Source organism: Hydrogenophaga laconesensis (assembly GCF_031457235.1).
Lineage (GTDB): Bacteria > Pseudomonadota > Gammaproteobacteria > Burkholderiales > Burkholderiaceae_C > Hydrogenophaga > Hydrogenophaga laconesensis.
The window spans coordinates 166,765-388,794 of the sequence record NZ_JAVDWE010000002.1; the positions used below are offsets into that span (position 1 = coordinate 166,765).

214 protein-coding genes, 1 pseudogene and 1 riboswitch (2 of these 216 cut by a window edge) are annotated in these 222,030 nt (G+C 67.7%); of the genes and pseudogenes, 113 read left to right on the forward strand and 102 right to left on the reverse strand.

What is annotated here, in order from left to right:
* Positions 1-962, reverse strand: partial view of a tyrosine--tRNA ligase gene (gene tyrS, locus J2X09_RS05170; RefSeq protein ID WP_204732819.1) — the 5' portion only. 289 nt of this gene lie to the left of the window's left edge; 962 of the gene's 1,251 nt are visible here — the first part of the coding sequence; the start codon lies at positions 960-962; the stop codon falls past the left edge of the window.
* A 203-nt stretch (positions 963-1,165) separates the two neighbouring features.
* Between tyrS and J2X09_RS05175 the strand changes: the two genes are divergently transcribed.
* Complete coding sequence (locus tag J2X09_RS05175) at positions 1,166-2,527, forward strand: M23 family metallopeptidase (protein WP_310307641.1); 1,362 nt, start codon at positions 1,166-1,168, stop codon at positions 2,525-2,527.
* A 75-nt stretch (positions 2,528-2,602) separates the two neighbouring features.
* Here J2X09_RS05175 and erpA read toward each other — a convergent pair whose 3' ends face one another.
* The 5 genes from erpA to rplM form a co-directional block, all read right to left on the reverse strand.
* Entirely contained in the window at positions 2,603-2,968 is a 366-nt protein-coding gene (gene erpA / locus J2X09_RS05180; RefSeq protein WP_204732818.1) for an iron-sulfur cluster insertion protein ErpA, read from the reverse strand.
* A 79-nt stretch (positions 2,969-3,047) separates the two neighbouring features.
* Positions 3,048-3,446, reverse strand: coding sequence for a bactofilin family protein (locus J2X09_RS05185; RefSeq protein WP_204732817.1), 399 nt, complete (start codon positions 3,444-3,446; stop codon positions 3,048-3,050).
* 29 nt (positions 3,447-3,475) lie between these two features.
* Entirely contained in the window at positions 3,476-4,183 is a 708-nt protein-coding gene (locus tag J2X09_RS05190; protein ID WP_204732816.1) for a DUF6776 family protein, read from the reverse strand.
* A gap of 102 nt (positions 4,184-4,285) precedes the next feature.
* Positions 4,286-4,678, reverse strand: coding sequence for a 30S ribosomal protein S9 (gene rpsI, locus J2X09_RS05195; protein ID WP_204732815.1), 393 nt, complete (start codon positions 4,676-4,678; stop codon positions 4,286-4,288).
* A 12-nt stretch (positions 4,679-4,690) separates the two neighbouring features.
* On the reverse strand, positions 4,691-5,122 hold the full coding sequence (rplM, locus tag J2X09_RS05200) for a 50S ribosomal protein L13 (protein ID WP_137917360.1): 432 nt from the start codon (positions 5,120-5,122) through the stop codon (positions 4,691-4,693).
* A 206-nt stretch (positions 5,123-5,328) separates the two neighbouring features.
* On the opposite strand from rplM, the gene J2X09_RS05205 reads away from it, so the two are divergent.
* Entirely contained in the window at positions 5,329-6,246 is a 918-nt protein-coding gene (locus J2X09_RS05205; protein WP_204732814.1) for a 23S rRNA (adenine(2030)-N(6))-methyltransferase RlmJ, read from the forward strand.
* 9 nt (positions 6,247-6,255) lie between these two features.
* On the opposite strand, the gene J2X09_RS05210 is transcribed toward J2X09_RS05205, so the two are convergent.
* Positions 6,256-6,921 (reverse strand): CAP domain-containing protein, encoded by a 666-nt coding sequence (locus J2X09_RS05210; RefSeq protein WP_310307645.1) that lies wholly within the window; start codon positions 6,919-6,921, stop codon positions 6,256-6,258.
* Between the two features lie 182 nt (positions 6,922-7,103).
* Between J2X09_RS05210 and paaA the strand changes: the two genes are divergently transcribed.
* From paaA to J2X09_RS05235, 5 genes are read left to right on the forward strand one after another with little or no spacing between them, the layout of a single operon-like run.
* Positions 7,104-8,117 carry a 1,2-phenylacetyl-CoA epoxidase subunit PaaA gene (paaA, locus tag J2X09_RS05215; RefSeq protein ID WP_204732813.1) on the forward strand — a complete coding sequence of 338 codons (1,014 nt, stop codon included), beginning with the start codon at positions 7,104-7,106 and terminating at the stop codon, positions 8,115-8,117.
* Positions 8,114-8,410: a 1,2-phenylacetyl-CoA epoxidase subunit PaaB gene (gene paaB, locus J2X09_RS05220; RefSeq protein ID WP_204732812.1), complete on the forward strand. Its 297-nt coding sequence runs from the start codon at positions 8,114-8,116 to the stop codon at positions 8,408-8,410. Before paaA ends, paaB begins: the two co-directional genes overlap by 4 nt.
* A complete protein-coding gene (paaC, locus tag J2X09_RS05225) occupies positions 8,410-9,258 on the forward strand; it encodes a 1,2-phenylacetyl-CoA epoxidase subunit PaaC (RefSeq protein WP_204732811.1) in 849 nt (282 codons plus the stop codon). The genes paaB and paaC overlap by 1 nt, the downstream gene beginning before the upstream one ends.
* Positions 9,259-9,261: 3 nt before the next feature.
* Positions 9,262-9,795 carry a 1,2-phenylacetyl-CoA epoxidase subunit PaaD gene (gene paaD / locus J2X09_RS05230; RefSeq protein ID WP_204732810.1) on the forward strand — a complete coding sequence of 178 codons (534 nt, stop codon included), beginning with the start codon at positions 9,262-9,264 and terminating at the stop codon, positions 9,793-9,795.
* A 4-nt stretch (positions 9,796-9,799) separates the two neighbouring features.
* A complete protein-coding gene (locus J2X09_RS05235; RefSeq protein ID WP_204732809.1) occupies positions 9,800-10,909 on the forward strand; it encodes a 2Fe-2S iron-sulfur cluster-binding protein in 1,110 nt (369 codons plus the stop codon).
* A gap of 10 nt (positions 10,910-10,919) precedes the next feature.
* Here J2X09_RS05235 and J2X09_RS05240 read toward each other — a convergent pair whose 3' ends face one another.
* The 7 genes from J2X09_RS05240 to ahcY all read right to left on the reverse strand — a co-directional run bounded on the left by J2X09_RS05240 (position 10,920) and on the right by ahcY (position 19,079).
* Positions 10,920-11,525: an OmpW/AlkL family protein gene (locus J2X09_RS05240; protein ID WP_204732808.1), complete on the reverse strand. Its 606-nt coding sequence runs from the start codon at positions 11,523-11,525 to the stop codon at positions 10,920-10,922.
* Positions 11,526-11,681: 156 nt separating this feature from the next.
* Positions 11,682-12,101: a septal ring lytic transglycosylase RlpA family protein gene (locus J2X09_RS05245; RefSeq protein WP_204732807.1), complete on the reverse strand. Its 420-nt coding sequence runs from the start codon at positions 12,099-12,101 to the stop codon at positions 11,682-11,684.
* A gap of 120 nt (positions 12,102-12,221) precedes the next feature.
* Entirely contained in the window at positions 12,222-12,962 is a 741-nt protein-coding gene (locus J2X09_RS05250; protein WP_204732806.1) for an alpha/beta hydrolase, read from the reverse strand.
* A 128-nt stretch (positions 12,963-13,090) separates the two neighbouring features.
* The gene (locus tag J2X09_RS05255) at positions 13,091-15,595 is read right to left on the reverse strand and encodes an autotransporter domain-containing protein (protein ID WP_204732805.1); all 2,505 of its coding nucleotides are present in this window, start codon (positions 15,593-15,595) and stop codon (positions 13,091-13,093) included.
* Positions 15,596-15,923: 328 nt separating this feature from the next.
* On the reverse strand, positions 15,924-16,754 hold the full coding sequence (gene metF / locus J2X09_RS05260; RefSeq protein ID WP_204732804.1) for a methylenetetrahydrofolate reductase [NAD(P)H]: 831 nt from the start codon (positions 16,752-16,754) through the stop codon (positions 15,924-15,926).
* 14 nt (positions 16,755-16,768) lie between these two features.
* A complete protein-coding gene (locus tag J2X09_RS05265; protein WP_204732803.1) occupies positions 16,769-17,521 on the reverse strand; it encodes a TlyA family RNA methyltransferase in 753 nt (250 codons plus the stop codon).
* 106 nt (positions 17,522-17,627) lie between these two features.
* Positions 17,628-19,079, reverse strand: coding sequence for an adenosylhomocysteinase (gene ahcY, locus J2X09_RS05270; RefSeq protein ID WP_204732802.1), 1,452 nt, complete (start codon positions 19,077-19,079; stop codon positions 17,628-17,630).
* Between the two features lie 70 nt (positions 19,080-19,149).
* Positions 19,150-19,238, reverse strand: a riboswitch (S-adenosyl-L-homocysteine riboswitch).
* A gap of 96 nt (positions 19,239-19,334) precedes the next feature.
* Here ahcY and J2X09_RS05275 point away from each other — a divergent pair.
* Genes J2X09_RS05275 through J2X09_RS05285 form a run of 3 tightly spaced genes read left to right on the forward strand, consistent with a single transcriptional unit; the run spans position 19,335 to position 21,830 of the window.
* The gene (locus J2X09_RS05275; protein ID WP_204732801.1) at positions 19,335-20,141 is read left to right on the forward strand and encodes an HAD-IIB family hydrolase; all 807 of its coding nucleotides are present in this window, start codon (positions 19,335-19,337) and stop codon (positions 20,139-20,141) included.
* The gene (locus J2X09_RS05280; RefSeq protein ID WP_204732800.1) at positions 20,138-21,397 is read left to right on the forward strand and encodes an MFS transporter; all 1,260 of its coding nucleotides are present in this window, start codon (positions 20,138-20,140) and stop codon (positions 21,395-21,397) included. Before J2X09_RS05275 ends, J2X09_RS05280 begins: the two co-directional genes overlap by 4 nt.
* A gap of 52 nt (positions 21,398-21,449) precedes the next feature.
* Positions 21,450-21,830 (forward strand): hypothetical protein, encoded by a 381-nt coding sequence (locus tag J2X09_RS05285; protein WP_204732799.1) that lies wholly within the window; start codon positions 21,450-21,452, stop codon positions 21,828-21,830.
* Here the strand turns inward: J2X09_RS05285 and J2X09_RS05290 are convergent, their stop codons facing one another.
* On the reverse strand, positions 21,831-22,160 hold the full coding sequence (locus J2X09_RS05290) for a hypothetical protein (RefSeq protein ID WP_204732984.1): 330 nt from the start codon (positions 22,158-22,160) through the stop codon (positions 21,831-21,833).
* Entirely contained in the window at positions 22,160-28,114 is a 5,955-nt protein-coding gene (gene uvrA, locus J2X09_RS05295; RefSeq protein WP_204732798.1) for an excinuclease ABC subunit UvrA, read from the reverse strand. Before uvrA (J2X09_RS05295) ends, J2X09_RS05290 begins: the two co-directional genes overlap by 1 nt.
* A gap of 130 nt (positions 28,115-28,244) precedes the next feature.
* Between uvrA (J2X09_RS05295) and J2X09_RS05300 the strand changes: the two genes are divergently transcribed.
* Positions 28,245-29,378 carry an ABC transporter substrate-binding protein gene (locus J2X09_RS05300; protein ID WP_310307652.1) on the forward strand — a complete coding sequence of 378 codons (1,134 nt, stop codon included), beginning with the start codon at positions 28,245-28,247 and terminating at the stop codon, positions 29,376-29,378.
* Positions 29,379-29,397: 19 nt separating this feature from the next.
* Here J2X09_RS05300 and J2X09_RS05305 read toward each other — a convergent pair whose 3' ends face one another.
* The 3 genes from J2X09_RS05305 to J2X09_RS05315 all read right to left on the reverse strand — a co-directional run bounded on the left by J2X09_RS05305 (position 29,398) and on the right by J2X09_RS05315 (position 34,544).
* Complete coding sequence (locus J2X09_RS05305) at positions 29,398-29,838, reverse strand: universal stress protein (protein WP_204732797.1); 441 nt, start codon at positions 29,836-29,838, stop codon at positions 29,398-29,400.
* Between the two features lie 111 nt (positions 29,839-29,949).
* Positions 29,950-32,778: a molybdopterin-dependent oxidoreductase gene (locus tag J2X09_RS05310; RefSeq protein ID WP_204732796.1), complete on the reverse strand. Its 2,829-nt coding sequence runs from the start codon at positions 32,776-32,778 to the stop codon at positions 29,950-29,952.
* Positions 32,775-34,544: an NADH-ubiquinone oxidoreductase-F iron-sulfur binding region domain-containing protein gene (locus J2X09_RS05315; protein WP_310307655.1), complete on the reverse strand. Its 1,770-nt coding sequence runs from the start codon at positions 34,542-34,544 to the stop codon at positions 32,775-32,777. Before J2X09_RS05315 ends, J2X09_RS05310 begins: the two co-directional genes overlap by 4 nt.
* A 68-nt stretch (positions 34,545-34,612) precedes the next feature.
* Here J2X09_RS05315 and J2X09_RS05320 point away from each other — a divergent pair, with 68 nt between their 5' ends.
* Entirely contained in the window at positions 34,613-35,686 is a 1,074-nt protein-coding gene (locus J2X09_RS05320) for a substrate-binding domain-containing protein (protein WP_204732795.1), read from the forward strand.
* Here the strand turns inward: J2X09_RS05320 and J2X09_RS05325 are convergent.
* The 5 genes from J2X09_RS05325 to J2X09_RS05345 form a co-directional block, all read right to left on the reverse strand.
* Entirely contained in the window at positions 35,683-36,351 is a 669-nt protein-coding gene (locus tag J2X09_RS05325) for a 2-hydroxychromene-2-carboxylate isomerase (protein WP_204732794.1), read from the reverse strand. The two genes, J2X09_RS05320 and J2X09_RS05325, sit on opposite strands and share 4 nt — an antisense overlap.
* A gap of 22 nt (positions 36,352-36,373) precedes the next feature.
* Positions 36,374-36,595: a DUF1289 domain-containing protein gene (locus J2X09_RS05330; RefSeq protein WP_204732793.1), complete on the reverse strand. Its 222-nt coding sequence runs from the start codon at positions 36,593-36,595 to the stop codon at positions 36,374-36,376.
* Between the two features lie 4 nt (positions 36,596-36,599).
* Positions 36,600-37,109 carry a YbaK/EbsC family protein gene (locus tag J2X09_RS05335; protein WP_204732792.1) on the reverse strand — a complete coding sequence of 170 codons (510 nt, stop codon included), beginning with the start codon at positions 37,107-37,109 and terminating at the stop codon, positions 36,600-36,602.
* Positions 37,110-37,112: 3 nt separating this feature from the next.
* Positions 37,113-37,760, reverse strand: a complete 648-nt coding sequence (locus J2X09_RS05340; RefSeq protein ID WP_204732791.1) for a LysE family transporter — start codon at positions 37,758-37,760, stop codon at positions 37,113-37,115.
* Positions 37,761-37,857: 97 nt separating this feature from the next.
* Entirely contained in the window at positions 37,858-38,865 is a 1,008-nt protein-coding gene (locus J2X09_RS05345; RefSeq protein WP_204732790.1) for an Ldh family oxidoreductase, read from the reverse strand.
* 161 nt (positions 38,866-39,026) lie between these two features.
* Here J2X09_RS05345 and J2X09_RS05350 point away from each other — a divergent pair, with 161 nt between their 5' ends.
* Positions 39,027-40,043 carry a Bug family tripartite tricarboxylate transporter substrate binding protein gene (locus tag J2X09_RS05350; RefSeq protein WP_204732789.1) on the forward strand — a complete coding sequence of 339 codons (1,017 nt, stop codon included), beginning with the start codon at positions 39,027-39,029 and terminating at the stop codon, positions 40,041-40,043.
* A 25-nt stretch (positions 40,044-40,068) separates the two neighbouring features.
* Complete coding sequence (locus J2X09_RS05355) at positions 40,069-40,626, forward strand: RBBP9/YdeN family alpha/beta hydrolase (RefSeq protein WP_310307663.1); 558 nt, start codon at positions 40,069-40,071, stop codon at positions 40,624-40,626.
* A 173-nt stretch (positions 40,627-40,799) separates the two neighbouring features.
* On the opposite strand, the gene J2X09_RS05360 is transcribed toward J2X09_RS05355, so the two are convergent.
* From J2X09_RS05360 to J2X09_RS05400, 7 genes are all read right to left on the reverse strand, one after another.
* The gene (locus J2X09_RS05360) at positions 40,800-41,708 is read right to left on the reverse strand and encodes a hydroxymethylglutaryl-CoA lyase (RefSeq protein ID WP_204732787.1); all 909 of its coding nucleotides are present in this window, start codon (positions 41,706-41,708) and stop codon (positions 40,800-40,802) included.
* A gap of 18 nt (positions 41,709-41,726) precedes the next feature.
* Positions 41,727-42,647 carry a 2-hydroxyacid dehydrogenase gene (locus J2X09_RS05365; protein WP_204732786.1) on the reverse strand — a complete coding sequence of 307 codons (921 nt, stop codon included), beginning with the start codon at positions 42,645-42,647 and terminating at the stop codon, positions 41,727-41,729.
* 34 nt (positions 42,648-42,681) lie between these two features.
* On the reverse strand, positions 42,682-44,700 hold the full coding sequence (locus tag J2X09_RS27050; protein ID WP_204732785.1) for an acetyl/propionyl/methylcrotonyl-CoA carboxylase subunit alpha: 2,019 nt from the start codon (positions 44,698-44,700) through the stop codon (positions 42,682-42,684).
* A gap of 1 nt (position 44,701) precedes the next feature.
* On the reverse strand, positions 44,702-45,322 hold the full coding sequence (locus J2X09_RS05385) for a DUF4126 domain-containing protein (protein ID WP_204732784.1): 621 nt from the start codon (positions 45,320-45,322) through the stop codon (positions 44,702-44,704).
* Positions 45,323-45,336: 14 nt separating this feature from the next.
* On the reverse strand, positions 45,337-46,122 hold the full coding sequence (locus J2X09_RS05390) for an enoyl-CoA hydratase/isomerase family protein (RefSeq protein WP_204732783.1): 786 nt from the start codon (positions 46,120-46,122) through the stop codon (positions 45,337-45,339).
* Positions 46,123-46,136: 14 nt separating this feature from the next.
* The gene (locus J2X09_RS05395; protein ID WP_204732782.1) at positions 46,137-47,273 is read right to left on the reverse strand and encodes an acyl-CoA dehydrogenase family protein; all 1,137 of its coding nucleotides are present in this window, start codon (positions 47,271-47,273) and stop codon (positions 46,137-46,139) included.
* A gap of 126 nt (positions 47,274-47,399) precedes the next feature.
* A complete protein-coding gene (locus tag J2X09_RS05400; protein WP_204732781.1) occupies positions 47,400-49,022 on the reverse strand; it encodes a carboxyl transferase domain-containing protein in 1,623 nt (540 codons plus the stop codon).
* 177 nt (positions 49,023-49,199) lie between these two features.
* Here J2X09_RS05400 and J2X09_RS05405 point away from each other — a divergent pair, with 177 nt between their 5' ends.
* Positions 49,200-50,183: an AraC family transcriptional regulator gene (locus J2X09_RS05405; RefSeq protein ID WP_204732780.1), complete on the forward strand. Its 984-nt coding sequence runs from the start codon at positions 49,200-49,202 to the stop codon at positions 50,181-50,183.
* Here the strand turns inward: J2X09_RS05405 and J2X09_RS05410 are convergent.
* Both J2X09_RS05410 and J2X09_RS05415 read right to left on the reverse strand, forming a co-directional pair.
* Positions 50,148-50,810: an HAD family hydrolase gene (locus J2X09_RS05410; protein WP_204732779.1), complete on the reverse strand. Its 663-nt coding sequence runs from the start codon at positions 50,808-50,810 to the stop codon at positions 50,148-50,150. The two genes, J2X09_RS05405 and J2X09_RS05410, sit on opposite strands and share 36 nt — an antisense overlap.
* A 111-nt stretch (positions 50,811-50,921) precedes the next feature.
* The gene (locus J2X09_RS05415) at positions 50,922-51,305 is read right to left on the reverse strand and encodes a YchJ family protein (RefSeq protein ID WP_204732778.1); all 384 of its coding nucleotides are present in this window, start codon (positions 51,303-51,305) and stop codon (positions 50,922-50,924) included.
* Positions 51,306-51,396: 91 nt separating this feature from the next.
* Between J2X09_RS05415 and J2X09_RS05420 the strand changes: the two genes are divergently transcribed.
* Complete coding sequence (locus J2X09_RS05420) at positions 51,397-52,101, forward strand: glutathione binding-like protein (protein WP_204732777.1); 705 nt, start codon at positions 51,397-51,399, stop codon at positions 52,099-52,101.
* A 21-nt stretch (positions 52,102-52,122) separates the two neighbouring features.
* Here the strand turns inward: J2X09_RS05420 and J2X09_RS05425 are convergent, their stop codons facing one another.
* The 6 genes from J2X09_RS05425 to recG form a co-directional block, all read right to left on the reverse strand.
* A complete protein-coding gene (locus tag J2X09_RS05425; RefSeq protein ID WP_204732776.1) occupies positions 52,123-53,586 on the reverse strand; it encodes a TrkH family potassium uptake protein in 1,464 nt (487 codons plus the stop codon).
* Positions 53,587-53,606: 20 nt separating this feature from the next.
* Positions 53,607-55,004 (reverse strand): Trk system potassium transporter TrkA, encoded by a 1,398-nt coding sequence (trkA, locus tag J2X09_RS05430; protein ID WP_204732775.1) that lies wholly within the window; start codon positions 55,002-55,004, stop codon positions 53,607-53,609.
* An 82-nt stretch (positions 55,005-55,086) separates the two neighbouring features.
* Positions 55,087-55,959: a 4-hydroxybenzoate octaprenyltransferase gene (gene ubiA, locus J2X09_RS05435; protein ID WP_204732774.1), complete on the reverse strand. Its 873-nt coding sequence runs from the start codon at positions 55,957-55,959 to the stop codon at positions 55,087-55,089.
* Between the two features lie 9 nt (positions 55,960-55,968).
* The gene (locus J2X09_RS05440) at positions 55,969-56,472 is read right to left on the reverse strand and encodes a Dps family protein (protein ID WP_204732773.1); all 504 of its coding nucleotides are present in this window, start codon (positions 56,470-56,472) and stop codon (positions 55,969-55,971) included.
* Positions 56,473-56,528: 56 nt separating this feature from the next.
* The gene (locus J2X09_RS05445; protein WP_204732772.1) at positions 56,529-57,488 is read right to left on the reverse strand and encodes a hydrogen peroxide-inducible genes activator; all 960 of its coding nucleotides are present in this window, start codon (positions 57,486-57,488) and stop codon (positions 56,529-56,531) included.
* A gap of 54 nt (positions 57,489-57,542) precedes the next feature.
* Positions 57,543-59,633 carry an ATP-dependent DNA helicase RecG gene (gene recG / locus J2X09_RS05450; RefSeq protein WP_204732771.1) on the reverse strand — a complete coding sequence of 697 codons (2,091 nt, stop codon included), beginning with the start codon at positions 59,631-59,633 and terminating at the stop codon, positions 57,543-57,545.
* A gap of 67 nt (positions 59,634-59,700) precedes the next feature.
* Between recG and J2X09_RS05455 the strand changes: the two genes are divergently transcribed.
* The 4 genes from J2X09_RS05455 to tgt are packed head-to-tail and all read left to right on the forward strand — an operon-like array spanning position 59,701 to position 65,798.
* On the forward strand, positions 59,701-62,229 hold the full coding sequence (locus J2X09_RS05455) for a chemotaxis protein CheW (RefSeq protein ID WP_204732770.1): 2,529 nt from the start codon (positions 59,701-59,703) through the stop codon (positions 62,227-62,229).
* A gap of 41 nt (positions 62,230-62,270) precedes the next feature.
* On the forward strand, positions 62,271-63,377 hold the full coding sequence (gene queA, locus J2X09_RS05460; protein ID WP_204732769.1) for a tRNA preQ1(34) S-adenosylmethionine ribosyltransferase-isomerase QueA: 1,107 nt from the start codon (positions 62,271-62,273) through the stop codon (positions 63,375-63,377).
* Positions 63,378-63,387: 10 nt separating this feature from the next.
* Positions 63,388-64,599 (forward strand): PQQ-dependent sugar dehydrogenase, encoded by a 1,212-nt coding sequence (locus J2X09_RS05465; RefSeq protein WP_204732768.1) that lies wholly within the window; start codon positions 63,388-63,390, stop codon positions 64,597-64,599.
* A 26-nt stretch (positions 64,600-64,625) separates the two neighbouring features.
* Positions 64,626-65,798, forward strand: coding sequence for a tRNA guanosine(34) transglycosylase Tgt (gene tgt, locus J2X09_RS05470; protein WP_204732767.1), 1,173 nt, complete (start codon positions 64,626-64,628; stop codon positions 65,796-65,798).
* Here the strand turns inward: tgt and ygiD are convergent.
* The 6 genes from ygiD to J2X09_RS05500 all read right to left on the reverse strand — a co-directional run bounded on the left by ygiD (position 65,795) and on the right by J2X09_RS05500 (position 71,770).
* Positions 65,795-66,682, reverse strand: a complete 888-nt coding sequence (gene ygiD, locus J2X09_RS05475; protein WP_204732766.1) for a 4,5-DOPA-extradiol-dioxygenase — start codon at positions 66,680-66,682, stop codon at positions 65,795-65,797. The genes tgt and ygiD overlap by 4 nt on opposite strands.
* Before the next feature lie 104 nt (positions 66,683-66,786).
* Positions 66,787-67,851: a serine endopeptidase gene (locus tag J2X09_RS05480; protein WP_204732765.1), complete on the reverse strand. Its 1,065-nt coding sequence runs from the start codon at positions 67,849-67,851 to the stop codon at positions 66,787-66,789.
* Positions 67,852-67,876: 25 nt separating this feature from the next.
* Positions 67,877-68,677, reverse strand: a complete 801-nt coding sequence (locus tag J2X09_RS05485; protein WP_204732764.1) for a DUF2145 domain-containing protein — start codon at positions 68,675-68,677, stop codon at positions 67,877-67,879.
* On the reverse strand, positions 68,674-69,129 hold the full coding sequence (locus J2X09_RS05490) for a hypothetical protein (protein WP_204732763.1): 456 nt from the start codon (positions 69,127-69,129) through the stop codon (positions 68,674-68,676). The genes J2X09_RS05485 and J2X09_RS05490 overlap by 4 nt, the downstream gene beginning before the upstream one ends.
* A 42-nt stretch (positions 69,130-69,171) precedes the next feature.
* Positions 69,172-69,678 (reverse strand): YiaA/YiaB family inner membrane protein, encoded by a 507-nt coding sequence (locus J2X09_RS05495; RefSeq protein ID WP_204732762.1) that lies wholly within the window; start codon positions 69,676-69,678, stop codon positions 69,172-69,174.
* A 136-nt stretch (positions 69,679-69,814) separates the two neighbouring features.
* Positions 69,815-71,770: an MFS transporter gene (locus tag J2X09_RS05500; protein ID WP_204732761.1), complete on the reverse strand. Its 1,956-nt coding sequence runs from the start codon at positions 71,768-71,770 to the stop codon at positions 69,815-69,817.
* Between the two features lie 301 nt (positions 71,771-72,071).
* On the opposite strand from J2X09_RS05500, the gene J2X09_RS05505 reads away from it, so the two are divergent.
* Both J2X09_RS05505 and J2X09_RS05510 read left to right on the forward strand, forming a co-directional pair.
* Positions 72,072-72,803, forward strand: a complete 732-nt coding sequence (locus tag J2X09_RS05505) for a helix-turn-helix domain-containing protein (RefSeq protein WP_204732760.1) — start codon at positions 72,072-72,074, stop codon at positions 72,801-72,803.
* Between the two features lie 7 nt (positions 72,804-72,810).
* Positions 72,811-73,989 (forward strand): MFS transporter, encoded by a 1,179-nt coding sequence (locus J2X09_RS05510; RefSeq protein ID WP_204732759.1) that lies wholly within the window; start codon positions 72,811-72,813, stop codon positions 73,987-73,989.
* 61 nt (positions 73,990-74,050) lie between these two features.
* On the opposite strand, the gene J2X09_RS05515 is transcribed toward J2X09_RS05510, so the two are convergent.
* Both J2X09_RS05515 and J2X09_RS05520 read right to left on the reverse strand, forming a co-directional pair.
* The gene (locus J2X09_RS05515; RefSeq protein WP_204732758.1) at positions 74,051-74,215 is read right to left on the reverse strand and encodes a DUF1328 domain-containing protein; all 165 of its coding nucleotides are present in this window, start codon (positions 74,213-74,215) and stop codon (positions 74,051-74,053) included.
* Positions 74,216-74,355: 140 nt separating this feature from the next.
* Complete coding sequence (locus J2X09_RS05520; RefSeq protein ID WP_204732757.1) at positions 74,356-74,988, reverse strand: response regulator; 633 nt, start codon at positions 74,986-74,988, stop codon at positions 74,356-74,358.
* Between the two features lie 251 nt (positions 74,989-75,239).
* On the opposite strand from J2X09_RS05520, the gene J2X09_RS05525 reads away from it, so the two are divergent.
* The 6 genes from J2X09_RS05525 (at position 75,240) to J2X09_RS05550 (ending at position 79,772) form a co-directional block, all read left to right on the forward strand.
* The gene (locus J2X09_RS05525; RefSeq protein ID WP_204732756.1) at positions 75,240-75,479 is read left to right on the forward strand and encodes a CsbD family protein; all 240 of its coding nucleotides are present in this window, start codon (positions 75,240-75,242) and stop codon (positions 75,477-75,479) included.
* Between the two features lie 63 nt (positions 75,480-75,542).
* Complete coding sequence (locus J2X09_RS05530; RefSeq protein WP_204732755.1) at positions 75,543-76,016, forward strand: BON domain-containing protein; 474 nt, start codon at positions 75,543-75,545, stop codon at positions 76,014-76,016.
* A gap of 104 nt (positions 76,017-76,120) precedes the next feature.
* Positions 76,121-76,432, forward strand: a complete 312-nt coding sequence (locus J2X09_RS05535) for a BON domain-containing protein (RefSeq protein ID WP_204732754.1) — start codon at positions 76,121-76,123, stop codon at positions 76,430-76,432.
* A gap of 174 nt (positions 76,433-76,606) precedes the next feature.
* Positions 76,607-77,008, forward strand: coding sequence for a response regulator (locus tag J2X09_RS05540; RefSeq protein ID WP_204732981.1), 402 nt, complete (start codon positions 76,607-76,609; stop codon positions 77,006-77,008).
* 17 nt (positions 77,009-77,025) lie between these two features.
* Entirely contained in the window at positions 77,026-78,423 is a 1,398-nt protein-coding gene (locus J2X09_RS05545; RefSeq protein WP_204732753.1) for a CHASE3 domain-containing protein, read from the forward strand.
* Positions 78,420-79,772 (forward strand): sensor histidine kinase, encoded by a 1,353-nt coding sequence (locus J2X09_RS05550; RefSeq protein WP_204732752.1) that lies wholly within the window; start codon positions 78,420-78,422, stop codon positions 79,770-79,772. Before J2X09_RS05545 ends, J2X09_RS05550 begins: the two co-directional genes overlap by 4 nt.
* A gap of 7 nt (positions 79,773-79,779) precedes the next feature.
* On the opposite strand, the gene J2X09_RS05555 is transcribed toward J2X09_RS05550, so the two are convergent.
* Positions 79,780-79,944, reverse strand: coding sequence for a hypothetical protein (locus J2X09_RS05555; RefSeq protein ID WP_204732751.1), 165 nt, complete (start codon positions 79,942-79,944; stop codon positions 79,780-79,782).
* Positions 79,945-80,165: 221 nt separating this feature from the next.
* Here J2X09_RS05555 and pyk point away from each other — a divergent pair, with 221 nt between their 5' ends.
* Positions 80,166-81,602 carry a pyruvate kinase gene (gene pyk, locus J2X09_RS05560; protein ID WP_204732750.1) on the forward strand — a complete coding sequence of 479 codons (1,437 nt, stop codon included), beginning with the start codon at positions 80,166-80,168 and terminating at the stop codon, positions 81,600-81,602.
* A gap of 75 nt (positions 81,603-81,677) precedes the next feature.
* On the opposite strand, the gene J2X09_RS05565 is transcribed toward pyk, so the two are convergent.
* Together J2X09_RS05565 and J2X09_RS05570 are read right to left on the reverse strand one after the other, a co-directional pair.
* A complete protein-coding gene (locus J2X09_RS05565) occupies positions 81,678-82,445 on the reverse strand; it encodes a DUF481 domain-containing protein (RefSeq protein WP_204732749.1) in 768 nt (255 codons plus the stop codon).
* Between the two features lie 113 nt (positions 82,446-82,558).
* On the reverse strand, positions 82,559-83,134 hold the full coding sequence (locus tag J2X09_RS05570; protein ID WP_204732748.1) for a phosphatase PAP2 family protein: 576 nt from the start codon (positions 83,132-83,134) through the stop codon (positions 82,559-82,561).
* Between the two features lie 142 nt (positions 83,135-83,276).
* Here J2X09_RS05570 and fba point away from each other — a divergent pair, with 142 nt between their 5' ends.
* Complete coding sequence (fba, locus tag J2X09_RS05575) at positions 83,277-84,341, forward strand: class II fructose-bisphosphate aldolase (protein ID WP_204732747.1); 1,065 nt, start codon at positions 83,277-83,279, stop codon at positions 84,339-84,341.
* Between the two features lie 60 nt (positions 84,342-84,401).
* Here the strand turns inward: fba and J2X09_RS05580 are convergent, their stop codons facing one another.
* A complete protein-coding gene (locus tag J2X09_RS05580; protein ID WP_204732746.1) occupies positions 84,402-85,229 on the reverse strand; it encodes an IclR family transcriptional regulator in 828 nt (275 codons plus the stop codon).
* Between the two features lie 179 nt (positions 85,230-85,408).
* Here J2X09_RS05580 and J2X09_RS05585 point away from each other — a divergent pair, with 179 nt between their 5' ends.
* From J2X09_RS05585 to J2X09_RS05595, 3 genes are all read left to right on the forward strand, one after another.
* Positions 85,409-87,097 (forward strand): long-chain fatty acid--CoA ligase, encoded by a 1,689-nt coding sequence (locus J2X09_RS05585; protein ID WP_374726483.1) that lies wholly within the window; start codon positions 85,409-85,411, stop codon positions 87,095-87,097.
* A 40-nt stretch (positions 87,098-87,137) separates the two neighbouring features.
* The gene (locus tag J2X09_RS05590) at positions 87,138-88,133 is read left to right on the forward strand and encodes a tripartite tricarboxylate transporter substrate binding protein (protein WP_204732744.1); all 996 of its coding nucleotides are present in this window, start codon (positions 87,138-87,140) and stop codon (positions 88,131-88,133) included.
* A gap of 127 nt (positions 88,134-88,260) precedes the next feature.
* A complete protein-coding gene (locus J2X09_RS05595; protein ID WP_204732743.1) occupies positions 88,261-89,169 on the forward strand; it encodes a phosphoribosylaminoimidazolesuccinocarboxamide synthase in 909 nt (302 codons plus the stop codon).
* Positions 89,170-89,258: 89 nt separating this feature from the next.
* Here J2X09_RS05595 and trxA read toward each other — a convergent pair whose 3' ends face one another.
* Positions 89,259-90,170, reverse strand: coding sequence for a thioredoxin (trxA, locus tag J2X09_RS05600; RefSeq protein WP_204732742.1), 912 nt, complete (start codon positions 90,168-90,170; stop codon positions 89,259-89,261).
* A 147-nt stretch (positions 90,171-90,317) separates the two neighbouring features.
* Between trxA and purE the strand changes: the two genes are divergently transcribed.
* The 3 genes from purE to J2X09_RS05615 are packed head-to-tail and all read left to right on the forward strand — an operon-like array spanning position 90,318 to position 93,067.
* A complete protein-coding gene (gene purE / locus J2X09_RS05605) occupies positions 90,318-90,806 on the forward strand; it encodes a 5-(carboxyamino)imidazole ribonucleotide mutase (protein ID WP_204732741.1) in 489 nt (162 codons plus the stop codon).
* Positions 90,803-92,044 carry a 5-(carboxyamino)imidazole ribonucleotide synthase gene (locus J2X09_RS05610; RefSeq protein WP_204732740.1) on the forward strand — a complete coding sequence of 414 codons (1,242 nt, stop codon included), beginning with the start codon at positions 90,803-90,805 and terminating at the stop codon, positions 92,042-92,044. Before purE ends, J2X09_RS05610 begins: the two co-directional genes overlap by 4 nt.
* 6 nt (positions 92,045-92,050) lie before the next feature.
* Positions 92,051-93,067: an L-threonylcarbamoyladenylate synthase gene (locus J2X09_RS05615; protein ID WP_204732739.1), complete on the forward strand. Its 1,017-nt coding sequence runs from the start codon at positions 92,051-92,053 to the stop codon at positions 93,065-93,067.
* Between the two features lie 5 nt (positions 93,068-93,072).
* On the opposite strand, the gene dacB is transcribed toward J2X09_RS05615, so the two are convergent.
* Complete coding sequence (gene dacB, locus J2X09_RS05620) at positions 93,073-94,617, reverse strand: D-alanyl-D-alanine carboxypeptidase/D-alanyl-D-alanine endopeptidase (RefSeq protein WP_204732738.1); 1,545 nt, start codon at positions 94,615-94,617, stop codon at positions 93,073-93,075.
* Positions 94,618-94,744: 127 nt separating this feature from the next.
* Here dacB and tsaB point away from each other — a divergent pair, with 127 nt between their 5' ends.
* The 3 genes from tsaB to J2X09_RS05635 all read left to right on the forward strand — a co-directional run bounded on the left by tsaB (position 94,745) and on the right by J2X09_RS05635 (position 96,950).
* Positions 94,745-95,509: a tRNA (adenosine(37)-N6)-threonylcarbamoyltransferase complex dimerization subunit type 1 TsaB gene (tsaB, locus tag J2X09_RS05625; protein ID WP_204732737.1), complete on the forward strand. Its 765-nt coding sequence runs from the start codon at positions 94,745-94,747 to the stop codon at positions 95,507-95,509.
* 116 nt (positions 95,510-95,625) lie between these two features.
* Positions 95,626-96,120, forward strand: a complete 495-nt coding sequence (gene rimI / locus J2X09_RS05630) for a ribosomal protein S18-alanine N-acetyltransferase (RefSeq protein ID WP_310307811.1) — start codon at positions 95,626-95,628, stop codon at positions 96,118-96,120.
* Positions 96,117-96,950 (forward strand): uracil-DNA glycosylase, encoded by an 834-nt coding sequence (locus J2X09_RS05635; RefSeq protein ID WP_204732735.1) that lies wholly within the window; start codon positions 96,117-96,119, stop codon positions 96,948-96,950. The genes rimI and J2X09_RS05635 overlap by 4 nt, the downstream gene beginning before the upstream one ends.
* Positions 96,951-96,998: 48 nt before the next feature.
* Here J2X09_RS05635 and J2X09_RS05640 read toward each other — a convergent pair whose 3' ends face one another.
* The gene (locus J2X09_RS05640; protein WP_204732734.1) at positions 96,999-97,901 is read right to left on the reverse strand and encodes a DMT family transporter; all 903 of its coding nucleotides are present in this window, start codon (positions 97,899-97,901) and stop codon (positions 96,999-97,001) included.
* Positions 97,902-97,987: 86 nt separating this feature from the next.
* Between J2X09_RS05640 and pyrF the strand changes: the two genes are divergently transcribed.
* From pyrF to J2X09_RS05665, 5 genes are all read left to right on the forward strand, one after another.
* A complete protein-coding gene (gene pyrF, locus J2X09_RS05645) occupies positions 97,988-98,827 on the forward strand; it encodes an orotidine-5'-phosphate decarboxylase (protein WP_204732733.1) in 840 nt (279 codons plus the stop codon).
* A gap of 156 nt (positions 98,828-98,983) precedes the next feature.
* Positions 98,984-100,837 (forward strand): DUF1800 domain-containing protein, encoded by a 1,854-nt coding sequence (locus J2X09_RS05650; protein WP_204732732.1) that lies wholly within the window; start codon positions 98,984-98,986, stop codon positions 100,835-100,837.
* Between the two features lie 10 nt (positions 100,838-100,847).
* The gene (locus tag J2X09_RS05655; protein ID WP_204732731.1) at positions 100,848-102,305 is read left to right on the forward strand and encodes a DUF1501 domain-containing protein; all 1,458 of its coding nucleotides are present in this window, start codon (positions 100,848-100,850) and stop codon (positions 102,303-102,305) included.
* Between the two features lie 147 nt (positions 102,306-102,452).
* Positions 102,453-103,172, forward strand: a complete 720-nt coding sequence (locus J2X09_RS05660; RefSeq protein WP_204732730.1) for a glutathione S-transferase family protein — start codon at positions 102,453-102,455, stop codon at positions 103,170-103,172.
* Positions 103,169-103,786: a glutathione S-transferase family protein gene (locus J2X09_RS05665; protein WP_204732729.1), complete on the forward strand. Its 618-nt coding sequence runs from the start codon at positions 103,169-103,171 to the stop codon at positions 103,784-103,786. Before J2X09_RS05660 ends, J2X09_RS05665 begins: the two co-directional genes overlap by 4 nt.
* Before the next feature lie 6 nt (positions 103,787-103,792).
* Here the strand turns inward: J2X09_RS05665 and J2X09_RS05670 are convergent, their stop codons facing one another.
* The gene (locus J2X09_RS05670) at positions 103,793-105,349 is read right to left on the reverse strand and encodes a CYTH and CHAD domain-containing protein (protein ID WP_204732728.1); all 1,557 of its coding nucleotides are present in this window, start codon (positions 105,347-105,349) and stop codon (positions 103,793-103,795) included.
* A gap of 186 nt (positions 105,350-105,535) precedes the next feature.
* Between J2X09_RS05670 and J2X09_RS05675 the strand changes: the two genes are divergently transcribed.
* Positions 105,536-106,093 (forward strand): hypothetical protein, encoded by a 558-nt coding sequence (locus J2X09_RS05675; RefSeq protein WP_204732727.1) that lies wholly within the window; start codon positions 105,536-105,538, stop codon positions 106,091-106,093.
* 58 nt (positions 106,094-106,151) lie between these two features.
* Here J2X09_RS05675 and uvrA (J2X09_RS05680) read toward each other — a convergent pair whose 3' ends face one another.
* Entirely contained in the window at positions 106,152-109,196 is a 3,045-nt protein-coding gene (gene uvrA, locus J2X09_RS05680) for an excinuclease ABC subunit UvrA (RefSeq protein ID WP_204732980.1), read from the reverse strand.
* Positions 109,197-109,458: 262 nt separating this feature from the next.
* Between uvrA (J2X09_RS05680) and J2X09_RS05685 the strand changes: the two genes are divergently transcribed.
* Complete coding sequence (locus tag J2X09_RS05685) at positions 109,459-110,649, forward strand: MFS transporter (RefSeq protein ID WP_204732979.1); 1,191 nt, start codon at positions 109,459-109,461, stop codon at positions 110,647-110,649.
* Here J2X09_RS05685 and J2X09_RS05690 read toward each other — a convergent pair.
* Positions 110,632-112,011 (reverse strand): chloride channel protein, encoded by a 1,380-nt coding sequence (locus J2X09_RS05690; protein WP_204732726.1) that lies wholly within the window; start codon positions 112,009-112,011, stop codon positions 110,632-110,634. The two genes, J2X09_RS05685 and J2X09_RS05690, sit on opposite strands and share 18 nt — an antisense overlap.
* Before the next feature lie 112 nt (positions 112,012-112,123).
* Between J2X09_RS05690 and ssb the strand changes: the two genes are divergently transcribed.
* A complete protein-coding gene (ssb, locus tag J2X09_RS05695; RefSeq protein ID WP_204732725.1) occupies positions 112,124-112,621 on the forward strand; it encodes a single-stranded DNA-binding protein in 498 nt (165 codons plus the stop codon).
* Positions 112,622-112,707: 86 nt separating this feature from the next.
* Here ssb and J2X09_RS05700 read toward each other — a convergent pair whose 3' ends face one another.
* The gene (locus tag J2X09_RS05700; RefSeq protein WP_204732724.1) at positions 112,708-113,559 is read right to left on the reverse strand and encodes a hypothetical protein; all 852 of its coding nucleotides are present in this window, start codon (positions 113,557-113,559) and stop codon (positions 112,708-112,710) included.
* 421 nt (positions 113,560-113,980) lie between these two features.
* Between J2X09_RS05700 and J2X09_RS05705 the strand changes: the two genes are divergently transcribed.
* The gene (locus J2X09_RS05705) at positions 113,981-114,568 is read left to right on the forward strand and encodes a ProQ/FINO family protein (protein WP_374726484.1); all 588 of its coding nucleotides are present in this window, start codon (positions 113,981-113,983) and stop codon (positions 114,566-114,568) included.
* Between the two features lie 42 nt (positions 114,569-114,610).
* Here J2X09_RS05705 and J2X09_RS05710 read toward each other — a convergent pair whose 3' ends face one another.
* From J2X09_RS05710 to J2X09_RS05720, 3 genes are read right to left on the reverse strand one after another with little or no spacing between them, the layout of a single operon-like run.
* Entirely contained in the window at positions 114,611-115,906 is a 1,296-nt protein-coding gene (locus J2X09_RS05710) for an FIST signal transduction protein (protein WP_204732722.1), read from the reverse strand.
* A 40-nt stretch (positions 115,907-115,946) separates the two neighbouring features.
* Positions 115,947-116,912 carry a PhaM family polyhydroxyalkanoate granule multifunctional regulatory protein gene (locus J2X09_RS05715; protein WP_310307704.1) on the reverse strand — a complete coding sequence of 322 codons (966 nt, stop codon included), beginning with the start codon at positions 116,910-116,912 and terminating at the stop codon, positions 115,947-115,949.
* A gap of 34 nt (positions 116,913-116,946) precedes the next feature.
* Positions 116,947-117,786: an enoyl-CoA hydratase/isomerase family protein gene (locus J2X09_RS05720; RefSeq protein WP_204732721.1), complete on the reverse strand. Its 840-nt coding sequence runs from the start codon at positions 117,784-117,786 to the stop codon at positions 116,947-116,949.
* 68 nt (positions 117,787-117,854) lie between these two features.
* Between J2X09_RS05720 and J2X09_RS05725 the strand changes: the two genes are divergently transcribed.
* Positions 117,855-118,295 (forward strand): VOC family protein, encoded by a 441-nt coding sequence (locus J2X09_RS05725; protein ID WP_204732720.1) that lies wholly within the window; start codon positions 117,855-117,857, stop codon positions 118,293-118,295.
* 21 nt (positions 118,296-118,316) lie between these two features.
* On the opposite strand, the gene J2X09_RS05730 is transcribed toward J2X09_RS05725, so the two are convergent.
* Positions 118,317-119,327 carry a fumarylacetoacetate hydrolase family protein gene (locus J2X09_RS05730; RefSeq protein WP_204732719.1) on the reverse strand — a complete coding sequence of 337 codons (1,011 nt, stop codon included), beginning with the start codon at positions 119,325-119,327 and terminating at the stop codon, positions 118,317-118,319.
* A gap of 221 nt (positions 119,328-119,548) precedes the next feature.
* Here J2X09_RS05730 and J2X09_RS05735 point away from each other — a divergent pair, with 221 nt between their 5' ends.
* From J2X09_RS05735 to J2X09_RS05750, 4 genes are all read left to right on the forward strand, one after another.
* Complete coding sequence (locus J2X09_RS05735) at positions 119,549-120,424, forward strand: IclR family transcriptional regulator (RefSeq protein ID WP_204732978.1); 876 nt, start codon at positions 119,549-119,551, stop codon at positions 120,422-120,424.
* Positions 120,421-121,602, forward strand: a complete 1,182-nt coding sequence (locus tag J2X09_RS05740) for a DUF3108 domain-containing protein (protein ID WP_204732718.1) — start codon at positions 120,421-120,423, stop codon at positions 121,600-121,602. Before J2X09_RS05735 ends, J2X09_RS05740 begins: the two co-directional genes overlap by 4 nt.
* Before the next feature lie 149 nt (positions 121,603-121,751).
* On the forward strand, positions 121,752-122,036 hold the full coding sequence (locus tag J2X09_RS05745) for a BTH_I0359 family protein (RefSeq protein WP_204732717.1): 285 nt from the start codon (positions 121,752-121,754) through the stop codon (positions 122,034-122,036).
* A gap of 148 nt (positions 122,037-122,184) precedes the next feature.
* Positions 122,185-122,991 carry a ChaN family lipoprotein gene (locus tag J2X09_RS05750; protein WP_204732716.1) on the forward strand — a complete coding sequence of 269 codons (807 nt, stop codon included), beginning with the start codon at positions 122,185-122,187 and terminating at the stop codon, positions 122,989-122,991.
* A gap of 15 nt (positions 122,992-123,006) precedes the next feature.
* Here J2X09_RS05750 and aptA read toward each other — a convergent pair whose 3' ends face one another.
* Positions 123,007-124,347 (reverse strand): omega-aminotransferase AptA, encoded by a 1,341-nt coding sequence (gene aptA / locus J2X09_RS05755; protein WP_204732715.1) that lies wholly within the window; start codon positions 124,345-124,347, stop codon positions 123,007-123,009.
* Positions 124,348-124,471: 124 nt separating this feature from the next.
* Here aptA and purU point away from each other — a divergent pair, with 124 nt between their 5' ends.
* Positions 124,472-125,320 carry a formyltetrahydrofolate deformylase gene (gene purU, locus J2X09_RS05760; RefSeq protein WP_204732714.1) on the forward strand — a complete coding sequence of 283 codons (849 nt, stop codon included), beginning with the start codon at positions 124,472-124,474 and terminating at the stop codon, positions 125,318-125,320.
* Positions 125,317-126,186, forward strand: coding sequence for a LysR substrate-binding domain-containing protein (locus tag J2X09_RS05765; protein WP_204732713.1), 870 nt, complete (start codon positions 125,317-125,319; stop codon positions 126,184-126,186). The genes purU and J2X09_RS05765 overlap by 4 nt, the downstream gene beginning before the upstream one ends.
* 6 nt (positions 126,187-126,192) lie before the next feature.
* Here the strand turns inward: J2X09_RS05765 and J2X09_RS05770 are convergent, their stop codons facing one another.
* Positions 126,193-126,615 carry an Hsp20/alpha crystallin family protein gene (locus tag J2X09_RS05770; protein WP_204732712.1) on the reverse strand — a complete coding sequence of 141 codons (423 nt, stop codon included), beginning with the start codon at positions 126,613-126,615 and terminating at the stop codon, positions 126,193-126,195.
* A 208-nt stretch (positions 126,616-126,823) separates the two neighbouring features.
* Between J2X09_RS05770 and J2X09_RS05775 the strand changes: the two genes are divergently transcribed.
* Genes J2X09_RS05775 through J2X09_RS05785 form a run of 3 tightly spaced genes read left to right on the forward strand, consistent with a single transcriptional unit; the run spans position 126,824 to position 132,726 of the window.
* Positions 126,824-128,326 (forward strand): FAD-linked oxidase C-terminal domain-containing protein, encoded by a 1,503-nt coding sequence (locus J2X09_RS05775; protein WP_204732711.1) that lies wholly within the window; start codon positions 126,824-126,826, stop codon positions 128,324-128,326.
* Between the two features lie 51 nt (positions 128,327-128,377).
* A complete protein-coding gene (locus J2X09_RS05780) occupies positions 128,378-132,244 on the forward strand; it encodes a PAS domain-containing sensor histidine kinase (RefSeq protein WP_204732710.1) in 3,867 nt (1,288 codons plus the stop codon).
* A complete protein-coding gene (locus J2X09_RS05785) occupies positions 132,241-132,726 on the forward strand; it encodes a response regulator (RefSeq protein WP_204732709.1) in 486 nt (161 codons plus the stop codon). The genes J2X09_RS05780 and J2X09_RS05785 overlap by 4 nt, the downstream gene beginning before the upstream one ends.
* 22 nt (positions 132,727-132,748) lie before the next feature.
* On the opposite strand, the gene J2X09_RS05790 is transcribed toward J2X09_RS05785, so the two are convergent.
* Together J2X09_RS05790 and J2X09_RS05795 are read right to left on the reverse strand one after the other, a co-directional pair.
* A complete protein-coding gene (locus tag J2X09_RS05790; protein WP_310307816.1) occupies positions 132,749-134,566 on the reverse strand; it encodes a carboxyl transferase domain-containing protein in 1,818 nt (605 codons plus the stop codon).
* A gap of 108 nt (positions 134,567-134,674) precedes the next feature.
* A complete protein-coding gene (locus J2X09_RS05795) occupies positions 134,675-134,977 on the reverse strand; it encodes an RNA-binding protein (protein ID WP_204732707.1) in 303 nt (100 codons plus the stop codon).
* 281 nt (positions 134,978-135,258) lie between these two features.
* Here J2X09_RS05795 and J2X09_RS05800 point away from each other — a divergent pair, with 281 nt between their 5' ends.
* Positions 135,259-138,159: a sensor domain-containing protein gene (locus J2X09_RS05800; RefSeq protein ID WP_310307712.1), complete on the forward strand. Its 2,901-nt coding sequence runs from the start codon at positions 135,259-135,261 to the stop codon at positions 138,157-138,159.
* Positions 138,160-138,174: 15 nt separating this feature from the next.
* Here the strand turns inward: J2X09_RS05800 and putA are convergent, their stop codons facing one another.
* Positions 138,175-141,150 (reverse strand): bifunctional proline dehydrogenase/L-glutamate gamma-semialdehyde dehydrogenase PutA, encoded by a 2,976-nt coding sequence (gene putA, locus J2X09_RS05805; RefSeq protein WP_204732706.1) that lies wholly within the window; start codon positions 141,148-141,150, stop codon positions 138,175-138,177.
* Between the two features lie 95 nt (positions 141,151-141,245).
* Between putA and J2X09_RS05810 the strand changes: the two genes are divergently transcribed.
* Together J2X09_RS05810 and J2X09_RS05815 are read left to right on the forward strand one after the other, a co-directional pair.
* Positions 141,246-141,716 carry an Lrp/AsnC ligand binding domain-containing protein gene (locus J2X09_RS05810; protein WP_204732705.1) on the forward strand — a complete coding sequence of 157 codons (471 nt, stop codon included), beginning with the start codon at positions 141,246-141,248 and terminating at the stop codon, positions 141,714-141,716.
* Between the two features lie 69 nt (positions 141,717-141,785).
* Positions 141,786-142,331 (forward strand): DUF3617 domain-containing protein, encoded by a 546-nt coding sequence (locus J2X09_RS05815; protein WP_204732704.1) that lies wholly within the window; start codon positions 141,786-141,788, stop codon positions 142,329-142,331.
* On the opposite strand, the gene J2X09_RS05820 is transcribed toward J2X09_RS05815, so the two are convergent.
* Positions 142,315-143,034 (reverse strand): YggS family pyridoxal phosphate-dependent enzyme, encoded by a 720-nt coding sequence (locus J2X09_RS05820; protein ID WP_204732703.1) that lies wholly within the window; start codon positions 143,032-143,034, stop codon positions 142,315-142,317. The genes J2X09_RS05815 and J2X09_RS05820 overlap by 17 nt on opposite strands.
* 39 nt (positions 143,035-143,073) lie before the next feature.
* On the opposite strand from J2X09_RS05820, the gene J2X09_RS05825 reads away from it, so the two are divergent.
* The 3 genes from J2X09_RS05825 (at position 143,074) to J2X09_RS05835 (ending at position 146,296) form a co-directional block, all read left to right on the forward strand.
* On the forward strand, positions 143,074-144,117 hold the full coding sequence (locus J2X09_RS05825) for a type IV pilus twitching motility protein PilT (RefSeq protein ID WP_204732702.1): 1,044 nt from the start codon (positions 143,074-143,076) through the stop codon (positions 144,115-144,117).
* Between the two features lie 25 nt (positions 144,118-144,142).
* Entirely contained in the window at positions 144,143-145,279 is a 1,137-nt protein-coding gene (locus tag J2X09_RS05830) for a PilT/PilU family type 4a pilus ATPase (RefSeq protein ID WP_204732701.1), read from the forward strand.
* 114 nt (positions 145,280-145,393) lie between these two features.
* Positions 145,394-146,296, forward strand: coding sequence for an NAD(P)-dependent oxidoreductase (locus J2X09_RS05835; protein WP_204732700.1), 903 nt, complete (start codon positions 145,394-145,396; stop codon positions 146,294-146,296).
* Between the two features lie 112 nt (positions 146,297-146,408).
* On the opposite strand, the gene J2X09_RS05840 is transcribed toward J2X09_RS05835, so the two are convergent.
* From J2X09_RS05840 to J2X09_RS05850, 3 genes are read right to left on the reverse strand one after another with little or no spacing between them, the layout of a single operon-like run.
* Positions 146,409-147,071, reverse strand: a complete 663-nt coding sequence (locus J2X09_RS05840; RefSeq protein WP_204732699.1) for a BON domain-containing protein — start codon at positions 147,069-147,071, stop codon at positions 146,409-146,411.
* Positions 147,068-147,688, reverse strand: coding sequence for an SIS domain-containing protein (locus tag J2X09_RS05845; protein ID WP_204732698.1), 621 nt, complete (start codon positions 147,686-147,688; stop codon positions 147,068-147,070). Before J2X09_RS05845 ends, J2X09_RS05840 begins: the two co-directional genes overlap by 4 nt.
* Before the next feature lie 36 nt (positions 147,689-147,724).
* Positions 147,725-148,165 carry a YraN family protein gene (locus tag J2X09_RS05850; RefSeq protein WP_204732697.1) on the reverse strand — a complete coding sequence of 147 codons (441 nt, stop codon included), beginning with the start codon at positions 148,163-148,165 and terminating at the stop codon, positions 147,725-147,727.
* Here J2X09_RS05850 and rsmI point away from each other — a divergent pair.
* Positions 148,153-149,088: a 16S rRNA (cytidine(1402)-2'-O)-methyltransferase gene (gene rsmI, locus J2X09_RS05855; RefSeq protein ID WP_204732696.1), complete on the forward strand. Its 936-nt coding sequence runs from the start codon at positions 148,153-148,155 to the stop codon at positions 149,086-149,088. The genes J2X09_RS05850 and rsmI overlap by 13 nt on opposite strands.
* Before the next feature lie 3 nt (positions 149,089-149,091).
* Here the strand turns inward: rsmI and J2X09_RS05860 are convergent, their stop codons facing one another.
* Positions 149,092-149,454: a hypothetical protein gene (locus J2X09_RS05860; protein WP_204732695.1), complete on the reverse strand. Its 363-nt coding sequence runs from the start codon at positions 149,452-149,454 to the stop codon at positions 149,092-149,094.
* 192 nt (positions 149,455-149,646) lie between these two features.
* Between J2X09_RS05860 and J2X09_RS05865 the strand changes: the two genes are divergently transcribed.
* The 4 genes from J2X09_RS05865 (at position 149,647) to aqpZ (ending at position 152,883) form a co-directional block, all read left to right on the forward strand.
* The gene (locus tag J2X09_RS05865) at positions 149,647-150,228 is read left to right on the forward strand and encodes a DUF502 domain-containing protein (protein WP_204732694.1); all 582 of its coding nucleotides are present in this window, start codon (positions 149,647-149,649) and stop codon (positions 150,226-150,228) included.
* A gap of 135 nt (positions 150,229-150,363) precedes the next feature.
* Complete coding sequence (locus J2X09_RS05870; RefSeq protein WP_204732693.1) at positions 150,364-150,987, forward strand: dioxygenase family protein; 624 nt, start codon at positions 150,364-150,366, stop codon at positions 150,985-150,987.
* A gap of 51 nt (positions 150,988-151,038) precedes the next feature.
* Positions 151,039-152,058, forward strand: coding sequence for a metal-dependent hydrolase (locus tag J2X09_RS05875; protein WP_204732692.1), 1,020 nt, complete (start codon positions 151,039-151,041; stop codon positions 152,056-152,058).
* 117 nt (positions 152,059-152,175) lie between these two features.
* Complete coding sequence (gene aqpZ / locus J2X09_RS05880; protein ID WP_204732691.1) at positions 152,176-152,883, forward strand: aquaporin Z; 708 nt, start codon at positions 152,176-152,178, stop codon at positions 152,881-152,883.
* Positions 152,884-153,028: 145 nt separating this feature from the next.
* On the opposite strand, the gene J2X09_RS05885 is transcribed toward aqpZ, so the two are convergent.
* Genes J2X09_RS05885 through dinG form a run of 3 tightly spaced genes read right to left on the reverse strand, consistent with a single transcriptional unit; the run spans position 153,029 to position 157,397 of the window.
* Positions 153,029-154,570 (reverse strand): phospholipase D family protein, encoded by a 1,542-nt coding sequence (locus J2X09_RS05885; RefSeq protein ID WP_310307720.1) that lies wholly within the window; start codon positions 154,568-154,570, stop codon positions 153,029-153,031.
* 17 nt (positions 154,571-154,587) lie between these two features.
* Complete coding sequence (locus J2X09_RS05890) at positions 154,588-155,058, reverse strand: CopD family protein (protein WP_204732690.1); 471 nt, start codon at positions 155,056-155,058, stop codon at positions 154,588-154,590.
* Positions 155,059-155,096: 38 nt separating this feature from the next.
* The gene (gene dinG, locus J2X09_RS05895) at positions 155,097-157,397 is read right to left on the reverse strand and encodes an ATP-dependent DNA helicase DinG (protein ID WP_204732689.1); all 2,301 of its coding nucleotides are present in this window, start codon (positions 157,395-157,397) and stop codon (positions 155,097-155,099) included.
* A 143-nt stretch (positions 157,398-157,540) separates the two neighbouring features.
* On the opposite strand from dinG, the gene J2X09_RS05900 reads away from it, so the two are divergent.
* The 4 genes and pseudogenes from J2X09_RS05900 (at position 157,541) to J2X09_RS05915 (ending at position 161,412) form a co-directional block, all read left to right on the forward strand.
* The gene (locus tag J2X09_RS05900) at positions 157,541-158,887 is read left to right on the forward strand and encodes a PQQ-dependent sugar dehydrogenase (protein ID WP_204732688.1); all 1,347 of its coding nucleotides are present in this window, start codon (positions 157,541-157,543) and stop codon (positions 158,885-158,887) included.
* A 51-nt stretch (positions 158,888-158,938) separates the two neighbouring features.
* Entirely contained in the window at positions 158,939-159,529 is a 591-nt protein-coding gene (locus J2X09_RS05905) for a hypothetical protein (RefSeq protein ID WP_204732687.1), read from the forward strand.
* An 18-nt stretch (positions 159,530-159,547) separates the two neighbouring features.
* A pseudogene (locus tag J2X09_RS05910) lies at positions 159,548-159,916 on the forward strand (hypothetical protein); the annotation flags it as partial.
* Positions 159,814-161,412, forward strand: coding sequence for an outer membrane protein assembly factor BamB family protein (locus J2X09_RS05915; protein WP_445352002.1), 1,599 nt, complete (start codon positions 159,814-159,816; stop codon positions 161,410-161,412). The pseudogene J2X09_RS05910 and the gene J2X09_RS05915, both read left to right, overlap by 103 nt.
* Positions 161,413-161,448: 36 nt before the next feature.
* Here J2X09_RS05915 and J2X09_RS05920 read toward each other — a convergent pair whose 3' ends face one another.
* Genes J2X09_RS05920 through coxB form a run of 3 tightly spaced genes read right to left on the reverse strand, consistent with a single transcriptional unit; the run spans position 161,449 to position 165,061 of the window.
* Positions 161,449-161,823 carry a hypothetical protein gene (locus J2X09_RS05920; protein WP_204732684.1) on the reverse strand — a complete coding sequence of 125 codons (375 nt, stop codon included), beginning with the start codon at positions 161,821-161,823 and terminating at the stop codon, positions 161,449-161,451.
* A complete protein-coding gene (ctaD, locus tag J2X09_RS05925; RefSeq protein WP_204732683.1) occupies positions 161,820-164,363 on the reverse strand; it encodes a cytochrome c oxidase subunit I in 2,544 nt (847 codons plus the stop codon). The genes J2X09_RS05920 and ctaD overlap by 4 nt, the downstream gene beginning before the upstream one ends.
* On the reverse strand, positions 164,360-165,061 hold the full coding sequence (gene coxB, locus J2X09_RS05930; RefSeq protein WP_310307818.1) for a cytochrome c oxidase subunit II: 702 nt from the start codon (positions 165,059-165,061) through the stop codon (positions 164,360-164,362). Before coxB ends, ctaD begins: the two co-directional genes overlap by 4 nt.
* Before the next feature lie 51 nt (positions 165,062-165,112).
* Between coxB and J2X09_RS05935 the strand changes: the two genes are divergently transcribed.
* The gene (locus tag J2X09_RS05935) at positions 165,113-165,583 is read left to right on the forward strand and encodes a DUF2231 domain-containing protein (RefSeq protein WP_204732681.1); all 471 of its coding nucleotides are present in this window, start codon (positions 165,113-165,115) and stop codon (positions 165,581-165,583) included.
* A gap of 29 nt (positions 165,584-165,612) precedes the next feature.
* Here the strand turns inward: J2X09_RS05935 and J2X09_RS05940 are convergent, their stop codons facing one another.
* Positions 165,613-166,026, reverse strand: coding sequence for a CopD family protein (locus J2X09_RS05940; RefSeq protein WP_204732680.1), 414 nt, complete (start codon positions 166,024-166,026; stop codon positions 165,613-165,615).
* 123 nt (positions 166,027-166,149) lie between these two features.
* Between J2X09_RS05940 and J2X09_RS05945 the strand changes: the two genes are divergently transcribed.
* From J2X09_RS05945 to J2X09_RS05960, 4 genes are all read left to right on the forward strand, one after another.
* A complete protein-coding gene (locus J2X09_RS05945) occupies positions 166,150-167,247 on the forward strand; it encodes a patatin-like phospholipase family protein (protein ID WP_204732679.1) in 1,098 nt (365 codons plus the stop codon).
* Positions 167,248-167,335: 88 nt separating this feature from the next.
* Positions 167,336-167,623, forward strand: coding sequence for a GNAT family N-acetyltransferase (locus tag J2X09_RS05950; RefSeq protein WP_204732678.1), 288 nt, complete (start codon positions 167,336-167,338; stop codon positions 167,621-167,623).
* A 31-nt stretch (positions 167,624-167,654) separates the two neighbouring features.
* The gene (locus tag J2X09_RS05955) at positions 167,655-167,945 is read left to right on the forward strand and encodes a GNAT family N-acetyltransferase (protein ID WP_204732677.1); all 291 of its coding nucleotides are present in this window, start codon (positions 167,655-167,657) and stop codon (positions 167,943-167,945) included.
* Positions 167,945-168,589: a glutathione S-transferase gene (locus tag J2X09_RS05960; protein ID WP_204732676.1), complete on the forward strand. Its 645-nt coding sequence runs from the start codon at positions 167,945-167,947 to the stop codon at positions 168,587-168,589. The genes J2X09_RS05955 and J2X09_RS05960 overlap by 1 nt, the downstream gene beginning before the upstream one ends.
* Here J2X09_RS05960 and J2X09_RS05965 read toward each other — a convergent pair whose 3' ends face one another.
* Positions 168,590-169,285, reverse strand: a complete 696-nt coding sequence (locus J2X09_RS05965) for a MarC family protein (RefSeq protein ID WP_204732675.1) — start codon at positions 169,283-169,285, stop codon at positions 168,590-168,592.
* A 51-nt stretch (positions 169,286-169,336) separates the two neighbouring features.
* Entirely contained in the window at positions 169,337-169,840 is a 504-nt protein-coding gene (locus J2X09_RS05970) for a MarR family winged helix-turn-helix transcriptional regulator (protein ID WP_204732674.1), read from the reverse strand.
* A 103-nt stretch (positions 169,841-169,943) separates the two neighbouring features.
* On the opposite strand from J2X09_RS05970, the gene J2X09_RS05975 reads away from it, so the two are divergent.
* From J2X09_RS05975 to J2X09_RS05985, 3 genes are all read left to right on the forward strand, one after another.
* Positions 169,944-170,909, forward strand: coding sequence for a Bug family tripartite tricarboxylate transporter substrate binding protein (locus tag J2X09_RS05975; RefSeq protein ID WP_204732673.1), 966 nt, complete (start codon positions 169,944-169,946; stop codon positions 170,907-170,909).
* Between the two features lie 193 nt (positions 170,910-171,102).
* On the forward strand, positions 171,103-172,068 hold the full coding sequence (locus J2X09_RS05980; RefSeq protein WP_204732672.1) for a Bug family tripartite tricarboxylate transporter substrate binding protein: 966 nt from the start codon (positions 171,103-171,105) through the stop codon (positions 172,066-172,068).
* A gap of 7 nt (positions 172,069-172,075) precedes the next feature.
* Complete coding sequence (locus tag J2X09_RS05985; protein ID WP_204732671.1) at positions 172,076-173,410, forward strand: sulfatase family protein; 1,335 nt, start codon at positions 172,076-172,078, stop codon at positions 173,408-173,410.
* Here the strand turns inward: J2X09_RS05985 and J2X09_RS05990 are convergent.
* Entirely contained in the window at positions 173,388-174,080 is a 693-nt protein-coding gene (locus J2X09_RS05990) for a hypothetical protein (RefSeq protein WP_204732670.1), read from the reverse strand. The two genes, J2X09_RS05985 and J2X09_RS05990, sit on opposite strands and share 23 nt — an antisense overlap.
* Before the next feature lie 208 nt (positions 174,081-174,288).
* On the opposite strand from J2X09_RS05990, the gene J2X09_RS05995 reads away from it, so the two are divergent.
* On the forward strand, positions 174,289-175,968 hold the full coding sequence (locus J2X09_RS05995; RefSeq protein ID WP_204732669.1) for a SulP family inorganic anion transporter: 1,680 nt from the start codon (positions 174,289-174,291) through the stop codon (positions 175,966-175,968).
* Between the two features lie 30 nt (positions 175,969-175,998).
* Here J2X09_RS05995 and J2X09_RS06000 read toward each other — a convergent pair whose 3' ends face one another.
* The gene (locus J2X09_RS06000) at positions 175,999-176,487 is read right to left on the reverse strand and encodes a DsrE family protein (protein WP_310307734.1); all 489 of its coding nucleotides are present in this window, start codon (positions 176,485-176,487) and stop codon (positions 175,999-176,001) included.
* Positions 176,488-176,674: 187 nt separating this feature from the next.
* Here J2X09_RS06000 and J2X09_RS06005 point away from each other — a divergent pair, with 187 nt between their 5' ends.
* A complete protein-coding gene (locus J2X09_RS06005; RefSeq protein WP_204732668.1) occupies positions 176,675-177,148 on the forward strand; it encodes an acyl-CoA thioesterase in 474 nt (157 codons plus the stop codon).
* A 4-nt stretch (positions 177,149-177,152) separates the two neighbouring features.
* On the opposite strand, the gene J2X09_RS06010 is transcribed toward J2X09_RS06005, so the two are convergent.
* The 3 genes from J2X09_RS06010 to J2X09_RS06020 form a co-directional block, all read right to left on the reverse strand.
* A complete protein-coding gene (locus J2X09_RS06010; RefSeq protein ID WP_204732667.1) occupies positions 177,153-178,307 on the reverse strand; it encodes an ABC transporter substrate-binding protein in 1,155 nt (384 codons plus the stop codon).
* Between the two features lie 175 nt (positions 178,308-178,482).
* The gene (locus J2X09_RS06015) at positions 178,483-179,910 is read right to left on the reverse strand and encodes an alpha/beta hydrolase family protein (RefSeq protein ID WP_204732975.1); all 1,428 of its coding nucleotides are present in this window, start codon (positions 179,908-179,910) and stop codon (positions 178,483-178,485) included.
* A 240-nt stretch (positions 179,911-180,150) separates the two neighbouring features.
* On the reverse strand, positions 180,151-181,845 hold the full coding sequence (locus tag J2X09_RS06020) for an FAD-dependent monooxygenase (protein WP_310307737.1): 1,695 nt from the start codon (positions 181,843-181,845) through the stop codon (positions 180,151-180,153).
* A 53-nt stretch (positions 181,846-181,898) separates the two neighbouring features.
* Between J2X09_RS06020 and J2X09_RS06025 the strand changes: the two genes are divergently transcribed.
* Positions 181,899-182,399 (forward strand): MarR family winged helix-turn-helix transcriptional regulator, encoded by a 501-nt coding sequence (locus tag J2X09_RS06025; protein WP_204732665.1) that lies wholly within the window; start codon positions 181,899-181,901, stop codon positions 182,397-182,399.
* Between the two features lie 4 nt (positions 182,400-182,403).
* Here the strand turns inward: J2X09_RS06025 and J2X09_RS06030 are convergent, their stop codons facing one another.
* Together J2X09_RS06030 and J2X09_RS06035 are read right to left on the reverse strand one after the other, a co-directional pair.
* Complete coding sequence (locus J2X09_RS06030) at positions 182,404-183,390, reverse strand: Bug family tripartite tricarboxylate transporter substrate binding protein (protein WP_204732664.1); 987 nt, start codon at positions 183,388-183,390, stop codon at positions 182,404-182,406.
* An 85-nt stretch (positions 183,391-183,475) separates the two neighbouring features.
* Positions 183,476-184,564 (reverse strand): tartrate dehydrogenase, encoded by a 1,089-nt coding sequence (locus tag J2X09_RS06035; protein WP_204732663.1) that lies wholly within the window; start codon positions 184,562-184,564, stop codon positions 183,476-183,478.
* Positions 184,565-184,676: 112 nt separating this feature from the next.
* Between J2X09_RS06035 and J2X09_RS06040 the strand changes: the two genes are divergently transcribed.
* From J2X09_RS06040 to J2X09_RS06055, 4 genes are all read left to right on the forward strand, one after another.
* A complete protein-coding gene (locus J2X09_RS06040) occupies positions 184,677-185,603 on the forward strand; it encodes a LysR family transcriptional regulator (protein ID WP_204732662.1) in 927 nt (308 codons plus the stop codon).
* A 126-nt stretch (positions 185,604-185,729) separates the two neighbouring features.
* Complete coding sequence (locus J2X09_RS06045; RefSeq protein ID WP_310307741.1) at positions 185,730-185,861, forward strand: hypothetical protein; 132 nt, start codon at positions 185,730-185,732, stop codon at positions 185,859-185,861.
* Between the two features lie 98 nt (positions 185,862-185,959).
* Positions 185,960-186,232, forward strand: a complete 273-nt coding sequence (locus J2X09_RS06050; protein WP_204732661.1) for a hypothetical protein — start codon at positions 185,960-185,962, stop codon at positions 186,230-186,232.
* On the forward strand, positions 186,229-186,600 hold the full coding sequence (locus tag J2X09_RS06055) for a hypothetical protein (RefSeq protein ID WP_204732660.1): 372 nt from the start codon (positions 186,229-186,231) through the stop codon (positions 186,598-186,600). Before J2X09_RS06050 ends, J2X09_RS06055 begins: the two co-directional genes overlap by 4 nt.
* A gap of 13 nt (positions 186,601-186,613) precedes the next feature.
* Here J2X09_RS06055 and J2X09_RS06060 read toward each other — a convergent pair whose 3' ends face one another.
* The gene (locus J2X09_RS06060) at positions 186,614-187,018 is read right to left on the reverse strand and encodes a Rid family hydrolase (RefSeq protein WP_204732659.1); all 405 of its coding nucleotides are present in this window, start codon (positions 187,016-187,018) and stop codon (positions 186,614-186,616) included.
* A 141-nt stretch (positions 187,019-187,159) separates the two neighbouring features.
* On the opposite strand from J2X09_RS06060, the gene J2X09_RS06065 reads away from it, so the two are divergent.
* A complete protein-coding gene (locus tag J2X09_RS06065; RefSeq protein WP_204732658.1) occupies positions 187,160-188,086 on the forward strand; it encodes a LysR family transcriptional regulator in 927 nt (308 codons plus the stop codon).
* Between the two features lie 91 nt (positions 188,087-188,177).
* Positions 188,178-188,525 (forward strand): DUF1428 domain-containing protein, encoded by a 348-nt coding sequence (locus tag J2X09_RS06070; protein ID WP_204732657.1) that lies wholly within the window; start codon positions 188,178-188,180, stop codon positions 188,523-188,525.
* Positions 188,526-188,532: 7 nt separating this feature from the next.
* Here J2X09_RS06070 and J2X09_RS06075 read toward each other — a convergent pair whose 3' ends face one another.
* Complete coding sequence (locus J2X09_RS06075; RefSeq protein WP_204732656.1) at positions 188,533-188,892, reverse strand: hypothetical protein; 360 nt, start codon at positions 188,890-188,892, stop codon at positions 188,533-188,535.
* 195 nt (positions 188,893-189,087) lie between these two features.
* Between J2X09_RS06075 and J2X09_RS06080 the strand changes: the two genes are divergently transcribed.
* The 5 genes from J2X09_RS06080 to J2X09_RS06100 are packed head-to-tail and all read left to right on the forward strand — an operon-like array spanning position 189,088 to position 193,072.
* Positions 189,088-190,401: a DUF1800 domain-containing protein gene (locus J2X09_RS06080; protein WP_204732655.1), complete on the forward strand. Its 1,314-nt coding sequence runs from the start codon at positions 189,088-189,090 to the stop codon at positions 190,399-190,401.
* Positions 190,402-190,417: 16 nt separating this feature from the next.
* A complete protein-coding gene (locus tag J2X09_RS06085) occupies positions 190,418-191,629 on the forward strand; it encodes a DUF1501 domain-containing protein (RefSeq protein ID WP_204732654.1) in 1,212 nt (403 codons plus the stop codon).
* Complete coding sequence (locus J2X09_RS06090; RefSeq protein WP_204732653.1) at positions 191,626-192,066, forward strand: DUF3106 domain-containing protein; 441 nt, start codon at positions 191,626-191,628, stop codon at positions 192,064-192,066. Before J2X09_RS06085 ends, J2X09_RS06090 begins: the two co-directional genes overlap by 4 nt.
* Positions 192,067-192,077: 11 nt before the next feature.
* Positions 192,078-192,740 carry an RNA polymerase sigma factor gene (locus tag J2X09_RS06095; protein ID WP_204732652.1) on the forward strand — a complete coding sequence of 221 codons (663 nt, stop codon included), beginning with the start codon at positions 192,078-192,080 and terminating at the stop codon, positions 192,738-192,740.
* Complete coding sequence (locus J2X09_RS06100; RefSeq protein ID WP_204732651.1) at positions 192,737-193,072, forward strand: hypothetical protein; 336 nt, start codon at positions 192,737-192,739, stop codon at positions 193,070-193,072. The genes J2X09_RS06095 and J2X09_RS06100 overlap by 4 nt, the downstream gene beginning before the upstream one ends.
* A gap of 18 nt (positions 193,073-193,090) precedes the next feature.
* On the opposite strand, the gene J2X09_RS06105 is transcribed toward J2X09_RS06100, so the two are convergent.
* The 5 genes from J2X09_RS06105 to J2X09_RS06125 form a co-directional block, all read right to left on the reverse strand.
* Entirely contained in the window at positions 193,091-193,522 is a 432-nt protein-coding gene (locus J2X09_RS06105) for a hypothetical protein (RefSeq protein WP_204732650.1), read from the reverse strand.
* Positions 193,522-194,847, reverse strand: a complete 1,326-nt coding sequence (locus J2X09_RS06110; RefSeq protein ID WP_204732649.1) for a hemolysin family protein — start codon at positions 194,845-194,847, stop codon at positions 193,522-193,524. The genes J2X09_RS06105 and J2X09_RS06110 overlap by 1 nt, the downstream gene beginning before the upstream one ends.
* Positions 194,848-194,953: 106 nt before the next feature.
* Positions 194,954-195,649: a Bax inhibitor-1 family protein gene (locus J2X09_RS06115; protein ID WP_204732648.1), complete on the reverse strand. Its 696-nt coding sequence runs from the start codon at positions 195,647-195,649 to the stop codon at positions 194,954-194,956.
* A gap of 162 nt (positions 195,650-195,811) precedes the next feature.
* Positions 195,812-196,165: a hypothetical protein gene (locus J2X09_RS06120; protein WP_204732647.1), complete on the reverse strand. Its 354-nt coding sequence runs from the start codon at positions 196,163-196,165 to the stop codon at positions 195,812-195,814.
* A gap of 41 nt (positions 196,166-196,206) precedes the next feature.
* Complete coding sequence (locus J2X09_RS06125; protein ID WP_204732646.1) at positions 196,207-197,409, reverse strand: Bcr/CflA family efflux MFS transporter; 1,203 nt, start codon at positions 197,407-197,409, stop codon at positions 196,207-196,209.
* Positions 197,410-197,528: 119 nt separating this feature from the next.
* On the opposite strand from J2X09_RS06125, the gene J2X09_RS06130 reads away from it, so the two are divergent.
* Genes J2X09_RS06130 through J2X09_RS06155 form a run of 6 tightly spaced genes read left to right on the forward strand, consistent with a single transcriptional unit; the run spans position 197,529 to position 203,706 of the window.
* On the forward strand, positions 197,529-200,483 hold the full coding sequence (locus J2X09_RS06130) for a monovalent cation/H+ antiporter subunit A (protein WP_204732645.1): 2,955 nt from the start codon (positions 197,529-197,531) through the stop codon (positions 200,481-200,483).
* Positions 200,483-200,827: a Na+/H+ antiporter subunit C gene (locus tag J2X09_RS06135; protein ID WP_204732644.1), complete on the forward strand. Its 345-nt coding sequence runs from the start codon at positions 200,483-200,485 to the stop codon at positions 200,825-200,827. Before J2X09_RS06130 ends, J2X09_RS06135 begins: the two co-directional genes overlap by 1 nt.
* A 35-nt stretch (positions 200,828-200,862) precedes the next feature.
* The gene (locus J2X09_RS06140) at positions 200,863-202,545 is read left to right on the forward strand and encodes a monovalent cation/H+ antiporter subunit D (protein WP_204732974.1); all 1,683 of its coding nucleotides are present in this window, start codon (positions 200,863-200,865) and stop codon (positions 202,543-202,545) included.
* The gene (locus tag J2X09_RS06145) at positions 202,542-203,033 is read left to right on the forward strand and encodes a Na+/H+ antiporter subunit E (protein WP_204732643.1); all 492 of its coding nucleotides are present in this window, start codon (positions 202,542-202,544) and stop codon (positions 203,031-203,033) included. Before J2X09_RS06140 ends, J2X09_RS06145 begins: the two co-directional genes overlap by 4 nt.
* On the forward strand, positions 203,030-203,308 hold the full coding sequence (locus tag J2X09_RS06150) for a K+/H+ antiporter subunit F (RefSeq protein ID WP_204732642.1): 279 nt from the start codon (positions 203,030-203,032) through the stop codon (positions 203,306-203,308). Before J2X09_RS06145 ends, J2X09_RS06150 begins: the two co-directional genes overlap by 4 nt.
* Positions 203,305-203,706 carry a Na+/H+ antiporter subunit G gene (locus tag J2X09_RS06155; protein WP_310307755.1) on the forward strand — a complete coding sequence of 134 codons (402 nt, stop codon included), beginning with the start codon at positions 203,305-203,307 and terminating at the stop codon, positions 203,704-203,706. The genes J2X09_RS06150 and J2X09_RS06155 overlap by 4 nt, the downstream gene beginning before the upstream one ends.
* Positions 203,707-203,710: 4 nt before the next feature.
* On the opposite strand, the gene J2X09_RS06160 is transcribed toward J2X09_RS06155, so the two are convergent.
* Together J2X09_RS06160 and J2X09_RS06165 are read right to left on the reverse strand one after the other, a co-directional pair.
* Positions 203,711-204,496 carry an alpha/beta fold hydrolase gene (locus J2X09_RS06160; RefSeq protein WP_204732641.1) on the reverse strand — a complete coding sequence of 262 codons (786 nt, stop codon included), beginning with the start codon at positions 204,494-204,496 and terminating at the stop codon, positions 203,711-203,713.
* A 10-nt stretch (positions 204,497-204,506) separates the two neighbouring features.
* Positions 204,507-205,436 carry a LysR family transcriptional regulator gene (locus J2X09_RS06165; protein ID WP_204732640.1) on the reverse strand — a complete coding sequence of 310 codons (930 nt, stop codon included), beginning with the start codon at positions 205,434-205,436 and terminating at the stop codon, positions 204,507-204,509.
* Positions 205,437-205,540: 104 nt separating this feature from the next.
* Between J2X09_RS06165 and J2X09_RS06170 the strand changes: the two genes are divergently transcribed.
* The 5 genes from J2X09_RS06170 (at position 205,541) to J2X09_RS06190 (ending at position 210,854) form a co-directional block, all read left to right on the forward strand.
* Positions 205,541-206,767 carry an FAD-dependent monooxygenase gene (locus J2X09_RS06170; RefSeq protein WP_204732639.1) on the forward strand — a complete coding sequence of 409 codons (1,227 nt, stop codon included), beginning with the start codon at positions 205,541-205,543 and terminating at the stop codon, positions 206,765-206,767.
* Positions 206,768-206,949: 182 nt separating this feature from the next.
* Entirely contained in the window at positions 206,950-207,999 is a 1,050-nt protein-coding gene (locus tag J2X09_RS06175) for a TRAP transporter substrate-binding protein (protein ID WP_204732638.1), read from the forward strand.
* Positions 208,000-208,035: 36 nt separating this feature from the next.
* Complete coding sequence (locus tag J2X09_RS06180; protein ID WP_204732637.1) at positions 208,036-209,127, forward strand: Rieske 2Fe-2S domain-containing protein; 1,092 nt, start codon at positions 208,036-208,038, stop codon at positions 209,125-209,127.
* Positions 209,128-209,158: 31 nt separating this feature from the next.
* On the forward strand, positions 209,159-210,109 hold the full coding sequence (locus tag J2X09_RS06185) for a PDR/VanB family oxidoreductase (RefSeq protein WP_204732636.1): 951 nt from the start codon (positions 209,159-209,161) through the stop codon (positions 210,107-210,109).
* 10 nt (positions 210,110-210,119) lie between these two features.
* On the forward strand, positions 210,120-210,854 hold the full coding sequence (locus J2X09_RS06190; protein WP_204732635.1) for a dienelactone hydrolase family protein: 735 nt from the start codon (positions 210,120-210,122) through the stop codon (positions 210,852-210,854).
* A gap of 22 nt (positions 210,855-210,876) precedes the next feature.
* On the opposite strand, the gene J2X09_RS06195 is transcribed toward J2X09_RS06190, so the two are convergent.
* A complete protein-coding gene (locus J2X09_RS06195; RefSeq protein ID WP_204732634.1) occupies positions 210,877-211,410 on the reverse strand; it encodes a MarR family winged helix-turn-helix transcriptional regulator in 534 nt (177 codons plus the stop codon).
* Positions 211,411-211,488: 78 nt separating this feature from the next.
* Positions 211,489-212,616 carry an epoxide hydrolase family protein gene (locus J2X09_RS06200; protein ID WP_204732633.1) on the reverse strand — a complete coding sequence of 376 codons (1,128 nt, stop codon included), beginning with the start codon at positions 212,614-212,616 and terminating at the stop codon, positions 211,489-211,491.
* A 169-nt stretch (positions 212,617-212,785) separates the two neighbouring features.
* Here J2X09_RS06200 and gloA point away from each other — a divergent pair, with 169 nt between their 5' ends.
* The 4 genes from gloA to J2X09_RS06220 all read left to right on the forward strand — a co-directional run bounded on the left by gloA (position 212,786) and on the right by J2X09_RS06220 (position 215,549).
* On the forward strand, positions 212,786-213,208 hold the full coding sequence (gene gloA, locus J2X09_RS06205) for a lactoylglutathione lyase (RefSeq protein ID WP_204732632.1): 423 nt from the start codon (positions 212,786-212,788) through the stop codon (positions 213,206-213,208).
* Positions 213,209-213,219: 11 nt separating this feature from the next.
* Entirely contained in the window at positions 213,220-213,837 is a 618-nt protein-coding gene (locus J2X09_RS06210; protein ID WP_204732631.1) for a glutathione S-transferase N-terminal domain-containing protein, read from the forward strand.
* Between the two features lie 75 nt (positions 213,838-213,912).
* Positions 213,913-214,854 carry an aldo/keto reductase gene (locus tag J2X09_RS06215; RefSeq protein WP_204732630.1) on the forward strand — a complete coding sequence of 314 codons (942 nt, stop codon included), beginning with the start codon at positions 213,913-213,915 and terminating at the stop codon, positions 214,852-214,854.
* An 8-nt stretch (positions 214,855-214,862) separates the two neighbouring features.
* A complete protein-coding gene (locus tag J2X09_RS06220; RefSeq protein WP_204732629.1) occupies positions 214,863-215,549 on the forward strand; it encodes a DUF6064 family protein in 687 nt (228 codons plus the stop codon).
* Between the two features lie 197 nt (positions 215,550-215,746).
* Here J2X09_RS06220 and J2X09_RS06225 read toward each other — a convergent pair whose 3' ends face one another.
* The 3 genes from J2X09_RS06225 to J2X09_RS06235 form a co-directional block, all read right to left on the reverse strand.
* On the reverse strand, positions 215,747-218,263 hold the full coding sequence (locus tag J2X09_RS06225; protein WP_204732628.1) for a branched-chain amino acid ABC transporter ATP-binding protein/permease: 2,517 nt from the start codon (positions 218,261-218,263) through the stop codon (positions 215,747-215,749).
* Positions 218,260-219,135, reverse strand: coding sequence for a branched-chain amino acid ABC transporter permease (locus J2X09_RS06230; RefSeq protein WP_204732627.1), 876 nt, complete (start codon positions 219,133-219,135; stop codon positions 218,260-218,262). Before J2X09_RS06230 ends, J2X09_RS06225 begins: the two co-directional genes overlap by 4 nt.
* A gap of 123 nt (positions 219,136-219,258) precedes the next feature.
* Positions 219,259-220,446, reverse strand: coding sequence for an ABC transporter substrate-binding protein (locus tag J2X09_RS06235; RefSeq protein WP_204732626.1), 1,188 nt, complete (start codon positions 220,444-220,446; stop codon positions 219,259-219,261).
* 198 nt (positions 220,447-220,644) lie between these two features.
* Between J2X09_RS06235 and J2X09_RS06240 the strand changes: the two genes are divergently transcribed.
* The 3 genes in view from J2X09_RS06240 to J2X09_RS06250 are tightly spaced (each overlapping or abutting the next) and all read left to right on the forward strand, a layout consistent with a single transcriptional unit that may run on beyond the window.
* The gene (locus tag J2X09_RS06240; protein ID WP_204732625.1) at positions 220,645-221,076 is read left to right on the forward strand and encodes a nuclear transport factor 2 family protein; all 432 of its coding nucleotides are present in this window, start codon (positions 220,645-220,647) and stop codon (positions 221,074-221,076) included.
* Positions 221,076-221,993: a polysaccharide deacetylase family protein gene (locus tag J2X09_RS06245; RefSeq protein ID WP_204732624.1), complete on the forward strand. Its 918-nt coding sequence runs from the start codon at positions 221,076-221,078 to the stop codon at positions 221,991-221,993. The genes J2X09_RS06240 and J2X09_RS06245 overlap by 1 nt, the downstream gene beginning before the upstream one ends.
* Positions 221,990-222,030, forward strand: partial view of an amidase gene (locus tag J2X09_RS06250; RefSeq protein ID WP_204732623.1) — the start only. Its footprint extends 1,168 nt past the window's final position; only the first 41 of its 1,209 coding nucleotides appear in the window; it begins with the start codon at positions 221,990-221,992; its stop codon lies off the right edge, out of view. The genes J2X09_RS06245 and J2X09_RS06250 overlap by 4 nt, the downstream gene beginning before the upstream one ends.

The window sequence follows — 222,030 nt, forward strand, 5'->3', positions numbered from 1 at the left end:
TGGAAACGCGCCGTGATCTCCTTGGCCAGCGCCACCTTCGCATCCTTCGGATTCGCGCCTTCCGCAATCGCCTGCTTCAGCGATTCGATGTGCGCTATCGACTTGAACGACAGCAGCGTGTACCAGCGCCACATCAGCGTGTCCGAAATGCTCAGCACCTTCGCGAACATCGAATTGGCTTCTTCCGTGATACCGATGTAGTTGTTCTTGCTCTTGGACATCTTGTCCACGCCATCCAGCCCTTCCAGCAAGGGCATGGTCAGGATGCACTGCGGCTCCTGGCCGTACTCCGCCTGCAGATGCCGGCCCATCAGGAGGTTGAACTTCTGGTCGGTGCCGCCCAGCTCCAGGTCGCTCTTGAGCGCCACCGAGTCGTACCCCTGCATCAGCGGGTACAGGAACTCGTGCACGCTGATCGGCGTACCGGCCGTGAAACGCTGGTGGAAATCATTGCGCTCCATCATGCGCGCCACCGTGTACTTGGCCGCGAGCTGGATCATGCCCATTGAACCCAGCGGCAGGCTCCATTCGCTGTTGTAGCGGATCTCGGTCTTCGCCGGGTCGAGCACGAGGCTCGCCTGCTTGTAGTAGGTCTCGGCGTTGGCCTTGATCTGTTCCGGCGTGAGCGGGGGACGGGTGTTGTTGCGGCCGGAAGGGTCGCCGATCAGGCTGGTGAAGTCGCCGATCAGGAAGATCACCTGGTGCCCCAGATCCTGCAGCTGGCGCATCTTGTTCAGCACCACCGTGTGGCCGATGTGGATGTCAGGGGCCGTCGGGTCCAGCCCCAGCTTGATGCGCAGTGGCTGGCCGCTGGTTTCCGACTGTGACAATTTTTTGACCCAGTCGGCCTGAGGTATCAATTCTTCACACCCCCGCAGCGTCACGCTCAGTGCCTCCTTGACACCGTCCGTCAGGGGGGCGGATTTCTGAGAACTTTCGGCGTCGTTTGAGAGAGCGGTCATAGGGGTTTTTTCAGATGCGGGAGGGGGTGCGCTGGCTATACTGCCGGGTGCTGTTGACGGATTTTAGTTGGCGCGCTTTTTGCACGATATCAAGTCAGTTCGTCACCGCCCGGGCGATTGAGTGAACTTGTTCCGCCTCAACCGCTCTTTTTTTGTGCGCGCGGCCCCACACATGCGGGCCGGCCTTACCGGAAACAACGATTTTGATCCGTTCGCTACTCCACACGCTGGCACCCATTGCCGAAGCCACCACCCAGAGCCTCGCCCGGCACCCCCGTCGCATCATGGGGGTTCTGGGCGTTCTGCTGCTGGGCACCGGCGTCACCGCCTTCGGCATCGCTCCGCTGGCCCCCGATGCTTCCGACCTGCCGGTCCGCCAGGTCGTCGAGGCGCTCGAAACGCCCAACCAGCAGGCCATTGGAGGTCTTGCTGACGCGCAAACCGCCGCCCCGCTGGTGTTGTTCCGCAGCGAGACCACCCGCCGCGACGACACCGCCCAGAGCCTGTTGCAGCGCCTGGGCGTGCTCGACACCCAGGCGCAGGCCTTCCTGCGCAACGACCCCGCCGCCCGTCAGCTGCTCGGCCGCACCGGTCGTCTGGTCAACGTCGAAGCCACCGATCGCCAGGCCCTGCTCCGCCTCACGGCGCGCTGGCTCTCGGCCGACGAAGGCAGCTTCACCCGCCTGGTGGTCGAGAAGGACGCGCAGGGTGCGCTGACCTCCCGCCTCGAACAGGGCACGCTCACGGCCTCGGCCCGCCTGGCCAGCGGCGTGATCCGCAGCTCCCTGTTCGCCGCCACCGACGCGGCCGGCATCCCCGACCCGGTGGCCATCCAGCTGGCCGAAATGTTCTCCAGCAACATCGACTTCCGCCGCGACCTGCGGCAGGGCGATCGCTTCAGCGTGGTGTACGAGAGCCTGGAAGCCGATGGCGAGAGCCTGCGCACCGGCCGGGTGCTGAGCGCGGAGTTCGTCAACGAAGGCAAGGCGCACAGCGCGGTCTGGTTCGAGGAAGCCGGCCACAAGGGCGGCTACTACGGCTTCGACGGCCAGAGCTCGCGCCGCTATTACCTCGCCTCGCCGCTCGAGTTCTCGCGCGTGAGCAGTGGCTACGGCATGCGCTTCCACCCCATCACCGGTGGCCGCAAGGCCCACATGGGTGTGGACTACGCGGCCCCCACCGGCACCCCGGTGCGCACGATCGGCGATGGCACGGTCGAGTTCGCAGGCGAGCAGCGCGGCTACGGCAACGTCATCTACATCAAGCACCGCAACAACCAGATGACCGTGTACGCCCACCTCAGCCGCATCGGCGTGCGCAAGGGCCAACGTGTGAGCCAGGGTGATTTCATCGGCGCGGTCGGCTCCACGGGCGCGTCCACTGGCCCGCACCTGCACCTGGAATTCCGCGACAACGGCGTGCACGTGGACCCGCTGTCCATTGCCCGCCAGAGCGAGTCCGTGCCCGTACCCGCGGGACTGCGCCAGCGCTTCGATGCCGTGGCCCAGCTGCAGCGCATGCAACTCAGCGCTGCGGCCAGCATCCAGCAGGCCAGCGCCCAGTAGACCGGCGCGTCATCCCCCAACAAAAAAGGAGCCTCTGGCTCCTTTTTTGTTGGGGGATGGGGGAAAGAAGTCAGATCAGACGCTGAAGCTCGATCCGCAGCCGCACGTGGTGGTGGCGTTGGGGTTCTTGATGACGAACTGGGCGCCTTCGAGGTCTTCCTTGTAGTCGATCTCGGCACCCACCAGATACTGGTAGCTCATGGCGTCGATCAGCAGGGAAACGCCGTTCTTCGTCATGGTGGTGTCGTCCTCGTTGACGATCTCGTCGAACGTGAAACCGTACTGGAAACCCGAGCAACCACCGCCTTGCACGAACACGCGCAGCTTCAGATCGGGATTGCCTTCCTCGGCCACCAGTTCGGCCACTTTCGCCGCTGCGCTGTCGGTGAAGACCAGCGGAGCCGGCATGTCGGTCTGGATGTTTTCGGCCACAGCGCTCATGGGGATACCTCTTGAATGGGAATCGGGTGCCTAGCACCCAAGAACGGCCAATACTAAGACAAAACGCTCGGGTATGTGCTCAGCCGTTGTTTGCCGCCAGCTTCAGTGTGGGTTTGTCCTCGATTCCGCCGGCCATGGGCTTGAGCTGGCCGGAAATGGTGGCGCCCTGGTGCATTTCCAGCGCCTTGTAGGACACATCCCCCTCGATGCGGGCTTTCGGCTGAAGTTCCAGCAGCTCGAAGGCCAGCACAGGGCCTTTCACATGGCCGTTGATGATCACATGGTCGGCGTGGATCTGCCCGGTCACGACCGCGACCTCGCTGATCACGAGAATGCTGGGCTTCTCGTCGCTTGCGCGCAGATCGCCCACCACCTCTCCGTCGATGCGCAGGCCATCGTGGAAGAACACGTTGCCTTCGATGCGGGTGCCCTGGGCAATGAGGCTTTTGATGGGGGGCTGCTTTTTCTTGGCAAACATGAGGTTCTCCCGACGGCGGACCGTGGTGGTTACAGGTTGAAGGATTGCATGGACCTGACCGAGCTGCCCTGCAGGATTTTGGCGGTCACGTTTTCTACCACGGCCTGCTCGGGCACGTCCACAATGCCTTCCATGCGCAGATAGCCCTTGATCACCACCGGCTGCGGCGCGGGCGCCGACTGGGCAGACCAGGGCTTGCCCTCAAGTGTGCCAACGAAGGTCACCTCCAGCGCGCCCTTGAAGTCGGGCGCGTTCTTGCCAGGTTGCATCATGAGCACCTGCCACTTCAGCTGCGAGGGCGACAGGCGCTCGGCCTGCAGGCCCCGGATGCTCAGCGAATCGCCACCCGAACCGGGAATCAGGCGTTCGAAGAAGCCAAGGTCGCTGCGCAACATTTCATTGTCGGCCTGCAACTGCCGCAGCTGCATCGTCAGTTGCTCCTGCGCGCTGCGCTCCGCGATCAGCAGGCTGTCCGATGTGTTCGCCACCGACTGGGCTTCGCTCAGGTCGGTGCGCAGCATCTGCACCTCGCGGCGCAACTGCTGTAACTCCTCCTGGGCGTTGCGGTCAAGTCCCGCGATGTCCTTGCCAAACTCAAAGGCCCAGACCGCAACCGCGGCGGAGAAGCCCAGAAGCAACGCACCCAGCACCCACAGGAACGGCCAAGGCAGGGCGCTGCGCACCGACACGCGCGGTGCACTCACCGTCAGCCGTCTGCGCAACAGGCGAAAGCGCATTCAGATCTTTCAAAGTGCAAGCAAACGCAAGCAGACTCCAGAAAGCAAAAACCGCCCGAAGTGTGAACTTGCAGGCGGTTTCTGGGGCATGTGCAGCTTGCTTTAGCGCTTGCTGAACTGCTTGCGGCGGCGCGCGGAGCGCAGACCGACCTTCTTGCGCTCGACCTCGCGGGCATCGCGCGTCACGAAGCCGGCTTGCGACAGGCCGGACTTGAGTGCCGCGTCGTAGTCGATCAGGGCGCGGGTGATGCCGTGGCGCACGGCGCCGGCCTGGCCGGATTCACCACCACCATGCACGTTGACCTGGATGTCGAAGGTTTCGGCATGGTTGGTCAGCAGCAGGGGCTGCTTGGCGATCATGATGGAGGTCTCGCGGCCAAAGTAGGCCTGGATGTCCTTGCCATTGACCGTGATCTTGCCGGTGCCTTTTTTCAGAAACACGCGGGCGACGCTGGACTTGCGACGGCCGGTGCCATTGTTCCATTCACCAATCATCTCAAGGCTCCTTTAGATTTCCAGCACTTGCGGCTGTTGGGCGGTGTGGGGGTGCTCTGCACCACCGTACACCTTGAGCTTCTTGATCATGGCGTAGCCGAGCGGGCCCTTGGGCAGCATGCCCTTGACGGCCTTCTCGAGCGCGCGACCAGGGTGCTTGGCCTGCATGTCACGGAAGTTGGTGCCATAGATACCGCCGGGGAAGCCCGAGTGGCGGTAGTACACCTTGTCCAGGGCCTTGTTGCCCGTGACACGGAGTTTGGCTGCGTTGATGATGACGATGAAGTCACCGGTATCGACGTGAGGCGTGTAGATGGCCTTGTGTTTGCCGCGCAGACGGAGAGCAACTTCACTGGCTACTCGTCCGAGGACCTTGTCGGTCGCGTCAATCACAAACCACTCGTGCGTCACGTCAGCGGGTTTGGCGCTGAACGTCTTGGTCATGAGTTTTCTCTTGAAGAGTTGGTTTGGCGGCTCTTTTCCACGGTCGGTCGTTCTCTGGCGGAACGCTCTTAGGTGGGGTTTGAATGCCTCGCCGCGGAGCCAGCAATTCGCTGCGAAGCCCTCCATTGTACGAAATTCCCCATGCGGATGGCAAACCGCCTGTCTCCAAGGCCCGGGTGACGGGGGCGAACGGCTACCATCGGCGCATGTTCAGCTACCGACACGCCTTCCACGCCGGCAACCACGCCGACGTGCTCAAGCACATCACGCTCATCGCCACGCTGCGCCACCTGATGCAGAAGGAAGCGGGGCTGACGCTGATCGACACCCACGCCGGGGCCGGCCTCTACCGGCTGGATGGCGACTACACGGAAACCGGAGGCGAGGCACGGGATGGCGTTGTCAAGCTGATGGGCGCCCTGCGGGCTGTCGACCGCCCTGCGGCCCAGGCGGTCTCGCCAGCGATCGACGACTACCTGGATCTGATCGCCAGCTTCAATCCCTCCGGATCGTTGCGGGTCTACCCGGGGTCGCCTTTTGTCATGCACCACCTGCTGCGGGCCGAGTCGCGCGACCGCCTCAAGCTGTTCGAAGTGCATCCGACCGACAGCCGGACCCTGTCCGCCAACATCGGGCAGCTCGAAGCCGGACGCCAGATCGCAGTCGCACGCCAGGACGGCTTCGAAGGCGTCAAGCCTCTGCTGCCCCCGCCTCCGTCGGCCACCGGCTCCAAGCGCGCCTTGGTCCTGATCGATCCCAGCTATGAGATCAAGAGCGATTACGGGAAAGTGAGCGCCTGCATACAAGAATTGATCAAGCGGTTCCCGACCGGCACCTACCTGGTCTGGTACCCGGTGATCCCCCGGCCGGAGGCGCACGACCTGCCACGCCGGCTGCGCACGCTGTCGAACCAGGCTCAGAAACCCTGGCTGAATGCCACGCTGGCGATTGGTCAGGATCCGACACACGGCCCGGACGACCGCCCCGGGCTTACCGCGAGCGGCATGTTCGTGATCAACCCGCCGCACACCCTCAAGGCCACCCTGCAGGCCGCGCTGCCCCAGTTGCTGGAGCACCTGGGCCGCGGGCGCGGCAAGTCACAGGCGGTGGAGTCCGGCGGCTGAAGCGGCCGGTCACCTCGGCCGTGCCAGGAGCATGGTCCAGTAACGGCCGTAGGTGGTGCCGCTGCGCTGCACGCAGGCCACGGCCACATCGCGGGGCTGGGCGTTCATGATGTTGGAGCAATGGCCGGGGCTGGCCAGCCAGCCGTTCATCACCACCGCGACCGACGACTGTCCCGCTGCGATGTTCTCGCCCACCCACGACCACGCGTAGCCTTCCGCAGAGACGCGCTGCGACATGCTGCGGCCATCCAGCCCTGTGTGGGAGAAGTAATTGTTCGCGGCCATGTCGGTGGAATGCCGTGCGGCCGCCGAGAACAGCTGGTCGTTCCACGTCAGCGGCGCGACCGCAGGCATGGCCGTGCCGCCACAGCTGCGGGCCACGGCGCGTGCGTCATTGATCGCCTGCAGCAGGTTGTTGCGGAAATCGGGCAGGCCGCAACTGGTGGCGGCGTCCAGCGCCACGAGGGTCGCCCCCCCTCCCACCGTTCCAGAACCACCCGATGAGCTGGGTGGCGAAGGCGTTCCGACGGACCCCCCCGTTCCTGCGCTTTCACCGCCACCGCCTCCACCGCAGGCGGCCAAGGCCAGCAGCGCAGCACTGGCCCCCGCCAGACAGGCGGCGCGGCGCGGAGAAGAAGAGGAGACGCGTTTCAGCGGGGAAGCGAGGTAGGGCATGCGCTCACTCTACGGTCGGGCAGCCAGCGTCGGGTAAGCGGATGTAGCCCTTCACCACTCTTCGGCTGGGCACCGCCGCCGTTCCGCAAACCGCCTGGCGGGTGTTGCATAATTAGCCGACCGATCGGTCGGCTAATTGGCTATACTGCCCCTCAGCCACCCCACTGGCCCAGGAGACACGCATGTACACGCAGTCATTCAACGTTCCGGATGCGGAGGCGAAGTCCACCGCGCCACTCAAGGCGGTGCCGCATGACACGGCCCTGCAGTCGCATTTCGATGCCGTGATCGACGCCGACGGCAAGATCGAACCGCGCGACTGGATGCCCGACGCTTACCGCAAGACGCTGGTGCGCCAGATCAGCCAGCACGCGCACAGCGAGATCGTGGGCATGCTGCCCGAGGGCAACTGGATTTCGCGTGCGCCCAGCCTCAAGCGCAAGGCGATCCTCGTGGCCAAGGTGCAGGACGAGGGTGGGCACGGCCTCTACCTCTACAGCGCGGCCGAGACGCTGGGCACCAGCCGGGACCAGATGTTCGACGCACTGCACAGCGGCAAGGCCAAGTACAGCTCGATCTTCAACTACCCCACGCTCACCTGGGCCGACGTGGGCGTGATCGGCTGGCTGGTGGACGGGGCAGCGATCATGAACCAGATCCCCTTGTGCCGCTGCAGCTATGGCCCGTATGCGCGCGCCATGATCCGCGTCTGCAAGGAAGAAAGCTTCCACCAGCGCCAGGGCTTCGAATCCCTGATGAGCATGATGCAGGGCACGGCCGAACAGAAAGCGATGGTGCAGGACGCTGTGAACCGCTGGTGGTGGAAGTGCCTGGCGATGTTCGGGCCGCCGGACGCCGACAGCCCCAACAGCGTGCAAGGCATGCGCTGGGGCATCAAGCGCATCAGCAACGACGACCTGCGCCAGAAGTTCGTCGACGCCACGGTGCCGCAGGCCGAGGTGCTGGGTGTCACCCTGCCCGACCCGGACCTCAAGTGGAACGAGGCGCGCGGCCACCACGACTATGGACACATCGACTGGGACGAGTTCTGGTCCGTGGTCAATGGCGACGGCCCCTGCAACAAGGAACGCCTGGCCACCCGGGTGAAGGCATGGGACGACGGAGCCTGGGTGCGCGAGGCCGCCCTGGCCCACGCGCGCAAGCAACAGGAACGCCGCATGAAGGAGGCCGCATGAACGCACCCACACTCAAGGAATGGCCGCTCTGGGAAGTGTTCGTGCGCAGCAAGCAGGGCCTGGAGCACAAGCACTGCGGCAGCCTGCACGCGAGCGACGCGCAGCATGCCCTGCATCTGGCGCGCGACGTGTACACCCGCCGTCAGGAAGGCGTGAGCATCTGGGTCGTGCAGTCCAGCAGCATCACCGCGAGCGAACCCGACAGCAAGGACAGCTTCTTCGATCCCGCCGCCGACAAGGTATACCGGCATCCCACGTTCTACGACATCCCGGACAAAGTGGGGCACATGTGATGGCCTCGACGACGCATGCCCCGATCGGCTACCTCCTGCATCTGGCCGACAACGCACTGGTGCTGGGACAGCGCAATGCCGAGTGGTGCGGCCATGGGCCGATCCTCGAAGAAGACCTGGCCCTGGCCAACAACAGCCTGGACCTGCTCGGGCAAGCCCGCCTGCTCTACCAGCACGCGGCCACGCTCATCAACGCCGATGCCGATGCGCGCCAACGCTTTGAACACCTGCGAGGCGCACGCACCGACGGTGCGGTCACGGAAGACACGCTGGCCTATTTCCGCGACGCACACGAGTTCCACAACCTCACCCTGCTGGAGCTGCCCCACAGCGGCCCGCTGGCGGGCACCGCTTCCGGCGACCGCGACTACGCGACCACCATCGTGCGCAATTTCCTGTACAGCGCATTCATGGTGCATTTGTGGGATCGGCTGCAGGCCTCTGCGGACACGCAACTCGCTGCGATTGCGGCCAAGTCGCTGAAGGAGGTGCGCTACCACTTGCGCCACGCCAGCGACTGGCTGGTGCGCTTTGGCGATGGCACGGACGAATCGCACGCCCGCGCACAGGCCGCGCTCGACCATCTGCTGCCCTACTGCCAGGAGTTCTGGACCGGCAGCGAAGCCGAAGGGGCCGCGCTGGCCAACGGCACAGGCATCGAAGTGGCCGGCCTGCAGGCCGACTGGAACGCGCTGGTGGACGAAACCGTGCAGGAAGCGACACTGCGGCGCCCATCCGGGCAAGGCTATGTGACACAAGGCAAGCGCGGCGTGCACTCCGAGCACATGGGTTTCCTGCTCGCGGACATGCAAAGCCTGGCGCGTGCGCACCCTCAGGCCGTGTGGTGAGAGATGGACGCAGTGCTCGCCCTCTCCAACTCCGCCCAGGCTGCGATCCGTGACGCGCTGGCGAACCTGACGGACCCCGAGATCCCGGTGGTCAGCCTCAGCGAGCTCGGCATCCTGCGCGGTGTGCGCGTGGGCGATGACGGCACACCGGAGGTGGTGATCACACCGACCTACAGCGGCTGTCCGGCGATGGGGCAAATCGAGGACGATGTGCGCGCCGCACTGGCGAACGCTGGCCTTGAAGCGCGCGTGGTCACGCAGCTCGCGCCAGCCTGGACCACCGACTGGATGACCGAGGGTGCACGCGAAAAGCTCCGGGCCTACGGCATCGCGCCGCCACGGTGTGGCAGCGCAACCGCGAGCCGGCCAGCCGCGCTGAAGTTCTCCCGCCAGGCCCTGCGCCACGACGACGTGCCCTGTCCGCAGTGCGGCTCCGTGCACACCACCGAGACCTCGCCTTTTGGCTCCACCGCCTGCAAGGCGATGTACCGCTGCCTCGACTGCCTGGAGCCCTTCGACTACTTCAAACCGTATTGACGCCATGAGCACAGCCCCACGAGGTTTCCACGAGTTGCCCATCGCCCGCATCAGCCCCGAGGCGGCCGGCGCCGTGGCGATCACCTTTGCCGTGCCCCCAGGGCAACGCGAGACCTTCGCGTTCGAGCCCGGCCAGTTCCTCACCGTGCGCGCCCACATCGCCGGACAGGAGGTGCGGCGCAGCTACTCGATCAGCAGCCCGCGCAGCCTGCTCGCGCAGCGCGGCGAACTCACGCTGGGCATCCGCCCGGTGGAGGGCGGGGTGTTCTCCAACTGGGCCGCCACGGCACTGAAGGCGGGCGACACCTTGCAGGCCATGCCACCGGACGGCCGCTTCACCGTGCACAAGCCACGGGCCGTGCACCGTGTGGGCTTCGCGGCCGGCTCGGGCATCACGCCCATCCTGTCGCTGATGGCGAGCACGCTCGAAGAGTCGCCCCCCTCGAAATTCACCCTGGTGTACGGCAACCGGCGCATGGGCAGCGTCATGTTCAATGAGGCGCTGCAGGACCTGAAGGACCGCTACGCGGACCGGCTCACGCTGATCCACATCCTCTCGCGCCAGGCACAGGAAGTGCCGTTGCTCGAAGGCCGCATCGATGCCGACAAGGTGCGCGCGCTCATCGGTACGCTGCTGCCCGTGGCCAGCATGGACGAGGTGTTCATCTGCGGCCCCGAAGCCATGATCGAGGTGACCGAGAAGGCCCTTCTCGACGCCGGCGTGCGCCCGGATCGCCTGCACACCGAACGCTTCACCTCACCCACGCTCGACGCACTGCCCGCCTCGCAACGCCGGGCGGCCGTGCCCGGCCAACCCGCCGTGCATGCCAAAGGTGATGTGGCCCTGACGGTGGTGCTCGATGGCAAGCCGCACGAACTGCGCATGGGTCGCGACGAGCGTGTGCTCGACGTGGCGCTGAACGCCGGACTCGACCTGCCCTGGTCCTGCCGCGGCGGCGTGTGCTGCACCTGCCGCGCCAAGGTGATGGAAGGCGCGGTCCAGATGGAGCGGAACTTCACGCTCGAGCCCTGGGAAACCGACAAAGGTTTCGTGCTGAGCTGCCAGGCCCGACCCACCACCGACAAGGTCGTGGTGAGTTACGACGAGCGCTGATCGCGCTCGCTCAGAAACGCCAGCCCAGGCCCACGCCGACCAGCACCGGGTCCACCTTGAACTGGCCGATCTTCGTGCCGCCCGCACTCACGTCGGTCTTGATGAAAACCTTCTTCACATCGATGTTGAGGTAGAGGTTGCCCGAGAGCGGAATGTCCGCGCCCACCTGCAACGCGGGACCGAAGCTGTTGCGCTTCACATCGGCGGCGCCACCCAGCACGTTGACCGAACTGAAGCGCGTGTAGTTCACACCCGCCCCCACGTAGGGCTTGAAGCCGGGGGCGTCGAAGTGGTACTGCACGGTGAGCGTGGGCGGCAAATGGCGCAGCGAACCGATGTCGGTACCGTTCGACGAGAGCCTGTGCTTCTGAGGCACCGTCAGGATGAGTTCGGCGGCAATGTTCTTGCTGAAGAAATAGCTGACGTCGACTTCCGGCAGCGTCTTGTTGTTGATGGCCAGGCCCAGGCCGGTGCTGTCCTTGTTGGCGCTGTCCAGGTGCACGGCGCGTGCGCGCACGAGCACGGAGCCTGCCTGGAAGTCCTGTGCGGGGGCGGCGCCGGAAGCAAGCAGGCAGGCAGAGGCCATGGCGGACATGGCGATGTGGTGTGCTTTCATGATGGTCTTCTGTGAAACGTTGACACGGGAGAATCCCCGGGCTCATTACAGAAGACCGTACCGGGTGCCGCGTTGCGCCACATCAAACCCGAAACCGGCCCGGCGCCCCGCCACACGCGATGCTTGATGCAGGTCAAGCCGCCAGGGAATGGCGGTTCATTCGGGGAACAGCGCCACCCGGCCGACACCGCTCTGCACGATGCCCAGCGTCGAGGCCGCGGCGCGGCTGAGATCGATGATGCGTCCCGGCACATGCGGGCCCCGGTCGTTGATGCGCACCGTCACCTCCTTGCCGGTGCCGATGTGGCGCACCCGCACCAGGGTGCCGAACGGCAAGGTCTTGTGGGCGGCGGTGAGCTGGTTCATGTCGAACACTTCGCCGCTGGCGGTGCGGCGTCCGTGAAAGCGTTCGCCATACCACGACGCCAGTCCGCGTGCGATCTCGCCATCGCGCACGCCCGGCTCGGTGACCACCGGGCCATCGCCGGGATCGGGCAACGACGGCGCACGCGTCGCGCAGCCCCCCAGCCACAGCACGGTGGCCAGCGCAATGGCAAGTGCAGGCTTGAGGCTCATGTGGGTTTCGGCTTCCGATCCATATCCATCGTGTTCAGGTGCGGCAGAGGGTGGGAGTGCGGACCATCGCACAGGTTCCCCACCACGTCCAGCCACAAGGGCTGAATGGACGCACGGCCGTCAGCGACCGGTTTCCGGCGTCTGGAACCGCCGACTCAGTGCGGGCCACGCCTTCGCCCAGCAGCAATGGTGGTCGAAGTCCGGCTCCACATGAACCACGGGGGCGGGAGCGGCCTCCGGGTTCTGGTCGGTGCTCGCGCCGAGAAAGCTTTTCAGCACGGTGTCGGGCACCACGCGGTCCCGCTGCCCGGTGAAGTGCCATTGCGGCAGGCGCGCGAGACGCGAAGCCATGTCTTTCGGATTGAGGGAACCGTGCAAGGGCGACAGGTGCTGCTGCTGCGTCCACAGCTCGCTGTCCAGCGTGCCGGCCACAGTCACCAGGGCCACCACGTCGCGGCGCCGCTCGGCGAGCAAGGCCGCCACGGCGGCACCTCCTGAGTAACCCACCAGCACCAGCGACGATGCACCGTACTCTCGTTTCAGCTGGTCCAGGGCCAGGCCCATCGCACCGGTCACCTCGGGCGCAAAGCGGTGGCTGCCCCAATAGCGTGGGTGGCATCCCTTGAAGGCCGGGCCCTCGGTGTACTGGCAGGGTCGGGCCAGGTAGACCGCCCGGGCACCGGCATCCGCAACGGCCAGGCGCAACGCCAGTGGGTCGATGGGTGTCGGCGCGAACGATGGCGTGTGCCGGTCCACCCAGGCCAGGCCGTCGCCTTCGATGTACACCGTGAGCTGCGATGCGCGCTGCAGGCGAGCGGGCACGAAGGCCTGGAGGTCGAACACCGGGCCAGACAGCAGCAAGGGCCGCCAATCCTGCGCGGCGGCCCATGCCCGGGCGTTGGCCGTGCGCGCTTCAGGCGACGGCGCGGCACAACCGCTCAGGAGGACGAGGGCGGTGGCCAGCCACCACCCCCATCGGCGTGCGCGAATCAGAACGCCCAGCCCAGGCGCACGGAGGCGACCTGGTCACGCAGACCCTTGCGCAGGTGCACGTCGTAGCGCGCGGTGAGTTCCATGCTCTCCGTGGCGCGGTAACGGACACCCACACCCAGGTCGGCCAACGTGCGCGATTTCGGCAGACCGTCCGTGGTGAACGCCACGCCGCCGCCACTGAACCGGGCGGTGACGGCGCTGCGCTGATCGTTGAGGTCGTAACCGACGGCGGCACGGGCGAGCCACTGCGTGCGCGCATTGATATCGCCCTGCACATGCGCGCCCACCTTCAGGATGAGCTCGCGTGCCTTCTGTTCGTTGACCAGGAGGTTCAGCGCGCCTGCGCCGTCTTCGCTGTACGCGTCGCTCTTGAACTGCCGCCAGTCCAGCGCCACCAGGGGTTTGACCTTCAGCTGCTTGACGTCATACGCCTTGCTCAGGGTCACGCCCATGTGCCAGGTATCGCCGTCGTACCTGGCCTGTGCCGTGCGGCCGATGAAGCCCATCACCCGACGCGAGTCGAAACGGCTGCGCGTGTAGTCGCCCTGCCAGTCCAGCTGCCAGCCTGCGTCGTTGAGCACCTGCCGGCCATAGGCGATCAGCTGCACGCTCTCGATGTTGTTGCGGTGGCTGACGGCGAAATCACGTCCATCGACCGTGCTGTCCAGGTAGCCCAGACCGAAGCCGAGGGTGGAGCGCGCGCTCAGGTCGCTTTGCACACCACCCACGAGGCCGTAGGTGCCCATCTTGTACCCGCTGACGCCATCCACCGCGTCCTGATCGACACGGTTGCCCAGCGGCTTGACCCAGAAGCGCTTGCCGCTGGCGTCGGAACCACCCGACTGGCCCGCCTCGGCCAGTTGCTGCTCGATGGCCGTGCCGGTCGCGGCGCCATGGACCAGAGCCGCGAAACCCGCGTTGCCGTGCAGGGACGGCATGACCTGGCCGACCGCGGCCGCCACGCGCTGGTTGGTCGGCAGCGCGCCGAGCGCGGTGACCACCGCATCCCAGTCCGTTCCGGTGGTGCCGCCCTGGATGTACCCGTCGAGCACATGCGCCGCAGGCAAGCCAGCGTTCAAGCCGCTGCCGGTGACCGCAGAAATGATGGCGCCAGGGGACGACGGCGGTGTCGTCGGAGGCGTGGTGGGCGGCGTTGTCGGGGGCGTGGTCGGAGGGGTCGTCGGAGGCGTGACCACCGCGACCACCTGGATGTCGACCGCATTGCCGTTGGTGGCCGAAAGGAAGTCGAACAGCGCGCTGTTGTCGGTCACATTGCCGGTGGTGGCATTGTTCGTCAGGGTGCCGGTGGCGGACACCACGCCGGCCAGCGATTGGCCGTTGGCCAGCGAGTTGGTCGTGTTCACGTCCACGAAAAAGGTGGCGCTGGACGACAGTTCCGCATCGCCCTGCACGGCCACACGGCCATAGCTGCTGGAGCTGCTGGCACCGAGGCGCACGGCGCCGCTTTGCGCGTAGTTGCCAACGATGTTGGCCACCACGCCTTCACCCACCCGCAGGGTGCCTGCGTTGTTGAACGCGTTGGTTGCCGCATCGTTCGCGGTCAGGGTATGGGTGGAGCTGCCCACGCGCAGCGTGGCGCCGCTGTTCACGGCGTAGGTGGCCGCGCTGAAGGTGTTCTCGGTGGTGAAGTCCGCACCACTGAGCAGATTGACCGAACCACCCGTATTGGTCACCGCGCCCGAGATCCGCGCCACTGTGCCCGTCAGGTTGATCGTCGTGTTGCTGGTGCTCACGCTGCCCAGCAGTTGCCCGCTGTTGTTGATCGTGCTGATGATGCCGGTGTTGACGATGGCACCGCCTGGTCCGCTGATGACACCCTGGTTGTTGATCGTCTGGAAAAAGCTGTAGTTCTCGATGCCATGGCCTGAAGAGACGCCTCCGACAAAACCGTCGTTGTTCATCTCGATCACGGTCTGGTAATTCAGGATGCCGCCCTCGACATCGCCCGAGATCTCCCCGGTGCTCGAGTTGTTCAGCAGGGTGATGATCCCCGAGTTCACGATGCCGAAGTTGATGCCGCGCATGCCGCCCCGGTTGTCGACCAGGCCGATCTCACCGTAGTTGCGCAGGCCGTTGAAGGTGGTGCCGTACAGCTCGCCATGGTTCACCACCTGGATGTTCACGGGTGGCGTGGCACCCGCCGTGGGGACGCCGACCTGGATGGCGTTGGTGAAACCCGTGATGCTGCCTGTGCTGGTCACGGTGATGTGGTCGTTGTCGATCAGTTCGCACATCGTGGTGCGCGTGTCCGAGACCGAGAAGGTGCCGGTCTCGGGGCACGATCCGCCCGCACCCAGCGCGGGCCCGGTGCCGGCCAGCGCCGGGCCGGCTGAGCCGATCACGGCCAGGGCCACCACCGCGGCACGAGCCCCTCGGACGCTGGAGCGGGAAGACCCACCGCGCCGTTGACGTGCGGTCTCGGGAACGACCTGGGTCTGGTGGGTGGAGGCAATGCGGACGATCGAATAGATGTGGTTCATGTCTGTACTGGCTACAAAGGGCACCTGCGTCGCACGGGGCGGGTCTGCCCTCGTGCGGTGAAAAACGGATGCGCCAGGAACCAGCGACCAGCGATCGCCCGCCCTCCCTCATCTGGAAAAACGAAGTCTTGTGCACCCACGCCGCCGACACAGGCTCTGCATCCCAAACCAAGGACCTCATCGGCACCTTCGTCCGGTCACCCTTCGGCGTACGTCGGCGCGAAGGATACGTCACAACTTCTTACATTCATCAAAAACAAGAGCAACTAACTCCTGTTTCTGTGCACTTTGACACCCCTGCCCGGCTTGCCGGCACGTTCGGCCGATGTCAGCCCAGTGCGAGACGGCGCACCAGCTCGGTGGTGGCGGCGCTCTGGTTCATGGTGTAAAAGTGCAGGCCCGGCACCCCGCCAGCGCGCAGCCGATCGCACAGGTCGGCCACCACGTCCAGGCCGAAGGACTTGATGGAGGCGGTGTCGTCTCCGAAGGCCTGCAGCCGCATGCGGATCCAGCGCGGAATCTCGGCGCCGCAGGCGTCCGAGAAGCGCATCAGCTGCGTGGAGCTCGTGATGGGCATGATGCCCGGCACCACCGGCACGTCCACCCCCTTGCGCCCCAGATCGTCCACATAGCGGAAATAGGCGTCGCTGTTGAAGAAGTACTGCGTGATCCCGGCGTCTGCACCGGCCTTCACCTTCGCCACGAACGCATCGAGATCGGCCTCGGGCGACTTCGCCTGCGGATGGGTCTCGGGGTAGGCCGCCACCTCGAGGTGGAAGCGGTCGCCGGTCTCCTCGCGGATGAAGCTCACCAGGTCGCTGGCGTAACGGAACTCGCCACCCAGGCCATAGCCACTGGGCAGATCGCCACGCAGCGCGACGATGCGGCGGATGCCCGCTGCGGCATAGGCCGCCAGCCGCTGGCGGATGCTCTCGCGCGACTGGCCGATGCAGCTCAGGTGCGGAGCGGCCGCACAGCCCTCGCCCATGATCTCGGTGACGGCCTGCAGCGTGCCGTCCTGCGTCGAACCGCCCGCACCGAAGGTCACCGAGCAGAACTCGGGCTTGAGCGCATACAGCTGCTGCCGGACGGCGCGCAGTTTGACCGCGCCCTCGGGCGTCTTGGTCGGGAAAAATTCCAGGCTGATCGGAAGACCCATGGTCTTGTCCTTCCTCATTGGCTCGCACACACAAAAAACTCGCGGTTGCCGTCACCTCCGGTGATCGGGCTCTCCAGGTAGTCGCGCAGCCGAAGGCCGTTGTCGCGGCACGCCTGCTCCATCCGCTCGCGCACCACGGCGTAGCTGGCCGTGTCCTTCACCAGCCCGCCTTTGCCGATGTCGGCCGGCTGCAGCTCGAACTGCGGCTTCACCAGCATCAGCAGGTGCGCGTCCGGCGCCAGCAGCGGCACCACGGCTGGCCACACCAGCGTCTGCGAGATGAACGACAGATCGCCGACGATCAGGCCGAACGGCGGTGCACCGCCGGCGGCCCGCAACACCTCGGCCGACAACTCGCGCGCGTTGCACTTCTCGATGCACACCACACGCGCATCGGCCTTGAGCCGGGGATGCAGTTGCCCCTGCCCCACGTCCACGCCCACCACCTGCGCCGCACCCTGCTGCAACAGGCAGTCGGTGAAACCGCCGCTGCTCTGCCCCACATCGAGACAGCGCAGACCGTTGACGTTCAAACCCGTGTGCCGCAGGGCACCTTCGAGCTTGAGGCCACCGCGCGAGACGTAACGCGTCTCCGCCGTGTCCAGCAAACGAAGCTCGACCGCATCTCGCAGCTCCTCACCGTTCTTGGTGACAGCCTTCCAGTCGCCACCCGCCTCACGCCATTGCACGCCCGCGGCAATCAGCCGCTGGGCCTGCGAACGGGAAGCCGCGAGGCCGCGTTCGACGAGAAGTTGATCAGCACGCATGTTGGAGCGCCCACACGCCTAGCCCGGAGATGCCGCGGAACCGGCTTTGCCGGGCCGCCAGCATCACCCCCTTGAGGGGGTCGCGCGAAGCGCGGCGGGGGTGATTTCAATACCGGTAGGTATCGGGTTTGTAGGGGCCCTGCACCGGCACGCCGATGTAGGCAGCCTGCTCCTTCGTGAGCTTGGTCAGCTGAGCGCCCAGCTTGGACAGCTGCAGGCGAGCGACCTTCTCGTCCAGGTGCTTGGGCAACACGTAGACCTGGCCCACCTTGTAAGCGCTGGGCTTGGTGAACAGTTCGATCTGCGCAATGGTCTGGTTCGCGAACGAGGACGACATCACGTAGCTCGGATGACCCGTGCCGCAGCCCAGGTTCACCAGCCGGCCCTTGGCCAGCAGGATGATGCGCTTGGCCGGCTTCTTGCCCTGCCTGGGGAAGATCACGTGATCGACCTGCGGCTTGATCTCTTCCCACTGGCAGTTCTTCTCCAGCGAGGCGACGTCGATCTCGTTGTCGAAATGGCCGATGTTGCAGACGATGGCCTGGTCCTTCATGGCCTCCATGTGCTCGTAACGGATCACGTCCTTGTTGCCGGTGGTCGTCACGAAGATGTCGGCCTTGTCGGCGGCGTACTCCATGGTCACCACGCGGTAGCCTTCCATCGCGGCCTGCAGCGCATTGATGGGGTCGATCTCGGTCACCCACACCTGCGCGCTCAGGGCCCGCAGCGCCTGGGCCGAGCCCTTGCCCACATCACCGTAGCCAGCGACCACGGCCACCTTGCCGGCGATCATGACGTCGGTGGCGCGCTTGATGCCATCCACCAGCGATTCACGGCAACCGTACAGGTTGTCGAACTTGCTCTTGGTCACCGAGTCGTTGACGTTGATGGCGCGCATCTGCAGCGTGCCCTTGGCCGACATCTCGTTGAGGCGGTGCACCCCGGTGGTGGTCTCTTCGGTCACGCCGATGATGTTCTTCAGGCGGCGGCTGTACCAGGTCGGATCCTGCTTGAGCTTGGCCTTGATGGCCGCGTGGATGATCTTCTCTTCTTCGCTCTTGGCCTTGCCCAGCGCCTTGATGTCCTTCTCGGCCGCGGCACCCAGGTGCATCAGCAGCGTGGCATCACCACCGTCGTCCAGGATCATGTTCGGGCCTTCGGTCTTGCTGCCCTTGGGGCCGAACTCGAAGATGCGGTGGGTGTAGTCCCAGTAGTCCTCCAGCGACTCGCCCTTGATCGCGAACACCGGCGTGCCATTGGCCGCGATGGCGGCGGCGGCGTGGTCCTGCGTGGAGAAGATGTTGCACGAGGCCCAGCGCACATCGGCACCCAGCGCCTGCAGGGTCTCGATCAGCACGGCGGTCTGGATCGTCATGTGCAGCGAGCCGGTGATGCGTGCGCCCTTGAGAGGTTGCGATTTTGCGAACTCGTCGCGGATGGCCATCAGGCCGGGCATCTCGGTCTCGGCGACGCGGATTTCCTTGCGGCCCCAGTCGGCCAGGGAGATGTCGGCGATCGCGCTGTCGGCGGCGACCGGGTTGTTCAGACGTGCATTCATGGTGGTTCGCTCCGGAAAGGATGGACAAACCACATCTCGCACAGATTGAGAAAGGACTCATCGCACGGGATGTGGATGAGCGTCGTTGCAGGGATGGTCCGAGCCTCACGCCCCGCTGCTGGCCTCGCCAGTGGGGGCGCTGCAACGCTCCTCGGATCGCGGGATTCTACCGCAGCAGCCCCGATTTGCCCCCTGCCGAACGTCGCCGGTGGCACCCTGCGGCGCGGAAGGCCTGTGCGACACTGCCCGCCTTCCATGACGAACAAGACCCCCCTCGCCCTCTGGCCCGCCCCGGCCCGCGCCCGCATCCACGGCGTGCTGACGGACATCGACGACACCCTCACCACCGAGGGCGCGATCACGCCCGATGCACTGGACGCGCTGCACCGCCTGCGCGCCGCCGGTCTGCCAGTGTTCGCCATCACCGGCCGGCCGGCCGGCTGGAGCGAGGCCTTCGCGCTGGCCTGGCCGGTGGACGCGATCGTGGCGGAGAACGGCGCCGTGGCGCTCTGGCGCGGTGACGCCGGCGAGTTGCGCCGCGACTACCTGCAGGACGCTGCCACGCGCCACGCCAACTTCGAGAAGCTGCATGCCACTGCACAACGTGTGCTGGCCGAGATGCCGCAGGCCCGTCTGGCCACCGACAGCCCCGGGCGGGAGACCGACATCGCGATCGACCACAGCGAGTTCGCGCACCTGGGCGAGGCCGACATCGCGCGCGTCGTGCAGATCATGAAAGGCCAGGGGCTGAATGCCACGGTGAGTTCGATCCACATCAATGGCTGGATCGGCGACCACGACAAGCTCGCCGGTGCGCGCTGGATCGTGCGCTCGCGGCTGGGCCGTGTGCTCGACGACGAGCTCGACCGCTGGGTCTATGTCGGCGATTCGACCAACGACGCGCGCATGTTCGCCCACTTCCCGCACAGCGTGGGCGTGGCCAACATCGAACGCTTCTGGCGGGCGCTCGCACACCATCCCCGCTACGTCGCCACGGGCGAGCGCGGCGCCGGGTTCACCGAAGTGGTCGATGCGGTGCTGGACGCGCGGATCACCCCATGAGCGAGCACCCGCTACGACCTGACCACACCGGCGCCCTCGCCGCCAACCCACCCGGGAAAGCGCGGCTGGGCCTGATCGCGATCTTCGGCTCCACCTTCTTCGAACTGGTGGGCTACTTCATGCTCACGCCCCTGTTGCTGCTGCGGCTCAAAGGCGGCGGTGAGTCCACCGCGCTGGCAGGCCTGTTCGCGGCCAGCGGCTGGCTGGGCGTGTTCCTCATGACGCCGTTCGCCTCTGCCATCACACAGCGGCTGGGCCGTCGGCCCACGCTGTGGCTGGCCGCGCTGATCCCGGTGATCGCCACCGCCGGCTTCGCGTTCACGCCCGTGCTCTGGCTGTGGTTCGTGTTCAAGATCGCCGCCGGCATGGCCTCGGGCTTGCGCTGGGTGCTGGCCGAGGCTGTGGTGGCCGAGTTCTCGCCGCCGGGCCAGCGTGGGCGCTACGTCGGCATCTTCGAAACCATGGTCGGCATCACCTTCGTGGTGGGACCGCTCATGCTGGCCTGGGTGGGCGCGGACAGCGACCGTGCCTTGTGGATCGCGCTGGGCTTCATGGCCATCGGCCTGGCCTGGAGCCTGCTCATTCCACGCCTGCCCGACGCGGCGGATGCGCACAGTGCAAAGGTCGGCCTGTCGGGCGTGTGGCACGCGCTGCTGGCCCACCCGCTGATCATGACGGTCGGTTTCGTGGGCGGCTTCTTCGAGAGCGGCCTCACCTCCATCCTGCCGCTGTACGGTCTGGCGCTCGGCCTGGGCGCCACGGTCGCGGCCCTGCTGGTGTCGGCCAGTGGGCTGGGCAGCGCACTCATGATGCTGCCCGCCGGTGTGCTGGCCGACCACATGGCGCACCACCCCGGCCAGCGCTGGGGCGACGGCCGCACCGTGCGGCTGCGCATTCTGCGGGCCTGCGCCCTCATCACGCTGCTGGCCACGCTGGTCATCCCCTTCGTCGCGGGCACACCGTGGCTGGCCGCGCCGGTGGCGTTCCTGTGGGGTGGTGCGGGCGGCTGTCTGTACACGCTGGCGATGATCGACATCGGCTCGCGCGAGGAAGGCATCACGCTGGTCAACAGCACGGCGGTGCTGGTGCTGTCTTACACGCTGGGCGGTGTGCTCGCCCCCGCGCTGGGTGGTGCCGCGCTGCAATGGGCGCCCACGCTGGGTTTTCCCGCGTTGCTGATCGCGGTGGCCGGCCTGGGCTGGTGGCTGTTGAGACGGGCAGATTCGCCCCAAACTGAAGGAACCCTGCGGGTCTGAACGGCTCCCACCCGGGCCACGGTTTAGTCTCACAAGCGAAAGGATCATTCCCATGGCCATTCCCTGGATGGTTGCCCTGAAAGTGATCCCCTGGGGCGACGTGATCGAACACGCGCCCAAGGTGCTCAATGCCGCGCGCAAGCTGATGGACCGCCAGAAGGCGCCGACCGGCGGCACGGTCACGCCAGCGCCGCTCGACATGGGCGAAGCCCCGCCCACGCTGGGCGAACTGAAAAACCGCCTGATCGAAGCCCGCCAGCTGATCGATCAGCAGGCCGCCACACAGGAGCAGATGGCCCAGACCCTGGCCGAGCTTGCCGAGCAGAACGCACGGCTGGTGGGCGCGGTCGACCTGCTGCGCAAGCGCACGCGTGTCCTCATGGTGGCGATTGCCGCCCTGGTGGTCAGCGTGGTCTGGCTGTTCGCACGCTGATCAATCCCCGCCGCGCTCGGCCTGCAGCGTCGCGTCGCAACCCACGCCCGCCGCGATCCAGCGGTGCGCCAGCCGCCGCAGCACCGGGGCCGCCCAGCGCCAGCGCGGGCCCAGCACGCCCCTCGCATCGGTGATCGCCCCGCAGCGGTAGACCGACAGCCCATCGTCCCAGCGCAGCGCCTCGCAGGCACCCATCCGCTTGCGCGAGATCACCCGGCCCAGGGGGCAGGGCTCGGCCAGGCAGCACACCCCGCATCCGTTGCACGGCGCCCCGAACGCGGGCTTGGCCGGTGCCTCGGCGTGGATGTGGATGACCTGGCCGCCGTCCATCACACCCGGTTCAGCACCGGCGCCAGCACGCGGCCGGTGTGCGTGCCCAGCCGCACCACTTCGTCGGGCGGCGCGGCGGCCACGATGCGACCACCGCCGTTGCCGCCCTCGGGGCCGAGGTCGATGATCCAGTCGGCCTCGGCCATCACATCCAGATCGTGCTCGATCACCACCACGCTGTGGCCACCGTCCACCAGGCGGTGCAGCACGCGGATGAGCTTTTCCACGTCGGCCATGTGCAGGCCCACCGTGGGTTCGTCGAGCACGTAGAGCGTGTGCGGCGCCTTCTGCCCGCGGCGGGTGACGTCGTCGCGCACCTTGCTGAGTTCGGTCACCAGCTTGATGCGCTGCGCCTCGCCACCGGAGAGCGTCGGGCTGGGCTGGCCCAGCGTGAGATAGCCCAGCCCCACGTCCTTCAGCAGTTGCAGCGGGTGGCTGATGCTGGGCATGCTGGCGAAGAAGTTCACCGCTTCGTCCACTTCCATCTGCAGCACGTCGCCGATGCTCTTGCCTTTCCAGGTCACGGCCAGCGTCTCGGGGTTGAAGCGCGCACCGTGGCAGACCTCGCAAGGCACCTTCACATCGGGCAGGAAGCTCATCTCGATGGTGCGCATGCCCTGACCTTCGCACCCCGGGCAGCGGCCTTCACCGGTGTTGAAGCTGAAGCGGCCCGGGCCGTAGCCGCGCGCCTTGGCTTCCAGCGTGTCCGCGAACAGCTTGCGCACCGTGTCCCAGAAACCGATGTAGGTGGCCGGGCAGCTGCGCGGGGTCTTGCCGATGGGCGTCTGGTCGACTTCGAGCACGCGGTCCACCACCTCGGTGCCCAGCAGCTTCTCGCAGCCGGCCCAGGACGGGCGCTGGCCCTTGTCCCAGGCGGTGCGGCCGGCCTGCGTGCTGCGCATGGTGACAGCGGCAGCCGCATTGGTCAGCAGCACGTCGCGAGCGAGTGTGGACTTGCCCGAGCCGGACACGCCTGTGATCACCACCAGCCGTTGCAGCGGCACGGCCGCATCGAGGTTGTCCAGGTTGTGCAGGTTCGCGCCACGCACCTGCAGCCAGGGCGATGCGTCCATCGGAGGAATGCTGCGCCGCGCCTGCAGCGGGTGCCTCATGGCGTGCAGCAGGTAGCGGCCCGTGACGGAATCGGCGTTCGCCGAAAGGTCGCTCACCGAACCCTGGGCCACCACGCGGCCACCGCGCTTGCCGGCGCTCGGCCCGATGTCGATGATGTGGTCGGCGCGGCGGATGGTGTCCTCGTCGTGCTCCACGACCACCAGCGTGTTGCCCTGCTCACCCAGCTTGTGCAGGGCGTTGAGCAGGATGGCGTTGTCGCGCGCATGCAGGCCGATGGTGGGCTCGTCGAGCACGTAGCACACGCCCTGCAGGTTGCTGCCGAGCTGCGCGGCCAGGCGGATGCGCTGCGCCTCGCCCCCACTCAGCGTGGGCGCGCCACGGTCGAGCGTGAGGTAGTTCAGGCCCACCTCCTCCAGGAAGGCGAGCCGGCTCTCGATCTCGGGCAGCAGGTCGCGTGCGATGTCGGCCTCGCGCGCGCTGAGAACGGGTACCTCGCCAGCGAAGCGTTCCGCCGCCGGGCCGCCCCAAGGCGGAACAGCCCCCCCGGGGGGCAGCGACCCGCGCAGCGGTGGAGTGTGGGGGCCGATCAGGCCTTGCACCCAGGCACGAACCTCCCGGACGGACAGGCACGCCACGTCGGTGATGCCCACGCCCGCGAAGCGCACCGCGCGCGCCTGCGGGTTCAGACGCGTTCCCGCGCAGGTGGGGCAGGCTTCGTCCGCCAGGTCGTCCACCTCGGGCTCGGCGAAGCTCTGCTCGCGGCCCTTCTCCTTGTCGTCGCGCACCGAATCGTCGAGCGCCTTGCGCTGGTCCTTCGACAGCTTCACGCCGGTCCCCACGCAATCGGGGCACCAGCCGTGCTTGCTGTTGTATGAGAACAGGCGCGGGTCCAGCTCGGGGTAGCTGGTGGCGCACACCGGGCAGGCGCGCGTGGTGGAGAACACCTCCAGCGTGCCCAGGTCGCGCGTGGACGCGCCCTCGGCCAGCGCCTGCGCCAGGCCGTCGAGCGGCGTGAGCACGTGCACCACGCCCTTGCCGATCTCCAGCGCCTTGTTCAGCTCGCGGCGCAGCGCGGCCTCGTCGTTGGCGTTCACCACGAAATCGGCCACCGGGAGTTCGATGGTGTGTTCCTTGAAGCGGTCGATGCGCGGGAAACCGGTGGTGGGCAGGAACTCGCCGTCCACCCGCAGGTGGGTGTGGCCGCGCGGGCGCGCCCAGTCGGCCAGTTCGGTGTAAACGCCCTTGCGGTTGACCACCAGCGGCGCGAGCAGGCCGATGTGCCGGCCCTTGTAGCGCGCCAGGATGGCCGCGGCAATGCTGTCGGCGCTCTGCGGCATCACGGCCGCGCCGTCGTGCACGCAGTGCTGCGTGCCCAGCTTCACATACAGCAGGCGCAGGAAGTGCCACACCTCGGTGGTGGTGCCCACCGTGGACTTGCGGCCGCCGCGCGAGAGGCGCTGTTCGATCGCCACGGTCGGCGGAATGCCATAGACCGCATCCACCTCGGGCCGGCCCGCTGGTTGCACGATGCTGCGCGCGTAGGCGTTGAGGCTTTCCAGGTAGCGCCGCTGGCCTTCGTTGAACAGGATGTCGAACGCCAGCGTGGACTTGCCCGAGCCGCTCACCCCCGAGATCACGTTGAACTTGCCGCGCGGGATGTCCACGCTGAGCTGTTTGAGGTTGTGCTCCTTGGCGTTGACGATGCGGATGGCGTTGCCGCCCTGGGCACGGGCACGTGGCGCGCGCAGACGCCCCGGGATCGCCTCTTTCACCTCGTGCACCTCGCCCATGGCCAGCGCGTAGTCGCGCAGCGCCTTCGCGGTGTGGCTGCTGGCGTGCTCGCGCACCGTCTCGGGCGGGCCTTCGGCCACGATCAGGCCCCCGGCGTCGCCGCCCTCGGGACCGAGGTCGATCAGCCAGTCGGCCGCACGGATCACGTCCAGGTTGTGCTCGATCACCACCAGCGAATGGCCGGCATCGAGCAGCTTGCGCAGGCTGCGCATGAGCTTGGCGATGTCGTCGAAATGCAGGCCGGTGGTCGGCTCGTCGAACAGGAACAGCGTGCCCTTGCGTGCCACGGCCTGGCGGCTGGCGCTGCTGTTCTTCGAGGCCTCGGCCAGGAAGCCCGCGAGCTTGAGGCGCTGCGCCTCGCCGCCCGAGAGCGTGGGCACGGGCTGGCCGAGCTTCACGTACTCCAGCCCCACGTCGACGATGGGCTGCAGCACGCGGATCACCTCGCGGTCGCCCGCGAAGAGGGTGGCGGCTTCGCTCACGGTGAGTTCCAGCACATCGGCCACGTTGAGCGAACGCTCGCCGCGCCGGATCGTCACCTCCAGGATCTCGGGCCGGTAGCGCTTGCCATCGCAATCCGGGCAGCGCAGGTACACGTCGCTCAGGAACTGCATCTCCACATGCTCGAAGCCCGAACCGCCGCAGGTGGGGCAACGGCCGTCGCCGCTGTTGAAGCTGAACTTGGCGGGCGTGTAGCTGCGCTGGCGCGACAGCGGTGCCTCGGCGAACAGCGCGCGGATGGCATCCCACGCGCCGACGTAGCTCACCGGGTTGGAGCGGGCGGTCTTGCCGATCGGCGACTGGTCGACGAACACCACCTCGGACAGGTAGTCGGCACCGAGCAGGCGGTCGTGCTCGCCCGGGCTTTCGGTGGACTTGCCGAAGTGGCGCAACAGCGCGGGCGCCAGCACATCCTGGATCAGGCTGGACTTGCCGGAACCCGACACGCCGGTGACCACCACCAGGCGCTGGAGCGGGAACTCGACGGACACGTCCTTCAGGTTGTGCTCGCGCGCGCCTTCGAGGATGAGGCGCGGCGTGCTGTCGGTCACCATGCGCTTGAAGCCCATGCCGATGGTCTTGCGCGAACCGAGGTAGGCGCCGGTGAGGGTGTCGGCCGAGCGAATGGCTTCGGGCGTGCCGTCGAACACGATCTGCCCGCCGCGCTCGCCCGGGCCGGGGCCCATGTCGATCAGGCGGTCGGCCGCGAGCATCACGGCCGGGTCGTGTTCCACCACCACCAGCGTGTTGCCGGCGTCGCGCAGGCGCAGCATGGCATCGTTGATGCGCGCCATGTCGCGCGGGTGCAGGCCGATGCTGGGTTCGTCGAGCACGAACAGCGTGTTCACCAGCGAGGTCCCCAGCGCCGTCGTGAGGTTGATGCGCTGCACCTCGCCTCCGCTGAGGGTGCGGCTCTGGCGGTCCAGCGTGAGGTAGCCGATGCCGACCTCGCACAGGTAGCGGATGCGCGTGTTGATCTCTTCGAACAACAGCCGCAGCGCCTGCGCCTGGCCGGCCGCGGCCGCGTCGGTCCCCGCAGGGGCCAGCGTCTCGTCGAGCGAGGCGAAGAAGCCGCGCAGCCGGTCCAGCGGCAACAGCATCAAATCGTGCAGGCACAGGCCTGGCAGCGCCTCGAGTTGTGCGCGGCTCCATTTCACACCCTGCGGCATGTAGCGCTTTTCGGGCGCCAGCGCGGCGTCGGCCTGCGCCTTGGTGCCGATGCGCCAGAGCAGGCTGTCGGTCTTGAGGCGGGCGCCGTGGCAGCTCGGGCACTCGGTGTAGCTGCGGTACTTGGACAGCAGCACCCGGATGTGCATCTTGTAGGCCTTGCTCTCCAGGTACTCGAAGAAGCGGTCCACGCCGTACCACTGCTGGTTCCACTTGCCGTTCCACTGCGGCGAACCGGACTTCACCCAGTGCTGCTGCTCGGGCGTGAGCTTGGCCCAGGGCGTGTCGCGCGGAATGCCGGCCGCCTCGGCGTGGCGCATCAGGTCGTCCTGGCACTCCTTCCAGGCCGGCGTCTGGAACACCTTGATCGCACCGGCGCGCAGCGTGAGCTTGTCGTTCGGAATGACGAGGCCGTAGTCGACCCCAATCACACGCCCGAAGCCCCGGCAGGCCTCGCAGGCGCCCACGGCGGAGTTGAATGAGAACATCGAGGGTGTGGGCTCGCTGTAGCGGATGTCGCTCTCGGGGCAGTGCAGCCCCGTCGAGAAGCGCCAGATCTCGGACTCGCCTTCTTCCGCCAGCACGTAGACCATCAGCTTGCCGCTGCCGCGCTTGAGGCCGGCCTCGATCGCCTCCATCACACGCGCCGGCTCGGCCGTGCCGATGCGGAAGCGGTCGGCCACCACGTCGAGCACCTTCACCGATTCGATCTGGGCCCTGGCTTTCTTGCCACCCCTGGCCGGCACCGCTTCGGCTTTCGCCTCGCGCTGCACCACGCGCTCGGCCTGCACGCGCGTGTAGCCGCTGGCAGAGAGCCATTGTTCGATCTCTTCGGCCGTGGTGCTGGCGGGCAACTCGACCGGGAAGGTGATCACGAGGCGCGGATCGCCCTGCCGTTCGGCGCGTGCCTTGAGCTCCGCAAAGATCGATTCGGGAGAATCGTGCCGCACGGGCAGCGCGGTGTCGCGGTCGAACAGGTCGGCACCGCGCGCGTACAGCAGCTTCAGGTGGTCGTTGAGCTCCGTCATGGTGCCCACGGTGGAACGCGACGAGCGCACCGGGTTGGTCTGGTCGATCGCGATGGCCGGCGGCACGCCTTCGACCCGGTCGACCGCGGGCTTGTCCATCCGGTCAAGAAACTGGCGGGCGTAGGCGCTGAAGGTCTCCACGTAGCGGCGCTGGCCCTCGGCGAACAGCGTGTCGAACACCAGGCTGGACTTGCCGGAACCACTGGGCCCCGTCACCACGGTGAGTTCGCCGGTGCGGATGTCCAGATCGAGGTTCTTGAGGTTGTGCTGGCGCGCTCCGCGGATGTGGATCAGCCCGGAGCCGCCTTCCGTCGGCTGGTGGTACCCATCGGGGCCGGACGCGGTTGAAATCGCGCCCGCGGGCAATTCGGCGGGCAGAAAGGCATCTGACATGCAAGGGCTCCAGAAGGGGACGCAAAGATTCTACGGAGGGGGGCGAAATGCGTCTGTTCGGTAGGTCATACCCACAATTTCCCGCATGCGTGCCACGCCTAGACTCGGTTGACCTCAGGAGACGCCCTACATGAAAAGGATTCGCATGTTCTCGCACCCCCTCTGGACCGCCTTCGGCCTGGCCGGCCTGCTCGCCTTTTCAACGCCTGCCTGGGCCCAGTTGCGCGTGGGCATGCCCTCGGGCTTCAGCGGCTCGGTGGCGGCCGGCGTGAAGGAGAACCACGAAGGCGCCAGGCTGTACTTCGACAACATCAACGCCCGTGGCGGCGTGAATGGCCAGAAGATCGAGCTCATCGCGGTGGATGACAAGTTCGACCCCAAGATCACGGTGGAGGTGGCGCGCGAACTGATCACGAAGCAGCGCGTGCTGGCGCTGTTCCTGAACCGGGGCACACCGCATTCGCAGGCGCTGCTGCCCATCCTGGCAGAACTGAAGGTGCCGCTGGTGGCACCGAGCACCGGCGCCATGGTGCTGCACGAGCCGGTCAACCCCTGGGTCTTCAACGTGCGCGCCACCTACCAGCGCGAGGCCGCCAAGGCCATCGAGCACCTGGCCAGCATCGGCATCACCCGCATCGCGCTGTTCGAGAACGACGACTCGTTCGGTGCCGACTCGGCGGCCGGCGCACTCAAGGGCTTCGCCAAGGCCAACCTGAAGCCGGTGATGCACGAGAAGTTTCCGCGCGAGAAGCCGGACTTCACCGCGCTGGCCAAGCAGCTCAATGAAAGCAATGCCCAGGCGGTGATGGTGATCGGATCGGCCGGCAACACCGCCAACGCCATCAAGACCATCCGCGAGGCGGGCTCGCGCGCGCAGGCGGTGACGCTGTCGAACAACGCCTCCGATGGCTTCATCAAGCTGCTGGGCGAACACGCGCGGGGCGTGATCGTGACGCAGGTGTTTCCCAACGAGCGTTCGGTGGCCTACGGCCTGATCAAGGAAGCGCAGGACTTCGCCAAGGCCAGGGGCCTCGACGGTGTCTCGCCCGCGATGATGGAAGGCTACGCCGCCGCCAAGGTGCTGACGGAAGGCCTGCGCCGTGCCGGCCCCAACCCCACCCCGGTGGCGCTGCGCGATGCGCTGGAGAACCTCAAGGGCTTCGACCTGGGCGGACTGACGGTGCACTACAGCCCGACCAACCACACCGGCCTCGATTTCGCCGACCTCTCGATCATCGACGCGAGTGGGAAGTTTCGCCGGTAGGCGAAACACCCCCGCGTGCCTACGACTTCACTATCAGCACCGGCGCCTTGGCATGCGTCAGCACCTTCTGTGCAACGCTGCCGAGGATGAGCGCCTTCACGCCCTGGCGGCCATGCGAGCCCATCACGATGAGGTCGCAACCTTCGGCTTCGGCGGTCTCGATGATGCCTTCGTAGACCACGTTGCGTTCGATGGTGTCGCCCGCCGCGAACACCACGCCATCGGCCTCGCAGGCCTTGCGCACTCCGTCGAGTGCCTGGCCAGCGGCGCTCTTGGCCTCGGTCAGGTAGGCCTGCAGGCCGACGGCCGAGGCGTCACCGATGCCGATATAGGGAAACGGGTCGATCACGTACACGGCAACGATCTGCGCATTCAGGCTCTTGGCCATGCGCACCGCGACCGTGGTGGCCTGTGCGGCCAGCGTGGAACCGTCGGTGGGCACGAGAATTTTCTTGAACATGGTGGCTCTCCTTGAATGAGATGTGAACGGCCCCGCCCTGAAGGACGGTGCGGTTCATCGTAGGAGTTCCGGCCGCCGGCCGCGTTGCGGCAGGTCAAGACCGGGTCGGGTTCACGCACTGCCCGTCACAGGGCGCACGTCCACCGCACAGTACTTCAATTCCGCGATCTTGCCCACCGGGTCCAGGGCCGGATTGGTGAGCAGGTTGGCCGCGGCCTCCGCGTACGCGAAGGGAATGAACGCGGTCTCGCGTGGCATGCCTTCGTCGATGCGGACCGGCAGTGCCACCTCGCCCCGGCGGGACCGCACCTGCGCCTGCGCCCCCGCCCACAGCCCGAGTCGCCTGGCGGTCTCGGGGTGCAGGCTGACCACCGGGCTGGGCTCAAGCGCATCGAGCACGCTGCTGCGCCGTGTCATGCTGCCGGTGTGCCAGTGTTCAAGCTGGCGTCCGGTGATGAGCACCATCGGGAATTCCACGTCGGGCTCTTCGGCCGGTGGCTTGAGCACCGCACCGACCAGCGAGGCGCGGCCGGTGGGTGTGGGAAAACCATCGGTGAACACCACGGGCTGGCCTGGGTCCTCCGCGTCCACCACCGGGTAGGTCACCGCCCCCTGGCGCCGCAACCTTGCCCAGGAAAGGCCGGCGATGCTGGGCATGAGCGCGCGCATTTCCTCGAACACCGCGCCGATGCCCTGTGTCGCGTCGTCCGTCGCGCTGCCGTCGGGGGCCACGCCGTAGGCCCAGTCCAGGCCGAGGCGGCGCGCGAGCTGTTCGGTGATCCAGGCGTCTGCGCGCGCATCGCCGGGGGCGGGCACGGCCTTGCGTCCGAGCTGCACGCAGCGGTCGGTGTTGGTCACGCTGCCGGTCTTCTCGGGCCAGGCGGTGGCCGGCAGCACCACATCGGCCAGGCTGGCGGTCTCGGTCAGGAAGATGTCCTGCACCACCAGATGGTCGAGCCCGGCCAGCGCCTCGCGCGCGTGCGCCGCGTCGGGGTCGCTCATGGCCGGGTTCTCGCCCTGGATCAGCATCGCCCGGATCTCCTTGCGGTGGGCCGCATCGACGATCTCCACCACCGTGAGGCCGGGCTCGCTGCCGAGCGTGCCAGGAGCAAGTTTCCACAGGCGCTCGGCCTTCTCTCGCGCCGGGCCATCGGCCACGCGCTGGTAGTCGGGCAGCACCATGGGGATGAGCCCCGCATCGCTCGCGCCCTGCACGTTGTTCTGTCCGCGCAGCGGGTGCAGCCCGGTACCGGGTCGGCCGATCTGGCCGGTCACGAGCGCGAGCGCGATCAGGCAGCGCGCGTTGTCGGTGCCGTGGGTGTGCTGGCTGATGCCCATGCCCCACAGGATCATGGCGTTCTTCGCCGTGGCGTAGGCGCGTGCGACCTCGCGCAGCGTGGCCACATCGATGCCGCAGACCGGTGCCATCGCCTCGGGCGAGAAGTCGGCCAGGTGCGCCTTGAGCTGCGCGAAGTCCAGCGTGTGCGCCTCGATGTAGGCCGGGTCGGTCAGGCCTTCGAACACGATGGTGTGCAGCATGGCGTTGAGGAGGGCCACGTCGGTGCCGGGCTGGAAGCCCAGGTGCTTCCAGCTGTGGCGCGCGAGCTCGGTGCGGCGCGGGTCGGCCAGCACGAGCCGGGCGCCTTTTTTCACCGCGTTCTTGATCCAGGTCGCGCCCACCGGATGGTTCTGCGCCGGGTTGGCGCCGATCACCAGCAGGAAGTCGGCGTGCTGCACATCGCGCAGCGGGTTGGTGACCACGGCCGAACCCAGGCCCTCCATGAGCGCGGCCACGCTGGACGCATGGCACAGGCGCGTGCAGTGGTCGACGTTGTGCGTCTCGAACGCGGTGCGCACCAGCTTCTGGAACAGGTAGGCCTCTTCGTTCGTGCCCTTGGCCGAGCCGAAGCCCGCCACCGGGCTCCGGCGTCCGCGGGCGACTGTGCTGGCAAGGGCACGGCGGAAGCCTTCGGCGGCTGCATCCAGCGCTTCATCCCAGGTGGCTTCGCGAAAGCGCTCGCGCACCTGTTCGGGCGTGAGCCGGCGCAGTTCGCCATGCGGGTCCTTGGGCGCACCGGCGCGGCGGATCAGCGGGCGCGTGAGGCGCTCCGGGCTGTGCGCATAGTCGAATCCGAATCTGCCTTTGACACAGAGACGGCCTTCGTTGGCCGGCCCCGCGATGCCTTCGACGTGTTCGATCTTCCCGTCATTGACGTGGTAAGTGAGCTGGCAACCCACACCGCAGAACGGGCAGACCGAGTCGACCTGCTGCTGCGAGGGCTTGGCGAAGGCGCCATTGGCCGGCGCGATGGCGCCGGTCGGGCAAGCTTGCACGCATTCGCCACACGCCACGCAGGTGCTGGCGCCCATGGGGTCGTTCTGGTCGAACACAATCTGCGCGTGACCACCCCGGAATGCCAGGCCCAGCACATCGTTGCCTTGCGTCTCGCGGCAGGCGCGAATGCAGCGGGTGCACTGGATGCAGGCGTCCAGGTTGACCGCCATGGCCGGGTGGCTGACGTCCTGCACGGCAGCGGCGCGGGCGGGGAAACGCCCCGGCTGCGCGCCGGCCGCCTGCGCCCAGTGCGCGAGCTCGCTGTCGAACCTGAGCTCGGTGGTGTCCGGCGCGTCGGACAGCAGCAACTCCAGCACCGTCTTCTGCGCCGCACTGGCACGCGGGTTGTCGCTGTGCACCACCATGCCGGCCGTGGGCGCGCGGCAGCAGGATGGCGCGAGCACGCGCTCGCCCTCGATGTCGACCACGCAGGCGCGGCAGTTGCCGGGGCTGCGCAGGCCGTCCTTGTGGCACAGGTGCGGAATGTCCACCCCTGCACGCTGCGCGGCTTTCAGGATGCTCTCGCCAGGCGCGGCCTCGACGGCGCGGCCATTGAGCGTGAAGGCGATCGGGGTGGCGGCCTTCGGCAGATCGTCGGTTTTCATGCGGCGCCTCCCTGGCCGTTCACTTCGTGCGGGAAGAAACGCAGCACGCTGTCCACCGGGTTGGGGGCGGCCTGGCCGAGCCCGCAGATGGAAGCGTCGCGCATCACCTGCGAAAGCTCGCCGAGCAGCGGTGCGTCCCACACGGGCGCCTGCATGAGCTGCACGGCCTTCGTGGTGCCGGCCCGGCAGGGCGTGCATTGGCCGCAGGACTCGTGCTCGAAGAACTGCATGAGGTTGAGCGCGGCACCGCGCGCCGTGTCGTGCTGGCTCATCACCACCACCGCCATCGATCCGATGAAACTGCCGTGGTCGACCAGGGTGTCGAAATCCAGCGGCACGTCGGCCAGCGACGCTGGCAGGATGCCGCCCGACGCACCGCCGGGCAGGTAGGCGTAAAGCGTGTGGCCTTCCTGCATGCCACCGGCGTATTCGTCGACCAGCTCGCGCAGCGTGATGCCCGCCGGCGCCAGGTGCACGCCGGGTTTGTTCACGCGGCCCGAGACGGAGAAGCGCCGCAGGCCGGTGCGCCCTCGCACGCCTTCACCCGCCAGCCAGGCGCCGCCCTTCTCCAGAATCCTGGGCAGCCACCACAGCGTTTCGGGGTTGTGCGCCAGCGTGGGCCGGCCGAACACTCCATGCATCGCAACGATGGGTGGCTTCAGGCGCGGCAGGCCGCGCTTGCCTTCCACCGATTCGATCAGCGCCGACTCCTCGCCGCAGATGTAGGCGCCCGCGCCGCGCCGCAGCTCGATGCGCGGCGGTGTGTAGCCGGGGTGCTGCTCGCGCAGCGCGGCCAGCGTGTCCTGCAACCCGGCGAGTTCGTGCGTGAGCAGCTCGCGCAGGTCGTGGTACTCGTCGCGCAAGTAGATCCATGCGTGTTCGATGCCCACCACCTGCGTGGCGATCAACAGGCCTTCCAGCATCTGCGACGCGCCGCCCTCGGCGCGGGTGAGCACCTGCCAGTCCTTGAAGGTGCCGACCTCGCCTTCATCGATATTGACCACCATGTGGCGTGGGCCCGCTTGCGCGCGCACCGTCTCCCATTTGCGCCAGGACGGAAAGCCCGCCCCGCCCAGGCCGCGCAGGTTGGAGGCCTTGAGCTCGGTGAGCACCTGCTCGGCGGCCAGTTCGCCGGACAGCAGGCGGCGCAGCTGGCGGAATGAGGAAGGCGCCGGCACCGGCAGCGCGCGCGGCCCGGTGTCACCCTTGTCCAGCACCGCCTGCACCGCCGCCACACTGGCCTGGGGCAACTGGCGCTGGCCCACGCAGGCGGCGGGCGCCACGTGGCATTGGCCGATGCAGGGCGCGGCCAGGGCGTGCACCGAGGTGTCGCCCGCCAGCGAAGCCTGCAGCTCGGCCAGCAGGGTCTCACCACCGGCCATGGCACAGGACAGGCTGGTGCACACACGCACCACGGTCCTGGGCACGGCCGCAGTGTCGTCGACGATTTCGAAGTGGTGGTAAAAGCTCGCGACCTCGAACACCTCGACCTGGCTCAGCCGCAGGCGCTCGGCCAGCGCAGCCAGGTGGCCGTGGCGCAGTGCGCCCTCGGCGTCCTGCAGGCGGTGAAGGTGTTCGATCAGCAGGTCCGCGCGCGGCGCCAGGCCTTCGCACAGCGCGGCCACGCGCTGGCGCGCCTCGGGCGAAGTCTGCCGCCCCTTGGGGGTGTGGCGCGCACGGCCACGGCCCATCGCCTCCAGCGGGCGGATGGGGATCACGGCTTTTGCAGGGCGCTCGCCTGTCTCGTGGGCTGTCGTTCTGGTCATTTTTTCAGCGTAGCACCGTATGGGTTGTCTTAATATGTTTGAAATTTCATAAAGTTGGTCATCGGTCCATGCTGCGCATCACCCTCCAGCCCCAATGGCGCATCGGCCAGGAAGACGGCCTCGCGCTCGATGCCAACACCTTGCTCGGCCTGCTCGCCGCCGTGCAGGGCGCTGGCAGCATCGCGCAGGCCGGGCGCGAGCTCGGCCTGTCGTACCGCCACGCCTGGGGCCTGCTGCAGCAGGCGGAGCAACTGTTCGGCCAGCCCTTGCTGGTGCGAGGCCAGGGGCGCGGCTCGGCCCTCACCGAGCTCGGCGAGAAACTGATCTGGGCGGACGCGCGCATCGGCGCGCGCCTGCAACCCCTGCTGGAGTCGCTGGCCTCGGAGCTTGAGGGCGAACTCGGGCGCGTGCAGCGCCGCCAGCGCGCCGTGCCGCGCCTGCATGCCAGTCATGGGTTTGCCGTGGCCGCGCTGCGGGAACAACTCGCGGCGCGCCAGGTGCCGGTGGAGCTGCGCTACCGCAGCAGCCTGGAGGCCGTGGCCGCGCTCGCACAAGGGGACTGCGAACTCGCAGGCTTCCACCTGCCCCTCGGGGAATTCGAATCGGCCGCCGCCCGGCGCTACCTGCCCTGGCTCAAGCGCGATCAGCACCTGCTGGTGCAGCTGGCGGTGCGCACGCAGGGCCTGTTCGTGGCGAAGGGCAATCCGCTGGGCCTGCGCAGCCTGCGCGATCTCACGCGGCGCGGGCTGCGCTTCGTGAACCGGCCCGAAGGCTCGGGCACGCGGGTGCTGACCGACCTGCTGCTGCAGCGCGAGGACATCGCGCCGCGCGCGGTGACGGGGTACGACAACACCGAACTCACGCATGCCGCCGTGGCCGCCTACGTGGCCAGTGGCATGGCCGACGTGGGCATCGGCGTGCAGACCGCGGCGCACCGGTTCGGCCTGGATTTCATCCCCTTGCTGAAAGAGCGCTACTTCTTCGCCCTGCCCGCTGACGCGCTCGACCGCGCGGAGCTGCGCCCGGTGCTCACCGTGCTGCGCTCACCGGCATTCCGCGCGCGCGTGGCCGCGCTCAAGGGCTATGAGGCGGCCGACACCGGCAGGGTGATGGCCGTCGGAGACGCGCTGCCTTCCCCTTAGCGCCGGCGCACGCCTTCGGGCCGCTGCGCCGAGGCGTCCCACTGCGTGTCGAACCAGGCGTCGCCCTCGAGGTACGCGCGCAGCATGGGCAGGGCGTCCTGGCCCCAGAACACGCGGCCGTCCAGCACCATCGCCGGCACGCCGAACAGGCCCAGCGCCAGCGCCTCATCGGTGTTGGCGCGCAGGCGTTGCTTCACGATATCGCTGTCGGGTGCGTGCCAGGATTTGCCGCGCTGGGCCATGTGGTCCTGCAGTTGCGCCTGCAGAGCGCCCAGGCGCGCGGGGTCCGCGGCGTCCAGACCACCGCGCCACACGTGACGAAACAGGAGTTCGGTGACGTAGCGGTTGGTGTCCCCTGGTGCATCGTCCGTCGCCGTGGCCAAACCCAGACGCAGCAGCGGCAGCGGGTTGAACGGGTGCGCCTCGGGCAGGTCGAGCACCACGCCATGGTGGTGGGCCAGCCAGCTGACCTGGCGGTAGGTCCAGTCGCGCTTGGCGGGAATCTCGGCCGGACCGAGCTGGCCATGGGCCTTGAGCAGCGCCGCGAACAGCACGGGCCGGTAGCGCAGCTGCACGCTGTGGCCCATGAGCGCTTCGGGCAGGCGCTCGAACGCGAGGTGCGCGTAGGGCGAGATCGGGTCGTAGAAAAAGGCGATGTCTCTCATGGCGATCTCGCGTGCGATGACGTCAGGGCGTGAGTTGCCTGGCTTCGATCTGCTGCCAGATCAGCAGCTTGTCGGCATCGCTGGCGCGGCTCCAGGCACCGATCTCTTCCAGGGTGCGGAAACACCCTTTGCAGCGGCCGCGCGCCTCGTCCATCTCGCAGACCGAGATACACGGCGAAGGCACACCGGGCCGGAGCCCGGTGCGGCGGCGGGCAGCCTGCAGGGTGACGGGAGGCAGGGACATGGGTTCAGGCCGCCACGGTGACGTCGTGCACCGGTGCGCCGGTGAGGGACTGCAGTTGCGCCGGGGTGAGGCGGAACACCGCGTGCGGGTGACCGGCGGCGGCCCAGATCTCGTCGAAGCGCGAGAGCTGTGCGTCGATCAGCGTGACCGGTGCGACCGCGTGCGCCAGCGGCGACACACCGCCGATGGAGAAACCGGTGCGCGCCTTGACGAAATCGGCGTCCGCCCGGCCGAGCTTGCCGCCGTCGGCACAGACGAGGGCCTGCACTTTCTTCTCGTCCACGCGCAGGTCACCCGAAGTGATGACGAGCACCGCCGCGTCATCGCTCTTGCGGCGAAAGATGATGCTCTTGGCGATCTGGCCGAGCGCGACACCGAGCGCGTCCGCGGCCTGCTGCGCGGTGCGCGCCGCGTCGTCGAGCATCACCGGGGCATGGGCATGGCCCGCGTCCTGCAGCACGCGCGCCACGCGTTGCACGGTTTCAGGTAAGGCCTGGAGTTCGGCACCGCACATGGCTCAGGCCGCGCGCTTGACGAGCAACAGGCTCGCGCCCATGGCCATGAGCACGCCACCGAACACGCGGTTCTGCGCGCGACGGGCCCGGGCCGTGGCCAGCCAGCGCTGCGCGCGCGAGGCCAGGAAGGCATAGCCGTGCATCACGACCAGGTCCACCGCCACGGTGGTGACGAGCAGGATCAGCAACTGCAGCCAGAGGCCGCGCGCGGGGTCGATGAACTGGGGCAGCACAGCCACCATGAACACGATGCCCTTGGGATTGGTCACGTTGGTGAAGAAGCCGGTGACGAAGCGCTCGCGCGCAGAGGGCATGACTGCGTCCTGCACCAGGGCCGGGGCATCGCCCGCCGCAGGCGCCACGCCCACGTGCGCTCGCCACTGCTTGAGGCCCAGCCAGATCAGGTAGCCCGCGCCCGCGAACTTCACCACCGTGAACGCGGTGGCGGAGGCCAGCAGCAGCGCGCCGACGCCGACACCGGCGACCAGCAGGATCACCGCCAGCCCCAGCTGCAGGCCGGCGATGGTGGCGCTGGTCTTCTTCACGCCGTAGGCGAGGCCGTGCGTCATGGAAAGCACCGCACCCGAACCGGGCGACAGCGCGATGGCCCAGGAGGCGGCGAAATAGGCAAACCAGATGTGGAGGTCCATGGAGAACGTCGGGAGCAGAAAGACAGCCCGCCATGATGCCACCACACCCTGGGCACCGCCGGTCGCGCGTGCGATGCCCCTGCCGCGTGGCGGCCGCTCAGACCTGTGCCGCGAGGCTCCGCAGGCGTTCCAGCAGGGCGTCCGGAATGTCCAGCCCGTCGCGCTCGGCTTCGCGCTGGCGCGTCAGGCGCTGGGCGCCGGGCAGGCGCACGCCGTCCTCCTCCAGCATCACCTCGACCAGGCTTTCGATGCGGGTGAAGTAGGTGTCGCGCCCGGCCAGCGCCGCCGGGTCGATGAACAGGAACAGCTGCCCCACGCGCGGCGGGCGGCCTTCGTCGTCGAGCAGGGAATCGGCTTCGAAGCCGAAGTGGGAACCGGTCAGCGTGGCCACCAGCAGGTCGATCACCAGCGCCAGCATCGTGCCCTTCACACCACCGGCCGGCACCATGGTGCCAGCGAGACCCGCCCTGGGGTCCGTGGTCGGCTGCCCGTCGGCGTCCAGCGCCCAGCCCAGCGGGATCGAACGGCCCTCGCGGGCGGCCACCACGAGCTTGCCCCGGGCCACGGTGGACAGGGACAGATCGATCAGCAGCGGGTCGTGCCCCGCACGCGGAAAGGCCGCGGCAATCGGATTGGTGCCAAACAAGGGCCGCTTGCCGCCCCAGGCCGGCATGGCCGCTGGCGAGTTGCCCAGCGCCAGCCCCACCAGCCCGGCCTCGGCCACGGGCCGCAGGTGGTAGGCCGCTGCGCCGAAGTGGTGGCTGTTGGCCACCGCCACGAAGGCCACACCGTGCTGCCGGGCCAGCGCAATGCCCTCGTCCACCGCCAGCCGGCACGCCGGGTAGGCCAGACCCGCGTGGGCGTCGACCAGCACCACCGAGCCCTGGCGGCGCAAGACGGAAGGCTCTGCGGTGCCGTCGGCGCGGCCGTTGCGCAAATGGGCCGCATAGGCGGGAACGCGGGTGACACCGTGGGATGCCAGGCCTTGCAGGTCGGCCTCGACCAGCGCGGTCGCGGTCAGGCGAGCCATGGTGTCGTTGGCACCGGCGGCGGCCAGCGCGCGGTGGGCGATGTCGAACAGTTCGGAGTGGGAAAGGTGGGCCAAGGGGGTTCTCGAATCGGGGCAGGTGACGGCGCGCATTGGGCCATCGCTGGCGGCGCTTGATCCAACGATTTTCTACTAACCATATGCGTTTTCATTCGTTTTGTTTCTAAGGCCGCTTTCCTACAGTCGCTCGTCTTCAGAACCTCCTGACGCGAAACGACATGAGCACCACCCCGGCGATCGACCGCCTTTCCCCCTCCCAGGCGGGCCGCCGCCGCCTGCTGTCCGCCCTGGCGCTCGGCCCGGTGGCGCTGGCCGCGCCTTCGCTGCACGCCAGAACTTTCCCCGATGGCAAGCCGGTGCGGCTGATCGTGCCGTTCCCGGCCGGCGGTGGGGTGGACCTGTTGGCCCGCCCGCTGGCCCCCGCGCTGTCCGAAGCGCTGGGCGTGCCGGTGCTGATCGAGAACATCGGCGGCGCCTCAGGCCGCATCGGCACCCAGCGCGTGGCGCAGGCCGCCGCCGACGGCCACACCCTGCTGTTGACCAACGACACGCTGGTGGCGGCCGACGCGGTGGCCGAGGGCGCGCCGCTGCTGCCCCACCTGAAACCGGTGACGCTGACCATCTCGTCCTGCAACCTGTTCATCACACACCCGAAATCCGGCATCACCGACCCGGCCAGCTACCGCCGCCAGCTCCAGGAGAGCAAGGGCCAGCTCACCATCGGCGTGCCGGGGTGGGGCACGGCGCACCACCTGACCAGCGCCGCGCTCAACCACCAGCTCGGCGTGTCGGCCAAGTACGTGCCTTACCGGGGTGGCGCACCGCTGATCCAGGACCTGCTGAACGGCACGCTCACTGCCGGCGTGGTGACCATGGCGGCGGCGCTTGCCCACATCCAGGCCGGCACGCTGGTCGGTATCGCGGTGACGAGCAAGACCCGGGCAGCGGCCCTGCCCAGCGTGCCCACGCTGGACGAAAGCATCGCACCCGGCTTCACCCACAAGACCTGGCAGGGCATCCTCGCGCCTGCCGGTACGCCCGATGCGCTGGTGGCCCGCCTGCATGCCGCCATCGGCCAGGCCTTGAAGAACCCGCGCGTGCTCGAGGTGCTGCCCTCACAGGGCTTCGACGCCGAAGGCCTGCCGGGAACCGATTTCGGCGCCCTGCTCTCGGGCAGTCTGCGCAACTTCGAAACGGTGGTGAAGGCCACTAACATCCAGGCCACGCAAGGCTGAGCCCATGGCCAGAAACGGACACGCCTTGAGCACGGAACCCGAAGTCCTCGTCCTGCCCGGACGGGGCAACTCGCCCGCTGAACACTGGCAGACGCACTGGGAAGCGGAAGACCCCCGGCTCGCCCGCGTGCTCCAGCACGAATGGACCACGCCCACGCGGGAGACGTGGGTGTTGACGCTGGCGCAGGTGCTGGCCGCGCGCCAGGCCCCTGCCGTGCTGGTGGCGCATTCGCTCGCGGTCGCCCTCGTCAACCATCTCGCGGCGGCGTGGCCCACGCTGTACCCGGGCAGACCCCTGCCCGTGCGCGGCGCCCTGCTGGTGGGACCGAGCGATGTGGAAGCGGCGGACTATCCGCCCGGCCCGATCGGTTTCGCGCCATTGCCCTTGAATCCCCTGCCATTCCCCACGGTGGTCGTGGCCAGCACGAACGACCCCCGCGTCACGCTCGAGCGGGCGCGCTTCTTCGCCCATGCCTGGGGGGCGCGGCTGGAGATCGCAGGCGCGCTGGGCCACATGGGATCGGACGCGAAGCTGGGCAGCTGGCCGCAGGCACGGCGCTGGCTCGACGAGTTGTTGGGCTAACCTAACACCCCCTGCGCCGCTTCGCGGCTTCCCCCTCTCTCTGGCGCCTTCGGCTGGGAGGGGGACGGCACCTGGGGCCGGCGGAGCCGGACCTTCGGTGCCCCTTGCCCGCGCCGCCGCATGCGTTGCGAACCGCGCTCCGGCGCGGTGAAAACCGATGCAGGAAACGCGCTTCAGCCCGCCCGCTTCGCCAGCAGCGCGCGCGCCACGCGCGAGCCCGTGGGCCGACCCAGCTGTTCGCTGATGTAGACGCCGGCGTCCACCAGCGCGTCGAGGTCGATACCGGTCTCGATGCCCATGCCCTGCAGCAGGTAGACCACGTCCTCCGTCGCCACGTTGCCCGTGGCGCCCTTGGCGTAGGGACAACCGCCGAGGCCGGAGACCGACGACTGGTAGTTCCAGACCCCGAGTTCCAGCGCGGCCAGCGTGTTCGACAAGGCCTGTCCATACGTGTCGTGGAAATGGCCCGACACCTCGTCGATGCCGTAGTGCCCCAGCGTGGCCTCGATCGCGGCCTGCACCTTGCGCGGTGTGCCCACGCCGATGGTGTCGGCCACGTCGACGCGCTGCACCCCGATGCCCTTCATCAGGCCGGCGAGATAGCCGACACGCTCGGGCGCAATCTCGCCTTCGTACGGACAACCCACCGTGCAGCTCATGGCACCGCGCACGCGGATGCCGGCAGCGAGCGCGGCCTCGACCACGGGGGCGAAGCGATCGATGCTCTCGGCGATCGAGCAGTTGATGTTCTTCTGGCTGAAGGCCTCGCTGGCCGCACCAAAGACGACGATCTCGTCGGGTCGGTCCAGCACCGCCGCCTCGTACCCCTTGAGGTTGGGCGTGAGCACCGAGTAGCGGATGCCCGCCTGCCGCGCGATGCCGCTCATGACGGCGTGGTTGTCCGCCATCTGTGGCACCCACTTCGGGCTGACGTAGCTCGTGACCTCGATCTCCTTCAAGCCGGCGGCCTGCAACCGGTGCACCAGTTCGACCTTGACGGCCGAAGGCACGGGCTGCTTCTCGTTCTGCAGGCCGTCGCGCGGGCCGACGTCGATGAGCTGGACGCGGGAAGGGAGTTTCATGGAGAGCTTTCGGGAGATTCAGTAGCCCCGCGTGGCATCGACCACGCCAGCAATCGGATCACCGCGTTCGAGCGCGAGGATCTTGCCGGTGATCTGGGCGATGCTTTCCTCGCGCAGCGTGCGCGCCGAGGTGTGGGGCGTGACGGTGATTTTCGGGTGGTTCCAGAAACCATGCGACGCGGGCAGGGGCTCGGTGCGGAACACGTCGAGCGTCGCGCCGGCCAGGTGGCCGCTGTCGAGCAGTGCAAGCAGGTCCTCGTCGACCAGGTGGGCGCCCCGCGCCACGTTGATCAGGTAGCCGCCGGGCCGCAGGCGCGAGAGCGTGTTGCGGTTGAGGATGTCGCGCGTTTCGGGCGTGAGGGGCAACAGGTTCACCAGCACGCGGCACGACGCCAGGAAGCTGTCGAACGCCGCTGGGCCCGCATGGCAGGTGACACCGTGCACCGTCTTCGGCGTGCGGCTCCAGCCATGTACCGGGAAGTCGAATTGCACCAGGGACCGCGCCACGCGCTCGCCCAGCACGCCCAGGCCCATGACGCCGATCGGGAAGTCGGCCCGCGCTCGCGGCTTGCGGTACGACCAGCGGCCTTGCGCCATGTCGGCCTCGTAGCCATCGAACTCGCGGAAATGGCGGATCATCGCGTGGCACACGTATTCGGCCATCTGCACCGACATGCCCGCGTCGTCCACCCGCACCACCTTCGTATGCGGTGGCAGGCGCAGCTTGAGCAATGCATCGACGCCCGCGCCGATATTGAACAGCCCCTTGAGGCCGGGCTGTTCGTCCAGGAACTGTTGCGGCGGCGACCACACCACGGCATGGTCGGCCTGCGGGGCGCCGGGTTGCCATTCGGCCACGTGGGCATGCGGCAGGGCCATGCGGAGGCCGGCGAGCCAGGGCTCGGCCTTGATGTCTGTGCAGCAGAAGGTGATGTTCATGCGGTGAGCTTAAGCGGCTCTCGCGCGGAATGCCTCAGGCCACCGAAAGCTTGAGCAGCTCGGCGCCTTCATTGACCTGGTCGCCCGGCGCGTAGAGCAGCTCGGCCACGGTGCCGTCGGCCGGCGCGGCGATGGTGTGTTCCATCTTCATGGCCTCCATCACGGCCAGGGCCTGACCCTTCTTCACCGCGTCGCCCGCCTTCACCGCGAACGAGACCACCTTGCCCGGCATCGGAGCGGTGAGGCGGCCACCCTCGGCCGCCGTTTCGCCGGCGTGGGCCAGCGCGTCGATCTCCACGATCTGCGTGGCGCCCAGACCGCAGAAGACATGCACGTTCTCGTCCACCTGCCAGGTCTGCACCGTCTGGCGCTGACCGTTGAAGCGCAGGTCCATGCGGGTGCCGGTGTCGGACGGCAGTGCATCGAACGCCAGCACACCACTCACGCCATCGAAGGCGAGCTGGAGTGCGCCGTCGTGCAGGTAGCTCAGCTGGGCGAGCAGGGACTCGCCCTGGTACGCGAAGTCGAAGCGGCGCACGGTGATGCCGTGCGGGCGCCAGCCATCGCGGCGCGAGAACGGGTCGGCCCCTTCGCTCGCGCGCTCTGCCAGCAGTGTCTGCGCCACGGCGGCGGCCACGGCCAGGGGACGGCCCACCTTGTCCTGGTGGAACAGCGCGGGGGCTTCGCGCGGGATCAGTGCCGTGTCCAGTTCGGCCTGCGCGAACGCGCGGCTGGTGACGACGTGGCGCAGGAACTGCACGTTGGTCGAAAGGCCGACGATGCGCGTCTCGGCGAGTGCGGTGTCCAGCCGTGCCAGGGCTTCTTCGCGCGTGGCGCCGTGCACGATCAGCTTGGCGACCATGGAGTCGTAGAACGGGCTGATGGTGTCGCCCTCGCGCACGCCGTCGTCCACCCGCACGGTGCCGCGCGCGAAGCTGGTGCAATCGGGTTTGCGGTAGACCGTGAGCGTGCCGGTGGCGGGCAGGAAGTTGTTGTCCGGCGTCTCGGCGCAGATGCGCGCCTCGATCGCATGGCCATGGATGCGCAGGTCTTCCTGCTTCAGCGGCAGCGGTTCGCCCGCGGCCACGCGCAGTTGCCACTCCACGAGGTCCAGCCCGGTGATGGCCTCGGTGACCGGGTGTTCCACCTGCAGGCGCGTGTTCATCTCCATGAAATAGAAGCGCATCGCTTCCGGGTGTGCATACCCTTCAGGTTGCTCGACGATGAACTCCACCGTGCCCGCACCGACGTAGTTCACCGCCTGGGCCGCCGCCACCGCGGCAGCGCCCATCTGCGCGCGCAGTTCGGGCGTCATGCCGGGTGCCGGGGCTTCTTCCAGCACCTTCTGGTGGCGGCGCTGCACCGAACAGTCGCGTTCGAACAGGTACACACAGTTGCCCTGCGTGTCGCCGAACACCTGGATCTCGATGTGGCGCGGGCGTTGCACGTATTTCTCGATCAGCACCGCGTCACTGCCGAAGCTGTTGCGCGCCTCGCGCTGGCAGCTCGCCAGCGCGGCGGCGAAGTCTTCGCTCTTCTCGACCACGCGCATGCCTTTGCCACCACCGCCCGCACTGGCCTTGATCAGCGCGGGGTAGCCGATGCGATCGGCCTCGCGCTGCAGCAGCGCCGGGTCCTGGTCGGCACCGTGGTAACCCGGCACCAGCGGCACACCGGCCTTTTCCATCAGGCGCTTGGACTCCGCCTTCAGACCCATGGCCTCGATGGCCGACGAGGGAGGACCCATGAACACCAGCCCGGCCTTGGCGCAGGCGTCGGCGAAGGCCTCGTTCTCGCTCAGGAATCCGTAGCCGGGGTGGATGGCCTGCGCGCCCGTGGCCTGCGCGGCCGCGATGATGCGCTCCCATTGCAGGTAACTCTCTTTCGGCGCGGATCCGCCGATGTGCACCGATTCGTCGCACGCCGCGACGTGCTTGGCGTGCGCGTCGGCGTCCGAATAGACAGCGACGGTCTTCACGCCCAGGCGGTGCGCGGTGGCGGCGACGCGGCAGGCGATTTCACCCCGGTTGGCGATCAGGATCTTCTTGAACATCTCAGGCTTCCTTCGAGGCAAAGGCAAACACGCGGCGCCAGGCGGCGCGCAGGAACTTGAACAGCATCCAGGTGACCGCCCACATGAGCAGGACCATGACGACCAGCAATACCGCAAACACCAGCGGGTGCTGCGTGGCGAGCCAGATTGCGCCCACGGCCAGTCCGTCTTCCAGCAGGCTGGCGCCCACGTTGCTGAACGGTTCGGGCGAGGCATTGACCGCCGCGCGGGTGCTGGTCTTGGCGGCCTGGCTGGTGGCGGCCAGCGTGCCGCCCATCAGCGCGGCCACCAGCGCCATGGTGGCGCTGTCGGTGCCGAGCGCGCCGGCAGCGAGCGCGGCGCCCGCCGGGATGCGGATCACGCTGTTGACGAGGTCCCACAGGGAATCGACATAAGGAATCTTGTCGGCGAAGAACTCGACAAAGAGCATGAAGCCACTGGCACCCAGCAGCGCGGGGTGCTCCAGCACCTGCAGGCCGGGCGGCAGTTCGAGCCAGTTCATCCAGCCCAGCAGACCGGTGACAAAAACCACGAGGTACAGGCGCAGCCCGCTGGCCCAGCCGAGCGCAGCGGCCAGTGCCAGCAGCTCCGGCGTGCCCAGGGATTGCAGTGCGTCGCCCATGGGGTTCCGTGGCCTCAGGGCAGCCAGTTCGGCTGGCGTTTGCCGAGGAAGGACGCCAGCCCCTCGCGGCCTTCGTCGCTCGCGCGGATGTCGGCGATGCGGCGCGCGGTCTCGCTGCGCAGCGCTTCGGTGATCGGCACACCTCCCACGTCGCGCACCAGGCGCTTGCATTCGCGCGAAGCCTTCGGGCCGTTGGCCACCAGCGTGGCCACCAGGTCGTCCACCTTCGCGTCCAGCGTGTCGGGCGTGGCGAGTTCGTGGACCATGCCCAGTTCGTGCGCGCGCACCGCGCTGAACCGCTCCGCCGTCACCATGTAGCGGCGTGACGCCTGCACGCCCATGGCGCGCGCCACGTAGGGGCTGATGGTGGCGGGCAGCAGGCCCAGCCGTGCCTCGGACAGGCAGAAGGTCGCGCCCTCGACCGCCACCAGCACGTCGCAGATCGCGGCCAGGCCCATGCCCCCGGCGTAGCAGTCGCCCTGGATGCGGCCAATCACGGGCACCGGGCACTGGTCCAGCGTCCACAGCATGTCGGCCAGCCGCTGCGCGTCGGCGCGGTTCTCGTCCCAGCTGTAGCCGGACATGGTCTTCATCCAGTTCAGGTCGGCGCCGGCGCAGAAGGCCTTGCCATGCGCGCCGAGCACGACCACGCGCAACGCGTCGTCCTGCGCCAGGTCGGTGAAGGCGGCGGTGAGCGCGGCGATCACGTCGTCGTTGAAGGCGTTGCGCACATCGGGCCGGTTGAGCCACACCTTCGCCACGTGCGGCGAGGGGCGGGATACGTCGATCACGTTGCTCATGTTCAGTCCCTGCATCAATAACGTTTGGCGACTTCTTCCAGCATCACCTCGGTGGCACCGCCGCCAATGGCCAGAACGCGCGCGTCGCGCCAGAGGCGTTCGATCGCCGTCTCGCGGATGAAGCCCATGCCGCCGTGGAACTGCTGGCAGGTCTGCACCACCTCGTTCACGAGTTCACCCGTGAGCGCCTTGAGCATGGAGACTTCCTGCACGATGTCCTTGCCCTGCGTGACGCTCCAGGCGCAGTGGTACATGAACTGGCGCGCGGCGCGGGTCTTCGCGTCGAGCATCGACAGGCGCTGGCGGATGGTCTGCTTGTCCCACAGGGTGGCGCCGAAGGCCTGTCGCTGGCGCACGTGATCCAGCGTGAGCTTCAGGGCCTGGGTGCAGTGGCCCACGGCCATGGCGGCCAGCGCGATGCGCTCGGTCTGGAAGTTCTTCATCACCGAGTAGAACCCCTTGCCCTGTTCGCCGAGCAGGCTCTCCTCGGGGATGCGCACGTTGTCGAACACCAGCTCGGCCGTGTCGCTGGAGAGCCAGCCGGTCTTGTGCAGCGCGCGGCCCACGCTGAAGCCCGGCGTGCCCTTCTCGACGATGAACATCGTCATGTCGTGCCGCGCACTGCCGGTCTTGGCGGCGACGAAATACAGGTCGGCGTGCACGCCGTTGGTGATGAACATCTTGGTGCCATTGAGCACCCATTCATTGCCGTCCTTGCGCGCCGTGGTGCGGATGCCCGCCACGTCGGAGCCGGCGCCGGGTTCGGTGATGCCGACCGCGGTGATCATCTCGCCCGCCGTGACCTTCTTCAGGTACTTCGCCTTCTGCGCCGCGTTGCCCGCGTGGTGCAGGTGCGGGCCGGCCATGTCGGTGTGCACGAGCACGGTGATGATGAAGCCGGCGAACGTGGATTGGGAGAGCGCTTCAGCGAACACCAGGTTGGTGAGCGCGTCGGCGTCGCCGCCGCCGTGTTCGCCCTCGAACATCAGCCCGAGCAGGCCGGCCTGGCCCATGCGGCGCAGCACATCGCGCGGCACCATGCCGGCCTCTTCCCACGCGGCGGCGTGCGGCTCCACCTCGCGCTCCAGGAAACGCGCGACCTGGTCGCGCAGCAGTTCGTGGTCGGGGTTGTCGTAGATCGTGGTGTTCATCTTGTCTCCAGTGCCTTTCCCGGCGCGCAGTGTCTGTTCCAGAAACGCCGCGGAACCGGCTTTGCCGGGCCGCTGGCGTTGCCCCTCGAGGGGGTGGCGCCGAAGGCGACGCGAGGGTGTCGATTGCTACATCCGGAAGACGCCGAACTTCGGCTCTCCGATCGGCGTGTTGAGCGTGGCGGAGAGCGCCAGACCCAGCACGCGGCGTGTGTCCGCCGGGTCGATCACGCCGTCGTCCCACAGGCGAGCGCTCGCGTAGTACGGGTGCGACTGGTGTGCGAACTGGTCGAGCAGCGGCTGCTTGAACTTCGCCTCTTCCTCGGCGCTCCAGCTGCCGCCCTTGGCCTCGATGCCGTCGCGCCGCACGGTGGCCAGCACGCTGGCGGCCTGCTCGCCTCCCATCACGCTGATGCGCGCATTGGGCCACATCCAGAGGAAGCGCGGGCTGTAGGCGCGGCCGCACATGCCGTAATTGCCGGCGCCGTAGCTGCCGCCGATGATGATGGTGAACTTGGGCACCTGCGCGGTGGCCACGGCCGTGACCATCTTGGCGCCGTGGCGCGCGATGCCTTCGCTCTCGTACTTGCGGCCGACCATGAAGCCTGTGATGTTCTGCAGGAACAGCAGCGGCACCTTGCGCTGGCAGCACAGCTCGATGAAGTGCGCACCCTTCTGCGCGCTCTCGGAGAACAGCACGCCGTTGTTGGCGACGATGCCGATCGGCATGCCCTCGATGTGGGCGAAACCGCAGACGAGCGTGGCACCGTAGCGCGCCTTGAACTCGTGGAACTCGCTGCCGTCGACGATGCGGGCGATGATTTCCCGAACGTCGTAAGGTTTGCGCGTGTCGACCGGGATCACGCCATAGATCTCCTTCGCGTCGTACAGCGGCGCGCGCGGTTCGCGCAGCGCCTGCGTGGCGACCTTGCGACGGTTGAGCGTGGCCACCGCCTGACGTGCCAGGGCAAGCGCGTGCGCGTCGTTCTGCGCGAGGTGGTCCGCCACGCCGGAGAGGCGCGTGTGCACGTCGCCACCACCCAGGTCTTCCGCGCTCACGATCTCGCCGATGGCCGCCTTCACCAGCGGCGGACCGCCCAGGAAGATGGTGCCCTGGTTCTTGACGATGATGGTTTCATCGCTCATCGCGGGCACGTAGGCGCCGCCGGCGGTGCAGGAGCCCATGACAACCGCGATCTGCGCGATGCCGTTCGCGCTCATGTTGGCCTGGTTGTAGAAGATGCGGCCGAAGTGCTCGCGGTCGGGGAACACGTCGTCCTGGTTCGGCAGGTTCGCGCCACCCGAGTCCACGAGGTAGATGCAGGTGAGGTTGTTCTGCATCGCCACCTCCTGCGCCCGCAGGTGTTTCTTCACCGTCATGGGGTAGTAGGTGCCGCCCTTCACCGTGGCGTCGTTGCAGACGATCAGGCAGTCGACGCCGCTCACGCGACCGATGCCCGCGATCACACCGGCGCAAGGCGCGCTGTCGGTGCCGTCGCGATCGGGGTACATGTTCAACGCCGCCAGCGGGCTGAGCTCGAGGAAGGGCGTGCCCGGGTCCAGCAGCATCTGCACGCGGTCGCGCGGCAGCAGCTTGCCGCGCGCGGTGTGCTTGGCACGGGCCGCTTCGCCACCACCGAGCGCCACCTTCGCGATCTGCGCCTTGAGGTCGTCGACCACCACCTGCATGGCCTGGGCGTTGGCCTGGAAGTCGGCGGAACGGGCGTTGAGTTGTGTCTCCAGGATCGGCATGTCGGCATCCGTTGTGGTGTTTCGGGGCATTGTGGAGGATAGACAGGGCCGCGCGCGAGCCACCGTCATGCAGGTTGCAAATAGCGCCAATCACAATCACACTGTCGCATGCGAGAAACCACCTTGATGCCAGCGCTCGACCCGTCCCAGCTTCGGGCAGGTCCAGCCGTCACTCCCATGGCATTCGTTCGCGCCATGGTGGCGGCGTACCGCACCCGGGGGCTGAGCCCGGAGCGGGCGCTGGAAGTGGCACAAATCCAGCCACACGAAGTTGATCAACCCTCTTCCCGCATCACCGCCGCGCAGATGGAAGCGGTGTCGGATGCCGCCATGCGGGAACTCGATGACGAGGGTCTGGGCTGCTTCACGCGGCCACTGCCCTGGGGCAGCTACGGCATGCTGGCGCGCGCCTCGCTTCCTGCGCCCACGCTGGGCGTGGCGCTCAAACGCTGGTGCCGCCACCACGGGCTGATCACCAACGACGTCGCGCTGTCGCTGGAGACCGTGGCCGACCGCGCGCGCCTGGTGATGCGACCACACCGCCAGCCCGGCCCACTCACCGAGTTCTGCGTGGTCTCGGTGCTGCGCAACATCCATGGGCTGGCGAGCTGGTACGTCGATTCGCGCATCCCGCTGCAGGGCGCGCAATTCCCTTACGCCCCGCCTCCGCATGTGGACGCCTACCGCGTGCTGTTCGACGGTCCGGCCACGTTCGGCGCGGACGAGGCGGCCATCGCTTTCGATGCGCGCTACCTCGCCCTGCCGATGCGGCGCGACGAGACGGCCATGAACCAGCTGTTGCAGCGCGCCCTTCCCCTCACGGTGCGCTCCTACCGGCGCGACCGTCTGCTGGTGCAGCGCGTGCGCCAGGTGCTGGCCACGCAGCCGCTGGATGCGCACAACGCCAACGACCTGGCCGCGCTGCTGAACGTGTCGGCACGCACCCTGCACCGGCAACTCAAAGACGAAGGCGCCTCGCTGCAGGCGCTCAAGGACGAGGTGCGCCGCCAGCGTGCCACGGAGTTGCTGCTGCGCACACGCCGACCGATCAAGCAGGTGGCACAGGCCTGCGGGTTCCAGAACGAGAAGAGCTTCATCCGCGCGTTCCGCGGATGGACCGGACAGTCACCCGGCGAGTGGCGCAGCGAACAGGCTCCGTAATTCGTCCATGTGGTGGAACACGCGCGCCACCGGCATGCCGTCGAAGGCGCGCCCATGGCCTTCGGGGCAGTAGCCCCACACGGTGGCGCCGGCAGCCAGACCCGCCTGGGCACCGGTGGCGGTGTCCTCCACCACCAGGCAGCGCGCCGGGTCCACCCCCAGATGGGCGGCGGCAGCGAGGTAGACGTCGGGCGCGGGTTTGGAGCGCGGCAGGTCATGCCCGCTGAACACGCGCTCGCCGAAATAAGGCAGCAGGCCCACCATGTCCAGTTGCATCACCACCTTGGCCCGGTCGGCGCCCGAGGCACAGGCGATGCGGCCAGCCACCTGCCGATGCACCACGGACACGGCGTCGACTGCGCCTTGCATCGCCTTGAGTTCGGCCAGCAGGCGCGCATTGCGGCGTTCGTAGAAGGCCTTCAGCCAGGCCTCGGTGAAGGGCTTGCCGGTCTCCGCCTCGATGCGGGCGCGCTCGTCGCGCACCGCCTTGCCGATGAAGATCTGCATGCACTCGGCCTGCGTGAGGGCCCAGCCGCTCTCGTTGAGCACCTCGCGCAACACACCGTTGGTGATGGGCTCGCTGTCCACGAGCACGCCGTCGCAATCAAACAGAACCGCGTCAAACATGGAGCACCCCCTGCGTCGCCTTCGGCGCTTCCCCCCTCGAGAGGGGCGACACCTCGGGCCGGCGAAGCCCGACCCTGGGTGCTTCCGGTGGTTGCTGCTTCGTTCGGGGGATCACTTGATTTCTCCATCGACATAGAACCAGTGGCCATTTTCCCGCACGAAGCGGCTGCGCTCGTGCAGGCGCTGACCACGGCCCTGCACGCGCGAGCGCGCCACGAACTCCACCTCGGCGTGGTCGGCGTCGATGGGGCGGTGACACTTGACGTCCAACCCCAGCCACTTCACGCCCGCGTCGAGCTCCAGCGACTCGGGCCGGTGACTCGCATGCCAGGTGGCCAGCAGGTGCGCCACGTCGCCGCGCACGAAGGCGGTGTAGCGCGACCGCATGAGCGACTCGGCATCGGGCGCAGGCAGACCGGTGCCGAGATAGCGGCCGCAGCAGGCCGAGAAATCCGGCGCACGGCCGCAGGGGCAGGGGTCTTTGGGCATCGGCATGACGGAGCGATTATCGATTCCCTTGCAAGGGTGGGGACATGGCGCGCCAGTGTTCCAATGCCTGCTTCCGCCCCGAATTCAAGGACCGTCCATGAGCCTCCTCGACACCTTCCCTATCACCCAGAAGTGGCCCGCCACCCACCCCGACCGCCTGCAGCTCTATTCGCTGCCCACGCCCAATGGGGTGAAGGTCTCGATCATGCTGGAGGAAACCGGCCTGCCTTACGAGCCCCACCTGGTGAGCTTCGACACCAACGATCAGATGTCGTCGGCCTTCCTGTCGCTCAACCCGAACAACAAGATTCCCGCCATCCTCGACCCGAACGGACCGGACGGCCAGCCGCTGGCGCTGTGGGAGTCGGGCGCCATCCTGGTCTACCTGGCCGGCAAGACAGGCCGCTTCCTGCCCGAAGGTGTGGCCGGGAAATACGAAACCCTGCAGTGGCTGATGTTCCAGATGGGCGGCGTCGGACCGATGTTCGGCCAGCTCGGCTTCTTCCACAAATTCGCCGGCAAGGATTTCGAGGACAAGCGCCCGCGCGACCGCTACGTGAATGAAAGCAAGCGCCTGCTGAACGTGCTGAACCAGCGCCTGGAAGGCCGCGCCTGGCTCATGGGCGACGCCTACACCATCGCCGACATCGCCACCTGGCCCTGGGTGCGCAACCTGGTCGGTTTCTACGGCGCGGGCGAGATCGTCGGCTTCGAGGATTTCCCGAATCTCAAGCGCGTGCTGAATGCCTTCGAGCAGCGCCCCGCCGTGCAACGGGGCCTGAAAATTCCGGCACGCGGTTGAGCGCACTGGCAACGAATGGGCCTACTTTCGCCAGAAAGGCCCCGTGAAAAGAACCAGCACCGTCAGCAGTTCAAGGCGGCCCAGCAACATGGCAAAACTCAGCACCCAGATCTGGCCATCATTGAGCACGCCGAAGTTGCTATCCGGGCCGACGAGGCCCAGGCCGGGGCCAATGTTGTTGACAGTGGCAATGACGGCCGAAAACGCCGTAACGATATCCAGCCCGGTCAGCAGCAGGAGCATGGTGAGTCCCACGGTGGCCGCGCCGTAAATCAGCATGTAACCCAGCACGGCATTCATCACCTGCGGCGGCACAACACCGCCAGCGAGCGTGACGGGATTGACCACGCGGGGATGAATGATGCGCACCAACTCACGGCGGGCCTGCTTGACCAGCAGGACCATGCGGACCATCTTGATCCCCCCTCCCGTCGACCCCGCACAAGAGGCAAAGCAGCCCAGGAACATCATCAGTACAGGCGCAAAAACGGGCCACTGCGCGTAGTCTGCAGACGCGTAGCCCGTGGTGGTGGCCAGCGACACCACATGAAACGCCGCCATGCGCAATGCCGTCGGAAAGTCCGCATAGACGCGGTTCGCCAGCAACAGCAACGTGACCAGCACGATGGACGCGGCCAGGACCGCCAGATAGGTCCGGATCTCGCGATCTCCCGTGATGGGGCGCAGGGAGCGCCGCCGCAGCATCACGAAGTAGCGCAGGAAGCTGATGCCCGCCATGGTCATGAATACAGTCGAAACCCACTCGATACGCTCGGAATCGAACTGCCCCAGGCTGGCGTCATAGGGCGAGAACCCCCCCAACCCCATGGTGGTGCACATGTGCATGAAGGCGTCGGCCCAGCCCATGCCGGCCCATCGATAGGACAACATGCAGGCGACCGAGAACACTGCATAAACCCCCCAGAGGCCCCTGGCGGTTTCTGCAATGCGCGGGGTGAATTTGGTGTCCTTCATGGGGCCGGGCGTCTCCGCCCGGTAGAGTTGCATGCCACCCAGGCCAAGCAAGGGCAATATGGCCACCACCAGCAGCATGATGCCGAGGCCACCGACGAGCTGCAGAAAACAACGCCAGACGTTGATCGAGACAGGGAGCTGATCCAGCCCCAAAATGGCAGTCGCTCCAGTGGCCGTGAGCGCGCTCATCGCTTCAAAATAGGCTTTGCTCAGGCTCAGGTCGGGCACCGTGTAGTACAGCGGTGCGGCGGCATAGGCAGGTAACACCACCCAGACCAGATTCACCAGCAGGAACCCGTCACGCGGCAACAGTTCGCGACGGTGGTGTCGAGTCATCAGCCATAGCCCCCAACCGCTGAGCACCGCTGCGGCGAAACCAAGTGCCCACGTGACGACATGGTGGTTTGTGTCGTGAAACCATGCCCAGGCCAGAGGAACAAGAAAAGCCGGAGAGAACGCGAGCAGGACGCGCGAAAAAACGGAGAGGACGGGAAGCCAGATGGACTGCATTTGAACCAGCGTGTGGTGCGTCACCCAAAGAAAGTCGCACTGACCTGAAACAGTTTTTCGACCTCTCGAACCAGTCGCTTGTTCGGTATGAAAATGATGACGTGGTCCCCATCCTCGATGAGCACATCATGATGCGGCATGAGGACCTCCGAATTCCGGCCCTCCCCTCGAACGATCGCCCCTATGCGAGCACCGGAGGGCAATCTCACCTCCTCGACGCGACGGCCCACCAGCTTGCTGGTTTTTACGTCTCCACGGGCAATACCTTCAATGGCCTCGGCCGCCCCCCGCCGCAAACTGTGTACCACCGCCACGTCGCCACGTCGCAGGTGGGTGAGCAGTTCGCCGATGACGGTTTGTGACGGAGAAATCGCGATGTCGATCGTACCGCCTTGCATCATGTCGGCGTAGGCGCGTCGGTTGATGAGGGACAGCACGCGCCTTGCCCCCAGCCGCTTGGCCAGCATGGCTGACATGATGTTGTCTTCATCGTCACTGGTGAGCGCGAGAAACATGTCCATTTCGCCCACGTTTTCCTCTTCCAGCAAGTCTTCGTCAGCCCCATCACCTTGCAGAACGAGGATGCGGGAAGGCAGCTGGCTGGCGAGATACTCACAGCGCTTCTTGTCGCGCTCGAGAATCTTGACCTCGCACTGCCCCACCAGGCTGCGCGCCAATCGCAAACCGACCTTCCCTCCCCCCGCAATCATCACACGCTGAACAGGTTTGTCGATGTTGTGTACCGCTCCCAGCACATAGCGGATTTTTCGTGTGTCAGCCAGCACAAAAACTTCATCGCCGGCCAGGATGCGCGTGCGGGCGCTGGCTTCCATCTCGGTATCAAGCCGGTACAGCGCGACCACGCGCATCTCGGCGTGGGGAAAGCGCTCACGTATCTCGCCAATGGTGTGGCCCACCAGCGCGCCGCCGTGGGTGGCGCGCACCGCGATCAGGCTGGCGCGGCCATCGGCGAACTCGAGCACCTGCAGGGCTTCGGGATAGCTGATGAGCTGGTGGATGTAGCGCATCACGGACTCTTCGGGACAGAGCACGTGGCTGACCGAGAAGCTGGTGCGCGCGAGCTGGGTTTCCTCTTCGCCCTCGGTGAACTCGGGGGATCGCAGGCGGGCGATGGTGGTGGGAACGTTGAAGACGTCGTGGGCGACATTGCAGACCACGAGGTTGGTTTCATCGGTGGCGGCGCAGGCGATGACCATGTCCGCGTCCTTGGCGCCGGCTTCCCCCAGCACCGACGGCTGGATGCCGTTGCCCACCACCCCGCGCAGGTCCAGCCGCTCTTCCAGCACGCGCAGGCGGGCCGGGTCCATGTCGATCACGGTGATGTCGTTCTGCTCGGAGACCAGGCTCTCCGCAACGCTTTCGCCCACGCGGCCGGCACCCAAAATGATGATGTTCATGGTGGTGGAATGGTACCCGTGGCGCGTTGCGGTCGGGCGGGCTCACGGGCGCATGGCGTCCAGCGAACGAAATGCCGCGCGCTCAGACCAGCCCGATCACGACCCCGGCAAACACCGTGAACCCCAACCAGTGGTTGAGGCGAAACGCCTTGAAGCAACCTTCACGCGTGCGGTCCTTGATCAAGGTGTAGTGCCAGCCGACCTGGACCAGCGCCACCAGCAGCATCACCGCCCAGAGCCTGTGGTCCACCATGGGCCAGAGCGCCCGGCTCCAGATGGCAAGGTACAGGACATAGAACGCCGTGACGGCGGGTACGTCCGCACGGCCCAGTGTGATGGCCGAGGTCTTCATGCCGATCTTCAGGTCGTCGTCGCGGTCGACCATCGCGTACTCGGTGTCATAGGCCAGCACCCAGAACAGGTTGCCGATCAACAACACCCAGGCCAGCACGGGCACCTGCCCCTGCACGGCGGCAAACGCCATCGGAACGCCAAAACTAAAGGCCACCCCCAGCACCGCCTGCGGCATGGACACGTGGCGCTTCGCATAGGGATAGGCCAGCGTGATCGCCAGCGCCGCGAACGACATCAGCACCGTGAGCAGGTTGGTCGTGAGCACCAGCAGGAACGCCGCCAGCGCGAGCACCGCACCCACCATCAGGGCTTCGCGCGTCGACACCCTGCCCGAGGTGACCGGCCGTTGCGCCGTGCGCTTGACATGGCGGTCGAAGTCGCGGTCCGCCACATCGTTCACGCAACAGCCGGCGCTGCGCATGAGGATGGTGCCCAGTACGAACACCGCCAGCAGGTGCCATCCGGGAAAGCCGCCCGCCGCCACCCACAGCGCAGCCAGCGACGGCCAGAGCAGCAGCAGCCAGCCGGCAGGCCGGTTCCAGCGGATCAGGTCAAGGTACAGCGCGAGGCGGGACGGCGCGGGCGACGTGGCGGCAACCATGGCGGGTGGTCAGTCCTCGAGAATGGAACGCAGCATCCACGCGGTCTGCTCATGCACCGTCAGGCGCTGGGTCAGCAGGTCGGCCGTGGGTTCGTCGCCGGCCTTGTCCACCACGGGGAACAGCTGGCGCGCCGTGCGTGCCACGGCCTCGTGGCCTTGCACCAGGATGCGCACCATCTCCATGGCCTTGGGCGGGGTCGCGGGTGCGTCGGGCACCGAGCTGAGCTTGCCGAACTGCGCGTAGCTGCCGGGAGCGGCGTGGCCCAGCGAACGGATGCGCTCGGCCACCGGGTCGACGGCGTTCCACAGCTCGGTGTACTGGGCCATGAACATCGCGTGCAGCGAGTTGAACATCGGGCCCGTCACGTTCCAGTGGAAGTTGTGCGTCGTCAGGTACAGCGTATAGGTATCGGCCAGCAGCTGGGACAGCCCTTTGGCGATGGCGGCTCGGTCTTTCTCGGCAATGCCGATGTTGATGACGGGCGCGGCGGTTTTGGCGGTGGACTTGGCCATGAAGTGCTCCTTGGTCTGATGAAAGAAAGGGGGGACGGATGAGTGTAGGTCCGGCGTCAGGACAGGCGTCTGACGCCGGGCAACTCGCAGGCATAAATGGCGTTGCGCAACTCGGCAATGGCTTCGTAGCGGGTGAAGCTGCGCCGCCAGGCCAGCACCACGCGACGCGTGGGTGCCTCACCCTTGAAGGGCAGGTAGCGCACGTAGGACGAGTCGCCGAAATCCTGCCCCGGCGTGGCCGACCCCTCCAGCGCGGAAGACGGCACCGACAGGCGCGGCACCAGCGTCACGCCCATGCCGGCGGCCACCATGTGCTTGATCGTCTCCAGCGACGAGCCCTCGAAGCTCTTGCGGATGCCCTCGGTGTCGTTCGAGAAGCGGGCGAATTCGGGGCAGACTTCGAGCACATGGTCGCGGAAGCAATGGCCCGTCCCCAGCAGCAGCATGGTCTCGCGCTTGAGCTCCTCGCTGGTGATGTGGTCCTGTTTCGCCAGCGGGTGCGTGTGCGGCACCGCGGCCAGGAAAGGCTCGTCGTACAGCGGCGCAATCGCCAGGTTGGTGTCAGGGAAAGGCTCGGCCAGGATGGCGCAGTCGATCTCGCCCAGTCGCAGTTGCTCCAGCAGCTTGACGGTGAAGTTCTCCAGCAGCATCAGCGGCATCTGCGGCGTGCGGTCGATGACGTGGCGCACCAGGTCGGGCAGCAGGTAGGGGCCGATGGTGTAGATCACGCCCAGCCGCAGCGGGCCGGCCAGCGGGTCCTTGCCGCGCTTGGCGATCTCCTTGATGGCGGCCGCCTGTTCGAGCACGGTCTGCGCCTGCCGCACGATCTCTTCCCCCAGCGGCGTCACGGCGATCTCGGTCGCGTTGCGCTCGAAGATCTTGAGTTCCAGCTCCTCTTCGAGCTTCTTGATGGCCACCGACAGCGTGGGCTGGGACACGAAGCAGGCCTCGGCAGCCTTGCCAAAATGCCGCTCGCGCGCCACCGCGACGATGTACTTGAGTTCGGTCAGCGTCATGGGGGCTATTTTGCGCTCGCGGCCGCAAGCCTGCCTTGCGCCTCAGCCAGACGCTCAGGCTTTCAGGTATTCCGCCTTGCCACCCAGCCAGCGCGCGATGTGCCTTTCCGCCTGTGCGGGGTATTGCGCCAGCATCACGGGCGCCGCCTCGCGGGCCCAGTCGAGCAGGTGCGTGTCGGTGGTCAGGTCTGCGAAACGCAGCAGCGGCGCACCGGACTGCCGCGCCCCCAGGAATTCGCCCGGACCGCGGATCTCCAGGTCGCGGCGCGCGATCTCGAACCCGTCGCTGGTGTCGGCCATGGCCCTCAGGCGCTCACGCGCGGTCTCGCCGAGCCGGCCGCCGTCCGGGGGGGTGTACATCAGCACGCAGGCCGAGGCCGCCGCGCCGCGCCCCACGCGGCCGCGCAACTGGTGCAACTGCGAGAGGCCGAATCGCTCGGCGTGCTCGATCACCATCAGCGAAGCGTTGGGCACGTCCACGCCCACCTCGATCACCGTGGTGGACACCAGCACGCCCATCTGCCCCCCGGTGAAGAGCGACATCACCGCCTTTTTCTCCGCCACCGGCATGCGCGAATGCAGCAGCCCGACGAGCACGCCCGGCAAGGCCTGCGACAGCTCCGCATGCGTGGCGGTCGCGTTCGAGAGGTCGATCGCCTCGCTCTCCTCGATCAGAGGGCAGACCCAGTACACCTGACGGCCCTCCGCCAGCTGGCCACGGATGCGCTCGATCACTTCGGCACGGCGGCTGTCGGCCACCACCTTGGTGACGATGGGCGTGCGCCCGGGCGGCAGCTGGTCGATGGTGGAGACGTCGAGGTCGGCGTAGTAGCTCATGGCCAGCGTGCGCGGGATGGGCGTGGCGGTCATCATCAGAAGGTGGGGCTCGCCGTCGGGCATGTCGGGGCCCATCTTGCTGCGCAAGGCCAGCCGTTGCGCCACGCCGAAGCGGTGTTGCTCGTCGATGATCGCCAGCGCCAGGTTCCTGAACTGCACCTGGTCCTGGATCACGGCGTGCGTGCCCACCACCAGCGCGGCCTCGCCGCTGGCGATGAGCGCGAGCATCTCGGTGCGCTGCTTCTTCTTCTGACTGCCGGTCAGCCAGGCCACTCGCTTGCCCAGCGGGGCCAGCAGTGGCTCCAGCCAGCCGATGAGCTTGGCGAAATGCTGTTCGGCCAGGATCTCGGTGGGCGCCATCAGGGCACACTGCCAGCCCGCGTCGATGGCGATGGCCGCGGCCAGTGCAGCCACCACCGTCTTGCCCGACCCCACATCGCCTTGCAGCAGGCGGTGCATGGGCAGCTGGCGCATGAGGTCACGCGCAATCTCCTCGCCCACGCGGCGCTGCGCGGCGGTGAGTGCGAACGGCAAGGCGGCGAGCAACTGCTCGTGCAGGCCACCGGGCAACAGCCGCAGGGCGGGGGCGCTCAGCGCGGCGCGCTCCTGCCGGGCAGTGAACTGGGAGAGTTGCTGTGCCAGCAGTTCCTCGGCCTTGAGGCGCTGCCAGGCCGGGTGGCTGCGGTCCTCCAGGGCGTCGAGCGACACGTCCGGCCCCGGGTGGTGCAGGTACTGCAGGGCGTCGCGCAAGGTCCAGGTACCGCGCACCACCGTCTGAAGCCCTCCCAGCAGGGCCGGCGGCAGGGTTTCACTCAGGTCCGCGCGCTTGAGGCCACTGGCCACGGCCTTGCGGATGTAGGCCTGGGGGAGCTGCGCGCTGGTGGGGTAGACCGGTGTGAGCGCGTCCGGGAGTTCGCCACCGGCCGCGTGGAAGGCGGGATGCACCATGGTCCAGCCCAGGAAACCGCCGCGCAGCTCGCCCCGCACACGCACCCGGGCACCCACCGCCAGCGCCTTCTGGTGCGCTGGATAGAAGGTGAAGAAGCGCAGGGTGCAGGTGTCGGTGCCGTCGTCCAGCGTCACCAGCAGCTGGCGGCGCGGGCGAAAGCTGATCTCGCTGTGCGTGACCGTGCCCTCGATCTGCGCCAGCTGGCCGTCGCGCGCGCCGCGCAGCGTCACGATGCGGGTCTCGTCCTCGTAGCGCAGCGGCAGGTGAAGGGCCAGGTCGATGTCGCGCACCAGCCCGAGCTTCTGCAGGGCTTTCTGCGGGGCAGAAAGCGGCTTGCGATCGGGCTGGGCTTCGGGCATGCGGCGATTGTGAACCACGGCACGGAACCGTCCTGCGGGTGGCACACGGCTTGCTATGAATTTTGGTATGCCCCACCACCTGCACGCCGACAGCTTCCTTCCCTACATGCGCGACGTGGCCCGTTGCGAGCAGTCCCTGCGCGAACTCGGCCTGATGTGGCGCATGGTCGAGTCCTCGGCCAAGCTCAACTGCCCGCTGGAAGCCCAGAGCATCCTGCCGATCATGAGCGCCACCCAGGCCGGCTTCAACCGGCTGGAGCGCGAGCTGGTGCGCAGCCTGATCGAGGAAAAGGCGGGAAACGTGCTGACGGCGATCGGCACCAAGGCGCGCTTCGTGATCGACATCGTGGTGCGCAACCTTTACGAGCGCACCGCGGACGTGGGCTTCCTGGCGACCGACCGCGAACTCTGCGCCTTCGTCGCTGGCCTGGAGGGTGAGCCGGACATGATCCGTCAGCGGCTGCACGACTACCGCAACAAGTACACGGTCTACAACGAGATCATGCTGCTGGACACCCAGGGCAACGTGCTGGTGCAGCTCGACCCGGACGCGCCGGTCGAGGGCAGCACCGATCCGCTGATCCAGGCCACGCTGGACACCGGCCAGTACGTGGAGACCTTCCGCGCCACGGACCTGCGACCGGGCTACTCGCAGGCGCTGATCTATTCGCGCCGCATGCACCATCCCGACACCGGCGCGGTGGTGGGCCTGCTCTGCCTGTGCTTCGACTTCGAGCGCGAGATGGCGAGCATCTTCCGCTCGCACCGCGATCGGGAGGGCCGCATCAACATGCTGCTGCTGGACGAAGACCGGCGCGTGATCGCCAGCGCCGACGAACGCTGGATCGCCGTGGGCACGACGGTACCGGCCAACCCGCAGGGCCTGCCGCAGGTGTTCATCCACGAGGGCCGCGAGTACCTGGTGCAGACCTGCCAGGCCGAGGGCTACCAGGGCTACCCGGGCCCGCGCGGCTGGCAGGGCCAGGTGATGGTGCCGCTGTCCATGGCGTTCTCCGCGCCACCGCGCCAGACACTGGCCTCGCTGAACCCGACCACCGCCGCCGGCCTGCTGACCCACGCACGCCGCTTCAGCCCGCCGCTGTACGAAGTCATGACCGCCACCGAGACGATCCAGCGCGTGGTGTGGAACGGCCAGGTCATCACCTCCGAGCGGCGCGAGGGCCAGCAGCAGCTCAAGGCCATCCTGGACCAGATCAGCGAAACCGGCACCCGCAGCAACGAAGTCTTCTCGCAGTCCATCAGCGACCTGTATGAAACCGTGCTGCAGTCGCGGCTGGACGACGCCGAATCCACCGCCCAGCTGCTGGTGGACCTGCTCGATCGCAACCTCTACGAGCGCGCCAACGACTGCCGGTGGTGGGCGCTGACACCCGAGATCCGCGCGGCGCTGGCCAGCCCGGTGCCCGATGTGGACGCGATCACCCGCATCCTCGACGTCATCAACGGCCTCTACACCGTCTACAGCACGATCTGCGTGTACGACGCGCAGGGCCAGGTCATCGCCGCCTCGCGCCATGCGCTGCCGCGCTTCGTCGCCGCGAACACGCAGGTCGATGGCGCCACGCTGCGGCGCGTGAAGGCGCTCGACAACGACCAGGCCTACACCGTCAGCGAATTCGCGCCCTCTGCCCTGGGCGGCGACGCGCCCACCTACGTCTACCACGCGGCGATCCGCCATCCGGACGACGGCACGCAGGTTGTCGGTGGCATCGGCATCGTGTTCGAGACCGAGCGCGAACTGCTGGCCATGCTCCAGGGTTGCCTGGCACCCGATGCGCCCACCACCGCCCATTTCGTCGATCGCCAGGGCCGCGTCCTCTCCGCCACCGACGCGGCACTGCCGACCGGTACCGCCCTGAATCTGCCCGGGGAGGCCCTGGCGCTGGGCAGCGGCGAGAGCCTGGCGCGCGTGCTGGAGCACGAAGGGCAGTACGTGGTGATGGCGATTGCCGCCAACGCGGGCTACCGCGAGTTCAAGACCAGCGACGGCTACGTGGAAGACGTGCTCGCCGTCGTGTGCATTCCGCTGGGCGAGGTGCAGAGCCAGGCCATGGCCACGCGCAGCACCTACCAGCCGTCCCCCTCCTCCCACCCGGGCGACGAGCCGCTGCGCATGGTGGCCACCGTCTGGTGCGGGCCGCACATCCTTGGCCTGCCCGCCGCCAACGTGGCCGAAGCGGTGCCGGCACAGAAGCTCTCGAGCCGCAGCACTGGCGACGCGCAGGGCCGCGTCGGCCTGCTGGTCCCCCAGGCCGGGCTGACCATCGAACGCTCGGTGTGGGTCTACGACCTGGGCCGGCTGCTGGGCGCCGAACTGCGCACCGCCGACGACACCGATGGCGAGATCGTCGTGATTCAGCGCGGCCAGCGCCAGGTGGGCCTGCTGGTGGACGCGCTGCACGCCGTGCCCGAGTTCGCCGACACCCAGATCGTGCCCTCGCCCGTGCTGATGGCAGACCGCCCCGCACTGGTGACACACCTGATCAAGCCGGAGGGCGACCACCCGCTGATCCAGCTCATCGACAACGAGCGCCTGTTCGACTGCCTGGACCGATTGCCCGCTCTGCCAGAATAGCGGACCGTGTTTTGGAACGGGCCTGTCCGGCCCTCAAGCGCATGTCCGCCCTGCCTGCCCCCCCGACGCCCCGCGCGTTCACCGTCGCCGATTTCGATTTCCACCTGCCCACGGAGCTGATCGCCCAGCACCCGGCCCCCGAGCGCAGTGCCTCGCGCCTGCTCGATGGCACCGGCGATGTTCCGGTGGACCGTGTCTTCCGCGACCTCCCTGCCCTGCTGGACCCGGGCGACCTGCTGGTCTTCAACGACACACAGGTCGTCAAGGCCCGCCTGTTTGGCCGCAAGGCCAGCGGCGGCCAGCTGGAAATGCTCATCGAACGCGTGCTGCTGCCACACGAGGCGAGCGACGGCACGGCGCACGAGGTCGTCGCCCACCTGCGCGTGAGCAAGAAGCCCCAACCCGGCGGCCGCCTGCACATGGCCGGCGGCCTGTCGGGCGGTGGCTTCGACGCGGTCTTTCTCGGGCGCTGGCCCGACGAACAAGGCCAGCTGTTCCGCTTCCGCCTGTCCGGCCCGGCCGACGAAACCCCCTACGAGCTGATGGCCCGCCACGGCCACGTGCCGCTGCCGCCCTACATCGACCACGGCGACGATGCCGATGACGAGCGCCGCTACCAGACCGTCTTCGCCCGCGTGCCCGGCGCGGTGGCCGCCCCCACCGCCGCGCTCCATTTCGACGAGGCCGTGCTGACCGCGCTCGACGCACGTGGCGTGCGGCGCGCCAGCGTCACGCTGCATGTGGGCGCCGGCACCTTCGCGCCCATGAAGGCCGGCCGCATCGAAGACCATGTGATGCACCACGAGCGCTACGCCATCCCGCCCGCCACGCTGCAGGCGATCACCGATTGCCGCGCACGCGGCGGGCGCGTGGTGGCCGTCGGCACCACCACCGTGCGCACGCTGGAGAGCTGGGCGCGTTCGGGCGAGACGCAGGGCGACACCAACATCTTCATCACCCCCGGTTTCGGATTCCGCGTGGTGGACGCGATGGTGACCAACTTCCACCTGCCGCAGTCCACCCTGATGATGCTGGTCAGCGCCTTTGCCGGCTACGAGCCCATCCGCGCGCTGTACGCCCACGCCATCGCACAGCGCTACCGCTTCTTCAGCTACGGCGATTCGATGCTGCTGCGGCGGCGTTCCTGAGGCCCAAGCCATGCGTTCCCTTCTCTTCGCCCTGAGCGCCCTGCTGACAACGCCCCCATCGCCAGCCGCCGAGCCGCCGTACGCCACCCACGGCCAGTGCGATGGCCACCCCGGCGTGGCGCTGAGCGTGCCCAGGGGCTGGTGCGCAGGTCTGGTGGCGGACGCACGCGATGGCCTGCGCATGCCGCGCCGGCTGCTCGAAGTGGCACCGCAGCGGTTCTGGATCGTCGACATGGGCAACTGGGAGCCCCGCCGGGGCCGGCTGCTTGAACTGCGCACCGACGTCGCGCACGGCCAGCCGGGCCGCGTGCGTGTGCTCGCCAGTGGCCTGGACCGCCCCCACGGCCTGGCGCGTGGCCCGGACGGGCGCATCTACGTCGGCGAAGCCGGCACCGTGTGGCGCACACCGGTGGGCGATGCCGTGCAGCGGCAGGACGTGATCACGGGCCTGCCCGCCGACGGCGCGCACCCGCTCAAGGAGCTGGTGTTCACGCCGGACGGCCGCCTGCTGGTCAACGTGGGGGCGGCCACCGACGCATGCCGGGGCGACGACCAGCGGCAGCCCATGCCCTGCCCGGAACTCGGCGGTGAGCGACCACGGGCCGCGGTCTATGTGGCCCGCTTCGGTGGCACCGGCTTTGCCCTGGAGAGCTTCAAGCCGCTGGCCACCGGCCTGCGCAATTCGCTCGGCCTGGCCACCACCACCGCGCAGGACGGCCGCACGCGCCTGTGGCAGGCCGAGAACTCGGTCGACTACACCGACGCCAAACTGCCCGCCGAGGAACTCAACGAACTGAAGGACGGTGCGTCCTATGGCTGGCCGTACTGCGTGAGCGACGAGCGCGGCAAGGCCGTGCCCACGCGCGGCTACGAGGGCCGCGCGCGCTGCGGCGACCATGTGGCCGCCCACGCGGCCTGGCCTGCGCATGTCGCACCGCTGCAGTTGCTCGCCACGCCAGCGGGCGCCGGCCCCTTCGCGGGCCGCCTGCTCGCGGTCTGGCACGGCTACCGCACCGGCGGCCACCGCGTGGTGGCCTGGCGGCTCGACGCGCACGGCCAGCCCACCGGCACGCGCGAAGACCTGGTGAGCGGCTGGCAGGCCCAACCGGGTGTGCGCCCCCTGGGCACACCGGCCGGCATCACGCTCGACACCCACGGCCGCCTCTGGATCGTTGAAGACCGCAACCGCAGCGTGATCGTCATCGCGCGGCCACAACCCTGAACACCGACACCCCGAAGAGTCACACCATGCTCCAGTTCGACCTGCTCATCAACGACCCGGACAGCCACGCGCGCCGGGGCCGTCTCACGCTCAACCACGGCGAGGTGCAAACCCCCATCTTCATGCCCGTGGGCACCTACGGCACCGTCAAGGGCGTGATGCCGCAGAGCCTGCACGACATGGGCGCGCAGATCATCCTCGGCAACACCTTCCATCTCTGGATGCGCCCGGGCCGCGAGGTGATGCAGAGCTTCGGCGGCCTGCACGCCTTCGAGCAGTGGCACAAGCCCATCCTCACCGACTCGGGCGGCTTCCAGGTGTGGAGCCTGGGTGCGATGCGCAAGATCACCGAGGAAGGCGTGCACTTCGCATCGCCCGTCAACGGCGACAAGCTGTTCATGTCGCCCGAGGTGAGCATGCAGATCCAGACCGGCCTCAACAGCGACATCGTGATGCAGCTCGACGAGTGCACGCCGTACGAGACCAACGGTCACATCACCACCGAGGCCGAGGCGCGCAAGAGCATGGAGATGAGCCTGCGCTGGGCGAAGCGTTCGCAGGACGAGTTCGCACGGCTGCAGAACCCGAACGCGCTGTTCGGCATCGTGCAGGGCGGCATGTTCGAGCACCTGCGCCAGGAGTCGCTGGACGCGCTGGTGGCGATGGACTTTCCCGGCTATGCCATTGGCGGCGTGAGCGTGGGCGAACCCAAGGAGCAGATGCTCCAGATCATGGCCCACACGCCGCACCGCCTGCCCGCCCACAAGCCGCGCTACCTCATGGGCGTGGGCACGCCGGAAGACCTGGTGCAGGGCGTGGCCGACGGGGTGGACATGTTCGACTGCGTCATGCCCACGCGCAACGCGCGCAACGGCACGCTGTTCACCCGCTTCGGCGACCTCAAGATCCGCAACGCGCGCCACAAGACCGACCACCAGCCACTGGACACGACCTGCACCTGCCACGCCTGCGCCGGCAGCAGCGGCGTGAGCTGGGACCAGGGCGGGCGCGAAGGCTTCAGCCGCGCCTACCTGCACCACCTGGACCGCTGCGGCGAAATGCTCGGCCCGATGCTGACCACGATCCACAACCTGCACTACTACCTCAACCTCATGAGCGAGGTACGCGCCGCGCTGGACGCCGGCACCTTCAGCGCCTTCCGCGCGAAGTTCAAGGCCGATCGGGCACGCGGCGTCTAGCCGAACTGCAGGCAGCGCATGCTCAGCGTGCCGCTGTGGAAAGCTTCGAAGACGTGCTTCGGCACCTGGCCTGCATCGGCGGCGCCCAGCGCGTAAAGGAATGGCCAGTAATGGTCAGGCGTGGGTACCGCCATGCGCGCGGACATGTCCAGCCCGACGTAGTCCTGCAGCGATTTGTCTTCGCGCTGGTCCAGCGCGCGCTTGACGCGGTCGTCGAACGCCTGCGCCCAGGGGCGGCTGGCCGCCGCCTGCTCCGGCGTTGCGCGGTCGGTGGCGCGCAGGTTGTGCACGATGTTGCCGCTGCCGATGATCAGCACGCCCTGCTCGCGCAAGGCCTGCAGCTCGCGGCCCAGCGCGTAATGGAAGGCGGCGGGCTTGTCGTAATCGATCGACACCTGGAACACCGGCACGTCGGCCTTCGGGAACATGTGGTGCAGCACCGTCCAGGTGCCGTGATCCAGTCCCCATTCCGTGGTGGGCACGCTGGGGTTGGTGCGGATCAGCTTCGCAGCAGCGCGCGCCAGCTGGGGATGGCCCTTGGCGGGGTACTGCATCTCATGCAGTTGCCGGGGAAAGCCACCGAAGTCGTGGATCGTCGGCGGCACCTCATTGACTGTGACACCCGTCGCTCCGCTCGTGAGCCAGTGCGCCGAGACCACCAGGATCGCGCGCGGCGTGGCCAGCCGCTTGCCCCACGCGCCCAGTTCGCGGGTGAAGCGGTTGTCCGAGATGGCGTTCATCGGGCTGCCATGGCCGATGAACAGCACCGGCTGGCGTTGCGGCTTGCCGTTGGCCTGGGCGGGCACGGTGGTGCTGAGCGAGAGCAGCGCGGCAGACACCGCGCTCAGGGAGGTGGATTCGAGGAACAGGCGGCGGGAGAACATGGGGCGACGGCGGATGGGGAAATCGTGTGCCTTCCTGGCGAAAGGCAGATCGTAGAGAACGGAGCCCGCGACTTGGTTCCTGCGCCGCACAGAAATATGGCGGCTCAGACCGCTGGTGCATCGGGCGCGACCGTTCGCGCTGCCGGATCGCCGCACGAATGGCAGTACCGCGCGAAAGCGCTCTTGCGCGTCTGGCAGGCGCCGCAGCGGTTGTGCAGGCCCATGCCGCAGTGCGGACAGAAGTCGTTCTTCGGGTCCTTCAGATCCAGCACACGTTCACACCCCGGGCACACGCCCTTGGCCAGGCGCGTCTGCGCCAGGTCGTAGTCCAGCTCCTGGCGGCGCTGCCGGTCGGGCAAGGCCTCGGTCTGTTGCTGGCGCTCCAGGTAGCGCTGCAGCGCCTGGATCGCGTAGCGCCCGCCGATCACCGTGAGCACGATGCCGACGAGGTAGCGCACGTAGCCACCGTAGCTGGGCAGGTAGGGCACGAGCTCGACGAAGAACGCGAACAGCGCGAAGAAGATGAAGCCCCACACGAACGGCCAGTACGTGCTCTTGCGCTGCTTCGCGAACAGCCAGCCGGCCGCCACCAGCAGCGGCAGCGTGAGCGCCAGCCGGTAGAGGAACACGCGCAGTTCCTGCGCGCGCACCGCCGATTCGAAGGACTGGCGCGCGTCCTCCTGCATCTGATGGAGCTCGTCTTGCGCGCGCTGCTGCGCCTGCCGCGCGTTCAGTTCGGCCTGTTGCTGCACCTCGACCGCCGCCAGTGCATCGCGCTCGGTCTGGCGGTAGCTGTCGAGCTGGCGCGTGCGCTCGATCAGCTCCGGGTCCTGTTCGGGCCGTTGCGTGGCCTGCCGCGTGTTCAGCCAGTTGCCGAAAGTGTCGCGCGCCGCACGGTGGTTGGCCTGCGCGGCCTGGTGGCGCAGCTGCGCCTGGTCCAGCGCGTCCTGCGCCTCGCGGGCGGCGCGCTGCGCGGCCTCGATGGACTGCCGGACCTGCGGCGCCCGCTGCGGGTCGAGGAAGTCGTCGAGTGTGCGCTGCTGCTCCACCTGGGGCAGGTCGCCCACGACGGTGCTGCCCAGCCCCACCAGGAACCAGGCGAACACGAATGCCACCAGCCAGAGGCCCCGGTGAAACCACTTTTCGGACCAACGCAATGCCTTGCCCATGTTCTCTCCTTGAAAGTGGCGCGGCTCACAGCGCCAGCGTCTGCGGCGCAGAGGCCAGCCCGCCGCGCGAAAGCCATTCAAACACCGAGTCCACCGTCACGGTCTCGATGCGGTCCGAGAAACGTTTCTCGTTCGGATGGTCGTCGAACGCGACATTGGCCGTGCCGGCACGCGCGCCCAGCCGGGTGAAAGCGCCCAGCTTGAGCGTGCTGGGCTGGTAGCCCTTGAAGCGCAACCAGGCCTGCGCCTGCTCCCGCGTGGCCACGCCCGGCTCGGTGGCCATCGCCAACGTCTCGATGGCCCACTGGTTCGACTGCTGGTAGCGCAGGCCCCAGACGTAGCTCACGAGGTTGTACGAACGTTCGTGCAAGGCCACCGAGCGGCGGGAATCGTTCAGCAGATCGAACATCGGGCCTTGCAACGCGGGCGCCGGCACCATCCAGGCCGCTTCCTGGCGCCACAGGTCGTCCAGGAAGAACTCGCCCAGCCCCTGGCGGTAGAGGTCACCGGTGGCGGTGCCGCACTGGTTGAGTTTGTGCAGCACGCGCCAGGGGCCCTGGGCGGTCTTGTAGGCCCAGCCCAGGTGCGAGTAGCGCAACTGGTACTTGCTCAGGTCCTGCCCGGCGCGTGCCAGCAGCACCACGCGGGCGCCGCTGCGGGCGTGCTCGGCGTCCAGCGCCTGCGCGGTGCGCTGCGCCAGGGCCATGCCCTGTTCGATCGCACGCGGGGTGAGCGGCTTCTGCTCGCAGGAACGGCCTGCATGCGCCGTGGTGACAAGCCACAGCGCGGCGGCCAGCCCGCACACGAGACGTGTCACGCGGCTCATTGCGTCACCCGCTCGTTGTGCAGCAGGGCTCGGCCCAGCTCGTTCGGCACGAAGGCCAGCACCTCGCCCGCCGCCGACAGCAGCACACCCGTGCCGATCACACTCACCGTGACCACGGTGCCCACACCGATCACCACACCCGAGGCCGCGCGGCCGGCCACTTCCACGCTGGCGCGGGCACCGTCGGACGCACGCTCCAGCACATAGACCGTGCCCCGCGCAGTGCTCTCCACCGCCTTGACGATGAGCACCGCACCCGCGGTGGACAGCGCCACCGGCACCACGCTGAGCGCCGCGGCGCCCGCCGAGGCGGTGCCCACCACGGAAGCCACTGGCAACAGGGACAGCGCGGCCGAAGCCTCGCTCTGCGCACGGGCCGGGGTACTGCCGACCGCCAGGGCGAGACACAGACTGGCCACGATCGACATCGATTTCCATTTGTACGTGTTCATAAAAGACTCCAGAAGAAGAGGAAGGACAGGACAGCGGGGGGGTCATTCGGCGTGGGCAGCGGCAGCGCGTTCCTGCAGCGCCTGCTGGCGGCCCGCCATCTCGCCGCGCACATGGGCTTCGCTGAGGTCGGCCTCGTGGCGGTCGCGCAGCGTCTTGGCCAGCGTGAACGCGGAGGTGACGAGGTACAGCCAGCTCACGCCCAGGTAGGCGCGGTAGGTGTCGTTGATGTCCATGCGCAGCAGACCCCAGCCCGTCAGGCCCATGGCCACGGCGAAACCACCCCAGACCACCAGGCGCCACATGGGCGTCTCGGCTTCACCGCTCAGCGCGGCCTTCTGACCATCGCGCACCGCCTTGGACAGCACGAACACGGTGGAGAGACAGAACACGTAACCCATCACCATGAACGCGCGGTCCAGCGACTGCCCCGGCAGCCAAGCCAGGCCGGTCGCGCAGAGAAAGACGGCGACACCGAACGAGACCCACACCTGGATCTGCCAGGCACGGGTGTCGCGCATCACGATGAGGGGGGATCGGTTCGAGGCCATGTAAAACCCTTGGGGTTGTTGAGGAGCCGCGATGGTGCTGGCCGGCCGCCGGAATGGCGCCGGAATCTTCAACCTGTATCGTGAATTGGCTGCCAAGGTATCGCATTCCGATACCTATGGCCGATCACATCGCGCGTCAGCGCAGCAGCTGGGCCACCCGGTCGTGCAGACCTTCCGGTGTCACGGCACCGGCCGGCAGGGGTTCGCCCACGTTGAGCCCGACGCGGTTGAACAGCCCGCGCCGGAATGGCCGGACCATGGCGGTCTTCTCGCCGTTGCGCACTTCCACGCGGCTGAAGAACGAGCCCCAGAGGTTGGTCAGCGCCATCGGGATCACCGGCACGCGCAGGCCATCGGCCTCGGCGCGTTCGAGGATCTTCATCACCCCACCCTTGAAGGGCTGCAGCGTGCCGTCGGCGGTGATGCCGCCTTCGGGAAAGATCGCCAGCAGCTCGCCTTCGCGCAGCACGTCGGCGGCGGCATCGAAAGCGGCCTCGTAGGCGGCAGGGTCGTCCTTCTGCGGTGCGATAGGAATCGCCTTGGCGAGCCGGAACAGGCCACCGAGCACCGGCATGCGGAAGATGCGGTGGTCCATGAGAAAGCGGATCGGCCGCGGGCTGGCCGCCATCAGCAGCACGGCGTCGACGAAGCTCACGTGGTTGCAGACGATCACCGCCGCGCCGTCGGTGGGGATGTGCGCGTCCCCCGTCACCCTGAAGCGATAGACGCAGCGCGAGGCGACCCAGGCCACGAAGCGCAGCAGGTACTCGGGCACCAGCATGAAGATGTAGAAAGCCACCACGGCATTGGCCAGGCCCACCAGCAGGAACATCTGCGGAATGGTGAAGCCTGCCTTGAGCAGGGCCCCGGCGATGACCGCGCTGGCGATCATGAACAGGGCGTTGAGGATGTTGTTGGCCGCGATGATGCGCGCGCGGTGCGTGGGCTGGCTGCGCATCTGGATCAGCGCATACATGGGCACGCTGTAGAGCCCCGCGAACAGACTGAGCAGGGTCAGATCGGCCAGCACGCGCCAGTGGCCCGGCACCGCCATGAACTGCGCCACGCCCTGGCTGGCCACCGGCGGCAGGCCGCGCGAGGCGAAGTACAGGTCGATGGAAAACACGCTCATGCCGAAAGCCCCCAGCGGCACGAGGCCGATCTCCACATGCCGGCGCGAGAGCACCTCGCACAGCAGCGAGCCGGTGCCGATGCCGACGGAGAACACGATCAGCAGCAGCGAGGCCACCTGCTCGTTGCCGTGCAGCACTTCCTTGGCGAAGCTCGGGAACTGGCTCAGGAACACCGCGCCGAAAAACCACATCCAGCTGATGCCGAGCACCGAGCGGAACACCACCGTGTTGCCATGCGCGAGCTTGAGGTTGCGCCAGGTTTCGGTGAACGGGTTCCAGTTGATCTTCAGGCCGGGGTCGGTGGCGGGCGTGGCGGGCACGTAGTGCGCCGTCACGCGGCCCAGCACCGCCAGCGCCACGCAGCTGAAGCCGACGTGGTGGGCACCGATCTCGGGCACGGCGATGATGAGGCCGCCGGCCAGGTTGCCCAGCAGGATGGCCACGAAAGTGCCCATCTCCACCATGCCGTTGCCGCCAGTGAGTTCTCGCTCACCGAGGTGGTGTGGCAGGTAGGCAAACTTCACCGGGCCGAACAGCGTGGAATGCAGGCCCATCAGAAAGGTGCTGAGCAGCAGCAGCGGAATGTTCGCGCTGAAAAAGGCCCACGCCGCCAGCGCCATGATGAGCATCTCCAGCCGCTTCACGAACACGATGAGGGTCTTCTTGTCGTACTTGTCCGCCAGCTGGCCGCTGGTGGCGGAAAAGAGCAGAAAGGGCAGGATGAAGAGCGCCCCGATCACCAGGCCCGCCAGCGTGGGCGGCAACCAGGCCACCTGCAGCTGGTAGGTGACCAGCACCGTGAAGGCGAACTTGAAAAGGTTGTCGTTCGCCGCGCCCAGGAACTGGGTCCAGAAAAAGGGCGCGAAACGGCGCTGGCCCAGCAGCGCGAACTGGCCACCTTCATGGCCCGGCGCAGCGGGCACGTGGCCCACGGCGGTGGGGTTTGTGGAATGGCTCATGCGGTTCTCTCCTCCTGTTGCGTTGTATTCACTGGCCTGAGCGCACAAGGGCACCGCCCATGGCCCGCGGATTCTGCCGCAAGGCGCGCCACGGAGGTCGGGTCGCCAGTGCGAACAGGGCCGGCGGGACACAGGTTCGGTGCGGGATCGAAATGCATGAGGCGGCAAGGGTCGCCATGTCGGAGGCTCCGGGAGTGGGGGTGCACCGCAATGTCGCTGCCCGCGCGCCGCCCAGCATCGCATTCCGATACAGTCGCAAAAATCCAACCCTGAGGTATTGCATTGCGATACCTGTTTGACCATGAGCACCACCGCCGACCTTGTCCTGGCCCTCAAGAAAGAACTCAAGGCCGCACAGATGACCTATGCCGACCTCGCGCAGGCCATCGGCATGGCGGAGTCCAGCGTGAAGCGCATGCTGGCCAGTGGCGACATGTCGCTCTCGCGCGTGGACGAGATCTGCCGCGCGCTGCGGCTCGATTTCGCGGAGCTCTCGCGCCGCGTGGCGGACACGCAGCCACTGCTGCGCGAGATGACGCAGGACCAGGAACGCGCTGTGGTGGCGGACAAGAAGCTGCTGCTGGTCGCCATCTGCGTGCTCAGCCAGTGGACGGTGGAACAGATGACGGCGCAATACCGCCTGAGCGAGGCCGATTGCGTGAAGTACCTGGCGCAACTCGACCGCATCGGCATCATCGAACTGCGCCCGCTCAACCGCTACCGCCTCAAGCTCGCCAAAACCTTCCGCTGGCGCCCGCATGGCCCGGTGATGAACTACTTCCGCGAGCACGCGCTGCTGGACTACTTCGCCGGTGGGTTCGACGGCGCAGGCGAAGGCGTGATGCTGGTGCACGGCTCGGTGAGCCGCACGCTCGCGCCGGCCTTCCTGGAGCGGCTGCAGCGGGTGGCACAGGACTTTGCCCAGCAGCACCAGACGGACCAGAAGCTCGGCGAGAAGGACCGGGAGGGCTACACCTTGGTGCTGGCCATGCGCAGCTGGGAGTTCGAGGCCTTCACGCAACTTCGGCGCTGAGAAACGCATGAAGCAGAGCACCGTTCCGCGCCACGTCCTGCCCGTGCTGGTGCTCGCCCAGTTCATGGGCACCTCGTTGTGGTTTGCGGTGAACGCGGTCATGCCCGACCTCCAGCGCGAACTGGGCTGGCCGGCCAGCGCGGTGGGCACACTGACGTCGGCCCTCCAGTTCGGCTTCATCACGGGCACCCTGGTGTTCGCGCTGCTGGCCATTGCCGACCGGTTCGCGCCGCGCGCCGTGTTCCTGGTGTGCTCGCTGGCCGGTGCGGCCTGCACCGTGGGGGCGTGGTGGACGGTGCGCGACCACACAGCACTGCTGGTCTGGCGTTTTGCCACCGGCTTCTTCCTCGCCGGCATCTATCCGGTGGGCATGAAGATCGCGGCGCAGTGGTACTCGCGCGGTCTGGGCGGCGCGCTGGGCCTGCTGATCGGCGCGCTGGTGCTCGGCTCGGCCAGTGCACACGCGCTGCGTGCGCTGGGTGGCGCACTGCCCTGGCCCACGCTCATGCTCGGTGTGGCCACACTGGCGGCGGCCGGCGGCGTTCTGCTCTTCTGCTGCACGACAGACCCGCCGGGCATTCGCCCGACGGCGGCGACACTGCAGTGGCGTGCACTGGCCACGCTGTGGACCGATGCGCGCGTGCGCAGCTCGGTGCTGGGCTACTTCGGCCACATGTGGGAGCTCTACACGATGTGGGTGCTGGTCCCACTGGTGCTGGCCACGCGGCTGCAAGGCAGCGACCTGTCCTGGGCGGCGTTTCTCGTGCTCGGCGCGGGCGCGATCGGCTGTGCCGGAGGCGGCTGGGTGGCGCAACACCTGGGCAGTGCGCGGGTGGCCGGCACGCAGCTGGCCGTCAGCGGCGCCTGTTGCCTGGCCGCGCCTTGGGCCATGGACGCGCCCGCCACCCTCTTCTTTGCCTGGCTGGTGCTGTGGGGCATCACGGTATCGGGCGACTCGCCGCAGTTCTCCACGCTCACCGCGCGCAACGCGCCACCGCAGGCGGTGGGCAGCGTGCTCACGCTCACGAACAGCATCGGCTTTGCCATCTCCATCACCAGCATTCTTCTGTTCGTTTCGCTGGCCGAGCACGTGACGCTGGCGGCCCTCATTCCCTGGTTGGCGATCGGGCCGGTGCTGGGCCTGTGGGCCTTGCGGCCACTGTGGCGGGAAGAGTCGCGCACCTGAAAGCACCGAGGCCCCGACGGGTGTACCCGTCGGGGCCTCGGTGCTTCGCTGGGTCCTGTCGTCAGCGTCGACGGACGAGGCCGACCACGATGGAGACGAGCGCCATCACCAGGAAGATCACGAAGAGCAACTTGGCGATGCCGGCGGCGCTGGCGGCAATACCGCCAAAGCCCAGCACGGCGGCGATGAGAGCGATGACGAAGAAAACCACGGCGTAATGCAGCATGTCGAGCTCCTGTTTCCGGCCGGTGGTCCGGCCTTGGGTGGATTCACAACGCCTGCCGTTGTGATGACTCCACTGTAGGAGCGCCGCCAGTGAAAGGCTGCAAGCACGAACGCCGTCCTCGCGTAGGACGGCGCCGACACTCACTGGATGAGGCCGTTCTTGAGCGCGTAATAGGTGAGATCGCTGTTGCTCGTGAGCTTGAGCTTCTCGAGCACGCGCGTGCGGTAGGTGCTCACCGTCTTGATGCTCAGGAACATGGATTCCGCCATGTTGCCGATGGTCTCGCCCTTGGCCAGACGGAGGAAGACCTGCAGTTCGCGCTCCGACAGGAGTTCGTGCGGCGGCCGGTCGTTCTCGCCTGCGGCATTGTCCGCCAGCAGCTCGGCCACTGCCGGGCTGATGTAGCGTCGGCCGCGCGCGACGGTGCGGATGGCGTTCACGATGTCGTCGGGAGCGCAGTCCTTGTTCAGGTAGCCGCTCGCGCCGTAGCGCAGCAGCGTGGTGGCGTACTGGGCTTCGGGGAAACCACTGAGGATGAGCACCGGCAGGTCGGGAAAGCGGGCCTTGATCGCCTGGAGCGCATCGACACCGCTGTGATCGGGCATCGAGATGTCCATCAGCAACACGTCCACTTCGCCCCCGCGCACGAGCTCGAGCGCCTCTCGGCCGTTGTTGGCCTCGCCTGTCACCTTGATGTCCACATGCTCGGAGAGGAACTGGCGCAGGCCGGATCGCACGATGGCGTGGTCGTCGACGATACCGACTTTGATCATGATCTTATGGGGCTCTTGTTGATGCGGGGAGCAATTTAACAGGACATACCCCGGGGAGCAGTCGGACGCATCCTACAACCTGTTCCCTGGCATCGGCAATGTCCTACACAAGGGCGGCCAGCCGCCCGACATCCGTCGCGCCGCGCCTTTCCTACAGTGACACCACGGCACAACGCAATGCGTGTTCAACGCATACAAGCCGCAGCCGGTTGAATGACCGGCTCCCTGCAACCACAGCACAAGGAGTCACCATGAACTGGGATCGCATCGAAGGCAACTGGAAGCAAGTCAAGGGAAAGATGGTCGAACAGTGGGGCAAGCTCACCGACGACGATCTCGACGTGGTCGCCGGCCGCCGGGAACAGCTCGCCGGAAAGATCCAGGAACGCTATGGCGTGGCCAAGGACGAAGCCGAACGCCAGGTGGCGGACTGGGAACGCCGCGTCACCGACGACTGGTTCGACCGCCCCAACTCGAAAAAGCCGCACTGATGCGGCACCAGATCACACCTCATGAAACGCCGGCCTCGCCGGCACGCTGAAAGGACGCACATCATGAAACGCAATACCCGACTCGCCGCCCTCGCCGCCGCAGCCATGGCCACCAGCCTGATCGTGGCTTGTGGCCAGAAAGAAGACCAGACCGTGGGCCAGCGCATGGACAACACGGTGGAGCAGACGCAGGCCGCTGGCGCTGAGATGCGCGACGATGCAAAGGCTGCTGGCGCTGAACTGCGCGCCGATGCCAGCAACGCCGCTCAGGACATGAAGGCTGCCGGCAGTGAAGCTGCCGACAAGATCGCCACCGGCGCTGCCGATGTGGCGATCACCGCCAAGGTCAACGCCGCGCTGGCAGGTGACTCCCAGCTGAGCGCCCTCAAGATCGACGTGGACACCAACAACGGCCATGTGGAACTCAAGGGCACGGCCCCTGACCCCGCTGCCCGCGATCGCGCGACCGTCCTGGCCGCTGCTGTGGAAGGCGTGGTGAAGGTGGACAACCGCCTGACCGTCGAGGCCAAGGGTTAAACCCAAGCCATTTTCTGCTTCAGATGACCACCCCAGCCACCGGGCTGTCGTTCCATCGGCAGCCCGGTGACACCAACAGTCCAACAAACCCTGAGGAGAACCCCATGAAACTGTCGCATGTCCTTCTGGCTGTCGCTGCCGCCACCGCCATGGTTCAGATCACCGGTTGCGCCGTCGCGCGTGACCAGCAGACCGTCGGCGCCTATGTCGACGATGCCACCATCACCACCCGCGTGAAGGCCGCTTACGCCAAGGACCCCACGGTCGCCGCCACCTCCATCAACGTCGAGACCCTCAATGGCACGGTTCAGCTCTCGGGCTTTGCCAAGTCGGCGGCTGAAAAGAGCGCGGCGGAACGCCTGGCGCGTGACGTGAACGGGGTGAAATCCGTGAAGAACGACATCGTGGTCCGCTGACCACGAGACACCGCCTGCTGACCGTGTAGGACAACGCCTACATAAAAATCAGCATGGTCTGAAGCGCAGGCAGTCATAAACGCGGCATGATGGCCGCGTTTGTGCCTGCTGATTGCAACGCAATTGCGGTCACTGCGCTGAATGCCTCTCGATCGCTACCGCTTCGTCCACCCCATGTCACCGCTCAAAACCTTCATCGTCGAAGACAACAAGGTCATCTATGAGAACCTCGTGTCCACGCTGGAAGAGTTGGCGAATGTGGAAGTGGTGGGCCATGCCAAGGACGAGGAGACCGCCGTGCAATGGCTGCACCACGGCGAGCGCTTCGACCTCATGATCATCGACATCTTCCTTCTGACCGGGTCGGGTCTGGGCGTGCTCAAGGCAGCCCAGGATGCCCAGGTCGAAGCGCGCAGGGTGGTGCTCACCAACTACGCCACGCCGGACATACGCAAGCGTTGCGCTCTGCTGGGTGCCGACCGGGTGTTCGACAAGTCGTGCGAGCTGGAGGATCTGATCGCCTACTGCGAGCGCATCTCTGACGGTTCGGCCACCACGCCCGGCGGTATTCAGTAGGAACAGCGCGGCCACCGATGCCTTCTCCCCCCCTCCCTGGGCGCAGCGCGCCATGGCAGACCACGCTGGTCATCGTGCTGGCCGTCGTTCTGGCATTGGGGGCGGCGGTCGGGTCGGAATGGGCGTATCAGCGGGCCCTGAACTCGCTGGCCGGCCTGGGCGCGCGGGACAATGCGCGCACCGCCATCCAGACAGTCATGCGCCGCCTGCTTGATATGGAGACAGCCCAACGCGGCTACCTGCTGACCGGCCGGGCCCAGTACCTGTCACCCTACCAGGCCGCCGAATCCGATATCGCGCACGCCGTCAGCCGCCTGCGTGAGCATTACCGGAACGATGCCGAGCTGCTGCGCATGGTCGACGGCCTGCAGGAACGCGTGCGCGAGAAGATCTCCGAGGTCACCGAGACCATCGCCCTGTACGACGCCGGTTCCCATGCTGCCTGGCACGGCCTCATGCTCACCGACATCGGGCGCGAGAAAATGGAAGGCGTCCGGCGCGTGGCCGACGTGCTGCTGGTCACCGAGGAGCGCCGGGTTGCGAGCGAGCGAGCGGCCATCTACCGGACACTGGACCTGGGCCGCATGGCCGCGCACGGCCTGATCCTGCTCAGCCTGCTTGGCTATGTATTTTTTCTGCGCAAGAAACTGGCCTTGCAGAACAACCAGATCCAGCACGCCTTGCATCTGCAGGCCGAGCGCGATTCGCTGGAGCTGCAGGTGCGTCAGCGCACCGAGGAGCTCGCGCAGCTCAACCTGGGGCTGCAGGAAATGCGCGACGGCGAGCGCAGCGGGCTGGCCCGTGCGCTGCACGACGATCTGGGCGCCCTGCTCACCACCGCCAAGCTGGATGTGACCCGCCTGCGCCACGCGATCGACACCACCGACCCCGAAGTGGTCAACCGGCTCGACCATCTGAGTGCGGCGCTGGACGACGGCATCAGCATGAAGCGCCGCATGATGGAAGAACTCATGCCGCTGACGCTCCACAACCTGGGGCTGCAGAGTGCCATCGAACAGCAGGCCGGCGAATTCGAGCAACGGACGGGCGTGGCGGTCGAACGCGTGCTGCTGCCGGTGCTGCTGGAAGCCTCGGGCGAACAGGCACTCTTTGCCGTGGTGCAAGGCGCGCTCTCCAACGTGGAACGGCATTCGGGCGCGATGCAGGTATCGCTGCGCCTGGCACCCGATGGGGCCGACGCGCTGCTGGAAATCTTCGACAATGGGGCCGGTTTTGCAGGAACGCGCGGCACCGCTTCGGCCAAGGGACTCCGGAACCTGCGCCACCGCATCGAGTCCCTGGGCGGGCAGTTTTCCATCAACTCCCTGCCCGGTTCGGGCACCCGCGTTCAAGTGCGCCTGCCCATGCGACGCCAACCGGCGACCCCTTCTTCATCTGAGGCGAACCCCATATGAAGTTCAAGTACTCGATCGAACGCGCCGCGCGCAACCGATTCGGCATGCCGATCATCCTGGCGATGGCGCTCATCATGCTGGTGGTCAACGAAGCCAGCTACCAGCATTCGCGCTCCACATTGATGCAGGGCATCACGCTGAGCGACGCGCGCCAGCAGGCCGCCCGGACCCTGCAGGCACTCACCGACGCCGAGGTCGCCGTGCGCGCCTTCATGCTCAGTGCGCAACAGGCCGATCTCACGAACTACCGCGAAGCCATCAACGAGATGGAGGGTGTCCAGCAGGACGCCTTCAAACGGCTGGAGCAGCTCGATCCCGGCCGCACGGTGTCGATGGCAGAGGTGCGCAAACGCATCGAGGAGCGCACGGCCACGCTCAACCAGTGGGTGAGCATGACCGAGCAGGGGCGGCGCACGGACGCACAGACCCTGGCCGTGAGTGACCAGGGGCGGCTGCGCTACGCGGAGTTGCGGCAGGAATTCGAGTTCGTGCTGGAGCGGGCCGCAGCCATCCAGAAGAAAGCGCGCGTCTCGCTGCAGGACGCCATGATGATCAACCGCCTGGCCATCCACCTGCTGGTGGTGGTGGCCTGGGTCGCCCTGATCATGTTCGCGCGCCAGCTGCGCGAGAACGACCTGCGCCAGGCCGAGGAACACCAGCGACTGGCCACACAGGTGGCCCTGCGCACGACTGCGTTGCGCAACCTTGCCGGCCATCACGTGAGCGCGCGGGAGGACGAGCGCGGCCGCGTGGCACGCGAGCTGCACGACGAGATGGGTGGCCTGCTGACCGCGATGAAGCTGGACATCGCGCGCCTGCGCCGCGTCCCCGAGCTGCCGGGCCTCGCCCTGGAGCGGCTGGTCAGCATCGAGCAGCGCCTCAACGAGGGCATTGCCGTCAAGCGCCGCATCATCGAGCACCTGCGCCCGTCGTCGCTCGACCAGCTGGGCCTGATTCCTGCGCTCGACATGCTGTGCCAGGAAGCCGCCGGACGGTTGGGCATATCGGTGGACGCCCGCCTCTCGCCGGTGGAGTTGCACAAGGGCACGGAGCTCACCGTGTTCCGGCTGGTTCAGGAGTCTCTCACCAACGTGCAGAAGTACGCCAAGGCGAAGAATGTGTGGGTGGTTCTGGAGCAGCAGGACGCGAAGGTCTATGTCTCGGTGCGCGACGACGGCCTGGGCTTCGACATCGACAACGTGCCCGCCGGTCACCATGGCCTGCTCGGCATGCGGGTGCGGGTGGAATCGCACAGCGGCCATCTCGAGATCCACAGTGCCCCGAACCAGGGCACGCGCGTCGAGGCCGTGCTGCCGGCCGAGCCGACCGTCGAAGAAAAAGGCCGCTGAGCGCGGATCAGGGAGAGAGGGTGGTGGTCAGCGTGGCAACTGCCGTGCTCAGGCTCGACACCGCACGCACGAAATGCGCCTCGACATCCAGCCAGGGGTGGACGGCCGCGGCCGCCACGGCGATCACCAGGGTAGCGAGGTACCCCACGACAGAGAGAGCGGACAGATGCATGGGGATTCTCCGGTTGGCAACGGCGTTCCGGAGCGCTCCTTCCCGCATGGGCCCACTGTAGGGACAGCGCTGCAATATCACAGCCGGACGACGACGGCCCGCCGTGTCGGACGGCTCCTACACGACGTGCGCAGCGCCGGTAACCAGGTCGTAACTTGTTTCACGGATAATTGAAACCAAATTACAGACCGGCCTTCGGCCTTTTCGGAGACAGCCCCCCAATGAAGATCATTCGCGCCACCAAGATCGTTGCCACCCTGGGCCCTGCATCCAGCGACCCCGACCTGCTCGAACAGATGATCCGCGCAGGCGTCAACGTGGTCCGGCTCAACTTCTCGCACGGTACCGCCCAGGACCATATCGACCGCGCCACACTGGTGCGCGCGGCCGCCCAGCGCGCCGGCCGTGAGGTCGGCATCATGGCCGACCTGCAGGGCCCCAAGATCCGCGTCGGCAAGTTCGCGCAGGGCAAGGTGGTGCTGGAACCGGGCCAGCCCTTCGTGCTGGACGCTTCGCGCACCGAACCGGGCGACGTCGAAGGTGTGGGACTGGACTACAAGGAACTGCCACGCGACGTCAAACCCGGCGACACGCTGCTGCTCAATGACGGGCTGATCGTGCTCACCGTCAACAAGGTGACCGGTCCCCAGGTGCACACCACCGTGAAGCTGGGCGGCGAGCTGTCGAACAACAAGGGCATCAACAAGCAGGGCGGCGGCCTGACCGCGCCCGCGCTGACCGCCAAGGACATGGACGACATCAAGACCGCCATGGGCCTGAAGGCCGACTACGTGGCGGTGAGTTTTCCGAAGAACGCGACCGACATGGAGCTCGCCCGCCAGCTGTGCAACGTGGCCGGCGCGGCCATGAACCACAAGCCCGGGCTGATCGCCAAGATCGAGCGCGCCGAAGCGATCCCGGAACTGGCCGCCATCCTGAAGGTGTCCGACGGCATCATGGTCGCGCGTGGCGACCTCGCGGTGGAGGTGGGCAACGCGGCGGTGCCGGGCCTGCAGAAGCACATGATCCGGCTCGCGCGCGAGATGGACAAGGTGGTGATCACCGCCACGCAGATGATGGAGAGCATGATCGTCAACCCGGTGCCCACGCGCGCCGAGGTGAGCGACGTGGCCAACGCCGTGCTCGACGGCACAGATGCGGTGATGTTGAGCGCCGAAACCGCCGCCGGCCGCTACCCGCTCGAAACCGTGATGGAGATGGCCACGATCTGCTCGGAGGCCGAAAAGGCCGAATACCGCGAACTGTCGGCCGACTTCCAGGGCAAGACCTTCAAGCGCATCGACCAGTCGATTGCCATGGGTGCACTGTTCACCGCGCACCACCTGGGCGCCAAGGCCATTGTGGCGTTGACCGACTCGGGCTCCACCGCCCTGTGGATGAGCCGTCACAACGTGCGCATGCCGATCTACGCCATGACGCCCAACCTCTCGACCCAGCGGCGCATGACGCTCTACCGCAACGTGCGCCCGCTGCTCATGGACAACAGCACCGATCGCGATGCGGCCCTGCTCGATGCCGAGGCACATCTGAAAAAGCGCGGCATCGTGCAGACGGGCGATGTGTACGCCATCACCGTGGGCGAACCCATGGGCCAGCCAGGCGGCACCAACACCCTCAAGATCTGCAAAGCGGTCTGAACGAGAGCGCGTGATCCGGAGACATCCGGGGTCCGGCTTCGCCGGCCCGGGATGTCGCCCCCTTGAAGAGGGTGGTCAATCAAAGCGCAGCGACACGCCGGTCACGAACATCGTGTCGGCTTTCTTCAGGTTGGTGCCGGGATCGCTGTCGTAGCGGTAGCTCAGGCCTGCGGACAGGTTGATCGTCTGCGTCATCGCCACCGTCAGGCCGGTGTCGAGCACGGCGCGGAATTTGCCCGAATCGCGCAGGTCCGGGTAGATCGAAAACTTCTGGCGAAGGTTGGTGGTGTCTGTCAGCTTGTGGCTGGACTCCTCGGCCAGCACAAGCTCCAGGCGTCCGTAGCGGTCGCGCATGGCGCCCGCGATGTCGGTGGAGTTGACATAGCGGTCGTAGGTGTAGCCCAGACCGACGGACACATCGAAGAAGCCTCGGTCGTCCTGCCACACATGGCGCCCCACACCGCTGGCCACCGAGTAGCGGCCTGCGATGTTGGCGAGCCGGTCGCGCAACAGTTCGCCCGACCCGAAGCCGAACCAGTCCACCGAGAAGTCGCGGTTGTACTGGCTGCGCAGTCCGTAACGCTCGATGGTGTTCACGCCGGAACTGCGCGCGCGGTCGGCCCTGGCGGCCCAGGTCCATTTGTCGTCGTCGGTCTCCCGCGCGCCCTCGGCGGCCAGGTTCAGGGAACTCGCGTTGTTGTTGCCCGATGAGATGTTGGCGCCAGCCGTGATCAGGTAGCGCCACTGGCCATCGGGCTTGAGGGTAACCTGGGCCGACGCCAGCGAGGGCGCGAGCAGGGCCGAGACGGAGGTCAGCGTCGCGATCAGGGTGCGGCAGTGCATGAAGAGTCCTTTCTTGTTTCACATTGGGCATATCCCAGGAAGGACTCTCGTTGCCGCCGCCACAGTTCCCCCGGTTTTGTGACGATTGGTATCCACATCCAGGGAGGGGCGCCTCAGGCCCCGTCGGACCCGGCCAACGGGACGGCCCGTACCTCCACACCGCGACGACGGTTCAGCCAGCCGATACAGCGCCGCGAAGTCACTGCGCAGGCCGCGCCCAGCAACAGCCCCAGGGAAACATCCGATACGAAATGCAGGCCGAGGAAGACCCGGCTCCAGGCGATCGCCAGCGCCACGGCACCTCCACACAGCATCCACCACCGGACATGCCGGGGCGCAAACAACACCAGGGCAACGGCCCAGGCACCTGCAACAGCGGCATGGAAGCTGGGGAAGCCGGCCGTGGCGGCGTGGGCCAGCCATTGCAGGCCCACGCCCAGCTCGAACGGCCGGGCCACATGCACGGTCTCGCGCACGCCGCGCACCGCCAGCCAGGCCAGCACCATGGCCAGGCACACGCCCAGCAACTGCCGGCGCGCCACGGGGCCGAACAGCACCAGCGGGGCAAGCCCCACGGTGGCCAGGGCGGGAAGGTCGGTGGAAATCCACCGCGCCAGCGCGAGCAGCCAGGCGGGCGTGTCGACCGTGGCGTTGATCCAGAGGAAGAGGAAGGTGTCGAGTCGGGTCATGGTCGTGCCTGAAGTTCGACCCAGTCTGGCTCGCGCACATGAAGGGCGTGTGAAATGACACGCCGCCGTCACTTCCGGCCTGGAGGCCAAAAGTTAAAATGCCGGGTTACACCACGGTTACCAACTGATTAAGGGGATTCTCATGGCGCTCGTTTCCATGCGCGAACTGCTCGACCACGCCGCGGCCAACGGCTACGGCATTCCGGCGTTCAACGTCAACAACCTCGAACAGGTGCAGGCAGTCATGGCGGCTGCCGACGAAGTCGGTGCACCGGTGATCCTCCAGGCCAGCGCGGGCGCCCGCAAGTACGCTGGAGAACCCTTCATCAAGCACCTCATCCAGGCCGCGATGGAGGCCTACCCGCACATTCCGCTGGTGATGCACCAGGACCACGGCACCTCGCCCAAGGTCTGCGAAGGCGCGATCAACCTGGGCTTCGGCTCGGTGATGATGGACGGCTCGCTGATGGAAGACGGCAAGACCCCGGCATCGTTCGACTACAACACCGAGGTGACGCGCAAGGTGGTGGAGATGGCGCACAAGGTCGGCGTCACGGTGGAAGGCGAGCTTGGCTGCCTGGGCAACCTGGAAACCGGTGAAGCCGGCGAGGAAGACGGCATCGGCGCCGAAGGCAAGCTGGACCACAGCCAGATGCTGACCGACCCCGAAGAGGCCGCGCAGTTCGTCAAGGCCACGCAGCTCGACGCGCTGGCCATCGCCATCGGCACCAGCCACGGCGCCTACAAGTTCAGCCGCCCGCCCACTGGCGACATCCTCGCCATCAGCCGCGTGAAGGAAATCCACCAGCGCATTCCCAACACCCACCTGGTGATGCACGGCTCTTCGTCCGTGCCGCCGGAACTGCTGGCGATCATCAACCAGTACGGCGGCAAGATGAAGGAAACCTACGGCGTGCCGGTGAAGGAAATCCAGGAAGCCATCAAGCACGGCGTGCGCAAGATCAACATCGACACCGACATCCGCCTGGCCATGACCGGCGCGGTGCGCAAGTTCCTGGCCGAGAACCCCGACAAGTTCGACGCCCGCGAATGGCTCAAGCCCGCGCGCGAGGCCGCCAAGGCGGTCTGCAAGCAGCGCTACCTGGAATTCGGCTGCGAAGGCCAGGGCAGCAAGATCAAGGGCGAGAGCCTGCAGGTGGTGGCGGCCAAATACGCCAGGGGCGAGCTGGCCCAGGTCGTGAACTGATCTCTCCGGTCCCCTGGACAAGCGCCACCCTCGCGGTGGCGTTTTTCATGGGCGAGGTGTTCAATCCTCCCAGGCGGCGGCCTGGATCGCAGCCACGATCTCGCGCCCCGTGCGCACCAGCGCCGGTCCGAAGTCCTCGTGCAGCAAGGTGCCCTGCAACCGTGACGCCGGCCCACCCACGGTGAGGGCCAGCGGCTCCCGGCCATCGCCCAGGTCGATACCCACGCCAATGGCCGCGATCTCGCTCTCCCATTCCGATTCCGACACGGCGTAACCGCGCCGGGCGCACTCGGCCTCGGCGCGCCGCAGACCGGCCTCGCGCTCGGGCCACAGGCTCGCGTCCTGCGCGCGCAGCCGGCGCGCCATGAGGTCCTGCATGCCGGGGGTGGCGGCACACCAGATGGCACGGCCCATCGCGGTTTCGGCGAACGGCAAGCGGGTGCCCACGTCCAGCCCGAGGATGAGGCGTGCCGTGCTGCGGCAATGCGCCACGTACACCACCGACGTGTCGTGCCGCACGCCGAGCGAAATCGCGGCCTGCGTGTGTTCGGCCAGGGCCTCCATGAAAGGCCTTGCAATGCGGCCAACCTGGAAGTTCGACAGCACGCTGAAACCCAGCGACAGCACCGCAGGACTCAGCGCGTATTCGCCCGTGCTGGCCCGATGTCGCAGGTAGCCCAGGCTGGTGAGCGTGTAAGTCAGGCGCGAGACGGTGGCCTGCGGCAGGCCGGTGCGTCGCGCCAACTCCTGGTGGGCCAGCCAGCGATCCGATGGAGTGAAACATCGCAGCAGCGTGAGGCCCCGCGCCAGCGCGGTGACGAAACGGCGGTCCTCGCTCGGGTCCACCTCGTCGAGCGGGCTGATGGTCGCGTGGCGCTGCCGCCCCATGGCGTCTCCTTTTTCTGCAGATCGGAATATCTCGCAACGATATTCCGCACATCGGAATTTTCGCCCGCGTTCGTCGCCTCAACCATGATCGCTTTCCCTGATTGGCGTTTACAGCGCTCCCAAGCGGCACGTATATTGACCTTCAGCCCACCAATTTTCCGCCCAGCGGAATGAAGGACATGCCCCAGAACACGGCCCACTGGCCGCCAGGCCTGCCACGGCACCTCACGCTGCCGCAGACGCACGTCTTCTACAACCTGGAAGTGTCGGCAGCGCGCTTCCCCGACAAGCCTTTCACTGTCTTCTACGACACACCGTTGACCTACGCGCAATTCCTGCGCGAAACGGAATATCTGGCAGGGCATCTGCAGCAGGTGTGCGGCGTGAAGTCCGGCGATCGTGTGCTGCTGTGCATGCAGAACAGCCCGCAATGGGCCCTGGCTTTCTACGCCATCCTGCGGTCCAACGCGGTGGTGGTGCCGGTGAACCCGATGAACCGTGTGGAGGAGCTGCGCCATTGCCTCACGGACAGCGGTGCGCAGGTCGCCCTCGTGGCGCAGGACCTGCTGCCCCAGGTGGGGCCCCTCGTCGATGCCACGGGCGAAGGCCTGCGCCATGTGGTGGTTGCCACGTACAGCGATCACCTGCGCGCGCCGACCGACCTGCGCGTGCCCGACTTTGTCGCTGCACCGCGCCTGCCGCTGCAAGCTGAAGGCATGGTTGCCTGGGCCGACGCGGTCGCCGCCGGGCGAGTGCCCGGGCCGCTCACCACCGGCCCCGAAGACCTCTGTGCCATGCCCTACACCTCGGGCACCACCGGTCTGCCCAAGGGCTGCATGCACACGCACCGCAGTGTGATGAGCACGCTGGTGGGCGGTGTGCGCTGGTTCGGCACCACGCAGGACGCGGTGTGTCTGTCCGTGCTGCCCTTCTTCCACGTCACGGGCCTGTCGGGCAGCCTCAACGGGCCGCTGTACGCGGGTGCCACCATCGTCGTGCTCTCGCGCTGGGACCGTGAGGTCGCCGCGATCTGCATGCAGCGTTACCGCGTCACGATGTGGCAGGCCATCTCCACCATGGTGATCGACTTCCTGGCACACCCTGAGCTGGACCGCTTCGACCTGAGTCACCTGGCCTGCGTGCGGGGTGGCGGTGCCGCCATGCCCGATGCGGTGGCCGCGCGGCTGCAGGCCCTCACCGGTCAGGCCTACATCGAGGGCTATGGCATGTCCGAGACCATGGCCGCCACCCACATCAACCCGCTGCACCGGCCCAAACGCCAATGCCTCGGCCTGCCGGTGTTCGACGTCGACGCCCGCGTGGTCGACCCCGACACCCTGACCGAGCTGCCCGCAGGCGACACCGGCGAGATCGTGGTGCACGGGCCGCAACTGATGCAGGGCTACTGGCACAACCCGCAAGCCACTCGGGAGACCTTCGTCGACATCGACGGCAAGCGTTTCCTGCGCACCGGCGACCTCGGGCATGTCGACGCCGACGGCTACTTTTTCATGACCGACCGCCTCAAACGCATGATCAATGCGAGCGGCTTCAAGGTCTGGCCCGCCGAGGTGGAGGCGCTCATGTACCACCACCCAGCCATCCAGGAGGCCTGCGTCATCGGCGTGCGCGACGCGCGGCGCGGCGAGACCGTCAAGGCGCTGGTCGTGTTGCGCAAGGAACACCGCGGCCGCGTGAGCGAAGACGACGTGATCGCCTGGGCCCACGAGCACATGGCCGCCTACAAGAGCCCGCGCATCGTGGAGTTCGTGGAGACGCTGCCCCGCTCGGGCAGCGGCAAGGTGATGTGGCGCGAACTGCAGGAACAGCAGGCCGCGCGCGACGCGACAACCGGGCATTTCCCCTGAGCAACCGCCAACCGGCATTCCCACAAAAGGAGACAAGCGCATGAAGAACACGACTCCCCCATCCAGACGCCGCCGCGCGCTGATGCTCGCTGCAGCGGCCGGCATCGGCGTGGCCCAGTTCGGCCTGGCCCATGCCCAGTCGCAGGCCTACCCGAACCGGCCGGTGACCCTGATCATTCCCTGGCCCGCCGGCGGCTCCACCGACCGCCACCTGCGCGCGCTCGCCGAGATCGCCAGCAAGCACCTGGGCCAACCCATCGTGGTCGAGAACCGCCCCGGCGCGGGCGGCACGCTCGGCCCTGCCACCATGGCACAGACGGCCAAGCCAGACGGCTACACCATCGCCCAGTTCCCGCTCGGCCTGCTGCGCATGCCGCACATGCAGAAGACCAACTGGGACCCGCTCACCGATTTCACCTACATCATCGGTGTCTCGGGCTACACCTTCGGCCTGACCGTCAAGGCCGACTCGCCCTACAAGACCTTCAAGGACTACATCGAGGCCGCGCGCAAGCAGCCCGGCGCGATCAACTACGGCTCCACCGGTACCGGCAGCAGCCCGCACCTGCTGATGGAAGAACTCGCCGGCAATGCCAAGGTGCAACTCACGCATGTGCCGTTCAAGGGCAACGCCGACCTGCAGGCCGCCCTGCTGGGTGGCCACGTGATGGCGCAGAGCGATGCCAGCGGCTGGGACAAGTACGTGGACGGTGGCCAGATGCGCCTGCTGGTGACCTTCGGCGAGCAGCGCACCCAGCGCTGGCCCGAAGTGCCCACCGCGCAGGAGCTCGGCTACGGCGTGGTGTCCACCTCGCCCTACGGCCTGGCCGGCCCCAAGGGCATGGACCCGGCCGTGGTCAAGGTGCTGCACGACGCGTTCAAGAAGGCGATGGACGACCCGAAGCACATCGAGGTGCTGGGCCAGCTCAACCAGGCCATGTGGTACCGCAACGGCGAGGACTACCGCAAATGGGCGGTCGATACCTATGCCAAGGACAAGGCGCTGATCGAGCGGCTGGGGCTGGCGGCCAGGTAGTTGCCGCACGCCGGGAGTCGGCTTTCGACCCCGGGTCTTCGCCAACTTGCGATAATCCGCCGGAATGGTTCAAAGCCCGTTGGCTGTTCAACGGGCTTTTTTGTTGTCCTGCTTTTTCCCGACCACCATGACCACTGCCTTGCACACATCGGCCCTGACTTCCCTGCCTCTGCTGGCGCGCGGCAAGGTGCGCGACAACTACGCGGTGGGCGACGACCGCATCCTGATGGTGGCGAGCGACCGCATCAGCGCCTTCGACGTGATCATGGGAGAGCCGATCCCCGGCAAGGGCGAGCTGCTGACCCGGCTCTCTCTTTTCTGGTTCGACCAGCTGGGTCCCAAAGGCCTGAACATCTGCCCGATCCACCTGACCGGCGACGCCCCCGAGAGCGTGGTCTCGGCCCAGGAAGTCGCGCAGATCAAGGGCCGTTCGATGCTGGTGCAGCGCCTCAAGCCGATTCCCGTGGAAGCCGTCGTGCGCGGCTACCTCGCCGGCAGCGGCTGGAAGGAGTACCAGGAGAGCCGCTCGGTCTGCGGCGTGCTACTGCCCGACGGTCTGCAGAACGCCTCGAAACTGCCCGAGCCGATATACACCCCCGCGGCCAAGGCGGCCATGGGCGAGCACGACGAAAACATCACTTTCGAGCGCACGGTCGAGATGATCGGCCCCGGGCTGGCCGCACAGATCCGCGATGTATCGATCGCGCTCTACAAGGCCGCCGCCGCCATCGCGCTCCAGAAGGGCATCATCATCGCGGACACCAAGTTCGAGTTCGGCCTGGACAAGGCGGGCAAGCTGGTGCTGATGGACGAGGTGCTCACGCCCGACAGCTCGCGCTACTGGCCAGCCGAGAGCTACACGGTGGGCGAGAACCCCCCCAGCTACGACAAGCAGTTCCTGCGCGACTGGCTGGAAACGGCCCAGGTCGGTGGCAAGCCCTGGGACAAGACCCCACCCGCGCCGCGCCTGCCCCGCGAGGTGATCGAGAAAACCGCCGCGAAATACCAGGAAGCGCTGACGCGGTTGATGGGTTGAGGGCTTGAGAGCCCGAAGCCTCCCTGCCCGCCCATGCACAGGCGCGTCATGAAGGGGAAGCCGCGAAGCGGCGCAGCAGGCGGGCTGAATCAGCTCAACACGACGGACGACAGGCGGCGGCGGTAGGTCGCCACCGTCGGGTCTTCCGGTGGCACCTGGCCTTCGGCCACCTTGGGCTTCGGTGGATCGATCACGTCGAGGATCGCGATGAAGGTCTTGCGCGCCAGATCGTCCTTCCAGGCCTTGTCGCGCATCAGGATCTCCAGCAGTTCATCCATGGCCGCGGTCCATTGGCCATAGGCCATGAGCAACTGGGCAAGCGCGAAGCGCGAATCGAAGTCGCGCTTGTTGGCGGCGATGGCGGCCTGCAACTCGGCCGCCCGCGCATCGGGATCGGGCACATCGGCCTGCGCGTCACGCGCGGCCATCCAGCGCTGCAGCGAATCGAGCCGGCGCACGCCAGCGGTCTTCGCGATCACCGGTGCGAAAGCCACCTTGGCGTCGTCGTCCTGCCCCATTTCCAGCAGCAGCTTGACCAGATCGAAACGCGCGTCATCGTTGTCCGGCGCGGCCTGCACCGCCTCGCGCATCTTCTCCAGCGCGCCATCGAGGTCGCCCTGGGCGAGCGCATCCTGCGCGTCGGGCTCTGCCGCATCGGCCTCGGCTTCTTCCGCACCGGCTGGCAGGTGTTTGTCCAGAAAGGCCTTGATCTGGCCTTCGGGCATCGCCCCCATGAAGCCATCCACAGGCTGGCCATTCATGAGCAGCACGCAGGTGGGAATGCTGCGGACGCCGAACGCGGCGGCCAGCTGCTGCTCCTGGTCGGAATCGATCTTGACCAGCTTGAAGCGCCCGGCGTAGTCGGTCTCCAGCTTTTCGAGCAGCGGTCCGATGACCTTGCAGGGGCCGCACCAGGGCGCCCAGAAATCCACCAGCACGGGGGTGTGCATCGAAGCCTCGATGACCTCGGCTTCAAAGTTGGCGACGGTGACGTTGATCATGGGAAGAAGCCTGGCTGGGCCGTCCGCAGCAGGTGTGGCGGGCGGCAAACGTAAAATCCACACTTTACCGGAGACGCCCCGCCTCGCGGCGTGCGCCACACCGGTCCAGCCCCCCTTGCCGGGGGTCCATCGGCCAGAGGCACCTTCATGAACTCCATCCAAGTGGGTGTGCTCATGGGCTCCAGCAGCGACTGGGACACCATGCAGCACGCCGTGCAGATCCTGCAGGACTTCGGCATCGCGCACGAGGCGCGTGTGGTTTCCGCGCACCGCATGCCCGACGACATGTTCAGCTACGCCGAAGCGGCCGCCGGGCGCGGGCTCAAGGCCATCATCGCGGGCGCCGGCGGCGCCGCCCACCTGCCCGGCATGCTCGCGGCCAAGACCGTGGTGCCTGTGCTGGGCGTTCCCGTGGCGAGCAAGCACCTCAGCGGCGTCGACTCCCTGCACAGCATCGTGCAGATGCCCAAGGGCGTGCCGGTGGCCACCTTCGCCATCGGGGCGGCCGGCGCGGCCAATGCGGCACTGTTCGCCGTGGCCCTGCTCGCCTCCCACGACCCGGCCCTGCGCCAGAAGCTCGACACCTTCCGCGCCCAGCAGACCGCTGCCGCACGCGCCATGACCCTGCCCGCATGAGCCTGAAACCCCTTCTTCCCGGCAACCCTTCCGTCAACAGCGGCCAGCAGACCACACTGGGCGTGCTGGGTGGCGGCCAGCTCGGCCGCATGTTCGTGCAGGCAGCACAGGCCATGGGCTACTTCACCGTGGTGCTCGACCCCGATCCGGCCAGCCCGGCCGGGCTGGTCAGTCACCACCACATCCGCACCGCGTACGACGACGAGCAGGGTCTGGCCCAGCTCCAGCAACGCTGCGACGCCATCACCACCGAGTTCGAGAACGTGCCCGCCCACGCGCTGGCCACACTGGCTGCGCAACGCCCGGTGGCCCCGTCGGCCGCATGCGTGGCGGTGGCGCAGGACCGGGTGAAGGAAAAGGCCCATTTCGAACAATGCGCGCCGCTGAGCGGCGTGGCGCCCGCGCCACATGCCGTCATCACGACCGACGCCTCGCTCAACGCCGTGCCGGCCGACCTGCTGCCCGGCATCCTGAAGACCGCGCGCATGGGCTACGACGGCAAGGGTCAGGTGCGGGTGTCCACGCGCGAAGAACTCGCGGCCGCCTGGGATGGGCTCGACAAGGTGACCTGCGTGCTGGAGAAGATGCTCAAGCTGCGCGCCGAGTGCTCGGTGATCGTCGCGCGCGGCGCTGACGGCCAGGTCGTGAGTTTTCCGGTGCAGAAGAACACGCACCGCGATGGCATCCTGGCATTGACGGAAGTGTTCGACGGCGCCCTTGACGCCACCCTGGCCCAGCGCGCCCAGGCCAGCACCGTGGCCATCGCGAACCACCTGCGCTACGTCGGCGTGCTCTGCGTCGAGTACTTCGTGGTGGAGGACGCGGGAGGCTCGCTCGACCTCGTGGTCAACGAAATGGCCCCACGCCCGCACAACAGCGGCCACTACACGCAGAACGCATGCGACCTCTCCCAGTTCGAGGCCCAGGTGCGTGCCCTCGCCGGCCTGCCGCTGCCCACACCACGCCAGCACAGCCCGGCGATCATGGTCAACCTGCTGGGCGATCTCTGGTTCGAGCCCAACGCGGTTCGCGCGCAGGCCAGCCGGCAGCCGGTCTCGCCCCCCTGGGCCGCCGTGCTCGCCCTGCCCGGCACCCACCTGCACCTCTACGGGAAACTGGGTGCCCGTCCGGGCCGCAAGATGGGTCATCTCAACGTCACCGGCTCCAGCGTGGCGCAGGTGCGCGCCACCACCGCTCAGGCCCTGGCGCTGCTGGGCCTGCCTGGCCTGGACGCCTGAGAGCCCATGCCGCCTCGCCTGCTGCCCGCCAGCGACAACGCCGCGATCGATCTAGCGGCCCGGCGCCTCGCAGCGGGATCGCTCGTGGGCATGCCCACCGAGACCGTGTACGGCCTCGCCGCCGACGCGGACAACGCCACGGCAGTGCACCGCATCTTCGGGGCCAAGGGCCGGCCGGCCGACCACCCGCTGATCGTGCACCTGGCCCCGGGTGACGGCCCGCAAGGCTGGGGCGCCGGCGTGGACCACTACGCCAGCGAGGTGCCGGCCTTTGCCGCCGCGCTCATGCAGGCCTTCTGGCCGGGGCCGCTCACCCTCATCCTGCCGCGCCGCAATGGCGTGGCGGCGGTGGCGGCGGGCGGTCAGGACTCCGTCGGCCTGCGCTGTCCGGCGCACCCCGTGGCACAGGCGCTGCTGACGGCCGCCGCCGCGCAAGGGGTCAGCGGCGTGGCCGCACCCAGCGCCAACCGTTTCGGCCGCGTCAGCCCGACCACCGCCAGCCACGTGGCCGAGGAATTCGCCTCCATGGCCGATGAGGATCTGCTCATCCTCGACGGTGGTGCCTGCCCCGTGGGCATCGAATCCACCATCATCGACTGCACGCGCGGCCACCCGGTGCTGCTGCGCCCAGGCATGGTCACCGTCGCGCAGCTCGAAGCCGCGTGTGGTCAGCCGATACGGGAACGCGACGAGGCAGCGCCGCGCGCCTCGGGCACACTCGAATCGCACTACGCACCACGGGCCCGGGTGCGGTTGATGGACGCGAAGCAATTGCGCGCCGCGTTCGAGGTGTTGGGTCGCGATGCGAAGAACATCGCACTCTATGTCCGCAGCCCGATCGAGGCTGCAAAGGGCGTACCGCACCGCCGCATGCCCGATGACGCGGCCGCCGCCGCGCAGGAACTCTTCGCCGTGCTGCGCGAACTCGATGCCACCGGTGTGCGGCTGATCTGGGTGGAAACACCACCGGCCGATCCCGAATGGGACGGCGTGCGTGACAGGTTGCAGCGCGCGGCGGCTTGAAGCCGTCAGTCCGGCAGCGAGGCTGTCCACTCCAGCAGCGCGTCCAGCGCAGGGCGCGCGGCAGGCGCATTGGGGTGGTTGACGAAGCCGACCACCACGTAGCGCGCGCCATTGGCGGCGTTCACGTAGCCCGCGATGCCGGTCACGTCGCGCAGGGTGCCGGTCTTGACCCAGGCATTGCCCCGCGCGGCGCTCTGGCCGCCACGGGCCAGCCGCGACGCGGTGCCGCTGACACCCGCGATCGAGAGCGATTGCACGAACTCCACGCCTTGCGGGTGACGCGCGGCGTGCCGCAGGAGGGCGGCCAGCGCCTCAGGGGTGATGCGTTCGTCGCGCGACAGGCCGGAGCCGTTGTCCAGCACCGGGCCGGGCATGCGTGGGCCGAAGGTTCGCTTCCACCAATCGGTCACCACTTCGCGCGAATACTCGAAACGGGCAGGTCGGGAGGGCACGAGGCGATCGGCTGCCGAGCCTGGCGCGACCACGGCCAGCGTGGGCGTGGCCACCTGTGGCGGTGCCAGCTGGCCCAGCGTGAGGAACACCTGCTGCGCCATCACGTTGTTGCTCCACTGGTTCACGTCCACGATGACGTTGGACAGGGGCAGTGAGCGGGCCTCGTGCAGCAGCTGCACCTCGCGCGGCATCTCACCGTCGCGCACCTGGCCGGTGATGGCCCCACCGCTGGCGCGCCACAGTCCCTCGAGCGCGCGCGCCGCGTAGCTGGCCGGCTGCTGGTAGGCCACGGGCCACTTGAGTTCACCACAGCTCTGCGGGTAGCGCCCTTCGAAGCGGATGCGGTCGGGGTCGTCGAAGCGGGCCAGCACGGCGCCGCGCCAGTCGCCACAGGCGGTGCGCGACAGCGGCACGGTCGCATCGATCGCCAGGCCAGCCAGGGGAGGCTCGCTGATCACGCGGGCCACGCCATTGGCCACATCGGGCTGGAAGGTGAGGATGACGGACTTGAAGTTCACCAGCAACGCATCGGGCGTGGCGTTGTAAGGCCGCAGCGCCTCGCCGTCGAACGCACCGGGGTCGATGTGCGGCAGCTCGAACGCACTGTGGTCCAGCACCATGTCACCCAGGATCACGCGCACGCCCTTGGCCTGCAAGGCCTGGTAGGCTTCCTGGATGCGCTCCAGCACGAATTTGGGATCGCCACCGCCGCGCACATAGAGGTTGCCGCGCAGCACGCCGTTCTCGACCGTGCCGTCGGTATAGAAACGCGTGTTCCAGGTGAAGTCGCTGCCCAGCATGTCGATGGCGGCGTAGGTCGTCACCAGCTTCATGACGGATGCCGGGTTCACCGATGTGCTGGCGCGGTAGCGCAGGCGCTCATGGGCATCGGGGTCGACCGAGATCACCAGCGCCGACAGCGCGCTGACCGGCACCTGGGCGCGGCTCATGGCCGCCATCACCAAGGGGGGCAGTGGGTCGCCCCGGCCCGCCAGCTGCGCACACGCCGGCAGCGTCCAGCCGGCCAGCAAGCCCAGCGCGAGCCCGCGCAACCAGCGCGGGGCGGTCCAACGGCGGAAAGAATCGGCATCTCGCATGGGTTTTGATTATGGAACGCCCGACCGGCCTGGTCTGTCACGGCAGGGCGAATGGGCACTGCGGAGGACAGCCGGTGGTGCACCCACACCACAGCGCTCCCTGCACCCGGTGGCCGATAATCCCCGGATGCCTTCCGCCCCACGACTGCTTGCCCTTGAAACCAGCACCGACACCTTGTCGGTGGCCCTGGGCGACGGCGTGCCCGGCGGTGCGCTGTGGCAGCACAGCGGCCCGGGCGGTGCCCTGGCATCGACCACCCTGCTGCCGCTGGTCCGACAACTGCTCGACACCGCGGGCTGGGCCATGGACAGCCTGGACGCGGTGGTGTTCGGTCGTGGGCCGGGCTCCTTCACCGGCCTGCGGACCGCCTGTGCCGTGGCCCAGGGCCTGGCCTACGGTGCGCGCCCCGGCGGGCTGCCGGTGCTGCCGGTGGACACCCTGCTGGCGCTGGCGGAAGAAGCCCGCTTCGTGCAGCAGCAGGCAGGCCAATCCGGGCCCGGCGCCATCGCCGCGCTGCTGGATGCCCGGATGGCCGAGATGTACGTCGCCACCTACGCCTGCACCGCCACCGGGCTGGCACCGCTGGCACCGCCCCGCCTGTGCGCGCCGCCGGACCTGGGTACCTACCTGCGCGAACACCTGCCCGCCGGGCGCCCGGCGCTGCTGGCCGGCAACGTGTTCGAGACCTACGCCCCGGCCCTGGCAGATGTGACTGGCGAGCGGCTGCACGCGCTGCCCACCGCCAGTGCCTTGCTGCGCCTCGCCCCGGCGCTGCTGGCTGCGGGTGCCGCCGTGCCGGCTCGGGACGCACTGCCCCTCTATGTGCGCGACAAGGTGGCCCAGACCACCGAAGAGCGCGAACGGCTGCGCGCCACCGTGCCCACGCCATGAACACCGCGGTCCAGAAGCCGACACCTTCATCCGCTCCGGCGGCACACGCCGCGTGGCCGGTGCCGCAACGCCCGCCCGCGCCGGCAACCCGCGAACGCCACATCCGCTTCGAACCCATGACCGAAGCCGATCTGGACGCGGTGCGCGCGGTCGAAGTTTCTGCCTACGCCCACCCCTGGTCGCGCAAACACTTCCACGACTCGCTGCAGGCCGGCTATCCGGCGGTGCTGTTGCTGGGCGAAGCCCTGCCCGGTGAACCGGGGAAGGCCGTGATGACCGGGGAGCGCGTGCTCCTGGGCTACCTGGTGGCCATGCCGGGTGTCGACGAGGTGCACCTGCTGAACATCACCGTGGCCCCGATGCACCAGCGCCAGGGATGGGCGCGATTCCTGCTCGACGCGCTGGTGCTGTGGTCGCGCGGGCAGCGGGCGCAATGGCTGTGGCTGGAAGTGCGCGAGAGCAACGAACCGGCACGCCACCTGTACCGCAGCCACGGCTTCTCTCAGGTCGGCGTGCGCAAGGGCTACTACCCCGCCGGGCACCTGCGACGCGAGGACGCGGTCGTCATGAGCCTGAACCTGGCCGCTGCCACGGCACGGGAAGCCCCATGACCAACGAAACGCCCGACACGTCTTTCGTGCCGCAGCTCGACGCGCGCCAACGCGCCATGCTGGCCGAAATGGGCGTGCGCGTCTGGGCGCCCCGGCCTGTGACCCCGGCACCGCCAGCCGCCATCAGCGAACAGCCGGCGCCCGACATGCCTGTGCCGGCGACCGCGGTGCCGCCCGCCCGCCCGCCCGTCGTGGCACCCGCTCCGGTGGCCGCCACGATGGCGCCCACCCCGGCGACCGCGACCACCCGCCCCTTGGCGGCTGGACTGGACTGGCCCGAACTCCGCGAAGCCGTGGCGGGCTGCCAGGCTTGCGGCCTGTGCAAGAGCCGCCGGAACACCGTGTTCGGTGTGGGCGATGTGCAGGCCGACTGGATGATCGTGGGCGAAGCCCCTGGCGAGAACGAGGACCGGCAGGGCGAACCCTTCGTGGGCGCGGCCGGTCAACTGCTCGACAACATGCTGCGCGCCGTGGGCCGCAGCCGCCAGGGCGAAGGCGCGCAAGGCACCTACATCGCCAACGTGCTCAAGTGCCGCCCACCGGCCAACCGCAACCCGCAGCCCGAGGAAGTGGCGCGCTGCGAACCGTATCTGGTGCGCCAAGTGGCCCTGGTCAAGCCGCGGGTCATCGTGGCGATGGGCCGTTTCGCGGTGCAGTCGCTGCTGAAGACCACCGAACCCATCGGACGCCTGCGGGGCCGGGTGCACCGTTATGAAGGGGTGCCCGTGATCGTGACCTACCACCCCGCCTACCTGCTGCGCACCCCTGGCGACAAGGGCAAGGCCTGGGCCGATCTCTGCCTGGCGATGGAGACGGTGGAGCAAAGCTGAAAGGCCACACGATCCGGCGCCGGGCCGCCCCAGGCCGGATCAACCCCCTCAGGGGGGCGCGACCCGCGCAGTGGCGAAGCGTGAGGGCCACAATACTGCCGCAATCGCCACCATCACCAGGGCCACGGCGGCCCAGTCCTGCCAGTGCAGCACCTCGCCCAGCCACCAGGCACCGCTGAACACCCCCAGCACCGGGATGAACATCACCGACAAGGTCGACGCGATGGGCGGCAGATCGCGCGCGAGCGACAGCCATGCCACCTGGGCAAACGCAAAAATGCCGATGGCGTTGTAGACGATGGCCCACCAGATGCCCACCGAAGGCCAGGTCCACGCGTGGTGCTCGAAGGCGACGGACAGCAGGGTCATCCAGGCCGTGGTGATCGCGGTGAGCCAGAACGAGATCGTCAGCGTGGGTTGCGGGATGCGGGTATGGCGCATCATCTGCGTGCCCAGCGCCCATGTCGCTGCCGCCACCAGCATCATCACCACGCCCACCGGCCTGCCCGTGAGGTGAGTGAATTCGTGCCAGAGCAGCAACAGCACGGCCAGCCCCGCCGAGGCCACGCCGATCCAGGCGCGCCCGGCCAGCCGCTGGCCGAACCACCAGGCCCCCACCAGTGCGGAGAAGACCGGCATGGTGTAGCCGAGGATCGCGGCGCGCCCGCTCGACAGCGTCTGGATGGCGAGGATCGCCAGCGTGTGCCAGAACAGCATGTTGAACACCGTGAGCCAGGCCAGCTCCCGCCAGTGTTCGCGCGGCAGGCGAAAGGTCACACCGCGCCACCACAGAAAGAACCCCAGCACCGGCAGCCCGATCCACATGCAGATGGTGCGGAAGGTCAACGGCGGATAACCGGTGACGCCGTATTTCATGATCGGCCAGTTCAGGCCCCAGACCACGGTGATGAGGATGAGCAGGACGATCTGCTGGCGCGACAGGGCATGCATGGCCGCGATCTTAGGTGGCTGACAGGCCGGGGGCTGTCGCGCGGCCGCCAGAAAGGTGCGCCAGACGGCCAACTAAAATCGCCCGCATGACCTTCCTCGACCAGCTGCGCAACGCCGAGCGCCAGAACCGTTCCCTGTTGTGCGTGGGCCTGGACCCCGATCCCGCCCGTTTTCCCGCGCACCTGAAGAACGACGCCTCCCGCATCTACGACTTCTGCGCCGCCATCGTCGAGGCCACCGCCGACACCGCCATCGCCTTCAAGCCGCAGATCGCGTACTTCGCCGCCCACCGCGCCGAGGAACAGCTCGAACGGCTGATGGCCCACATGCGCAGCGTGGCGCCGCAGGTGCCGGTCATCCTGGACGCCAAGCGCGGCGACATTGGCAGCACCGCGCAGCAATACGCCATCGAGGCCTTCGAGCGCTACGGTGCCGATGCCGTCACGCTCTCGCCCTTCATGGGGTTCGACTCGGTGCAGCCTTACCTGCAGTACCACGGCAAGGGTGCGTTCCTGCTCTGCCGCACGTCCAACCCCGGCGGCGACGACCTGCAGAACCAGCGCTTCGCCTCGGTCGACGGCGAGCCGCGCCTGTACGAGCACGTGGCACGCCTCGCGCAGGGCCCCTGGAACCTCAACGGCCAGCTCGGCCTGGTGGTGGGCGCCACCTACCCCGCCGAGATCGAGCGCGTGCGCGAGATCGCACCCACCCTGCCGCTGCTGATTCCCGGTGTAGGCGCGCAGGGTGGCGATGCCGTGGCCACAGTGAAGGCCGGCCTGCGCGCCCAAGGCGGCGAGACCACTGGCCCCATCATTGTGAACTCCTCGCGCGCCATCCTGTACGCCTCGGCGAGCGCCGATTTCGCCGAAGCGGCACGCCGGGTGGCCTTGAAAACCCGGGACGAACTGCACGCCGCGCGCATCTGAATTTCGACGAAAGGCGGTCGGAACGGCACCCGACGGCATGACCGCCTGGCGGGTGCAGCAGGTATGCCACATCTACCTGTAACGACATGAAATTCAACCCGATCCGTCGCCAACGGCTCCCTAAACTCGCGCTCGTCGAACCGAGGAGGGACCGTCATGACGGACATCGAAGCGCGGGGAAAGACCGCTGACACAGGCGCTGCAGCGACATCCCACGAAAACGGCCCATCGCCGGAGCCATCTGCGTCTTCGTTCCCCCAGGCGCTCACGCCGCTGGCGGCGGCTGCCTTGCTGGCAGCCTGCGGCGGTGGCGGTGACGGCGCCGCCGAAGGGCCTCCACCCACGGGCGTGGTCGACTTTCCCACCACCGGTTTCAGTAACCCTGCCGCGGCCAGCGATGCCGACGCAGCGCGCTTCCTTCAACAGGCCCAGTTCTCGTCCACGACGGCGGAGATCACCGAATTGCGCGGGATGACCTATGCGCAATGGCTGTCCAACCAGTTCGTGCGCTACCAGGGCACAACCGGCTGGAACTGGCTGGAGGCCCGGGGCTACGGCGCGGTGGACACCAACAGCTATTTCTTCAACCACTACCCCGCCGACTTCATGATCTGGAGTCAGTTGCTCAGCGGGCCGGACATGATGCGCAAGCGCGTGGCGCTCGCGCTCTCGGAGTTCTTCGTGTCCTCACTGGCTTCGGCCGAATTCACCTGGCGCGCCCATGCGTACGCCAGCTGGTGGGACATGCTGATGCGCAACGCCTTCGGCAACTACCGCCAATTGCTGGAGGACGTGACGCTGCACCCGGCGATGGGGTACTTCCTCAACACCAAGGGCAATCAGAAGGAAAACACCAGCACCGGCCGCGTGCCCGACGAGAACTACGCCCGCGAGGTGATGCAGCTCTTCACCATCGGCGTGTACGAGCTCAACCTGGACGGCACCGTGAAGACCAGCGGCGGCGTTCCCGTGGAAAGCTACACCCAGGCCGACGTGAGCGGTCTGGCGCGGGTGTTCACGGGCTACGACTTCGACACCTCCGACGGCGTGCGCCACACCCCGATCGGACAGAGCTACACCATCGAATCGCGCGCCTTCGCGGCCAAGCGCATGTCGCTCAACGCCAACCGGCATTCCAGCCTGGAGGCCCGCTTTCTTGGCACCACCGTGCCGGCCAACACGCCCGGTGCCACAGCCATGCGAATGGCGATGGACACCTTGTTCAACCACCCGAACGTCGGCCCGTTCTTCGCGCGCCAGATGATCCAGCGCCTGGTGACCAGCAACCCGAGCCCGGCGTACGTGGCGCGGGTGGCGGCACGTTTCAACGACAACGGTTCGGGTGTCCGTGGTGACCTCAAGGCGGTCTGGGTCGCCATCCTGCTCGACGACGAGGCGCGTGGCCAGGCCACGCTGGGCAGCACCACCTTCGGCAAGCTGCGCGAACCCATGTTGAGATTCATCCAGTGGGGCCGCACCTTCGGCGTGAATTCGGCCGCCGGCAGCTGGAAGATCTTCGAGCAGAACAACGCCGCCACACAACTGGGCCAGAGCCCGCTGCGCTCGCCGTCGGTGTTCAACTTCTTCCGCCCCGGTTACGTACCGCCCGGCACCGCGCTCTCGCCTTCGGGCGCCACGGCGCCGGAGTTCCAGCTGGTCAATGAGTCCACCGTGGGCGGCTACCTGAACTTCATGCAGGGCGTGATCGAACGCGGCATCAACTGCCCCGAGCCAGGTGTGCCGCAGGCCGCCTGGACCAACTACAGCTACGACGTGCAGGCGAACTACGCCCGCGAGCTCGCCCTCGTCGCCGACGCCCGGGCACTGGTGAACCATGTCTGCCTCGTCCTGGCGGCAGGACAGGTTTCCGACGCCTCGCGCGCCACCATGGTCGCCGCGCTCGAAGCCACGCCCGTGACCACCGCAAGCACCGACGTCGTCAAGCGGCGCCGCGTCTGGGCCGCCATCCTGATGGTCATGGCCTGTCCCGAGTACCTGATCCAGAAATAAGGGGCACACCATGCACTTCATCCAGCCCGACAAGCACACGCGCCGCGCCTTCCTGCGCCGCGCCGGCCAGCTCGCCTTCACTGGCGCGGCCCTGCCCACCGCGCTCAACCTGGCGGCCATGGCCGATGCCGCCGCGTTCAATGCCACCGACTACAAGGCGCTGGTGTGCGTGTTCCTCAACGGGGGCAACGACTACGCCAACACGGTCATCAATTACGACAACACCAGCTACGACCAGTACGCAGCCATCCGCGGCGGCTCGGGCCGCAACGGCGGCGGCATCGCCATCGCGCAGGCCGCGCTCACCCCCACGCTGCTCAATCCCACCGTCGCCTTGCCCGGCGGCAAGCAGTACGCGTTGCACCCCTCCATGACGGGATTGGCCGGTCTGTTCAACAGCGGCGTGGCCGCGGTGCAACTCAACGTCGGCCCGCTGGTGGCGCCGGTCACCCGCCAGCAGTACAACAGCAGCAACCGTGTGGCGTACCCCCTGCCGCCCAAGCTGTTCTCGCACAACGACCAGCAGTCGGTCTGGCAATCGTCGCAACCCGAAGGCGCCACCACCGGCTGGGGCGGCCACATCGGTGATCTGGCCCTCTCGTCCAACACCAACCGCGTGCTCACCTGTGTCTCGGTCACCGGCAACACCGTGTTCCTTTCGGGCGACCAGGCGCTGTCGTACCAGGTCAGTACCGGCGGTGCGGTGAAGATCAATGCGATCGCGAACAACGTCTACAACTCGGCCGCCGTGCGCGCGGCCATCAACTCGCTGGCGCTGCAGACGCGGTCTCACGTGCTGGAGAACGAATACAACCTCGTCACCGCCCGCGCCGTGGGTGCCGAGAGCGCCATTAGCTCGGCCCTGGCGGCCTTTCCCGCCACGACCGCGCCGTTCAACACCTTTCCCACCAACAACAACCTGGCCGACCAGCTCCGCATGGTGGCGCGCCTGATCGCTGCGCGCACGCAGCTGGGCAACGCCCGCCAGGTGTTCTTCGTCTCCATCGGCGGCTTCGACCTGCACGACAACCTCATCAACGGACAGGCCACGCTGATGGACCGCCTGAGCTCGGCGCTCACCGCGTTCTACAACGCCACGGCCACCCTGGGTGTGGCCGACAAGGTGACCACCTTCACCGCCTCGGACTTCGGCCGCACGCTCACCTCCAACGGGGACGGTTCCGACCACGGCTGGGGCAGCCACCACTTCATGGTGGGCGGCGCGGTGCGCGGCAAGGCCTTCTACGGCAAGGCGCCACCGGTGAGCGTGGGCAACTCCACCACCGATGCCAACGACCAGTGGCACGTGGGCCAGGGCCGGCTGCTGCCCGGCACCTCGGTGGACCAGTACGCCAACACCCTGGCCACCTGGTTCGGCGTGCAGGGCACCGAGATCAACGGCATCCTGCCCCACATCGGCAATTTCAACAGCGCGGACTATCCAGCCAACCTCGGTTTCATGGCGTAGAGGGACTTCCCCGCGTCACGCCTGCGGCGCGTCCCCCCAGAGGCAACCCCTGCCGCCCGCAAAACCGGTTCCGAGGTGTTCCGGACCTGACACCTCGCTGCGGTGAAGTGCCCCTAAGATGGCCCGATTTTCCCAGCGGGCCTCTTCATGATCGACCTCTACACCGCCGCCACCCCCAACGGGCACAAGGTGTCCATCGCACTCGAGGAACTGGGCCTGCCGTACAAGCTGAAAGTGCTCAACTTGGGCGAGGGCGAGCAGCGGCACCCGGACTACCTCGCCATCAACCCCAACGGCCGCATTCCTGCCATCGTCGACCACGAAGCCGGGGGGTTCGCGGTGTTCGAATCCGGCGCGTGCCTGATCTACCTGGCCGAGAAGACCGGCCACCTCATGCCGTTGGATGCCAAGGGCCGCTCGCGCGTGCTCCAGTGGCTGATGTTCCAGATGGGCGGCATCGGGCCGATGATGGGACAGGCCAATGTGTTTTTCAGGTACTTCCCCGAGAAGATCCCCGCCGCGATCGACCGCTACCAGGGCGAATGCAAGCGCCTGTTCCGGGTGCTCGACGGGCACCTGGCGAACCACGAATACCTCGCTGGCGACTACTCCATCGCCGACATCGCCAACTGGGCCTGGGTGCGCACACACCGCTGGTCGGGCGTGGACATTGCCGACCTGCCGCACCTCAAGCGGTGGCGCGACGCGATCCGTGCACGGCCGGCCGTGCAGCGCGGCATCGAACGGCCGGCATCGTCGATGGACCTGGAGCGCGACGGTGAAAAGGGCGCCGAGCGTTTCGCGGTAGACGCCCGCCGGATGGTGGAGACCGGCCAGAGCCTGCAGGCACCGAAGGGGGCCGCATGAAACTCTACGTCTCGCCCCGTGCACCCAACCCCCGCCGGGTGCTGATGTTCCTCGTCGAGAAAGGCATCAACGGACTGGAACTGGTCAACATCGACCTCAACGCCCAGGAACACAAGACCAGCGGCTACCGCGCCAAAAGCCCGCTGGCACGCGTGCCAGCGCTCGAGTTCGATGACGGGCGCGTGCTGACCGAGACACGCGCGATCTGCACCTGGATGGAAGGCCGCTACCCCACGCCCAACCTGATGGGGCAGAACGCGGAGGAGCGCGCCTTCATCGAGATGGCCGACCGCCGCATGGAGTGGTACTTCATGCTGCCGATGGCGAATGCCATCCGCCACACGCACCCGGGTCTCGCACCGCTGGAGCAACCACAGTTTCCCGATTTCGGGCATTCGCAGGTGGCGAAGGCGCGCGAAACCGCCGCCTGGCTGGACGGTGAGCTGCAGCGCCAGCCTTGGGTGGCCGGCCCTCGCTTCACCATCGCGGACATCACCGCGTTCTGCACCGTGGAGTTCGCCCGGCTGATGCGCTTCAAGCCTGCCGAAGAGGGCTTCCACGCACTGCAAGCCTGGCGCGACCGCGTGGCGGCGCGGCCCAGCGCCATGGCCTGAAGGCCATCAATCCCAGGGTGTGGGCGTTCGCGCCAGCGCGCGCTCCATCGCCGGCAAGGCCTCCAGACCCGTCTCCAGTTGCACCTGCAGATCGGCCAGCCACTGCTGCACGCAAGGCGTGGCCAGGCCTTGCGGCACCGTATCCAACAGGGTTTGCGCCGTGCTCAGGTCGTTGAGGTCACCCAGCAGCGCCTGCGCGTCGGCAAGGGCTGCGGTACTGCGCCTGACCTGGTCTCGCGGCAGCAGGCTGCCCAGGAAATCCTGTGCGTAGCGCAGCTTCTTGAGGCGGATGCGCAACGCGTGCCGGCCTTCCGGGCCGAGGCGGCGGGCGCGCCGCGCCTCTTCCCGCAGCGCGTCATGCCGCTGCCGCAACGTGGCACACGCCCAGTCCGGGAGGCTTTGCGCGGGGGCATCATCCGGTTTTTTCAGGGCCAACACGGCCCGCGTGAAGGCCAGCATGCGCAGGGCATGCGCGCTGTCACCCAGCGCCTGCGCGGCGCGCACGTTGGCGTCCAGGCGCTGGTGCCGCACCCAATCGAACAGGGCCCGCTCCGCCACGCCGGAAGCGGCATGGGGCTCGCCGCCGGGCAGCCAGTCGGGCAGGCGTTCGGTGGCGAAGACATCCCAGTTGCGCGCGTCGCCCAGGCGGCCTGCCAGCGTCTTCCATTCGGCGGCCCAGTGCGCGACGAAGCGGCGCGGCAGGTGCACGCGAAACAGGCGCAGCCCGGTGCGCAGCCGGCGCAGCGCCACCCGCGCCTGGTGCACGAACTCGGGGTCGGGCAAGGTGCTGTCCGGGCCTGGAGGCAACACGCCTGCCGCATTGGCCTGCAGGTGCATCAGGCAGCCGAGGGCAGCGTCCCGGAAGGCCTGCACCGGGTGCATGTCCGCGCTCAGCGAGAGCGGTGCTGCCTTGGCGGGGCGGGGGCGCTCCCCCGTGAACAGCGCGTAACCTCGTTCGGCCTTGCTGCGCTGCGCGGGGAGCAGGCGCAGCGCCTGTGTGGCCAGACCCTGCGGACCCAGGGCCAGCGTGTGCGCCAGATCGAGCAAGCTGTCGACCGGCCCATCCAGCAACTCCAGCTCCACCTCCAGGATGGCCTGGCGGTGGGTGCCCCCGGCGTTGCCGGTGGCGATGGCGCCCTGGTCCAGCGCCAGCTCCACGGTGGCGCCCCCGTGATGCAGGATCCAGCTGCGGCGCGTGAAGTCGGTGCGGAACACCGGCACCAGTTGCCACGCCACGGACAACAGCTGCTGCGCCAGCGCCTCGTCGTCCACCAGCGAAGCGAAGTCGAACCGACCCGGTCGCCCCGGGGCCTCCCATTCGCCACGGCTCGACAAGCCGCCCACCGAGGTACCCGCTGTCTTCACCGTCAGCAAGGTGCGGCGGCCGACCCGGCGCTCACGCACGGCCACGCGCTGGGCGCGAAGCGCCAGCGTGGAGGTGTCGAAATAGGTGTTGAACAGGCGCTCCCGCCTTGGTGTCGGGGCACCCAGCAGCGGGTGTGCCAGCAGGCGCGGCAGATCGTCGGGGTGCAGATCGAGCTTGAGTTCGGTTTCAACGGGCATGAGAGGCCATGAGCACGGAGGTGACTGGTGAGTCTGCCAGCCGGCGGTGAATTCAGCTACCGCGCCGGACGTGCTGCCCCCGCTTACCGCTTGTAACGACGGCGCCTGTGCGCCTTGTCAGAATCTCGACAGGCGCCGTTCCACGGGAGCGAATCGCCGGCCTCACAACCACAACACACCCACGATATGAACCTCTCACCACGCCCTCGCCTGCCCGTTGCGCTGCTGAGCCTGTCGCTGCTGGGCGGCCCGGCCCTGGCTGAAAAGCCGGAGTGGGCCAACCAGCGCGGCGGCAAGCACGACAAGCACGACAAGCACGACAAGCACGACAAACACGAGAAGTACGAGAAACGCGCCCCCTCCCACACCGATGACCGCCGCGACCGGCCGCGCGCACCCACGTCCAACGTGACGGTGAACATCCAGATCGGCGGTTATTTCGCCGAACCCCAGCGACGGATCGCCTACGACTACTACGAGCCGCGCTTCAAGGCCGGCAAGTGCCCGCCCGGGCTGGCCAAGAAACACAACGGCTGCATGCCCCCTGGCCAGGCGAAGAAGTGGCGGCTGGGGTATCCGCTGCCTCACGACGTCGTCTACTACCCGGTTCCAAGTGGTGTCTCGGTGCAGATCGGCCTGCCGCCCGCGGGCTACAAGTACGTGCGCGTGGCCGCCGACATCCTGCTGATCGCCGTGGGCACAGGCATGGTGGTCGACGCCATCGAAGACCTCGGCCGTCTCTGACCCGCCGTGGGCCGCGCCACCATCACCATGGCAATGCGGCTCAGCCCGGGCACATCCACTAGGGCAACAGACGGCGCAGGTAGCGCCCGGTGTGGCTGTCCGGGTGCGCCGCGACGGTCTCGGGCGTGCCTTGCGCCACCACGGTGCCGCCACCAGAGCCGCCCTCCGGACCCATGTCGATGAGCCAGTCGGCGGTCTTGATGACGTCGAGGTTGTGTTCGATCACCACGATCGTGTTGCCGGCATCGCGCAACTGGTGCAGCACCTTGAGCAGCAGTTCGATATCCGCGAAATGCAGGCCGGTGGTGGGCTCGTCGAGGATGTAGAGCGTGCGGCCGGTGTCGCGCTTGGAGAGTTCGAGCGCGAGCTTGACGCGCTGCGCCTCGCCGCCCGAGAGCGTGGTGGCGCTCTGCCCGAGCTGGATGTAGGACAGGCCCACATCCAGCAGGGTCTGCAGCTTGCGGTGCAGGGTGGGCACGGCGCTGAAGAAGGCATGCGCCTGCTCCACGGTCATGTCCAGGATCTGCGCGATGTTGCGGCCCTTGTACTGCACGTCCAGCGTTTCGCGGTTGTAGCGCTTTCCGCCACAGACTTCGCACGGCACATACACATCGGGCAGGAAGTGCATCTCCACCTTCACCACACCGTCGCCCTGGCAGGCCTCGCAGCGGCCGCCGGCCACGTTGAAGCTGAAGCGGCCCGGGCCATACCCGCGTTCGCGCGCGGTGGGCATCTCGGCCATGAGTTCGCGGATGCCGGTGAACAGGCCGGTGTAGGTGGCCGGGTTGCTGCGTGGCGTGCGGCCGATGGGGGACTGGTCGACGTTGATGACCTTGTCGAAATGTTCGATGCCCTCAATGGCGTCGTGCGCGGCCGGCTCGTCGTGCGAACGGTACAGCGTTCGTGCCACGGCGGCGTAGAGCGTGTCGTTCACCAGCGTGGACTTGCCGGAGCCGGACACGCCCGTGACGCAGGTGAGCAGCCCGACGGGAAAGGCCACGCTCACCCCCTTGAGGTTGTGGCCGCGCGCGTTGACGACGCGGATTTCCTGCAGCTCGCCCAGCGTCGCCTGGTGCGCAGCCTCGCGCGCAGCACGGCGCTCGGCGGCGGGACTGGGCGGGAAACGCGGCTTGGCGGGTGCGGACTTCGGTGCATCGCCCTTCTTCACCACCGGCAGCCAGGGTGTGCGCCGTTCCGGCACCGCGATGCTGCGCGTGCCGGCCAGGTACTGGCCGGTGAGCGACTCGGGCGTGGCCATCACCTGTTCGCAGGTGCCCTGCGCCATCACGCGCCCGCCATGCACACCTGCACCGGGCCCCATGTCGATGACGTGGTCGGCGGTGCGGATCATGTCCTCGTCGTGCTCGACCACCAGCACGGTGTTGCCCAGGTCGCGCAGGTGCTGCAACGTGGCGATGAGGCGGTCGTTGTCGCGCTGGTGCAGGCCGATGCTGGGCTCGTCAAGCACGTACATCACACCGGTCAGCCCCGAGCCGATCTGCGACGCGAGCCGGATGCGCTGCGCCTCGCCACCCGAGAGCGTCTCGGCACTGCGGTCCAGGCTGAGGTAGTTGAGGCCGACGTCGTTCAGGAATTTCAGCCGCTGGCGGATCTCGTTGATCACGCGCGCGGCGATGTCACCCTTGGCGCCATGCAGCTCCAGCTTCTGGAAGTAGGCCAGCGCCTCGCCCAGCGTGACGTGGCTGATCCTGTAGATGGGCTGCTTCTGGTCGCCCTCGCCCACGAACACATGGCGTGCCTCGCGGCGCAGCCGTGAGCCCCCGCAATCGGGGCAGGGCTGCACGGCGCGGTAACGCGCCAGCTCCTCGCGCACGGCAGCGCTGTCGGTTTCCCGGTAACGGCGCTCGAAATTGCGCACGATGCCTTCGAACGGATGCTTCTTGCTGATCTTCTTGCCTGCGCGCTCGCCGGACTCCAGCGCGTAACTGAACTTCACTTCTTCATCGCCCGAGCCAAAGAGCAGCACCTGCTGCACCGCTTCGCCAAGGCTTTCCCAGGGCGCCTCGGCGTCGAAGCGGTAGTGCGCGGCGAGGCTTTCGATCATGGCGAAGTAGTAGCCATTGCGCCGGTCCCAGCCCTTGATGGCGCCACTGGCCAGGCTGAGCGAGGGGAAGGCGACCACGCGCGATGGATCGAAGAATTCGGTGTGGCCGAGGCCGTCGCAGGTGGGACAGGCACCCATCGGCGAGTTGAACGAGAACAGGCGAGGTTCGAGCTCACCCACGGTGTAGTGGCACAAGGGGCACGCGAAGCGCGCCGAGAAAGCATGCTCGCGCGCGGCGGTCCCTTCGGGGGCATCCATCTCGACCGCCAGGGCACGTCCATCCGCCAGGCGCAGGGCGGCCTCGAAACTTTCGGCCAGCCGTTGCCGCAGGGGATTCACCCCCTCTTCTTCACCATCGATGCGCACCTTGATGCGGTCGATGACCACGTCGATGTTGTGCTTTTCGGTCTTCTTGAGCGCGGGCAGTGCCTCCGCCTCCAGCACCGCGCCATCCACACGGAAGCGCACGTAGCCCTGGGCCTGCATGTCGGCGAACAGCTCGATGAATTCGCCCTTCTTCTCGCGCGCCACCGGTGCGAGGATCATCAACCGTGTGCCCTCGGGCAGGGCCAGCACGGTGTCCACCATCTGCGCCACGCTCTGCGAGCTCAACGCCAGGCCATGGTCGGGGCAGTGCGGCGTGCCGGCGCGCGCGAACAGCAGGCGCAGGTAGTCGTGAATCTCGGTCACCGTGCCCACGGTGGAGCGCGGGTTGTGGCTGGTGGCCTTCTGTTCGATCGCGATGGCAGGCGCCAGACCTTCGATCAGGTCCACATCCGGCTTGTCCATCAACTGCAGGAACTGGCGCGCGTAAGCCGACAGGCTCTCGACGTAGCGGCGCTGGCCCTCGGCGTAGAGCGTGTCAAAGGCCAGGCTGGACTTGCCCGACCCCGAGAGGCCGGTGACGACCACCAGCGCGTGCTTGGGAATGTCGAGGTCGACATTCTTGAGGTTGTGGGTGCGCGCACCGCGCACCGACAGGAAGGCGCTGGAAGCGCGCAACACAGCCCCCAGGTACCGGGGGGAAGGCTCCTCCACGGATGGCGTGTCGGGGGTGTCGGCGCCGGTCGATCCTGGCAGTTTCAGGTCCGGGGAAGGGTTCTGGTTCAAGGCGCGGTGCGATGTTCAGGGCAACCCGACATGATAAGCCGCCAGGGCGTTTTGCGCCCTCCCGTCCGGCGGCCCCCGCCCTTTCACCGACAATATGCCGTTCTCTGTCCCGCCTGCCGGCCCCGCAGCCTTGCCCACCCTCAGCCCCTCCCCCGCCGACGCGGCCCACACGCCCCCCGATGCCTCCCGCATGACGCCGGCCGAGCGCCGCGCCAGCGCCTCCCTCGCGCTGGTCTTCGCGCTGCGCATGCTCGGGCTGTTCATCGTGCTGCCGGTGTTCGCCCTGGAAGCCGCGCGCCTGCCCGGCGGCCACGACGCGGCCCGGGTGGGCTTGGCCATGGGCCTGTACGGCCTGACCCAGGCCTTCCTGCAGATTCCTCTCGGGCTGGCCTCGGATCGCTTCGGGCGCAAGCCGGTCATCGTCGCCGGCTTGCTGCTGTTCGCGCTGGGCAGCGGCATCGCCGCGTGGGCACCCGACCTCACATGGCTGGCCATCGGCCGTGCGGTACAGGGCGCGGGCGCCATCTCGGCGGCCGTGACGGCCTTTCTGGCCGACGTCACGCGCGACACGGTGCGCACCAAGGCCATGGCCATGGTGGGCGCGAGCATCGCGCTCATGTTCGCGCTCTCTCTGGTGCTGGCGCCGATGCTGGCGGCCTGGGTCGGCCTCGCGGGCATCTTCGCCATCACCGGCGTGCTGGCCTTGCTCGCCATCGCGGTCGTGGTCTGGGTGGCGCCCCCCGAGCCCACCGAACACCGGCCGTCGGACATGCGGCAACTGCAGACCAGCCTGACCGAAGTGCTGCGCCATCGTGGCCTGCTGCGCCTGAACCTCGGCGTGTTCGTCTTGCACGCCGTGCAACTGGCGATGTGGATGGCCATCCCCGCGATGCTCGTGTCCGCCGGCCTGCCCAAGGCGGATCACGGCCACGTCTACCTGCCTGCCGTGGCCGCGTCGCTGGTGGTGATGGGCGGCGTGCTATTCCCCATGGAACGACGAGGCCACCTGCGAGCCGCCTTTCTGATCGCCATCGCGCTGATCGGCACAGTACAGCTCGCGCTGTGGATGCTGGCCGATGCACAGCCGGGGCTGTGGACGCTGGGTGCGCTGCTGTTCGTGTTTTTCATCGGGTTCAACACACTCGAGGCGAGCCAGCCCAGCCTCGTGTCACGGCTGGCGCCTGCCCACGCGCGCGGCGCGGCGCTGGGGGTCTACAACACCCTGCAATCGGTGGGTTTCTTCGCGGGCGGCGCGGTGGGCGGCTGGCTGGCGCGGTCCCACGGTGCTGAAGGCGTTTTTGCGGCATGCACCCTGGCCACGCTTGTTTGGCTGGTGGTGGCCTGGCCCATGCAGGCCCCCGCTTCAGCGCAGCGGCGCTGAGCCTTCGTCTTTCGGCGGATCCGCCTGACCGGGTGGCGCTTCCCGCATGGAGCGCATCATCAGCTGGGACATGGTGCTGTAGAGCGGCCGGCTGATCATGCGCGAGACCAGGCTGGCCAGCAACGCGCTCGCCATGAGGCTGAGCACCATGCTGTGACCATCGGTCATCTCCATCACGATGATCATGGCCGTGATCGGCGTCTGCGTGACAGCGGCCAGGAACCCGCACATGCCCAGCGCGATCAGCGCCATACCATGCGGCGAATCCAGCAGCCATGCGATATCGGCCCCCACTCCCGCACCGATGGAGAGACTGGGGCCGAAGATACCACCCGGCACACCCGCCCATGCAGAGAGCCAGGACGCGATGAACTTGAGGCCCGTGAACACCAGCGGCTGGTGCGCGGCATGCGCCGTGCCCGCCTGTTCGAGCAAGGCTCGGGTGTGCTCGTGTCCGCCGCCCACGGCCTCGCCGTTGCTCACCACCGCGATCACTGCCACCGCGAAGCCGCAGATTGCCGCGAACGTGACCGGGCGCTTGCGTCGGTAGGCGCAGAAGCGATCGGGCAGACCGGTGAACGAGGCCAGCATGAGACGCGAGAGCAGTCCCCCGAGCAAGCCGCAACTCACCGCCACGAGAGCACCCGGCAAGAGCAGTCCCCATGTCAGCACGTCGGCCCGCACGCGCCCGAAGTAGGACAGATTGCCGAACGCCGACACCGCCACCAGGCCCGCGATCACGATGGCCGCGAGCATCAGGCCGCTGCTGCGGTCCAGCAGGCGCCGGGAGAGTTCCTCGATCGCGAACACGATGCCGCCCAGTGGCGTGTTGAATGCGGCCGCGATGCCAGCCGCACCACCGGCCACCAGCAACTCGCGGTGGCTGATGCCCGAGCCCGGCGACAGCCAGCGCCGGGCATGCAACATCACCCCCGCAGCGACCTGCACCGACGGCCCCTGCCGCCCGATCGACAGGCCTGCGAGCAGCCCCCCTGAGACCGCCAGGATCTTGACCGCGCTCAGCCGCAGCGAGACGAAGCGCGAGCGCTCGCGCAGCGGTGTGGCCGAATCCAGCGCGGTGAGCACCTGCGGCACGCCCGAACCCGCCGCACCCGGGGCCCAGCGCCGTACCGCCCAGACCACCAGCGCGGTGAGTGCAGGTGTCCACACCAGGGGCGCCCACCACCAGCCACTGCGCAACTGGCTGTACAGCGCGAAGGCACCATCGGCCAGCAGTGTGAACGCCACCACGGCCAGGCCGGCAAGCACCGCGTAGACCAGCACCACCGCCCGGTCCAGCCACTGCCTGCCCCCGCCCATCTCGTCGCGCAGGTTCTGCAGGAAATCCGGTTCGCCTTTCATGGCCGGCCAGTGTAGCGACACGTGGGGGCATTCCCCGCAGTTGCGGCACAATGGCAGGCTGCGTACCGGCAGCGCCCGGGCACGCCCTCTCCCGTTTCAGGACATCACCACCATGGCATCCGTCAACAAAGTCATCCTCGTCGGCAATTGCGGCCGCGACCCCGAAATCCGCTACCTGCCATCTGGTCAGGCCGTGGCCAACGTCAGCGTGGCCACCTCCAGCCGCCGCAAGGACAGGAACAGTGGCGAGATGATCGAAGACACCCAGTGGCACCGCGTGACCTTCTACGACCGCCTCGCAGAGATCGCCGGCGAGTACGTGAAGAAGGGTCGTCCGATCTATGTCGAAGGCCGGCTCAAGTACGGCAAGTACACCGACCAGTCGGGCGTGGAAAAGAACACCGTGGACATCATCGCCACCGAACTGCAACTGCTCGGTGGCCGTGAGGGCATGGGTGGCGGTGACGAAAGCGGTGCCAGCGGCGGTGGCTACTCGCGGCCTGCCGCAGCGCCCCGCGCCTCGGCACCGGCACCCCGTCCACAGCCTCCGGCGGCACCGGCGCGCCAGTCCAGCGGCTTCGACGACATGGACGACGACATTCCGTTCTGATTCGAGCGCCCTCCCTGTAAAAAAAGCCTGCGCCCCATCGGGGTCGCAGGCTTTTTTCTTTCCGGCATGCCCGGCCGCGCAGCGCCTCAGACCAGACCCAGGTGCTGAGGCAGGCGCAGGGCGACGGCATGCAGGGCATGCCGTTTCATGCAAAGGTGCGCCACCCGCGAGGCCAGGCTGTTGGCCAGCCAATGCTCGTTCACCACCGCATCCGCGAACGCCAGGGCACCCCGCCGCTCCTTGCGAAACCGGGTCTCGGCGATCCGGCGTGCGTCCACGGCATGCGTCCAGCGGGAGCGGGCGAGCGCCCCATCCAGCGCGGCCACCTTGTGGGCCTCGCGCGCCTGGGCGAAGCGGTCGGCCGCACCGAGCCGCTCCGCCAGGCGCTCGAGCAGCTCGAGGTCGTCTTGCCCCAACGGCGTGCAACCGTCGGCATTGCCATCCAGTTGCGCCGGCAGCAGGTGGGTGACACGGGTGAAATGCCGACTTGCCATGTCCCACATCGCCGTCGCCATTTCCACCGATCGGCCAAGATCCGCCCGCATGACCACCAGCCAGCGCGGCTCGGCCGGGGCGCACAGGCCCGTGTACGCCCGGGCTTTCAGCAGGTGGGCCATATCGTCCAGGGTCTGTTGGGCACCCATCGCGCCGAGCAGGCGCTGGCGGGCCGTGTCCACTTCGTGGCAGGCCGTCAGCACACCGAGGAGCCTTTCATTGAGCGATGGTGCATCGGGCTGCAACCCCGAAACCACACCTGCCTCCCGCACGTACACGTACTGCAACACATCCTGGAACGACAGCCGCGCCAGCGAGTTCACCGTGAGGCCGGACTGCCCAACGGGCGAGCGCACTTCGCTTCGCGTCCGAAGGGTTTCCTTTTTTCCGAACCAGCCATGCCAGGCGTCGGTGGCGCCGCTGCCATCCAATGTTTTCAACATGCGAAGTCTTTCCAGATTCTCAAATTGCACGAGAACGACGAAGCTGTCTTTGCGCGGGGCGTCGATCACCCCCGGGGGGACCTTGTCGTCGGGTTTGGGCGCAGCGGGATGCCGGTCAGGCCATCAGGCAGCGCACCCGAAGATATATAACACCTTTGTGTTAATTAAAACCACTTACCCATCATGCGACTTTGTTGTTGAAGCCACAGGTCCGACGAGAAGCGGCGAGGCCTACCGGCGATGACCACCGATCCCGGCGCTGGCATGATGTGCAGCTTTGCATCGCCACCGAGGCTCGCCTCCTTCTCCCATGAACGCAGTCACCACCACACCCGGCGCCAACGCACAACCGGCCCGCCCTCGCCGCCCGGCACGCCAAGCCACTCCGCGAGCCGGGTCGCGGCCGCCGCGTCAGCATCCTGTGCTTGACCAACTGGCGGAGTTGGCACCGAATCTTTTCGGTGACGTGCTCAGGCCGCTCAAGCGCGGCATCTTCCAGGATCTGCTCGATGCCCATCCCGGGGTGCTTGAAGCGGAGAGCCTCAAGGCGGCACTGGCCTTGCACACCCGCTCCTCGCGCTACCTCACGGTGGTGGCATCCGGCATACCTCGCCACGACCTTGGCGGACAGCCCGTGGAGGCCCTGGCCCCTGAACATGTGCACCACGCGCTGATCGAAGTGTTCCGCCGGCGCCAGGGCCGCACCCCCGAGGACCTGGTACCCAAACTGCGCCAACGCATCGTGCAGGCATTCGAGGCTTCGGGCCTGGGGCGCGAGGCGTATGCCACATTGGTGATGGGCCGCGACGACAAGGTCAACGCCATCACCGCCGACGCCCTCGCCGAGGCCGCCAGCCGCGCAGCCCGGGATGAGGCGCTGCTGCGCGCTTTCGAAAACAGCGGGCAGACCGTGGAGGCCTTCGCCGACATGTACGGCATGCCGCTGCATGAAGCCCGCCGCACGCTGGACCGTGCACGCCTTCGCACGCGACAGTCGCCTGCGGCCTGACCCCGCCGAGGCACCCCAACCGAGAGGCCCGGCGCGATCCTGTCAGGGCAGGGTGAACACCGTGAGCACGCCGGTGTAGCCGTAGAGACGGTGGTGGGCAATCTCGCCACCCGCGAAGAACCCCACCAGGGGCACATCGCCCAGTGCACGCCGAACCGCCTGCAACTCGGCACTGGGACTTCCGAAATGCGGACCACCCCGCCCCGAACAGCTCACGTAGAGAGCCCCCGCGATGCGCCGTGCCGGCTTCGACCCGACTTCCATATCGGCGGCGAGAAAATTGCCCAGGGGGACGCTCGACTCTTCGGGCTCGAGTTCTTCGCGAACCTCGGCGCACACCCGCACCAGATCCGCCTGCGCGGCGTGCGCGTTGCGCTCACAGAACGCCAGACGCGTGCCCACCGGAACCGCGTCGGCCACGGCAATGCCGCGGCGCGCAGGATCGAGCCCGATCAGGTGGCGCACCAGCACCTCCACACCGAACTGCCCCCGCACACGCGGCGCGTGAGCGCGTGCAGCCTGCTCGGGCTGGGGCGATGACAACCCCACCAGCGTGGCGCGCAGGCGCGGCATGGCCTGCTCCGGTTGATCCAGGGAGATGAGGCGCTCGCGCAGCAACACGTCCAGCGCGGGCTCACCGTCGAGCATGAGCACGAGGTTGCCCTCGGACGCAGTGACCGTGCGTTCGCGGTCCACGGGCTGCGCGCCTTGCGTGACGCGCGAGACCATTCCCACATCCTCTGAAAAAGCAACGCCGCTCAGGCCCCCATGGAACACGCCGCTGGCCGCACCATGCCCTTCGAGATTGCCCGCACTGCTGCGCGAGAACTGCACGCTCTGGTGCCGGCTGGCAGCAAGGCCACCGAACACATAGCCGCTGCGCGTGCGCTCGGCCATCTCGGCGATGAGGTCGGACAACTCTGGTGTACCGCCATCGGCATGCACCAGCGCCGTGTGCGCCTCGAACCGATCAGCGACGCGCGCACGGCCACTGGCCATCAGGGGCGCCACGCCATTGAACACCCGGTACTGGCCGGGATTGAGGTCGCACAGCATCACGCACATCGCCGGCTCGTCGAAGTACTCCACGTTGTTGGCGGACACGCCCACGCCCACGGTACCGGCCCAGTCAACCACCTCGGACGACAGCTCGGCACTCAGGAACTTGAAGATCTCCTCGGCTTCGCCCGCGTAGTGGTCGGTGATGTAGAGCAGACCGAGGCAGGGGGACTTGGCGTACTCGGGCAGTGCCATCTGTGCACGCAGCTGGGCGAGAACCAGAGCGGCGGCCATGCGCCACTGTGGGTGGGTGGCGTGGGCATAGGGAAACATCTTCATGGTCGGCGGGGCATGGTCCGCACGAAGCGCCTGGGGCGTGTCATCGTCGGCTGGAGGTCTTGCGGGGCGGGGCTTTGCGGGCGGCGGGTTTCTTGCCCACGGTTTTTCTGGTCACCGGCTGGGGCACGGCGGGTGCCAGGCCTGGGAAAAAGGCATTGGGCAGGGTCCAGTCGCCCGCGGCAAGAGGCTGTGTGGACGAGACTTTCTTTGCGGCAACGGCGCGCGGCTTGGCAGCAGGGGCGCGTTTTGGGGCGACCTTGCCGTCGCCCGGCCGTCCGCCCACGGCCCTCGCCGCCGCACGCCCCACGCCGCGGGCGGCCTTGCCAGCCATACCGGTGGCGGTCTTCAAAGCCTGGTCGGTCAGACCCGTCGCGACCTGCCTCGTGGTGTCGAGCGCGGTCTGCCTGGCCACGTCCTTCATCGCGTTGCTCGCAATCTGCTGGAACTGCTGTGACAACGCCCCCCACCATTGCATCGGATCCACCACGCCGCCACTGGCCGCAGGCTCGGCTGCCTTGGCCGCAGCGGATTTCCGGCGTGGCTTCGAGGGGCGTGCCACGGGTGGGGTGGCTTCGGCGGCACCATAGGTGCGGGGCGGAATTTCGAGGCCTGCGAACTGCGAAGGTGCCGGAGCTGCCGATCCCGTGAAGCCAGCCAGCTTGTCCGCGGCCTTGATCTTCAGGGCGTTGGCCACATCGCCCATGCTGAAGTTCATGGTCTTGAGCGTGGACAGTGTCATCTTCTGCACCTCCAGCGCCTGGATGGTGGCGCCCAGTGCCTTGGCATTCTGGTCCAGCCAGAAGTGCACCGCCTTGAGTTCCTCGATGCGCTTCTCCAGGTCTTCCACATTGAAGGTCGGGGCGACCCAGTTGCCGAGGTTGGGCAACTGCGGAATGTTCTGGCTGATGCCCTGCGCCACGCCACCGGCCGCCTGCCCTGCGAGGTTCTGCAGGAATTCGAAGCCGGGCACGAATTTTCCGAAACCGCTGCTGGGGGCGTCGCTCATGGAGATCTCCTGTCGTGCCGTCATCGGGGCTGTGTCAGCCATCCACACCGTAGCGGGGCGGGCGGCGCTCACGCAAGGATGCCACACCTTCGCGCACGTCGGGACCACCGAAGCCCATGAATTCGAGTGCGAGCGAGGTGTCGAATGCAGGGCCGGCCTGGCGCAGCCAGTTGTTGAGCGAATACTTGGTCCAGCGGATCGCGGTCTGGCTGCCCGCAGCCAGGCGGTCCGCCACTTCATAGGCTTTGTCGAGCAAGGCGGCATCGTCCACCGCGAGCGACACCAGCCCGATGCGCTCGGCCTCCTCGCCACTGATGGGGTCGCACAGCATCAGGTAGTACTTGGCCTTGGCCATCCCGCACAGCAAGGGCCAGACGATGGCCGCGTGGTCGCCCGCGGCCACGCCCAGGCGGGTGTGGCCGTCGACGATCTTCGCGCTCTTCGCGGCGATGGAAATGTCGGCCAGCAAACCGGCCACCAACCCTGCACCCACGGCCGGACCGTGCATGGCACTGACGATGGGCTTGTCGCAGTTGATGACGTTGTAGACGAGGTCACGCGCCTCTTTCCACACGCGCGTGCGCACCTCGAAGTCGGTGGCCATGTCCTGCACCAGCGCGAGATCGCCTCCGCCGGAGAAGCCCATGCCGCTGCCGCGCAGCACCGCGCAACGCACGCTGTCGTCGCGTCCCACGTCGCGCCAGATCTCGCAGAGTTCCCAATGGCCCTCATGGCCCGCCGTCGGCAGCTTGCCATTGCCGCCCGGGCCGTCGGCGCGCATCTGGATATCGAGCACCGAAGGCGTGCCGTCCACGGAGGGGCCACGGCGGGTGATGTTCAGGGTCTGGTAGCGGCTGTAGTCCACGGGCGTCATGCATGTCTCCGGCTGGTTGGTCTGCGGTCATTGTGCTCGACCGCCCGCAGGCGTCTATGCTTGAGGGCATGAACGCACCCACGGCACCGTTACAGACCCGCAGCCTGTTCCATTTCTCGCTCAACGTCACCGACCTGGACGCCGCACGGCGCTTCTATGGCGGCGTGCTGGGCTGCGCCGAAGGCCGCAGCACCGACACCTGGGTGGACTTCGACTTCTTCAGCCACCAGCTCTCGCTGCACCTCGGTGAACCGTTGAAGACCGCGCGCACCGGCCGCGTGGGGGATACGCTGGTGCCGATGCCGCATTTCGGACTGGTGCTGATGCGGCCGGAATGGCAGTCCCTCGCGGACCGGCTCACCCAGGCCGGGGTGGACTTCGTGCTGCCGCCACAGCTGCGTTTCAAAGGCCAGCCGGGCGAGCAGTGGACGATGTTCTTCTGCGACCCCTTCGGCAACCCGATCGAGGTCAAGGGTTTCGACACCCTGGAGCAGCTCTACGCGAGCTGACTCCCTGCCGCCTGGGGCGGCTTACTTCGCCAGCGGAACGATCTTCTGGTCGATCGCGCCGAAGACCGACTGGCCGTCCTTGCCCTTCATCTCGATGCGGATGGTGTCGCCGAACTTCATGTAGGCGGTCGAAGGCTGGCCGTCCAGAATCGTTTCGATGGCGCGCTTCTCGGCGATGCAACTGTAGCCCTTGGGCCAGTCCTTGCGCCCGTCCATTTCCACGCCCTTGTTGCTGACGGTGCCGCTGCCCACGATGGAGCCGGCACGCACATTGCGCGTCTTGGTGATGTGGGCAACGAGCTGGCCGAAGTGGAAGGTCATTTCCGAGCCCGCCTCGCACATGCCGACCTTGCGGCCGTTCCAGGTGGATTGCATCGTGAGGTGGACACGGCCGCCCTGCCAGGCATCGCCGAGCTCGTCGGGCGTGACCGCCACCGGGCTGAAGGCCGTGGCCGGCTTGCTCTGGAAGAAACCAAATCCCTTGGCCAATTCGGCCGGGATCAGGTTGCGCAGCGAAACATCGTTGGCCAGCATCAGCAGGCGGACACCGTCCAGCGCCTGCTCGGGCGTGGCGCTCATCGGCACATCGCCGGTGATGACGGCGATCTCGGCCTCGAAGTCGATGCCGAAGTCTTCGCTGGCCACGACCACATCCTCGCACGGGCCGATGAAATCGTCGCTGCCGCCCTGGTACATCAGCGGGTCTTCGTAAAAGCTGTGCGGCACCTCGCTGCTGCGCGCGGCGCGCACCAGTTCGACATGGTTGATGTAGGCCGAACCGTCGGCCCATTGATAGGCGCGCGGCAACGGTGCCATGCACTGCGCCGGATCGAACGGAAACGCGTGCCGCGCCTTGCCCTGGTTGAGGGTGACGTAGAGGTCCTGCAACTGTGGGCTGATGAAGTTCCAGTCATCCAGCGCCTGCTGGAGCTTGTGCGCGATGCCGGTCGCATAATGTGCCGTGCTCAGGTCGCGGGACACCACCACCAGTTGTCCGTCGCGCGAGCCGTCTTTGTAAGTGGCGAGTTTCATGCAAGTCTCCTGCTGCCGTGTTGCGAAAAAGGGGCTGATGGTCCCCGGGTGCGAACCGCTGGACCTTTCCTGACGAGGCACCAACGTTACGAATAGTGAAATCGATTCACCTATCCGTAAAATGAAGCATTCTAGACGAAAGCCGTTCCCGTCGCACCCTGGGGTCGCAGCGCGGAACCCGGAACCCGTCTGGCCGTCCAACCTTCGTGACCCTCATCCACATGCCTGTCGCCAAACGCCTCGCCATCGACGCTGACACCTCCGACGAAGCAGAACCCTTGCGCGCGGGCATCCAGTCGGTGGAAGTCGGCTTCGAGCTGCTCGACGCCCTGTCACAGGCCCAGGGCGCCCTGATGCTGCGCGACCTGGCGGCCGCGGCCAACATGAGTGCGGCCAAGGCACACCGCTACCTCGTGAGCTTTCAGCGCATGGGACTGGTGGTTCAGGACCCCGTGAGCACGCGTTACGACCTCGGCCCGGCCGCCCTGCGCATCGGACTGGCCACCCTGGCCCGCATTGACGCGGTGAAACTGGCCCGCGAGCGCATCGACGCGCTGTTGTCCGAAACCGGCCACACGCTGGCGATCGCCGTCTGGGGCAACCAGGGGCCGACGATGGTGCACTGGACCGAGGCCCCGCAGACCGTGCCCGTCACCCTGCGCCTGGGCGACGTCATGCCGCTGCTGACCTCCGCCACAGGTCGTTGTTTCGCCGCATTCATGGGCAGCGAGGGCCGGGACGCCCAACGCATTGCACCCATGGTGCGCGATGAGCTCGCTCGCCTGAAGAAGCTGCCACGCAACGGAGACCTGTCTCTGGTGGACGTGCCACAGTCAATGCAAGAAGTGCAGGCCATGCTGGACGACACTCGGCAGCGCGGCCTCGCGCGCGTGGTGCACAGCCTGTTGCCGGGCGTGGGTGGTTTCTGCGCGCCGGTATTCGATGCCCAGGGCCGCCTGGCCCTTGGCCTCGTCGTGTTGGGATCGGTGGCGACCCTGGACACCGACTGGCAAGGCGCCCCGGCCTCCGCCCTCCTTCGCTGCGCCCGTCAACTCAGCGCCGATCTGGGGCACGGCCCCACACAACCACGCCCGTGATCCGACCACACCCCGCCCCCTCAGCCTCACCCCGCTGGTCCGTGCTGGCCCTGCTGGTGGCGGTGGTGCTCGGCGCCCACCTCGTTCTTCTGGCAGGGGGCTTCACACTGAACCTGCCCCAAGCCGCAAGCGCAGCGAGCACGGCGGCCATGAACCCCTCGGACACGCCGCCCGCCCAGACGCCTGCCGAACAGACTTCCGCGAAGGCGCCGGCGGTCCACGTGTCCACCGTGCGCTGGATCGTCCCCGAGCCACCGACGCCGCAGGCAAAGGCCCCCATCCCGCCACCGGCCAAGCCAAAGCCCTCCACACCGAAAGCCCAGCCGGCTCCTCCATCCGTTGTCACCGCACCGCCAGCGGAGCCCCCAGCCCATGCCATGGCCGACGCGCCACAAGAGGCCACCAGCGTGCCGGACGAGATGGTGGCGCAGGTCGAGCACACCGTGGCGACCGCGCCTCCCGCCGAACCTGTGGCCGTCGCGCAGGCGCCGGAACCCGAACCGCCTGCCTCGGCGACCCAGGCCGCAGCCAAGGCGTTGCCGCCCGCCGAGCCCCCCGCCAGCACGCGCCTGCACTACGACGTGACCGGCAACATCAAGGGCATCGGCTACAAAGCCCAAGGCACGCTGGACTGGACAGTGGCGGATGCGCGCTACGAAGCCCGCATGGAAATGCGCGTGATGCTGCTGGGCAGCCGGTCGCAGACCAGCACCGGCCGCATCGGCCCGGGCGGGTTGATGCCCGAGCGCTTCGCCGACAAGAGCCGCAGCGAGAAGGCGGCCCATTTCGACGCCGCGCAACAACGTATCCTCTTCAGCAGCAACGCACCGGAAGTGCCGCTTCAACCCGGCGCACAGGACCGCCTCAGCCTGTTCCTACAACTGGCCAGCCTGCTGCAGGCACGCCCGCAGGACTACACGACCGGACAGACCGTGGAAATGCAGGTGGCGGGCACGGGCGATGCACCCGTCTGGCGATTCGAGGTCGGCGAGGAGTCCACGATCTCACTGCCTGCGGGGCAATTCAAGGTGCGCCATCTCGTGCGACATCCCCGCAAGGAGTTCGACAGCACCGTCGAGATGTGGCTCGCACCCAGCCTGCACCACCTGCCCGTGCGCCTGCGCGTGACGCAGTCGAATGGCGATGTGGCCGATCAGCAGCTCAGTCAGATGCCTTAGTGGAAAGGGAGATGTGTGCCAAAAAAGACACGCATCTTGAAGTCCCGGGGAACGTCTCCACGTAAAGCTGCATCTGACCTGTAAATCAACCGCTATTTGCCGATATAAGGTTGACAGGAACACCGGCTTCTTTTCCAAGGACCTCCGTCATGCACATGCTTTACGATTCGGACGCCTTCGCTGTGGTCCATATCCTGGCCAACGCACCCGCCGAGGGTGAGACCCCCGAGGCCAATGGCCCGCAGATCCCCCGTCACGGTTTCGAGATCGTGGACAAGCGCTCGGGCAAGGAGGTGTACCTCGACGGCTCCTGGGCCGAAATGTTCCAGCTCCAGATCACCGCCTGGCAACAAACCACCCCGTCGCAAGAGGAAGTGGAAGACACGCTGGAAGGCTACGCCACGCTGGCACAGATGCCCGTCGTCATGCACTGAAGCCGCCTCACGGTTGCGCCGCAGGCCGTCCACGGCGAGGACTGTCCGTTGGTGCCCGTTCGGATTGAAAAAGGCCGCTGCGACCCAGCGGCCTTTTTCATGCCGGTTCATCTGGCGGTCTCTGGCACGGTGCGCTTAGTATTCCCCCATGACCTTGAGACTTTCCGCTGTCCTGGCCCTGGTCGCCCTGCTGGCAGCGTGTGCACACCGCCCTCCCGCCACCGTACCGGCCCTGCTGGACCGCGTGCTGCCCACCCCGGTGCTGATGCTGGGCGAACAACACGATGCCGCCGAGCACCAGGCTCTGCAACGCGATGTGGTGGAGGCGCTGGCCCGGCGCGACCAGCTTGCCGCACTCGTCATGGAAATGATCGAACAGGGGCGCAGCACCCAGGGCCTGCCCAGCGACGCCAATGAACAGCGTGTGCGAGAGGCACTGGCCTGGACCGACCAGGGTGGCTGGCCCTGGTCCATCTACGGCCCGGTGGTGATGGCGGCCGTGCGAAGCGGCGTTCCCGTGATCGGTGGCAACCTGCCGCGTGCGCAGATGAGAAACGCCATGGGCGACGCGGTGCTGGACGACTCGGTGAGCAGCAGCGTGCTGCAACGCCAGCGCGACGCCATCCGTGAGAGCCACTGCAACCTCCTCCCCGAGAGCCAGATCGCGCCGATGACGCGCATTCAGCTGGCACGCGACAAGACCCTGGCGCAAACCGCTGTCCAGGCGGTCATTCCCGGCAAGACCGTCGTGCTCGTGGCGGGCAACGGTCATGTGAAGCGCGACCTTGGCGTGCCGCTACACTTGCCTGCCGGCGTCGACCACAAGGTCGTGATGGCTCAGGCGGGCTCGGCGGCTGAAGCGGCCGCACCGACCGCTGATGCGGTGTGGACCACCCCGGCACTCGCGCCCCGCGACCACTGCGCCGAGCTGAAACAGCAGATGCAGAAGCGCTGACGCGCCCCGGGCGGATCAGGCCAGGCGCTTGATCGCGTCGGCCAGCGTGCCGACCATGGTCTCGATCTGGGCGCGGTCAACGATGTAGGGCGGCGCGAAGACGAGGTTATCGCCCGCGTTGCGCACCAGGACGCCCCGGTGGTAGCAGTCCATGAACGCGTCGAAGGCGCGCTTGCCGGGCAGGCCCGGCATGGGCGCCAGCTCCACTGCCGCCGCCAGGCCGAAGCTGCGCACACCGATCACATTCGGCAGGCCCTTGAGTGCGGCGTGCATGGCATCGCCCAGCACCGGTCCCATTTCGCCGGCGCGCGCAAACAGGTTTTCCTCGCGGAACAGGTCCAGTGTGGCGATCGCTGCCGCGCAGGCCACCGGGTGGCCGGAATAGGTGTAACCATGGAAGAACTCGATGGCATGGTCGGGAGCGCTGCCGTGTGCGCCCATCATGGCGTCGTAGATGCGATCGGTACACACGACGCCGCCGAGCGGGATCACGCCGTTGGTCACGGCCTTCGCGAAGTTCAGCATGTCGGGCTGCACGCCGTAGTAGTCGGACGCGAACGCCGTGCCCAGACGGCCGAAGCCGGTGATCACCTCGTCAAAAATGAGCAGGATGCCGTGCCTGTCGCAGATCTCGCGCAGCCGCTTCAGGTAGCCCTGCGGCGGCACGTACCAGCCCGCGCTACCGGCGACAGGCTCGACCACCACGGCGGCCACGTTGCTGGGATCGTGCAACGGCAGGATGCGGTTCTCCAGTTCCAGCAGCAGGTCCTCGTCCCACACCGGCTCAACGTTGTGGATGAAGGCGTGCTTCACCGGGTCGTGGATGAAACGAAGGTGGTCCACGCGCGGCAGCAGGCTGGCACCGTACACCTTGCGATTGGCGGGAATGCCACCCACGCTCATGCCGCCAAAGCCGACACCGTGGTAGCCGCGTTCGCGGCCGATGAAGATGTTGCGATGGCCTTCGCCGCGCGCGCGGTGGTATGCAAGCGCCACTTTCATCGAGGTGTCGGCGGCCTCGCTGCCCGAATTGCAGAACAGCACCTTGTTGAGGTCGCCGGGCGCCATGGCCGCGATCATCTCGGCGGCGCGGAAAGCCTTGTCGTTGCTGACGCTGAAGGCCGTGCTGTAGTCCAGCGTGTCCAGCTGCTGCTTGATCGCCTCGTTGATCGGCTTGCGGTTGTGCCCGGCACCCACGCACCAGAGGCTGGAGATACCGTCAATGACCTGTCGCCCGTCGTGCGTGGTGAAGTACATGCCCTCGGCCGCCACGAAAACCCGGGGGTCCTTCTGAAAGCTGCGGTTGGGCGTGAAGGGCAACCACTGGTTGTCCATGCGTAGATCGTTGTAGGCCATGCGGGCGTCTCCTGCGGCGAGGGAAGGTGAAACCGGGATTCTGTCACCACAACCCCTTTCCAGTGGCTCCATTGCCCCACAGCCGGCCAGGCCCACCGCGCGTTGCTGCGACAATCCCGGGGCCATGAACCACACTTATGTTCTGACCCTGTCCTGCCCGGACCGCCCGGGCATCGTGCATGCCGTTTCCGGTTTCCTCCTGGAGCAGGGGGGCAACATCGAAGAAGCCGCGCAATACAACGACCACGACACCGGCCTGTTCTTCATGCGGGTGCAGTTCGCCTGCGACCGGCTGGCACAGGACGATCTGCGCCAGCGTCTCCAGCAGTTCGCCGAGCCCTTTGAAATGCGCTGGAGCCTGCATCCCCTGGCCGAACCCATGCGCACCGTGATCTTCGTCAGCAAGGAGGGGCACTGCCTCAACGACCTGATGTTCCGCTGGAAGAGCGGTCTGCTGCCCCTGGACATCCGGGCCATCATCAGCAACCACCGCGACTTCTACCAGCTTGCCGCGAGCTACAACGTGCCGTTCCACCACATCCCGGTGACGGCCTCCAGCAAGCCGCAAGCCGAGGCCCGGCAGCTGGAGATCATCCGGGGCGAAGGCGCCGAACTCGTGGTGCTGGCGCGCTACATGCAGGTGTTGAGCAACGACCTCTGCCGCGAGCTGGCCGGTCGGGCCATCAACATCCACCACAGTTTCCTGCCCAGCTTCAAGGGCGCGAAGCCCTACTACCAGGCGCACGACCGCGGCGTGAAGCTGATCGGTGCCACCGCCCACTACGTCACGGCAGACCTGGACGAAGGGCCCATCATCGAGCAGGACGTGGCGCGGGTCGACCACACCGACACGGTGGAGGACCTCACCGCGCACGGGCGCGACACCGAGAGCCAGGTGCTGGCACGGGCAGTGAAGTGGCACAGCGAACACCGCGTGCTGCTCAACGGACACAAAACCGTGGTCTTCAAATGACCATCCGGATTCCTCCCATCCAGTGCCTGCTGACCTTCGAGGCACTGGCGCGGCTTCGCAGCGTCACGCAAACGGGGGAGGAACTCAACGTCACGCCGAGCGCGGTGAGCCACCGCGTGCGGCAGCTCGAACAAATCCTGGGCACCAAGCTGTTCGGCCGTGCCGACTTTTCCCTCACCACCGAGGGCAGTGAGTACCTGGCCCATGTGCGTGAGGGCCTCGGCATCCTGCAGCGCTTTCCCGGTGGCAGCACGCAACCCGGCAAACGCAAGCTCAAGCTGGCCGTCACGCCGACCTTCGCGCGCTCGATCCTGATGCCGCGCTTGCGCCAGTTCACCGAGGCCTATCCCGAGATCGACCTCACTCTGCAGGTGTCGATCCCGCTGCTGGACGTGGTGGCCGAGGACGCCGACCTCACTGTGCGCTACGGCACCGGCCGCTATGCCGACGTCGAGCACATCTGCCTGCTCAAGGACGAAGTGACGCCATTGGCCTCGCCCGCCTACATCCGTGAGAACGGCCCGTTCGACTCGGTGGAAGACCTGCAGCGAGCGGCCCTGCTGCGCAGCCCGCTGGAGCCCTGGCGCACCTGGTTCGCGGCGCACGAACTGGACTGGCCCGAACCGCACGACGGCTCGTCCTTCAACGACATCGGCCTCATGTGCGACGCCGCTGCGCAAGGCCTGGGAGTGGCGCTGGTGCGTCTGAAGCTGGGCGCACCCTGGATCGAGAATGGCTCGCTGGAGCGCATTTCGGAACGGAACATCCCGTCGCCCCACGCGCACTACCTGTGCTGGCAGGCGGGCGCAATGGAGCGCTGGGAATGTGCGGCGTTCGCCGAGTGGCTCAAGAAGAGCGTGAACTGAGCACGGTCATTCGATCGTCAGGCGCTGCGCGGCACCGGCGGTCTTCTTGGGCAGCGTGAGCTGCAGCACACCGTTTTCGTACTTTGCTTTCGCGGCGCTGTTGTCGACGTCGACCGGCAGCTGGAAGCTGCGCGAGACCGCTCCGTAGTAGCGCTCGCTGCGCAACAGCTTGCCACCTTCGGTCTGGCTGTCCTGCTGCTTGATCTCGGCGCGCAGCGTCACCAGCTTGCCATCGACGTTGACCTGGATATCTTCCCTGGACACGCCGGGCACTTCGGCCTGCAGCGTGTAGGCCTCGGGTGTCTCTTTCACATCGACACGGATCTGCGCCGGCAGACCGTCGCCGTGCAAGGGTTTCACATAAAAGGCGGGAGCGGCGTCGTTGAAGAATTCGTCGAAGAAGCTGCGGGTGGCGAGATGGCGGTTCATGGCAAGACTCCTGAGAAGGTTGAAGGGGGACAGGAAGCGACAGGCATCCTGCGGTGAACACAACTTGATGACGCGTGGCACCGATTTCAAGAGCCCCTTGTCAGCCCCCCGTCGAAGCGTTCACAGGCCCGTGCAAGATTCTTCAATTCCGGCAGGAAGCTTTGGCCTAGACTGACGCGATCCTTGAATCGACCCCCGCAGGCCCTAGATGAACGCGCCCACCTCCCCCACCGAGAACACCTCCGTCCAGCGCGCACAACGGCAGGCCGAGGTGGTGCAGGCGCTGCAGGGCGTGGTGCCCGCGCATGCGCTGCTCTGGCAGGCCGAGGACACTGTGCCCTACGAATGCGATGGCCTGACCGCCTACCGCGAGCGCCCGCTGGTGGTGGTGCTGCCTGAAACCGAAGCGCAGGTCTCGGGCGTGCTCAAGGCCTGCCATGCGCTGGGCGTGCCGGTCGTCGCGCGCGGCGCTGGCACCGGCCTGTCGGGCGGCGCGATGCCGCACGCGCTGGGCGTCACGCTCTCACTGGCCAAATTCAACCGCATCGTCAAGATCGACCCGCGCTCGCGCACGGCCGTCGTTCAGGCCGGTGTGCGCAACCTGGCCATCTCCGAAGCCGCTGCGCCGCACGGCCTGTACTACGCACCCGACCCCAGCAGCCAGATCGCCTGCACCATCGGGGGCAACGTGGCCGAGAACTCGGGGGGCGTGCACTGCCTCAAGTACGGCCTGACGCTGCACAACGTGCTGGCGGTGCGCGGCTTCACCGCCGAAGGCGAGCCCGTGACCTTCGGCGGCGGCGCGCTCGATGCACCCGGCCTGGACCTGCTCCCGCTGGTGACGGGCAGCGAAGGCATGCTGGCGGTCACCCTCGAGGTGACGGTCAAGCTGGTGCCCAGGCCGCTGCTGGCGCGCTGCATCATGGCCAGCTTCGACGACATCCGCAAGGCGGGCGATGCAGTGGCTTCGGTGATCGCGGCGGGCATCATCCCCGCCGGACTCGAGATGATGGACAAGCCCATGACCGCCGCAGTGGAAGACTTCGTGCAAGCCGGCTATGACCTGAGCGCCGAGGCGATCCTGCTGTGCGAGAGCGACGGCACCCCCGAAGAGGTCGAGGAGGAGATTGGCCGCATGAGCGCGGTGCTGCGCGACTGCGGTGCCACGGCCATCGCAGTGAGCCGTGACGAGGCCGAGCGCCTGCGCTTCTGGAGCGGGCGCAAGAATGCGTTCCCCGCCAGCGGACGCATCAGCCCCGACTACATGTGCATGGACTCCACCATTCCGCGCAAGCGGCTGGCCGACATCCTGCTGGCGATCGCGGAGATGGAGAAGAAGTACCAGCTGCGTTGCGCCAACGTGTTCCACGCGGGCGACGGCAACCTGCATCCGCTGATCCTGTTCGACGCCAACGATGCCGACCAGTTGCACCGCTGCGAACTGTTCGGTGCCGAGATCCTGGAGACCAGCGTGGCCATGGGCGGTACCGTCACGGGCGAACATGGCGTGGGCGTGGAGAAGCTCAACAGCATGTGCGTGCAGTTCTCGGCCGAGGAGAACGCCCAGATGTTCGGCATCAAACGCGCGTTTGATACCAATGGGCTACTCAACCCCGGCAAGGTCGTGCCCACCCTGCAACGTTGTGCTGAATATGGCCGGATGCTGGTGCGCGCCGGCGCTCTCGCACACCCGGAGCTGCCTCGTTTCTAGCTGTCAAATTTCACACTTAAGAATGAGGGCCCTGGGGTACAGTCGTGACGGATGAGCTCCCTTTTCCCATCGGAGGACCAACGCCATGACGCCCGCAGGACCGAACGATCGGCTGCGGAGCGCGAGCGTGCGTTGCTCCTGGAGCTCGAGACCCTTCGCGCCGAAAACGAACACCTTCGTCGCAGCTATGCACAAAGGCTGAGCGAACAGCCCCTCAGCGCCGAAGCGGCCAGCCTGAAGCTCCAGGCCAACCTGCCCCTTTCACTCGAATCGGCCCTGGACGCGGCCACCCGGGATCCCTCGCCCCAAACCGCCCAACTCGAGTACGAGGCACTGTTCTCGGCCCTGGCCAGCGTCTTTCCGATCGGCGTGTTCCGCACCGACCATGCGGGCGTGCTCACCCATGTGGACGAGCAGCTGCAGGCCATCTTCGCGCTGGAAAAGCAGGACTTCCCCAACTTTGGCTGGCTCAGCCGCGTACACCCGGACGACCTCGAGCGCGTGCAGCGGCACTGGGTGCATGCCATCTCGCATGCAGAGCCCATGAGCGTGGAGTTCCGCCTCGTCCGACCGGGCGATGAGGTGGTTCACGTGCTGGTGCGCAACGCCCCCATGCGCGATGCCAGCGGTGCGGTCATCAGCCAGCTGGGCTTCATGCAGGACATCACCCCGATGCGCGCTCTCGAAGCCGACGCGCGCATCAAGGATGAACTCAACCGCCAGATCATCGCCAGCAGCCCCGACTGCACCAAGGTGCTCGACCTGCGAGGCCGCGTCGTGCAGATGACGGCGCAAGGCTGCCGGCTGGTGGAGGTGGACGATTTCGAACAGGTGCGCAACAGCGACTGGACCACCTGGTGGCCCGACGACGGCGCCTTGCTTTCACGCGAGGCACTGGAGAGCGCGCGCCAGGGCAAGAGCGCCCGCTTCGTCGCGTTCGGCCACACGTTCAAGGGCACGCCCAAGTGGTGGGACACCATGGTCACGCCCATCTGCGACGCACAGAACCAGCCGGTGATGCTGCTGGCCGTCTCCCGCGACATCACGGCGCTGCACCAGCAACAGGAAGAGATCCAGCACTTCAACACGGAGCTGGAGGCCCGCGTGCGCCAGCGTACAGACGAACTGGCCGATGCCAAGGAGCGCATCCACCAGGCCCTGCGCGATGCCCAGTCGCTTTACAACCATGCACCCTGCGGCTATCACTCGGTCGATGCCGATGGCGTCTTCGTGCTGATCAACCGCACCGCGCTGGACTGGCTGGGCTACGAGCAACAGGAGGTCATCGGCCGTCTGCGCTTCCACGACATCGTGTTGCCCGAACATGCAAGCCTGGCCAGCGAACGCCTCGCGCGCTTGACGCGCGGCGAAAAGCTCGAGGCCGCGGAGTTCACCATCCGCCGGCGCGACGGCAGCACCTTCCTGGCGCTGCTCAGCAGCACGGCCGTGGTTGATGAGCAAGGCCGGTTCGTCCGCACCAACAACACCCTGCTCGACATCACCGAGCGCAAGGCTGCCGAGACCGAGCTGGCGGCCCAGCGGAACTTCCTGCAGGCCATCACCAACAGCGTACCGGTGCAACTGGCCTTCTTCGACCGTGACCTGATCTGCCGCTTCGCCAACGCCAGCTACGCGCGATGGGTCAGTGGCGACACCGAACAGCTGGTGGGCATGCACCTGAGCGAGATTGCCCGACCGCAAGACTACGAGGCCACGCGCATCCGCCTGGCAGCCGCTCTCTCCGGCGAAATCCAGCGCTTCGAGGGTGAGCGCGTCTTCCCGGATGGTCACAGTTTCTATGCCGGCATCGAGTACACGCCTTACTGGCAGGGCGGCCTCGTGCAGGGAATCATCATCCAGATGGTCGACCTCTCGCAGCGCAAGGCCTCGGAAGACCTTGTCCGCCAGGCCAACGCGCAACTCAATAGTGCGCTGCGGCAGTCGCAAGACCTGTACAACAACGCCCCCTGCGGCTACCACTCGCTCGACATCAACGGCATCTACGTATCGATCAACGACACGGAACTCGGATGGCTGGGCTACAGCCGCGAGGAAGTCGTGGGCAAGATGGCCTTCCGCGACATGATGGCGCCACGGCATGCGGAGCTGCTGCAGAACCGCATGCACAAGATCCTGAAGGACGATGCGCTGGAGGCCGTGGAGTACGAGATGCGCCGCCGCGATGGGAGCACCTTCTTCGCCTTGCTTTCGTCCTCCGCCGTGCGCGACGCGCATGGCCAGTTCCTGCGCAGCAACACGACGGTCGTGGACATCACCCGGCGCAAGGCAGCCGAAGCGGCGCTGCGTGGCAACCAGCGCTTCCTGCAGACCATCACGGACCATGTCCCTGGCCTCATCGCCTACCTGGACGCGGACCTGCACTTCCGCTTCGCGAATGCCGAGCACCTGCGTGTCTACGGCATGGACCCCCAGTACATCATCGGCCGGCACATCGGCGAGTGTGTGCGCCCCGACGTGTGGGCCGACATCGAGCCCCGCATGCGTTCCGCGCTGGCCGGACAGCCCCAACATTTCGAAACGTGGCGACCCACGGTGGACGGCCAGCAGATCTTCGTGAGCGCGAGCTACCTGCCCGACTTCAGCGATGAGGGGATGGTGCAGGGGCTGTTCGTCCAGATCATCGACATCACCGAACGCAAGCGCATCGAGGAACGCGTGGTCCATCTCAACGAGGAACTGGAGCAGCGCATCAGCGAACGTTCGCTGGAGTTGCTGGAGAGCGAGCAGCGCTTTCGCCTCATGGTGGACAACCTGCGCGACTACTGCATCTTCTTCATGGATGCCGACGGCACCATCACCGACTGGACGGACAGCGCCCAGCGCATGGACGGTTACTCTCCGACCCAGATGGTCGGCCGCCACTATGGCGTGCTGTTCGACCCGGTCAACCCGGAGCACGGCAAGGTCAGCGCCATGCAGATGCTGCGCTTGGCTGCCTCGCGAGGACAACACGAGCTGCACAACTGGCACACCCGCAAAGACGGCTCGCAATACTGGTCGCACTCGGTGCTGATCGCCTTGCGCGACGACAGCGGAGAACTCAAGGGTTTCGCCAAGATCAACCGGGACATGACCGACGCCAAGCGGCTCGACGATCTGATGCGCAACATCAACGATGAGCTTGAGAACCGCGTGGTGGAGCGCACCGAGCAGTTGCTCGCGGCCAACAAGGACCTGGAATCGTTCTCCTACTCGGTCTCCCACGACCTGCGCTCTCCGCTGCGCCACATCTCCAGCTTCGTCAGCCTGCTCGAAGAGCACCTGGGCGGCAATTGCGATGAGGTGAGCGCCCGCTACCTCAGCACAATCGGCAATTCGGCCCGTCACATGAGCCAGCTCATCGATGGACTGCTTGCCTTCTCGCGCCTGGGCCGGTCAGCGGTGAACCTGACCGCGGTCGACTTCACCCTCCTGGTGGATGCGGTGGTCAGCCAGCTCGGGCACGACACGGAAGGCCGTGTGGTCGACTGGGTGGTGGCACCCGACCTGCCGGTGGTGCAGGGCGATGCACTCCTTTTGCGCGAGGTCTGGGCAAACCTGTTGGGCAATGCCTACAAATACACCCGCCCGAGGGAGCGCGCGCGCATCGAGGTGGGTTGGAGCATGGACCCAGTTGTCGGCTATACCTTCTTTGTTCGTGACAATGGCGTGGGTTTTGACACAAAATACGCCCAGAAGCTGTTTGGCGTCTTCCAACGCCTGCATCGCGCCTCGGAGTTCGAAGGCACTGGCATTGGCCTTGCATTGACGCGGCGCATCATCGAGCGACACGGTGGCACCATCTGGGCTGAAAGCCAGCTCGGAGAGGGCAGTGTGTTCTATTTTTCGCTACCTTTTGAAGGCGTCCACGGGTTCGAGTCCCCCACCGACTCCATGCCGGCCGCCCTGGAACCATGAGCAGAAACGCCGACGCCATCCTTCTCGTTGAAGACAACCCTGACGACGCCGAGCTGACCAAGCTCGCTCTCGCGCGCCACGGGCTGGATGGACGCGTCACACATGTGTCGGACGGCATGCAGGCACTCGACTACTTGCACCGCCGCAACGGTTTCACCAACCGATCGGGCAGCAACCCGATGCTGGTCCTGCTGGACCTGAAGATGCCGCTGCTCGACGGCATCGGTGTTCTGCGGGAGATCAAGGGATCGGACAACCTGCACCACATCCCGGTGGTGGTGCTGACATCCTCCACCGAACCCAGTGACCTCCTGCGCGCCTACGACGCAGGCACCAACGCCTACATCGCCAAGCCGACCGAGTTTTCGCAGTTCCTCAGCGCCATGAAGCACGTGTGCGAGTTCTGGATCAACATCAATCAGACTGCCCCGCAACTGCCCAGCGCGGGCGTGCGCACCACGGGCTTCGGCGACCTGATGTAAACCGGCGGCGCCCCCCGCCGTTTCACCAGGTATCGATGAAGCGCCCCGGGCGGGGCTCCGAGACCTTCGCGCCCGCCAACCCCTTGAGCAGCCAGTCCCGCGTGTGTGCCGGATCGATCACCGCGTCGATTTCCAGCGTGGTGGCCATCTGCTCCGCCGATCCGTTGGTCACCTGCTGTGCCAGCAGCCGCTCGAACAGGGCATCGCGTTGCGACCCTTCCGGTACCGCCTCCAACTCCTTGCGATACCCCAGGCGAACCGCGCCCTCCAGCCCCATGGCACCGAACTCGGCGGTGGGCCAGGCGACGGTGAAGGCCGGCGCATGGAAGCCCCCTGCCGTCATGCCCATCGCACCCAACCCGTAGCCCTTGCGCAGCACCACGCTGAAGAAGGGGACGCGCAGATCGGCCGCCACCACAAACAGCCGGCTCACGTGACGCACCTGCGCGCGGGCCTCGGTGTCCGGCCCCACCATGAAGCCGGGCGTGTCGACCAGGCTCACGATGGGCAGGCCATGCGCATTGCAAAGCTGCAGGAACCGCGCCGCCTTGTCCGCCGCGTCCGCGTCGATCGCACCCCCCAGGTGCAGGGGATTGTTCGCCATCAACCCCACCGGGCGACCACCGATGCGCGCCAGCGCGGTATGGATGCCGGCGCCAAAACCGGTGCGCAGCGGCAACAGGCTGCTGACGTCGACGAGCGCGTCCATCGCGGCCCGGGTGTCGTACACGCGCAGCCGGTTCTCGGGCACCACCTCACGCAGGGCGAGGACATCGGGGGCAGGAGCATCGTCCACCGGGCCCTGGAAGAACGACAGGTACTGGCGCGCCACAGCCACCGCACCGGCCTCATCCTCCACCAGCACATCGATCACGCCGTTGGCGTGCTGCACCGCGCTGGGCCCGATCTCCTCGGGTTTGAACACACCCAGCCCGCCGCCCTCCACCATGGCCGGTCCGCCCATGCCGATGTTGCTGCCTCGCGTGGCAATCACCACGTCACAGCAGCCCAGCAGCGCCGCGTTGCCGGCGAAGCAACGACCGCTGACGACGCCGACCACCGCCACCTGCCCTGAAAGCCGGGCGAACGCACCGAAAGTGCCCACATGCAGGCCGGCGACGATGGGCATGTCGGTATCGCCAGGCCGGCCACCACCGCCTTCGGCGAACAACACCACAGGCAGCCGCTGCGACAGCGCGATGCCCAGGAGCCGGTCGGTTTTCTGGTGGTTGCGCATGCCCTGCGTGCCAGCGAGCACGGTGGCGTCGTAGGCCAGCACCGCCGCGCGCGATCGCTCGGCACCGTGCTGAGCGGCGTTGATCGAACCAATCCCGGTGACCATGCCGTCGGCGGGTGTATGGGCAATGAGGTCTTCCTCGCTGCGGCGGCTTCGCTGGGCCGCCACCGCGAGCGCGCCGTACTCGATGAAGCTGCCCTCGTCGCACAGGTCGGCGATGTTTTCCCGAGCCGTGCGCAGCCCCAGCGCATGGCGACGGGCCACCGCCTCGGGCCGCGCCCTGTCGAGGGTGCGGCCCAGGCGGGTCTGCAGCCGCTGCAGGTCAGGTCTCACCCCCGCCGCTTGCGGCACGTCGGCGACGCTTGTGTCTCGTGCGCCTGGAGGCGCCGGATCGTGCACGGCTTCGGCTCGCAGCAGAATGTCGCCCGCCTGCACGACCTCCCCCTCGGCAAACAACAGTTCGAGCACGCGTGCGGGTGCGTCCGCCCGCAGTTCGTGCTCCATCTTCATGGCCTCCAGCACGACCAGCACATCACCCTGCCGCACCCGATCACCGGGTGCCACGAGCCATTGGACGATCTGGGCAGCCAGGGGAGAGCGCAGGGAGTTCATGCGCGGATTCTGCGCGGCCGCAGGGCGCGCAGGGGTCAATCGGGAGACAGGGCGAGGCAAGCGCCCGAGGCCATGAAACGCCGGGCGTGGGGACCGCGATCAGTAGATGTCGGAATCGGCCCACTGGGACGACGGGCCGTCCTCGGCCGCCACGGGCATGTTGAGGTTGAGCACGAACACCACCTCGCCGCCGAAACGGCCCACGCCCAGGCTCTTCATGAGCACCTGCTCCTGCTCAGGCCGCTCCATGCGAAGGAAACAGATCGCCTGTTTGGTGCCCTCGTGCATGGCGGTCAGGATGTCGAGCCGCGTGATACGCCCGAACTCGCTGCACAGCTGGTGCAACGCGGACTTCAGGCTGGCCACGTCACTGTATTGCCTGAGTTCTGCGAGTGTGCTCACAATCAACCCTTCCTGGTTCGATGATGGCGATGCGATGGGACCGGAGGTTCAAAACGACAGCCTTGCGCCTGCATGGCCCGATGTTAGAACATAAGCAACAAGATCCAACATTTTCGTTACAAACTTTCCCCACATTTGGGGAGGCCGTGCAGAAGTTCACGCGTCAGAGGACAGCTTGGGCACGGCGGATGTACGTCCGATGACAAGCCGTCTGTATGCTGCGCCCTGGACCGAACCGATACCCCACCCCCATGCGCCCCGCTCCCGACAACCGCCCCCCCTTGAACGCCGAACCGGCCTCCGAGCGCACGGGCGCCTGGATGGTGCCCACCCAGCGCAGCGAACTGGACCGCCTGACGCAGATGGCCGCGCAGTTCGCGGCCGCCGACGCCGCCTTGCTGGTCGACATGTCGCACGAGCCGCCCTTGCTGCTGGGCTCGCACGGCCTGACGCCTGAAGAGACGACACAGTCACTGGGGGCCTGCGCACCGCTACTGAAAACCAGGACGGACAGCGAGCGCGTGCTGGCCGAGGCCGAAGCCCCTTTCCGGTACAGGCACTGGCTGCCGGTGTTCGATGTAGTGGGGCAATCGGGCCTGCTGCTGCTGGGCCGCGACGCCCGGGAGCCCGTCAGTGACGCCACACTGCAGCTGCTGGCCCAGCATGCCGCTGACGTGCTGGCGCTGGCGCGCCGCTGTGAGCAGAGTGAGCAATACAACGCCAATGTGCTGCGTGAGAGCGAAAGCCGGCTGAATCTGACCGAACACACCGCGGGCGCGGGCAGCTGGTCGCTGCAGCTCTCCACCCGAGAGGTGGTCCATTCGGACGAGTTCGCCACGATCCTCGGCCTGACCGGCCGTCACCAGATCCGCAGCCTCGAGGATATGGTGCAGCGATATGCCCCGGAGTGGCGCAACGGCATCCGTCAGCGGCTGGAGCGTTGCGCGCAGCAAGGCGAAGGGTTCGACGAGGAAATCCAGGTCGTCGTCGATGGCGGCGTGCCCAAATGGGTGCGCACTGTGGGCACCGCCGTGCGACGCGCCAACGGGCAGATCGTGCGCATCCAGGGTGCGATTCAGGATATCTCTGCCCAGAAGCAGGCGCAGCAGGACACACTGCGCCTCGCCATGCGACTGACCACGACGCTGGCCAGCATCACGGAGGCGTTCGTCACGCTGGATCGACAGTGCTGCTTCACCTACCTCAACCAGGAGAGCGAGCGGCTGCTGCAGAAGAGCACAGCAGATCTGCTGGGCCTGGAAGTATGGCAGGGCTTCAGCGCCGGCCTCGCTCAGCGCCTCAAGGACCAGCTCACCAGGTCGCTCAACACGAACCGCCGCGTGGAACTGGAAGACTTCTTCCCCACGCTGGGCAAGTGGCTGGAGGTGCGGGCCTACCCCTTCGCCGAAGGCCTCGCCGTGTACTTCCGTGACGTCACCGAACGGCGCCGCTCGCAGGAACAGCTCATGCTGCTGGAGACCAGCGTGTCCCGGCTCAACGACATCGTCGCAATCGCTGAAACCGGCGCAGGCACCAACGACACGGAACCGCGCATCGTGTTCGTGAACGATGCATTCGAACAGCACACCGGTTACAGCCGCGCGGAGGTGCTGGGGCAGACGCCGCGCATGCTGCTCGAGCTGGACCCCGCCATCCCGAAGCTGCGCGAGCTCGCGCTGGGCCTGCAGCAGACCCAGCAGGCGCGCACCGAGCTGATGGTGCGGCGAAAGAATGGCGCGATGTTCTGGGTGGAGCTGGAAGTGGTGTCGGTGCAGGCCACCGCCGAAGAGGTGACGCACTGGGTGGCAGTCGGGCGGGATATCACGCAGCGCAAGACCGCCGAGGACATGATCCGCCACCTGGCCTTCTACGATGCGCTGACCGACCTGCCCAACCGGCAACTGCTGCTGGACCGCCTGCAGCAGGCCCTGGCCGCGAGCGCCCGCTCTGGCCAGCATGGTGCACTGATGTTCATCGACCTCGACAACTTCAAGATCCTCAACGACACGCTGGGCCACCAGATGGGCGACCAGTTGCTGCAGAAGGTGGCGGCGCGTCTCACCAAGAGCGTGCGCAAGACCGACATGGTGGCGCGATTGGGTGGCGACGAGTTCGTGGTGATGGTCGACGACCTCAGCACCGACCCGGATGCCGCCGCCTTCAAGGCGACCGCACTCGCCGAGAAGGTGCTCAACACGCTGCGCGAGCCGTTCCAGCTCAACGGCCACCAGCACTTCACCACACCCAGCATCGGAGTGACCTCGTTCAACGGGCAGCAGAACGACGTGGGCGAGCTGCTGAAGCAGGCCGACCTGGCCATGTACCAGGCCAAGTCGCTGGGGCGCAACACGCTCTGCTTCTTCGACCCGAACATGCAGGCCACGGTGACCGCCAATGCCACGGTGGGCTCCGATCTGCGCGTGGCACTGAATGAAGAGCAATTCGTCGTTCATTACCAGCCCCAGGTGGACCGTGTCGGCGTGATCACCGGGGTGGAGGCGCTCGTGCGCTGGCAGCACCCACAACGCGGCCTCATCTTCCCGGCCGATTTCATCCCGGTGGCCGAAGACACCGGGCTCATCCTGCCGCTGGGCCAGTGGGTGCTCGAGAAGTCCTGCGAACAGCTCGCGGCCTGGGCCGACCGGCCGCAGACTTCGAACCTGAGCATCGCGGTGAACGTGAGCGTGCGCCAGTTCCGCCACCCGGACTTCGTCGACATGGTGATGGCGGCGATCACGCGCACCGGCATCCGCCCGCACCGGCTCAAACTCGAACTCACCGAAAGCCTGCTGGCCGACCGCATGGAGATCACCATCGACAAGATGGGCATGCTCAAGGCCCTGGGCGTGACGCTCTCGCTCGACGACTTTGGCGTCGGCTACTCTTCGCTCTCGGTGCTCAAACGCCTGCCACTGGACCAGCTCAAGATCGACAAGGGCTTCGTCGCCGACGTGCTGACCGACCCGAACGACGCGGCGATTTCGCGTGCCATCATCGCGCTGGCACAGAGTCTGAGCCTGCAGGTCGTGGCCGAAGGCGTGGAAACCCAGGAGCAGCGCGATTTCCTGGCCTACCAGGGCTGCGACCAGTTCCAGGGCCACCTGTTTGCCAAGCCCTTGCCCATCGAGGCGCTGGACGCGCTGCTGCAGAACCCCACGGCCGGCATGCTGGTGCTGGCGTGAACGCAAGCCCCCCGTTCAGCCCGTGAACAACGCCACATTGCCACCGGCTGCCGTGGTATTGATGGTCAGCGTCTGTTCGGCGCAGAAGCGCGGCAGGTAGTTCGGCCCACCTGCCTTCGGGCCCGTGCCACTCAGGCCTTCGCCACCGAACGGCTGCACGCCGACCACGGCACCGATCATGTTGCGGTTCACATAGACATTGCCCACGCGTGCAGCCCCCGCCAGCGCCTGCGCCCGGCTGTCGATGCGGGTCTGGATGCCGAGCGTGAGGCCATAGCCCAGGGCGTTGACCTGCTGGATGACGGCCATCGGATCACCCGTCCAGCGCACCACCTGCAGCACCGGTCCGAAGATCTCCTGCGTCACTTCGGTGATCGACCGTACCTCGAACATCTGCGGCGCCACCAGGTGTGGCAGCGCCGTGGAGGGCGCGGATGCCAGCAACGGTTTGGCTTCGGCGGCGAGGCGTCGAAGGTGGCGCGCGATGCCATCAAAGGCGTCGGCATCGATCACGGGCCCCAGATCGGTCGCGAAGTCACCGGGGTCGCCGGCCACGAGTTCGTGCGCCGCACCACGGATCATTGCGATCACGCCATCGGCCACGGCCTCGTGCACACACAGCAGGCGCAGCGCCGAGCAACGCTGGCCCGCACTGCGGAAGGCGCTCTGCGCCACTGCGTCGGCCACCTGTTCGGGCAGCGCGGTGCTGTCGACCAGCATGGCGTTGATGCCACCGGTCTCTGCGATGAGGGGCACGATGGGGCCGTCTTTCATGGCCAGGGCGCGCTGGATGACCTTGGCCACCTGGGTCGAGCCGGTGAACACCACGCCGGCCACGCCCGGCTGCGCCACCAGGGCCGCGCCCACGGTCTCGCCCGGCCCGTGGAGCAACTGCAGGGCGTCGGCAGGCACACCGGCCGCGCGCAGCAGGTTCACCGCTTCCTGAGCGATGGCGGGCGTCTGCTCAGCGGGCTTGGCCAACACGGTGTTGCCTGTCACCAGCGCGGCCGCCACCTGGCCGGTGAAGATCGCCAGCGGGAAATTCCAGGGGCTGATGCACACCCAGGCACCCCGCCCTTCCAGTCGCAAGGTGTTGCTCTCGCCCGTGGGACCTGGCATGTTCTGCGGCGCCATCACGCGCCCGGCCTCGTTGGCGTAGTAGCGCAGGAAGTCGATCGCCTCGCGCACTTCGGACACCGCGTCGCCCCATCCCTTGTGCGCCTCCTTCACCAGCAGCGCACACAGACGCGGCATCTGCTGCTGCATGGCGTCGGCGGCCCGGCGCAACGTGGCGGCGCGCTCGGCCACGGGCGTGTGGTTCCAACCCGAGAAGGCTTGCACAGCCCGCGCGACGGCCGAGGCGGCGCTGGCCGCGTCGGCTTCGGGAACGGCGGGCACCACCAGCGCGGCATGCGCGGCCAGCAAGGGTTCGCGGTGAGCCACCACGGCCAGGTCCAGGCCTTGGCTGTTGGGCCGCGCCGCGCCATAGAGAGCCGGTGGCAGCGGCAACCCCGACCCGGCCACCGCATCCGGCAGCGAACACTCCAGCGGCGACACCAGCAGTTCGTCCATGCCCACCGATTCGTCGGCCAGCTGGTGCACGAAGGACGAGTTCGCACCGTTCTCCAGCAGGCGGCGCACGAGGTAGGCGAGCAGGTCGCGGTGCGCACCCACCGGCGCGTAGACGCGGCACGACACGGCCGGGTCCTGCAGCACCTCACGGTAGATGCCTTCGCCCATGCCGTGCAACCGTTGCAGCTCGAAGGTGGCGGACGACCCGGTCGCCATCTGCAGGATGGCGGCGATGGTGCCTGCGTTGTGCGTGGCGAACTGTGGGTGAATCGCGTCGGGCGCATCAAGCAGCGCGCGCGCGCAGGCCAGGTAACTCACATCGGTGTGCGGCTTCTGCGTGAACACCGGGTAACCCGGCAGACCCAGCTCCTGCGCGCGCTTGATCTCGGCGTCCCAGTAGGCGCCCTTGACCAGGCGGCACATGAACTTCACGCCATGCCGGCGGGCCAGCACCGCCACATGGTCGATCAGTTCGACCGCGCGCGTCTGGTAGGCCTGCAGCGCCAACCCGAAACCCTGCCACTGCGGGCAACGTTGGGCCACCTGTGCCGCCAGGGCCTCGAACACGTCCAGCGAAAGCTCCAGGCGATCCACTTCTTCGGCGTCGATGGTGAGGTTGAGATTGGCGCGGGCGGCGGCTTCGCACAGCGACCACACGCGCGGCACCAGTTCGCGCATGACGCGCGCATGCTGCGCGTCCTCATAGCGGGGATGCAGCGCACTGAGCTTGATGGAGATGCCATCGTTGCGGGCGGGATGCTGTTGCGGATCGGCGCTGCGGGCGATGGCGGCAATGGCATGCTGGTAGCTGGCCAGGTAACGCAGGGCATCCTCATCGGTGCGAGCGCCTTCACCCAGCATGTCAAAACTGAAGCGCAGGTTCGCCTGGCGCTTGCGGGCCGAGGCGGCCTCTTTCATGCCCTCCTCGATGGTCTGCCCCAGCACGAACTGGCGCCCGAGCAGTTGCACGGCGCGCAGCGTGGCCGCCACCACGGTCTTCGCACCCAGCTTGGCCATCAGGCCTGGCTCGCCACCGGCCTGGGGCAGGAAGTGTTTCGACATCGCGATGGCGGTGGACGACAGCCGTGCCAGGGTGGAGTCGGCCGCACCGTCGAAATCGGCACGACCCAGCTGATCGGCGGTGAGCGCGATCGCGGTCTCGGCATCCGGCACGCGCAGCAACGCCTCGGCCAGGCGCATCAGCGCGAGGCCTTCGGCACTGGAGATCGGGTACTCCTTGAGCAGGCTTTCCATGGCCCAGAAAGGCGGCGGGTTCTCGCGCACGGACCGCACCCAGGGTGCGGCCTGGTCGGCCGCGGCGGTCCAGTCCAGTCCACCCTGCAAGGCACTCAGGCGCTGGGCCAGCACCCCGGCTTCCGGGCGATAGGGAAAGGGCAGACGGTCTTGGGCACGCGGCATGAAAACTCCGAAGAATTGGTGAATGCACGCATGGTGCCGCTCGATTCACAAAATTTTTCACCAAACAACAAATCGTCAACCGGATAATTCACTACATGCCCGACATCCAGGAACCCGACCGGATCGATCTGAAAATCCTGCAGCTGCTGCAGGCGGACGGCCGATTGACCAACCTCAAGCTCGCCGAAGCGGTGGCGCTGTCCCCCACCGCCGTGCTGGCGCGCACCCAGCGCCTGCAACGCGATGGCTACATCCTGGGTTACGAAGCGCGGCTCAATCCACTCCTGCTCGGGCGCGGCATGATGGTCTTCGTTGAAGTGCTGCTCGACCGCACCACGCCCAACGTGTTCAACGAGTTCAAGGCGGCCGTGCACGTGCGCGACGAGATCATGGAATGCCACATGGTCGCCGGTGGCTTCGACTACCTCCTGAAGACGCGCATGGCCGACATGGCGGCCTACCGGGAATTCGCGGGCAACGTGCTGTGGCGGTTGCCGGGTGTGCGTGAGACGCGCACCTACGCGGTGATGGAAGAGGTGAAGAACAGTTCGCGGCTGCCCTTGTGACGCAGTGCCGTCGCCGTTGACACGACGGCACCGCGCAGCACAATGTGGCGCTTCACCACCGGAGCCGCCATGTCCCGCACCACCCGCATTTTGCTGTTCAGCGCCCTCTTCCTCTCCGCCGCCGCGCAGGCACAGACCATCAAGCCCGGTCTGTGGGAGATGAACCAGAAGATGGGCGGGAATCCGCAGATGGACCAGGCCATGGCGCAGATGCAGCAGCAGATGGCCAGCATGCCACCCGCGCAGCGCAAGCAGATGGAAGAAATGCTGGCCAAGCAGGGCATGAGCATGCCATCGGCGGGCGCGGGCGGTGGCATGGCCATGAAGATGTGCATCACGCCCGAGATGGCCGCCAAACAGGACATGCCGATGCAGAGCGAAGGTGACTGCACCAGCACCGTCACCTCGCGCAGTGCGAACGCACTCAAGATGAATTTCGTCTGCAAGAAGCCGCCGTCGTCCGGCGAGGGCACCTATACCTTCAGCGGCGACACGGCCTACACCATGAAGATGGTGGTGAACACCACGCACCAGGGCAAGCCGCAGACCATGACCATGGATGGCTCAGGCAAGTGGCTCTCGGCCGATTGCGGCTCGGTCAAGCCACGGAAGTGAGCTTGAGCGGCCGGTCGCCGAACACGGCGCGGCCCACGCGCACCATGGTCGAACCGGCCGACACGGCCGCTTCCAGGTCGTCGCTCATGCCCATCGACAGCGTGTCGAGCGCGAAGCCGTCGGCGTTGAGCTGATCGAACAGCGCACGCGCCTGCAGGAACACCGCGCGCTGTGCCTCGAAGGTGGGAGCGGGCTCGGGAATGCACATGAGGCCGCGCAAGCGCAGATTCGGCAGCCTCGAAACCGCCTCGGCCAGCGCCGGCAGCTCAACCGGTGTCACACCGGACTTCGTGAGCCCTCCATCCACATTCACCTGCAGGCACACCTGCAATGGCGCCAGCGCTTCCGGGCGCTGTTCACTCAGGCGTTCTGCGATCTTGAGGCGGTCAACGGACTGCACCCAGTCGAAGTGCGTGGCCACCGGCCGTGTCTTGTTGCTCTGCAAAGGGCCGATGCAGTGCCATTGCGTTGGCATTGACGCAACACCCGGCTCGCGCAACGCGAGGATCTTCTCCACGCCTTCCTGCACGTAGTTTTCGCCAAAACACCGCTGGCCGGCGGCCTGCGCCTGACGAACGGCATCCGGTCCGAAGGTCTTGGAAACCGCAAGCAAAACCACCTCACGACCATCGCGCCCAACCTGTGAACAAGCACGTGAAATGCGCTCTTTCAAGCCTTGGAGATTGCGTTCAATGGTGCTCATAATCCGACGTCATACCTCAACACCGCATGGGACTCTGGGATGGATATCACCCAACTGCTTGCCTTCAGCGTCAAGAACAAAGCATCCGATCTTCACCTCTCCGCCGGTCTGCCACCCATGATACGGGTGCATGGTGATGTGCGCCGCATCAACGTCGAACCGCTGGACCACAAGCAGGTCCACGGCATGGTCTACGACATCATGAACGACAGCCAGCGCAAGCAGTACGAAGAGTTTCTGGAGTGCGACTTCTCGTTCGAGATCGAAGGCCTGGCGCGCTTCCGGGTGAACGCGTTCAACCACAACCGGGGTGCGGGCGCGGTGTTCCGCACCATCCCGAGCAAGATCCTCACGCTCGAGCAACTCAACGCGCCCAAGATCTTCGCGGATCTTGCACTGCGGCCACGTGGCCTGGTGCTGGTGACAGGACCGACCGGCTCGGGCAAGTCCACCACGCTGGCCGGCATGGTCAACCACCTGAACGAAACCGAATACGGTCACATTCTCACGGTCGAAGACCCGGTGGAATTCGTGCACGAATCCAAGAAGTGCCTGGTCAACCAGCGCGAAGTCGGGCCCCACACGCTGAGCTTCGCGAACGCACTGCGGTCGGCACTGCGCGAAGACCCGGACGCCATCCTCGTCGGCGAAATGCGCGACCTTGAAACCATCCGGCTGGCCATGACGGCCGCCGAAACCGGGCACCTGGTGTTTGGCACGCTGCACACGTCGAGTGCCGCCAAGACCATCGACCGCATCATCGACGTGTTCCCCGCCGAAGAGAAAGACATGGTGCGCGCGATGCTGTCCGAATCGCTGGTGGCCGTCATCTCTCAGACGCTGTGCAAGACCAAGGACGGCTCGGGCCGCGTGGCAGCGCACGAAATCATGCTGGGCACCAGCGCCATCCGCAACCTGATCCGCGAGGCCAAGGTCGCGCAGATGTATTCGGCCATCCAGACCGGCAACAGCGTGGGCATGCAGACGCTGGACCAGAACCTGTCCGAGCTGGTCAAACGCAACGTCATCAGCCCGGCAGAGGCTCGGGGCAAGGCCAAGATCCCGGAAAACTTCCCGGGCTGAGCAGGGCAGGTAACAGGGGAGATTCATGGAACGCGACCAGGCATCGAAATTCATCAACGATCTGCTGAGGCTCATGCTCAGCCGCTCGGGCAGCGACCTGTTCCTCACCGCCGATTTTCCACCCGCCATCAAGGTGGACGGCTCCATCGTCAAGGTGTCGCCACAGCCGCTCAACGCCACGCACACGCTGGCGCTGGCGCGATCGATCATGAACGACAAGCAGGCGGCCGAGTTCGAACGCACCAAGGAGTGCAACTTCGCCATTTCGCCGCCAGCCATTGGCCGCTTCCGTGTGAATGCCTTCATTCAGCAGGGCAAGGTCGGCCTGGTGCTGCGGACGATTCCCGCCGTGCTGCCCACGGTCGACAAACTCGGCTTGCCCCAGGTGCTCAAGGACGTGGCGCTCTCCAAGCGTGGCCTGTGCATCCTGGTGGGCGCCACGGGTTCGGGCAAGTCGACCTCGCTCGCGGCCATGGTCGACTGGCGCAACGAGCACACGCATGGTCACATCATCACCATCGAGGACCCGGTCGAGTTCGTGCACCCGCACAAGAACTGCGTGGTGACGCAACGCGAAGTGGGCCTGGACACCGACAGCTGGGAGGCCGCACTGAAGAACACACTGCGGCAGGCACCCGACGTGATCCTGATGGGCGAAATCCGCGACCGCGAGACCATGGAGCACGCCATCCAGTTCTCCGAAACCGGCCACCTGTGCCTGGCCACGCTGCATGCCAACAGCGCCAACCAGGCGCTGGACCGCATCATCAACTTCTTCCCCGAAGAGCGCCGCGCCCAGTTGCTGATGGACCTCTCGCTCAACCTGCGCGCCCTCATCTCGCAGCGCCTGGTGCCACGGCAGGACAACAAGGGGCGCCATGCCGCGGTCGAGATCATGCTGAACTCGCCACTCATCTCCGACCTGATCTTCAAGGGCGAAGTGGCCGAGATCAAGGAGATCATGAAGAAGAGCACCCAGATGGGCATGCAGACCTTCGACCAATCGCTCTTCAACGCGTTCGAGGCCAACCTCATCACGCTGGAAGACGCACTGCGCAACGCCGATTCGCTCAACGACCTGCGCCTGCAGATCAAGCTCAACAGCCAGCGCGCCAAGTCACTCGACCTGGCCGCCGGCACCGAGCACCTCACGATCATGTAAAAACACCCCCGCGCGCCGCGCAGGCGCGCGTCACCCCCTCAAGGGGGCAATGCCCGCGGCCTGGGCAAGCCAGTTCCGCGGCATTTCTGGAACACACATGAAAGACCTCTCCGCATGAGCAGCATCACTGAACGCACCTACGAATCCACGCCTGCCCGCAAGGTCGCCTTCATCGGCCTGGGCGTCATGGGCTACCCCATGGCCGGGCACCTGGCGCGCGCCGGGCACAACGTCACCGTCTACAACCGCTCCAGTGCGAAGGCGGCGGCATGGGCGGCGGAGTTCGGCGGTGCGCACAAACCCACGCCGCGCGAAGCCGCCCAGGGGGCCGACATCGTGTTCGCCTGCGTCGGCAACGACGACGACCTGCGCTCGGTCACGCTGGGTGCCGACGGTGCGTTCGCGGGCATGTCGCCTGCGGCCGTCTTCGTGGACCACACCACCGCCTCCGCCGATGTGGCGCGCGAGCTGTACAGCGCGGCCAGAGCGCTGGGCATTGCCTTCGTGGACGCCCCGGTATCGGGCGGCCAGGCCGGCGCGCAGAACGGCGCACTCACCGTCATGTGCGGTGGCGATGCAGCGGCCTTCGAAACAGTTCGCCCCGCCGCGATGGCATTCTCACGCGCCTTCACGCTGATGGGCGCCAGCGGCTCGGGCCAGCTCACCAAGATGGTCAACCAGATCTGCATCGCGGGCCTCGTTCAAGGGCTCTCCGAGGCGATCGCGTTCGGCCAGAAAGCCGGTCTGGACATGAACCAGGTGCTCGAAGTGATCGGCAAGGGCGCCGCCCAGAGCTGGCAGATGGACAACCGTGGCAAGACCATGGTGGCCGACAAGTTCGACTTCGGTTTTGCCGTGGACTGGATGCGCAAGGACCTGGGCCTTGTGCTCGACGAGGCCAGGCGCAACGGCGCCCGGCTGCCCGTGACTGCGCTGGTGGATCAGTTCTACGCCGACGTGCAGGCCATGGGCGGCCGGCGCTTCGACACATCGAGCCTGATCAAGCGGTTGAAATAGCCCCCTGCGCCGCCTGCGACGTCACCCCCTCAAGGGAGCAACACGTGCCGCTCCGATGGAGCCGGTTCCACCGTGTTCTGGAAGGCGCCGCCTCGGCAGCTCCCCCCGGTTCTTAACGGGTGCCGCTGTTCGCCGGTGCGGGCTGCTTGAGTGCGCCCAGGTTCGCGAGTTCCTGCTCGGAGATGATCTCGAACACGCGCACCACGCGCGCCACGCTCTGCGTGTTGCGGGCGATGTCGGTGGCACGGTCGGCCTCGCGCTGCGTCACGCGACCCATCAGGTACACCGTGCCGCGCTCGGTCACCACCTTGAAGGCGCTGGCGGACAGGTCCTTCGCGTCCACCAGCGAGGCCTTCACACGCCCCGTGATCAGGGTATCGCTGGCGCGCTCCTTGAGCGAAGGGCTGCTGGTCACACCCAGCTCGTTGATCACTTCACGCACGTTTTCAACGCCCGAGACGATCTGCGTGATCTTGGTCTTGACCGCCTCGCTCGAGGCTTCGCCAGTGAGCAGCACGCGGCGGTTGTAACTGGAGATCGCGTACCGTGCATGCGCGTCGCCCAGCTCGTCCTTCAGGCGGTTGGAGGCACGCAGTTCGATGCCCTGGTCATCGAGTTGCGCACCCGAGGTGCGGCGGTCCACAGCGACCAGCGCGGTCACCGCAGCGCCCCCCACCACGAGGGGGGCGCATGCACTCAGCGTGGCGCCGAGGGCGGCGACAGCCAGCGTGGCGGCAGCGATGCGTTGCAGGGAAGCGGTGGTTTTCCGGGTCATGAAGCACTCTCCAAATGGGTATGTGACGCGTCGGGCAGGCCCAGCAACTGGGCATCCACACCGTCGCAGATGCAGTGCAGCACCAGGTGATGCACCTCCAGAATGCGTGCCGGCAGCTCGTGCGGCACACACAGGTGAACGTCGGTATCGCGCAGTTGCTGCGCCAGGCGACCGCCGCGCGCGCCCGTGAGCGCGACCACGACCATGTCCCGCTCGTGCGCCGACTCGACAGCGGCGAGCACGTTGGCCGAGTTGCCGCTGGTGGACAGCGCCAGCAGCACGTCACCGGCCTGCCCGAGCGCGCGCACCTGCCGGGCGAACACAGAGCGGGCATCGAAATCGGTGGCGACGCCGGTGAGGACAGCGGCATCGGACGCGAGAGACAGCGCCGCCAGCTCGGGGCGTTCGCGTTCGTAGCGGCCCATGAAACTCGCGGCGAAGTGCTGCGCGGCAGCGGCCGACGCACCGTTGCCGCACGCCAGCACCTTGCCGCCGCCGGTCACGCAGGCCAGAACGGCCGCGATGGCCGATTCCACCAGCGGGGCCAGGGACTGCGCACACTGGTATTTCAGGTCGGCGCTGTCGATGAACTGTTGCTGGATGCGTTGCAGGAGCATGGCGCGATCATAGCGGTGAGGGGTGTTTCAAAATGATCAGAAACTGAACGAGGCGTCGAAGGCAGCCTTCAGCCACTCGATGCGCACGGGTGAGGGCCCGTCAAACGTGCCCTCGATGAGCACCACATCGAAGCGGCATGGAGGCTCTGAGCCGAGCCGGAGCAAAAAGTGCCGCGCCGCGAACACAATGCGCCGCTGCTTCACGCCTGTGATGCTCGCACCGGCCCCGCCCTGCCGCTGGCTGGCGCGCAGGCGCACCTCGATGAAGACCAGCGTGCCGTCGGGCTCGCGCATAATCAAATCGACCTCGCCACCACCCCGCCCGGGTGTTCTGAAATTGCGCTGCACGAGTGACAGGCCGTGGCGCTTCAGATGCGCGAGGGCTGCACTTTCGGCGGCGTCGCCCCGGCTCTTGGTGGTCTGTTGCGCCGCGCCCTTCCGGGCGGACGCCCCTGGTTTTCTGGATGTCCACAACATTGTCTGCAAGCACTCCATCCCTGCTGGCCGCCGCCCGTGATGCGGCGGGGCACCAGCATTATCCGCAGGGCGCGCTGTACATGGTCGCCACCCCGATCGGCAATCTGGCCGATATCGGGCTGCGCGCGCTGCAGGTGCTCTCGCTGGTGGACACCGTGGCCTGCGAGGACACGCGCCACACCGCCACGCTGCTGCAGTCGTATGGTCTGCACAAGCCGCTGCTGGCCCTGCACGAGCACAACGAGGCGGAGGCGGCACAAGCCGTGGTGCTGCGCCTGCAGGCCGGTGAGCGCATCGCCTACGTGAGCGATGCCGGCACACCGGGCGTGAGCGACCCGGGGGCGCGCCTCGTGGCGGCCGTTGCCGCCGCCGGGCTGCGCAGCCTGCCGATCCCCGGCGCCAGCAGCATCACGGCGCTGCTCAGCGTGGCCGGCCACAGCGGCTGGGACGGCCGCTTCGTCTTCACCGGTTTTCTGTCGCCGAAGGCCGCAGAGCGCCAGCGTGAAGTGCGGCAGATCGCCGCCGATGCACGCGCCTGCGTGCTGCTGGAAGCACCGCACCGCATCGACGCGCTGGCCCGGGATCTCGCCACCCTGGGGCCACGCACCCTTACCGTGGGGCGCGAGTTGACCAAGCAGTTCGAGGAGATCGCATCGCTGCCGGCACAGGACCTGCCCGCCTGGCTGCAGGCCGGCACGCACCGCACCCGCGGGGAATTCGTGTTGATGGTGCACCCGCTGGTCCCCGGTGCGGCCGACGCCGAGGCGATGGACCCGGCCGCCCTGCGCACGCTCGACCTGCTGCTGGCCGAACTGCCCCTGAAAACCGCCGTGCGCCTGTGCGCGGACATCACAGGCCAGCCACGCAACGCCCTGTACGACGCCGCGCTGGCCCGGCGCCAGAATGGCGCCGCGGAAAACTGAGGTTCAGCGCAGCACGCGCGCCATGGTGTCGGGCCCGGAACGCGCGCCCGGTTCACGCCGCTGGGCCGGGGCGTCGGGCACCTCGGTGGCCTCCACGTCGACCACATCAGCCGATCGGTTTGCGCCGCCGGCCGCGCTTCCCGGCCATACGCCCTGGGTATAGCGCTGCGAGGTCTGGCGGAAGCGGCTGAACACCACCGCCGGGGTGGGCTTGCGCCCCGTGACCAGCGCCCAGAGCGACACGCCCAGCATCACCACGATCGCGGCCAGCAAGAGACTGAACACGAAAATGAGGCTGGCCACGACCAGCACCAGCCTGAGCACGCCACGCAGCACGCGGCCGAAGAAATCGAAGAGTCCATTCATGGATTTGAGAGCCTCCTGGCTCCAGGGGAGTTCCTGAACTGGCGCAAGCGCCAGGCGTGGCGGCCCGGAAATGGGCAAACACCAGGCATATGGGGCCCAGGCAGCCCATTGCAAGCACCCTGACTGCTATGCTCCCGCTGTCCCTCCCGCTGTCCCTCCCGCGCCAGCCGCACACGCCACGACCGACGCCCCATGAAACCGATCTACCAGTACTTCTTCCGCGGCCTGATCACCTTCCTTCCGGTGGCGCTCACGGTCTACGTGCTGTACCTCTTCATCGTCTGGCTGGAAACCCTGGCGATGTGGGCAATCCGGCCGCTGGTCGGCGACTTCTACCTGCCGGGCCTGGGTATCCTGATCGGCGCGGCCATGATCTTCGGGCTGGGGTTCCTGATTTCCCAGCCCGTGACGGCGCGCATGCTCTCGTGGGTGGAGCTGCCCTTCACCAACCTGCCGGTGGTCAAGAGCATCTATTCTTCGCTGAAAAGCTTTGCCGACTACTTCTCGCCCAGCCAGAAGGAGACACAGCAGCAGGTCGTGATGCTCAAGCTGCCGGACAACGAGATGACCATCGTCGGCCTGGTCACACGGCAGAACATGCAGGGGCTGCCGCCCGGGCTGGCGGAACTGGACCATGTGGCCGTCTACCTGCCCATGGGCTACATGATCGGCGGCTACACCGTGTTCGTGCCGCGCAGCTGGACGACGCCCATCAACATGTCCGTCGAAGAAGCCATGCGCGCCTCGCTCCTGGCCTGGATGGGCGGGAAATAGCCCCCCCGCGCTGCCTGCGGCGTCTTCCCCCAGGGGCAACGCCTGCGGCCTGGCGTAGCCAGTCCCGCGGTGTTCTGGATCAGGAACTTGCACGCCGGACGCTCTTCCAATCAGACAGATATTCCAGGAGAGTCCATGCCCGTCCTGCCCCGCCGCCGCATCCTCATCGCCAGTGCCGCCGCCGTGGCGGCCCCGGTCTGGCTCTCGCCTGCGTTGGCGCAGTCGAATAACCTGCGACCCACACCGCGCCAGACGGAAGGGCCGTTCTACCCCGTGAGCCTGCCCGCCGATTCGGACGCGGACCTGCTGAAGAACGGCCAGGCTGTGTATGGCAAAGGGCAGCCCGCCTGGGTGGATGGCACGGTGACCGATCTGGCCGGTGTGCCCGTGGCGGGTGCGGTGGTCGAGATCTGGCAGTGCGACCACGCGGGCCACTACCACCACCCGGGCGATGGCGACCGGGCCGACCCGGCCTTCCAGGGTTTCGGCAAAGTCACGGTCGGGCGCGATGGCCGCTACCGCTTCCGCACCCTGAAACCCGTGCCCTACACCGGGCGCACGCCGCACATCCACGTGAAGGTGCGGCTGGACCGCGCGGAACTGCTCACCACCCAGCTCTATGTGGCAGGCGATCCGGGCAACGAGCGCGACGGCATCTGGCGGCGCATGAGCGAGGCGGACCGCGCCGCAGTGACAGTACCGTTCGCCCCTGGCAACGACGGCCTGCGCGCCACGTTCCCCATCGTGGTGCAGGCCTGAACAAGCCCCTGTCACCCACGGTGTGAGCCGGCGCGGCTAAGCTCTCGCGCCATGGATTCATTGACCCAGATTGCCCTCGGCTCGGCCGTGGGCGTGGCGGTGATGGGCCGTCGCACGGCCGTGTGGAAGGCCGCCTTGTGGGGCGCCATCGGTGGCACGCTGCCCGATCTCGACGCCTTCATCGACCACGGTGACGCCGTCCTGAACATGACGCTGCACCGCGCGGAGAGCCACTCGCTCATCGTGCTCACGCTGTTCGCGCCCTTGCTGGCGTGGGTCGTGTCGCGCATCCACGGCGAAGCCGCGCTGTTCCGGCGCTGGTGGCTCGCCCTGTGGCTGGTGCTGATCACCCATCCGCTGCTCGACACCATGACGGTGTACGGCACGCAGTTGCTGCGACCGTTCAGCGACCACCCCTTCGGCGTGGGCAGCGTGTTCATCATCGACCCGGCCTATACGCTACCCCTGATCGTGGGTGTGGTCGCCGCGCTGCGGTTGAGGTCGGCGCGCGGCCTGGCCTGGAACGCCGCCGGCCTGGTGCTCAGCACGCTCTACCTTGCCTGGAGCGTGGGCGCACAGCACCACGCCACGCAGGTGGCTCGCGATTCGCTGAAGCAGCAAGGCATGGCGGCTGACGGCCTGCTGGTCACCCCCTCGCCGTTCAACACGTTGCTCTGGCGCTTCGTGGCCACCACCTCCACGCAATACCGCGAGGGCTACTACTCGCTGCTGGACGACACACGCGACGTGCGGTGGACGGTGCACGACCGCGGCGCGGAGTTGCTCACCCGGTACCGCGACGAGCCTTACGTCGCGCGCATGGCGGCCTTCACACACGGTTTCTTCAGCGTGTCGGAAGCCGAAGGCCGCCTGTACCTGACCGACCTGCGCATGGGCCAGGAGCCGAACTACACCTTCCATTTCGATCTTGGCACCGACGCCGACCGCGCCAACGGCGGACAACGCCCCACGCTGAACGGCTCGCGGCCCGACATCGCCACCGCGTTGCCTGCGCTGTGGCACCGCATACTCGGCCAACGCCCGCCCCCGGCGGCCAGCGCGGCGAACTGAGCGATCCCCCTGCGCCCGCGCGGCGCGGTCACAGGGATGTGTCAAATCATTGTTAATTCGCTTGTGTGCCGCGCTGCGCCTGCGTATCGTCCGCTGCCTCTCGACTAGGTGAGCAGCATGGAATACAGCAATCTCCAAAAATGGTCCGCCGAGTTCCTCGGCACGTTCTGGCTGACGTTGGGCGGCTGCGGCAGCGCGGTGCTGGCGGCGGGCTTCCCCGAACTGGGCATCGGGTTCACCGGCGTCTCGCTCGCCTTCGGGCTGACGGTGCTCACCGGTGCCTACGCCTTCGGGCCGATCTCCGGCGGCCACTTCAACCCGGCGGTGTCCGTCGGTCTGGCGCTGGGTGGACGGTTCCGTGCGGCGGAACTGCCCGGCTATGTGGTCGCCCAGGTGCTGGGCGCGGTGGCCGCCGCCGGCGTGCTCTACCTGATCGCCACAGGCAAGCCGGGCGCCGTGGTGGGCGGCTTCGCCACCAACGGCTACGGCGCACACTCGCCCGGCGGCTACGACATGGTTGCCGCGCTGCTGACCGAGGTGGTGCTGACGGCGGTGTTCCTGCTGGTGATCCTCGGTGTCACCGCGAAGCGCGCGGCGGCGGGTTTCGCCGGCCTGGCCATCGGTCTGTGCCTGACCCTCATCCACCTTGTCTCCATTCCGGTGACCAACACCTCGGTCAACCCGGCGCGCAGCACCGGCCCGGCCCTCTTCGGCCCCTCCGTCGCACTGGATCAGCTCTGGCTGTTCTGGGTCGCGCCGATCGCCGGTGCCGCGCTGGGCGCGCTGATCTGGCGCACCCTGCTGGCCCACCGCCACGACGACTGAACCCGTCTTTCCCAAACCCCCAACGAAAGAGGCGTGCCCTCCAGAGGCATCAAGGGTCCGGCTGCGCCGGCCCGAGATGCCGTCGCCCTTCGAAGCGCCGAAGGCGCGCCACGGAGGGGGAAAGCGGCGCAGGCGGGTGCTTCTTTCAGAGCAGCCACTCGATCGGCAGCACCGACAGCAGGCCGATCCAGGCGCTGCGTCCCAGCGTGCTGCCCGGTTCGCGTGTGTGGCGCAGCGCCTGCCCCTCCCTGCGCTCGATCCACACCAGGCCGCCGCTCTCATCGAGTTTCACCTCATAGGCGCTGGCCGGAATGTCCCGGTCAAACGCCTGGGTCACCGCCTGTGCCAGCACGGGGCTGTCGATGATGAAGCCGAGTTCGGTGTTGAGGTGAGCGGAACGTGGGTCGAAGTTCATCGAGCCCACGAACACGCGCCGGCCATCGATGGCAAACGTCTTCGCGTGCAGGCTGGAGCCCGAGCTGCCGGACACGCCGGCGCGGCCGCCCTGCGGCTGCGCGCCGCGCTTCATTTCGTGCAGCTCGACACCGGCGCGCAGCAGTTCCTTGCGGTAGCGCGCGTAGCCCGAGTGCACAGCCGACACGTCGGTGGCCTCCAGCGCGTTGGTCAGAATGCGCACGCGAACGCCTCGGGCCGCGAGCCGGCTGAAAGCGTCCACGCCCGCGGCGGTCGGAACGAAGTACGGTGACACCAGATCCAGCGAAGCCACGGGTGGGCGGGCCAGCACCTGCTGCAGCTGGTGCGTGATGAGGTCTTCCCTCTCCGCCAGCCCGAGGCCCTTGCGCGGATCGTCGCTCACCATCTCCACCCTGGCCCACTGCGGCAGGTGTTCACCGGCCAGCAGGTCGGCCACGAAGCGCGATTCCCGCAAGGCCTGCAGGTAGCGCGCCGCGCGCGGATCGTCCTCGGTGCGGGTCGTGGGCGCTGGCACCGCGCTGGTAGCGGGCACGATGCGGTCGATCGGGTAGGCGGACGCACTGGCCCAGTAGCGGTCGAAGTCGGCCGACAGCGCCGGCAGCACGGCGCCTGCGGCCAGCACGTCAAGGTCGGCGAACAGCACGCCGTCGGTGGCACCGAAGTACTCGTCGCCCACGTTGCGTCCGCCCACGATGGCGGCCTGGTTGTCCGCGACCAGCGCCTTGTTGTGCATGCGGCGGTTGGCGCGGCTGAAGTGCGTGAGGTAGCCCAGCGCCTTGGGCTGGCGCACCGAGAACGGGTTGAACAGCCGCACCTCGATGGCGGGATGGCGATCCAGCGCGAGCAGCCTGGCGTCCATGGCCACGCCGTTGTCGTCCAGCAGCAGGCGCACGCGCACGCCGCGCCCGGCGGCCTCCCGCAGCGCGTCCAGCAGCAGGTTGCCGGTGATGTCGTCGCGCCAGATGTAGTACTGCACGTCCAGCGTGCGTTCGGCGGCGCGCACCAGCAGCATTCGGGCTGCGAACGAGTCCAGCGCCTCGGCCAGCGGCAGGATGCCGGACTCGCCGGGATGCGCCTGCACCTGCTCATTCAGCGCACGGCCCAGGCGGGTGGCGGCCGCTTCGGCGTTCGACAGCGCCATGGACTCGCTGCGCCCGTCCAGCGGCGGCAGCGCGCAACCTTGCAGCAACGCAGCCAGGAGCGCGATCATCCAGAGGCGGTACCCACCCAGGGGCGCCAATGGGGAAGCCATGGCCGCGCGGAGGGCATTCAGCCCATGAGCAAGGTCACGCAGATGATCACGATGCCGATGCACAGGTTGACGAAGACCCAGGCCCGGATGGAGGCCATGGCGGCACCACCGGCAGGCCAGTCGCTCGCGTCCACGGCGCGCGTGAGGCGCTTGAAGAGTGCGAAGCGGATGTGGCCGAAGATCGCGATCATCAGGATGCCGAGCGTGGCCATGATGGTCCAGTCCAGCGGCATGTTGAAGGACAGGCCAGCCTGCACGGTTTCCTTGGCCACGCGGCCGATCATCCACAGCCCGGTGACCAGCACCACCAGCGAGGCCACGAGCACCGTCGACAGGAAGCGCTTCATCACGGTCTGCAGCAGGCGCAGGCGCACGGGCGCTTCGAGCGTCTGCACCGAGGGGCGCAGAAAGAAATGCGCGAAAGCCATGCCGCCCACCCACAGGATGACGGCGAGCACGTGGATGAGCTTGAGGACGGAAAAGATCATGGCGATGGCTTTCTGGTGGGTCTTCGTGGGAAGGAGGCTCAGGCCTCGGTCAGCGCGCCATCGACGCGGCGCTGCAGCCGGTAGGGAGGCAGGCCCTTGAGCATGCGCCGCCCGTAGGACTGGCGCAGCAAGCGGGCATCGTAGCAAACGACCACGGCCTCGTCGGTCTCGGTGCGCAGCGCGCGGCCGGTCCATTGCAGCAGCCGTGCACCGGTGGCGGGCACCACCAGTTCGCTGAACGGGTCGCGGCCCTGGCTCTTGAGCCAGTCGGCGCGCGCCTGACCCACGGGGTCACTGGGTGAAGCGAACGGCAGTTTGGTGATGAACACCCACTCGCACAGCTCACCGGGCAGGTCGAGCCCTTCGCCAAAAGACTGCAGGCCGAACAGCACTGACGGCTGGCCGTCGGCCACGCGCTCGGCATGGCGGCGCAGCAGCACGGTGCGCGAGGCCTCACCCTGCACCAGCACGCGGTCGCGCAGCGCCGCGTGCTCACCGCGCTCAAGCAGGCCTTGCGCCTGACGCATCTGCGCGCGCGAGGTGAACAGCACCAGCGCGCCGCGCTCCACCTGCCGCAGGTCAGCCATCAGCAGGGCGAGCATCTCGCGGGTGTAGCCTTCCACGTCCTTCGGGTCGGCCTGCGTCTGCACCACGATCAGGCGGCCCTGGCGCGCATGGTCGAACGGGCTCTGCACCTCGCGCGCGGCCACCGCGCCGTCCCAGGCCAGACCGGATTCGTGCAGGAAATGATCGAAGCTGCCGCAGGTGACGAGCGAGGCCGAGGTGACCACCGCCGCGCGCACCTGGTTCCAGAGCTGGTTGCGCAAGAGGCTGCCCGGCTGCAGCGGGCAGGCGTGCGCCGTGAGGGTGACCAGCCCGTGGCTGACACCGGCCTCCAGCCACTTGGCCAGCGGCGGCTGGCCATCGCCGGCCTGCTGCATCCAGTAGCTCGCCGTTTCCTGCGCGCTTTGCAGGCGCGGCGCCAGCACGCCCAGGCGGCTGTAGAGCCTGGCGCAGCGCTGGGCGTCGCCCGGGTTTTCGCGCGCGGTCGTCTTGAGCTGTGAGGCCAGCGCCTCGAACACCTTGAGCAGGCTGCTGGCGCTGGCGTGCAGGGTCGTGACCACATCGAGCCAGTCCGCCGGTAGCATGCCCCCTTCGAAGCGGTCCACCACCGGCGCGCCGGCGTCGTTGAAGCCGCCGCCGGGGCGCAGGGGTGCCCGCCCGGCGGCGCGGCCGGTGAGGTCCAGCCAGGCGGGCAAGGCGCCGATGCGCTGCATGGCGAGCCGGGCGAGTTCGCCCTGCGCGCTCTTGAGTTCGCGCGCGGACGCGGCGACGTCGATCGTCGGCTTGTATTCGATCGCAGCGGCCACCTCGTCCACGGCGCGCGGCAACTTGTCGAGCCACTGGCCGCGCATCAGGTCCATGGACGCGGTGAACTGCCCTTGCGCCACCGGGCCCAGGTGGTGCGCCTCGTCGAACACCAGGTAGCAGTCCTGCGGCGCGGGCAGCGCGTGCAGGCCGAGCGTGGAGAGCAGCAGGTCGTGGTTGACCACGATGACCTGGGCCTGGGCCAGCTTCGCACGCGCCTGGTAGTAGCTGCAGCTGTTGTAGCTCGGGCAATGGCGCGCGGTGCAGGTGTGGCGTTCGGCCGCCACCGGTCCCCATAGGCCACCGTCGGGCGGCTCGTCGAGCCGGTCGCGGTCGCCGTCCCAGCTGCCGCTGTCCAGCGCGTTGGCCCAGGCGGTGTACTGCACGCCACGCTCCTGCCAGCGCGCGGCCGCTGCGGCCGAAGCCGTGGCACCGGTGTCGGCACCGCCGTCGTCGCTCTCGAAGAGATCGGCGCTGGCCGCATCGCCGCCGCTGAGCTGGTCCAGTTTCAGGCGGCACACGTAGCGGCCACGCCCTTTGGCCAGCGCGAAGGCGAACGGCTGGGGCAGCGTGGTCGCGAGCGCGGGCAGGTCCTTGGCAATCAACTGCTCCTGCAGCGCCACGGTGGCGGTGCTGATGATCACGCGCTTCTGCTGCGCGAGCGCGAGCGGAATCACGGTGGACGCGTAGGCCGCCGACTTGCCCACGCCGGTGCCGGCCTGCACCACCGCGATACCCCGCGCGGGCAAGGGGGCATCGCTGGCCACCGCACCGTCGCCCAGCGAGACGCCAGAGAGCGTCTGCGCGATGTGCGCGGCCATCTCGCGCTGGCCCGGCCGCGCGCGGTAGCCCGGGGCATGGGCCACCACATGATCGAAAGCGGCCAGCGCGAGTGCCTCGCGCGCCAACGGGCCGCTGGGCAAGGCATCGGGGGTTGCGGGAGTGGCGTCGGTCGCCAGGGCGGTGGGCATGCGGTGTTCTGCGGGCAAAGCACGATTGTCCCAGACGGGCGTCAGCGTCGCGGTGTTGGTGGCGCAACGCACAGACGTCAGTGGGTATCGGTCTTAGTTTCAAACCATCCCGCTGTCACACCCACATACACAAGGAGCCTTCAATGGTCTCGTCGCGTCACGCCCTTCCCGCCAGGCAACCGTCACTTGCACTGCTCATGGCCAGTGCGTTGCTGCTGGGTGCTTGCGGTGAGTCGGCAAAACTGAAAGTGGACACCGGCTACGGGCCCGACCCCGAGCTGCCCGCGCCGGTGAAGACGATGCTGCCCACCGTGAAAGTGGCGAAGGCACAGCCCTGGCAGGAAGGCCAGATGCCCACCGCCGCGAGCGGCACCACGGTGAGCAAATTCGCCGGCGGGCTCGACCACCCGCGCTGGATCCACGTGCTGCCCAACGGCGATGTGCTGGTGGCCGAATCGAACGCGCCTGAACGGCCGCTGCGCGACGAGCTGCTGGGCATCAAGGGCAAGGTGATGGGCATGGTGATGAAGCGCGCGGGCGCCGCCACGCCCAGCGCCGACCGCATCACCCTGCTGCGCGACGCCGACGGCGACGGCACCGCCGAAGTGAGCTCCGTGTTTCTCGAGAACCTCACCTCACCTTTCGGCATGGCGCTGGTCGGCAACGAGCTCTTCATCGCCAACACCGACGCGCTGGTGAAGGTGCCCTACCAAGCGGGAGACACCAGGGCCAGTGGTCCGGTGACCAAGGTGGCCGATCTGCCCGGAGGTGCGCTGAACCATCACTGGACCAAGGGTCTCATTGCCAGCGCCGACGGCAGCCGGCTGTACGTGTCGGTGGGCTCGAACAGCAACGTGGCCGAACACGGCATGGCCCATGAGGAAGGGCGCGCGGCAATCTGGGAATTCGACCGCGCCACCGGCAAGGGCCGACTCTTCGCCACCGGCCTGCGCAACCCGGTGGGCATGGCCTGGCAGGGCGAGACGCTGTGGACCTCGGTCAACGAGCGCGACGAACTTGGCTCCGACCTCGTGCCTGACTACATGACCTCGGTGCGCGACGGCGCCTTCTACGGCTGGCCTTACAGCTACTACGGCCAGAAGGTCGACGAGCGTCCACAGCCGCCGCGCCCCGACCTGGTGGCCACCGCCGTGCGACCCGACTACGCGCTGGGCAACCACACCTCGTCCCTCGGTCTGGCCTCTGCGCGCGGCAGCACCCTGGGCGGCCCCTTTGCCGAGGGCGGCATGTTCGTCGGCCAGCATGGCTCATGGAACCGCAAGCCGCCGAGTGGCTACAAGGTGATCTACGTGCCCTTCTCTGGCGACAAGCCCAACGGGCAGCCGGTGGATGTGCTCACCGGTTTCCTCGACGCCGACGGCAAGGCGCTCGGCCGGCCGGTGGGCGTGGCCATCGACGGCAAGGGCGCGCTGCTCGTGGCCGACGACGTGGGCAATGTGATCTGGCGCGTCACCGGCCCGCCGCGCTGACACCTTTCAACCCCCAGTGCGCGTTCGCGTGCACGCATCTGGAGCATGCGCATGAACGCCAACACCGACCTCACCCCCACCCCCATCGCGCGACGGCGCGGCCTCGCCGGCTGGGCCTTTCTGACCTGGGCCGTGTTGCTCGCCATGGCCGGGCTGGTGCTGGTGGTCATGGGTGGCCGGCTCGCGATGCTCGGCGGCTCGTGGTACTACCTGCTGGCTGGCGTGGCGCTGGCCGCCGCCGCGGTCTGCCTCGCCCTGGGCCGGGGCGCGGGCATCTGGTTGCTCGGCGGCCTGCTGCTCGCCACGCTGGTGTGGGCCTGGTGGGAAGTGGGCAATGACGGCTGGGCGCTTGTGCCCCGGCTGGCCTGGCTGGCGGTGGTGGGGCTCATCACGGCCGCCTTCTGGCCCGCGGTGCGGCGCAGCCCATGGCCGATGAACCGGCGCCCGTACCTGGTGCTCACGGTCGGGCTTCCGCTGGTGATGGGCGCGGCCATCCTCGTCCCGCTGCTGTGGCCCTCCACCATCCTGCTCGCCAGCGGCGGCGATGGCCAGCGCCCGGCCGAAGCCTTCAGCCGCGGCACCGTGCCCTCGCCCGACGGCAACGTGTCCGCCAACCACGACGCCAGCAGCTGGACCGCCTAGGCGGGCTCCAACCTTGCCAACCACTACACGCCTTCGGCACAGATCACCAAGGGCAACGTGGCGCAGCTGGAGATCGCCTGGCACCACCGGCACGGCGACGTGAAGGCGCCCGATTCGAACATCACCTACGCCACCCAGAACACCCCTTTGAAAGTGGGTGAGCTGGTGTACATCTGCACGCCCACCCAGCAAGTGGTTGCGCTCGAAGCCAGCACCGGCAGGGAACGCTGGCGCTTCAATCCGGAAACCGACCCGGTCGCGCTTTCGAGGGCCGCAGCCTCTGTGTGCCGTGGTGTCTCGTATCACGAAGCACCCATTGCCGCCGAATCCCCCAGCGCCTTTTCTGGCCTCTGGCAGACGGACGTCTCGGCGCGCTGGATGCCATGACGGGGAAGCTGTGCACCGGCTTCGGCAGGCAGGGCTACGTCGATCTGAACGAGCACACGGGCAACACGCTGGCGGGTTTCGTCGGCCCCACGTCACCACCGGTGGTCATGCGGGGCGTGGTCGTCCAGCCCACGGGCCAGGTGCGTGACGGACAGGAACGCGCCGCGCCCTCGGGCGTGGTGCGAGGCTATGACGCCATCGATGGCAGCCTGCGCTGGGCCTGGGACCTGGGCCGGCCCGAGACCACGCGGCTGCCTCCGGAAGGCGAGGTCTATACGCGCGGCACGCCCAACGTCTGGACACCCATGGCGGCCGACGACGAACTGGGCCTGGTCTACCTGCCCACCGGCAACGCATCGGGCGATTTCTACGGCAAAGAGCGCACGCCCGAGGAAGAGGAATTCACCTCGTCGATCGTCGCGGTGGACGCCAGCACCGGCCGCGTGCGCTGGCACTTCCGCACCGTGAACCACGACCTCTGGGACTTCGATCTCGGCCCGCCGCCCAATCTGGTCGACTGGCCCATGCCAGACGGCAGCCGCCGCGCGGCCATGGTGCAGGCCACCAAGGCGGGCCCGGTGTTCGTGCTGGATCGCGCCACCGGCGAACCCCTTCTGCCGGTGGAGCAGGTGGCCGTGCCGCAAGGCACCGACCACGGCGACTGGACCGCCCCCACGCAACCGCTGTCGCCCGGCATGCCCAACACCATCGGCCAGCCCGACAAGGACATTGAAACGCTGCGCGAGAGCGACACCTGGGGCATCAGCGCGTTTGACCAGCTGATCTGCCGCATCCAGTTCAAACAGATGCGCTACGAAGGCATCTACACACCACCCACGCTGCAGGGCACCATCGCCCACCCCGGCAACCACGGCGGCATCAACTGGGGCGGTGTGGCCATCGACCTGCAGCGCGGCATTCTCGTGATGAACAGCAACCGCCTGCCCTACACCGAGCACGTCTACACGCGCGAGACCATGGACGAAATGGGCATCGTCTCCATCTTCCGGGGCAAGAGCGCCGTGCCCGACTACATGGCGCAGGCCGGCCTGCCCTTCGGCGCCAAGAAAGAACCCTGGATGTCGCCGCTGGAGACGCCCTGCATCGCGCCGCCCTGGGGCTATATCACGGGCGTGGACCTGCGCACCCAGGAGGTGGTCTGGCGCCGCCCGCTGGGCACCGGCTACGACCACGGACCGATGGGCATTCCCTCGCGCATGAAGTTCACCATGGGCACGCCCAACAACGCGGGCTCGCTGGTCACGGCCGGCGGGCTGGTCTTCATCGGCGCGGCGCTGGACAACTTCCTGCGCGCGTTCGACACCGAGACCGGCGAGCTGATCTGGGAGACGCGCCTGCCCGCCGGCCTGCAGGCCGCGCCGATGAGCTACGAGGTGGACGGCCGCCAGTACATCGTGGCCGCCGTGGGCGGCCACGAGCGCATGGACACGAAGCTGGGCGACAGCGTCATTGCCTGGGCGCTGCCGACGCGCTGACCACGGGCATCTGCGACCCCGCCGCAGCGGCGCGGCTCAGACGCAGGGCGGCAGCAGCACCGCCGGCAAGGCCACCAACGCGGTGGACAGCGCGGCAATGGCATAGAGCCACGCGGACGAGCGCGCGATGAAGCGCCGCCGCACGGCGGCCGCGTGCGCGCGTTCCTGCCGCGCGGCGCGCGCGCATGCCCAAGCGGCCCCACCGAAGCCCGCCGTGCACACCGCCGCCACCAGCAAGGCCACGGCATTGAGCCAGGTCAGCGGCCCGGCCCCGGGCGGCGGTGGCGCCACCGAACAGGCCGCGGCAAGGCCGCCGTAGGTGGCGCAGAACCAGGCAAACCACAGTGCGAGGCCCAGCACCAGGTGCCAGGCGTGGTCCTTGCGCGGTGCGGTACCGGCTTCTCGCGTCATGGCGCCGCGAATGCCAACGGCAACAGGGCCATGAGCGCCCAGGCGAGGGCCTGGGCCAGCACGCAGAACCGCCACAGCATGGCCACCACGCCCGGCTCATAGGGTGCCTGCAGGCTCACGCGACCGTGGTGCACCCGCAGTGCCTGCAGCGCCGACAGCACCGCGGCCAGTGCGCCGTGCAGCAGCAGGAAGACCAGCGTGAAGCACAGCACCGCGTCGCGCGCGCGCAGCGTGGGTTGCAGACCAGCCGTGGCCAGCAGCCAGCCCATCACCCCACAGCCCGCCACACCGAAGGCTGCAGACCCCCACAGGTGGGTGCGCAGGCCCGCGTCGCCGCCGGCGCGCAGGCGCCGCACCACGCGCTGCAGGCACCACAGGCCCGCGGCGAACAGCGCCGTCACCACCGCCAGCGGCCAGGTGCCCAGCGGGGATGACTGCGCGGGCTGGGTGTCGGGAACCACCGTCCACAGGTAGAGCCAGCCGAACAGCAGCGAGGCGTAGATCGCGGTGTCGGCCAGCATGGTCAGGCCCATGCCCCAGAGACCGGGGCCGTCGAAGGTGCGCGTGTGCAGCCTGAGGCCTCGCGGCAGGTCGTCGGTCTCATTGGCCATCGCGTTGGCGGGCGTGCCGCTCTGAGGTCCGTTCTCCCACGACCAGCGCAGCAGCACCACCACGGCCACCAGCGCCACGCCGCAGGCCACCGCGTATTGCTTCGAGAGCAGCGTCAGGCACAGCACGGCCAGCACGGTGCCGGCCACCAGTGGCAGCCAGGAATTGCCCGGCAGGTGGAACACCTCGCGCACATGGCCACTGACCGGGTCCACACCCAGGGTCTCGCGCCGCCCGTGTGCCGCATGCGCCAGCGCGTGCTGGCCGGTGGCGATGGTCTCGGGCAGGTCGGGCGCATCCCACAGAGGGTGGCGCGTGGCGATGCGCGGCAGGCTGGCGAAGTTGTACGAGCGCGGCGGCGTGCCGCTCGCCCATTCCAGGGTGTCGGCATTCCACGGATTCAGCGAGGCCTTGCGGCCATGGCGCCAGTGCAGCACGAGATCGAGCAACAGCGCCGCGATGCCGAAGGCCATGATGAAGCTGAACACCGAGGAGATGAGGTTGGGCAGGTCCCAGCCCAGCCCGGCCTCGTAGGTGTACACACGCCGTGGCATGCCGAGCAGGCCGGTCCAGTGCATCACCAGGAACGTCCCGTTGAAACCGATGAAGGTGAGCCAGAAGCCGGCCTTCGACAGCCGGTCGGACGGCAGGCGACCGCTGAAATGCGGCAGCCAGTGGTAGATGCCCGCGATCAGCGGGAACAGCATGCCGCCGATGAGCACGTAGTGGAAATGCGCCACCACGAAGTGCGTGTCGTGCACCTGCCAGTTGAAGGGGACGAAGGCCAGCATCACACCGGTGAGGCCACCCACCACGAAGATCATCAGGAAGCCCGCGATCCACAGCATGGGCACGCTCCACACCGGACGCCCGCTCCAGAGCGTGGCGATCCACGCGAACAGCTGCACACCCGTGGGCACGGCCACCAGCATGCTGGCCACGGCGAAGAACGCCTGTGACAGGGCAGGAATGCCGATGGCGAACATGTGGTGCACCCACAGCCCGAAGCTGATGAAGCCGGTGCCGATCATGGAGACCACCACCCAGCGGTAACCCACCAGCGGACGTCGTGCGTACACCGGCACCAGCATCGACACCACGCCCGCCGCCGGCAGGAAGATGATGTAGACCTCCGGGTGACCGAACAACCAGAACAGGTGCTGCCACAGCACCGGGTCGCCGCCGCGTGTCGGATCGAAGAAGGACCAGCCGGCCGCGCGCTCGAGTTCCAGCAGGATGCTCCCGAGAATCAGCGGCGGAAAGCCCACGATCACCATCAGCGACGTGATCAGCATCGACCACGCGAAGATCGGCAACTGGTGCAAGCCCATGCCGGCCGCCCGCGCGCGCAGGATGGACACCACGATGTCGATCGCGGCGGCCATGGTGGCGATCTCGATGAAGGTGATAGCCAGCAGCCAGAAGTCAGGGCCCTTGCCAGGCGAGTAGGTGTTGCTGGAGAGCGGCGTGTACATGAACCAGCCTGAGTCAGGGGCGAGGCCCAGCAGCAGGCTGCTGGTGAAAATGAGGCCACCGAACAGGTAGCACCAGTAGCCGAACGCGCCCAGGCGCGGGAACACGAGGTCGCGCGAGCCCAGCATCTTGGGCAGCAGGTAGGCAGCCAGCCCCTGCTGCACCGGCACGGCGAAGAGGAACATCATCATCGTGCCGTGCATGGTGAAGGCCTGGTTGTAGGCCTCCGCACCCATGAAGTCCTGCCCCGGCTGCGCGAGCTGCGCGCGCAACAGCATGCCCAGCAGGCCCGCGACGAAAAAGAACACCGCGCCGGTCACCATGAAGCGGCGCGCCACGCTGGTGTGGTTGACCGCACTCAGCACCCGCCAGCCTGGCGGATTGCCCCAGACCGCCTCGAACTCGGCATGCAGTTCGGCGGCATCGTGCGGCGGCGTGGATCGGATGGGCTCGTTCATCGGGCGCCTTCTCGCGGTTGCGCGGCCAGCCAGGCGTCGAACTCATCCGCCGGCATGGCGATCACCGCCATCACCATGTGCGCGTGGTTCAGGCCACAGAACTCGGCGCACTGCCCCCGGAAAGTGCCGGGCACGTCGGCCTGCAGTCGCACGACGTTGATGCGACCGGGAATGGCGTCGATCTTGCCGCCCAGGCGTGGCACCCAGAAGGAATGGATCACATCGTCGCTGCCCACGTGGATGTCGACCGGGCGACCCACCGGCATGCGCAGTTCGTTCTGCAGCCGCACGCCACTGTCGGGGTACTGCAGTGCCCACGCCCACTGCCGCGCCGTCACGTCGACGCGCAAGGGCGCCACGCCCTGCGCACCACCGCCCGACCAGGACGCGGGCAAGGGCAGCTGGTGCAAGCCGGCCGGCGTGCCGAAGAGCAGCAAGGCCGCGATCGCCAGCGAGGGCAGCACGATGCCACCACCCACGATCCAGCGCTGGCCGTGGCGCGCGGCATGCGCCTCCGTGGCCACGCCTTCCGGGCCGCTTCCCCGGCGCATCGCGAGCAGCCAGGCCAGCACCACGCCCAACGTGACCAGCACCGCCACGCCGAGCATCCACCACCACACCAGCGCGATGGCCCGCGCAGATGGCCCCGCCGGATCAAGCATCGACTGCGCGCCCGCGCAACCCGACAGCATCGGCACGCCCAAGACCGCAGATGCACACGCGAACCTCGATGGCTCCACAATGCACCGATGAGCACGAGCCCCAGCACCAAGCCGATCCTGAGCCGCGCCGCCATCGCCGGACACCCCATCCACCCGATGCTGATCCACTTTCCCGTGGCGGCGCTCATCGCGCTGGTGGGCACCGACGCGGCCTACCTCTACGGCGGTGATCCGTTCTGGGCACGCGCGGGACTGTGGCTGGCAGGCGTGGGCGCGCTGGGCGGTTGGGCCGCGAGCGCGGCCGGGCTGGTGGACATCCTCAGCGTGAGGGAGATCCGGCGACTGGTGACGGCCTGGGGCCATGCGCTCATGGCCGTGATGATGCTGTCGGTGGCCACCCTGAACTGGCGGCTGCGCCTGGGCGACGACCCCGGAGAGCACGTGATGCCCTGGGGCATGGGCCTGAGCCTGCTCACCGCCGCCTTCATCTCGCTGGCCTCGTACCTCGGGGGCCGTCTCGTCTACGAGAACGCGGTGGGCGTGCACACAGACAGCTGAAACCGCCCGCTGGGCGATGCGGGCGTGCTTCATGCCGGCTTGCGCAGCACCAGCCACGCGATACCGAGAAGACACAACAGCAACTGAAACATCACCACGCGACTGACCCAGCGCACGCCGCCCGGCTCGCCACGCTCGATGCGCAGCACCAACAGCCCGCAAGCGCCATGACCGAGCACCAGCAGGCCCACACCCGCCAGTTTGAACATGAGCCAGGGCGCCACCGGGCCGTGCAGGGCGAAGATCAGGGTGCCCGAGCCGATGGCCAGCAGCGCTGCCGGCGTGGCCAGGCCAATGAACACCTGACGGGGCCAGTGCTTCTGCAGTGCAGCGGCCGGCGGCCGCGACGCGGCAGCGGCGGATGAAAGCATCAGCGGAAGGTACAACAGGGCGCCACACCAAACGATGACCGCGCTGATGTGCAAAAGCTTGAGCCAGGGCATGGAGGTTCAGCCAGAAAGGGAACGGCGCTTCATGCGGACATGAGTAGGCAGGAAGCGCGGTCCGCACGTCTGTGCAGTAGCGAACACTTGAGCAGCGCCGCGGCGCATGTTGCAATGCACCACATGACATCTTCCAAGCCATCACGTCGCCACAAAGCCACATCCACGAAACAGGCCATCGACCTCGCCCTGCAGGGCGGAGGCTCGCACGGCGCCTTCACCTGGGGCGTGCTCGACCGCTTGCTGGAAGACGAAACCCTGGAAATCGCCGCGATCAGCGGCACCAGCGCCGGTGCCATGAACGCCGTGGCGCTGGCATCCGGCCTCATGGACGGCGGCCGCGAAGGCGCGCAGCGCGTGCTGCGCCAGTTCTGGACGCGGGTGGCGGAACTCTCGCCGTTCTACAGCCTGCAGACCAGCCCGCTCGGTACGCTGATGGGGCCGGCGCAGGCCTGGATCGAACCCTGGTTCAAGCCCTGGACCGACCCCCTTCAACAGGCGGCAGACGCCCTCGGCCACACGCTGTCGCCCTACCAGCTCAACCCGCTCAACCTCAACCCGCTGCGCGACATCCTCGTCGACACGGTGGACTTCGACCGCGCGCGCCGCTGCCACAAGACGCAACTGTTCATTGCCGCGACGCAGGTGCGCACCGGCGCGTTGCGCATCTTCGGCCAGCACGAGCTCACCGCCGACATGGTGCTTGCCTCCGCCTGCCTGCCCCTCTTGTTCCAGGCGGTGGAGATCGATGGCGAAGCCTACTGGGACGGTGGCTACGCAGGCAACCCCTCGCTGCTGCCCCTGTTGACCGAGACGCGCGCCGACGACCTGCTGCTGGTGCAGATCAATCCCACGCTCCGCGACACCGTGCCCACCACGGCGCGGGACATCCTCGACCGCATCAACGAAGTGACTTTCAATGCCAGCCTGATCAAGGAGCTGCGCACGCTGGCGATGATGAAAGAACTGGTGGGCGACAAGCCACCGGCCGGTGGTACCGACCTGCTCGAACGCGTGCGGCAACTGCGCGTGCACCTCATCGAAGGAGGGACGGCGCTCTCCGCGCTGGGCGCGGGGAGCAAGACCAACACGCAGTGGAGCTTTCTCGCGAACCTGCACGCCATGGGCCGGGAGGCGGCGGACAGGTGGCTGCACGACCACCGGGGGGACCTGGGGCATCGCAGCACGCTGGACATCGGGCGTGCGCTGCACGGCCCTTGATCGGGGGCGTGACAAAGCCCACCCCGGGCATGCGCTTTTGCACAGGGTGGTAGGCTGCACCTTTGCGATCTTTTCCGGGACAACCGCCATGGAATACGCCATTGAACACGAGGAACAAGGCACGCGGGGTGTCTTCCATGTCCTGCGCAGCGGCCAACGCGTGGGCGAGATGACCTACAGCCGGACCCAGCCATCCCTCGCCGTCGTTGACCACACCTATGTCGACCCGGGTCTGCGCGGCCAGGGTGTGGCGCAGCATCTTCAGGACGCCATGGTGGCCTGGGCTCGCAAGACCGGCACGAAGGTGGTCCCGGCCTGCTCCTACGTGAAACTCCAGTTTGCTCGTGACGCCTCGATCCGCGACGTCATGGCCTGAGCCTCGCATCCATCCACCTCTCCTCACCGCCATGACCCAGCACACCATCCAGCACCAGGAACAGGATTCCAAAGGCGCTTTCTTCATCCAGCAGGGCAGCCAGCGCCTGGCCGAGATGACCTACAGCCGCACCGGTCCGGCGCTGATCATCATCGACCACACCGAGGTCAGCGAGAACCTGAAGGGGCAAGGCGCGGGCCGCCAGCTGCTCGACGCACTCGTGGCCTGGGTGCGCTCGACGGACACCAAGGTGATCGCACTCTGCCCCTTCGCCAAGGCGCAGTTCGACAAGGATCCGTCGATCCGCGACGTGCTGCGCTGATGGCGCCACGCCTGCCGCTGCTGTACAGCTACAGGCGCTGCCCGTACGCGATGCGGGCGCGCATGGCACTGCTGGTGGCAGGCGTGGCGTTCGACGCACACGAGATCGTGCTGCGCGACAAGCCGGCAGCGATGCTGGAACGCTCGCCCAAAGGCACCGTGCCCGTGCTCGTGCTGCCAGAGGGCAATGTGCTCGAGCAAAGCCTGGACATCATGCGCTGGGCCTGGTCGGCGCAGGATCCGGACGGCTGGTGGTCGCGCGCGCAGGGCGCCGACAACCTGGCACTGCTGTCGCTGTGCGACGGACCTTTCAAGCACCACCTGGACCGCACCAAGTACCCCGAGCGCCACGAAGGGAGCGACCCTGTCCTGCACCGCGTGCAGGCGATGGACACCCTGCTGCGTCCTCTCGAAGGCCGCCTGGCGCGGGCCGCGCAGCTTGGCGGGGACACGCCCTGTGCGACGGACCTGGCGATCTTCCCGTTCGTGCGCCAGTTCGCGGCGGTGGACCCGCCCTGGTTCTCCGCGCAGCCCTTGCCGGCCCTGAAGAACTGGTTGTCGAACTGGCTGGAACACCCGCTCTTCACCGTGGCGATGGCCCGCCTGCCCACGGGGAACGTGGTGCGCTTTCCTTCCATCGCATGATCAGGCGGCGGCGGGCAACGCCTCCAGCAGCCCGCGCAGCAACTCGCTCACCCCATCCCAGACGATCTGCACGCCCAGGCAGAGCAGGATGAAGGCCGAGAGCCGCAGGAAGATCAGGGTGCCGGCTTCACCGAGGGGCCGCAGGAGGCGTTGCGCGTAGCGAAAGGCGAAGTAGAGCAACACACCGATGGCGAACAACGCCAGGATGGCCCCACCCATGCGGGCGAGCGAGATGGCGAAGTGCGGGTCGTGCAGGGCCACACCCACGGTGATCGCGGCCGCGATGGAACCGGGGCCGCAACTGATGGGAAAGGTCAACGGGTAGAAGGCCTGGCGGCGCGCTTGTTCCGGGGTGAAGGCGTCGGCCAGTTCGGCGCGGCTGTCCTGTGTGGCATGCCCCGCGTTCAGCAGGCGCCACGCAGAGGCGGCCACGATCAATCCACCGCCGACACGCACGATGGGCAGCGAGATGCCGAAGAAATCGAGCACGTAAGAACCGACGAGCATGGAACCCAGCATCAGCGCAAACATGTTGCGTGCAATGCGCCGCGCCAGCAGGGCGCGCGTGGATGGCGATGCGCCTTCGGTCAGCCCGAGAAAGATGGGCGCGGTGGCCGCCGGGTTCAGAATGGGGAGGATGGCCGCGAAGGCAAAGAGGAAACTCTTGCCCAGGGCCGCGAGCAGTTCAAAGGTCATGCGGTGGATTGTCTCAAGGTCGCCGCGACGGGCCGCACCCGACAGACCTTGTCAATCCCCGCCGTCCCGGGCCAGCGGCGTCCCCGGCCGTTCGGCCACCATGCGGCTGGCCTGGGTCTGCAGCGCGTCCACCGCCGCGTCGAGGTCCTGACGCTGTGCGGCGTCGAGGCTGGAGACCAGTTCGCGGTTGATCGCTGCCACGCGGGGATAGATCTCGCCATACAGCCGGCGTCCTTCCGCGCTCAGGAACACATGCACCTCGCGCCGGTCCGACGGGCGCGGCTGGCGCACCACCAGCTTTTTGGCCGCCAGCGTGCTCAGCGTGCGCGAGGTCCGGGCGCGGTCGAGCATGGCGTGCTCCGCGAGCTGTGACGACAGTGCGCCCTCGCGTTCGGCCAGAAAGGACAGGATGCGCCATTCGCGCCGGGTGATGCCGAATTCGCTTTCGCACATGTGCACCACCAGCCGGCCGGCGGTGGTGTGGATGCGGTAGAGCCGGTACAGCAGCAGATCCGCCTGCCGCTGGGGATCGATGAGTCGGTCGGGGAACGCCATGGCTAGGGAAAACACCCGCAATGATTGATTTCTGCAATTGATTGTCCCTCCATAGCATGAAGGACTGCACCGGGAACACCCGGGCCCCTCCTGGAGACAAGACATGACCACGCGACGCCAGTTGCTTTCCCTCACCGCCGCGCTCGCCGCATCCTCCGCCCTGCCCGCCCGCGCCCAACCCCTCGAAGGACCGCTGCGCGTGGTGGTGCCGTATGCACCGGGAGGCTCGTCGGACCGCGTTGCGCGCCTCGTGGCGGACAAGCTCGGCCCCAGGCTCGGGTTGACCGTGGTCGTGGAAAATCGCACCGGCGGTGGCGGGCGCATCGCGGCCCAGCAGCTCAAGACGACGCCCGCCAACCAGAACATGCTGCTGCTGGCCAACCCGGCGTTGATGCTGGTTGCGCCGCTGGTGTTCAAGGACGCGGGCTACGATCCCGAGAAGGACTACCAGCCGGTGTCGCAGGCGAGCAGCTACGAGTTCGCCGTGGCGGTGGGTGCGGGTGTGCCGGTGCGCGAGCTCAACCACCTGCTGGCCTGGCTGCGCGCCAACCCGGAACAGGCCAACTTCGGCGTCCCGGCCACCGGCAGCCTGCCGCATTTTTTCGGCCTGATGGTGGGCGACAAGGCCGGCGTGAAAGCGCAGGTGGTGGGCTACCGAGGCTCCGGCCCGCTGCTCACCGACCTCATGGGCGGACAGATTCCGGTGGCTTTCGACACCTTTGACACCCTGCTGCCGCAACACGAGGCGGGCAAGGTGCGCATCCTCGCGGTCTCCAGCGCGAAGCGTTCGCCCTTCGCGCCCGCCATTCCCACCTTCAGGGAAGCTGGGCTGGACCTCAGCGCTGATGGCTGGAACACCTTCTTCGCCCCGGCCAGCATGCCTGCCGCCCGCGTGGCGCAACTGGGCCAGGCGATCCGCGAGGTGATGCAGGCCCCGGAGACCGTTCGCCGCTTCAACGACGCGCGCCTGGGCCCGGTGGCCAGCACCCCCGAACAGACCAGCCGCATGCTGGCCGCCTACCGCGCGCAGTGGGCGCCGGTGGTTCAGAAATCGGGGTACCAGCCATGAACACCTCCCTGCGCCGCTGCGCGGCCTCTCCCCTCCGTGGCGCGCCTTCGGCGCGTCGAGGAAGGACGGCAGCACGGGCCGGCAGAGCCGGACCCTTGCGGCCTCTGGAGGCCATTGCTTTTTTCGGTGCGGATTGCACTCCGACGTGATCAAGCCTCGTTTCTTTTCCTCTTCTTTCCATCCATCCGCTCCCATGAAGATCCCTGCCCTCCGCCTCGCCTTCGCCCTGCTTGCGGCCGCCGCCCTGCCATTCGCCGCCGCGCAGGACACCTACCCGAACAAGCCGGTGCGCTTCGTCAACAACTTTCCGGCCGGAGGCCCCTCCGACCTGCTTGCGCGCTCGGTGGCCGCGGTGCTGCAGGAGACGCTCAAGCAGCCGTTCGTGGTGGAGAACAAGGCGGGCGTGGCCGGCAACATCGGTGCCGCCGAAGTGGCGCGCGCGCCGGCCGATGGCTACACGGTGCTGTTCGGCATCGACACCACCTTCACGGTCAACCCGCACCTGTACTCGAACATGCCGTTCAGGCGCGCCGATCTCAAGCCGCTGGTGGTGATGGCGTCGTCGGGACTGCTGGTGGGTGTGAACCCGTCCACCGGCTTCAAGACACTGGCCGACATGATCGAAGGCGGCAAGACCAGGGGCGTGAACTTCAGCTCGGCGGGCAGCGGCAGTCCCGGCCACCTGGCCGTGGAGGTCATCAAGGAGTCCACGCACGCCAGAATCACCCACATCCCCTACCGTGGCAATACGCCGGCCGTCACCGCCGTGCTCTCGGGCGAGGTGGACGGTGGTGTCCTCGCCACACCGGGCATGCTGCCGCACGTCCAGACCGGCAAGATCACCGCGCTGGCCGTCACCAGCCGTCAGCGCTCTCGCCTGGCGCCCGAGCTGCCCACCGTGGCGGAAGCCGGCCTCAAGAGCCTGGAACAGGAAGTGCTCTACATCGTGATGGTGCCCGCCGCGACGCCCGAGCCCATCGCGCAGAGCCTGCAGAGAGGCATCATCGACGCGCTCAAGCGCCCCGACGTGCAGGCCCGCATGGCCAACCTCGACCTTTTCTTCGAAGGCCTCACCGGCGCCCAGGCCAGCCAGCGCATCGACGCGTTGTACAACCGCTACGGCCCGATCGTGAAAGCCACCGGCATGAAGGTGGAGTGAGCGGCTCATGGCACAGGCACAACGCCCCAACCTCATCTACATCGTCTGCGACGACCTGGGCTATGCCGACCTCGGCTGCTATGGCGGCCGCGAGGCGGACTTCGGCGCCGTTTCACCGAACATCGACCGGCTGGCCGCTGGCGGCATGAGGTTCACGCAGGGTTATTCGAACTCGCCCGTGTGCTCCCCCACGCGCTTCGCGATCATGACCATGCGCTACCAGTACCGCCTGCGCGGCGCGATGGAAGAGCCCATCAACAGCCGCAGCAAGGGCAGCACCACGCTGGGCCTGCCGCCCGAGGTGCCCACGCTGCCATCGCTGCTGAAGAAGGCCGGGTACCACACGGCCCTCATCGGCAAATGGCACCTGGGCTACCCACCCGCATTCGGCCCTCGCCGCTCGGGCTATGACGAGTTCTTCGGCATCATGGCCGGTGGGGTGGACTACTTCACCCATTGCTCGTCCAGCGGTGAACATGATCTCTACGTCGACGAGGAAGAGCACCACGAGGTGGGCTACCTCACCGACGTGCTCTCACAACGCGCCGTGGACCACGTGCACCAGCGCGCCGCCGACGCGAAGGCCGGCAAGCCGTTCATGCTCAGCCTGCACTACACGGCGCCGCACTGGCCCTGGGAAACACGCGACGACGCCCATGTGGCGAGCGACGTTGCAAAGAACCTGTTCCACCTGCACGGTGGCGATGTGCAGACCTACCGCCGCATGATCCACCACATGGACGAGGGCATCGGCAGGCTGATGGCCGCGCTGCGCGAACACGGCCTGGAAGAAAACACGCTGGTCGTCTTCACCAGCGACAACGGCGGCGAGCGTTTCTCGGACAACTGGCCACTGGTCGGCGGCAAGATGGACCTGACCGAGGGCGGCATCCGCGTGCCCTGGATCGCGCACTGGCCGGCGGCCATCCCGGCCGGCTCGGTGAGCACGCAGCATTGCATGAGCATGGACTGGTCGGCGACAGTGCTGGAGGCCGGTGGCGGTCAGGCCGACCCCGACTGGCCACTGGATGGCGTCAGCCTCCTGCGGGTGCTGCGCGACCCGGCTCAGCGCTTCGAGCGACCCCTCTACTGGAGGATGAACCACCGCGGCCAGCGTGCCCTGCGCGACGGCGACTGGAAATACCTGCGGGTGGACGGCAACGAGTACCTCTTCAACATTTCCATGGATGAACGCGAACGCGCCAACCTGATGGCACGTGAGCCCGAGCGGCTGGTCCGCATGCGCGAACAATGGCTGGCCTGGGATGCGAGCGTTCCGCCCATACCCGCGGATGCCACGGTGAGCCTGGGCTACTCGGTCAGGGACATGCCTCAGCGTTGAGCGGTCGCTCGCCGGAAGGCGGCGGCGTGCCCGCCTTCGGTGGGCGGAACAGCGCCAGCTGCCAGTTCGCTTCATTGAACAGCCTGGACAGTGAATCGCGAATGCAAGGGTAATCGTCCGGTGGCAGCAGCTCCATCACCGCCGCAATGCGTTGCCGGCAGGCTTGCAACTGCTCGCGATCCATCGGGCCGATGCTCGTGGTGGCCAGTTGCAGCACATCCATGCGCCGCGACGCGATGGCGATCCGGTCGTTGCTCATCTTGTTGAATTCCACATGGAAACCATGCGACAACCAGGACTGCTTGCGGGCGTTCTGCTTCAGGTAGGCCAGCAGCGCCTGCAACTTGGCGACTGTCTTGGACGCTGGTTCCATCGCACCCGCGCGGGGCGTGCGCAGCAGATCGCGCACCGTGCCCCATGACTCGACCGCACCCGGCCATTGCGCGTTCAGATGCAGCACGGAACGGGGTGTCTGTCCCCTCACCCCCATGAGGAAATGGGCAATCTCCGCCCACTCCTCTGCCGGGATGCGCTTCTCTTCATGCAGCCTGAACACGGCCTTGAGGAAACCCCGGAGGTCGTCATTGGCCACGATCGCCTCGGCTTGCGACGCCGGCATGGACGCCAGCCGCTGCCGCACGCCCGCAGTGGGATCCTTGTCGGTGTGCACAAAGGCGCTCTGAAATATGCTGAAGATGCTCGAAACCACGGCGCAGCCCCCAAGGCGGAAGAACGGAAACTGCGCAAGGGTGACCGGTTCCTCCTGCGCGGTGGCGTCTGGTCATCGATCTGCGCAGGAATGAGCACCAAGCGAAAGAGTGGATGCACGAACCGCGTGCCCGCATGCGAGCGCCCTGCAATTCAGTACGATCAACGGTATGTCTGCACGTCTTGAACGCCTGCTTCCCTTTCTGCGTTGGCCGCGTCCGGACGCGCCTCTGCTGCGCGGCGAGGCCATGGCGGGCCTCACGGTCGGCCTGATGGTGATCCCGCAGGGCGTGGCCTACGCCGCGCTGGCCGGCATGCCGCTGGTCACGGGCATCTATGCCTCGCTGCTCCCCGCGCTGGTCGCCGTGCTGTTCAGCGCATCGCCCCGTCTCTCGGTCGGCCCCACGGCACTCACCGCCGTGCTGGTGGGCGCCTCGCTGGCGGGCCTGGCCGAACCCGGCTCGGCGCGCTGGGTGGCGCTGGCCGTGTGGCTCGCCCTGCTGTCAGGCCTGCTCCAGATCGTGCTGGGCTTCGCGCGCTTTGGCTGGCTGCTCAACCTGGTGAACTCGCCGGTGCTGATGGCCTTCACCCAGGCGGCGGCGGTGCTCATCATCGCGTCGCAGCTGCCCGCCCTGCTCGGTTTCTCCAACTGGGACACGCTGCTCACACAACCGTTCGTGCACTGGCCGTCGCTGGCGTTCGGGGTCGGCAGTGCCGCGATCCTGCTGCTGGCCCGGCGCTGGCGCCCGGGCTTTCCCACGGTGCTGACGGTGGTGGTCGCCAGTGCGGCGATCAGCTACGCGATTGGCTTCCAGGGCATGGGCGGCGCGGTCATCGGCGCCCTGCCCCAGGGCTTGCCCGCGCCCTACTGGCCGGGCTGGCCGGGCTGGGCCACGCTGGGGCAGCTCGTTGTGCCCACGCTGGTGATCACCCTGGTGAGCTTTCTGGAGACCGCGTCCAGCGCCAAGGTCGACAACGGGCAACGCGGCCAGCGCTGGGACCAGGACCAGGACCTGATCGGCCAGGGCCTGGGCAAGCTGGCGGCAGGTCTGAGCGGTGCATTTCCCACCAGCTCGTCGTTCTCGCGTTCCGCGCTGAACCTGTACGCAGGCGCGAAGACGGGCTGGGCGACGATCTTCTCGGTGGCCGTGGTGCTGATCACGCTGCTGCTGTTCCTTCCCCTGCTGCACCACGTACCCCTGGCGGTGCTCGCGGCCATCGTCGTGGTGGCGGTGCTGGGCCTGATCAAGCCGCGCGCTTTCGCCCAGCTCTGGAAGCTCTCGCGGGTGGAAGCTGTGATCGCCTGCATCACCTTCGCCGTGACGGTGCTGGCGGCGCCACGCCTGTACTGGGGCGTGCTCGCGGGCGTGCTCATGGCGCTGTCGCACTTCCTCTACCTGCGACTGCATCCGCGCATCATCGAAGTGGGGCTGCACCCGGACGGCAGTCTGCGTGACCGCCACCTCTGGAAACTGCCGCCGCTGGCGCCGCAGCTGTATGCCCTGCGCATGGACGCCGCGCTGGACTTCGCCACCGCCAGCGGCTTCGAACGCGCGGTGGCCGAGCACATCGCCGCCCACCCGGACACACGGCACGTGATGCTGATCGCCCACCCCATCAACTGGATCGACGCGACCGGCGCGGAAGCTTTCGGGCGCCTGCGCCAGCAGCTGGACAGCCAGCGCATCGACCTGCACCTTGTGGGCATCAAGCTCCCGGTGGAAAACGTGCTGCGGCTGGCCGGCCACCTCGATGACGGACCACGCCTGCACCTCTACCGCACCGAAGCCGACGGGCTGCGCGCCGCCGATGCGCTGGTTCCGCGAGACGGAGACCCCGACGCCCGCTGACACCCGCGGCGCAACACACGGCCGCTGGCGTTACTGCAGCTCCACCGTCTGCTTCACCAGTTCCTCGCGCGTCAGGCGCGGGAACATTTCGGCGTACATGTAGCTGTAGCCCTCGTTCTGCCACTTCGCGAGGTCGATGACGGCCGCCGGCACCACGGTAATGACGTCGTAGAACTCATCGGGCTTGTAGCCCCGCGAACGCGCGGCATTGCTGCACACGCGGATCGTCACGCCCGCCTCCTTGAGCGCCTTGAGCTCGTCGTACATGTCCGGATAGGCCGCGCGGTTCAGCCGCGAAAACGCGTGAAGTTCGTTGCCGTGCGCCACGATCACGATGTGCGATTTGGCCGGGTCACCGTACTCCTTGATCGCGCGCAGGTGGTTCTTGATGTAGCCAAAGGCCGCCTTGCCCTCCAACGGCCTGGCGAAGTTGAAGTCGTACAGCGCCTTCTGAGGCGCATAACGGGTGCCATCAAATGGCGAGGGGTCCTGTGGGCCGGCCCAGGCGGCGGCGCTCATCACACAGGCAACGGTCAGGGAAAGCAGTCGGGTGTTGATGATGTTCTCCTGAAGGGGTGGTCAAAGGGTGGCGGGTTCCCAAGGGGGCCACAGAATAGCCCGAATATCCAAATATTTGCAATCAATTTATTCTGCTTGTCAGAATCCATGCCATCCCACGATCCACCTCCCTCATCTGGAACACCGCATGGAACTCCCTCGCCACCAGCTCAGCATGACGGTGCTGATGACACCCGACACCGCGAACTTCTCGGGCAAGGTGCACGGCGGCACCGTGCTCAAGCTGCTCGATCAGGTGGCCTTTGCCTGTGCCAGCCGCTACGCGTCGTCCTACGTGGTCACGCTCAGCGTGGACCAGGTGATGTTCCGGCAGCCCATCCAGGTGGGCGAGCTCCTCACCTTCCTGGCGGCCGTGAACCACACGGGCACGTCGTCCATGGAGATCGGCATCAAGGTGATCGCGGAGAACATCCGCACGCAGGTGCAGCGGCATGTGAACAGTTGCTTCTTCACCATGATCGCGGTGGACGACCATGGCAAGCCCACGCCTGTGCCGCCGCTGGAGCCCGGCACGCCCGATGAGCACCGCCGCCATGCCGCCGCCCAGCTGCGCAGGACGATGCGGCAGGAAATGGAACAGCGCTACGCGGCCATCCGCTGAGGGATCAGGTTCGGACCTTGCCGTCGCCGGTGAGCATCGACAGCTCCGCAAAGCGCGAAGCCACATGGTTGCCCGAACTGAGAGCAATCTGGAAACCGCCCAGCGACGTTTCGCCAATGGCCTCCATCCCGCTGATAAAGCTCTCGCGCGTGACGCGGGAACCTGCACGGCGCAAGCCTTCGGCGAACAGCTTCGCCGCGAGGAAGCCTTCCATGCTGGAGAAGTTGGGCTGCACCTTGTTGCCGCCCTTGCCAATGGTGTCGATGAACTCGCGCGTGATCGGGCGCGAGGCACTGTAGGGCGTGGGCACGACCTGCGAGATCACCACGCCGGCACCGTCCTTGCCCAGCTCATCGGCCAGGGCCTGGGTGCCGACGAAGGACACGTTGTAGAACGTGCCACCGTAACCCGCGGCGCGCGCGGCGCGGATGTAGGCCGCGCACGACTTGTAGGCGCTGATCTGCACCACCGCGTCGGGCTTGGCGGCGTTGATGGTGGCCACGGCCTGTGCCACGTCCACGGAATTGCGCTCCACCGTGGCGGTGGCCACCGGCTTGAGGTTGCGCGCCGTGAGCGCGAGCAGGGTGCCGTCCAGGCCGGCCTTGCCGTAGCTGTCGTTCTGGTGGAACACCGCGATCTTGTTCAGGCCGAGGTTCGTGAGCTGGCGCACGATCAGCGCGGTCTCGTCGTTGTACGAAGCGCGCAGGTGAAACACCAGTTTGTTGAACGGCGCGCGCAGGCCCATGGCACCGGTGAAAGGCGCGAAGAACGGGGTCTGGGCCTTGATCGCCAGCGGCAGTGCGGCCAGGCTGGTGGGCGTGCCGATGTAGCCGAACAGCGCGAACACGTCGCTGGTGATCAGCTTGGTGGTGTTCTCCGCGCAGCGGTCGGGCTCGTAGCCGTCGTCAAGCTGCACGATGTCGATGCGCTGTCCGTTCACGCCCCCTTGCGCATTGATCTGATCGAAGAAGAGTTTGGCGCCCGCGTGGAACTGGATGCCCAGTTGCGCCGCCGCGCCCGTGAACGCCGCCGACTGCCCGAGCACGATGCGGTTGCCCGACTGCGCGCGCAGGCTGGGTGCGCCGAGCAGGGCGGTACCAGCCACGAGGCCGTTGAAATGGCGGCGCGAAATGCCGGGCAAAGGGGTCGACAAGGGCATGTGGGGGCTCCGGTTGTAGCGATCGTGGGCGCGAGCTTCACACCAGGGTGGGTCGCTTTTCGATGCTATCGGTCCTCTCCCACGGAGGTGCCATCGCTGAGCACGCGGATTCAACCGCTCATCGACTTCACCGCGCCGCACCCACCCGCACGCGCGGGCAGGTACGGGTTCTCCCTCACGGAGGGCAGGTATTGGCCGGGTTCATCGCGATGCCCGCACGCAGGGCCGGCACCGGTGCCCCGTCGTCCACCCCCAGCGTGTTGTCGGTGAAGGTGCAACCGTAGCTGGACGCCCCGACCGTGGCCGGTGTCACCACGTCGTCTCCCGCCGGCTTCGGACCGCCCTGCTCCCAGGCCACCATGTCCGAGAAGGCTTTCACCTGTTCGGCCACCGTGAAATCGCAATGGCTGGCACCGCGTATGGCGCGTTGCACCAGCCAGTTGCTGTTGCCCTTGGCCGCCGCGCGCTGCTGATAGACCTGCTGCATGCTGAAGGGCACGAACAGATCGCCCAGCGTGTGGATCGAGACCACCGGAATCGTGAACTCGCCATGGATGACCGGGATCCAGCGCAGACCGTCGCGGCGCAGGCGGTTGGCATCGGGCGCGGCGGTGAGCTTGATTGCCGCGGCGTTCAACGCGGTGGTGCCCGCCGGATCGCCATCGATCAGGTAGGACAGCGCGTTGGTGTCGAGGACGTTGCGGTTCAGGATGCCGGTGACCGAGCCGTCGCTGCCGAAGGTGCCGTACGCGGACGGGAAGCTGCCGCCGAACGCGATGCCCTCATTGAACATGGGACGCTCCCCACCGGTGAGGTGTTTCACCACCGAGAGGTACTTGACGCCCTGCGCGGTGGGTGCCGTCGGAAAGGTGGTGAACAGCGTGCTGGTCACCAGTCCCTGGATCTCCGACCACTTGTCCGTCGGGTAGCTGGGCACCCCGGCGAGCGCCTGCGCAGTGACCTGCATGCCCGCGAAACGGTTGAAGAGTTCGACATCGCCCATCACGCCGCACATGGGCACGGCGCCGTGGTAACGCACCTTGTTCCTGGCGGTCGCGTAGGCCTCGTCCTCGATGGCCGCACCGGTGATGTGGCCGCCCATGGAATGACCGGTGATGTACAGGCGCGTGGGCGCGGGCAGCACCTGCCCGTTGGCGGCGGCGATGGCATTGAAGGCGAGCGCGAGTGCATTGGTGTCTTCCACGCCCGCACGCACGTCGTAGTAGTTCGTCGAGTAGCTCGACGCGGCCCAGGCATAGCCGTTCTCGATCAGGTAGCGGCGGATGGACGGGTTGGAGACGGTGAGCGTCGAGCCCTCGCCGCGGAAACCGTGCGCGTACATCACGAGCCGACCGTTCCAGCCCGTCGCGGGCACCTCGATGCGATAGGCCGCGCCATTGAGCACACCCGCCCAGCGGTGCGTGCCCTGCGTCACGCCGGCCATGGCGGCGAAGGTCGTGGCGGTCGGGTCCGCGGGAGTGAAGGTTCGGCTGTCCTGCGCGCGGGTTTCTTCCGGTACCGGTGGGGGCGGCGCCGGCACTTCTCCGCCGCCTCCACCGCCACCACACGCCGCGAGCATTGCCGTGCCCGCCCAAACCGCCATGCGAAGTCTGTAAGGTGTCTTCAAGCTTGTCTCCTGTCGTTGTAGGGAATCGTGGCCTGCCCGCGCGAACCGTGAACAGGGACACGGTTATGCGACCCGCGACCCGCAACATGCACCGGGATTACCCGGAAAAAGTCGCGCAGGCGACGCCAGCACCGTGGCCGCCAACGGTCAACCCCGACGGAGACAAAGGCCCACCCGGCGTGCGGCAGGCCCGATGTTTCAGGAACGCGGCCGCGATCAGCGGCAGCGGGCCACGCGGGCCCAGACGGCGGCGGCGTCCGCCGCATCGGTACCGCGCCAGGCGATCAACTGATCGGGCCGCACCAGCAACAGGCCGTCGTCCAGCAGACCATCGGCCTCGTCCGCGGCCAGCGTCACCACGGTCACATCCAGCCCTGCCGCATGGCCCGCCTCGGCCATGCGACCGGCCTCGGCAACCGCGTGGAGCGGAGCCAGCACCGTCCATTCGAAGCCCAGCCGGTCGTACAGCGAAAGCCCGCCCGCCAGCCAGCGGTGGGGCAGGCGTCCACCCGGCTGGGTCGAAGGCAGGTAGGCGTTGGCCTGATCCTCGGGTGCCAGGGCCGGGTCACCGAACACGATGGGGGAAGCATCGACGCGCTCGCCGAACGTCACCCCTGGGATGTTGAATTCGCGCCGCACGTGCGCGCCCAGCACCTCGCTCGCCTGCACGCGCAGCTGCGCGCCGATGGCGTCGTCGGCTTCCAGCGCGGGCGTCACCTCGAACAGGCCCACGGAGTCGGCGAACTCGCGCGCATAGGCGGTGTTGCGCAGGCCGATGGGCCGTCGCTCCTGCTCGTAGGTGTCGAGCAATGCGGGGGTGGCCTGGCCCTTCAGCACGGCGGCCAGCTTCCAGCCCAGGTTCACCGCGTCGCCCACCGCCGTGTTGTAGCCCAGGCCACCGGTGGGCGTGAACAGGTGCGCCGCATCGCCCGCGATGAACACGCGTCCGTGCTGATAGCGTTCGGCCACCAGCGAGTGGCCGGCGATCCACACACCGGTGGACAGAATCTCGATGTCGATGTCCATGCCGCTGGCTTCCGCGAAGATGCGGCGCGCGTCCTCGTGCGTCCAGTCCTCCGGTGTTTCGTGCGGGTGCACCGCCGCATGAAAGGCGAACTCGCCCTGGCCGTCGACCGAAGCCATGAACACGCGCCGCTCGTGGTTCACCGAGACGTACATCCAGGCGATGTCGTGCGGGAAACGTTCGTAGAACGCGGGGGCGCGCAGGTAGATCGCGAACATCTTGCCGCCCATGAACTGGCGCTGCAGCCCGGTGGCGCCACCCATGTCGATCCCCAGCGCGTTGCGCACGCCACTGCGCGCACCGTCGGCACCCACGAGGTACCGCGCACGCACCGTGACCGCGTTGCCGCCGACCACGGGCACCACCTGCGCCACCACCTCATCCCCCGTGTCCTCGAACGATTGCAGCCGCCAGCCAAAGCGGATGCGCTGGCCGGTGCGCAGCTCCGCGTGTTCGCGCAACACCGCCTCCACGAACTTCTGCGACACGCGGTGCGGCAGTTCGGCCGCGCTCCACGAACCGGTCATGGTCTTGATCTGCTCCGTCGCCTGGGCCGCCGTCGGCAGGCGCAGGCGCGCCAGCTCGTGCCGGGCGAAGCGGGTGAAGTAGGCGATGTCGGTCGGATGGTCTCCTGGCAGACCGAGGGCCCGCACCTGCCTTGCGATCCCGATGCGGCGGAAATGCTCCATGGTGCGCGCCTGCGTCGCGTTGGCCTGCGGGTTGAAGGCGGTGGTGGCTTTCGGGTCCACCAGCAGGCACGGTACATTGCGCAGGCCGAGTTCGTTGGCCAGCATCAGCCCGCAGGGGCCCGCGCCCGCCACCAGCACGTCCACCTGCAGTTCACGGCCCTCGGCCTGTGCCTGCTCCAGGGTCAGGGAATCCGCCACACCTGTCTCCATGTTTCGTTTGATTAGGCTACCTAAGCAAATTCATTGTACGCATGAAAACCGATGTCACCAAACCCCGGCGTGCCGCGCCCGATGCCTGGCGGCTGGGCAACGCGGGCCGCGTGCTGGGCAACGCCGTCACGCGCTTCGAGTCGCGCGTGCTCGAACTCATGGCCGACGCCGGTCATGCGGACACGCGCCTCTCGCACGTGAACCTGACGCGCCATCTCGATCTGGAGGGCACCCGCATCACCGAACTGGCACGCCGCGCCCGCATGACCAACGCGGCCATGACCGAGCTGATCGACCAGTGCGAAACGCTGGGCCTGGTGGTGCGCGAGGCCGATCCGAGCGACAAGCGGGCCCGCACGGTGCGTTTCACGGACGCAGGGCGCGCGTGGCTCAAGGCCTTTGGCCAGGCCGTGAAGAAGGCCGAGCGCGAGATGATCCGGGAGATCGGCCCCGAGGCAGCCGACGTGCTGCTGCAGGGCCTGGCGCGCTATGGCGGCACGGTGGAGTCGATCCTCGTGGCGCACCCGGGTGCGAAGGCGTAAACGCTCACTCCAGCACCACGTTTGCCTCTTTCACGAGCTTGCCGAACTTCTCCGTTTCTGCCTTGATGGTCTGGGCCATATGTTCCTGGCTGTCGCCAATCGGGTCAGCCCCGATGTCGGCCATGCGCTGGCGGAATTCGGGCGACTTGATGATCTTCACCATCTCGGTGTTGAGTCGCGCCACGATGTCCCTGGGTGTCGCGGCGGGCGCCAGCACACCGAACCAGGTGCCGATGTTGAAACCCTTGAGGCCGGCTTCGTCCAGCGTGGGCACATCGGGCAATGCGGGCGAACGCGTGGCGGTGGTCACCGCCAGCGGGCGCAGCTTGCCGGCCTTGATGTGGGGCAGCACCGGCGTGATGGTGTCGAACGACATCAGGATCTGACCACCCAGCAGATCGGTCGCCAGCGGGCCGCTGCCCTTGTAGGCGATGTGCATCAGCGGCGCACCGGTGTTGTTCTGGAACTGCGTGCCGATGAGGTGCTGCGCCGTGCCGTTGCCGTTGGAGCCGTAGTTCGCGCGGGCCGGCTCCGCCTTGAGCAGGGCCACCAGCTCGCCCACGTTCTTCGCCGGGGTGCTGGCGTTGACCACCAGCACGTTAGGCACCATCGCGATGGTGGTGATCGGCGCCAGGTCTTTCTGGAAGTCGTACGGCAGCTTCTTGTAGACGCTGGAGGCGATGGTGTGGTGCACCGCACCCACCAGCAAGGTGTAACCATCGGGCCGGGACTTCGCCACGAAGTCCGCGCCGATGGTGGCACCCGCGCCCGGCTTGCTCTCGATCACGACCGGCTGCCCCAGGCTCTGCTGCAGGCGCTCGCCCAGTGCGCGGGCCAACACGTCGGTGGTGCCACCGGCCGGGAACGGCACGATCAGCGTGATCGGACGGCTGGGCCAGGTCTGGGCCATGGCACCGGTCACGGTCATGGCGGCGGCCAGGGCCGCGCCCTGCAGGATGCGGCGGCGCGAGAAAGGGCGAAGGGATGTCATGTCTGTCTCCTGTGGGCACGATGTGCCTGTGTGTCGCCGGGCGAACTGCCCGGTCGTTGCGCGGGATGCGCGAAATCAACAGGGGTCAAGCCGCCTTGCGCTGCAGGCTCGCGGTGAGCAGGTCGCACACGGCCTGCGTCACCTGCGCGGTGGTGGCCTTGCCACCGAGGTCCCCGGTGTGCAGCGCAGGGTCGGCGGTGACCTGCTCGATGGCGTCCATCAGGCGCCTGGCCGCCTCGGCTTCGCCCAGGTGCTCAAGCAGCATCACGCAGCTCCAGAAGGTGCCGACCGGGTTGGCCAGGCCCTTGCCCATGATGTCGAAGGCCGACCCGTGGATGGGCTCGAACATCGAGGGGTAGCGGTGTTCGGGATCGATGTTGCCGGTGGGCGCGATGCCCAGGCTGCCCGCGAGCGCGGCGGCCAGGTCGCTCAGGATGTCGGCGTGCAGGTTGGTCGCAACGATGGTGTCCAGTGTGGCCGGCCGGTTCACCATGCGGGCCGTGGCAGCGTCCACCAGCTCCTTGTCCCAGCGCACGTCCGGAAACTCCTTCGCGATCTGCACCGCGATCTCGTCCCACATCACCATGGCGTGGCGTTGCGCGTTGCTCTTGGTGATCACGGTCAGTTGCCGGCGGGGCCGCGACTGCGCCAGCCTGAACGCGAAACGCATGATGCGCTCCACACCCACACGGGTCATCATGGTCACGTCGGTGGCGGCCTCGATCGGGTGGCCCTGGTGCACACGGCCACCCACGCCGGCGTACTCGCCCTCGGAGTTCTCGCGCACGATCACCCAGTTCAGGTCTTCGGCCCTGCAGCGCTTGAGCGGCGCGTCGATGCCCGGCAGGATGCGCGTGGGGCGCACGTTGGCGTACTGGTCAAAGCCCTGACAGATCTTCAGGCGCAGGCCCCAGAGGGTGATGTGGTCGGCAATGTCCGGGTCGCCCGCGGAGCCGAACAGGATGGCGTCCTTGCCACGCAGCGCATCGAGGCCATCGGCCGGCATCATCACGCCATGCTGGCGGTAGTGGTCCCCGCCCCAGTCGAAGTCCTGGAACTCGAACCGGAATGCGGAGCTGGTGGCTGCCAGCGCCTCCAGCACCTGCCGGCCGGCAGGCACGACTTCCTTGCCGATGCCGTCTCCGGGAATGGTTGCGATGGCGTACGTCTTCATGGTGTCTCTCTGTAGAAGTGGGAACGATGGACAGACTGTAGGGATTCGACAGGTCACCGAAACACCGATAAAGTGAATCCACCGTTAACCTGAATTCAACAGTGAGATCGCCATGAGTGCCGCCATCCAACCCGCCGACCTGGGCTTCTTCTCCGTGCTGGCCAGCGCCGGCAGCCTCAGCGCCGCCGCGCGCGAACTCGGCATCACCACGCCAGCGGTGAGCAAGCACCTGGCGCTGATGGAATCGCGCGTGGGTGTCTCGCTCGTCAACCGCACCACGCGCCGCATGGGCCTCACACCCGAGGGCGAGGTGTACCTGGAACACGCGCGCCGCATACTGGGCGAGATCGACGACATGGAAGGTTTGCTGGGGGTGTCACGCTCCACGCCCACCGGCCTGCTGCGCGTGAACGCCACGCTGGGTTTCGGGCGCAGCCATGTGGCGCCGCTCATCTCGCGCTTCGTCCGCAAACACCCGCAGGTGGAAGTGCAGCTGCAGCTCTCGGTGAACCCGCCGCCGCTCACCGACGACGCGTTCGATGTCTGCATCCGCTTCGGTGCGCCGCCGGACTCGCGCATGATCGCGCGCCAGATCGCCCCCAACCGGCGCCTGCTCTGCGCCTCACCCGCCTACCTGGCGAAGCACGGCATGCCCAAGGTGCCGAACGACCTCACGCGGCACAACTGCATCGGCATCCGGCAGGGGGAGGAAGCGTATGGCGTGTGGCGACTCACGCAGGGGCGCGGCAAATCGGCCCGGACCGAGGCGGTGAAGACGCGCGGCAACCTCACCACCAACGACGGCGAGATCGCGGTGAACTGGGCACTGGACGGCCACGGCATCCTCATGCGCGCCGAATGGGACATCGAACGCTATCTGCGCAACGGCCGGCTGGTGCAGGTGCTGCCGCAGTACGCCACGCCCGACGCATCCATCCATGCGGTGTACCCGCAGCGGCACCAGCTGGCGGCACGGGTGAGGGCTTTCGTGGATTTCGTGGCGCTGGCGTTCACGCAGCAGGCGGCCACGAGCAGGTGATCGCCAACGGCCCCTGCCCGATTGTGTCGCTGTGGTTAACGGCGCCTTAACTTCGGTGCCGATTCCGAACCCGATTCGTCTCTACATTTCGCACGGTGTGGCCATGTCGTCACAGAGCGAACAGAAATGAAAGAGACAACACAGGTGGCTTCAGACACCGGCGATGCGGGCACGCGCTTCGTGCCCGACATTCCTCCGCCCATCGCGGCAACACGAACGCCGGAGTTCGTGTTTCCCGGCGAGGCCGCCGCCCACTGAAAAAACAGGGTATCCAGCGGGCGGCATTGCCTTTATTCTTCGTCAGGGCCCTCAAGCCCGACACCTGCCGTCCACCGTCAACGAAGCTGGAGATCCACATGATCGACAAAGCACAGGCCGACATGGCCAAAACGCTCTGGGACCAATCCAAGGCCGCCGCCCAACAGGCGCATGAAGCGTGGTGGATGGTGTTGAAGTCCCAGAAGGCGCTGCTGGATTCCATGCGCGGTGCTGGCGTGCCGTTCGAGGTGGCCGCCGACCAGTTCGAGAAGCTGATGCAGTTCCACGCCGAGCAGCACAAGGCCGCCCTGGACTACATGGACAAGATGTCCGTCGACTACGGTCGGGCGGTCGCCAAGCCGAAGAAGTGAGGCGGCACGCCCCGCGGCTGCCCTTCCTGCTTTTCGCCGCGCTCACGCTGCTTGTCTGCCGGCCGCTGCCCGCCGCGGTGGCGAAGGAGCATCCCATCGACCTGCGCACCTTCCTCGAAAGGCGCGAGGAATGCGACCACTGGCGCGGCGAGGCCAGCCCGGACAAGGCGCGGCAGCGCGACATCGACCGCGCCGTCTGCCGGGCCTGCGCCGGCACGGACGCGCAGCTCGCGCGGCTCAAGAAGAAGTACAAGGCCAATGACGCCGTGATGGACCTGCTCGATGAACTGGAGGACCGGATCGAGCTGCCCGACAAGGCGGCGGCGCAGCGCTTCTGCCGCCGCTTCGAGCAAGCCGGGGTGCCGTGACGCGGCTGGGCGTTCAGGCCGCCCCGCTCTCCGGCAGCTTCGCGATCACCTTGATCTCGAACTGGAAACCGTAGAGCCAGGTCACGCCGATGCCGGTGAGCGTCGGGTGGGGCGCTGCGCCCCAGTACTCGGGCACGATGCGCCAGATGGTCTCGAAATTCGCCTCGGGATTCACCACGAAGACCGTCACATCCACCACGTCGTCGAAGCTGCATCCCGCGGCTTTCAGGATCGCGTTCAGGTTGTCGAATGCACGGCGCACCTGCGCACCGAGTTCGGGCTCGGGCGAGCCGTCCTCGCGGCTGCCGACCTGGCCCGAAACGAACAGGAAACCGTTGGAGCGGATCGCGGGCGAATAGCGGTTCTTTTCATAGAGCGCCTGGCGCCCGGGGGGAAATACAACGTCGCGTGTGACCATGACAGATGCCTTGTGTTTGCGTGCCCTCTCGGGCGTGATGGTGATGAGGGACTTTAGGCAGACCGGCCACGCGGATAAAGCCGCACATCCCACAATCACTGTTTGCGGAATCCAAACAATCTGAGGACGGCGGGAGGCCCCATGGACCGTTTTGATGCGATGCAGGCGTTTGCGCGTGTGGTGGAGACGGGCAGCTTCACCCGGGCCGCCGACACGCTGCGCATGAGCAAGACCAGCGTGACGCAGCTCGTGCAGCAACTGGAGGCGCGGCTGCGCGTCAGGCTGCTCAACCGCACCACCCGCAAGGTCAACGTGACGGCCGACGGCGCCGCCTACTACGAGCGCGTGCTGCGCCTGCTGGCGGACATGGACGACGCGGAGACCAGCCTCTCCGGCGCCTCCAGGCAGCCCCGGGGCCGGCTGCGGGTGGACGTGCCCAGCCCGTTGGCGCGGTCGATTCTGGTGCCCGCCCTGCCAGGCTTTTTCGCGCGGTACCCCGACATCCAGCTCGACATGGGCGTGAGCGATCGCGTGGTGAACCTGATCGGCGAGAACGTGGACTGCGTGGTACGGGGTGGCGAACTCCGGGACCAGTCGCTCATGGCGCGCCGCGTGGGCGATCTGCCGCTCGGCGTGTACGCGGCGCCCGCCTACCTCGCGCTCGCGGGCACGCCATCCCACCCGAAGGAGCTGGAGGGCACGCACCACCGCATCGTCGGTTTCATCTGGGCCCGCACGGGCAGGCCCATGCCCTATGCCATGCAGCGCGACGGCGAGCGGGTCGACGTGCAGGGACGCCACGTGCTGTCGGTGGACGATGGCAACGCCTACCTGGCCGCGGGGCTGGCCGGGCTCGGCATCCTGTGGTTGCCGGCCTACATGGCCCAGGAGCCTCTGGCACTCGGCCAGCTGGTGCCCCTGTTCGCCGACTGGCAACTGGACAGCATGCCCCTGTACGTGGCCTACCCGCCGAACCGCCACGTGAGTGCCAAGCTGCGCGTGTTCATCGACTGGGTCGCGGAAGTGATCGCCGGGCACGCCCCCGTGGCAGGGCGACGCGCGTCCTGACCGGTTGTCGATTCCCGACCCTCTGGTTCGTCGTCAGATGAGGTGAGGCGCGTCCGCGCCAGCCGTTGTTCACCCTTCAAAGGAGACAGGCATGAAATACATCGACGGATTCGTGGCCGCCGTGCCCACTGACAAGCAGAAGGAATACCTCAGGCACGCCAGGGACGCGGCCGTGATCTTCAAGGAGTTTGGCGCGCTGGACGTGGTGGAGACCTGGGGCGACGACGTGCCGGACGGCAAGCTCACCTCGTTTCCCATGGCCGTGCAGCGCAAGCCCGACGAGACGGTGGTGTTCTCCTGGGTCACCTGGCCCTCGCGCGCCGCGCGCGACGAGGGCATGAAGAAGTTCATGGAAGACCCGCGCCTGCAGAACATGCAGATGCCGTTCGACGGCAAGCGCATGATCTACGGCGGCTTCCAGGTGATCCTCGAAGCCTGAGGCCGGCTCAGGGCATCGGGCGGTGCTGCCGGTCGTGCTTCTGCAGCGCGATGCGGCGGCTGGCCTTGTCCTGCGCGCGTTCCAGGCGAACGGCTTCCCGGCCGGTGACCTTGCCGTCGGCCTCGGCGCGGTGTTCCATGCGCGTGATGCGCGCCTCCCGCGCATCGAGCCGTGCGGTTTCGCGGCGTGTGAGTTCGCCCGACGCCACGCCCTGCTCGATGCGGGCCTCCTGACGGTCCTGGCGGTTGTCCACGCGCTCGGCCTGCAGCGCGCCGGCGGTGAGGCCCTGCGCGAGGGCGGCCGTGGCGCCCAGGGCCATGAGGCCGACAGCGACAACGGAGCGAAGGAAATGGGTGCGATTCAACATGGGGTTCCTCGGTGATGGACGGGCTGCCGGACACAGGTCCGGTGACGCTTGAACCGCCCAAGCCGGTCCGTGCTTACGGCCAGCCCCGAATGCCCCTGCTCACCACTCGGGTTTGAAGGCGACAGCGTAAGAACTGCCCGCCCGGCGGGTTCAACCGGCACACTCACCCCCAAGACCACCGCCCCTTCACCCACCATGGCACCCGACGCCGCCCTCGCCCCGGCCATCGCCTCACACCGTTTTGGGCTGAGCCAGAGCAGCCTGTCCAGCGTGGGCACCGAACCCCGTGCCTGGGTGACATCGCAACTGCGGCGCCCCGCGCTGCTGGACACGAGCGGGTTGCCCGACAGCGCGGCGGTGGCGGAGACCACGCGCCTGCTCCGCCAGATGGCGGTGCCGATGAGCGAGCCGCGCCGGCAGCTGCGCGAAGGCAACCAGCAGGCGCTGCGGCGGCGCTGGCAGCACCAGATCGAAACCCCCACGCCGGTGTACGAACGCTGGGTGATGTTCTGGGCCAACCACTTCACCGTGTCGGCCACCAAGGGCGCCACGCTGGGCATGGTGTGGCCGTTCGAGAACGAGGCAATCCGGCCGAACGCGACAGGGCGTTTCGTCACCCTGCTGCGCGCGGCCACGGTGCACCCGGGCATGCTGCTGTACCTGGACAACGCCCAGTCCATCGGGCCGGATTCGCGCCAGGGCCAGCGGCGCGGACGCGGGCTCAACGAAAACCTCGCGCGCGAACTGCTCGAGCTGCACACTGTGGGCGTTCGCGGTGGCTACACCCAGACCGACGTGCGCGAACTCGCGCGCCTGCTCACCGGCTGGACAGTGGGCAACGCCCAGCGGCCCGAGCCCGGCTTTGTTCCCGCGCTGCACGACCCCGGCAGCAAGCAGGTGATGGGGCGCACCTACCGCGAAGGTCCCCAGGCGCTCGACGAGGTGCTGGCCGACCTCGCCCGCCACCCGGCAACCGCCGAGCACCTGGCCGACAAGCTGGCGCGCCACTTTGTCACCGACGACCCGCCGCCCGCCCTGGTGCAGGCGGTGGCGCGCCGTTACCGCGACACCGACGGTGATCTGCTCGCCGTGGCCGACGCACTGTTCGACCACGACCTGGCCTGGGCCCCGCACCGGCCCGGCAAGGTGCGCCGGCCGGAAGAGCTGATGTTGGCGGCCCACCGCCTGCTGCAGCTGCCCGTGGGCATGCCCGAACGCACGCAGGCCGCGCTCACCACCATGGGCCAGCCCGTGGGCCGCGCGCCTTCGCCGCAGGGCTGGCCCGATCGGCACGACGACTGGCTCGGCCCCGATGCGCTGCTCAAGCGGGTCGAATGGGCGATGGCTGTGGGCCGCGCCAACGGCAACCTGGCCGACGCACGGCAACTCGCCGACCTGGCCTGGGGCCCCGCCCTCTCCGGCGAAAGCCGGCAGCAGATCGCGCGCGCCGAAAGCGGCGCGCAGGCGCTCACGCTGCTGCTTGCCAGCCCCGAATTCCAGCGCCGTTGAACCCCCTGGAGCGCCCATGACACACGCACCGTCTACCCTCCTGCCGCCCGACTCCGGCTGGCGCCGCCGCCAGTGGCTGCAGGCCGCTGGCGCGGGCCTGCTGCTGGGCGGCCATGGCATGCGGGCGGCCTTCGCGACCACGCCGCAGGCGCGCGGCCAGCTGGTGGTGGTGATGCTGCGCGGCGCGCTGGACGGCCTGGCCGCCGTGCCCGCCATCGGTGACCCGCAGTGGAACAGCCTGCGGCCGCCACCCGACACCCCCACCGCCAACCCGGTAGCACCTCTGCCGCTGGACGCGACGTTCGCGCTGCACCCGGCCCTGCCCACGCTGCACGGCTGGTACACCCAGGGCCAGTTGCTGGTGGCGCACGCCGTGGCCAGCCCGTACCGTGAGCGATCGCACTTCGACGCCCAGCAACTACTGGAGAGCGGGGGGCAGCGGCCCTTCGAACTCGCCACGGGCTGGCTGGGCCGCGCGCTGGAAACCGGTGGCCAGCGTGGCGTGGCCCTGAGCCCCGCCATGCCGGTCGCGTTGCGCGGCGCGCGCGGCGCCAGCACCTGGACGCCCACGCGCGGGGCCGCGCCCGATGCGGACCTGATGGCGCGCATCGCGCAGACGTACGCGAACGATCCGGCGCTGGCCGGACTGCTCGAACAGGCACTGGCGCAGCGCGAGACGCTGGGCGCGGGCACACGCGGGCCTGGCATGGGCGGCGGTGCCGGCAGCGCGGCGGCGTTCGCGGTCCTTGCCCGCCAGGCCGGGCATTTCCTCGCCGAACCCGGCGGGCCGGACGTGGCCTGGCTGGACTTCGACGGCTGGGACACCCACACGCAACAGGTCGGGCGGCTGCAACGGCAACTGGGTGCGCTCGACGGCGGGCTGGCCGCACTGCGCGAGGCGCTCGGTGAGCGCTGGGCCGACACCAGCGTGCTGGTGATGACGGAATTCGGCCGCTCGGTCGCACTCAACGGCAGCGGCGGCACCGACCATGGCACCGGGGGGGTGGCGTTCCTCGCCGGTGGTGCGGTGGCCGGCGGCCGTGTGCTCACCGACTGGCCCGGCCTGGGCCGCCAGGCGCTGCTGGACGGCCGCGACCTGCGCCCCACGCGCGACGTGCGCAGCCTGCTCGCCCCACTGGTGCAGCGCCACCTCGGTGTGGGCCAGGCGGCCATGGCACGTGTGCTGCCCGGCGCGCCGATGGCCACGCAGGACCTGTGGAGGGCATGATGCGCAACGCCCTGCTGCGCACCTGCCTGAGCCTTGCCGTGCTGTGGACCGGTGCGGTCCACGCCGCACCCGAAGTCCCCGATCCCCAGGCCTGGGCTCGCCTCACCCCGCAACAGCAGAGCGAACGGCGCGCTGCCATCCAGCGCGAACTGGCGGCCGCCACACCCGCCGAGCGCCAGGCCTACCGCGCCCGGGTGCGCGAGCGGCTGGAGCAGCTCACGCCCGCCGAGCGCCAGGCCCTCGCGGGCCAGACGCGCGAACGCTGGCAGTCGCTGTCGACCGAGGAGCGGCAGGACCTGGCGGAGCAGCGGCGGGAACGCATCCAGGCCATGACGCCGCAGGAGCGCCGCCAGTTGTTGCAGCAGCGCCGGGAGATGCTGTCCCGCCTGAGCCCGGAAGAGCGCGCCGCCTTGCGCGAGAAACTGCCCCCCCGTTGAGAACGGCCATCATGCACACCCTCATCCTGTCGCCCACACCGGACCCGCTGCGTCCCCGACTCCTGCTCGCGGTCGGCCTGCTCGACACCACGCGCCAGGCAGCGCGGCGCTGGCTCGGCACCGCCCGCGAGGACGGCTGGGCCTTGTGGCAACGCGCCTGCGACGGCGACCCAGACAGCGCCCGCTCACTCGTCCAGCTGCTGACCCCGTCCGCCCTGGCCATGGCGCGGCAGATGCTGGGTCGCCAGGAAGACGCGGAGGACGCGGTGCAGGAGTCGTTCCTGCGGCTGTGGAGCGCGCGCCCGGATGACACGCGCGGCGCGCAACTCTCCACCTACTTCAACACCATCGTGCTCAACCGCTGCCGCACGCAGCTGGTGCGGCGCCGCGAGCTGGGCATGGAACCCGCCGACCTGGTCGCGCTGCAGGACCAGCAGCAGGCACTGGCCGGCGGCGATGCCGATGCCGTGGCTTCGGTGTCGCTGCAACACCTGCAGGACACGCTGGCCCGCCTGCCCGCGCGCCAGCGCCTGGCGATCGCCATGTGGGCGTATGCCGACGCGAGCGCGGCCGACATCGGCCAGGCGCTGGGGATCGACGCCAACAGCGCGCACCAGCTGCTGCACCGCGCCAAGACAGGCCTGCGCCGGGCCCTGAAAGGCGGTGCCGCATGACGCCACATCCGACCCATGAGGACCACGACCTGCGCGCGCGGCTGCGCAGCGGGCTGGACACCGCCGCGGTGGGCGACAGCGACGCGCTGGAAGCGCGCGTGCTCGCGCAGTGGCGGCAGCGCCACGCGGCCACAGAGCCCGTGGCCGCGTGGGCTTCGGGGGCCACGCTGCGCGCACCCGGCACCGCACGCCGAACGCTGTGGCTGGGGAGCGGCGCGCTGCTGGCCGCTGCGCTGCTGATCGCGCTGGCGACCTGGCAACGCCCCGATCCCGTCGTGGAAGAGCTGATGCAACTCGACGTGCTGTCGGAAATGGCGCTCGGCGAAATGTGATCGCCCAGGGGGGGACGATCAGGTGCCGCAATGGCGCGGCAGGAAGTCCAGCAGCCACTTCATCTGCAGGGCGTCGTGTTCGCCCACGCCCTCGAGCACCACCACACCCACCGTGTCGTCCGAGGGCAACACACGCACCGTGTGGCTGCCGGTGGTGACATCCTTCTCCACCACCGTGGCCGAACGCCGCAGCGCCACCTCCACCGGCTCCCGGTTGCGCAGAAACCGTTTGGCCTGCGCCTCCAGCACGCAGCCGGGCAGCAGTTCGTAGTGCCAGTGGTAATGGAGATGCCGCTGGTGGCCCAGGTGGTGCATCGCACCTATCGCCTTCTCCAGCTTCATGTCGTGGCTGAGGATGAGCGCGCCATCCTCACTGGGGTAGCCGTCCGCGCAGGCGGCCAGTGCGGCGGCCAGCGCCAGCACCAGCGCGGTCTTGCAGGCGCCGCGCATCACGAAGCCACCGAGATCAGTCCGGCCACGCCCGCTTCGGGCGGCACCTCGCGCGTGGCCAGCACCTTGTCGATGGTGCGGCCGTCCATGTCCACGATCTCCAGGCGCCAGCCTTCCCAGGTCACGGTGTCGGCCTCGCGCGGCAGGCGACCTGTGAGCAGCATCATCATGCCGCTGAGGGTGTGGTAGCGGCCCCGCTCCTCATCGGGCACGGTGTCCAGGTTGAGGCGGTCCTTGAGTTCGGGCACGGGAATGTGGCCATCGAGCAGCCAGCTGCCGTCCTCACGCAGCATGGCCCACGAGGTCTCGGGGTCGCGCGGACTGAACTCGCCGGTGATCGCCTCGATGAGGTCCTGCAGCGTGACGATGCCCTGCACCTCGCCGTACTCGTCGATGACGAAGGCCATGTGCACGTCGGACTGGCGGAAGTTGTCGAGCAGCTCCATGCCGGTGATGGTCTCGGGCACGTACAGCGGCGCCTGCAAGGGTTGCTCGCCGAGCTCGCGCTTCGCGCCGCGCAAGGCCTGCGAGAGCCACTGCCGCGCGTTGACCACGCCCACCACATTGCCCAGGTTGCCGCGCACGACCGGAAAGCGCGCATGGTCGGAAGCGTCGACGCGCGCCATGTTGACCTCGAAAGTCTGATCGAGATCGAGCACGGCGACATCGCTGCGCGGCACCATGAGCGAGCCGATCTGCCGGTCGTCCAGGCGGAACACATTGCGCACCATGGTGTGCTCGTGCGATTCGATCACGCCGGCCGTCGTGCCTTCGGCGAGCATGGCGTGGATCTCCTCCTCGGTCACTGCGCTGGCGCCGTTTTCCTTGATGCCCAGCAGCTTCATGAGCGCGCGTGTGGACACCGAGAGCAACAGCACGAACGGCTTGGTGGCCACCGCCAGCCAGTCGATCGGCCGCGCCACCAACCGCGCCAGCGCCTCGGGATGCGACTGGCCCAGCCGCTTGGGCACCAGCTCGCCCACCACGATGGAGAAGTAGGTGATGAGCACGACCACCAGACCGGTGGCACCGTAGGTGCTGTACGGCGCGGGCAGGCCGAGCTCGGTGAGCCATTGCGACAGCGGCGCGGCCAGCGCGGCCTCGCCGACGATGCCGTTGAGCACGCCGATGGACGTGATGCCGATCTGGATGGTGGAGAGGAATCGGGTGGGGTCTTCACCGAGCTTGACGGCCGCTGCGGCGGCGCCATCGCCTTCGTCGATGAGTTTCTGCAGACGCGCCTTGCGGGCGGTGACCAGCGCGATCTCTGACATGGCGAAGACGCCATTGAGCAGGATCAGCGCGAACAGTAAGGCAATTTCCATGAGGGGATGGGCGCTCGGTGTTGGCCGAGCTTCCGTGATGAATGGGGAAAAGCGGGCGCGGCGAAGCCCCGGCGCGCGCGGGCCGGAGGCTTCATGCAGGGGGTTCTCACTCCTCGCGGCCGCCCGCCAGGCCCAGCAGGGCCAGCAGGCTCTGGAAGATGTTGAACAGACTGAGGTACACACCGAGGGTGGCGGTGATGTAGTTGGTTTCCTCGCCGTCGCGCACGCGCTTGAGGTCGTACAGGATGAAGGCAGAGAAGATGCCGATGGCCAGCACGGAGAGCGTGATCATGAGCGCGCCGGACTGGATGAACACGTTGGCAATGCCCGCGACGATCAGCATGATCACGCCGACGAACAGGAACTTGCCCATGTTGCCCAGGTCGCGCTTGATGACGGTGGACAGCGTGGCCATGCCGAGGAAGATCGCGCCCGTGCCGGCGAAGGCCGTCATGATCAGCCCGGCGCCATTGGCCAGACCCAGCACCGAGCCCACCAGGCGCGAGAGCATCAGGCCCATGAAGAAGGTGAAGGCCAGCAGCACGGGCACGCCGGCGGCGGAGTTCTTGGTCTTCTCGATGGCGAACATGAAGGCAAACGCCCCGCCCAGGAAGACCGCGATGCCCAGGAAGCCGGTGAGCGGCGCGGTGATGCCGGTGGCCACACCCAGCCAGGCACCCAGCACGGTGGGCACCATGGACAGCGCGAGCAGCCAGTAGGTGTTGCGCAGCACACGGTTGCGCTCGACGGCGACGGCCTGGCCGGCGACGGCAGGGGAGGAAAGGTCAAGATGCGGATTCATGGTGGTCCTTGAGGAAAAACAGTTGGAGAGGGTTGAAAGGCCTGTTCAGCGCTGACGGCCTTGCAGGCCGGCAGGTGGCGTCAAGCTGGGGCGCCACAGGGCGCGCCTGACCAGACCCGCACAGCAGGCGGCGCCGTCAGGACGGTCGCGCGCCGGGAAGGGTCAGGCGAGGACGAACGTGCCGCGTGGCGGCCGTTGGGGCCCGTCGAGCACGGGCGGCGTCAGGTCCTGCACCAGGGGTGGTGAAGGCGTGCGCAGCGGCTCGCCCCGGCTGGACGCGGCGATGAGCACGTCCAGGCATTCGGGCAAGTCGGGTTGGGTATCGGTGAGGCCGTGGTCTTGCGGGTGCGAGGCCTTCAGCGTGCCGTCGGAGGCTGGCTGGCCTGGCGTCGCCGCTTCCGCCATCAGATGCTCCTGCACCTGCGACGGTGCGTCAGCGGGCAACTGGCCGAATGCGAATGCACCCACACTCAGGAGGAAGTGCAGGGCAAAGACGGCAACGAGCCAGCGGCGCATGGTCCGGCCAGTATACCGGTACCCCTGCGCGCAAGGCGCATTCAGCCCGCGCGCCGGGCGCTGGCCATGCTGCGCTGCAGCAACACCATGGCGACAGCCGCGCCCACCGACAGCAGGAGCATGAGCCAGCCCAGGTTGACCGCGCCGTCGTGCGGCACCAGGCCCACCACGAAGCCCCCCACCGCACCCATGATCTGCTGCATGAGGCCGGCCACGGCTGCGGCCGAGCCGGCCAGCGCCGGCAGCAGGCCGACCGTGCCGATGAGCGTGGGCGGCACCAGCAGGCCATGCCCCATGCCCAGCAGCAACAGGGGCAACGACAGCGCCAGCGGCGTGTCGACCCCGACCAGCGCAAGCACGAGCATCAGCCCGATGCCTGCCAGCGCACTGCCCTGTCCCAGCCGCATCACCAGGCGTTCACCGACGCGGTGCACCAGGTGGGTGGTGAGGTAGTTGCCGACGATGTAGGCCAGCGGCACGATCATGATGTAGTAGCCGATGCCCGCAGGCCCCACGCCGTAGCTGCCCAGCACGATGGGCGCGCCCGCGAGGAAGGCATAGAAGGTGGCGGTGGTCATGGAGAGCACCGCCACGTACAGCAGGAAGCCGGGCGCGCGGGCCAGCTGCGCATAGGACGTGACCATGTCGCGCAACCAGTGCGTCTGCAACGGGGCGGCGGGCGGCGTGTGGCCTGGCAGGCCGCGCCAGGCCGCGATGAACAGCACCACGCCCAGCACGGTCAGCAGCACGAAGTTGGCCTGCCAGCCCAGGCGCACGTGCAATTGCCCGCCGATGATGGTGGCCAGCGGTGGCACCAGGCCCATGGCCATGCCGATGTAGGCCATGACGCGCGTGCGCTCAGGCCCCTCGAACAAGTCCTGGACCATGGCCCGGCCCACCACCATGCCGGCGGCACAGCCTGCGCCCTGCAGCACGCGCGCGGCGGTGAGCATGAACAGGTCGACCGACAGCGCGGCCAGCAGCGAGCCCAGGCTGCCCAGCGACAGGCCGAGCAGCAGGATCTTCTTGCGCCCGAGCCGGTCCGACAGCGGGCCGTAGAGCAGCTGCAGGCCGCCATAGGCCACCACGTACCCGCTGAAGGTCAGCTGCACCGCCGCCTGGCTCGAACCGAAGATCGTTCCCCACTCCTGCATGGACGGAATGCAGATGGTCATGGCGAGCAGGCCGAAGGCGAGCTGGGCGACGAGGTTGGCGATCAGGGGGCCGTGGCGGCGAGAGGTCATGGAACGCGAGGGGCAGGCACGAAGGCAACCGGGCATCGTGCCACAGATCGAGAGGTGTTTTCAGGCGCCAGGGAACCCCTCGGGGGCGGCGGAACTCATGCCACTAAACTCGAAGGCCCATGCACTTCTCCCTGATCTTCCTCGTCGCCCTCCCTTTCCTGGGCAGCCTGCTCGCTGCGCTGCTGCCCGCGAACGCGCGCAACACCGAATCCACGCTGGCCGGCGCGATCGCGCTGTTCTGCGCGGTGCAGACCGCGATGTACTTCCCCGAAGTGGCGGCCGGCGGCGTCATACGGCAGGAGTTCGTGTGGCTGCCCTCGCTCGGCCTGAACTTCGTGCTGCGCATGGACGGCTTCGCCTGGATGTTCTCCATGCTCGTGCTGGGCATCGGTTCGCTGGTGGTGCTGTACGCGCGCTACTACATGTCGCCCGACGACCCGGTGCCGCGCTTCTTCTCCTTCCTGCTGGCCTTCATGGGCGCCATGAGCGGGGTGGTGCTCTCGGGCAACCTGGTGCAGCTGGTGCTGTTCTGGGAGCTCACCAGCCTGTTCTCCTTTCTGCTGATCGGCTACTGGCACCACCGCCGCGACGCGCGGCGCGGCGCGCGCATGGCGCTCACCGTGACGGGCGCGGGCGGCCTGTGCCTGCTCGCCGGCGTGCTGGTGCTCGGCCACATCGTCGGCAGCTACGACCTCGACGTGGTGCTGCTCGCTGGCGACGTGGTGCGCCAGCACCCGCTGTACAGCACGGCGCTGATCCTGATCCTGCTGGGCGCGCTGACCAAGAGCGCGCAGTTCCCGTTCCAGTTCTGGCTGCCGCACGCGATGGCCGCGCCCACCCCGGTCTCGGCCTATCTGCACTCCGCCACCATGGTGAAAGCCGGCGTGTTCCTATTGGCACGCCTGTGGCCGGTGCTCGCCGGCACCGACGAATGGTTCTGGATCGTCACCTGCTCGGGCCTGATCACGCTGCTCATTGGCGGCTTCGCGGCGATCTTCCAGAACGACCTCAAGGGCCTGCTGGCGTACTCGACCATCTCGCACCTGGGCCTGATCACCACGCTGCTCGGCATGAACAGCCCGCTGGCTGCCGTGGCGGCGGTGTTCCACATCATCAACCACGCGACATTCAAGGCCTCGCTGTTCATGGCCGTGGGCATCATCGACCACGAGGCCGGCACACGCGACATCCGGCGGCTCTCGGGCCTGGCGCGCTACATGCCGGTGACGGCCACCCTGACCATGGTGGCAGGGGCGGCCATGGCGGGCGTGCCGCTGCTCAATGGCTTCATCTCGAAGGAGATGTTCTTCACCGAAGCGGTGTTCGTGAGCGCGGCGCCCTGGTTCCAGAAGCTGCTGCCCACGGCTGCGGTGGTGGCGGGCATGTTCAGCGTGGCGTACTCCCTGCGCTTCACCGCGCGCGTGTTCTTCGGCCCCGACACCTGCGCCGGCCTGCCGCGCGTGCCGCACGAACCGCCGCACTGGATGCGCGTGCCGATCGAAATCCTCGTGCTCGCCTGTCTGGTGGTGGGCATCCTGCCGCAATGGTCCATCCAGCACATCCTGGGCACGGCCGCCCTGCCGGTGGTGGGTGGAGACCTGCCCGAGTTCGACCTGGCGGTGTGGCACGGCTTCAACCTGCCGCTGTGGATGAGCTTCCTCGCACTCGCCGGCGGCATCGTGCTGTACCTGCTGCTGCGCAAGCCGCTGTATGGGGGCCACATCGAGCGCGCGCCGGTGGTGGGCCGCTACAGCGGCAAACGCGCGTTTCACCACGTCATGGCGCGGCTCACGGCGGGCAGCCGCAGCCTGCTGCGCCTGCTGGGCACGCGCCGGCTGCAGCCTCAGCTGTTCCTGCTGGTGCTGGTCACGGTGGTGGGATCGGTGGCCGCGTTCCGGCTGGCTACACCCGGCGCGGCGCTGACACCCGGCGACCGCGAGCTGCTGCCGTTCTCGCCCATGTTCGCGTTGCTGTGGGTGGTGGGTGTGGGCGCAGCCGTGGGCGCGGTCTGGCAGGCCAAGTACCACCGCCTTACCGCACTCGCGCTCATGAGCGTGTCGGGGCTCACCACCGTGATCACCTTCGCCTGGTTCTCTGCGCCCGACCTTGCACTCACGCAGCTGTCGGTGGAGGCGGTGACCACGGTGCTCATCCTGCTCGGCCTGCGCTGGTTACCCAAGCGGCTGGAGGTGCAGGACCAGGCCGAGCCACTGTGGCAGCGCGTCAAGGCCAAAGGGCGGCGTTCGCGCGACCTCGTGCTGGCACTGGCGGCCGGTGCCGGCATGACCGGCCTGTCGTATGCGGTGATGACGCGCGAGTTCCCGCAGAGCATCTCGCCGTTCTTCCTGGAGCGGTCGCTGCCCGAGGGTGGCGGCACGAATGTGGTCAACGTGATGCTGGTGGACTTCCGGGGCTTCGACACGCTGGGCGAGATCACCGTGCTGGGTATCGTCGCGCTCACGGTGTACGCGCTGCTGCGCCGCTTCCGTCCCGCACCGGAGAGCGCCGAGCTCACGGCCCAGCAGCGCGCGCTGCCGGCCGACCTGGACACCGACCTCATCAATCCACAACTGGCGGACGACACGGCGCAGGGTTACCTGATGGTGCCGGCGGTGCTGGTGCGCCTGCTGCTGCCGATTGCCGCCGTGATCGCGGTCTACCTCTTCATGCGCGGTCACAACGAGCCCGGCGGCGGCTTCGTGGCCGGGCTGGTGCTGTCCACCGCGTTCATCCTGCAGTACATCGTCTCCGGCACGCAGTGGGTGGAGGCGAACATGCAGCTGATGCCGCAGCGCTGGATCGCGGCGGGCCTGCTCACCGCCACCGCGACGGGCCTGGGCGCGTTCTGGTTCGGTTATCCGTTCCTCACCACGCACACGGCCCACCTGCACCTGCCGCTGCTGGGCGACATCCACGTCGCCAGCGCGCTGTTCTATGACATCGGCGTCTTCACCCTGGTGGTGGGCGCCACCCTGCTGATCCTGACCGCGCTGGGCCACCAGTCCGTGCGCGGCCATCGCCAGGCCAAGGTGGCCGAGCAGGAGAATCCGGCACAACAAGAAGGAGCCGCCTGATGGAACTCGTCATGGCCATCGCGATTGGCGCCCTCACCGCCTGCGGTGTGTGGCTGATGCTGCGCCCGCGCACGTACCAGGTCATCATGGGCCTGTGCCTGCTGAGCTACGGCGTGAACCTGTTCATCTTCAGCATGGGGCGCCTGTCGGTGGACAGCGAGCCCGTTCTCACACCCGGGCTGGAAGCGACACTGCTGCAGTACGACGACCCGATGCCTCAGGCACTGGTGCTCACCGCCATCGTCATCGGTTTTGCCATGACCGCGCTGTTCCTGGTCGTGCTGCTGGCGCAGCGTGGCTTCTTCGGCAATGACCACGTGGACGGACAGGGAGACGCGGAGTGACGGGAGGACCGATCCAGTCGATCGTCGTGGCGCTGATGCCGCACCTGATGATCGCGCCCATCCTGCTGCCGCTGGTGACGGCGTGCGTGCTGCTGTTCCTGCGCGACCGGCAGCACCGCACCAAGGCCGCCATCAGCCTGTTCGCCGCCGTGCTCAACCTGGCGGTGGCCCTGGCGCTGCTGTGGTGGAGCAAGCAGGGCGACGGACCGAGTGCGTTCGGCGTCTACCTGCCGGGCAACTGGGACGTGCCCTTCGGCATCGTGCTGGTGCTCGACCGCCTCTCCGGCCTCATGCTGCTGCTGGCGGCGATGGTCGCGCTGATGGCGCTGTTCTTCGCGCTGGCCCGCTGGCACAAGGCGGGCGCGCACTTCCACCCGCTGATCCAGATCCAGATCATGGGCCTGAACGGCGCCTTCCTCACCGGGGACCTGTTCAACCTGTTCGTGTTCTTCGAGGTCATGCTGGCCGCGTCCTACGGCCTGTTGCTGCACGGCTCGGGGCCGTCGCGCGTGAAGTCGGGCCTGCACTACATCTCGATCAACCTGGTCGCGTCCTCGTTGTTCCTGATCGGCGCGTCCATGATCTACGGTGTCACCGGCACGCTCAACATGGCCGACATCGCCGCGCGCATTCCACAGGTGGCCGCGGCCGACCGGGCGCTGCTGCACGCTGCCTGCGCCGTCCTCGCCGTGGCCTTCCTGGCCAAGGCCGCCATGTGGCCGCTCAACTTCTGGCTGGTGCCCGCGTACTCCAGTGCCAGCGCGCCGTCGGCGGCGGTGTTCGCGCTGCTCACCAAGGTGGGCGTCTACGTGCTGCTGCGGCTGTCCACCCTGTTCTTCTCGCCCGAAGCCGGCGCGTCGGCGGGCTTCGGCAGCCAGTGGCTGGCCTGGGGCGGCATGGCCACGCTGGCCTTCGGCGCGCTGGGCATGCTGGCCTCGCAGCGGCCGGCACGGCTGGCCGGATACGCGGTCATCGTGTCCTCGGGCACGCTGATGGCCGTGATCGGCTTCGCCCGGCCGGAACTCACCGCCAGCGCGCTGTACTATCTGCCCAGTTCCACCATGGCCGTGGCGGCCTTCTTCCTGCTCGCCGAGCTGATGGACCGCCAGCGCACCGATCCGGCACGCCAGCGCGCGCCCGAGGATGAGGAAGACCACCTGCCCTTCGCGCTGGCCGATCTGGAAATCGCCAGGACCGCCAACCTCGATGAAGACGAGGAAGTGCTGATCGGCCGGGCCATCCCGGCTTCGACCGCCCTGCTGGGTCTGGCCTTCATCTGCTGCACGGTGCTGGTGGCGGGCCTGCCACCGCTCTCGGGCTTCATCGGCAAGTTCGCCATGCTCTCGGCGTTGCTGCCGCTGCAGAACGAGGCACCTGCCGTGAGCTCGGCCAGCTGGGCGCTGGTGGTGCTGATCATCGTCTCCGGTCTGTTCGCGATGGTCGCGCTCTCCCGAACCGGCATCCGTTTCTTCTGGGCCCCCATGGAGCGAGGCGCGCATCTGCTGCGCGTGGCCGAGTTCGTGCCCATCGCCGTGCTGATCGCCCTGTGCGTGCTCTTCACGGTGCGCGGTGAGGCCGTGATGCGCTACACCTCGGCCACGGCGAGTTCGCTGTACCACCCGGCGGGCTACATCGATGCGGTGTTCTCCGCCCGCCCCCTGCCCACTGCCACCAACGCCGAACGCCTGGGCGTTCCGGCTCCGGAGACGCGGCCATGATGCGACGCCTGTTTCCCGCACCCCTGCTGTCGCTGGCGCTGGTCGCGCTGTGGCTCGTGCTCAACAACCCCTACAGCCTGGGCCAGTGGATCATGGCCATCGTGCTCGGCTTCGCGGTGCCGTTGCTCACGCAGTCGCTGCGCCCGACGCCGGTCACTTTCAAGCGGCCCTGGGTGGCGTTCAAGCTGTTCATGCAGGTCGGCAAGGACGTGATTGGCTCCAACTTCCGCGTGCTCATCGGTACGCTGTCGCGCGGCGAGCGCATGGCGCAGGGCGGGTTCGTCGTGGTGCCGCTGGACCTGCGCGACCCCAATGGCCTGGCGGTGCTGGCCGCCATCATGTGCGTGATCCCGGGCACCGTCTGGTCCGAGCTGGCGCTCGACCGCAGCGCGCTGCTGGTCCACATCTTCGACATGCAGGACCCGGAGCTGGACATCCAACTGATCAAGACGCGCTACGAGCGCCCTCTGATGGAGATCTTCGAATGAGCCCCTTCCTGTTCGGCGCCATCGTCTTCGCGCTGGCGTGCTACGTGCTCGCGATGTCGCTGGCGCTGCTGCGCCTGTACCGGGGCCCCTCGGCGCAGGACCGCGTGCTGGCGATGGACCTGATCTACACCATCGGCATGCTGGTGCTGATGGTGCTGGCCATCCGCTACCGCAGCGCCATGTACTTCGAGGCCGCCCTGCTGATCGCCGTGTTCGGCTTCGTCAGTTCGGCCGCCATGGCCAAGTTCCTGCTGCGCGGCGAGGTGATCGAATGATGATGCCGGCCGGTGTATCGCTCTGGGCCGAGATCCCGGTGGCACTGCTGTTGATCCTCAGCGGCATCTTCACGCTCTCTGCCGCCATTGGCGTGGTGCGCTTCAAGAGCTTTTTCCAGCGCATGCACCCGCCTGCGCTCGCCTTCAGTTTCTCTGCCTGGTGCGTCACGCTGGCAACCATCATCTACTTCTCGGCGCAGGACGAACGGCTCTCGCTGCACGCCTGGCTGATCATCATCTTCCTCTCGCTCACGGTGCCGGTGACCACCATCCTGCTGGCGCGCACCGAGCTGTTCCGCCGCCGCATCGGCAATCCGGGCGAGGGCGAGATCCCGCCCTCGGTCAGCCACGGGGCGCCACGGCCCCTCAGGGACGACGGGAGCTCCCCGGGCGCCTGAGCTTTCAACCCGTCAGGTGTTCGCCCAACAACCTCGCGAAAGCCGCAGGTTGCTCCACCGGCGGAAAGTGCCCGCAGTCCAGCGTGACGCACCGTGCGTGGGGCAGCGCACTGACCAGTGCCTCCTGCTTCGCCGGCGGGCACAGCGGGTCCTGCAATCCGGCGACCACGAGGGTGGGTGATGTGACATGCGCCAGTCGAGAACCCAGGTCCGCATCGCGCAGGATGGAGACGGCGCCTGCGTAGCCGACGGGGCTCATGCCTTCGAAGACGCTCCTCAGTGTGCCGATGATCGGATCGCCCGTGGCGCGGAATGCCGGGCTGAACATGCGCTCGACCATCGGTCCGGCCAGCGGCGCCATGCCGTCTTTCAACGCGGCCTCGCGGCGGCCGTTCCAGCCGTTGGGCGGCGGTGCCACGGCGGCCGCCGTCGAACTCACAACCACACGGTTCGCCCGGGCACCGGCGCGCGCCGCTACGGCCAGCGCCACCATGCCGCCGAGCGACACACCGCACACATCGAAACGCTCCAGGCCCTGGGCATCGGCCAGGCGCAGCAGGTCGTCCGCGAACGCGTCGATGTGGCCCTCGCCTGGCACGACGGCACTGCCGCCGTGCCCACGCAGGTCGCAGCGCACCACCGGGCCGTGACCGGCGAGGTGGGGCAGCAGCGCGTCCCAGAAGCGCAGCGAGGCACCAATCGGATGGATGAGCACAAGCGGCAGGCCGGGGCCCTCGCCGGTGCGTTCGCTGTGAAGCGGGGGCGCGGGCAGCGCGGCATGGTCGGTCACGGAGGTCTCCTCAGGTTTCCAGTTGGGGGTATTCGCGAAGCTGGGCGGCAAAGGCCGAGAGAAAGGCGCGGGCCGCGTCGGTGGTCTCGGCGCCCTTGCGTGTGATGGCAAAGAAATCGAGCGGCACCTCGGGTCCGGTCATCACCGACACGTTCACCGCGTAGCGGCTGCAGGCACCCTGCACGAAGGCCGGCATCACCGCCGCGCCGTAACCGGCCTCGACCATCGCCACCACGCTGTGCAGGTTGTTGAAGGTGATGCGGTCCTCGTTGGCGCGGCCGATCTCGCGCAGCCGCTGGTCGATCACCTGCTGGATCGGATTGCCCACGGGCAGGCCGATGAGCGGCACATCGGCCAGGTCGGCCCAGCTCACGTGGCTGTGCTGCAGCCGACGCGGCTTGCCGCTGCCGGCAGGCCACTCGCGCGGGCTCACGCACACCAGGGGCAGCGAGAGCAGGCGCTGCCGCCGGATGCCCGAGGCCGCCTTGAACAGGATGCCGAGCGCCATGTCGACCTGGCCGGAGAGCACCAGCGCTTCGATGTGGCTGCGCTCCACATCGCGCACCACCACGGTGGTGTGGGGGTGGCTGCTCTGCAGCGTGCGCAGCACCACCGGCATCACGCTGGAACAGACCAGCGGCGTGGCCGCCACGGTGAGGGTGTGCGCCACATCGACCGAGAGCTTGTCGATGCGCCCGGAGACATCGGCCCATTCGCGCAGCATGCGCTCGGCCGCGGGCAGCAGCTGGCGGCCACCGTCGGTGAGCGTCACGGATCGCGTGGTGCGGTCGAACAGGCGCACACCCAGCTGCGATTCCATTTCGCGCAACAGCAGGCTCAGACCAGCCTGCGAGAGGTGGATCTGCTCGGCCGCGCGCGTGATGCTCTGCAGGCGCGCCACCGCGAGAAAGGCCTGCAGCTGACGGGTGCTGACATTCATAAGCAGGTGAAATCAATCCATTTCATAAACAAACTTCACACATGGTTCGCATGGTGCTGCAATTCAGTTGACGTTGCAACCTTATCAGGAAAGACCCGACACCCATGTACCGAAAGACCCGCATCGCCGTCTCCGGCGCCGGCATTGGTGGACTCACCGCGGCGCTCGCCCTGCTGCAGCGCGGCTTCCAGGTGGACATCTTCGAACAGGCGAGCGCCTTCGGCGAAGTGGGCGCGGGCATTCAGCTCAGCGCCAATGGAACGCGCTGCCTGTTCGCGCTCGGGCTTCAGCAGGACATGCTGCGCTGCGCCAGCCAGCCCGCCGCGAAGGAAATCCGCCATTGGCACAGCGGCGACACCTGGCGCCTGTTCGACCTGGGCGCCGAGTCGGTGGAGCGCTACGGGTCGCCCTACCTCATGATGCACCGTGCCGACCTGCACGGCGTGCTGGTGCGGGCCATCCAGGCCCTGCGGCCGCAGGCGCTGCACCTGAACGCGCGACTGATCGCGGTGGCACAGGACGAAGAAGGGGTGGAGCTGCGCTTCGAGGATGGCACCGTGCACCGCGCCGGCGCGCTGATCGGTGCGGACGGGGTGCATTCCCGGGTGCGGCAGGTGCTGCACGGGGACGACGACCCCTGCTACACCGGTTGCATGGCCTGGCGCGGCGTGATACCCGCCGCCGACCTGCCCGAGCATCTGCGGCGTCCGGTCGGCACCAACTGGGTGGGACCCGGAGCGCACGTCATCACCTACCCGCTGCGCAATGGCGAGTTGATGAACTTTGTCGGTATCGTCGAGCGCGCGGCCTGGCAGAAGGAGTCCTGGACGGAACAGGGCTCGGTGGACGAGTGCCGGGCCGACTTTCCCGGCTGGCACGCCGACGTACTGGCCATGGTGGAACGGCTGGGCAAGCCCTTCAAATGGGCCCTGATGGGACGCAACCCACTGCCTCGGTGGGGCCTGGGACGCGTGACCTTGCTCGGCGATGCCTGCCATCCCACGCTGCCTTTCCTCGCACAGGGCGCCATGATGGCCATCGAGGACGGCGTGGTGCTCGCGCGTTGTCTGGATGGTTGCCCGGATGATCCGGCCACCGCATTGCTGCGCTACGAGAGGTTGCGCCATGCGCGCACCTCCGCCATCGTGCGGAAGTCGGCCGAGAACGCGAAGCGCTTCCACAACCCGGCGCTGGCATCGCCCGAGGGCGCGCACGCCTACATCGACACCGAGTGGGCCGCCGACAAGGTGCGGGCGCGCTACGACTGGCTTTTCGAATACGACGCGCTGTCGGTCGACGCGGGGGCGCAGGCCGCCGCCGAAATGGCATGACAAATAGCACCTGGCGATTCAACCGTCAAGCGGGGTTCCGCCAAGTTGCAACATCAACTCAATACTGGCATCGTCCGTTTTGAGTTGCTATTGCAACCAAAACCACCGACATTCACCGCCATGAAGTGAATGCGGTGCGACCGGTTCAGATGACACCGTTCCACCCACAACAGGAGACAGACATGATTCAACGCCGCACCCTGCTCAAGACGGGCACAGCTCTCGCCCTGGGCGCCCCTGCCCTGCTGTCGCATGCACAGCAGGTGGTCACCCTCAAGTTCCACACCTTCATGGCGCCCACCTCCAACGTCTGGACGCTGATGCTCAAGCCCTGGATGGAGAAGGTGGAGAAAGAGTCGGGCGGCCGCATCAAGTTCGAAGGCTATGCGGCCATGCAGATGGGCGGCACCCCACCCCAGCTGTACGACCAGGCCCGCGATGGCGTGGCCGACATCATCTGGACACTGCCCGGTTACTCGGCTGGCCGTTTCCCGCGCGGCGAAGTGTTCGAGATGCCATTCATGATGACCGAGGCCCGCGCCACTTCGCGCGCCTACTGGGAGTTCATCCAGACCGAGGCACCGGACGAATTCAAGGACACCAAGGTGCTGGCACTGCACGTGCACGGCCGTGGCGTGTTCCACAGCGTCGACAAACAGATCAAGTCGCCCGCCGATCTCAAGGGCATGAAGGTGCGCGGACCCACCCGCCCGGTGACCAGCATGCTGGCCTCGCTCGGCGCCACGCCGGTGCCGCTGCCTCTGCCAGCCACGCCGGACGCGCTGTCCAAAGGCGTGATCAACGGGCTGGCCATGCCCTGGGACGTGGTCCCCTCGGTGAAGGTGCATGAGCTGACCAAGTTCCACAGCGAGTTCCCCGCGAACAGTCCGGCGCTGTACACCGGCACCTTCGTGATGGCCATGAACCGCGCGAAGTACGACAGCCTGCCACCCGATCTCAAGCGCGTCATCGACGCCAACTCGGGCATCGAGACCTCGGCCCACTTTGGCGGCGTCACGCAGGACAGCGATGCGATCGGCGTGAAGGCGGCCCGCGATCGTGGCAACACCATCATCACCATCGGTGAGGCGGAGACGCGGGAATTCATCAGGCTGTCCTCGCATGTCGAGGAGGCCTGGGTGGCCGACATGAACAAACGCGGCTACGACGGCCAGAAGATGCTGACCTCGGCCAAGGCCCTCATCGCCAAACATTCCAAGCGCGGCGCCTGACGCCTCCCGCATTTCCACGAAAGACAGGAGAAAACCATGTTCGTCCTCAACACCTGGTACATCGCCGCCTGGGCGGAAGATGTGACCGACAAGCCCTTTCCGCGCCGCATCTGCAACGAGGCCATCGTTTTCTTCCGTGACAAGCAGACCGGCAAGATCGCCGCGCTCGCCGACATGTGCTGCCACCGGGGTGCGCCGCTGTCGCTGGGCACGGTGGTCGAGGAAGGCATCGAATGCGGCTACCACGGAGTGGTGCACGACTGCTCGGGCAAGTGCGTGCACATTCCGGGGCAGGACCGCATCCCCGAGAAGGCGAAGGTGCGGGCCTACCCGGTGGTCGAGAAGAACGAGTTCATCTGGATCTGGATGGGCGATCCCGCACTGGCCGATGAGAGCCTGATCGTCGACTACCCCTACAACGACGACCACAAGAACTGGCCACACAAGCACGGCTTCTATCACATCAAGTCTGGCTACATGCTGATGGTGGACAACCTGATGGACCTGACCCACCTGGGCTACGTGCACAAGACCACCATCGGCGGCAACCCGATGACGCACGTGAAGGCCGAGATGGACGTGACGCGCGACGAGAAGAGCCTCAAGTACGTTCGCTGGATGATCAACTCCGTGCCGCCGCCCACGTACACCAAGGCGGTCGATTTCGGGGGCAGCAACGTCGATCGCTGGCAGGAGTTCGCCTTCTCCGCGCCGAGCAACATCCTGCAGTGGAGTGGCGCGGTGAAGACCGGCACCGGCGCGCGCGAGCACGGCAACCGCGATGGCGGCTTCTCGCTGCGCATCTTCCACGGCCTCACGCCCGAGACGGAAAACACCTGCTTCTACTTCTTCACGCCCGCCAACGGCTACAAGCAGGACGACCCGCAGGCCACCGAACTTCTGTTCGACCACATCGCCGAGGCGTTCATGGAAGACAAGATCTTCTGCGAAGGCCAGCAGGCCCGCATCGACGAGCGGGGCGAGTCGCACCTGGTGGACATCGTGTCCGACGCCACGCGCGTCCAGCTGCGCCGCATCATCAAGCGCATGTTCGACGAGGAGCAGAAGCAGCCGGTGCCCGTCAGCGCGTCCACGCGACACGAGATTCCGATCACGGTGGCCAAATGAACCAGCGGGCCTGCGGGCCCGTTTTTCTTCCATGACCCTTCTCGACCTGCAGATCACCCGGAAGCGCCTGGTGGCCCAGGGCATCGTGAGCCTGGAATTGCGCGACCCCCAGCGCCGCCCACTGCCCGCCTTCACGGCCGGTGCGCACATCGACGTGCACATCGGACCCCAGCTCACCCGGCAGTACTCGTTGTGCAACGCACCCGGCGACACCGACCGCTACCTGCTGGGCGTGCTGCTCGAGCCCCACTCCCGTGGCGGCTCGGCCGCGATGCACCAGCGCTTTGCCGAGGGTGACACGATCACCGTGGGTGCGCCGCGCAACAACTTTCCGCTCGCACCCGCGCGGCGTTCGCTGCTGTTCGCCGGCGGTATCGGCATCACGCCCATGCTCAGCATGGCGGAAGCGCTGTGGCACACACACGATGACTTCGAGCTCATCTACTGCGCACGCTCCGCCGCACACGCGGCCTTCCTCGACCGCCTGGCCACCGCGCCCTACGCACCGCTCACCCGCGTGCACCTGGACGACGGCCCGGCTGCGCAACGCCTGCAGATGGACCGGCTTGCGCAGGAAGACCCGGCCACCACACACCTCTATGTGTGCGGCCCCAAGGGCTTCATCGATTACGTGTGCCAAGCGGCGCGCGCGCAAGGCTGGCCGGAACCCCACATCCACGTCGAGCACTTCACACCCGTGGCGCCCGCGGGTGGCGATGCGCTGACCGTGCGCATCGCGTCCACCGGGCAGTCCATCGAGATCCCGCCGGACCAGTCCATCACCACGGCGCTGGAGCGCCACGGCGTGAGCATTCCGGTGTCGTGCGAGCAAGGCATCTGCGGCACCTGTGTGACGCGCGTGATCTCGGGCGAGATCGAACACCGCGACGGCGGCTACTTCACCGAGGCCGAACGTGCCCGCGGCGACCAGATGACCCCCTGCTGTTCGCGCGGGCGCGGCACGCTGGTGCTGGACCTCTGAGGACCGAACGATGAAAGAGAACTGGTTCGACATCGCCACGCCCGACGGCACGATGAACACCTTCGCCGCTTGCCCCGACGAGGGTGGCCCCTTTCCGGCCGTGCTGTTCTACATGGATGCCTTCGGCCTGCGCGAGGAGATCTACGCCATGGTGCGCCGCCTGGCCTCCGCGGGCTACTTCGTGGTGGCACCCAACCTCTACTACCGCCGCACGCCCGAATTCTCGACCGACCAGACACCCGCGGGCATGGCACGCCTGTTCGAGATGATGAGCCACCTGACGAACACGGGCGTCACGGCGGACACCGGAGCGCTGCTCGCCTGGCTGCCTTCGCAGGCCGAGGTGCGGCACGCGCGCGTGGGCGCGGTGGGCTACTGCATGAGCGGGCCCTTCGTGATCGCCGCCGCGGCGGCCTTTCCCGATCAGGTTGCGTGCGTGGCCTCGATCCACGGAGCCCATCTCGTCACCGACCGGCCCGATTCGCCTCACCTGCTCGCGCGCAGGCTGCGCAGCGAGGTGTACCTGGGCTGCGCGACGAACGACAAGTGGGCCGAGCCCCGCGTCATCGCGCAACTGGAGGCCGCCTTGCAGCAGAGCGGCACGGCCCATCGGGTGGAGTGGTATGGCGGCGCGCAACACGGTTTCGTGTTTCCACAACGCACCGGGGTCTACGACCGGCCCGCCGCCGAGCGGCACTGGAGTCGCCTGCATGCGCTCTTCGACCGGCACCTGCTCCGCGCCTAGCAGGGCCGGAGGCCGGCGCGTGTCAGGCCTTCTTCTTGCGACCAGCCGACGGCTTGCTGTCCGCCGGTGGCTCGTACTCGTTCACGTGGGGAATGTTGGCGGTGGTGCGCACCAGCAGATCGAGCAGCGTGTCGACCTCGTCGGCCGAAAGGCCTTTGAGCAGGCGGCGTTCGCGCTCCAGCGCGGTGCGGATGATCTCGTCGTGGATGGCGTAGCCCAGGGGCGTGAGCTCCAGCGTGCGCCGGCGCGTGCTTTCCGGATCCTCGTCCACCGTGAGGTAGCCCTTGGCCTCCAGCTTGCGCATCTCACGACTGACCGCGCCCTTGTCCAGGCCGATGATCTGGCAGATGCGCACCGGCGAGATGCGAGGCTCCACCGCCAGCATGGCCATCACACGCCATTCGATAATGCCGATGTCGTAGCGCTTGAGGTACAGCCGCGAGGCGCCGCTGGAAAGCTTGTTGGCCAGCACCGTGAAATAGAAGGTGACGTAACCCGAGAGGTTGAGCACCTTGCGGCCTTGCCGCACCGCCGTGTTGCCGCGACGAGTCGCCATCGTGAATCCACTTTCAGGGAGATTGAACCAGGGCCGTACTGTACCTTCCCCCGCAGCACGGCCCGCCGCACGCGCGGGCTAGAGGCCTTGCGCGAAAGCGGTCAGATCGGCGTTCAGCAGGTCGGGGGCCTCGTAACCCGGGAAGTGCCCGCCGTGCGCGTACCCGGTCCAGCGCTCGACACGGTAGACGCGTTCCACCAGCGAACGCGGTGGCGCGGGGAATGCCGGATCGCGCATCGCGGCGATGGCCACCGGCACGTTCACGCGCCCCCCGTTCGGGAAACCGGGCGCCCCCTCCACGGCGAGGCCCCGATAGATCAGGGTCGACGAGGCCGCCGTGCCACTCACCAGTTGCAGCAAAGTGTTGAGCACCAGGCGATCCTTCCACGCACGCGTGGCGATCTTCTCGCTCGCGCTGCCCTGCTCCGGATCGGACCAGGCCATGAACTTCTCGGCCTGCCACGACAGCAGGCCGACCGGGCTGTCCCCCAGCAGGAAGGCCAGCGTGTGCGGCCGCGAAGTCTGCTGGCGGAAGTACGCACCATCGTCCTCGAAGCGCTCGCGAAAGCCGGCCAGCCATTGCTGCTCTTCCGGCCCCTGCACTGCACCGGCCACGAATCGCGGGCTGATCATGCTCATGTGGATGCCGGCGACCTGCTCGGGGAAATCGTTGCCGAGCCAGCTGGCGAGGATCGATCCCCAGTCGGACCCGTGCGCGACATAGCGCTTGTACCCCAGCACCTGCGTCATGAGCGCGTGCACCGCATGGGCCATGGCGCGCGGTCCCATCAATGTGGCCGATTTGTCGGAGAAGCCGGTATTGGGCAGCGACACCACCACCACATCGCGATCCGCGGCCAGCGCCTGCGCCACGTCAAGGTACTCCAGGTAGCTGCTGGGCCAGCCGTGCATCAGCATCACCGGCAGGCCCTGTGTGCCGGTCCTGCGATGGTGCACGTAATGCAGCCCGATGCCACCGGCCTGTGCGCGGAACTGGGGCTGGTCGTTCAGCCGCTGCAGCTGGGCTGCGGTGTCAAAACCATTCAGCCAGTGATCGACCAGCGCGCGCAAACCGGCCTCGTCCGTCCCCATCTTCCAGGGCTCGCCCTGGGGCAGCTGTGGCCACTCGTAGTCCTTGAGGCGCTGGGCGATCCGGCCCAGCGTGGCCTGGGGCACCTCGATCCGGAATGTCTGCGGTTGCGTCATGGAGTCTCCTCTTTCGTGTGCAAGAAAGACTCCATTGTTGATACAGCAACCATGAATGGCAAGTCAGTCGAAATACTGTTGACATTGCAACTCAACGTCATTAGGCTTTGAGTTGATACTGCAACTCAAAGACATCAACCACCCTACCACAAACCTGCTGGAGACGATCATGACCACGACAACCCCCACTCCTCATCGCGTGATGCACACCATGGTGCGTGTGCGCGACATGGAAAAATCGCTGGCGTTCTACACCGACCTGCTCGGCATGAAGCTGCTGCGCCGCAAGGACTACCCCGAAGGTCGCTTTTCGCTGGCCTTCGTGGGCTACGGCCCCGAGATCGATCACGCCGTGATCGAGCTCACTCACAACTGGGACCAGCCCACCGACTACGAGATCGGCAACGGCTACGGCCACATCGCCATCGCGGTGGAGAACATCTACGCCGTCTGTGACGAACTCAAGGCCAAGGGCGCGAAGATCATCCGCGATGCCGGCCCGATGAAGAACGACACGCTGCACCTGGCCTTCCTGCAGGACCCGGACGGCTACAAGATCGAACTGATCGATTCCAAGACCGTCGCCGCCTGAGGAACGCCGGAATGATCGACTTCTACACCTACCCGGGCCCCAACAGCCGCAAGGCGCAGATCATGCTGGAGGAGGCGGGCGCAGAGTACACCGTGCGCAACGTGGACATCACCAGGGGCGAACAGTTCGCGCCCGGGTTCCTGAAGATCTCGCCCAACAACAAGATCCCCGCCATCGTCGACCACACACCCGCCGGGCCGGTGGCTGTGTTCGAGACGGCAGCGATCCTGCTCTACCTGGCCGAGTCGTCGGGCCGCCTGCTGCCCACCGAGCCCACCGCCCGCGCCAACACCATGGCCTGGCTGATCTGGGGCACCAGTAGCCTGGGCGGTGCGCTGCCGCAGTTGCACCATTTCGTGGACTCGCCCGAGAAGCTGCCGTCGGCCATCGAACGCTTCACCAGCGATTGCGTGCGCATGTTCAAGGTGCAGGAAAAGCGCCTGTCCGAGGTCGAATTCCTCGCCGGCGACTACTCCGTGGCCGACATCCCGTCGTTCTGCTCCACGGCCGGCTGGCTCCAGCGCGTGAAAGACCTGTCGAACGGTGCACTGGGCGACACGCCCTCCACGGAACGCTGGCTCAAGGCCGTGGGCAAGCGCGCAGCGGTCCGCAAGGTGATGGCGGGCTGAAGCTCCGCGAGGCCCGGGTCGGAACTTCGGGGCGCGTTCGCGCGTCCCACCGCTTTGTCCCAACGCGAGGGCGGCATGAAGAATCCGGCGATACCAGGGCCCCGAACGAACCGCCGCCAGTGGCTGGGCGGTGCACTTGGTGCGCCGCTGGCGCTGGCATGGCCCGCCTGGGCCGCCACGCCCGCCGGCAACCCGATCACACGCCGCATCCCATCCAGCGGCGAGGCCGTGCCGGTGGTGGGCCTGGGCACCTGGATCACATTCAACGTCGGCAATGACCCCAAGGCGCGCGACGCCTGTGCCGAGGTCGTCCGCGCCTTTTTCGATGCCGGCGGGCGGCTGATCGACAGCTCGCCCATGTACGGCTCGTCGCAGCCCACCATCGGCCATGCTCTGGCCAGGCTGGGGCATCCGGCATCGCTGTTCTCGGCGGAGAAAGTCTGGGTTGGCGACGCCGGGCGCGGTGACACGCAGATGGAGGCCTCGCGCGCCTTCTGGGGCGTGCCCCGCTTCGACCTGATGCAGGTGCACAACCTGCTCGGCTGGGAAGGCCACCTGCCGCGCCTCTTCGAGATGAAGGCCCGGGGCCGGCTGCGCTACGTGGGCATCAGCACATCGGAAGGGCGGCGCCACGCCGAACTCGAACGCATCATGCGCACCCAGCCGATCGACTTCGTGCAGCTCAGCCACAACCTGCTGGACCGCGAGGCCGAGCAACGCCTGTTGCCGCTGGCGCAGGAGCGCGGCATCGCCGTGCTGGCGAACCGCCCCTTCCGCGAGGGGGCCCTGCTCGACCAGTTGCGCCGCCATCCGCTGCCTGGCTGGGCGGCGGAGATCGGCTGTGACAGCTGGGCGCAGGTGGCCCTGAAGTTCGTGGTGTCGCACCCGGCGGTTACCTGTGCGATTCCCGCCACCAGCCAGGTCGCCCACCTGCGGCAGAACATGGGCGCGGCGCGTGGCCCCCTGCCCGACGCAGCCCTGCGCACCCGCATGGCACGCGACGTGGCCGCACTGTAGGTCACGCCATGAGCGAGTGGTGGACCTACCGGCCTTCCGACTTCCTGATGTTCGCGCCGCGCACGTACTGGCGGCTGTTCGAACTGCAGAACGAAGCGTTGTGGCCGCTCCAGCCGTTTCTGCTGCTGGCGGCGCTGGCGCTGCTGGCCGGCGTGTGGTGCCGGCACCTGCCCAGCCTGCGCACGGGTGCGCTTGGTTTCGCGCTGGCCTGGGCCTGGGTGGCGTGGGACTTTCTCGCGCAACGCTACGCCCCCATCAACTGGGCGGCCACCCACATCGCCTGGGGTTTTGCGCTGATGGCCATCGCCCTGTTCATGCTGGCACTGCGGCGTCCGGAAGCCACCCGCTCGCCCGTGCGGCACCGCACCGGCCTCGGTCTCATGCTGTGGGCCGTGCTCGTGCATCCGCTATTGCCCACCGCAGCGGGCCGGCCGTGGATGCAGGCAGAGGTGATCGGCCTGGCGCCCGATCCAACCGCCATCGCAACGCTCGGCTTGCTGCTGTGCATCGATGCCAGACCGCGCCTGCTTGCTGGGGCGCTGCGCGCCAGTGCGATGGCCTGGCTGCTGGCAAGTGCCGCCACGCTGGCCACCATGGGAGCGGCGCAGGCGGTGGCGCCGCTGGCCGCCGTGTTCATCGCCGGGCTGGCGCTGTGCGTCAGCGCGCGTGCGGCCCGGACGACATATCCTGCGTGAGCAGCCGCAGCAGGTCTTGCGCAAGCGGCGCCATCGAAAGGCCCTGCCGCGAAAGCACACCGATCCGGCGTTGCCAGCAGAAGTCCGGCACGTCGGGGCCTTCATGCGTTCATTGCCGAGCAGGTTCAACGCATGGCTGGTGCACGGTGTCAGCAGACCGCACGCGGCGATCAGACCCCCATCGAATGGCCGGCGCGTCAGTGCCCGCCGAGGTAGGCCTTGGCCAGGGCCTCATCGGCGGCCATCTCGGCCGAGCTGCCCTGGGCAACGATGCGCCCACTCTCCATCACGTAGGCACGGTCGGCCAGTGCGAGGGCGAGGCCGGCCATCTGGTCCACCAGCAGCAGCGTCATGCCTTCGGCGCGCAGGCGATCCAGCGAGGCGAACAGTTCCGCGATCACCCTGGGTGCGAGGCCCAGCGAGGGTTCGTCCAGCAACAGGGTGCGCGGCTTCGACATCAGCGCGCGCGCAATCGCCAGCATCTGCTGCTCGCCGCCCGACAACAGCCCGGCGCGCTGGTGCAGGCGTTCGCGCAGGCGGGGAAAGCGCTGCAGCATCTCTTCCACACGGGACTCGCGATCCGCGGGCTGCAGGAAGGCACCCAGGCGGATGTTGTCCAGCACGCTGAGTTCCGGAAACACCTGACGCCCCTCGGGCACCAGCACCATGCCGCGCGCGACGATGGCCTCGGGGCCTTGCTGGGTGAGGTCTTCGCCATCGAGGTGGATGCCACCGCCCGCCAACGGCCGGTGCAGGCCGCTGAGCGAACGCATCAGCGTGGACTTGCCCGCGCCGTTCGCACCCAGCAGCGCCACCGCCTCACCGCGCCGCACCTGCAGCGAGATGCCATGCAGCACGGGCTCGGCACCGTATCCGGCCACCAGTTCGCCCACGCCCAGCATCTCCGCACCGGGTACGGCACGCGCCGCACCCGACGCCGATGCTTCGAGCGACTCGCCGAGGTACGCCTGCTGCACCGCCGGGTTGGCCTGCACCTCGGCCGGGCTGCCCGCGGCCAGCCACTGGCCGGCATCCAGGACCACCACGTGGTCCGAGATGCCCATCACCAGCGCCATGTCGTGTTCCACCAGCAGCACGCCCAGTCCCGCGTCGGCGATGCGGCGCAGCAGCAGGGCCAGTGAAGCCTTGTCCTCGCGCGAGAGGCCGGCGGCCGGTTCGTCGAGCAGCAGCACTTCAGGGTCGAGCGCCAGCGCGCGCGCGATCTCCACCAAGCGGCGATCCACGTGCGGCAGGTCGGCCGCGCGCGCCTCGGGAACACCCGTGTAACCGCACCAGGCCAGCAGGGCGCGCGCATGCGCACGCGCCTGCGCCGAATGCAGGCGCGCACCGCCCAGCAGCGGTCCGAGCCGGCCCCGGTTGAGCGCGAGCGCCACGTTGTCCTCCACGCTCAGGCTGCCGAAGAGCTGCGAGGTCTGGTAGCTGCGCGCGATGCCCCGCCGCGCGAGGCGCAGCGCCGCACGGCCCGTGAGCACCTGGCCGCCCAGCGAAAAGCCGCCCGCCGTGGGCTTGTAGTAGCCGCTGAGCACGTTGAGCGCGGTGGACTTGCCCGCGCCATTGGGGCCGATGAGGCTGGTGACGGCACCGCTGCGCGCCTGCAGGCTGAGGTCGCCCACAGCGCGCACACCGCCAAACTGCATGGTCAGCCCCTCGGCCGTGAGCGCCTGCCGCTCGCGCACCGGCAGCGAGAAGCCTTCCACCAGCGCAGCGGCCGGCCGGGAAGGCGCTGGCGCGCCGCGCACGCGCTGCAGCAGCCGCCGCGACAGGCCGGCCACGCCGTCCGGTGCGGCCCACAGCACCAGCAGCAGCAGGCCACCGAAGAAGAGCAGGCGGTACTCCTCCAGGCTGGACAGCAACTCGGGCAGCAGGCCGACGATGAGCGCACCCACCAGTGGCCCGGCCACGGAACCGGCGCCGCCCAGCATGACGACGAGCACGAACAGGATGGACTGGATGAAGCCGAAGGTGTGTGGCGTGACGAAGCCCGAGAGCGGCGCGAACAGGCCGCCGGCCAGCCCGGCGCAGGCCGCCGACAGGGCGAACGCGACCACCTTGATCGCCAGCGGATTCAATCCGATCGACTCGGCCGCCGTCTCGCTGTCGCGCACCGCGCGCAACGCCGCACCCCAGGTGCCGCGCGAGAGCCAGGCGTAGCCGGCCAGCACCACCAGTGCGCTGAGCAGCGCAAGCAGCGCCACCGCCGGTTCGCCCGACACGTCGCCCAGCGTGGGCGAGCCGATGCCCATGATGCCGTTCTGCCCACCCGTGAGGTCGCGCATCTCGACAATGGCGTGCTCGACGATGAAGCCGAAGGCGATGGTGATCATCGCAAGGTAGGGACCTTTCACGCGCAGCGCCGGCAGGGCCAGCAGCGCGCCCATCGCACCGGCCAGCGCAGCGGCGATCGGCCACGCCAGCCAGAAGCTGAAGCCGGCCTTGCTCGTGAGGATTGCCACGGTGTAGGCGCCGATGGCATAGAAGCCCACGTGGCCGAACGACACCTGACCACTCAGGCCCATGAGCAGGTTCAGGCCGATGCCCACCACCGCGAGCAGTGCCACGTTGGCCAGCACGAAGGCGTAATACGGGTTGACGGTGAGCGCGAGCACCGCACCCGTGCCGAACAGCAGGCCGATGGCGGCGAGCTGGCCCGGTGTGCCCAGACCCAGCCAGAGACGGGGAGTTGCGTGGTTCATACCTTTTTCACCTCCGCACGGCCGAACAGCCCATTGGGCCGCGCCGCCAGCGCGACGATGACCAGGCCGAAGGTGATGATCTGTGTGTAGCCCGAGCCCAGCGTGCTCGTCACCAGCGCCTCGATCACGCCGAACAGCAGGCCGGCGATCATCACGCCCCAGGCGCTGGTGATGCCGCCCAGAATCGCGACCGCGAAGGCCTTCAGGCCGAACAGCGTGCCCATGTCGGACTGCACGTTGAACAGCGGCGCGATCAGCACACCGGCGATGCCCGCGAACAGCGCGGAGAGCGCGAAGGCCAGCGCGATCGCGCGGCGGATCGGGATGCCCATGAGGCGCGCGGCGGCCGGGTTCTGCACCACCGCCAGCATGCCGGTGCCCCAGCGCGTGCGGCGTGAGAGCAGGTGCAGCACACCGGCCAGGCCGAGCCCGACCACCGGGATCAGCAGTTGCAGCGGATACAGGCCGAGGCCGAGCTCACCGAGGTTCAGCGGCGTCTGCGCCAGCGGCGAAGGCAGGCTGCGCGGCTCCTTGCCGAAGGTGAACAGCACGAGGTTGTCGAGCACGATGCCCAGCGCCACCGTGGCCATGAGCCAGGCGTCCGAACCCCGGCGCGCGAAAGGCCGCACCGCCACGAACTCGACCACCAGGCCATACAGCGCGCACAGCGCCAGCGCGAGACAGATGGACAGCCACAGCGGCCAGCCCAGCGTCTGCGCGAACGCGAAGGTCAGCACCGCACCCAGCATCATGGAACTGCCCTGGGCGAAATTGACCGTGCCCGAGACGGCATAAGTCACGTAGAAGCCCAGGGCCATGAGCCCGTACATGCTCCCCAGGCCAAACCCGCTGATCAAAGCAGACAACAACATTCAGGAATCCTCGAGATCGCGCGCGCGCGCAAAGGTCTCAACCAGGGACACCCAGGGTCCGGCTCCGCCGGCCCGAGGTGTCGCCCCCCTTGAGGGGGGAGCGCCGAAGGCGCGCAGGGGGTGTCAGTTCTTCACCGGCAGGATGCGGTTGTCGATGAACTGCGCCCAGACGTAGTCGGTCGAGTTCACCGCGTCGTGCACACCGGGTTTGAAAGGCTGCTCGTAGGTCTTGATCAGGCCTTCGTACTTGCCGATCTTGTAGAAACCCTGGCGCACGGCATCGCCTTCGGTGGAGCCGGCGGCGCTGATGGCCAGCGCGGCCAGCATCATGCCGTCGTACGCGTTGGCCACCCCCACGGCGGGCGTGATGTCGTCCGGGCCCTTGATGGCAGGGTACTTGGCCTTGAGCGCCGCGATCACCTTCTGGCCCACCGGGCCCTGCTCGCCGAAGAAGCTGTACGTCTGAACAAAGTGCACGTTCTTGCCGTTCGGTCCCGCGAGTTCGGTGAAGCGGCCACCCGCCGGACCCCAGTGCGACACGATCGGCACCTGCCAGCCCATGCGGTCGAGCGACTTGACCACCTGCGCCGACGGGCCGACGTTGCCGACCATGAACAGCGTGTCGGCACCGGCCGCCTTCAGGCGCGTGAGCTGCGGCACGACGTCGACGTCGTTGCCCTCGAACTTCTCCACACCGACCGCCTTCATGCCCTTGGCGGCCAGTGCGGCGTGCAGGCCCTTCTCGTTCGACTCGCCCCAGGGGTTGTTCACCAGGATCATGGCGGGCCTGGTCGACTTGAAGTTCTTCTGCGCGTAGTCCAGCATGCCGACGTTGACGATCTCGTCCACCGCCGAGACGCGGAAGGCGAAGTTCGGGTTGGCGCCGTTCTTGGTGATCGGCGTACCGGCGGCCCAGGGGCCCATGAAAGGCACTTTCTCCTGGTTGATCAGCGGCACGATGGCCATGGACACCGGCGTGTCCAGGCCGCCGAAGATGATGGCGACCTTCTCGCGGTGGATGAGTTCGCGCGCGGCCAGCACGCCCTTGGCCGGGTTGGCCTCGTCGTCGCGGCGCACCAGTTCCAGCTTGCGGCCACCCAGCAGACCGCCCTTGGCATTGATCTCGTCGATGGCGACGGTGAGACCACGCGTGATCGCCTCGCCAGCCAGTGCCGACTGACCCGAGAGCGCGGTGATCAGGCCGATCTTGATCGGATCGGCGGCGAACGCGGGCAAGGCCCACAGCGAACAGGTGACGGCGGCGGTGGCGGCCAGCAGGTGGCGGCGGGTCGGACGGGCGGCGTGGGTCATCGCGAATCTCCAGAGGGGGTTGAACATGACCGCCGCAGGATGCAAGGGCCGTGCCAGCGTCAACAAACACTATCAAATATTGTCAACAATCCTGTATTTGCTTTGTTTACCATATGGCATAAGGCTTGCTCACACAGAAGCCATGCACCTGCCGGGTCAGGCCCATGCCCCGAAGCGGTGCTCCAAGGAGAAACCACCATGAGCGAATCGCCAAAACAGTGCACCAGCGCGGGGCTCGACCCGGCCGGTGTGGTCGACGAATACCTGCGCATCCTGATGATCCCGGACCCCGTCAATGCCATGCGCTTCGTCGCACCGGGCCTGCGCATCCGCTTCACCGGCGGGCGCGCCATGAACGAACCGGCCGAGTGCGCGGCCTTCAACGCCAGCCGCTACGCGTGGGTGAAGAAGCGCATCGACCGCACCGAGCTGGTGGCTGGCGGCTCACCCGAGGAAACCGTGGTCTACAGCCTGGGCACGCTGTACGGCGCCTGGCCCGACGGCACGCCGTTCGAAGGCAACCGCTACGTGGACCGCTACGTGGTGCAGCACGGCCTGATCACGCAGATGGACGTGTGGAACGACAGCGCGGAATGGCTGCTGGTGCGCGCCGGCCTGGCCACCCTGTGATGAGCCACCTCGTCTACGACGGCGCACTGCCGCACCACGAGCGCTTCGACTACCTGCCGATCACGCGCCGGCCCGACCACGTGTGGCCCAACGGCGCGCGGCTGGCGGTCTACATCGGCTTCAACCTCGAGCACTTCGCGTTCGGCGAGGGCATGGGCGCAGGCATCGGTCCGGTCTCGCCCCACCCCGACGTGCTCAACGCCAGCTGGCGCGAGTACGGCAACCGCGTGGGCGCATGGCGCTGCATGGCGCTTTTCGACCAGCTCGCCCTGCCCTGCGCCACCCTGCTCAACACCGCACTGTACGACCACTGTCCCGAGCTGATTGCCGCCTGCGTGGCGCGCGGCGATGAGCTCGTGGGGCACGGACACACCAACGCCGAGCGGCAGGGCACGCTGCACGAGGCCGAGGAACGTCGGCTGCTCGCGCTGTGCCGCGAACGCATTGAACGGCACAGCGGCGTGGCGCCCACGGGCTGGCTCTCGCCCTGGATTTCCGAGAGCCGCCTCACACCCGACCTGCTGGCCGAGACGGGTTACCGCTACACGCTCAACTGGTGCCACGACGACCAGCCCGTGGCCATGCGCACACGCGGCGGCGAGCGGCTGTGGAGCGTGCCATACCCGCAGGAGCTCAACGACATCCCGATGATCGTGGCGCGCCAGATGGATGCGAAGGACTTCGCGCAGATGGTGATCGACAATTTCGACGAGATGCGCGAACAGGCGGCGCGGCAGCCACTCGTGATGGGCCTGGCGCTGCACCCGTACATCGTCGGCCAGCCCTATCGCCTGCGGCACCTGCGCCGCGCACTTGAACACCTGGCCCGCGCACGCGACGCGGGCGATATCTGGTTCACCACCCCGGGCGCGATCTGCGACGCCGCCGAACAACAGGCCCTGGCCGCCATCCCATGACAACGCTGACCGATCTTCCGCTCTCCCTGACCGACAC

What these genes read in the sequence shown, in the direction of transcription:
- erpA (WP_204732818.1), bottom strand. Translation starts at nt 2,968, where the DNA reads ATGAGCGCTGTGGCCGAAAACATCCAGACCGACATGCCGGCTCCGCTG.
- J2X09_RS05185 (WP_204732817.1), bottom strand. Translation starts at nt 3,446, where the DNA reads ATGTTTGCCAAGAAAAAGCAGCCCCCCATCAAAAGCCTCATTGCCCAG.
- J2X09_RS05190 (WP_204732816.1), bottom strand. Translation starts at nt 4,183, where the DNA reads ATGCGCTTTCGCCTGTTGCGCAGACGGCTGACGGTGAGTGCACCGCGC.
- rpsI (WP_204732815.1), bottom strand. Translation starts at nt 4,678, where the DNA reads ATGATTGGTGAATGGAACAATGGCACCGGCCGTCGCAAGTCCAGCGTC.
- rplM (WP_137917360.1), bottom strand. Translation starts at nt 5,122, where the DNA reads ATGACCAAGACGTTCAGCGCCAAACCCGCTGACGTGACGCACGAGTGG.
- J2X09_RS05205 (WP_204732814.1), top strand. Translation starts at nt 5,329, where the DNA reads ATGTTCAGCTACCGACACGCCTTCCACGCCGGCAACCACGCCGACGTG.
- J2X09_RS05210 (WP_310307645.1), bottom strand. Translation starts at nt 6,921, where the DNA reads ATGCCCTACCTCGCTTCCCCGCTGAAACGCGTCTCCTCTTCTTCTCCG.
- paaA (WP_204732813.1), top strand. Translation starts at nt 7,104, where the DNA reads ATGTACACGCAGTCATTCAACGTTCCGGATGCGGAGGCGAAGTCCACC.
- paaB (WP_204732812.1), top strand. Translation starts at nt 8,114, where the DNA reads ATGAACGCACCCACACTCAAGGAATGGCCGCTCTGGGAAGTGTTCGTG.
- paaC (WP_204732811.1), top strand. Translation starts at nt 8,410, where the DNA reads ATGGCCTCGACGACGCATGCCCCGATCGGCTACCTCCTGCATCTGGCC.
- paaD (WP_204732810.1), top strand. Translation starts at nt 9,262, where the DNA reads ATGGACGCAGTGCTCGCCCTCTCCAACTCCGCCCAGGCTGCGATCCGT.
- J2X09_RS05235 (WP_204732809.1), top strand. Translation starts at nt 9,800, where the DNA reads ATGAGCACAGCCCCACGAGGTTTCCACGAGTTGCCCATCGCCCGCATC.
- J2X09_RS05240 (WP_204732808.1), bottom strand. Translation starts at nt 11,525, where the DNA reads ATGAAAGCACACCACATCGCCATGTCCGCCATGGCCTCTGCCTGCCTG.
- J2X09_RS05245 (WP_204732807.1), bottom strand. Translation starts at nt 12,101, where the DNA reads ATGAGCCTCAAGCCTGCACTTGCCATTGCGCTGGCCACCGTGCTGTGG.
- J2X09_RS05255 (WP_204732805.1), bottom strand. Translation starts at nt 15,595, where the DNA reads ATGAACCACATCTATTCGATCGTCCGCATTGCCTCCACCCACCAGACC.
- metF (WP_204732804.1), bottom strand. Translation starts at nt 16,754, where the DNA reads ATGGGTCTTCCGATCAGCCTGGAATTTTTCCCGACCAAGACGCCCGAG.
- J2X09_RS05265 (WP_204732803.1), bottom strand. Translation starts at nt 17,521, where the DNA reads ATGCGTGCTGATCAACTTCTCGTCGAACGCGGCCTCGCGGCTTCCCGT.
- ahcY (WP_204732802.1), bottom strand. Translation starts at nt 19,079, where the DNA reads ATGAATGCACGTCTGAACAACCCGGTCGCCGCCGACAGCGCGATCGCC.
- J2X09_RS05275 (WP_204732801.1), top strand. Translation starts at nt 19,335, where the DNA reads ATGACGAACAAGACCCCCCTCGCCCTCTGGCCCGCCCCGGCCCGCGCC.
- J2X09_RS05280 (WP_204732800.1), top strand. Translation starts at nt 20,138, where the DNA reads ATGAGCGAGCACCCGCTACGACCTGACCACACCGGCGCCCTCGCCGCC.
- J2X09_RS05285 (WP_204732799.1), top strand. Translation starts at nt 21,450, where the DNA reads ATGGCCATTCCCTGGATGGTTGCCCTGAAAGTGATCCCCTGGGGCGAC.
- J2X09_RS05290 (WP_204732984.1), bottom strand. Translation starts at nt 22,160, where the DNA reads ATGGACGGCGGCCAGGTCATCCACATCCACGCCGAGGCACCGGCCAAG.
- uvrA (WP_204732798.1), bottom strand. Translation starts at nt 28,114, where the DNA reads ATGTCAGATGCCTTTCTGCCCGCCGAATTGCCCGCGGGCGCGATTTCA.
- J2X09_RS05300 (WP_310307652.1), top strand. Translation starts at nt 28,245, where the DNA reads ATGAAAAGGATTCGCATGTTCTCGCACCCCCTCTGGACCGCCTTCGGC.
- J2X09_RS05305 (WP_204732797.1), bottom strand. Translation starts at nt 29,838, where the DNA reads ATGTTCAAGAAAATTCTCGTGCCCACCGACGGTTCCACGCTGGCCGCA.
- J2X09_RS05310 (WP_204732796.1), bottom strand. Translation starts at nt 32,778, where the DNA reads ATGAAAACCGACGATCTGCCGAAGGCCGCCACCCCGATCGCCTTCACG.
- J2X09_RS05315 (WP_310307655.1), bottom strand. Translation starts at nt 34,544, where the DNA reads ATGACCAGAACGACAGCCCACGAGACAGGCGAGCGCCCTGCAAAAGCC.
- J2X09_RS05320 (WP_204732795.1), top strand. Translation starts at nt 34,613, where the DNA reads ATGCTGCGCATCACCCTCCAGCCCCAATGGCGCATCGGCCAGGAAGAC.
- J2X09_RS05325 (WP_204732794.1), bottom strand. Translation starts at nt 36,351, where the DNA reads ATGAGAGACATCGCCTTTTTCTACGACCCGATCTCGCCCTACGCGCAC.
- J2X09_RS05330 (WP_204732793.1), bottom strand. Translation starts at nt 36,595, where the DNA reads ATGTCCCTGCCTCCCGTCACCCTGCAGGCTGCCCGCCGCCGCACCGGG.
- J2X09_RS05335 (WP_204732792.1), bottom strand. Translation starts at nt 37,109, where the DNA reads ATGTGCGGTGCCGAACTCCAGGCCTTACCTGAAACCGTGCAACGCGTG.
- J2X09_RS05340 (WP_204732791.1), bottom strand. Translation starts at nt 37,760, where the DNA reads ATGGACCTCCACATCTGGTTTGCCTATTTCGCCGCCTCCTGGGCCATC.
- J2X09_RS05350 (WP_204732789.1), top strand. Translation starts at nt 39,027, where the DNA reads ATGAGCACCACCCCGGCGATCGACCGCCTTTCCCCCTCCCAGGCGGGC.
- J2X09_RS05360 (WP_204732787.1), bottom strand. Translation starts at nt 41,708, where the DNA reads ATGAAACTCCCTTCCCGCGTCCAGCTCATCGACGTCGGCCCGCGCGAC.
- J2X09_RS05365 (WP_204732786.1), bottom strand. Translation starts at nt 42,647, where the DNA reads ATGAACATCACCTTCTGCTGCACAGACATCAAGGCCGAGCCCTGGCTC.
- J2X09_RS27050 (WP_204732785.1), bottom strand. Translation starts at nt 44,700, where the DNA reads ATGTTCAAGAAGATCCTGATCGCCAACCGGGGTGAAATCGCCTGCCGC.
- J2X09_RS05385 (WP_204732784.1), bottom strand. Translation starts at nt 45,322, where the DNA reads ATGGGCGACGCACTGCAATCCCTGGGCACGCCGGAGCTGCTGGCACTG.
- J2X09_RS05390 (WP_204732783.1), bottom strand. Translation starts at nt 46,122, where the DNA reads ATGAGCAACGTGATCGACGTATCCCGCCCCTCGCCGCACGTGGCGAAG.
- J2X09_RS05395 (WP_204732782.1), bottom strand. Translation starts at nt 47,273, where the DNA reads ATGAACACCACGATCTACGACAACCCCGACCACGAACTGCTGCGCGAC.
- J2X09_RS05400 (WP_204732781.1), bottom strand. Translation starts at nt 49,022, where the DNA reads ATGCCGATCCTGGAGACACAACTCAACGCCCGTTCCGCCGACTTCCAG.
- J2X09_RS05405 (WP_204732780.1), top strand. Translation starts at nt 49,200, where the DNA reads ATGGCATTCGTTCGCGCCATGGTGGCGGCGTACCGCACCCGGGGGCTG.
- J2X09_RS05410 (WP_204732779.1), bottom strand. Translation starts at nt 50,810, where the DNA reads ATGTTTGACGCGGTTCTGTTTGATTGCGACGGCGTGCTCGTGGACAGC.
- J2X09_RS05415 (WP_204732778.1), bottom strand. Translation starts at nt 51,305, where the DNA reads ATGCCGATGCCCAAAGACCCCTGCCCCTGCGGCCGTGCGCCGGATTTC.
- J2X09_RS05420 (WP_204732777.1), top strand. Translation starts at nt 51,397, where the DNA reads ATGAGCCTCCTCGACACCTTCCCTATCACCCAGAAGTGGCCCGCCACC.
- J2X09_RS05425 (WP_204732776.1), bottom strand. Translation starts at nt 53,586, where the DNA reads ATGCAGTCCATCTGGCTTCCCGTCCTCTCCGTTTTTTCGCGCGTCCTG.
- trkA (WP_204732775.1), bottom strand. Translation starts at nt 55,004, where the DNA reads ATGAACATCATCATTTTGGGTGCCGGCCGCGTGGGCGAAAGCGTTGCG.
- ubiA (WP_204732774.1), bottom strand. Translation starts at nt 55,959, where the DNA reads ATGGTTGCCGCCACGTCGCCCGCGCCGTCCCGCCTCGCGCTGTACCTT.
- J2X09_RS05440 (WP_204732773.1), bottom strand. Translation starts at nt 56,472, where the DNA reads ATGGCCAAGTCCACCGCCAAAACCGCCGCGCCCGTCATCAACATCGGC.
- J2X09_RS05445 (WP_204732772.1), bottom strand. Translation starts at nt 57,488, where the DNA reads ATGACGCTGACCGAACTCAAGTACATCGTCGCGGTGGCGCGCGAGCGG.
- recG (WP_204732771.1), bottom strand. Translation starts at nt 59,633, where the DNA reads ATGCCCGAAGCCCAGCCCGATCGCAAGCCGCTTTCTGCCCCGCAGAAA.
- J2X09_RS05455 (WP_204732770.1), top strand. Translation starts at nt 59,701, where the DNA reads ATGCCCCACCACCTGCACGCCGACAGCTTCCTTCCCTACATGCGCGAC.
- queA (WP_204732769.1), top strand. Translation starts at nt 62,271, where the DNA reads ATGTCCGCCCTGCCTGCCCCCCCGACGCCCCGCGCGTTCACCGTCGCC.
- J2X09_RS05465 (WP_204732768.1), top strand. Translation starts at nt 63,388, where the DNA reads ATGCGTTCCCTTCTCTTCGCCCTGAGCGCCCTGCTGACAACGCCCCCA.
- tgt (WP_204732767.1), top strand. Translation starts at nt 64,626, where the DNA reads ATGCTCCAGTTCGACCTGCTCATCAACGACCCGGACAGCCACGCGCGC.
- ygiD (WP_204732766.1), bottom strand. Translation starts at nt 66,682, where the DNA reads ATGTTCTCCCGCCGCCTGTTCCTCGAATCCACCTCCCTGAGCGCGGTG.
- J2X09_RS05480 (WP_204732765.1), bottom strand. Translation starts at nt 67,851, where the DNA reads ATGGGCAAGGCATTGCGTTGGTCCGAAAAGTGGTTTCACCGGGGCCTC.
- J2X09_RS05485 (WP_204732764.1), bottom strand. Translation starts at nt 68,677, where the DNA reads ATGAGCCGCGTGACACGTCTCGTGTGCGGGCTGGCCGCCGCGCTGTGG.
- J2X09_RS05490 (WP_204732763.1), bottom strand. Translation starts at nt 69,129, where the DNA reads ATGAACACGTACAAATGGAAATCGATGTCGATCGTGGCCAGTCTGTGT.
- J2X09_RS05495 (WP_204732762.1), bottom strand. Translation starts at nt 69,678, where the DNA reads ATGGCCTCGAACCGATCCCCCCTCATCGTGATGCGCGACACCCGTGCC.
- J2X09_RS05500 (WP_204732761.1), bottom strand. Translation starts at nt 71,770, where the DNA reads ATGAGCCATTCCACAAACCCCACCGCCGTGGGCCACGTGCCCGCTGCG.
- J2X09_RS05505 (WP_204732760.1), top strand. Translation starts at nt 72,072, where the DNA reads ATGAGCACCACCGCCGACCTTGTCCTGGCCCTCAAGAAAGAACTCAAG.
- J2X09_RS05510 (WP_204732759.1), top strand. Translation starts at nt 72,811, where the DNA reads ATGAAGCAGAGCACCGTTCCGCGCCACGTCCTGCCCGTGCTGGTGCTC.
- J2X09_RS05515 (WP_204732758.1), bottom strand. Translation starts at nt 74,215, where the DNA reads ATGCTGCATTACGCCGTGGTTTTCTTCGTCATCGCTCTCATCGCCGCC.
- J2X09_RS05520 (WP_204732757.1), bottom strand. Translation starts at nt 74,988, where the DNA reads ATGATCAAAGTCGGTATCGTCGACGACCACGCCATCGTGCGATCCGGC.
- J2X09_RS05525 (WP_204732756.1), top strand. Translation starts at nt 75,240, where the DNA reads ATGAACTGGGATCGCATCGAAGGCAACTGGAAGCAAGTCAAGGGAAAG.
- J2X09_RS05530 (WP_204732755.1), top strand. Translation starts at nt 75,543, where the DNA reads ATGAAACGCAATACCCGACTCGCCGCCCTCGCCGCCGCAGCCATGGCC.
- J2X09_RS05535 (WP_204732754.1), top strand. Translation starts at nt 76,121, where the DNA reads ATGAAACTGTCGCATGTCCTTCTGGCTGTCGCTGCCGCCACCGCCATG.
- J2X09_RS05540 (WP_204732981.1), top strand. Translation starts at nt 76,607, where the DNA reads ATGTCACCGCTCAAAACCTTCATCGTCGAAGACAACAAGGTCATCTAT.
- J2X09_RS05545 (WP_204732753.1), top strand. Translation starts at nt 77,026, where the DNA reads ATGCCTTCTCCCCCCCTCCCTGGGCGCAGCGCGCCATGGCAGACCACG.
- J2X09_RS05550 (WP_204732752.1), top strand. Translation starts at nt 78,420, where the DNA reads ATGAAGTTCAAGTACTCGATCGAACGCGCCGCGCGCAACCGATTCGGC.
- J2X09_RS05555 (WP_204732751.1), bottom strand. Translation starts at nt 79,944, where the DNA reads ATGCATCTGTCCGCTCTCTCTGTCGTGGGGTACCTCGCTACCCTGGTG.
- pyk (WP_204732750.1), top strand. Translation starts at nt 80,166, where the DNA reads ATGAAGATCATTCGCGCCACCAAGATCGTTGCCACCCTGGGCCCTGCA.
- J2X09_RS05565 (WP_204732749.1), bottom strand. Translation starts at nt 82,445, where the DNA reads ATGCACTGCCGCACCCTGATCGCGACGCTGACCTCCGTCTCGGCCCTG.
- J2X09_RS05570 (WP_204732748.1), bottom strand. Translation starts at nt 83,134, where the DNA reads ATGACCCGACTCGACACCTTCCTCTTCCTCTGGATCAACGCCACGGTC.
- fba (WP_204732747.1), top strand. Translation starts at nt 83,277, where the DNA reads ATGGCGCTCGTTTCCATGCGCGAACTGCTCGACCACGCCGCGGCCAAC.
- J2X09_RS05580 (WP_204732746.1), bottom strand. Translation starts at nt 85,229, where the DNA reads ATGGGGCGGCAGCGCCACGCGACCATCAGCCCGCTCGACGAGGTGGAC.
- J2X09_RS05585 (WP_374726483.1), top strand. Translation starts at nt 85,409, where the DNA reads ATGCCCCAGAACACGGCCCACTGGCCGCCAGGCCTGCCACGGCACCTC.
- J2X09_RS05590 (WP_204732744.1), top strand. Translation starts at nt 87,138, where the DNA reads ATGAAGAACACGACTCCCCCATCCAGACGCCGCCGCGCGCTGATGCTC.
- J2X09_RS05595 (WP_204732743.1), top strand. Translation starts at nt 88,261, where the DNA reads ATGACCACTGCCTTGCACACATCGGCCCTGACTTCCCTGCCTCTGCTG.
- trxA (WP_204732742.1), bottom strand. Translation starts at nt 90,170, where the DNA reads ATGATCAACGTCACCGTCGCCAACTTTGAAGCCGAGGTCATCGAGGCT.
- purE (WP_204732741.1), top strand. Translation starts at nt 90,318, where the DNA reads ATGAACTCCATCCAAGTGGGTGTGCTCATGGGCTCCAGCAGCGACTGG.
- J2X09_RS05610 (WP_204732740.1), top strand. Translation starts at nt 90,803, where the DNA reads ATGAGCCTGAAACCCCTTCTTCCCGGCAACCCTTCCGTCAACAGCGGC.
- J2X09_RS05615 (WP_204732739.1), top strand. Translation starts at nt 92,051, where the DNA reads ATGCCGCCTCGCCTGCTGCCCGCCAGCGACAACGCCGCGATCGATCTA.
- dacB (WP_204732738.1), bottom strand. Translation starts at nt 94,617, where the DNA reads ATGCGAGATGCCGATTCTTTCCGCCGTTGGACCGCCCCGCGCTGGTTG.
- tsaB (WP_204732737.1), top strand. Translation starts at nt 94,745, where the DNA reads ATGCCTTCCGCCCCACGACTGCTTGCCCTTGAAACCAGCACCGACACC.
- rimI (WP_310307811.1), top strand. Translation starts at nt 95,626, where the DNA reads ATGACCGAAGCCGATCTGGACGCGGTGCGCGCGGTCGAAGTTTCTGCC.
- J2X09_RS05635 (WP_204732735.1), top strand. Translation starts at nt 96,117, where the DNA reads ATGACCAACGAAACGCCCGACACGTCTTTCGTGCCGCAGCTCGACGCG.
- J2X09_RS05640 (WP_204732734.1), bottom strand. Translation starts at nt 97,901, where the DNA reads ATGCATGCCCTGTCGCGCCAGCAGATCGTCCTGCTCATCCTCATCACC.
- pyrF (WP_204732733.1), top strand. Translation starts at nt 97,988, where the DNA reads ATGACCTTCCTCGACCAGCTGCGCAACGCCGAGCGCCAGAACCGTTCC.
- J2X09_RS05650 (WP_204732732.1), top strand. Translation starts at nt 98,984, where the DNA reads ATGACGGACATCGAAGCGCGGGGAAAGACCGCTGACACAGGCGCTGCA.
- J2X09_RS05655 (WP_204732731.1), top strand. Translation starts at nt 100,848, where the DNA reads ATGCACTTCATCCAGCCCGACAAGCACACGCGCCGCGCCTTCCTGCGC.
- J2X09_RS05660 (WP_204732730.1), top strand. Translation starts at nt 102,453, where the DNA reads ATGATCGACCTCTACACCGCCGCCACCCCCAACGGGCACAAGGTGTCC.
- J2X09_RS05665 (WP_204732729.1), top strand. Translation starts at nt 103,169, where the DNA reads ATGAAACTCTACGTCTCGCCCCGTGCACCCAACCCCCGCCGGGTGCTG.
- J2X09_RS05670 (WP_204732728.1), bottom strand. Translation starts at nt 105,349, where the DNA reads ATGCCCGTTGAAACCGAACTCAAGCTCGATCTGCACCCCGACGATCTG.
- J2X09_RS05675 (WP_204732727.1), top strand. Translation starts at nt 105,536, where the DNA reads ATGAACCTCTCACCACGCCCTCGCCTGCCCGTTGCGCTGCTGAGCCTG.
- J2X09_RS05685 (WP_204732979.1), top strand. Translation starts at nt 109,459, where the DNA reads ATGACGCCGGCCGAGCGCCGCGCCAGCGCCTCCCTCGCGCTGGTCTTC.
- J2X09_RS05690 (WP_204732726.1), bottom strand. Translation starts at nt 112,011, where the DNA reads ATGAAAGGCGAACCGGATTTCCTGCAGAACCTGCGCGACGAGATGGGC.
- ssb (WP_204732725.1), top strand. Translation starts at nt 112,124, where the DNA reads ATGGCATCCGTCAACAAAGTCATCCTCGTCGGCAATTGCGGCCGCGAC.
- J2X09_RS05700 (WP_204732724.1), bottom strand. Translation starts at nt 113,559, where the DNA reads ATGTTGAAAACATTGGATGGCAGCGGCGCCACCGACGCCTGGCATGGC.
- J2X09_RS05710 (WP_204732722.1), bottom strand. Translation starts at nt 115,906, where the DNA reads ATGAAGATGTTTCCCTATGCCCACGCCACCCACCCACAGTGGCGCATG.
- J2X09_RS05715 (WP_310307704.1), bottom strand. Translation starts at nt 116,912, where the DNA reads ATGAGCGACGCCCCCAGCAGCGGTTTCGGAAAATTCGTGCCCGGCTTC.
- J2X09_RS05720 (WP_204732721.1), bottom strand. Translation starts at nt 117,786, where the DNA reads ATGACGCCCGTGGACTACAGCCGCTACCAGACCCTGAACATCACCCGC.
- J2X09_RS05725 (WP_204732720.1), top strand. Translation starts at nt 117,855, where the DNA reads ATGAACGCACCCACGGCACCGTTACAGACCCGCAGCCTGTTCCATTTC.
- J2X09_RS05730 (WP_204732719.1), bottom strand. Translation starts at nt 119,327, where the DNA reads ATGAAACTCGCCACTTACAAAGACGGCTCGCGCGACGGACAACTGGTG.
- J2X09_RS05735 (WP_204732978.1), top strand. Translation starts at nt 119,549, where the DNA reads ATGCCTGTCGCCAAACGCCTCGCCATCGACGCTGACACCTCCGACGAA.
- J2X09_RS05745 (WP_204732717.1), top strand. Translation starts at nt 121,752, where the DNA reads ATGCACATGCTTTACGATTCGGACGCCTTCGCTGTGGTCCATATCCTG.
- J2X09_RS05750 (WP_204732716.1), top strand. Translation starts at nt 122,185, where the DNA reads ATGACCTTGAGACTTTCCGCTGTCCTGGCCCTGGTCGCCCTGCTGGCA.
- aptA (WP_204732715.1), bottom strand. Translation starts at nt 124,347, where the DNA reads ATGGCCTACAACGATCTACGCATGGACAACCAGTGGTTGCCCTTCACG.
- purU (WP_204732714.1), top strand. Translation starts at nt 124,472, where the DNA reads ATGAACCACACTTATGTTCTGACCCTGTCCTGCCCGGACCGCCCGGGC.
- J2X09_RS05765 (WP_204732713.1), top strand. Translation starts at nt 125,317, where the DNA reads ATGACCATCCGGATTCCTCCCATCCAGTGCCTGCTGACCTTCGAGGCA.
- J2X09_RS05770 (WP_204732712.1), bottom strand. Translation starts at nt 126,615, where the DNA reads ATGAACCGCCATCTCGCCACCCGCAGCTTCTTCGACGAATTCTTCAAC.
- J2X09_RS05775 (WP_204732711.1), top strand. Translation starts at nt 126,824, where the DNA reads ATGAACGCGCCCACCTCCCCCACCGAGAACACCTCCGTCCAGCGCGCA.
- J2X09_RS05780 (WP_204732710.1), top strand. Translation starts at nt 128,378, where the DNA reads ATGAGCTCCCTTTTCCCATCGGAGGACCAACGCCATGACGCCCGCAGG.
- J2X09_RS05785 (WP_204732709.1), top strand. Translation starts at nt 132,241, where the DNA reads ATGAGCAGAAACGCCGACGCCATCCTTCTCGTTGAAGACAACCCTGAC.
- putA (WP_204732706.1), bottom strand. Translation starts at nt 141,150, where the DNA reads ATGCCGCGTGCCCAAGACCGTCTGCCCTTTCCCTATCGCCCGGAAGCC.
- J2X09_RS05810 (WP_204732705.1), top strand. Translation starts at nt 141,246, where the DNA reads ATGCCCGACATCCAGGAACCCGACCGGATCGATCTGAAAATCCTGCAG.
- J2X09_RS05815 (WP_204732704.1), top strand. Translation starts at nt 141,786, where the DNA reads ATGTCCCGCACCACCCGCATTTTGCTGTTCAGCGCCCTCTTCCTCTCC.
- J2X09_RS05820 (WP_204732703.1), bottom strand. Translation starts at nt 143,034, where the DNA reads ATGAGCACCATTGAACGCAATCTCCAAGGCTTGAAAGAGCGCATTTCA.
- J2X09_RS05825 (WP_204732702.1), top strand. Translation starts at nt 143,074, where the DNA reads ATGGATATCACCCAACTGCTTGCCTTCAGCGTCAAGAACAAAGCATCC.
- J2X09_RS05830 (WP_204732701.1), top strand. Translation starts at nt 144,143, where the DNA reads ATGGAACGCGACCAGGCATCGAAATTCATCAACGATCTGCTGAGGCTC.
- J2X09_RS05835 (WP_204732700.1), top strand. Translation starts at nt 145,394, where the DNA reads ATGAGCAGCATCACTGAACGCACCTACGAATCCACGCCTGCCCGCAAG.
- J2X09_RS05840 (WP_204732699.1), bottom strand. Translation starts at nt 147,071, where the DNA reads ATGACCCGGAAAACCACCGCTTCCCTGCAACGCATCGCTGCCGCCACG.
- J2X09_RS05845 (WP_204732698.1), bottom strand. Translation starts at nt 147,688, where the DNA reads ATGCTCCTGCAACGCATCCAGCAACAGTTCATCGACAGCGCCGACCTG.
- rsmI (WP_204732696.1), top strand. Translation starts at nt 148,153, where the DNA reads ATGTCCACAACATTGTCTGCAAGCACTCCATCCCTGCTGGCCGCCGCC.
- J2X09_RS05850 (WP_204732697.1), bottom strand. Translation starts at nt 148,165, where the DNA reads ATGTTGTGGACATCCAGAAAACCAGGGGCGTCCGCCCGGAAGGGCGCG.
- J2X09_RS05860 (WP_204732695.1), bottom strand. Translation starts at nt 149,454, where the DNA reads ATGAATGGACTCTTCGATTTCTTCGGCCGCGTGCTGCGTGGCGTGCTC.
- J2X09_RS05865 (WP_204732694.1), top strand. Translation starts at nt 149,647, where the DNA reads ATGAAACCGATCTACCAGTACTTCTTCCGCGGCCTGATCACCTTCCTT.
- J2X09_RS05870 (WP_204732693.1), top strand. Translation starts at nt 150,364, where the DNA reads ATGCCCGTCCTGCCCCGCCGCCGCATCCTCATCGCCAGTGCCGCCGCC.
- J2X09_RS05875 (WP_204732692.1), top strand. Translation starts at nt 151,039, where the DNA reads ATGGATTCATTGACCCAGATTGCCCTCGGCTCGGCCGTGGGCGTGGCG.
- aqpZ (WP_204732691.1), top strand. Translation starts at nt 152,176, where the DNA reads ATGGAATACAGCAATCTCCAAAAATGGTCCGCCGAGTTCCTCGGCACG.
- J2X09_RS05885 (WP_310307720.1), bottom strand. Translation starts at nt 154,570, where the DNA reads ATGGCTTCCCCATTGGCGCCCCTGGGTGGGTACCGCCTCTGGATGATC.
- J2X09_RS05890 (WP_204732690.1), bottom strand. Translation starts at nt 155,058, where the DNA reads ATGATCTTTTCCGTCCTCAAGCTCATCCACGTGCTCGCCGTCATCCTG.
- dinG (WP_204732689.1), bottom strand. Translation starts at nt 157,397, where the DNA reads ATGCCCACCGCCCTGGCGACCGACGCCACTCCCGCAACCCCCGATGCC.
- J2X09_RS05900 (WP_204732688.1), top strand. Translation starts at nt 157,541, where the DNA reads ATGGTCTCGTCGCGTCACGCCCTTCCCGCCAGGCAACCGTCACTTGCA.
- J2X09_RS05905 (WP_204732687.1), top strand. Translation starts at nt 158,939, where the DNA reads ATGAACGCCAACACCGACCTCACCCCCACCCCCATCGCGCGACGGCGC.
- J2X09_RS05920 (WP_204732684.1), bottom strand. Translation starts at nt 161,823, where the DNA reads ATGACGCGAGAAGCCGGTACCGCACCGCGCAAGGACCACGCCTGGCAC.
- ctaD (WP_204732683.1), bottom strand. Translation starts at nt 164,363, where the DNA reads ATGAACGAGCCCATCCGATCCACGCCGCCGCACGATGCCGCCGAACTG.
- J2X09_RS05935 (WP_204732681.1), top strand. Translation starts at nt 165,113, where the DNA reads ATGAGCACGAGCCCCAGCACCAAGCCGATCCTGAGCCGCGCCGCCATC.
- J2X09_RS05940 (WP_204732680.1), bottom strand. Translation starts at nt 166,026, where the DNA reads ATGCCCTGGCTCAAGCTTTTGCACATCAGCGCGGTCATCGTTTGGTGT.
- J2X09_RS05945 (WP_204732679.1), top strand. Translation starts at nt 166,150, where the DNA reads ATGACATCTTCCAAGCCATCACGTCGCCACAAAGCCACATCCACGAAA.
- J2X09_RS05950 (WP_204732678.1), top strand. Translation starts at nt 167,336, where the DNA reads ATGGAATACGCCATTGAACACGAGGAACAAGGCACGCGGGGTGTCTTC.
- J2X09_RS05955 (WP_204732677.1), top strand. Translation starts at nt 167,655, where the DNA reads ATGACCCAGCACACCATCCAGCACCAGGAACAGGATTCCAAAGGCGCT.
- J2X09_RS05960 (WP_204732676.1), top strand. Translation starts at nt 167,945, where the DNA reads ATGGCGCCACGCCTGCCGCTGCTGTACAGCTACAGGCGCTGCCCGTAC.
- J2X09_RS05965 (WP_204732675.1), bottom strand. Translation starts at nt 169,285, where the DNA reads ATGACCTTTGAACTGCTCGCGGCCCTGGGCAAGAGTTTCCTCTTTGCC.
- J2X09_RS05970 (WP_204732674.1), bottom strand. Translation starts at nt 169,840, where the DNA reads ATGGCGTTCCCCGACCGACTCATCGATCCCCAGCGGCAGGCGGATCTG.
- J2X09_RS05975 (WP_204732673.1), top strand. Translation starts at nt 169,944, where the DNA reads ATGACCACGCGACGCCAGTTGCTTTCCCTCACCGCCGCGCTCGCCGCA.
- J2X09_RS05980 (WP_204732672.1), top strand. Translation starts at nt 171,103, where the DNA reads ATGAAGATCCCTGCCCTCCGCCTCGCCTTCGCCCTGCTTGCGGCCGCC.
- J2X09_RS05985 (WP_204732671.1), top strand. Translation starts at nt 172,076, where the DNA reads ATGGCACAGGCACAACGCCCCAACCTCATCTACATCGTCTGCGACGAC.
- J2X09_RS05995 (WP_204732669.1), top strand. Translation starts at nt 174,289, where the DNA reads ATGTCTGCACGTCTTGAACGCCTGCTTCCCTTTCTGCGTTGGCCGCGT.
- J2X09_RS06000 (WP_310307734.1), bottom strand. Translation starts at nt 176,487, where the DNA reads ATGAGCGCCGCCGCCTGGGCCGGCCCACAGGACCCCTCGCCATTTGAT.
- J2X09_RS06005 (WP_204732668.1), top strand. Translation starts at nt 176,675, where the DNA reads ATGGAACTCCCTCGCCACCAGCTCAGCATGACGGTGCTGATGACACCC.
- J2X09_RS06010 (WP_204732667.1), bottom strand. Translation starts at nt 178,307, where the DNA reads ATGCCCTTGTCGACCCCTTTGCCCGGCATTTCGCGCCGCCATTTCAAC.
- J2X09_RS06015 (WP_204732975.1), bottom strand. Translation starts at nt 179,910, where the DNA reads ATGGCGGTTTGGGCGGGCACGGCAATGCTCGCGGCGTGTGGTGGCGGT.
- J2X09_RS06025 (WP_204732665.1), top strand. Translation starts at nt 181,899, where the DNA reads ATGAAAACCGATGTCACCAAACCCCGGCGTGCCGCGCCCGATGCCTGG.
- J2X09_RS06030 (WP_204732664.1), bottom strand. Translation starts at nt 183,390, where the DNA reads ATGACATCCCTTCGCCCTTTCTCGCGCCGCCGCATCCTGCAGGGCGCG.
- J2X09_RS06035 (WP_204732663.1), bottom strand. Translation starts at nt 184,564, where the DNA reads ATGAAGACGTACGCCATCGCAACCATTCCCGGAGACGGCATCGGCAAG.
- J2X09_RS06040 (WP_204732662.1), top strand. Translation starts at nt 184,677, where the DNA reads ATGAGTGCCGCCATCCAACCCGCCGACCTGGGCTTCTTCTCCGTGCTG.
- J2X09_RS06045 (WP_310307741.1), top strand. Translation starts at nt 185,730, where the DNA reads ATGAAAGAGACAACACAGGTGGCTTCAGACACCGGCGATGCGGGCACG.
- J2X09_RS06050 (WP_204732661.1), top strand. Translation starts at nt 185,960, where the DNA reads ATGATCGACAAAGCACAGGCCGACATGGCCAAAACGCTCTGGGACCAA.
- J2X09_RS06060 (WP_204732659.1), bottom strand. Translation starts at nt 187,018, where the DNA reads ATGGTCACACGCGACGTTGTATTTCCCCCCGGGCGCCAGGCGCTCTAT.
- J2X09_RS06065 (WP_204732658.1), top strand. Translation starts at nt 187,160, where the DNA reads ATGGACCGTTTTGATGCGATGCAGGCGTTTGCGCGTGTGGTGGAGACG.
- J2X09_RS06070 (WP_204732657.1), top strand. Translation starts at nt 188,178, where the DNA reads ATGAAATACATCGACGGATTCGTGGCCGCCGTGCCCACTGACAAGCAG.
- J2X09_RS06075 (WP_204732656.1), bottom strand. Translation starts at nt 188,892, where the DNA reads ATGTTGAATCGCACCCATTTCCTTCGCTCCGTTGTCGCTGTCGGCCTC.
- J2X09_RS06080 (WP_204732655.1), top strand. Translation starts at nt 189,088, where the DNA reads ATGGCACCCGACGCCGCCCTCGCCCCGGCCATCGCCTCACACCGTTTT.
- J2X09_RS06085 (WP_204732654.1), top strand. Translation starts at nt 190,418, where the DNA reads ATGACACACGCACCGTCTACCCTCCTGCCGCCCGACTCCGGCTGGCGC.
- J2X09_RS06090 (WP_204732653.1), top strand. Translation starts at nt 191,626, where the DNA reads ATGATGCGCAACGCCCTGCTGCGCACCTGCCTGAGCCTTGCCGTGCTG.
- J2X09_RS06095 (WP_204732652.1), top strand. Translation starts at nt 192,078, where the DNA reads ATGCACACCCTCATCCTGTCGCCCACACCGGACCCGCTGCGTCCCCGA.
- J2X09_RS06100 (WP_204732651.1), top strand. Translation starts at nt 192,737, where the DNA reads ATGACGCCACATCCGACCCATGAGGACCACGACCTGCGCGCGCGGCTG.
- J2X09_RS06105 (WP_204732650.1), bottom strand. Translation starts at nt 193,522, where the DNA reads ATGCGCGGCGCCTGCAAGACCGCGCTGGTGCTGGCGCTGGCCGCCGCA.
- J2X09_RS06110 (WP_204732649.1), bottom strand. Translation starts at nt 194,847, where the DNA reads ATGGAAATTGCCTTACTGTTCGCGCTGATCCTGCTCAATGGCGTCTTC.
- J2X09_RS06115 (WP_204732648.1), bottom strand. Translation starts at nt 195,649, where the DNA reads ATGAATCCGCATCTTGACCTTTCCTCCCCTGCCGTCGCCGGCCAGGCC.
- J2X09_RS06120 (WP_204732647.1), bottom strand. Translation starts at nt 196,165, where the DNA reads ATGCGCCGCTGGCTCGTTGCCGTCTTTGCCCTGCACTTCCTCCTGAGT.
- J2X09_RS06125 (WP_204732646.1), bottom strand. Translation starts at nt 197,409, where the DNA reads ATGACCTCTCGCCGCCACGGCCCCCTGATCGCCAACCTCGTCGCCCAG.
- J2X09_RS06130 (WP_204732645.1), top strand. Translation starts at nt 197,529, where the DNA reads ATGCACTTCTCCCTGATCTTCCTCGTCGCCCTCCCTTTCCTGGGCAGC.
- J2X09_RS06135 (WP_204732644.1), top strand. Translation starts at nt 200,483, where the DNA reads ATGGAACTCGTCATGGCCATCGCGATTGGCGCCCTCACCGCCTGCGGT.
- J2X09_RS06140 (WP_204732974.1), top strand. Translation starts at nt 200,863, where the DNA reads ATGCCGCACCTGATGATCGCGCCCATCCTGCTGCCGCTGGTGACGGCG.
- J2X09_RS06145 (WP_204732643.1), top strand. Translation starts at nt 202,542, where the DNA reads ATGATGCGACGCCTGTTTCCCGCACCCCTGCTGTCGCTGGCGCTGGTC.
- J2X09_RS06150 (WP_204732642.1), top strand. Translation starts at nt 203,030, where the DNA reads ATGAGCCCCTTCCTGTTCGGCGCCATCGTCTTCGCGCTGGCGTGCTAC.
- J2X09_RS06155 (WP_310307755.1), top strand. Translation starts at nt 203,305, where the DNA reads ATGATGATGCCGGCCGGTGTATCGCTCTGGGCCGAGATCCCGGTGGCA.
- J2X09_RS06165 (WP_204732640.1), bottom strand. Translation starts at nt 205,436, where the DNA reads ATGAATGTCAGCACCCGTCAGCTGCAGGCCTTTCTCGCGGTGGCGCGC.
- J2X09_RS06170 (WP_204732639.1), top strand. Translation starts at nt 205,541, where the DNA reads ATGTACCGAAAGACCCGCATCGCCGTCTCCGGCGCCGGCATTGGTGGA.
- J2X09_RS06175 (WP_204732638.1), top strand. Translation starts at nt 206,950, where the DNA reads ATGATTCAACGCCGCACCCTGCTCAAGACGGGCACAGCTCTCGCCCTG.
- J2X09_RS06180 (WP_204732637.1), top strand. Translation starts at nt 208,036, where the DNA reads ATGTTCGTCCTCAACACCTGGTACATCGCCGCCTGGGCGGAAGATGTG.
- J2X09_RS06185 (WP_204732636.1), top strand. Translation starts at nt 209,159, where the DNA reads ATGACCCTTCTCGACCTGCAGATCACCCGGAAGCGCCTGGTGGCCCAG.
- J2X09_RS06190 (WP_204732635.1), top strand. Translation starts at nt 210,120, where the DNA reads ATGAAAGAGAACTGGTTCGACATCGCCACGCCCGACGGCACGATGAAC.
- J2X09_RS06195 (WP_204732634.1), bottom strand. Translation starts at nt 211,410, where the DNA reads ATGGCGACTCGTCGCGGCAACACGGCGGTGCGGCAAGGCCGCAAGGTG.
- J2X09_RS06200 (WP_204732633.1), bottom strand. Translation starts at nt 212,616, where the DNA reads ATGACGCAACCGCAGACATTCCGGATCGAGGTGCCCCAGGCCACGCTG.
- gloA (WP_204732632.1), top strand. Translation starts at nt 212,786, where the DNA reads ATGACCACGACAACCCCCACTCCTCATCGCGTGATGCACACCATGGTG.
- J2X09_RS06210 (WP_204732631.1), top strand. Translation starts at nt 213,220, where the DNA reads ATGATCGACTTCTACACCTACCCGGGCCCCAACAGCCGCAAGGCGCAG.
- J2X09_RS06215 (WP_204732630.1), top strand. Translation starts at nt 213,913, where the DNA reads ATGAAGAATCCGGCGATACCAGGGCCCCGAACGAACCGCCGCCAGTGG.
- J2X09_RS06220 (WP_204732629.1), top strand. Translation starts at nt 214,863, where the DNA reads ATGAGCGAGTGGTGGACCTACCGGCCTTCCGACTTCCTGATGTTCGCG.
- J2X09_RS06225 (WP_204732628.1), bottom strand. Translation starts at nt 218,263, where the DNA reads ATGAACCACGCAACTCCCCGTCTCTGGCTGGGTCTGGGCACACCGGGC.
- J2X09_RS06230 (WP_204732627.1), bottom strand. Translation starts at nt 219,135, where the DNA reads ATGTTGTTGTCTGCTTTGATCAGCGGGTTTGGCCTGGGGAGCATGTAC.
- J2X09_RS06235 (WP_204732626.1), bottom strand. Translation starts at nt 220,446, where the DNA reads ATGACCCACGCCGCCCGTCCGACCCGCCGCCACCTGCTGGCCGCCACC.
- J2X09_RS06240 (WP_204732625.1), top strand. Translation starts at nt 220,645, where the DNA reads ATGAGCGAATCGCCAAAACAGTGCACCAGCGCGGGGCTCGACCCGGCC.
- J2X09_RS06245 (WP_204732624.1), top strand. Translation starts at nt 221,076, where the DNA reads ATGAGCCACCTCGTCTACGACGGCGCACTGCCGCACCACGAGCGCTTC.